Genomic DNA, 221,297 nt, shown 5'->3' with positions numbered 1-221,297 from the left:
GAACTGCGACTGGCCGCCGCTGCGGCGATGGTACAGAACGAGCTGCCGCGCGGTTGCCTGCGCGATCTCCTCGCCGTGGTCCTCGGTGACCATAGCCAGCGCGAGGTCGATCCCTGCGGTGATACCTGCGGAGGTCCACACATTGCCGTCGCGGGTGAAAATCTGGTCCGGCTCGAACTTCACCTTGGGAAAGCGCGCGATGAAATCGCGCGTCCGTCCCCAATGCGTGGTGGCGCGGCGGCCGTCGAGAAGCCCCGCCTCGGCGAGCACGAAGGCGCCCGAGCAGACGCTCGCGACCCGCACGCCGCGCCTTGCAAGCCGCTGCACGAAGGCCCGCGTGATCTGACAGCGCCCAGCTTCCGCGACGCCCATGCCGCCGGCGACGACGAGCGTCGTGATCGCGTTCGCGGTCTTGAAGTCGCGCGCCATCATCTCGACGCCCGACGAGCTGCGCACCAGCCCCGGCTTGGCGGCCAGCACGCGGATGGCTGGCGCCTTGCCGAGGCAGCGCGCTGCGATCTCGAACGCCGAGATCGGACCTGCCGCATCGAGCAGCTGGAAGTCCGGGAAGATCAGGATGCCGATCATGGGCTAGGCCTGGCATGTTCGAACGTTGGCATGTCCGAAAGCGAGGGAATTATGCCATTTCTGACTTGAGGGCACCATGCCATTCTGCCGGCGTCAAGCGCATTATCGGAGGCTCCCATGTCGTCACCGCTCCAGATCGGAATCCTGGTATTTCCGCGCGTCACCCAGCTCGACTTCACCGGCCCCTTGCAGGTGTTCGCCATGGTCCCGGACGCAAAGCTGCACCTGATCTGGAAGCGGATCGAGCCGGTGCCGAGCGATTCCGTCCTGACGCTGACGCCGACCACGACCTTTGCGGATTGCCCCCAGCTCGATGTCATCTGCGTGCCGGGCGGCCAGGGCACCAACGACCTTCTCAACGACGAGGACGTACTGGAATTCCTGCGCAAGCAGGCGGCAGGCGCCAAGTACGTCACCTCGGTCTGCACAGGATCGCTGGCCCTCGGCGCTGCCGGCCTCCTGAAGGGCTACCGCGCCGCCACCCATTGGAGCGCAATGGAGATGCTCGCGCAGTTCGGCGCGACACCGACGAAGACCCGCGTCTGCGTCGATCGCAACCGCATCACCGGCGGCGGCGTCACCGCTGGCATCGATTTCGCGCTGACGCTGGTCTCGATCTTGGTCGATCGCACCATGGCCGAAGCGATCCAGCTGCAGATGGAATACAATCCAGCCCCGCCGTTCAATGCGGGCTCACCCGACACCGCGCCAGCCGAAGTGCTGGCGCTGCTGAGGGAGCGCGGCGCGCAGAACCATGCACGGCGGCTCGAGGCGGTGCAGCGCGCGGCCGAGCGGGTGGCGTAAAGGATCGGGCTTGCTCTTGTACCCCGGACGCAGCGCAGCGTTTCACGCTGCAGCGCGTCCGGGACACGCGAGGCGAACAACGACAGAAAAAGGCCGCTCGGTTTCCCAAGCGGCCTTTCCTGTCTCACGGTGGCTGCACATTCACATCGGGCGATGTCGGAGCTTCCAGACCGGGGGCCTATCTCCCGATCGAGTCCTTCCTCGGCGGCCGCTGCATCTCGGGACAGTCGCGAACTGTTGCCCGAACCGAACGCGATGGTCTCCCATCTCCGTAAGATGGGATCATTGAGCCGCATCGCCCGCCTCGCGGCAACACCTGCGCAGGCGGCATCCCCGCTGTTCCCGTTGTCCACAGCGGCGCGGCGCGGATGCATGTGCATCCGCTTTGGACGATGGTGATTCGTGGGTCGGCCGAAAGGGGCTTAGCCGGGCGTCCAGGGCTGATAGTCGCCGGTCGCCTTGGGACGCCTGCCGCTGGCGAGCGTCGAGCCGGAGGGCCGATAGGCCTTCGCTGTGCCGGTGAGGTTCGGCTGGTGCGGCTTCTCCCACTCGCGCGGCTGATAATCGATTTCGGTCGGCGGCTTGTCGACGACGTGGTGAATCCAGCCATGCCAGGACGGTGGAATCCGGCTCGCTTCCGCGTAGCCGTTATAGATCACCCAGCGCCGCTCGAAGCCGAGCGCCGGATCGATCGCCCCGCCCCGCGTGCGGTAGTAACGGTTGCCCTGCTCGTCCTCCCCGACCAGCTCGCCATACCGCTTGGTCCAGAGCTGGGTGCCAAAGGTCTGGCCATTCCACCAGGTGAAGAACTTGAGGAAGAATTGTTTCATGCGGCAAGGGCCCTGCTTCGTGGGGTCCTGATGCCATCCGGGGGGCGAAATGTCCAGTTCGGCAGGCGCGTCGGCGCCCCCGCAAATCCGCCTGCCGCGCGCGCCCCTGCCGCAAAGCGGACGCGATTCATTCATGCGCGGTACAGCGGCGGGACCTGAGGCTCCATGCGCGCGCAAACCGGCGTGATCCCAGGAACCCCCGCGCTTTCTCAGGGTTGCTTTCCGGGAAAAGGAGTTTCACCATGAACAGTCTGAAATTGTTGAGTGCCGCTGCGACGGTGGCGTTGGTTCTTCCCTTGGCGAGCCCGAGCTTTGCGCAGCAGAGTCGTGCCGCCGCGGTCGGAGCGGGCGGTGGTGCCGCGATCGGTGGCGGAGGTGCCGCGGTCGCTGGCGGAGGCGGCGGCTTCGGTGGCGGCGCCCGCATGGGCGGCGGCGGCGCCGCGTTCCAGGGCGGTGGCGGCGGTTTCGGGGGCGGAGCGGCGATGCGCCCGGGCGGTGGCAATTTCGCAGCCGGTGGCGCGGTCCGTCCGGGCGGCGGCAGTTTCGTCGGGGGCGCGGCAGACCGTGCCGCTATCTCGCCGAGCTTCAGTGGGACCCGTAGCGCTGCAGTTGCGGGCAACTGGCAGGGCGGCAGCGGCAATTGGCAGGTCGGCAGCGGCAACTGGAGCGGTCGTCACTGGCACGGTCGCCACCACCATCATCATCGCCACGGCGGCTTCTGGCCGGGCTTTGCGGCTGGCGCCGCGATCGGCGGCCTCGGCTCCTACGCCTATTACGGCAGCGGCTACGGCTATTACGATGATCCCTACTACTACGGCTACTATGACGAGCCGTCGGTTGCCGTAGTGCAGGATGGCGGCGGCGACGCCGCTTATTGCGCGCGGCGCTTCAAATCTTACGACCCGGCCTCGGGCACCTATCTCGGCTACGACGGCCGGCGGCATCCTTGCCCGTAAGCAGATCGCGAAGACTAGAGGCGAAAGGCGTCGCAGCAATGCGGCGCCTTTTTTGCAATCGGCGCCTTCCTCGCTCCTTTCGGCTCCATCACCCTCGCAGATAAATACAAATCGATGCAAATGGACCTTTATGCACCAAACCGTGCATATCCTGCGCGATCCAATCGCAAATTGACCGGAGCCACGATTCGCGGATATCACAAATCACAGTGGGGACTTCGATCTTCTGGGAAGTGTCATGCCGCGTATTCTCGTGGTTGATGACGATCCGATGGTCGGCGCGACCATCGAGGTCCTCCTCCAACGTCAGGGCTTCGACGTCACGCTGACCGACGGCGGCGAAACAGGACTGGCTGCGCTGGAATCGCAAGCCTTCGACGTCATGCTGGTCGACATCTTCATGCCGCATATGCGCGGCTTCGAATCCATCCGTATCTTTCACGAGCGCGCCCCTGCCACGCCGCTGATCGCGATGTCAGGCTATGCCTTCGCCTCGTCCGCCTCGCCCTCTCCCGATTTTCTCCGCATGGCGCTTGAGCTCGGCGCAACGCGCTGCCTGCGCAAGCCGTTCACGCCGGAAGCGCTGCTGACCACGATCCGGGAATGCCTTGCCGGCGCGGGCGAGAGCGCGCCGCCGAAGGACCAGAAAGAAGCCCCTTGATTCCAACGCAGCGCGTCATTCTCGGTGTTGGACTTGCCATCCTCCTGATCATCACCGCGGCCTCGATCGCCCTCGACGTCAAGTCGCGGTCCGACGCGGCGTCGGTGAACCACACCGTCCAGGTGCAAAAGAAGATCTCCGATCTGCGCGTGCTGCTGCGCCGGGCCGAGAGCGCCGCGCGCGGCTACGAGCTCTATCGCAGCCAGGGCTTCAGCGACGAGTTCCAGGCGGTGCACGCCAAGCTCGCGCCGGCCCTCGCCGAGCTCAAGCGCGACGTGCGCGACACCCCCGATCAGGTCGCCCTGCTTGAGGGCACCGAGCCGCTGGCGCTGCGCCGGATCGAGATCGCCGCCACCGCGATGCGCCTGCGGGCCGCCAACGACCAGGCCGGCATTGCCGCGCTCAACAGCAAGGCCGAGGGCCGTGGCCTCATGGACACGGTGATGCGCAATCTCGACCGCCTGAGCGCGGAGGAAGAACGCCTGCTCGCCGCCCGCTCCCAGGATTCGCGCCGCACCGGCATCGTGCTGCTCGGCATCGACGTCGCCGGCGCCGTGCTGATCCTGCTCCTGGTCGCATTGGTGATGCGCGAAAGCCGCCGCACGACGGGTGAGCTCCAGAGCTCGCTCGAGCAGACCCAAGCCGCCAAGGCGGCGCTCGAGGCGGCGGTGGCCGAACGCACCGAGCACCTCGTCGCCGCGCATGACGAATTGCGCCTGTCGGTCAACGTGCTCCAGAGCACGTTTCGCAGCATGGCGGAGGCGGTGCTGGTCATCGACGCCGAGGGCACCGTGCTGCTGTCCAATCCGGCCGCCGAGCGCATGCTGCTGCATCGCACCGGCATGAACGTCGGCAATCTGCGCGCGCTGTCCGACGTGTTTCACGGCGACGGCGTCACGCCGCTTCCGGCCGACGAGCTGCCATCGACGCGCGTGCTGCGCGGCGAGCAGTTCGAAGAGCTGGAGATGATCGTCCGCCCGCACAGCGGCAACCCGCCGCGCCATCTCATGGTCAGCGGCCGGCCGATGCGGGACGGGCAAGGCAACATTTCCGGCGCGGTGCTGGTCTATCACGATGCGACGACCTCGCGCGAGACCGAGCGGCAGTTGCACCAGTCGCAGAAGCTGGATGCGATCGGCAAGCTGACCGGCGGCGTCGCGCACGACTTCAACAACATGCTCACGGTCATCTCCGGCAACACCGAGACGCTGGTGGAGCGCCTGAAGGACCAGCCCGAGCTGCAGCGCACGGCCCGGCTGATCGACGATGCCGCCGAACGCTGCGCCGAGCTGATCCAGCACCTCTTGGCATTCGCGCGCCGGCAGCCGCTCGAGCCGCGCAACGTCGACATCAACGCCGCGATCTCGGACATCGCAAAGCTTCTGCGCCCCACCCTCGGCGAGCAGATCCAGATCGAGACTGTGCTGGAGCAGGGGCCGATGACGACGCATATCGATCCGTCCAGGCTCACCAACGCCGTGCTCAACATGGCGATCAACGCCCGCGACGCCATGCCGGGCGGCGGCAAGCTGCTGCTGGAAACCCACCGCGTCGTGCTCGACGAAGCCTATGCGCAGGCCAATGCCGACGTGGCAGCGGGCCCCTACAACATGCTCGCGGTCAGCGATACCGGCACCGGCATGCCCTCTGACGTGCAGCAGAAGGCGTTCGAGCCCTTCTTCACCACCAAGGAGGTCGGCAAGGGATCCGGCCTCGGCCTCTCCATGGTCTACGGCTTCGTCAAGCAATCCGGCGGCCACATCAAGATCTACAGCGAGGAAGGCCACGGCACCACGATCAAGCTCTACCTGCCGCCGGGCGAAGGCGCAGCGGACATCGCAACCGGCGTCACGCCGACGGCCGAAGGCGGCGCCGAGACCATTTTCGTGGTCGAGGACGATCCGCTGGTCCGCAACTTCGTCACCGCGCAGCTCCAGAGCCTTGGCTACAAGACGATCGCCGCGTCTGACGGCAAGGCGGCGCTGGACCTGATTGAGGCCGGGCAGAGCTTCGACCTGCTGTTCACCGACGTCGTCATCCCCGGCGGCATGAGCGGCCGCGAGCTCGCCGACGAGGTGGCGAGGCGCCGGCCGGGCGTGAAGGTGCTCTACACCTCCGGCTACACCGACAACGCCATCGTCCATCACGGCAAGCTCGACGACGGCGTGCTGCTGCTGACCAAGCCCTATCGGCGCAACCAGCTCGCCGAGATGATCCGCAAGGCGCTGAACGGCGGCGGGATGGCGCCGAGCTAGCGCAACGAACTTGATCGCGGCTCAGTCGGTGATGTGCAGTAGAGCATCGACATCAGGCGAACGGACGATAGTGCCGTCGCGTACAAATGCTTCGTGATTGGTCTCAATGGTGTTGTGGTCATAAAGATAGTTGACCATGATCCCGAAGGATTCTTGAATCGCACGCAGAGCGGTATTGCCGAGCCAATTGATGCGTTCGAGCCGTGCGCCGTTGCCGAGGTGAAAACGCGCCACGGGGTCGATGCGTATCGAGGGCTTCCGTGTCAGATAGCTAGCGCAGAGCCGCAGCAAGGGCACGCGCAGCTTCTCGCTCTGCGCCGGGTCATTCCACCAGCTATCGCTCTCCAGTTGCGATAACAGCGCCGCATCGGGATCACTTGCATTTGCAAGCCGATTAGCGAGCCATTGCCGAAATCCCGGTACCGTAGATAGGGTGGAAAAACGCTTCAGCTGCGGAAACTCCGACTGCAGCTCTTCAACGACCTGCTTGATCAGGAAATTGCCGAACGCCACGCCGCGCAGGCCGTCCTGACAATTGGAGATCGAGTAGAAGATCGCGGTGTCGGCGCGCGCGGCGCGCTGCTGCGCGATGGCTTCACCGTCGTCCTGCGACAACAACGGCTGCACGGCCGTGGCCAGTCCTTCCACCAAAGCAACCTCGACGAAAATCAGTGGCTCGCCTGGAAGTGCGGGATGAAAGAAGCCAAAGCAGCGCCGATCGGGTGCAAGGCGCCGGCGCAGGTCGTCCCAGCCCTTGATTTCGTGCACGGCTTCGTAGGCGATCAGCTTTTCCAGCACCGCGGCCGGTGTCTGCCAGTCGATGCGCCGCAACTCGATGAAGCCGCGGTTGAACCATGAGGCGAACAAATGCTTGAGATCCGCGTCGAGCAACTTCAGTTCGGGGTCAGTGCGCATGTATGAAGCAATTTCGCTGCGAATCGCGATCAGCGCGCTGATCCCGCCGGGTGCCATGTTGATTCGCCGCAGCAGTTCCTGGCGCGGCGGCTCGGCAGCACGCGCGAGTGCGGCCGCGGCTTCTGCGGTGCCTTCGGCGAGGTAACGCTGCGCCGCCGCGCGCAAAGCCGGACCGTGAGGATGGAATTCCGTGGCGAGATAGCGCTGAAAGCAGCGGCGATCGTTGTCGTCGAGTGCACCAAGCATCTCGCGCAATTGCCGCGCGACCAGCGCTCCTGAGGCCTGGCTGCGCTCGGAGAGCAGCGATGCTGCGAGCTGCTTCGCGCGATCGAGGAGCGGCATTGTCGTGCTGGATGGATCGTTGAAAGTTTGGCGGATTGCGGACATGACTATTCCTCCTCAAGCTTGGGCGGTGACGGCGCGGCGGAACTTGGCCGGTGGCGCGTAGAGTCCGCTCGAGGCGGCCACGAGGTCATCGATCGTCTTGGCGGCGAGCAGATCGCAGTCGCCGTGCCGACGTCGATGCCAAGGTCTGCCGGAAACATCACGATGCCGCGACGGCGGAGGCTCTCGGTTGTGTCAGGCGATTGGCGCTTGCCAAATTCGGTGTCGCCGGCGATCGCGCGCAATGCCGCCTCGCGATCTTGCGGTGATCGGCAGCGCAACAGGTTCGCCACGGCCTTCTCGGTGATGACATGGCTCACGTCGTCGCCATAGATCATCACCGGCGGCAATGCGAAGCCGGCGGAGGCGGCCAGATCGAACGCGTCCAGACGCTCGACAAAACTGGGCGTACCGTTTGGCTGATGGGTCTGCACCATCTGCACCACAAGCTTGCGCCCGCGTAAGGGATCGCCTGCTTCCTGACCGGCGCGAAGCCAGGTGGGACTGTCGTGGCGACGACCGCGTGCATCCGCGCCCATGTTCGGCGCACCGCCGAAGCCTGCGATCCGGTCTTTGGTGGCCGTCGAACTGTTGCCTCGCGCGTCGATTTGCAGCGTGGCGCCAACAAACATGTCGCAGGCATATTGTCCGGCGACCTGCGCCAGTGCCCGGTTCGACCGCAGGCTGCCGTCGGCGCCGATCGGGAATATATCGGCGTGCTTTGCGACGTAGCGCTCCATACCGAGCTCGGAGCCGAAGCAATAGACGCCGTCGACGAAGCCGGCTTCGATCGCCGGGATTAGGGTCGGGTGCGGGTTGAGCACGAATTGGCTCGCGATCTTGCCCTTCAGGCCACGCCGGGCGGCAAATGTCGGGAGGATCAGCTCGATCGCCGCGGTGGCGTAACCGATGCCGTGGTTGAGCCGCTGGACCTCAAATGGCTCATAGACCGCAGCAATCGCCATCATCGCCATCAGCACGTTCTCGTCCCTTACCTTGGCGGGGTCGCGCGTGAACAGAGGCTCGATCGCGTAAGGCTTTGGGCTCGGTATGACGAAATCCACCCAGTCGCCGGGGACGTCTACTCGCGGCAACCGGTCAACGATCTCGTTGACTTGCGCCACGACAATGCCGCCGCGAAAGGCCGCGGATTCGGCGATGGTCGGCGTGTCTTCGGTGTTGGGACCGGTGTAGAGATTGCCGTTGCGGTCGGCCTTGTCGGCGACGATCAGCGCCACGTGCGGCGTCAGGTCCACCAACATCCGAGCATAGAGCTCGAGATAGGTATGGATTGCGCCGATCTTCACCGTGCCGCTGCCGACCAGTTCGGCGAGCTTGCGGCTCTGCGGACCTGCGAAGGCAAAATCGAGCCGATTGGCGACACCGCGCTCGAACACGGCGAGATGATCGGGCAGCGCCAGCACCGACTGCACCATGTGCAGATCGTGAATCTGCGCCGGATCCACGCTCGTCAGGGCGGCGGCAAGAAAATCGGCCTGCTTCTGATTGTCGCCCTCGATGGCAACGCGGTCGCCCGGCTCGATGATCGCTTCGAGCAACTCGGTCGCGCGCTCGGCAGGGCAGAGCTTTTCAGAGCAGATCGTGGCGGCCCGAGCTAGCCTCGCGGAGCGATCCGCTCCCGGTCGTGATGTGGCGTGCATGATGAACCTCCTTCGCTCGACGCTGTCTTCGATGCAGAAGTTAGGTGACCAGTATTGATTATAGAAACGATATTTTGTAATATGATTGATCATGAATTTGGATCAATCGGCATGCTGGAATTCGAGCTTTTGCGTTCCTTTGTTGCCGTCGCGGATTGCGGCGGCTTCCACCGCGCCGCCGAACGGCTCAATCTGACGCAGTCGACCATCAGCCAGCAGGTCAAGCGATTGGAGCTTGAAACCAAACGTCCGCTGTTCCGGCGCACGACCCGCAGCGTCGCGCTGACCGACGATGGAGAGATGCTGCTGGGTGACGCCCGTCGTCTGTTGCAACTCGAGGAGGCGGCCCGCCATCGCCTGTCAGCGCCGCGCTTGTCAGGAGCCGTGCGTCTTGGAGTGGTCGAGGAAGTCGCCGGCGGCTCGCTGCCATCGGCGCTGGGACGCTTCGCCATGTTGCACGCGAGCGTGAAGCTCGAGGTGCAGATCGGCGTTAGTGCGGAATTGATCGAGCAGTTGAACAAGGGACGACTCGACGTCGTGTTCGCTAAGCGTCCGCTCGGTACGTCGCGTGGGCGCCTGGTCTGGCGCGAACCCATGGTCTGGGCCGCCGCCGACGCGTTTGATCTGGTTCCGGGCGCGGTGCTGCCGCTGGCGCTCTATCGCGAGCGGTCAGTATCGCGTGAGGCAGCGCTCGCCGCGCTAAATGACAGCGAACTGACGTGGGAGATCATCTATACCAGCCCCAGCCTGACAGGTGTGCGCGCGGCGGCGCTCGCTGGTCTCGCCATCACGCCGCTTCCCGCGAGCGCGGTCATTGCAGGTTTGCGCATTCTGGGATCGCAAGAGGGGCTGCCGCGCCTTCCTGACCTTGAGTTCGCAATCTATGAGAAAGCCCGGCCCGAAAAGGCCGCGGCGGCGCTGGCCGCAGCGCTTCTGGCACTTGGGCAATCGCCAGCGCGCCCGACGATTTAGCGCCATATGTTCCGTTGCGGGTCCAAACCCCAGGGTACAGATTGGTTCATCTCGCAATGATGAGGATCCGTCAGGCGGTATTGAGCGCATCGGTGTCATGACGGCTCTGGGTCACAAGCAGTGATGCTCTGGCAGATCAGAATATCTCCGCTCGTCCCTCAGGAGCGAACATTGCCTTTATGAGCCCCTAGCCCGTATGAGTACACGCGCTAGCCCGTGAGTTGCCGAAGGCGCTGAAGTCACCCAATCTATGAGGTCGTGGGCACTGGCTCAGGATGTGAGTTCCAACTGTCCTTTTGAGACGCCATAGCTAGCCCGGATCCGCGCTGGAGGTGTTCGGACACCGCGCGATGCAACGCGTAAGGCCGTTTTGGTCTTAACCGGGCCGGTCTCAAGTAAAAATCAAGCGCATCTCAAGGACAAATCGTCTCGCCAGCCCAGTCTCTGAGCATGCTCACGAGGACAAATGTCGGAGCCGGTGGCGCGACAGTCCGCTTGCGGAGCGCAACAGTCATCAGACGCACAGCTAGGATCTTGGTCTGCGGCCGGAACTGCAAGGCCCAGCTTCGACAGGTGCTCGCATGAAAAGACGAGAGTTCATCTTTTTGATTGGTGGGGGGTTGGCCTGGCCTGCGATCGCACGGGCGCAGGGCGGAGCCAAGCTGCATCGAATCTTCTGGGTCTCGACTGAGTCCGAACCGGATCCCTTCCTGGACGGCTTTCGCGATGGAATGCGCGCCCTGGGATATGTCGAAGGCAAGACCGTAACCTTCGAGACGCATTATGCCCCTGGAAATCCGCAGGCACTGCGGAAGATCGTCTCCGAGCTGCAGCGAGGGGATGTCGACCTTGTGGTCTCGAGCGGTCCGGCGACACGCGGCATGACTGCAATCACCGACATCCCAGTGCTGTTTGCATTGAGCGGCGACCCCGTCGCTTTGGGTGTGGTGAAGAGCCTTGCTCACCCCGGCACCAATTTCACCGGCAGCACATTCCTGTCGCTCGAGCTGGCAGGAAAGCGCGTTGAGCTGCTCAAGGACATTTATCCAAAGCTGCGAAAGCTGGCGGTCTTCTCGAACACGGATCATCCGGGAGAGCCGCTGGAATGGCGTGCGACGTTGGAGTCGTGCCGAAATCTTGGGATAGAGGCAGCCTACGTTCCGTTCTGCGGCGCGCGCGAAATCGAGAATGGGTTGATGGCTGCCGGCAAGGTGGACGCGGATGCTCTCCTCGTGTTTCCCGATGCTGTGACGCTGGTGCATCGTGCGAAGATTGCGGAGCTTGCAATCGCGCACCGGCTGCCTTCGATGTTTGGCTGGTCTGAATATTGTGACGCTGGAGGTCTCTTGAGTTACGGCGCAAACCAGCGCACGACCTATTTTCGGCTTGCCACTTATGCCGATCGCATCCTGCGCGGTGAATATCCGTCAGATCTTCCGGTGATGCGTCCCGAGAAGTTTGAACTGGCAATCAATATGAAGACAGCCAGGCTTCTGGGTATCAAGCTGGATGTGTCGTCGATCCTGTTTCGCGCCAGCAAGGTGATCTCCTGAGAGTAGCTATGAAGGACGGTGCTGCGCAGCCCTCTTCGTGTACGATGCCTCCGCGTCGCTCGCTGTTCTGCAAGTACTTCGCGACGTTGTTTGTCGCTGCGGTCGTGCCTCTGATACTCGGCGCGGCCGTCGAGGCTTCTTTCGGTTACCGAGACCAGCGTCGCCAGATCAGCGCGGTGCTGCAGGCCGATGCTCGCGCGGCGTCCGACAGGATCGAGGCGTTCACCGATGGCATGCGAGATCAGCTGGGTTGGATGGTGCAGCTTCCCTGGTCTGCCGGAGACGATGCGCAACATAAGATCGATGCCTTGCGTCTCCTCCAGCAGGTGCCTGCAATCGCTTCGGTTTCGCTTCTGGACGAGACCGGCACCGAACGGGTCTTTGTTTCCAGGCTGCTTCTGAACAGGACCGGGCGCGGCATCGATATGTCCGCGGATCCCGCTGTTCTGGGCGCACGCGGCAACAAAGTCTGGTACGGACCGGTTCAGTACCAGCAAGATTCAGAGCCCTATATGAGGATCGCGGTTGCCGGGAGCCTGCCGGCCGCAGGGGTTGCGATCGCCGAGGTCAATCTGAAGCTGATCTGGGATGTCATCGCAGCCATTAGAATCGGCGAGACCGGCTACGCCATTGTCGTCGATGATTCCGGTCATCTGATCGCACATCCCGATATCAGCCGGGTTCTGCGCGGCCGCGCCAGCTCCGGCAGTTTTGGCCGGATCAAGCATCTCGTTGGCGCGGCGAGCGGAGCGGCGGTGATAACCGGGGAGCGAGGCAACCCGGTGGTGGCGCTATCCGTTCAGGCCGCCGATGTGGGATGGACGGTGATCGCGATGCAGCCAACCGCGGAAGCCTTTGCATCAATTCGGGCGGCCTTGTGGCGCTCGTCAATTCTCATTGCCTTTGGTGTTCTTGTCGCGCTGGCGCTCGCCTATTGGCGCGCGCACAGAATGTCCGGTCCGATCAAGCAACTGGAAGAGGGCGTGGAGCGGATTAGAACCGGACAATTCGAGCATCGCATCAAAATCTTCAGCGGTGACGAGTTGCAGCAGCTGGCGTTGCGTTTCAATGAAATGGCTTCTGAACTGGCGATCTCGCAGCAGAAATCTGCGCGGATCGAACGGCTGAAGCAGTTCCTGCCATCACAGGTCGCCGAATTGGTCGAACATTCTCACGAACTGCTCGAAGGGCAGCGCCGTGAAGTGGCTGTCATTTTTGGCGACTTGCGCGGCTTCACGGCGTTCTCCACTCGCAATGAACCCGATGTCATCATGGCCGTCATGCGAGAGTACTACGAGGCCGTCGGCGCCGTGACGACTCGTCACGAGGCAACGCTCATCGGCTTTGATGGCGACGGAGTCATGCTGCTGGTCAATGCCCCGATCGCATGCGAACAGCCGGCAACTCAAGCGGTCCGCCTCGCGATCGACCTGCAAATGACGGTTCAGGCCCTTGCCGGCAAATGGTGTGACGCCGGCCACGGGATCGGCTTTGGTGTGGGCGTTGCCATGGGACCGGCAACGGTAGGAACGGTCGGTTACAACGGTCGGCTGGATTACACGGCGATGGGAGCCGTGGTGAATTTGGCGTCGCGGCTCTGTAATCTCGCAAAGGACGCGCAGATCCTGGCTGATCCCACGATCGCTGGAAGGGTAAGGGATAGCGTCCCGATGGCATCGCTCGGACAGCGGACCATCAAAGGCTACGACCAGGCTCTCGAGGTCTTTGCCGTCGCACCTGCTGACCTTCCGTCGAAACTGCCGGGCTTGGCACAACGGAGGCGAGAGAAAGAGGCTCAGGACCACTGATAACCCGGCGTCCGGACGGCTACCCCCGTGTCGCCAGCACCACCGCGGCCAGCGTAAACACCAGCCCCGCGATCTGCCCTGCCCCGAGCGGCTCGCCAAGCGCGACCGCCGAGGCCACGACGCCGATCACCGGCACCGCCATGGTGCCGATCGCGGCGACCGAGGCCGGCAGGCGCGCCAGTGCTGCGAACCAGCTGACATAGGCGATGCAGAACTGCCCGACGACCGAATAGACCAGCAGCCACCAGCCGAGCGGCGTCACATGCGACAAATGCGTGGTCTCGATCAGGAGGCCGACGATCGAGATCGGCAGGCAGCCGATCCCGATCTGCCAGGCTGCCGCCGCGAGCGGCGGCAGGTGAATCGGGTACTTCTTCGAGAGCACGGTGCCGAGGGCAAAGCCGAACGCGCCGACCAGCACCATGATGATGCCCGGCAGCTTCGAAGCGCTGGCGGCGATTCCGTTGCCGCCCAGGATCGAGGCAAGCCCTGCGAAAGCCAGCACCAGCCCAAGCGTGCGCAAGACCGTCGGCCGCTCCCCAAGCACCGGCCAGGCGAGGATCGAGGCCCAGACCGGCATCGTATAGGCGATCAGCGCCGCCTCGCTCGCCGGCAGCCAGAGCAGTGCCAGCCCCATCAGCACCATCCAGCAGGTGACGTTGAGCGCGGCCGAGGTGAGCAGGCGCGGCCAGATCACACCCTCCACGTACAGGCTTTGCCGGCGGATCACCGCAAGCAGCGCCAGCAGCAGCGCGCCGAGCACTCCGGTGACCCCGCGCAGCGTCAGAGGCGGCAGCTCGGCAAGTAGGAATTTCGTCACCGGCCAGTTGAAGCCCCAGCCGATCGAGGTGATCGCAAGGAACATCAGGCCGGCCGGGGCGATGCGCGGCCGCACGCCCGGCGTCGTCGAATCAAGCATGTCGGCTAGTCCGGCAAATCGGGCGGTCACCTTGGCCCGGATTCGCGGGTCCCACCACCGCTTTGGCGGGCATGCCTGCCCTCACCGTCCGTAGGGCTACGTGAGTCCTGCTGACGCAATCCCATTGCTCAAAAATATACCTGCCCTGTGAACAGCGGGATGAAGGCCCCGGTCATCACGGCATGCAAATTTTTTCAGTTGGGAATCCCTGAGGACTCACTGATACTTGGGTCCACGACAGGCGCGGCGAAGACCCCTGTTATCCCCCGCAATCCACCATATTTAGTATTTGATTCAGGAACTCGCACTAGTTCTTGACGGGCGCAACGGAGAGTCCTAGCTTTCGGTCCGTTCGGCGCGAGTGAGTTTGCGTCCCGCCGGCACTCCCCCAAAGGGTCTCGCAAATTTCAGCTCCGCCAGCCGGCCAAAGGCTGCGGATGAGGGCTTGTCTGCCCTCGGAATGAGAGGCTCTTCGGGGCGCCAGAACGGGCCGGCAACAGGCTCGGATGGCATCGATGACGAAGTGACGTTGTGGGGCGTTGAACGCATGTCGCGCACATCCCCTTGGGGGCGGATGGGTGTGGACATGCCGGCAGGATGATCGATGCGACGCATCGAGCTCGCGCCGGGAAAAAACAGGGCCGGATCCACCGGCTGAACTGCGGTGCCCCGAGGCCGAACGGCTGAAGGCGCCCGCGAGATGCAATGACGACCCGGCACGCCCACAACGAGGGGCGGGACCGGTCAAAGAAAAGGACGGGGCAAGACCATGCGGATTGAGCGGCGCCACACCACTTCGGGACAGTCACCTTATGCGGGTATCGAATTCCGCCTGACCACGTCGGAGATTCGCAATCCAGACGGCTCGGTCGTGTTCAAGCTCGAGAACGTCGAGGTCCCGGCCGAGTGGTCGCAGGTCGCCTCCGACGTGCTGGCGCAGAAGTACTTCCGCAAGGCCGGCGTTGCCGCGCGCCTGAAGAAGGTCGAAGAGGAATCCGTCCCCTCCTTCCTGTGGCGCTCCGTGCCCGACACCGAGGCCCTCGCCGCTCTCCCTGAGAAGGAGCGCTATGTCAGCGAGCTCAGCGCCAAGCAGGTGTTCGACCGCCTCGCCGGCTGCTGGACCTATTGGGGCTGGAAGGGCGGCTATTTCACGAGCGACGACGACGCCCAGGCGTTCTATGACGAGCTCCGCTACATGCTCGCCATGCAGATGGTCGCGCCGAACTCGCCGCAATGGTTCAACACCGGCCTGCACTGGGCCTATGGCATCGACGGCCCCGGCCAGGGCCATTATTACGTCGACCCCTTCACGGGCAAGCTGACCAAGTCCAAGTCGGCCTACGAGCATCCGCAGCCGCATGCCTGCTTCATCCAGGGCGTCGGCGACGACCTCGTCAACGAGGGCGGCATCATGGACCTCTGGGTCCGCGAAGCCCGCCTGTTCAAATACGGCTCCGGCACCGGCTCCAACTTCTCGCGCCTGCGCGGCGAAGGCGAAAAGCTCTCCGGCGGCGGCCGCTCCTCCGGGCTGATGAGCTTCCTCAAGATCGGCGACCGCGCTGCGGGCGCAATCAAGAGCGGCGGCACCACGCGCCGCGCCGCCAAGATGGTCGTCGTCGACGTCGATCACCCCGACATCGAGACCTATATCGACTGGAAGGTGAAGGAGGAGCAGAAGGTCGCCGCCCTCGTCACGGGCTCCAAGATCAACCAGAAGCACCTCAAGGCCGTGCTGAAGGCCTGCGTCAACTGCGAAGGCTCGGGCGACGATTGCTTCGACCCCGAGAAGAACCCTGCCCTGCGCCGCGAGATCAAGCTCGCGCGCCGCAGCCTGGTGCCCGACAATTACATCAAGCGCGTCATTCAGTTTGCCAAGCAAGGCTACAAGGACATCCAGTTCGACACCTACGACACCGACTGGGATAGCGAAGCCTATCTCACCGTTTCAGGCCAGAACTCCAACAACTCGGTCTCGCTGAAGGACGACTTCCTGCGCGCGGTCGAGACCGACGGCGATTGGAATCTCAACGCCCGCACCTCGAAGAAGGTGACGAAGACGCTGAAGGCGCGCGATCTCTGGGAGAAAATCGGCTACGCCGCCTGGGCCTCGGCCGATCCCGGCCTGCACTTCAATACCACGATGAACGACTGGCACACCTGCAAGGCGTCCGGCGACATCCGCGCGTCCAATCCGTGCTCGGAATACATGTTCCTGGACGACACGGCGTGCAACCTGGCTTCCGCGAACCTGCTGACGTTCTACAACACCGAGACCAAGCGCTTCGACGTCGAGGGCTATGAGCACCTCTGCCGGCTCTGGACCATCGTGCTGGAAATCTCCGTCATGATGGCGCAGTTCCCGTCGAAGGCGATCGCCGAGCTCTCCTACGAGTTCCGCACGCTCGGCCTCGGCTACGCCAATATCGGCGGCCTGCTGATGACCATGGGCCTGCCCTATGACAGCAAGGAAGGCCGCGCGCTCTGCGGCGCGCTGACCGCCGTCATGACCGGCATCACCTACAAGACCTCCGCGGAAATCGCTGCTGAACTGGGCACCTTCCCCGGCTACAAGAAGAACGCCGCGCACATGCTGCGCGTGATCCGCAACCACCGCCGCGCCGCGCATGGCCAGTCGAACGGCTATGAGGCGCTCAGCGTCAACCCGGTGCCGCTCGACCTCGTCTCCTGCCCGCAAGCCGACCTCGTCAGCCATGCCCAGGCAGCCTGGGATGCGGCGCTCGAGCTCGGCGAGAAGCACGGCTATCGCAACGCCCAGACCACGGTGATCGCGCCGACCGGCACGATCGGCCTTGTCATGGATTGCGACACCACCGGCATCGAGCCCGACTTCGCGCTGGTCAAGTTCAAGAAGCTCGCCGGCGGCGGCTACTTCAAGATCATCAACCGGGCGGTCCCCGCCGCGCTGCGCGCGCTCGGCTATCGCGAGAGCGAGATCGCGGAGATCGAAGCCTACGCCGTCGGCCACGGCTCGCTCGCGAATGCCCCCGGCATCAACGTCACCACGCTGAAGGCCAAGGGCTTCACCGATGAGGCGATCGCCAAGGTCGAGAAGGCCCTGCCGACCGCCTTCGACATCAAGTTTGCCTTCAACAAGTGGACCTTTGGCGAGGATTTCATCCGCGACCAGCTCGGCATCGGCGCCGAGGCGATCGCAGCCCCCGGCTTCGATCTGCTCCAGGCCGTCGGCTTCACCAAGCGCGAGATCGAGGCGGCCAACGTCCACATCTGCGGCGCGATGACGGTGGAAGGTGCCCCGCACCTCAAGGCCGAACACTATCCGGTGTTCGACTGCGCCAACCCCTGCGGCAAGATCGGCAAGCGTTATCTGTCGGTCGAGAGCCACATCCGCATGATGGCGGCGGCGCAGCCCTTCATCTCGGGCGCGATCTCCAAGACCATCAACATGCCGAACGACGCCACGGTGGAGGACTGCAAGTCCGCCTACATGCTGTCGTGGAAGCTCGCCTTGAAAGCCAACGCGCTCTATCGCGACGGCTCCAAGCTCAGCCAGCCGCTCAACTCGCAGCTCATCAGCGACGATGAGGACGAGGACGATGCGGTCGAGCTGCTGCATGAAAAGCCGATGGCGGCGCGCGCCACGCATGTGGCCGAAAAGGTCGTCGAGAAGCTGGTCGAGCGCATCGTCGTGATGCGCGAGCGCGAGAAGATGCCGGATCGCCGCAAGGGCTACACCCAGAAGGCGGTCGTCGGCGGACATAAGGTGTATCTGCGCACCGGCGAATACGATGACGGCCGTCTCGGCGAGATCTTCATCGACATGCACAAGGAAGGCGCAGCGCTGCGCTCCTTCATCAACAACTTCGCCATCGCGGTGTCGCTCGGCCTGCAATACGGCGTGCCGCTCGACGAATATGTCGACGCCTTCACCTTCACCCGCTTCGAGCCGGCGGGCCCCGTGCAGGGCAACGACAGCATCAAGTACGCGACCTCGATCCTCGACTACGTCTTCCGCGAGCTCGCGGTGAGCTATCTCAGCCGCTTCGACCTCGCCCACGTCGATCCCAACGAGACGGGCTTTGACGCGCTCGGCAAGGGCGTCGAGGAAGGCAAGGAGCCGGACGAGGACGGCGGCCACCACGCGACCAAGCTCGTCTCGCGCGGCCTCACCCGCTCGCGCACGGACAACCTGGTTGTGATGCGCGGCGGCTCGGCCGCGGTCAGCCAGGGGAACGACAGCGCGCCGTCAGGCGGCAGCCGGGTCACAGCGCTGGCCGCCCACGGCACCAGCGCGCGGGTCGGCGATGCCATCGAAGGCGCCGTCGCCCTGAAGCAGGAAGCTCAGCACGATCTGTCGCCGACGGAGAAGCTCGAGCAGCTGCAATGGAGCAAGGCCGGCACCGCCGCGACTGCAGCTCCGACAAAGGCCGAGCGTCGCGCAGAAGCGAAGGCCAAGGGCTACGAGGGCGAGATGTGCTCGGAGTGCGGCAACTTCACCCTGGTGCGGAATGGGACTTGTATGAAGTGCGATACTTGCGGCAGCACGACGGGGTGTTCGTAAGTAGCTAGAGAGCAGCAATCCATACCCGGGCTCGTCCTGGACAACCAGAAGGGCGGCCGAAAGGCCGCCCTTTGATACATTTCCCACTGAAGCGCCACCGAATTGTTGATTGAGGCGTAAGCAACTTCAAATTTGGCTTATGAGCGTCAAGACTCCTACTTAGGGTTTGCCGGGATTGTGTCCCGGCTTCTTGTTATGAGGCTTCCAGTGGCGGCAGATAACATGGAAAAGCTCAGAGAAATTTATGTCTTCGTTGCCTTTCTAGTGGGAGTCGGCTGTCTCCTGCTGGCAGCGTTCCAAGCTTGGTCAGGCAACATGAAGTCCGCGGCTGGTTTGGGAACGGCTTTTGTGGTGTGCGGGATCTTCCTATTCTGGTCGCAGATAAAGACGTTCAAAGTCTGGGAGGTTCAAGTCGAGCTTCGTGAGACGTTGGATAGAGCCGAAGAAATTATCGGAAGGGTGCGAAAGCTCGCAGCGATAAGCGCCCGTGCCAGCTATTTGACGATCGCATGGGGCAACCGCTTGGGCACACCCGCCGCCGCGGAAAAGCAGGCCGTACTTGACGACATCGATGACCAGCTTGCTGAGCTGAAGGTTACGCCGGACGAGCGGGCGGCCATCATTCGCCCTTGGCTGAAGATGATTAAAGCAGATTTCTTTTTCCTCTATGCGAGGGTCGTTCGCGGAATCGCCGCCATCAAAAACAAGGAGCTCGTCGCCGCGGCTCACGCGACAAATAGCCAAGAAGCCAACGAGGCGGCAATGGCTCATTCCAACTTGATAACGCCGTGGTCAAAGAAGACCAACGCCGACTTCAAGGCCATGGACCGGTTGGAGAACAAGAGTTTGGCGGAAGTCATCGACGAATGGATGCCCGAGAAGGGAGGGTGGTTGTCGGATAAAGAACTTGCGGCGGTGGCCGCATTTAAGGCTGAGCTTCTTAAACAGGCCGCAGATAGCGAGAAGAAGGGCGGCTACACTCGCGACGCCGCGAACTACTTCGACGCTTTGTCGAAACTAGAGACCGAAAAGTCTCAAGAGATTTGGAATGCATCCAAGAAGTAAGGGCATCGCGAGTTTCTAGAGCTGCTGAACGATGTTGGAAGCATTGAAATACCAACAGTTTCGAGCGGTTCTTGCATCGGGAGCCGCCGTCGTCGGTCACAGATCAAACGCTGTCGTTCTTTGCATGCTCGTATGAAATGGCCTTTCGCGAACTGGCAATTACAGTGACAGTGCACTAACTGGTTCGCTGTCGCCGGAGCGGCCTCTTCGGCTAACTTTCGCATGCGCCCCTAATTAAATGCACGAATTGCCTTTGCCATCGAGCCCTTCCCTCCTAAACTCCCACGCCCACCGTCATCGGTTCCGACGGGCCCGGTAGAAGCGGAGTGAAGTTATGCCCAAACCGGAAAGCTTCCCGATCGAGAAGATCTTCGTTCCCACCAAGCAGAAGAAAGCCATCAAGCCCGAAACCGTCGGGGAGATCGCGGAAAGCATGCTGGAGATCGGACAACAGACCCCCATCTCCGTTCGGCTCGACGGAGACCGCCTGGTTCTGGTCGAGGGATTGCATCGGTTAGAGGCCAGCAAGGCGCTCGGCGAGACGACCATTCTCGGTGTCCTTGTTACGGCCGAGCTTGCTCAACACAAGCCGCTGCTCTCCGAGCGACCCGAAGTCGAGGCGGAACGCATCAAGATGGCGCGATTGAAACAGTTGCGCCTGGAGAAGGAAGCGGCGGAGGCATCGATGGCGACGTTGAGAAGCGTCAGCGCCACGCAAGCACCGCGCGGCAATTCGGCGAAAGGCGTCCGCGACGTTCCGAAGGCATCGCCGGGCCGGATGGCGAAATCCAAACCGAAATCATTGTCGGACTGGATCACGCAGCAGAAGGGCAGCGGCGGTCGCTATTGATGACCGACGCCGTCGTTCCGGGGCGCGCCCTTGGGCGCGAGCCCGGAATCCATCGGGCGGCATGACAGGTGGCGCGATGGATTCCGGGTTCGCGCTTCGCGCGCCCCGGAATGACAGTGCTTTACTTAGGGCTGTTGCCACCGCATGACGGCCGCAATCCCAGGGATCGCGGCCATCTCTACCTCATCGATCACGCCGCCTTCGCCTGCTCCGGCGAGGCCGTCTCCATCGCGCGCATGTAGAGGTCGAGCAGGCTTTCGCGCTCGTCGCGCTCGTTCTTGTCTTCCTTGCGCAGCTTGATGATCTCCTTGAGGATCTTCACGTCGAAACCCTCGCCCTTGGCTTCCGCGAAGACTTCCTTCTTCTGTTCGCTCAACTCCTGCATCTCGCTGTCGAGGTTCTCGATCCGCTCGACGAAGGAACGGATCTTGCCGCCGGGAATGGTGATGTCGGACATGGTGCCTCCTCGCTGACTGAGGTCGTGAAAATGCCCGCAAAGAAATGACCAATGTGTTAACCGAGTTGCCGCACCCCATGCCATCGCGCCGCAGCGATACCCGGGACAGGCGGCCACCCCGCAGCTATCTGGATCGACGACTTCTTGCCGGATGCATCGAAGATGCAGCGGCAAAATCTCACCACATGGCCGCCACGCAAGCGACAGCCCACAATCGCGATTTCAGCGCAAACGCGACGGAGGCTCGCGGCTTCATCGATATTCAGGAGCCATTTGCAATGTTGAGTGCGGTGGACAACAAGCCAAGGGGCAAATCCGGCCGGCGTGGCGGCAAGAAGAAGGCGGGACAACGCGCCGGGGGCGGCGAGCAACGCGTAAGTGCAGGGCATCAATTGCCGGATGCCTCGGCGGAGAACAGGCAAGAGACCGAGCAAAAGACCGATCAAGAGCCGAGCCGACACATCAGTGCGCAGATACCTTCGGCTGCGGCCTTGCCGGACGAGGCTTCCGGGATGGAGCTAGCTGCAAGCCCGCCCGTCGCACCGGTCGAACCCTTCCAGGCCAGCACGCAGGCGATTGCCGACGCCTATAGCGACTACATCAGGACGTCGCTTGAGCAAGCCTGGAGCTTCCTGGGAAAGCTCGCGATGGCGCGTTCACCCGTCGAGGCCTTTGAGCTTCAGATGGCGTACGCGAAACAGGCGTGCGACTCGTTTGTCGCCGAAACCCAGAAGATCGCCGAGTTGCATGAACAATTGACCAGAGAAAGGGTCATGCATCTTGAGGGGTTCGTGGCCAGGCTCACCCAGACCACGCTCGAAATCCGCACGATACGTCACTGACGACGGGTGCACATTGCGGCGCCGCGGGACGTAAGGTGGGTTAGCTGGCGGTTGCGCGAAGCGCGGTCCGCCGGCGTAACCCACCACCTCTCCGCGCGCCGAGATGAATGAGGTGGGTTATGCTACGCGACCTGCGCTTTGCGCCGTCGCGGAGCTAACCCACCCTAGGCGCCTGAGGACCGCCTGAAGTTCAGTATCCTGACTTCGTGCCGGTGGTCGACCCGGTGCCCGCGCCTGTGGTTTGACCTGTGGTTTGCCCTGTAGTCCGTCCTGGAGCGTAGCTCGACGCGCCGGGGCTGGTTCTCTTCGAGGACTTCGCGTGCTGCTTCTTCTTGTGTCCCGGAGCGTAGCTGGAAGCGCCCGGCTCGCCCTTCTTGGAACCCATTTGCTGCATCTCATGACCCGGCGTCTTGCTCGATACGCCCTGAGCAAACACGGCTGGGGCTGTAGCCATGACAACGGCAGCCGAAAGCACGATGATCATTGCTTTCATGTTGTCCTCCTCTGACAAACCCCTCAAAGGAAACGGAATGGACTAGCGCCCGTTCCCGTCAGCGAACGCTCATGGCGCCGCGGGGCTGGACGCCCCTGGGATCGCTTCGATCCGCTCGACTACCCTACGAAATGCGCTTTGCGCAGTCGCGGCGACAACCCATCCTACGCGCTCACGCCGCCCGCTCCCTCGCCCGTCATAATTTCTCCTTTGCACACGCGTTGTGTCTGATAGCAGCGAGACCTATCCTTGATCGGACTGCCTCCCATTGACGCCCGACCGGATGGAGAGCGCATCGATGCCTGACACGAACGACCCCAAGCCTGATACCGGCAAGACCGATAACGCCAAGCCTGATACCGCCAAGCCTGATGCGTCCAAGCCGGACGAGGCGCGCGCCGAGGGTGGGCTGGCGCGGGCCTACGACCGGATCAAGAGCGCAGAGGAAGACCTCGCGCGGCTGGACCGGCTGGTTTCCGGAATGGAACGGAGCAGCGAAGCCCCGCGGACCTTCCACGCAAGCGCCGCCGCGACGGCAGCCGCCACATCCACAAGCAAGGCGGCGGCGCCTGATGCCAAGTCTCTAAACACCAAGCCACGCAATCAGGGCCTGAGGGGAGACAGGGCCATGATGCGCGCTTTGGCCATTCTCGTGATGGCGATCGGCCTTCTCGGCGCCGCCGTCGCATCGCAATACAGCGACGAGGCGACATCGATCGGCAAGTCCATCATGGCGCGATGGGCTCCACCCGCGAGCGCGCCCCCGCAAGCGTCCGCGGCGGAAAGTCCGGCGCAGCCGGCAACGGTGCTGCTGGCGGCCGCGGATGAGCCGAGCCCGGTGCCTGCGCCGCCGGGGCCCAAGGACACCGAAAGCGCCCCGAAGCCTGCCGCCACGGCGGCCGAGCCGTCATCGTCCGAGCTCGCGCAATCGCTCAATGCCATCACGAGCGAGCTTGCGAACATCAACGGCAAGCTCGAGCAGTTGAAGAGCCGCAGCGAGCAGACCCTGCGCGACCAGGCCGCCACCATCGAGCAGCTCAAGGCCGCGCAGGAGAAGGACGCGGCGGACAATGCGCGCCTCGCCGCGCAGGTCCAGGCGTTGCAAACGCAACTGAGCGCGTCATCGGCGTCATCCGCCTCTGCACCTGCGAAGCCCGTCGCGCGCAGCGTGGTCAACAATGACACGGCTGCGCGTGCCCGGGCGCACCTACCAGACGCCGCGCCACGGCGGACGAGGCCGCCGCCGCGAGGCGGCTGGATGCCGCCGCGCTATATGGCCGACCCTTATTATTACGGCGATCCCGATTGGTGAGCCCGTTTCGAAGGCGCGATTGGATTTGAAGTGCGTAGGGTGGGTTAGCCTGCCGCGGCGCGAAGCGCAGTCCGCTGGCGTAACCCGCCTCTTTGATTTCCGCGGAGGCAGAGGTGGTGGGTTACGCTGCGCGAACTGCGCCTTGCGCAGTCGCGCAGCTAACCCACCCTACGCTCCCCTCAGCGTATCTCGCTCATCGTCACCTTGGCCGCGATCCCCGTCAGCTCGGGCTCTTGCGGCGCAAGCTCCTCATCGGAAGGGCCGACCGAGACTTCAGCCATTCTGCGTTTGACCTGTTCGCAGGTCTTGCGAACGTCTTCGGTGAACAGCGCGCATTCTTCGATACGCTTGAAGATCTTGCGTCCCTCTTCGCGATAGCCTGCCGCCGTTTCTCGCATGAAGGCGATCGCATCATGAACCTGGGCCGTCAGCGCCTCGCATTTTTGCGCGGCGTCGATCAACTCGGTGCCCATGGCCTCGATCTCTTTTGCAGCGGACTCATAGTCGCGAATGACCGCTTCTGCACTGAGCGCACCGACGCGCGACACGCCCGCGGTGTGCTCCACGTAATCAGGCAGATTAACTGAAGTAATGGAGTTTCCCGACCGGATCGAAGTGATGTCCGCTTCGAGTTGGACCAAGTTCACTCCGTCCCGTCTGTGCAATTGTTCGACACTTGCCATGACTGTCCTCCCAATACGCGCTGAAAACCCCAAGCAGCATTGGGTTTATTACGGGGATAAATGCCGTTCTACCTCTATGTATTCTTGACAGTCTCCACTTTGCCACTTTTACCCAATCGCCAACTCTGCACGCAGAGACGGCGAGCCATCAAACTTCAATTTTTCCGTGCACCTGTTCGAACGCGCGAACCTGACGACGAGTTCGACCGGCACTGTCGCCAACCTCAACGTCCGGCGAACCGCCTGCGCAGCGGAAATCCGCATCGCGCCCGCCATTGGCGGGCACGATTATGTTCCGGGGGCGCGAAGGTCGTCGCCCTCGAAGGCATTCCCGACGGCGGCTGGCGCAGGCTCGCCCAGCCCTGCATCCGCCGCACGTTGGCGGCCGGCACCGCCCGCCGCGAAAATATCATGCACCAGCCCGAGCTTCCCCAATCCCAGAATGATCAATCCGTTGATGTCCACCTCGTACCAAGCGTGCGAGATGTAGGCATCGCGCGGAAAGCGGTGATGGTTGTTGTGCAGCCCTTCGCCAAAGGTGAGCAGCGTGGTCACCAGCTCGTTCGTCGTGCCGTCATGGGTCTCGAAGCGGCGGTAGCCCCAGCGGCCATCGCTGTGGCAGACCGAGTTCACCAGCGAGGTCGCCATCGTCATCAGGTAGCTGCGGAACAGGCCGGCGAACAGGATGCAGCCGATCATCGTGCGCACGCCGCCGAAGGAGTAGCCGATGGCGCCCGGAATGATCAGCGCCGAGAGCGCGTACCAGTACCAGCGCGTCCTGGTGAAGAACATCGCGATCGGGTCGGCCAGGATGTCCTTGGCGTAGTAGCTGGCATCGGTGGTCTCGCGGTCCCACACCCAGCCGCCTTGCGCATGCGTCATGCCCTTGGCGAAGCTGGTATAGGGATTGCCGCCGCCGTCGTAATAGGGGCTGTGCACGTCGCCGGGCCGGTCGGAGTGCAGATGGTGCCGCCGATGGTTGCTCACCCATTTCAGGATCGAGCCCTGCACCGCCATGGTCGCGAGCGCGGCGAAGATCGTCCGCATCACCGGACCGCAGCGGAAGCTGCGGTGCACGAAGTAGCGATGCATGAAGCCGATGCCGATCGTGGACATGATGAACGTGCCGGCGAAGACCGAAACCTCGACCCAGCCGATGCCTTGCCAGAAGGCCCAGACCAGCGCCGCGACCGAGCCGCCGACCATGATGGCGAACGAGATGTAGGAATCGCGAAACTTGGCCTCGACCACCGGACCTTCGGTCAGCACGCCCGGCGGCATCTTCGGCTCCGAAAGCTGCTCGGACGCCACGCTCTCAACCACGCTCATTTCAGCCGATCCATTTACGCCTATGCATTTTTCTGCAGTGCAGCGTACAACCCCTGGTTATCAGAGGCAAGGACCGGAGCGGCCGTAGGAGCACGGGCGGCGCAGCCCCGCCCCCTTTCGCTTCTCTGCCGAATGGAAAGTGGAGACCATGACGAGCAGATGCACGTCCTGCATCTGTCAGCGTACGCTCATGCGCCGATCAGTTTGGCGTCCGTCGGCCTTCACCACCAATACGGCCAGCGCCATCCCTCATAGCGCACGTAGGACGGCACCAAGGGCGGGCCGTAGGGATCGACCCGGTCGTGCTCGGGGCGATAGCGATAGCGTGGCACGATGTTGTAGTCCCACGGCGTCGGCCTCAGCACCGGCGCCGTGACGATGAGCCGCTCCTGCGGCGCGCGAACGACGACGGCTCTCCGCGTCCGGGCTTCGGCGTCCGAGATTGCAAGGCTGCTCAGAACCAGGGCGGTTCCGAGCGCGCAGGCGGCAGTCATCTTGGTCATGCGTTAGTCTCCTTCGCTTAAAGAGTGCAAAAGGATGCCAGCCGAGGCAAGCAAATTTCGCGCGAGGTGCGGACATAAGCGCTGTGAGCTTTGGCGCTCCGACCTCTCCCCGTCATTGCGAGGAGCACTTGCGACGAAGCAATCCAGAGTCCTTCCGCGGAGGGAGCCTGGATTGCTTCGCACCGCTCGCAATGACGGCGAGTATGACGCAAGAGTGGTCTGGATGAGCAGCAGAAGTCCCGGACGTCGGCACCTGCTCCTCACTCGCGCGCGCGGCGCAGCGCCTGATCCAGCTTGTGCCTCTGCTTGTCCCAGCGCTCCTGCTCCGCTTCGGCGCGCGCCTCGAGCGCGGCCCGCTCGGCTTCGATCGCCCCGGCCTTCGCTTCGTGCTCGCGTGTTGCCTTGTCGAGCGCTGCTTCCGCCGCGGCAACCGCCTTGTCGCGCCGCGCACGCTCCTTGGCGCGAGCGGCCTCCTCCTTGGCACGCGCTGCCTCGCGGCGTCGCTCCTCCTTCTCGAATGCCGCGGCGGCCTTGCGCGCGGCCGCATCGTCGATCTCGCGGGATGCATTCCGGGCCGTCTTGGCGGGACGCGTCTTTGACGTCGCCTTGCTCCTGGACCTGGTCTTGCTCTTAGTCTTGCTCTTGCTCTCGCCCTCGCCGAGATCGGTCGGCAGCTCCGCGCTCTCGGTGAACGGGCCGTCCGAGCCGACCGGGCGCCTCAGCACCACGCCCGGCTTCGCCATGGTTGCAGCGACGACATCAGGGTCGTCGGTCTCCCTGGCGACACCCTGATGGAACAGATTGGAGCTGGCGCCCCAGGCAGCAAGCGCCGCCTTCATCGAGGGCGCGGCGATCGCCTGATCGTAGAAGCCGAGCGAGGTCTGGTACGTCTTCAGCTTCTTTGGCATGTCGCTCCGATGTCGGCGCAGCTTTCCGCAGGCGATCGTAGCCCGGATGGAGCAAAGCGCAATCCGGGTGGCGCTCAGCACGCTCGGCCCGGATTAGGCTACGCACCTTCAAGCAACGCGTCATACCCTTGCGCGCTGAACGCCAACAGACAAAAACCGTGCCCGAACGGATCGGCCAGCATCGCGATCCGCCCATACGGCGCATCGCTCGCCGGCACCTCCAGAATCGCACCCGCAGCGAGCGCACGCGCGACAGCTACGTCGACATCGTCGACGACGACGTCGATATGCACCGGCGTCCAGTGCCGTTCATAGCGGCGGCGGTCGCCGCCGGCGCCGATGGTGCCGACCTGCTTGGTCAAGAGATACACCGGTGCGGGCCAGCCGTTGAGCTCGACGAAGTCGGCGCCGAAACGGCGGCCGACCGAGAGGCCAAAGGCTTCGGTGTAGAACGTCGTGGCTTTCGCCACGTCGGGAACATCGATGTTGAGGAGGAAGCTCATGAGCGGCTCGTCGCAAGTTGAGGCGCGAGCGTAGCCCGGACGGAGCGCAAGCGTAATCCGGGATGGTGCCGCACCCGACGCCCCCGACCGCGTTCCACGATGGCATCATGCCATTGTTTTGCCCGACGGGTCAAATCCTGTTCGATTTTGCCGAAATCGGGAAAAACCCCGAGCAATTCCATGGGGATGGCTACTGTGCATGGGGTTGTTTTCGCAACACTTGCTTGAGCCGGCCCTCAATTGCGCTTCAGGCTCAGGATATAGGCCGATAGCACCTCGGCCTGCTCCGGCGAGATCACGAGATTCGGCATGGTCTGGTGACTGGTCCGCCAGAACACCTTGAGCGAGAGCGCGGTGGTGCCCTTGCGGTCGGCGATGGATTGGAAGCTCGGTGCCTCGTCGAAGAAGCCGGCCATGTGCGGCTCGATCGCGTGACACGACTGGCACCACGCCTGCGCCAGGCGATGACCTGCGGCGACCGCGCGCGAGCCGGGCCTCGGCGCCCCGGCGGCGGTGTGAACGACGCTGAAGAGAAACAGCACCGACAGCGCGATCAGGACGGCGATGCCGATGGAGATTCGAACATTGTGCGACATCGCCCGACCTCACGGCATTGAATCGTGGAGCAGCTTAGATGTGCACCACGACGCCAGCTTGATCTGCGTCAAGCCAGCTCGCAGCTCGCGTCCTCAGCACGTGACGAGATCGGTGTGGCCGAATCCCTTGGAATAATCGAGCAGCGAGATCACCGTCGGCGTGAGACGGATCAGCCGCACCTCGGATGGCTTCGGCATGGGGAGGCCGATGGCCTTCTGCTCGGGATAGCGCGCCATCAGAAGCGCGATCGCCTTCTCGGCCTCGGCTGGATCGGTCACGGCCACCGCCCGCGCCGCCATGGACAGGCCGGTGATCTCCATCACTTGCGCGGGATCGTCATCGATCGTCAGCGACACACGCTCGTCCCGCGAGATGTTCTGCGCCTTCTGGCTGTCGGGGCCGCAGAGAAAGTAGATGGTGAAACCTTCGTTGGCATAGCCGACGGTCGTCACTTGCGGCCAGCCATCGGCGCGAAGCGTCGCGATCCGCATCGTGCGGTGCTGGTCCAGCAAGGTCTGGATTTTTCGTCTGAGTGTGTCGTCCATCGCTGCCTCCGGCGGTCATTCCTGAAGACACGATACGATCCCCGCGCGCAGTGCCGTTGATGCAGCTCAACGCGCGCCGGCGATGTTGCCTCATTGAAAGCGTCGGCAAGCATCGCCCGGTGATATCGCACCGGCAGGCGCGGCCAGCCCGCGCTGCTCGCAGCTTTTGCTTGCTTTCCCGGTTCCCGCCTCTACGGTCGCGCCGCGAACGAACGCGCGAGACAAGACCGTCATGACCGACACGATGAAATGCCCGACCTGCAATTCCGAGCACGCCTATCAGGACCGCGATCTCTGGGTCTGCCCGGAGTGCGGCCATGAATGGAGCGGCGCGGCGGACGCGGCCACGGACACGGCGCAGGATGCGGGCGTGCGCGATGCCAACGGCAATGTGCTCGCCGACGGCGACAGCGTCATCGTGATCAAGGATCTCAAGATCAAGGGCTCGTCCTCGGTCGTCAAGGGCGGCACCAAGGTGCGCAATATCCGCCTGCAGGACGCCAGCGACGGCCACAACATCGCCTGCAAGATCGACGGCATCGGCGCGATGAATCTGAAGTCGGAGTTCGTGAAGAAGGCGTGAGGTCCGCTAGCTTTGCCGCTGCGCCAGGTAGAACCCGCACAGCACCGTCACGAGGCCTGCCGTCTGCAGCATCGTGGGCGGCTCGCCGAGCAGCAGCCAGCCGGTGAGCAGCGTCAGCGCGGGCACGCAGGCCGGAAACACCGCGGCGCGGGCGACGCCGAGACGCTGGACCGAGACGGCGTAGAGATAGAGCGCGGCGGGGCCGGCAAGCACGCCCTGCGCCAGCGCCTGGATCGCGTTCTCGGTCATGCCGATCGACGCAATGTGGGCGAGGCCCACCGTGGCGACGTAGACCGGCACCAGCAGCAGCGACAGCACGTTGATGACCAGCGCCGCCGGCACGGCCGAGACGCGCCAGCGGCGCAGCATCGCGCCGAACCCGGCGAACATGAATCCGGCAAGCACGAAGATGAGATCGCCCTGAATGCCGTCGGCACCGATGTGGCCGATCGATTCCGCACCGATCACGCCGAGGCCTCCGACGATGACGAGCGCGCCGGTCAGGCGCGAGGCGGAGATCCGCTCCTTCAGCACGACCGCCGCGAGCAGGAGGCCGCCGAGCGTGGCGCAAGAGGGCTGGATCACGCTGCCATGGCCGAGCGGGACGAACAGGAAGCCGATGTACGAGATCAGCGACATCACGGGACCACCGAGCACCATCAGCACGAGCCCCCTGCCCCAGCCGATGCCGCAGAGATCGGAGAGTCCGGCGCGCAACACCAGGGGCAGGAATGCGATCCCCGACCAGACATAGCGATGCACCAGCAGATCGACCGGCGTGAAGCCGGCCTTGAGGCCGTGCCGCGTGGCGGCAAAGCCGAGCGCCCAGAACAGCGCTGCGGCAAGCCCGCAGACCACGCCGAGCAGTGCCGGCGCGGTATCCTTCTTCTGAGCGTCGGCGCCGCTCGTCCGCTGATCCATGGATCACTCGATAAGTCGGCGCGCTGAGCCGCTCAACCCACGCGGCTGCAGGGCTGTCACGCGAGGGCGATGCCGACTACGCGTGTTACAGCCCCTCATCGAAGACCATCCGCCATCCCTTGCGCGTATCCATGTATTCCCGCACTTGCCTGATCCGGTCGCCCACCACCTCGAACACGAAGCAATACTCGTTCTCGTACGGCTTGCCGCCGGGCAGCGTGGCGCGCATCCGCTCCTCCACGATCACGACATCGCCGTCGACATACACGCCGCGGAACGTGATATCGATGCTCGAAAACAGCCTGTGCATTTCCTTGGCGATGAAGCGGGCGATCTGGTGCGCTCCCACCATGTGATCGGTATGATCGAGCGCGACGGCGGTGGCATTTCCCTTCGGCGCGATCCATTCGGCGTCGTCGGTGAAGAGTGCTGCGATGCGCTCGGGATCGCGTGACGAAAAGGTCTTCCAGGCGTTCAGTACGACGTCTCTCGGGCTGGTCACGATGGGGTCTCCGGCCGTGTTGCGATCAGAACCGCCTTCTAGGCCGCGGTGCGAGCCGCGGCTCGCCACAATCAGACTCGGTCATCCGGCAGCCCTTCCGCCGCCGACCTCATGCGCTACCATGCGATCATGCTGAGCTTTGATGTCTGCAACGCCGCGCGCCTGCGCCGCGATCCCCGCTATGACGGCCGCTTCTTCACGGCGGTGAAGACCACGGGCATCTATTGCCGGCCGGTCTGTCCGGCCAAGCAGCCGCTGGCGCGCAATGTGGTCTATTATCCGACGGCTGCGGCTGCCGAGGCCGCCGGCTTCCGGCCCTGCCTGCGCTGCCGTCCCGAGACCGCTCCTTTCTGCCCGGCCTGGAACGGCACGCGCTCCACGGTGGCCCGGGCCATGAGGCTCATCGATGACGGCGCGCTGGATGAAGGCTCGGTGGTCGATCTCGCGACGCGGCTCGGCATCTCGTCGCGTCACCTGGCGCGCCTGTTCGAGCGCCATGTCGGCGCTACGCCGCAGCAGCTCGCCAAGACACTGCGTGTCCAGCGCGCCAAGCGCCTGCTCGATGCCGGCGATGACAGCATGACCGCTATCGCATTCCAGGCCGGGTTCGGCAGCCTGCGCAGGTTCAACGCCGCCTTCGCCGAACTCTACGGCCGCTCGCCGTCAAGCCTGCGCGCGCGGCGAGCTTAGCGGCCCGCGCCAGTGATCACGTTCGCGGTCTTCACCTTGCGCGGGCTGAGCACCTTCGCCTGGTGGACCGAGGCGATTGCGCTTGGCGCTGCGACCTGCTGCTCGACATGTGCGGCACCGAGCACGTGCACCTGCAGCGGGGAAACCGGAAATCCGTTGGCCTCATAGGTCGGCAGCTCGGCGGCGAAAGCCGCGGTACCGCCCGCGATCGTCAGGAAGGCGGCGATCGACAAGGTCTTCTTGTTCATTGGTGATGCTCCGAGGTTTGAGAGTCGGAGCCTATTTAGGCGCATTTTGCTGCAGTGCGACATACACCGCCGCATTGCAACATCGCATGCAATGCATGACGTTATGCCTAATGCGTCCAGGGATTTGGGCGAATCACGCCGGCTGCGACGCGGCGCCTCCAGAGGAGCCGCTCAGCCACCAAGCACGTTGCCCCAGCCGTCGAAGAGATAGGTCTTCCAGGCCACGGTTCCATCCGCGCCGGGCCGGCTGGCGCGGCGGTAGTCCTCGGCCTGGTCGGCGGTCCAGGTGATGATCGTGTCGGAGAGACGATCGTGCAGGATGGCGGGCTCGGAGGGGTCGAAGGCGTCCATGGGACGAAGCGAGGGATGCGTCATGGCGCCTCCAACGCACCAGCCGCAACAAAGTTGCGGCAACGTCAAATGGAACCGGGCGTTGCACCTCGGCCACAGTTGCCCCGAAAAGCCCGCACTCCCCGATTTGCGCCATTGCGCCGCCACACCGTGGCCCGAACAATCGACGTGCTGCGTGCCTTTCCGTGCGACTGTTTCGTCAGACTGTTTGCATCATCACTGTTCGGGCAAGATTGTTCGAGCAGACCGTTTGGAGGCAGGGATCATGAACGATCGGCGGTCTCTTCTGGTGGCGGTGTCGTGTCCCTCGGCCGTTCTCGCCGGCTGGCTGGCATTGTCTCTCTCCGCTTATGCGCCTGCGCTGATCGAAAACAGCGCCGCCAATGCGGCCGCCATCTCGCGCGCCAAGGATCGTGCCAAGGATCATGCCAAGGATCTCGGCCGCATCGACCTCGCCGACGTGCCGCGCGCTGCGACCCTTGAGGACCGCTTCGCCTTGACCGCCGACATCGCAGCCACCGTCACTGCGCTGCCCGACCCTCCCGCGCCGGCAGAGGCAACGCCGGAAGAGCCCGCCTCCACCATCAAGCTTGCCTCGGCCGACCCGGCGCTGATCCTGCCGGTGGAAGCCGTGCCCGCGCCGTCGATCTTGCCTGAACCGGAGCCCGTCGTCAGCGAGGTTGCCCCCGCCCCTGTGGCGGAGCCCGTCAAGCTCGCATCCACCGATCCCACCGAGATCGTGACGACGGACACATTGTCGGCCGCGGCGATCGCGAGCGACCCCGTTGCGCCTGCGCGCAAGGCGTCACCGCCTGCCGACAACATCGCCGTGCTCGACGAATGCTTCGTCATGGAGGCCTGCATCGACCGCTACCTCTGGGCGCTCTATCAGCGCACCGCCAAGGAAGACACGATGAAGGTGCAGGAGCGGCGCGCAGTCACCATCAAGCGCAAGGGCAAGACCGTCACGGTGATGCGCAGCTTCACCAAGCTGGTCGATCAGGACTTCACCTGGAAGGATCCGCATGCGGCCGAGCGCGCCGGCATGTCGATGATGGACTACGTCATCGGCGGCATGGACAAGAGCTTCAAGCAGAAGCTGTTCCGCATGATGCTCGCGGCCGAAGCCGCCGGCCTGTCGCCGGGCATCACCAGCGCGTTCCGCGACGACTATCGCCAGTCGATCGCGAGCGGCCTGAAGGCCGCCTCCAACCGCTCCTATCACGGCGGCAGCACGCGCGGCGGCTACGGTCACGGCATGGCGGCAGACATCGTCAGCACGCAAGGCAGCAACAGGGCGCAGCGCTGGGTCTCGACCGAAATCCTGTGGAAGTGGGTCGATGCCAACGGCAAGGCGTACGGCATCGGCCGACCCTATCTCGGCCGCGATCCGCCCCATGTCGGCCCGATCGACGGCCAGGAATATATCTCGAAGCGCGGCACCTCCGACCGCAAGGACGTTGCCGGAGCCAAGCCGAAGAAGACACAAGGCCTTGCGAGCGCCAAGCCGCCGAAGGCCGACGTCGCGCGCGAGCAGAAGGGCCCGGCGGCCAAGCCGCAGAAGTCGGCGCAATCGGCCGGCAAGCGCGCGACCTGACGGTTTACGGCTTGCGCTCTGCCGTCGGCAGCGGCACCAGCCGCATCTCGGCCGAGCCGGCGTCCTGCGTGCGCACCAGCACGGCAAAGACCGTGTCGACCGCGCGCCGTACCGCCAACTCCATCGCTTCGCCCTTGGCCAGATGCGCCGCGATCAGCCCGGCAAGGAGATCGCCGGTGCCGTAGGGACGGATAGGCAGGCGCGGCGTCGCAAAGCGCGACAATCGCCCATCAGTGCACAGGATCGTCTCCACCTGCCCTGCCGCCGTGTCAGCGAGGGTGCAGCCGGTGGCGACGACGTCGGTGCCTGCCCCAGCCAGCACCGCGCAGGCCGCGCTGAGGCTCTCGGCGTCGGCAATTGCGGCCCCAGAGAGCAGCTCGAGCTCGAACTGGTTCGGCGTCGTCAGGTTCGCCGTCCGCAGCAGCCGGTGGCGGAGCACGTCCAGGATGCCGTCCGCGACATAGACGCGGCCGTCGTCACCGATCACGGGATCGCAGAGATAGACGAGCTTCCCATTGCGCGTGCGCGCCCGCTCGACGAAATCGGCGATCACGGCGGCATTGCCGGGCGAGCCGAGATAGCCGGTGACGAGCACGGCGGCCTCCTCGACCAGGCCGCGCTCCTCGACTCCCCTCAGGAGATCGGCGACGAGCTCGGTCTCCAGCACCCGTCCGCGCAGGCTCGGATAGCGCGGATGGTTGGACAGCAGCGTCGTCGCCACCGCAGCGACGTTCACGCCCTCCGCCTGCATGGCATAGGCGGCCGCGCTGTTGCCGACATGGCCGTGGACCACCTGGCTCTGGATGGAGATGACGAGCATAAAAGAGGTCCGTAGAGTCAAACGTCGGGCGACGCAAGCGCTGCGTCCTGTCGCGGACTCGTCATTCCCGCGTGATATTTGCGGTCGCACGTCAGCCATCCGTCGGCCCGGACACAGCCTCCGCATGACCTCCGTCTTCAACGCCTATACCGCTCTCGCCCTCGCCATCGTGTTCGAGGTCACCGCGTCGGCGTTCCTGCAGCAGTCCGCGCAGTTCACCCGTCCCTGGCCGACGCTGGCGATGGTGCTGTTCTACGTCGCCTCGTTCTACGCGCTCTCGGTGGCGATTCGGGTGATCCCGTTGAGCATCGCCTATGCGATCTGGGGCGGGGTCGGCATCATCCTGACCGCCACCGTCTCATTCGTGCTGTTCCGTCAGATCCTGGACGCCGCAGCCTTCGTCGGCATCGCGCTGATCGTATCAGGGGTGGTGATCATCAACCTGTTCTCGGAGACCACCGTGCGGTGATGCGCGCGGTGCCGACTCTGAGCAAGAGGTCGCGCCCCACCATCACGCTGCGGACAGCTGATCGAGCTCGGACGGCGCGTAGGCCTTGCCATCCTGGTCGGTGACGACCACCCGCCACCCCTCGCTTGCCCACACTTTCGCCTTCGCTACGATGAGCAACCGGCTCTCGCGGGCGAAACTGTACTTCTCGTTGTCGCGTTCTGCGACCATCTTGTAGGCCAATTCGCATCCCCTTGCGTCGCCCTGCACCCGGCCTTGTCGTGGCAGCGGGCTTTGGCGGCAATTCGCCGGGAGCGTGGCAATTTGGTGCCATCCACGAGGCCTGTGGCCGGCCCCGTGCCGTCGCAACAGAGCCGATCTCGTTGCCTCGGATCGGCGCTAGTGCACGCGGATAATATGCGGGCGGCCGAGATTGATCAGGCCCTGCACCGCCGAAAGGCGGTCATTGAGGGCTGCGATGGTGAGCAGCAGATTGTTGCGACGCTCATCGAGTAGTCCCATTTCTGCGCCCGACAGCTTGGTGCCCGCCCGCTCCTTGTGGATCTCCTCGAGGGATTCGCGCAGTCCGGCAATCAGGCCGGCCAGCTGCTTGGCCTCCTTGGTCATCGACCGCTTCGCGACATTTTGCTGACGGCGCGTCTCCGCTTGGTTCTGTCTCATCGTCATCCTCCGGTGCCCCGCTGCCCCGAGTGGATGCTTACAGCTTTGGATAGACATATTACGATCGATGAAATCTGCCCGCGAAGAACTTTCTTAAATTGTACGCGCACGGAACCGGAGGGCGCGCGCAAGCGGTAAGCCCGGCACGAGGGCCGGGCTTCGTTGCAGCCAGTGCTAGCTCGGCTGCGCCGCATGCGGCATCGCCGGCAGCACGGCGCGCGCGGCGCTTTCGGCGTCACCTCGCCGGCAGCATGAATGCGTCGAAGAACGAGGCGAGCCCGGCAAAATCGTCGATCGGCAGCACGGTCGCGACATACTGGTCGGGCCGCACCACGACGATGCAGCCGGCCGCCCGATCGATGCCGCGCATCGTGAAGACGTCGTGGCCGCTCTTGAGATCCGGGCAGAACATCTTCTCGTAGTCGTACAAGCCGTAACGGCCTTTGCTCGGGAGCAACATCGGCGGCATTGCCTCGATGGCGAGCTCGCGATGGTCCTGCTGAAACACCGCGCGCAGATCGATCACGCTGTCGATGTCAGCTCCAACAGGCGTATATCGACGGATAGGTGACTTCCGGGATTCCGCGAGGAAATTGCACAAGGCACGAATGGCCGAGCCCGACGCTGCGGGGTTCTCGTCGGGCGAGAACGCGTAGATGCGGAAGCGGCCATCGGCCCGTGCGGCATGGCCGAGATGCACCGGCTTGGCGTCCGCCAGCCGGATCACCGGCGCGGAATGGAAGCGCGTGCCGATAATGAGGCCCTGCGCGAGGTGCTGATGCGTGGCCGCGCCGGTGAGCATCGACGGCCTGTAATGCGTTGCCGTGCCCGCGGTAAAACGTCCGTGCCGGACGAAATAGTCCTGCGTTTTGGCGGCATCGGCGCCGCCGGCCTTGGCGGCGGAGGCGAGGATATCAGCCCATTCGCGATCGAAATCGATCAGCTCCTTCGCGACTGCCCGGCGCTCGGCCGAGTAGGAATGCAACAGGCTTTGCGCACATTGCCTCCGCAGCACGGCGGCGAGCTTCCAGCCGAGATTGAAGGCATCCTGCATCGACACGTTCATGCCCTGCCCGGCCTTCGGACTGTGGGTGTGGCAGGCATCGCCGGCGATGAAGATGCGCGGCTGGCGCGTCTCGATCTCGCCCTCCGGCACGTCGTCGAACTTGTCGGTGAGGCGCTGGCCGATCTCGTAGACCGACCACCAGGCGATCTCCTTCACCTCGAGCCGATGCGGCTTCAGGACCCGCTGCGCTTTCGCAATCACATCATCGGCGGTGATGTTGCGATTGGCAACGCGTTCGCCGACATCGAGCTTGGCGAGCTCGACATAGATGCGGACCATGTAGCCGCCTTCGCGCGGAATGATCAGCAGGCTGCCGTCCTTGGCCGACTGGATCAGCGACTTGAAGCGGATGTCCGGAAAATCGGTCACGGCCAGCACGTCCATCACGCCCCAGGCGTGGTTGGCGGAATCACCGTGCAGCTCGCGCCCGATCGACTTGCGCACCGTGCTGCGGGCGCCGTCGCAACCGACGACGTAGCGGGCCTTGATCGTCTCGACCTTGCCCTCGTTCGCGGCATCGACGCATTCGAGGCGCACGGTCACGGCATGATGGTCGGCGCCGGCGGCCGGATCAACATTCACATCAAGCACGCGCCGGCTGTAATACGGCGCGAGCTTCGCCGGCGATTTGCGCATGACGTCGAGAAAGCAATCATGGACGCGCGCCTGGTTCAGGATGAGGTGCGGGAATTCCGACAGCCCGTCCTCGACGTCCTGCACCCGGCCGCTGCGGACGATCTTTTCCGGCGCCGCTTCATCCGGCTTCCAGAACGTGGTCTCGTTGACCCAACAGGCTTCCTTCAGCACACGCTCGCTGAAGCCATAGGCGTGGAACATCTCCATGGTGCGGCAGGCGATGCCGTCGGCCTGGCCGACGAGGAGGCGGTCCGGCTTCTGCTCGACGATGCACGTCCTGATGTCGGCGAATTGCGCGAGCTGGGCGGCGAGCGTCAGGCCGGCCGGCCCGCAGCCGACGATGAGGACATCGACCTCGCCAGGCACGGCGCCCGCCGCTCCCGATGCCTGAACGCGCGCGGCAGGATCGGCGATTTCAGGGTCGCCCGGCTGAAATCCATTGAGATGGAACTGCATGAGCACCTCTCCCGCCAAATTCTGTTTCTTATTGATCAGTATGCTGACTATCAGTATACTTGTCAATGATCCGCACCGCTCTGCCCCGGAGGAGATCTCGGTGAAAGACAACAACGACATGCCCGGACATCTGGCACGCCGCTTCCAGCAGATCTCGGTCGCGGTGTTCCTGGCCGAGGTCGAGGACGCCGGCTTCGATCTCACTCCGGTGCAATACGCCGCGCTTGCAACCATCAAGGCCAATCCGGGGCTCGATCAGGTGACGCTCGCCGGATTGATCGCCTACGATCGCACCACCATCACCGGCGTGATCGATCGCCTCGTCCAGAAGGGCCTCGCGGAGCGGCGCCCCTCCAGCCGCGACCGCCGCGCGCGTGAGCTCGAGATCACCGACGAGGGCCGCCGCACGCTGCGCAAGATCACCCCGGCCGTCGAATCCGCGCAGCGCATCATGCTGCGCGGCCTCAGCGCGAAAGAGGGTGAGGAGCTGATGCGGCTGCTGCGCAAGGCCATCGCCGCCGGCAACGAGCTCAGCCGCGCGCCGCTGCGCGATGCGCAGCTCTGATCGCGGACCATGTCCGTAATTGTCGCAGCGCACGAAACCAGGAACTAACCTTCGGCTGCTAACGTCGGCCGCATTGGGGCGCTTAACGCGCGATTAACTTTGCGGGGCGGAGTTTCGGATGTTCAGGTTCCTCGTTGTGGCCGCGGCCGTCGCGCTCTCGACCGTTCAGGCGGTCGCAGGGGGCCATGGCGGCGGCGATCCTCCTCCGCCGAAGGTCGAGGCGCCAACGGCTCCCGCGAAGGTCATCCTGACCAAGCAGGGGCCCAAGCTCGTCGATCTCAACGGCATGACGCTCTACTATTATGAGCGCGACACCACGGGAAAGACGTCGAACTGCAACGGCAAGTGCATCGAGAGCTGGGTGCCGCTCGCCGCAACGGCCGACGCCAGGGCCGTCGGCGACTTCACCGTGATCAACCGCAACGACGGCAGCAAGATGTGGGCCTACCGTTATCGCCCGCTCTACACCTCGCCCGCCGACAAGGCGCCGGGCGACGCCAACGGCAACGCCACGACGCTGCAATGGCGGGTCGCCCGGCCTGAGAACTAGAGCGTGACAACGCACCTAAACTCGAACTGACCGGCGCAGACCTCAGCCGCGCCAGCGCCCGCCCGCCGCGGCCTGCGCGCTCTGTCCCGGCGGCAGCACCACGACCATCGAATTGAGCTTCACCCGGTCGTAGAGATCGATGACGTCCTCGTTGCGCATCCGGATGCAGCCGGACGAGATCGCCTGCCCGATATATTCGGGCTGGTTGGTGCCGTGGATGCGATAGAGCGTGTCCTTGTTGCCGACATAGAGATAGATGCCCCGCGCGCCCAGCGGATTGGCGGGACCGCCGGGAACGCGCGCGGGATAGGGACCGAGTCGCGCCTGGATATCCGCGGTCGGGACCCAGTCCGGCCATTCCGCCAAGCGACCGACCCGCGCGACGCCGGAGAACGCCATGGCTTCCTCGCCGACGGCAACGCCGTAGCGGATCGCCTTGCCCTCGGGCAGCACGTAATAGAGGTAGCGCGCGTCGGTATCGACCAGGATCGTGCCCGGCTGCTCCTTGCGGTGGTAATCGACGATGTGACGCAGATATTGCTGGGGCACGTTCGCCTTGGCGTAAGGCGCGTGCGCGAGCAACTGACGGTCGCGCGGCGTCATGCTCGCATCCGTCGATGGCGAAAGTGTCGTCTGCATGCAGCCGCCCAGCGGCAGCAGGGCTGCGACGAACAAAACGAGTAGAGATCTTGGCACCGCCGGCCCCCCGATAGCGGAATAACGACGCCCCCGCCGTCACCAGATATTGCCAAAATCGTGCTGAAAACAAGGCGGTGCAGGAACACATGCGCGTGTTCGGCAAATTGGGTTCCATCACCACAAAGGGCGGAAGAGTGTCGCATCATCTCCATCCCCTCGCCTTGCTTTGGTCAAACCCGGCTGGACTCGTGCGACATGGGGACCGGGTATGGCCTCACCTCGGATCAGCCCCGCGCCAATGCGGATGCCTTAACCTCGAACACTGGGCTTCAAAGGAGCTGCGATGCTCGCGACGCTGAACGCCAAGCAAATCGTCGATGAGATCGTGAAAGACACGGTCAAGGACAACGATCCTCACGACGCGGTCCAGATCTCGCCCGAGATCGTGCGGGCCTCGCGCCCCGCCAGCGTGTCGCCTGCGCTGGCGCCAGAGATCGCGCCGCGTCCGGAGCCCAGGTTTGCCCCGGAACCCAAGTTTGCCCCGCAGCCCAAGGTCACGCCGAAGTTCACTCTGGAGCCGGCGCGCGCGCCCGAGCCAAGCATCAACGTCGTCTACGGAAAATCCACTGCGGCACCGTCGATCGACACCGCTGTCCGCGTCACGTCCAGCGATGGTCCCGTGATGAAGAAGCGGTCCTCGGTCGGCAAGTGGCTGCGCGGGGCGTTCGTCACGTTCCTGCTTGCCGGCGCCAGCGTGGCCGCCAGCATCGCCTGGGAGAAGCACGGCGACACAGCAAAGCAGCTGCTGGCCGAATGGACGCCGGCGCTGACCTCGCTGCTCCCGACGACCTCGTTGCTGTCTGCGACACCGCAGCAAAGCGCGCCGGTCGCCGCCGCCCAGGCTGCGCCCACCGCAGCGGAAGCCGCGCCCAACCAAACGGCAGATCAAGCTGCTGCGCCGCCCGCAGCTCAGCTTGCTGCGGCTGCGCCCGCGGCACCACAGTCGGTCGACGCGGCGCAGTCGGTGCAATCGATGACACGCGATCTCGCCGCCATGGCGCAGCAGATCGAGCAGCTCAAGGCCAACATCGCCGAGTTGAAGGCCGGACAGGAGCAGATGGCGCGCGAGATGGCGAGGCCTCCCGCACCGAAGCCGGTCACCGAGGCGAGGCCGCCGGTCGATCCGCGCCCACGCGCAGCCGCGCTCCCGCCGCAGCCTGCGGCGGCGCCGGTTCGCAAGCCCAAGCCGCCTGTAACGCGGACCTACATGCCGGCCTCTTCGCCCGCACCGCTCGCGCCTCCGCCGCCGCTATCGCAGGCCGCCGCCGCCACGCCGCCGGCTGCGCCGACCACGACAACGCAAGCCGTTGCCGATGACGACGGACCTATCGTGCGTCCGCCGATGCCGCTGCGCTAGAGCATGATCCGAACCCGAAGGGCCGCGTAAGCGCAAAGTGCGCAGCGGTTTTCCGAAAAGATCATGCTCAAACAACAACAACCTAAAGCGCGATGACGATTTATCCTGATCGCATCGCGCTTTAGAGCAACGACGCAGCCTTGCTGTCACGCGCTCACGCACGCTGTCCGAGTCGATGTGAAGCGTTAACTCCGGGCGATTACGGTGAGCGACGTCTCGCTCAAGAGAAAAGGCCGTCGGGATCTATGCCGGCGGCCTTCTCTTGCAGCTGCCGGTTCCCGGAGCCCGGTTCTGCTGCAATTCCATGCCTAATGATCGCGCGGGTATATTTAATAAACTCTTAACGAGCCCGCACGTTGCACATCATTTCTGCGCCATAAGCCCAGAGATTGCGCGCTCTGTTCATTCGATAGATGTCGACTCAGTGGTACCATCCGACATGTGTTGAGACTTGCACTGAAGCTCAGATCGTCACACCGGGGAATTCGGATGCCCTACTATTATTTCGATCTCGTGGTTGGTGAAGAGTTCAAGAACCAGGGTGGAATCATCCTCGAGGACATCGAGGTTGCCTCCGATCGCGCCGATCAATTGGCCTGCGAGCTGTCGCAGGTGAAGCCGGAGCTGCAGCAGAAGGGTTGCGCGGTGCGCGTCACCGATCGCGATCACAACGAGGTCTATCGCACGCCGCTCGATCCGGTGCCGGCCTGGCAGCGCTAGGCTAATCCAGCACCGGCGCCTCGAACCAGTTCGTCAGCGACAATCCGCCGTCCACGACGAAGGCTGCGCCGGTGACGTAAGCGGACAGCTTGTTCGACAGCACCGTGAGCGCCATCGGTGCGAGATCCCCGGCCTCACCGAGGCGTCCGAGCGGAATGTGCCGCGCCAGCGCGGGATCGGCGACGAACCCGCCGGCTGCGATCGCGCCGGGGACCAGCGCGTTGACGCGGATGTCGTAGCGTCCGAGCGTCTTGGCCAGCTCCTTCACCAGCATCGCCATGGCGGCCTTTGCCGTCGAGTAATGCGCCAGGTTGCGCGGCGTGCCCGCATGTAGCGAGGTCAGAAACAGGAACGAGCCCGGCCGCTTCGCCGCGATCAGCCGCTTGGCGAGCCCGCGCGCCAGGTGAAAGCCGGCATCGAGATTGACGGCATGCATCTCCTGCCAGGTGTTGCGATCGACTGCGAGCAAGTGATCCGCCTCGCGCCGCGGCGGCGAGGCGCTGTGGACCAAATGCGTGACCTCGCCCAGCGCGGAATGCGCTGATGTCAGCAGCTCATCGCAGGCCTCGAGGCTGGCAAGATTGCCGACCCAGGGCACGGCGAGACCTGGCCTCTCGCTCGCGCCGATCGCGGCACGCACCCGCTCCGCGCTGACATCCGCGAACACGGTGCGGACGCCCTCGCCGACCAGGCCGAGCGCGATCGCGCGGCCGATGCCGTTGCCTGCGCCGGTGACGAGCGCGGTGTCGCGTGTGGGATCGAACGGCGTGCTGAACAGGCTCATATCGCGCTCCGATGCTGGGGAGCGCAGGTTAGCCTACTGGGCCGATCGGCGACAATTGTGTCCCGATCCCATTGCCGAGCGGCGCGCCGGACGCTAGCCTCTCGATAAAATGGAGGAGATCCCAGGGATGCGCACCGGTTTTCTGATGACGGGCCTGTTGCTGTTGGCCGCGCCGGCCCTCGCGGGCGATGCGCCGCCGCGATCGACCTATGTGACGATGGTCTTGCAGGCCTTCGCCGCCAAGGTCGAGTGCCCCAATACCGATCTCGCCTATCAGGACCTCGTGCAGAGGGCGCAGCAGATGCACCTGCCCGACGGCACCACCGAGAAGGTGCGCAAGGCGATCGCCTGGCTGCATACCGGCGGCAAGATGGGCGAGAAGCAGGACGATGACCTGATGGCGGAGGTCGCGATCGCGACCCAGGCGACCGACATGGACCAGCGCCGCCTCGGCATGTCCGGCTGGTGCGAAGCCCAGAAGACCAATCTCGCCGGCCTGATCCGCAGCAAGGGTGGCTAGCGCGCCGCCCCGTTAAGCACGCCGCGACGGAACCTCTGCCGCGGCCCAAAATCGTCATAATTTTTCACAGCATGCGGCCTCTTTCCGAATTCGAACAGGAGGTCCTCATGCGGAGTATCCATTTCGTTTTCGCCGGCGCGATTGCAGCCGCCGCGGTGCTGACTGCGCCCGCACTGGCGAGAAATTCCGACGCCCAGAAGGGCGGGGAAAAGTCCACCTCGCCGTCCTGCAGTGCCTATCAGCAGGCGCCGGACGGCTCGTGGGAACCCCTGCCCTGCAAGGAATCGGGCGAGCGCGCGCAGCCGCAGACACAGAACCGCAATTCGTCCCAAGGCGCCGATCGCGGCGAGCGTTGAAACTCGCGCGTTCGAGTGTCAGCTCTGATGCGGGCCGCGCATGATCTTCATGGCGTCCACGATGTGACGCCATTCCCTGGCCTCATCGGCCTCGCCGCGGCCCTCGCAGGCCTGGGCCTGCTCAGCGGCCTTCGCGATCGCAGCAAAGCCGTGCTGTTCGAGCATCTGCCGGGCAAGTGTATGGACCTGGACCTCGGACATCATGGGCGCTCTCCCGTCTGACCTGCCGCGGTGCAACGCTGCCGCGGGTGGTTCACAACGATCGAGGCGCGGGGCGCGTTCCGTCCAATCGATGTGAACGGCAAGACAAAGGCGGCCCGCCATGCCCGGCGGACCGCCTTCTCACCCACCCCAAAACGGCAGTCTGCGGCCGCGTCCCCTACGCGACCGCCACCTTCTTGCCCTCGAAATCGTTGGGCACCTCGATGTCGACCTCGAGGGTCGAGACCTCGTCGCCGCGTTCAAGCCGGACGATGACCTTGGTCGGGTCCAGCATCACATGTTTGGACACGACAGCGAGAATTTCCTCACGCAGCACACCGAGCAGATCGGGCTGGCCGCGCATTCCACGTTCATGGGCAAGCAGGATCTGCAGCCGTTCGCGCGCGACGGGTGCTGTGGCCTTCTTGCCGCGGAGGAGTCGAAGCAGACCCATGCTCATGCAGCCCTCCGTCGCAGCAGCCGGTCCATAAATCCTCTGCGCTCGGCAGGAACGTGCATTGTCACGTTCTCGCCGCAGAGGCGCTTAGCGGCGTCCATATAGGCTCGTGCCGGCGCTCCATCGGCATTCGACAGAGTCACAGGCGTGCCGACGTTGGAGGCCTTCAACACGTCCTGGCTCTCGGGGATGATGCCGAGCAAGGGCGTGGCAAGGATCTCCAGGATGTCGTCGATGGTCAACATCTCGCCGCGCGCGGCGCGCGAGGGATCGTAGCGAGTGATGAGAATATGCTTCTCGACGCGCTCGCCCTTCTCGGCCCGCACCGTCTTGGAATCGAGCATGCCGATGATGCGGTCGGAATCGCGCACCGAGGAGACTTCCGGATTGGTGACGATCACGGCCTCGTCGGCAAAGCGCATCGCCATGGAAGCGCCGCGCTCGATGCCGGCCGGGCTGTCGCAGATCACCCAGTCGAACCGGCTGCGCAACTCGGCAATGACCTTGCCGACGCCCTCCTCCGTCAGCGCGTCCTTGTCGCGGGTTTGGGACGCCGGCAGCAGCCACAAATTCTCCAGCCGCTTGTCCTTGATCAGCGCCTGCGGGAGTTTGGCGACGCCCTGCACCACGTTGATGAGATCGAACACGACGCGGCGTTCGGCGCCCATCACGAGGTCGAGGTTGCGCAGGCCGACGTCGAAATCGACGACGACCACCTTGTCGCCGCGCTGCGCCAAGGCAGCTCCCAGCGCGGCGGTCGTCGTGGTCTTACCGACCCCGCCCTTGCCTGATGTCACGACCAGTACCTTACTCATCTGAAATGTCTCCTTTGCTGGTCAGTTCAGTGCTGTAATTCGCATGGTATTCCCCTGCAGCCAGGCCTGCGCCGGCTTGCCGCGCAGGGCCTCGTCGATGTCCTCGGCGGTCTGATAAAATCCGTCGATTGCAAGCAGTTCGGCCTCGATCTTCTGGCAATAGATGCGCGCGCTGGTGTGTCCATTGACGCCCGCCATGGCGCGGCCGCGCAGCGCGCCGTAGACGTGGATGGAGCCGCCGGCGACGACCTCGGCGCCCGAGCCGACCGAGCCGAGAATGGTGACGTCGCCTTCCGGGAAGATCACGGTCTGGCCCGAGCGCACGGGGTTTTCAAGCAGCAGCGACGTCGGCTTGGTCTCGACCTTCGCTTCGGCCTTCTTCGGCGCGCTCGGCTCGACCACGCAGCTGCGTCCGCCCGACAGCAGCGGCGGCATCATCGGCGTCAGCCTTCCCTCCTCCACGCCCTCGATGCCGAGCACGCGGATGTTGCGGTCCTGCAGGCTGGTGAGCAGATGGCCGATGCCGGCCTGGCTGAGATCGACCGAAGACAGGTCGATCACCACCGGCCGTCCGGCGAAAAAGCCGGGCGAGCGCGCAATCGTGGCGTCGATCTCGTGCAGCCAGTCCTGGACCGGAACCGTCGGCGTGAACACGAAAGCCACATAGGAGCGCCCGCGCAGGCGCACCATCTGACGTTGGACCTTTGCTGCAGCCTCCATGGCGGCCGACTCGTTCCCTGTTATTGAATGGTTAACGATGCGGCCGATATGGTTAATGGTTGGTTAATGTCTCCGCGCAGTTACGTGAGTGGAGGCGCGGTCCCGTAGCCTGGATGGAGCCAACGGTCGGCGCGAAAGCGCCGCCCGTTTGTGCAATCCGGGTCTCGCGCATCACCCGGCACTCTCCCGGATTGCGCTGCGCTCCATCCGGGCTACGAAGCTGGGCGCGGCGTAAACACCGCGCCCTCGCCTCTTCCGCTCAGGTCTTGCTGCGCGTCTTGCTGAGCAGATAGTTGTCGTAGAAATTCTCCGCGATCTGCGTATAGAACAGCACCTCCTTCATATACGCGTCGTGGCTCTCCTTGGTCCGCTTGAACAGGTCGCTCTTGGCGGCGAGCTCGTTCAGATGGTCCTGAGTCGCATTGTAGCAGGCCTCCAGCACCGGTTGCGGGAACGCCTTCAGCTCGGTGCCGTTCGCAATCAGCCGCTTTAGCGCACCGGGGTTCACGCTGTCGTATTTCTCGAGCATCCACGCACCGGCCGCCGCGCCCGCCTGGTTGACGATCGCCTGATATTGCTTAGGCAGCGAATTCCATTTCTCGTCGTTGACGATCATGTGCAACATGGCACCGCCTTCCCACCAGCCGGGGAAGTAGTAGTATTTGGCGACCTTGTAGAAGCCGAGCTTCTCGTCGTCATAAGGACCGACGAATTCGACCGCGTCGATCGTGCCCTTCTCCAGCGCCGGATAGATATCGCCTCCCGCGATCTGCTGCGGGACGACCCCGAGCTTTGCCAGCACATGGCCACCCATGCCGGCGATGCGGAATTTCAGGCCCTTGAGGTCGTCGACGGACTTGATCTCCTTGCGGAACCAGCCGCCCATCTGGGTGCCGGAATTGCCGCAGAGGATGGCGTGCGCCTTGAAGGGTTTGAGCGCTTCGTTGGTGAGGTCGGCGCCGCCCCCGAAGTGCCACCATGATTCCTGATGCCGATGGTTCATGCCGAAGGGCGCGCCGGTGGCATAGGCCAGCGCCGGCTCCTTGCCGATGTAAAAATAGAGCGGCGTCTGCGCCATCTCCACCGATGCGGTGCTGACCGCATCGAGCGCCTGCAGGCCGGGCACGAGCTCGCCCGCCGAGAAGGTCTGGATCTGGAATTTGTTGTCGGTGGCCTCGGCGACATATTTCGCGAAGGTCTGCGCCGTGCCGTAGATGGTGTCGAGCGATCTCGGGAAGCTCGACGTCAGGCGCCATTTGATCTCGGGCATGCTCTGCGCGATCGCAGGGGCCGCAACCAGCGTGGTCGCGCCGGCGACCGCACCACCTTGGAGGAATGTACGGCGTTTCATGATGGAGTCTCTCCCTTGAACTCAGCGTCGAATGGATGGCCTGGGCCACGGTTTCTTGGCGAACCGTTTGCCCGTTCCGGGAGCGGAGTTCAAGCGACGGAAAAGAAAGGTCGGGCTTGCACCGGATACCGTGGACCAGCTGGACCCAGCATGTCGCGGCGGACCCGCCCGCTCGGCCCGGCCTCGCCTCAGGCGGCCGCTGCTTCCTCGTACAGGCCGGCGATGAAATCGCTGAACGTCGGTGCTAGCGGCAGGACATAGCCCCATTGATCGGACATCGCCTGCGCCAGTGTCCAGGGCTTTTCGTATTCGGCCATCTCGTGGTCCATAAACCAGATCTCGCCGAAATGGGCCTTGTCGATCGTCATGCAGATCGGATTGCCGCCGTGGTCGCTCATGATCCACAACAGCTCATCGACGGTCGGCCATTGCGGCGTCTGGCGCGTCTGCACCAGCGAGCACTCGTCGGACCGCAATCCCAGGACCTCCTGCACCGAACCCGCCCAGTCCCCATGCGGCCAGTTGAAGTCGGCGCCCCCCTGATGATAGCCGCCGGCGCAGGCCAGCAGGAAGCGGCGATAGTCGTCCGGCAAGCGACAGCCGATGGACGTCTCGAAGGCGGTGAGCGCGGCTTCGGTTGGTTGCTCCGCGCCAACGTCGATGCCTGCAATGAATTCTGCCAATTTCATATTCCCTCTCCCTGGCGCGGACGCGCAAGCCTTCGTCGCACCCGCCTTGCAGTGGGTTCGAGGGCGACGGATCAGGCGAGAGGGAGAGATTCTCTCAGAGCAGCTTGGCGCTGACGAACAGCGCGCGCACGGCGTTGGTTGCCTGCACCGCCAGCATGGCGTTACCGGCGGCGCCTTCCAGGGCCGCGACGGCGTCCTCGTGCAGCGAGCGAAATTCCATCCACTCGACCGATTTGAAGTTGGTCAGGAATTGATAGGCCTGACCGACGGTCGCGATCGCCAGCGTGTCGCCGTTCAGCTTGATCTTGAACGTCGTGCGCAGCGGGGTCTCGGAATTGGATGGATCGCTCATGGGCTGCTTCTGGACGAGGACGGCTTAACGAAGGGGAAACGGCAGCCCCGCCGTCGCAGGCGAATATCAGGAATCGGTGCTCGCGCGCTGCGAGGCGGTCGCCGCGCCGCGCAGACTCGGCACCACGACCAGGCGGTTGAACTCGCCATTGTCGTAGGCCTTGATGAACCGATCATAGTCCTTGATCGAGACGCAGCCGTTGGAATCGCCGCGCGGCCCGAGCAGGTAATTGTGCGTGAGCAGCCCGACGCGGCCCAGCGCGCTGGTGCCTTCGACCGGGGTCATGCGCAGCGCACGGACGCCGTGGAACGGCTTTTCGCGCGGCTTCAGATCGTAGATCGCCGGCGGCGTCGCGCCGACCATCCGCCGGTCGACATGGTCAGGATTGTCCATCAGGGCGCCCAGGCCGGAATGAGCTTCCAGCGCCACGCCGCTCGGCAGATAGACCGCCTTGGCCGAGATGTCATAGACCGCGGTGCGCGAATCGTAGCCGAGCGCGGCGAGGTCCGGCCCCCTGCCGAGCAGGCCGTCGCCGGGCGTCAGCGAGGCGAGCTTGATCTTGTCGGTGAATTTTTCGAAGAAATTGCGGTTGTCGACCCTGAGATTGGTGTCCGCGTAGGCCTGGCTGGAGGCGATCTGAGCGGAGAAGTCCGCCTGGACCGGACGCGCGCGCGGCATGGGGATGGCATCGGCGCGCTGCGAGCGCCTCGCCTCCTCGGTCATGTACCGGTCGTCCTCGGTCAGGATCGAGCGCCAGTCGTCGCCCTGGAGCTTCTGAGCCAGCATCGCCTTGGCGTCGCGCAGCCTGAGCTGGGCCGCATTCACCGCGGAGCGCTCCAGCACCCGCAGACCAAGCTCGCGCGGCGACGGGCCAGCCGAGGCCGAAGCGAAACGGTCCTCGAAAGAGGGGGCATTGGCCGGCGGCAACGCCGCGGAGACCAGCGGGGTCGAATCGCTGATATCGGCGACCCACGCGGCGGCGCCGAGCGCCAGCGCCATCGCGGCCACAGACAGCAGAATCGTTTCAGCCCGCCCGACACGGCGGCGCGACAACAGCCTCTCGGCGTGTGCTGCGTCGGAAACCATCAGATCCCCAAATCGACCCCCGGGGGCTTACCCACCCCCACCCGGAGAGACTCTATACCAGCTACCACATTGGGAGCCAAAAGTTAGGCATAATCGGGGCCGCCAAGGCCCTCCAAAGGTATCCCCTAAGGTATCCAATGACCGATCCGTTCGATCTCGATCGCTTTGTCCGGGCCCAAGACCCGGTCTACGGCGACATCTTGGGCGAGCTGGCTAGGGGCCGGAAGCAGACTCACTGGATGTGGTTCATCTTCCCCCAGGTCGCAGGTCTCGGCGCCAGCGCCATGTCGCAGCGATATGCCATCGGCTCCCGCGCGGAGGCCGAGGCCTATCTCGCCCACCCCATCCTGGGCGGCCGGCTGATCGAATGCACCAGGCTGGTGCTCGCGGTCGAGGGCCGGACCATCAACGCGATCCTCGGCGCGCCGGATGACGCCAAATTCCGCTCGTCGATGACGCTGTTCGGCGCGGTCTCCGACGAGCCCGTCTTCGATCAGGCGCTCGCCCGATATTTCGCAGGCGAACGCGATGGCGCTACGCTGGATATCCTCGAAAGGCTGGATCAGGCTCGGCATTAGCAGGCGCCGATCAACGTCCTTCGAAGACGGCCGCGCGACGCTCGATGAAGGATCGGATGCCCTCCTTGGCGTCGGCACTGCCGAGCACACGATCGCGAATTTTCGGGATGTAGGCAATCGCAGCCGCTTCGCCAGCTTCGACATAGTTCGCCGCCGCTTCCTTGGTCACCTGGATGCCGAGTGGCGCATTGCGCGCGATCATGGCGGCGAGCGTCATCGCCCGCTCGATCTGCTCGCCTGCAGGCACGACCTCCTGGACGAGACCGATCGCATGCGCGCGCTGCGCCGAAAACTCGTCGCAGAGGAACAGATGATACATCGCATCGCCCCAGCCGGCCCGCGATAGGAAGCGGAAATGCGCGCCGCCCAGTGGTGCGATGCCGCGCCTCGCCTCCATTTGGCAGAAACGTGCATCGTCGGCCGCAACCACGATGTCACCGGCGAGCATCAGCTCGATGCCGATGGTGTAGACGATACCCTGCACTGCCGTCACGATCGGCTTGCGGCAGCGCTTGTTGAGCCCGAACGGGTCGACATTGCCGTCCTTGGTGTTGCGCTTCTCCGCGGTGGGACCGAAGAATTTGGGCATATCGAGACCTGCAGTGAAATCCCCGCCCTCGGCGCAGACCACGCCGACGCGATAGGCCTCGTTGTGGTGCAATTCGGTGAGTGCATCGGACAATTGCTCCATCATCGCAGGCGTGAACGCGTTCTTCTTCGCAGCGTTGGCGATGATGATTTTGAGGACGTGGCCGTGCACCTCGGTGCCGATCTGACCTTCGCTCATGTGCTCGTCTCCCGATTGTTGGTGTTGGCAGCAAGTCAGGCCGGCTGCTGAAGCGCCGCGCGGATCGCCTCGATCCGGGCCGGCGTGAACACGCCGGAATCCAGCAGCTGAAGGATCGAGAGCACCCCGCCGCGCGATCCCCAGCTTCCCTCATCGATGATCTCGAAATTGACCCACCAGGTCGGCGACGGCGCCGGCATGCCGCAGGCCTCCGCAAGCCGCGCCAGCACGTTGCGGATCACCTCGGCGCGCACCTCCGCCGGCCAGGCCGCGTTCATGACGGCGATGTTGACGGTGATGATGTCGCGCGGCTTGTCCTGGTCGCACAGCAACCGGCCGCCGATCGCCATGCTGTCGGACGGAAGGTCGTGGAAATGCACCTGAAACCCCATTCGGGCCGCCGGCGCCCTCTGGCCGACCTCGGGCTCGAGCACGGCGTCGGTCAGGCTTTCCGCAAGCTGCCGGCGCTGCGGCAGGCCGAGCCGTCCGGCCGGTGCGGTGACGGTAATGATGGTCAAATCGGCACCTCTCCACGAATATGACACTCGTCATATCTCAGCACGGCTTGCCTATGTCAAGTGTCATAGTCTAGATGGAGATGGCCAATTGCAGGATTCCCGATGACTGCCACCACACGCGACAGGATGATCGCCGGCGCCGCCGACCTGATGAGCCGCCGCGGCGTCAACGCCACCAGCATGCGCGACGTGGTCCGCCACACGGCGACGCCGCGCGGCTCGATCAGCCACCACTTCCCCGACGGCAAGCCGCAATTGATCGCCGAAGCCGTGACCTTCGCCGGCCGGCAGGTATCCATTCCTCTGGAGAAAGCCATGAACGAACGCGGCGTGATCGGCGGCCTCAAGGCTTTTGTCGCATCATGGCGCCGCCAGTTGGAGGCAACCGGCTTCGAGGCCGGCTGCCCCGTGCTCGCCGTGGCGGTCGATCGCTATGTCGGTGAGCCCAGTGACAAAGACGACGCGGCCGCGCAGCAGCACCTGCTCGATCTCGCCGAAGGCGTGTTCGCCGATTGGCGGCGGATCATGCTGGCAGCCTTGTTGCGCGAAGGACTGGCTGCCGAGCGCGCCGAGCGGCTTGCAACGCTCGTCGTCGCCTCGATCGAAGGCACGGTCGCGATGTGTCGCGCCAGCCGCAGCGCCGACGCGCTCGATCAGGTCCAGGAGGAATTGGAGATCGTCCTCGCAGCCGCCCTCGCCCGCACAAGCAAATAGATTGGAGACGCGCAATGGAGTTGTCCCGACAACGCGAACTCGCCCGTCAGCTCGCCGATTTGCGTCGCGAGGGCCGGCAACAGAGCGGCCTCGACGAACGGCTGGTCCCACCGGATGCGGACACGGCGTACCAAGTCGCGCAGATCGTGGAAGAAGAACTCGGCTGGGATGTTGTCGGCTGGAAGATCGCGGGCATGAAGTCCGGGCTTCAGCGTCAGCTTCGCATCTCCGCGCCGATCTATGGGCGGGTGTTCGCGCCCCTGATCAAGAGTTCGCCCGCCAGCGTCGAGCATGCCAGACAATGCAGCCCGATCCCTGAAGTCGAGTTCCAGGCGCGTCTCGGCGCCGATCTGCCGCCGCGCGCGAAGCCCTATACGGTGGACGAGGTCGGCGACGCCGTGGTCTCGTTGCATCCCGGCATCGAGCTCGCCGAGTGCCGCTTCATTCACGATGCGGCGTTTCCGCCGATGCCGGCGATCATGGCCGACGGCTCCGGATCAGGAACGATCGTGCTCGGAGAGCCCATCGCCGACTGGCGTAGCCGCGACGTCGCCACTCAAGATGTCGTCCTGAATTGCAACGGCATCGAGAGACGCCGCGGCTCCGCTGCAGAGGCGATTGACCATCCGCTGGTGCCGCTGGCCTGGCTTGCCAACGAGCTGTCGCGGACCGGCATCGGTCTCAAGGCCGGCCAGACGATCAGCACGGGCACGCTGACCGGTATGCTCCGGCCCAAGGCTGGCGAGACCTACGTTGCCGATTTTGGTCCGCTGGGATCGGTCAGCGCGACCTACAGCTGAGCCGGCCAGGGAGCGTAAACCGCAGATTAACATGGCCGCCCTATCGTCCGGGCAAAATACTTCTCCGTTATTTGCCGGACAGATCATGAAAATCGGTACGCTCCTGACCAGCGCCATCGTCTCGCTCTCGACCGTCGGCGGCGGCCTCGCCGTCTACGTCGCCGCGACGAAGTACCAGACCATGGAACGGATCACTGAAGCGCAGGGGCGGCTCGCAATCGTCCGTGCGGTCAGCGACATCCCGCGCTATCTCAATCCGGAGCGCGGCTTTTCCACCAACATCCTTTACGGACCCGCGGCCATCGACCCTGCGCTGCTGGCCGAGCAGGACAAGCTGCGCAAGCAGACCGACCGCGCCCGCGACAAGATGAATGCACTGCGCAAGGAGCTGCCCGGCCCGTTCGACGACGGCACCACGATCGGCAGCAACATCGACGGCATCAACGCGAAGTTCACCGCGTTGCGCGAGGCCATCGACAAGGCGCTGGCGGGTCCCGCCGAGGCGCGCAAAGACGCGGCCAAGAAGATCGTCGCCGACAATGCCGTGCTCAACGGCGGCGTGACTGCGCTGCTCAACGAGCAGGTCCGCCGCATGGCGATCCTGAACGGTGACGCCTACCGGCAGGCCAGCTACGCCAATGTCGCGATGACGCTGCGCGACGTCGGCGGCTTCAATTCCAGCCTGCACAAGAACCTCCTCGGCGGAAAGAAGCCGGCGACCGACGCCGAGAAGGCCGACATTGCCCGCTCGCAGGGCCGCAACGATCAGATCGTGATGTCGCTGCAGGAATTGCGCGGCAATCCAACAACGCCGGCGAACGTCGCGGAGGCCCTGGAGAAGTTCAACGCGATCTATGTCGAGGAGTTCGGCCGCGAGCTCAAGCTGGTGAAGGACGGCGCGATCACCGGCAAGTACGAACACGACATGGACACCTATTACGCCGCCACGCAGCGCGGCCTCGGCACCATCATCGGCGTCCGCGACGCCTTCTACGACAACGCCGAGCAGATTCTCGCCGGCGCTTCGTCGGCCGCGCACACCAGCTTCACGATCGCGCTCGTCGGCCTTGTCGCCGTGCTGATCGCCAGCGCCGGCCTCATCGTGACGGTTCGCCGCCGCGTCTGCGCGCCGATCGTCGGCCTGACGACGCGCATGTCGCGGCTCGCCGACGGCGAGGTTGCGGAGAGCATTCCGGGCGCCGAGCGCTCCGACGAGATCGGCGCGATGGCCGCGGCCGTTCAGGTGTTCAAGGACAACATGATCCGCGCCGATCGGCTCGCGGCCGAGAAGCAGGCCGAGAACGACGGCAAGATGCGCCGCGCCCAGGCGCTCGACGATCTCACCCGCGCCTTCGAGGCCAAGGTGACCGAGCTGGTCGGCGGCCTGTCGCGGGCCTCTGCTGCAATGGAAAGCACCGCACAGTCGATGACCTCGACGGCGGCGCAGACCAACAGCCAGGCCGCCGTGGTCGCCGCCGCCTCCGAACAGACCTCGACCAACGTGCAGACAGTCGCGAGCGCCACCGAAGAGCTGACCTCCTCGATCGCGGAGATCGGGCGTCAGGTCGCCCAAAGCACCGAGATCGCGGCCCGTGCCGTCGACAATGCCCGCCGCACCGGCGACACCGCGCGGACGCTCGCCGAGGGCGCCCAGAAGATCGGCGACGTCGTGACGCTGATCCAGAGCATCGCCGAACAGACCAACCTGCTTGCGCTAAATGCGACCATCGAAGCCGCCCGCGCCGGCGAGGCCGGCCGCGGCTTTGCCGTGGTCGCCTCCGAAGTGAAGTCGCTGGCCGGGCAGACCGCCAAGGCCACGACCGAGATCTCCGAGCAGATCACCGCGATCCAGACCGCGAGCGACGAGACGGTGGCGGCAATCCGCAACGTCGCCGACGTCATCGCCGAGATCGACCAGATCGGCACCGCCATCGCCGCGGCGATCGAGGAACAGGGCTCGGCGACCAAGGAGATCGCCCGCAGCGTTCAGGAGGCTGCCCGCGGCACCCAGGAGGTCAACAGCAACATCTCCGGCGTGCAGCGCGCCGCCGACGACACCGGCGCCGCGGCAAGAGAGGTGCTGGGCGCGGCCGAGCAGCTCTCGACCCAGTCGCGCGATCTCGCCGGCCAGTTCGAGCGCTTCCTCGGTGAGGTCCGGGCGGCGTAGGACGCGAAGTCGTAGCCCGGATGGAGCGCAGCGCAATCCGGGACAGTGCCGTTGACGCGCGAGACCCTGGATTACGCTGTCGCTCCATCCAGGCTACGCGACCTCAATACGGCGGCGCCTTGCGCGCGCGCTGCGCTTTCGCCGCCTCGATCCACCAGGTCAGATCGTCGGCGAAGCGCGGGAACGAGCGCTCCAGAGCCTTGCCGCCGTCGCCGATCGGCTCGCCGGCGTCCGACAGCGTCTGCGCGATCGGGCCGACACCGATGGTGCTCGATATCACCACCATGCCCATCTCCGAGAGCGTGCCGTGCCAGGCGGTCGCTGCGCGCGCGCCGGACAGCCGGCCGGCCGAATAGCTCACGATCGCGGCCGGGCGCCAGAACCATTCCTCCAGGAAATGGTCGGTGAGGTTCTTCAGCCCGGGCTGCATGCCCCAATTGTACTCGCCGGTGACGAAGACGAATCCGTCGGCGCCGCGGATCTGCCCGGCCAGCTTCTCCAGCGCCTCCGGCGCCGAGCCCTTGGGATGTTCCTTGTACATCCGGTCCAGCATCGGCAGCCCGATCGCCTTGGCGTCGATGAATTCGACGTCCTCGCCGCGATCGCGCAGCCGGTTGATGACGAAATTCGCAAGGCGGATGCCCATGCGGTCGGAACGGTAAGAACCGTAGAGAACGAGAATGCGATTGCTCATGGCCGAACGGTAGCACGAAACCGGCGCCCAGCCCTACCCGATTTATCGTTCTACCTTCCGCGACCGCGGTCCAGTGTTTGCGACGGCGTCTCGCCGAACTGGTCGCGGTAGCTTCTGGAGAAATCGCTGAGGTGCCAGAAGCCATACGCCAGCGCGACCGCCTTGACGCTATCGGCCCCGGCGAGAAGGCGCCGACGCACCAGCCACAGCCGATGCAGACGCAAATAGCGGTGCAGGCTCATGCCGCGATAGCGGCGCACGACGTCGTGCATGGTCCGAACGGACAGCCCCAGCTTGCGCGCGATCTCATCGCTGTAAATCGGCTCCGACAGGTGGTCAGACAGCAGCGCGCGGATGTCCTGGAATAGCCTGAAATTCCGTCCGTCGTTGGGTGCAAAGGTCCAGCGGGCCGGAACGATCGTCGCAAAGGCCTCGTCAACGGCTCCGAGCAGGGACTCCTTCATCGCCGCGCCCTTCAACAAGAGCTCCGGTGCCGAAATCGGCCCGGCCGCCTCGGCCAGCACCTCCCTAACCACGCCGCGCAACCGCTGCAAGCCGGCCGTGGAGATTTCAAAAATCTTGAAGCTCGAGAGCGTGGGCGGCCAGCCACGATCCCTCACCTCGGGCCGGAAAACCACCGAGGCGATTTGCCGCTGCACCTCCTCGACGGTGGTGTAGGCCGCCCCGCCGCTGCCAATGACCACGGCGGGTCGCGCCCGTTGCGAGCCGTTAAAGCGAATTGGCACGTTGAGATCATCCATCGTGAAGCCGATCGCCGTGCAATTCTCCACGAGTTGTGCGTCAACCACCCGCGGAAACGCGCGCGTCAAATTCACGTCGCAGCCCGGTAAGGCCAAGATCGTCTGCTCAGCCGAAATCTTCCGCACAAAAGGGGTGAATTCGAAATTCAGCCCGCGTATAGCGCTTCGAAATTCGTCGACGTCTGAAAAACGAAATGTTTTGAGTGCCGACCTCGGCACATCGTCAATGCTGTTCATGGAAATACGAAAAATGCCGCGCCGCTCTGAATGTGCGTCCGGCCGCGGGGTGCCGTTCGCTGCCTCCTTCGGTTTATTTCGTTAGAATCGATCCTAACGTGCCCTGATCAATTGGAGACGGGCCGGTTGAAAGAACAATCCGGGACAACCCTGTCTCGCCGAATTTCGATAGCGTTTCCTGCGATTGAGGCGGTGCGCCAATACCGAAGGCGTTGCCATTTAAGATTCAAATTAACGCCTTTGCGGCGGAATAACCGTCGTTTGATTGTGCAATTTATTTCATTTCAGGCTCCTGCCATGACGGCAAATTCGCCTGCCGACAATCTGGCCGAATTGGAGAACGCGGTCGCAACGTGTCCGCTGGACCGGTGCGCCCGCATTCTCTTCGGCCTTTTGCAACTGCTCACAAGCAGCCGCGGTCGGTCCCAGGAATTGCTCGCCGGTGTGGTCGACGGCGTCCTGCTGCGACTGATCGAGCGGGTCGAGGCCAGCACGCTGATCGATGTCAGCGCGGCGCTCGCAGAGCTCAAAGTAGCTCCGCCGGACACCGTGCGACGTCTCGCCTCGCACCGCGACCCGGAAGTCGCCTGCCCCGTTTTGCTCCGCTCGCAGTCATTGTCCACGTCCGATCTCAAACTGATCGCAGCCGCGAGCGGCGTACGGCAGCAATGTGCCATCGCCGGCCGCGCGTCGATCGATCCACCGGTGATGGAGACGCTGATCAAGGGGGGCACTTCCAGCGTTTGTCTTGCGCTGATCGGCAACAGCGAGGCAAGATTCTCCGAAGCCGCTTACGTTGCGCTGGTTGAGAAGTGCCTGGTGGATGACGAACTCACCAAGGCACTGGCGCTCAGGCCCGACACGCCCGACACAGTCATGCGGAAGTTGCTGTCGGCCTCGCCGGCGCCGAAATCCGGCATCGGGCCGAACGCCACCGTCTCGCTTCAAGCCGCAACGGCCGCACCCATCGTCACCAAGCTACCCTCCGCGGCCGCCTATGCAAGCGCACGGCCGGAGATCGTTGCACTCAGCCGCATCGGCAAGCTGAACGATTCCACGGTGAACCGCTTCGCCATCCGCGGCGAGCCCGCCAACCTCATCACCGCGCTGTCGGTGCTTTCAGGCGCTCCCATCGAAATCGTCGAACATGTCATGACCGACGAGGATTGCGAGGGTCTCGTCATGGCCTGCCGCGCCTCGCGGCTGAACTGGCAGACCACGCTCGCCATCCTGAGCAACCGCAGCGGCACACGGCTTTCTTTCGCCGAGCGCGAACGCGCGCAGCACATTTTCGAGACGCTGCTGCTGTCGACCAGCCAGTGGACGGTGCGGTGGGGCGAAATTGCCGCAAACGCCAAGGAGTGCGGTCGGGGACATCGCGACGCAAAAAAGATGGGGGTTAGCCGATGAAGTTCGACGGTCGCAAAGCCTTTCGCGTGAAAATGGACCACAGGCAACCGGTCAATCTCATGGGATCCGACGGCACCTGGCGGCGCAGCTGCGTCCTGCTCGACGTCTCGCAGACGGGCGCGAAGGTCGAGGTCGAGGGCACGCTGGACGTGCTCCAGGCCAAGGAATTCTTCATGCTGCTGTCGTCGACGGGCCTGGCCTACCGGCGCTGCGAGCTGGTCTGGATCGACGGCACCACCGCTGGCATCCACTTCGTCACCGCACAAAGCAAGAAGAAGCAGGCGATTGCGCCGGCTGCCGCAGCGCAGAGCTCCGATCAGGCCAAATAGACCGAGAATTCGACCCATCGATTGGAGCCCGCGCTATTCCGGGGCATATCCGTGCAGAACGCGCAAACCACACTCAAACCCACCAGCCTTGGCGGCGTCGCGGTCGCTGCAGCGCCGCGCCCATTCGTTCATGTGCTGGCCGACACGTCCGACAAGCTGGCCGGTGTGTGCTCGCTCCTCGAGCAACGCTTCGCCGTCGCGGGCGAGCGGCTGGACGCCGAGGCCAAGCTGTCAGAGGTGCCGTCCGCCATCGTCATTCGCGCCGAGCTTCGCGATGTCGACAATATCGCGGCGATCAAGAAACGGGCGGGCAAGCTCGCAAAGGCGAAGAAGCGGATTTTCCTGCTGGAGCACACCTCGCATGTCGCCGTTTCGCAGGCCTATGCGCTTGGAGCGACACTGGTCCTTCCGGGCACCATCAACCGGGCGAGGCTGCTGGCGGCGCTGTCCGATCCGCCTGATCCGCTCTCGGCCGCGTCGCGCGAGAGCGCGCAGGCCGACACTGCCGTCGAGACCGCCGCGACCGCGATCGCATCCATGTTTACCTCCGTCACCCTGGGCCAGCCGCTTGACGTCAACGCCACCAAGGAAGCGGGGCGCCAGATCGCCGATCGCATCACCCGGCATGGCCTGACGGAGTGGCTCATGACGGTGCGGCGGCACCACGAAGGAACCTATCAGCATTGCCTGCTTGTCACCGGTGTCGCCATCGACTTCGGACTGAGCCTCGGCGTCGGCAGGGCCGACCTGGAACGTCTCTACTCGGCGGCCATGTTCCATGACATCGGCAAGGCGCAGATTCCGCTCGCCATCCTCGACAAGCCGGGCCGCCTCGATGCCGCCGAGCGCACGCTGATCGAAACGCATCCCGCCGCCGGCCATACGTTTCTCAAGGACCATGACGGGATCTCGCCGGAGATTCTCGATGCCGTCCGCCATCATCACGAGTACCTCGACGGGAGCGGCTATCCCGATGCGCTCTGCGCCGAGAACATTGGCGATATCGTCAGGATTCTAACGATCTCGGACATCTTCGCAGCCCTGATCGAGCACCGGCACTACAAGCCGACCATGCCGCGCGCGGAGGCCTACGACGTTCTGTGCGAGATGACAGGCAAGCTGGAGAAGGCGCTAGTCCGCGCGTTCAAGCAGGTCGCGCTCACGCGGTGAGCGCTGTGACCCGTCTCGAGCGCAGCCTAATGCGTCGCACGATGGCTGGCGCGGCGCGGGATGGAGCGGCAGGCCAGCCCGTCGGCCAGCAGCTTCATGTCCTCGTGCCGGCCGCTGCGAATCAGCCGGCCGAACTCTTCGGGTGTGAAAGGAAGACTTGGATCATCATCGATCTTGGGCCGCAGTCGCGGACCGAAGAACCGCCGAACCAGGCTAGCCAGCCGCCGCATATCAATTCCCTCGCGCCAGCAACAAACCTCTCAGTCCGCATATTGTTCCTCCCGCGACTTCGAGATTGCAAGAGGCCACTCGCGACACCGCACCAAAAATTTTCCGCCAGAGAATAATCTCCTCTTGCTCGTGCTAATCGGCAAAACCCACGTAACGCACGAACTGGTGGTTGTGCTCGCGGTCCGAGCGCACGGCGTTCGCGGCAAAGCCGTCATCGGGATAGCCCATCGCGACACAGGTCATGATGACCTCGTCTTCCGGAATCTCGGCGACCTCGCGCACGATGTCGGAGCGCATGATGCCCTGCCCGTTGATGACCGAGCCGAGCCCGCGGTCCCACGCCGCGAGCACGATGCCGTAGCAGAGCGCGCCGAGATCGAAGTGGCAGACCGCGCCGGGATCGAGCACGCGGTCATAGGTCAGCACCAGCGAGACCGGCGCGTCGAACTGGCGGAAGCCGCGCAGCACCCAGTCCTGCCGCATCGGCTTGTCGTCGCGCGCGATTCCCATCGCGCCGAACAGCTTCTTGGCGATGTCGACCTGCCGGGTACGATGCACGCCCTGGTATTCGCCATGGCTGATGATGTCGCGCTTGACCTTGGCGCCGCCGGCCATCTCCGCCATGTTGCGGCGACGCACCTCCTCCAGCGGATGACCCGTGAGCACATGGACATGCCAGGGCTGGGTGTTCATCGACGAGGGCGCGCGCTTGGCGCTCTCGATGATCGCCTCGATCACCGCGCGCGGCACCGGCTCGTTCTTGAAGCCACGCACGCTGCGGCGCGACTGGACCAGCGTCTCGAATTCCACCTCGTGAACCTCCCTGCCCGTTCGTCCGGCCTTGCGACGCACGCCGGTTGCCGATGCGGCCCGCAAAACCTATGCTAATGACCAAGCAAGACCAAGAACCCTGTGAGGAAAGCCCATGGCCGCACCGCTCGATCCCGTCATCGCCCAGATCATTCCGCTCATGCCGATGCGCGATCCCACGGTCATGACGCCACAGAGCGCCCGCGATTCCTTGCGCGCACTCGCTGCCTCGCGTGCCGCCATTCCGCCGCCGCCGGTCGATAGCGTCGAGGATATCAGGGTGAAAGGCGGCGCCGGTCTGCTTCCCGCACGGGTCTATCGGGTCGGCGCCGCGCCGGCACCGACGGTGGTGTTCTTCCATGGCGGCGGCTGGGTTGCGGGCGATCTCGAAACCCACGACCGGCAGGCGCGCAACCTTGCGATCGAGACCGGCGCGGTCGTCGTCTCCGTCGACTATCGCCGCCCGCCCGAGACGCGCTTTCCCGGCGCCTTCGAGGATGCTTTCGCCGCGGTCAGCGACGTGTTTGGCCGCGTCGCGGAATTTGGCGGTGACGCAAGGCGCTTCGGCGTTGCCGGCGACAGCGCCGGCGGCAATCTCGCAGCGACGAGCGCGATCGCCTGCCGGGAAGCCGGCATCAAGCTCGCCGCGCAACTGCTGGTCTATCCGGTCACCGACGTCGTCGGCGCTTATGCCGATGCGCGCGAGAACGCGCGCTATCCCTCGCGCAGCGAGAACGCCGAGGGCTACTTCCTCACGCGGGCGACGATGGAATGGTTCTGCGGCCATTATCTCGCCGATCCCGCGCACGCCGGCGACTGGCGCGTCTCGCCGCTGCGGGCTGCCTCCTTGGCCGGCGTCGCGCCCGCGGTCGTGACCACCGCTTGGTTCGATCCCCTACGCGACGAAGGCGCCGCCTATGCGCGGGCGCTGGAGGCCGCCGGCGTGAAGGTCAAGCACCATGAGGGTCCCGGCCTGATCCATGGCTATTTCGGCATGGGCGACGCCTCCGACGTCGCGCGCACTGAGGCGCAGCGCGCGCGGGCCGACTTCAAGGCGCTGCTGATGCGCGGCGCGTGAAGGCGATCAGGCGCTCTGCGCCCGCTGCGCCGCGGTGTGCCCCCAGGTCTCATCCCAGCCCTGGCCAGCGGCATCGACCACGCGGCCGTCGGCCTCGAAAAACTTGTTCGGCACCTGGAAGATCGCCAGGATCAACGCGCCGTCGGGGCACCAGGCGGCATGCCGGCTCCCCGCCTCGCGCCAGATGAATTCGCCGGCCTTGCAGGCAATGCCCTTGGCCGGACCCTCCTTGTCGACGAGCGCGCCTTCGATCACCCAGCTCTGCTCGATGCCGACATGTTCGTGATCGGGCAGCACCGATCCTGGCGCAAAACGCATCAAGGCGGTCATCAGCCCCGTACGGCGATCGAACAGTAGCGTCTTGGCCTCGCAGCCCGGAAAGCGCGTCTTCTGCCAATCCATGTCTTGGGGTCGAACCAGGTGGGAATGCCGATCGGCTGCCTGGTCGTGCGGGATCGCGGCGTCCATCACGATGCTTCCTCTCCATCTCAAGGGACCGACGCTAGCAGGATCGCCCGATGCGGTCAGCGAGCACTGCAACAGAGGCGACATGTTCCGAGCTGGCGCGCAAAAATCAACGGGCGACCGGGCGGCCCAGTGCTCATCCTGCTTGATTGCGCCACGATTCCCGGCTCCACTCTCCCGGCCATTTCTGGTTCAGGAGACCCCCATGATGAAACGGATTTTCCTCGCTGCGATCGTTGCCACCTTCGCAGCGGGCTCGGCCCTTGCGCAAGAAACCTGCGAGAGCAAGGCCGTCGGCAAGGACGGCAAGCCGCTGGCCGGCGCCGCCAAGACCTCGTTTCTGAAGAAGTGCAAGGAAGACGCCTGCGCGCCCAAGGCCGTCAGCGCCGACGGCAAGCCGCTCGCCGGCGCCGCCAAGAACAGCTTCATGAAGAAGTGCGAGACCAGCGCGTAAACGCGCAGTCCGTTCCCGGCTTTTTCAGCGAAGCCACAAGCGAAATGCCGTCATGGCCGGGCAGAAGCGCGTCTTCGCGCGAGAATGTCCCGGCCATTTGCTTTTTGGTGCCTCCGCACCGCCAGTTTCCGACACGCGCCGAGCGCGTAAAGCAAACGCGCCGCGACCCTAGACAGAACGCAGCGGCTGACAGATGATGCGACGCTGAGCGAACCGGGGCGCATCAACGAGGCTTCCAGCAAAGGATGGACGAGATGTTGCAGTTCCGCGTGCGTGATCACATGATGGCGATAATGAGCGTGCTCTTTGCGCTGCTCATGATCGTTGACGTTGCCAACGCGAGAGGCCCCGGCCTGCCCAACGTCATGGTTCTCGCAACCGGCGGCACGATCGCCGGCAGCGGGGCGAGCAGCACCACCGTCATCGGGTATACCGCAGCCACGGTGGGCATCGAGACCCTCTTGAACGCCGTCCCCGAGTTGAAAACGGTGGCCAACGTCAAGGGCGAGCAGGTCTTCCAGATCGCCAGCGAGAATATGAACAATGATTATTGGCTGAAGCTCGCCAAGCGCGTCAATACGCTCCTCGCGCAGGACGACGTGGACGGGATCGTGATCACGCACGGGACCGACACGATCGAGGAAACCAGCTATTTCCTGAATCTGGTCGTCAAGAGCAAGAAGCCCGTGGTCGTCGTCGGTGCGATGCGGCCGTCGACCGCGATCAGCGCGGACGGCCCGATCAACCTCTTCAATGCGGTGATCCTCGCAGGCAGTGAAGAGGCCGTGGGCAAGGGCGTGCTCGTCGCCCTCAACGATCAGATCAACGCGGCACGCGACGTCACCAAGAACAACACGTCCACGGCAGACACCTTTCGCACGCCTGAACTCGGCTTTCTCGGCTACATGCAGGGCAACAAGCCGTATTTCTATCGGCAATCGACCCGCCGGCACACGGCAGATTCTGAATTCGACGTGTCCAAGCTCGATGTCCTGCCGCAGGTCGACATCGTCTACGGCTACGCCAACATGAACCGGGTCGCGATCGATGCCTTTGTCGGCGCCGGCGCCAAGGGGATCGTCCATGCCGGCGTGGGTGACGGCAGCCTGGCCCGCCCGGCGGTCGAGCCGGCGCTCGACGAAGCCCGCAAGAAAGGCGTCGTGATCCTTCGCAGCAGCCGCGTCGGCAACGGCATCGTCGCGCGCAATGGCGAGGCCAAGGACGATGAGCACGACTTCGTCGTCTCCGATACGCTCAATCCCCAGAAGGCGCGCATTCTGCTGATGCTGGCGTTGACCAAGACGAGCGACACCAAGGACATTCAGCGGATGTTCTATGCTTATTAGAGCATGATCCGGACCCGGAGGGCCGCCCTAGTTGTAGCCCGGATGAAGCGCAGCGTAATCCGGGGCAGACCAAGCACCGGCACGACTGTCCCTGTAGCACTCCCCGGATTGCCCTGCGCGGCTTCGGCCCATCCTTCGCCCGACTGAAGCGCAATCCGGGAAAGTCCCTCGCATGGTTCGCTATCGGCGAAATTTCGTACCCGGCGTGATGTTCTTCTTCACCGTCACGCTGGACGATCGAATGTCATCCGTGCTGGTTGATCATGTCGACGAGCTCCGCAGCGCATTTCGCGTAACGCGTGCCGAACGGCGGGTCGTTGGAAGCGCATCAAGAGTGCCTTCACACACCGGCTGGCAGCTTCCGGCGCACCGATCTGCCGCAATCATCGCGGCGAGTACGCGCTCTGGCAGCGGCGATTTTGGGAACACACAATTCGTAACGATGCGGATTTCGAGCGCTGCGCCGATTACATTCACTACAATCCGGTCAAGCACGGGCTCGTTGCAGCGGCGATTGAGTGGCCCTACAGCTCGCTCCATCACTACGTTCGCGCTGGTATTCTACCTCCCGATTGGGGAGGAGCCGGCGAGATAAGCGGCAGCTTTGGTGAACGCGGAGACTGATCCCGGATTACGCTTACGCTCCATCCGGGCTACCGGTCCATCACGGCCGCCCGTAGCCTGGATGGAGCGCAGCGCAATCCAGGGATGGTCCCGCGGCACGACACGAGCGCCGACGTCGCACACGGATCCCGGATTGCGCTTCGCTCCATCCGGGCTACCGCCCACCACTAGCTCCGCAAACCCGGCGCCTCCTGGCCGGTGCGCGCGACATATTCGGTGTAGCCGCCGCCATATTGGTGGATGCCCTCCGGCGTCAGCTCCAGCACGCGGTTCGACAGCGTCGCCAAGAAATGCCGGTCGTGCGAGACGAACAGCATGGTGCCCTCGAAATCCGACAGCGCGTTGATCAGCATTTCCTTGGTGGCGAGGTCGAGATGGTTGGTGGGCTCGTCCAGCACCAGGAAGTTCGGCGGGTCGAACAGCATCTTGGCCATGACGAGGCGCGCCTTCTCGCCGCCCGAGAGCACGCGGCAGCGCTTCTCGACGTCGTCGCCGGAGAAGCCGAAGCAGCCGGCGAGCGCGCGCAAGGAGCCCTGCCCCGCGGTCGGAAACGCGTCCTCCAGCGACTGGAACACGGTGCGCTCGCCGTCGAGCAGATCCATCGCGTGCTGGGCGAAATAGCCCATCTTGACGCTGCCGCCCAGCGCCACCGTACCCTCGTCCGGCTCGCTCGCACCGGCCACCAGCTTGAGCAGCGTCGATTTGCCGGCGCCGTTGACGCCCATCACGCACCAGCGCTCCTTACGGCGGATCATGAAGTCCAGCCCGTCATAGATGCGCTTTGAGCCATAGCCCTTGTGCACGTTCTTGAGTGCGACGACGTCCTCGCCCGAGCGCGGCGCCGGCAGGAAGTCGAACGCCACGCTCTGGCGGCGCCGCGGCGGCTCGACTCGCTCGATCTTGTCGAGCTTCTTGACTCGGCTCTGCACCTGGGCCGCATGCGAGGCGCGCGCCTTGAAGCGCTCGATGAACTTGATCTCCTTGGCGAGCATGGCCTGCTGGCGCTCGAACTGCGCCTGCTGCTGCTTCTCGTTCTGCGCCCGCTGCTGCTCGTAGAATTCGTAATCGCCGGTGTAGGTGGTGAGCGAGCCGGAATCGATCTCGATCACCTTGGAGATCACGCGGTTGATGAACTCGCGGTCGTGCGAGGTCATCAGAAGCGTGCCTTCGTAATCGTGCAGGAATTTTTCCAGCCAGATCAGGCTTTCCAAATCGAGATGGTTGCTCGGCTCGTCGAGCAGCATGACGTCGGGGCGCATCAGGAGAATGCGCGCCAGCGCCACACGCATCTTCCAGCCGCCGGACAGCTTGCCGACATCCCCGTCCATCATCTCCTGGCTGAAGCCGAGGCCGGAGAGCGCCTCGCGCGCGCGGCCGTCGAGCGCATAGCCGTCGAGCTCCTCGAACCGGTGCTGCACCTCGCCATAGCGGGCGATGATCTCGTCCATCTGGTCGGCCTTGTCGGGGTCGGCCATGGCGGCCTCGAGCTCGCGCAATTCGGCCGCGACCTCGCTGACGGGCCCCGCGCCGTTCATCACCTCGGCCACCGCGCTGCGGCCAGACATCTCGCCGACGTCCTGGTTGAAATAGCCGATGGTGATGCCGCGATCGGTCGAGACCTGGCCCTCGTCGGGCAGTTCCTCGCCGGCGATCATCCGGAACAGCGTGCTCTTGCCGGCGCCGTTCGGCCCGACAAGGCCGATCTTCTCGCCCTTGTTGAGGGCCGCGGAGGCTTCGATGAACAGGATCTGGTGGCCGGCTTGCTTGCTGACGTTGTCGAGGCGGATCATGAGTGACTTTTGGGGGATTTTTGCGTTGCAGCGTCATAGGCCATACGGGGCGTGAGGGGAAGCCCGGGACAGGCCGGGATTCAGCCCATTCGCTCGTGACCGCTCGGTTCGGGGCCTACGGGCAAATGGGTCGGGCTAACTGCGTCCGGCACGGGCATCTATGCTTCGCTTGCCGGATATGTCGGCTTTTCCATCGGCTGGGTCGAAGGCCCGGAGATCAACGCTCGGCCTGTAAGAACTTTTCGCCGAATCTCGAAGAGACCTGAGACCGGCGCCGCCTCTCTATCTTACTGAGAACGGCGCCTGATACGGCCGCCCGAACGGCACGCCGTTGATGACGGTCTGGATCGGCTTGAGGTGGGCTTTCCCTTCCCTCCTGTTGTTGCGCGTGTCGACGAAGCTGACCGGTCCCTCCACCAGCTCCATGATCGCGACGTCGGCGGGCGCACCTACCTGCAGCGTGCCGATCTTCGGCGCGCGGCTGATGATCTTCGCCGGCGCGGTCGTTGCCATTGCGACCACCTGCTCCAGCGTGAAACCGAGCGTCATGAACTTGCTCATGACGTTGGGCAGGAAGGGAATCCCCGGCGAATTGCCGGAGAAGACGTGGATGTCCGAAGAGATGGTATCAGGAGCGCATCCGCCGGGGATCGCCACTTCCGCCACGGTGAAATCGAAGCTGCCGCCGCCATGCCCGACGTCGAACATGACGCCGCGCTGCTTGGCCGCGAGAGCCGCAGGCAGCAGCTTGCCGTCCTGAACGATATTCGTGAACACGCTCGACATGTTCGGGGCGCCCGAATAGGCATGCGTCAGCACGTCGCCCGGGCGCATCAGGTCGAGGATTTGCGACATCAGCTCCTTGGATTCGACGCCGCCGATATGTACCATCATCTTCGCCGGCCAGCCGCACATCTCGCACGCCTGGATGCCGCGCTTGAGCGGCTCGAGCCCATGCTTGAAGATGACGTTTTCCGACATGCGCACCTTGACCCCGAGCAGGAAGTCCGAATTCTCGGCCAGTGCCATGGCGCAGGCTTCGGTCTGCGCTGTATCGATGTTGTGGAGCTCGGCGACCGGGAACGCCGACAGGCCGTTATTGGCGATGTGGACGAAGGCGTACATCCGCGCCCGCGTCTGGGCCACGATGAAGCGGCGCAACGCCGCCAGATTGTTGACGCCGGCATCGCCCGCCGAGACGACGGTCGTCGTGCCCTGGAACTGGACCAGCTCGTCGGCGGGAATGCCGATGGCCGAGCCGTAGGGATAGACGTGACAATGCAGATCGATCAGGCCGGGCATCACCAGCTTGCCTGAGGCGTCGATGCTCTTCAGCGCGCGCTCCGCCGGGATCGCCTCCTGGACCGCCTCGATCGTGCCCCAGCGGATGCCGACATCGCGCCTGGCGCGCAGCGACTGGCTGGGGTCGAGCACCTCGCCGCCGCGGATCACCAGATCGTACTTGTCGTTCGGCCCCATCGCCCCGCGCGCGGGCGCGGCGAGGCCGACGGCGGCGGCCGCCGTCGAGAGTGCCAGGAAATCGCGGCGTGACAACGCAGGCATGATGATCCCCCCTCTGTGCTTTTGTTCGCGGCAACGGCCGGGCTGGATGTCCAGATCTGCTTTCGCCGCCAAGGTCGAGTTCACAACGAACGGGCTTGGAAATGAAGCCCGGATGATCCGATCCTATGACGGCACGCGAGCCCTGAGGAGCCGCGAAATTTTCCAGAATCGCATCGGGCGGGCACCACTGGCAGAAGTCCGGCTACACTTTTGCTGCGCCGCGACATGCGCGTGAATATCGAACTGCCTGGAGTCGAACGTCTAAGACCAATAATGCGACACCGGGGCTTGTCGGATGCCGGCAATGCGTCCAAACTGTGATCAAAGTCGCTGGAATGCGGCATACCTCCAGCGGTTGACAACGACAAGCGCGTCGAAACGCGTTCGAACAATCAGGCCGCCAGGGAGGACGTCCATGACTGCAAAGTCCGAAAAGACCAGAACAACTCGTCGCAAATTCCTGCTGACCGCCGGCGCGGCCGGCGCTGCCACCATCGCCATGCCGCAAGTCAGCCGGGCGCAGACAGCGACCCTGAAGATGCAGGGCTCGTGGGGCAAGGCCGATGTCTTCAACGAGATGGCCGAAGATTATGTGAAGCGCGTCAACGATATGGCCGGAGGCCGGCTGCGCATTGACTATCTGGTCGGCGGCTCGGTCGTGCATCCGTTCCAGGTCTTCGACGGCGTTCATGGCGGCCAGATCGACGCGGCACACACGGTGACGGTGTACTGGTACGGCAAGCACAAGGCCGCCTCGCTGTTCGGCACCGGCCCGGTGTTCGGCTTCAACGCCAACGAAGGCCTTGGCTGGATCCACAACGGCGGCGGCAAGGAGCTGTTCGAGGAGCTCCAGACCAAGATCATGAACGTCAACATCAAGAGCTTCTTCGCCATGCCGATGCCGACCCAGCCGCTCGGCTGGTTCAAGAAGCCGATCACCAGCGACGCCGATCTCAAGGGCTTGAAATATCGCACGGTGGGTCTGGCCGCCGATCTCTTCCAGGCGATGGGCGCATCGGTCGCGCAGCTGCCCGGCGGCGAGATCGTACCCGCGATGGAGCGCGGCGTGATCGACGGGTTCGAGTTCAACAATCCGACCTCGGACCGGCGCTTCGGCGCGCAGGATGTCGCCAAGAACTACATGATGGGCAGCCATCATCAGGCGACGGAATATTTCGAGATCATGTTCAACCGGACGAAATTCAACGCGCTGCCGAAGGAACAGCAGGCGATCCTGCAATACGCCGCCGAAGCCGTGTCCTCCGCCAACGAATGGAAGGCCATGGATTATTATTCGAAGGACCTGCAGGAGCTGATCAACAAGGACAAGGTCAACGTCCAGCGCACACCGAAGTCTGTGTTCGACGCGCAGATCAAGGCGTGGGACGGTCTGATCGCCCAGCTCGGCTCGGATCCGTTCATGAAGAAGGTGATGGATTCGCAGAAGGAATGGGTGCGCCGCGTGGTTTACTACAACATGAACAACGCGACGGACTACCGCGGCGCCTTCGAGCATCACTTCCCGGGCGTGCTCAAGGTCTGACGGCTGTCGCGGGGGATCGCGTCAGGTCTTATCGCGAGGGCGGCGCAATTGAAGCGCCGCCCACGAGTTGGAGGGGGACATCCGGATGGACTGCTCGCAGCGAGTTCAGCTCGCATGACGAAATTCCTGTTCTTCATCGATGAGCTCAGCACGTGGGTGGGCAAGGCGTTCGCCTGGCTGATCCTCGTTCTCACCCTGGGAGTCAGCTACGAGGTGTTCGTGCGCTACGTGCTGCGTGCGCCGACCACCTGGGCTTTCGACATCAGCTACATCACCTATGGCGCGATGTTCCTGATGGCCGGCGCGTACACGCTCTCGCGAAACGGCCATGTCCGCGCCGACGTGGTCTACCGCCTCTGGTCGCCGCGCACCCAGGCGACGATGGACCTCGTCCTGTATATCCTGTTCTTCCTGCCGGCGATCGCGGCGCTGATGTATTCGGGCTGGAACTACGCCCAGATGTCGGTGCGCTTCCGCGAAGTCAGCATCTTCAGTCCGGCCGGCGTTCCCGTGTTTCCACTGAAGGCGCTGATCCCGCTCACCGGCTTCCTTCTGTTCCTGCAAGGGGTCGCCGAGATCATCCGCTGCGTGCTGTGCATCCGCACCGGTCGATGGCCGCAGCGCCTGCACGACGTGGAGGAGACCGAGAGCCTCGTCATCCGCGAACATCAGCAGCACGCGGCTGAGCCGCAGAGTGAGAAGGGACCAGGCGCATGACCGATCCTCAACTCGGCATGCTGATGCTGGGCCTCTTCATCTTCATCATCATGCTCGGCTTCCCGATCGCCTTCACGCTGATGGCGATGGGCGTCTCGTTCGGCTACTATGCCTACTACACCCCCGGTCAGGACTTCTTTCAGAACCGTATCTTCACGCTTCTGGTGCAGAAGACGTTCGAGGTCACATCCAGCGACGTGCTGGTGGCGGTTCCGCTATTCCTGTTCATGGGTTATTTGATCGAGCGCGCAAACATCCTCGACCGCCTGTTCTACTCGCTGCAGCTGTCGATGAAGAACGTGCCGGGCGCACTTGCCGTGGCCACGCTGATCACCTGCGCCATGTTCGCGACCGCCACCGGCATCGTCGGTGCCGTCGTCACGCTGATGGGGCTGCTGGCATTGCCGGCGATGCTGCGAGCGGGCTACGACGCCAAGCTGTCGGCGGGCGTCGTCTGCGCCGGTGGCTGCCTCGGCATCCTGATTCCGCCGAGCATTCTCCTGATCGTCTATGCGGCGACTGCCGGCGTCTCGGCGGTCAAGCTTTACGCGGCGGCGTTCTTTCCGGGGTTCATGCTGGCCGGCTTGTATGTCCTCTATGCGATGACGCGCGCGATCATCAATCCCGCGCTCGCGCCGAAGCTGCCGCGCGAGCAGACCGACGTGCCGACCTCGAAGGTCATCTGGGCGCTTGCCACGTCGTTCCTGCCGCTCGCGTTGCTGATCGTTTCGGTGCTCGGCGCGATCCTGTTTGGGCTGGCGACGCCCTCGGAAGCGGCCGCGGTGGGAGCCCTCATGAGCATCGTGCTGGCGGCTGCCTATCGTTCGCTCAACTACGAGATGATACGCGAATCCGTGTACCTGACCGTGCGCGCCACGGCGATGGTCTGCTACCTCTTCATTGGATCCTGGACGTTTTCGGCGGTGTTTGCCGTCCTTGGCGGACAATCGGTGGTCGAGCAGTTCTTCACTTCGATGAACCTTTCGCCGATCCAGTTCCTGCTGCTGACCCAGATCATCATCTTTCTGCTCGGCTGGCCGCTGGAATGGACCGAGATCATCATCATCTTTGTGCCGATCTTCCTGCCGCTGCTTCCGCAATACGGCATCGATCCGATCTTCTTCGGCATCCTGGTGGCACTGAACACGCAGACCGCGTTCAACACGCCGCCGGTCGCGATGGCGGCCTTCTATCTGAAGGGCGTGGCGCCGCCCGAGGTCAAGCTGACCGACATCTTCTCCGGCGCGCTTCCGTTCGTCGGCCTGGTCTTCCTCACCATGGCACTGGTCTACATCTTCCCGGGGATCGCATTGTGGCTGCCGAGCTATCTCTATGGGGCGCGATGAGCGGACCCGGCAAACCGACGAGAGGCTGCGCATGAGCCTCAACGTGCTCGGCCTCGCGGACGCCGCGGCAGGCATCCGCGACGGCCGGCTCAGCTCGGTGGAGCTCGTCGGCGACTGCCTCAGGCGCATCGATGAGGTCGATCGCGATATCCAGGCGTGGGCGTTTCTCGATCGCGACCACGCGATGCGGCAAGCCGAGGCGGCTGACGATCATCGCAAGCACGGCAAGGCCACAGGCCCGCTGCATGGCGTGCCCGTGGGCATCAAGGATATCTTCGACACCGGCGACATGCCGACCGAATTCGGATCGGAGCTGTGGGCCGGACGCACGCCGCGGCGCGATGCGGCGGCCGTGGCGCGTCTGCGGGCGGCTGGAGCGGTGATCCTCGGCAAGACGGTGACCACCGAGTACGCGTACTACAATCCGGGCAAGACCCGAAATCCGCACAACCCAAATCACACCCCCGGCGGATCGTCCTCGGGCTCCGCCGCGGCCGTCGCGGCGCTGATGGTGCCGGGTGCCATCGGCTCGCAGACCAACGGCTCGGTGATCCGCCCTGCCGCCTTCTGCGGCGTGGTCGGCTTCAAGCCCACGCACGGCCTCATTCCACGCAGCGGCGCGCTCCAATTGTCGCGCACGCTCGATCATGTCGGCGTGTTCGGGCGCAGCGTCGAGGACGCGGCCCTGCTGGCGGAGGTCATGGTCGACTTCGACCCGGAGGATCCGGACACCCGGCCTGTTGCGCGCCCGCCATTCTCTGCGGTCGCGGCGAGCGAGCCGCCGTTGCCGCCGCGATTTGCCTTCGTGCGCTCTCCGGTCTGGGATCAGGCCGAGCCGGAGACGCGTGAAGCCTTTGCCGAGCTCGTCCCCGCTTTGGGCGAAGCGTGCAGCGAGGTCGAGCTTGGGCCGAGCTTCGACGGGGCCGTCGATATGCACCGCATCATCATGGAAGTTGATATGGCGCACAATCTGCGGCGCGATGACCAGCGCGGCGGCGACAGGCTGAGCACGCGGCTACGCCAGGCGATCGAGCGCGGCCGCGCGCATCTTGCGGCGGCTTATTGCAACGCTCTGGCTGGGATTGCGCCGCTCAACCAGGCCCTGGACCACGTTTTCGATGAATACGACGCCATCCTGACGCCCGCCGCGCCGGGCGCGGCGCCCGGAATCGAAACGACCGGCAACCCGGCTTTCTGCTCGCTCTGGACCTATCTCGGCGTGCCCGCGATCAGCTTGCCCTTGATGCGTTCCGAAACGGGCCTTCCGCTGGGGGTCCAGCTCGTCGGCCGCCGCGGCAACGACGCCCGCCTCTTGCGCACGGCGCACTGGCTGATCAAGTCCATCGGGCGCACGCGTGGTAGCGGTCGGCGCAACGCCCCGAGCGCCGGATCGAACTCGGCTCCGGGCGCGGAGAAAAGGAAAGTGCGATGACCAATCTGATCACCGGACTCATCGGCCTCGCGCTCATGATCGCATTTCTTGGAATCCTGCTGGTCTGGATCAAGGCCATTCCGCTCATCATCATCGTTGTCTGCGTCGTGGTGCTGGCCGTGATCGATTTCGTGCGATCCCTGCGGACGAACGGCGCGCCTCGCTGAATGCCCCATGGCAAGAAGACGCTTCACTTCTCGGCATTGGCCGGAGCAGCCGGAATTACGACAAGAAGAGAGCTTTAGCGGCCAACCCGTTCGAGCTGCCACCTGGGATCGCCTGCGCAGCGCGCGTCGACACCTTTGCTCAAGTCTGCGAGGCTCACCGCGCCCAACCGTTCGACCAGCAATGCTTCGGCATCGCGAAGGACATCGTCCACCGCTGCGTTGACGAGTTGCTCGATCGCACAGTCTGGATTGGAATGCTCGTTCCCGATCGCAAATAGCCGGGGACCACCAACCGCACGATAGACATCGAGAAGTGACACGCGCTCGAGGTCGCACGCGATGACCCACCCACCGCCATGCCCTTTGTCCGACCGGACATAGCCCGCATCGCGCAGCCCCGCCAATGTGCGGCGAACGACGACCGGATTGGTCCCCAGCATCGTGCCGATCGCCTCCGAGGTCATGGGGCCGTCATGTCGCGCCATGTGGAGCAGCACATGCAGCATTCGGGAAAGGCGGCTGTCGTTTCGCATCGGCTGATCTTTCGCATGCATCCCATCATTGGCAAGGGCACGCAGTCATGCTACATATAAAGTTACATGACACGGGAGCGATCGGAAGTGCGACAGTTCGAGGATCCGGACCACTGGGACAGCGCAGCCAGGCATTATCGAGAGACCGCGCACCCCTTCACCGCCCTGTTTGCGGAGGAGGCGCTGGCGCGCGTAACCCTGACGCCTCAGAGTCATGTTCTCGACGTGGCAGCCGGCACCGGCGCGCTCGCCCTCGCAGCCGCTCGCACCGGCGCACGAGTCCTGGCGACCGACTTCTCGCCCGGCATGGTCGGATGCATCGCAGCTGCTGGTCTGCCCAATGTGAAGGCGCGGGTCATGGACGGACAGGCGCTGGACCTGCCCGACGCACATTTCGATGCCGTCTTTTCGATCTTCGGTGTCATCATGTTCCCCGATTGGCGCAAGGGTTTGGCCGAGATGCGACGGGTGACGCGCCCCGGCGGGCATGGCGTGGTTGCGACCTGGCAGGATCGGGGCGCGGCGACCTTCCTCCTGTTGGGCGAAGTGCGGCAAAAGCTGTTCCCTGATCGGCCGGGCATGGCAATGCCTCAAGCCGTTCAGGCCCTGAGCGATCCGGACGATTTCGCCCGCGCCCTCGTCGCTGCCGGCTATCGCAATCCCCGGATCGACACGGTGACTCATGATTTTCTGCTCGACGTCGCGGCGCTCGACGCGCCTGACACGCTCTTTGGCATGTCGCCCGACTGGACCAGCCTGGACGACATCGAAAAGGCGGCGGTGATTGCCGAGGTGCGGGCCAGAGCCGATGGTCGTCCGGTGCTGCCGATAAGCTCGACCGCGCTCATTGGCGTCGCTGAACGATGAGGCTCAAACATAAAGCCTGGCGGGCCGTCACACTATCGGCCGATCTCTCGATCTCCCGAAACCGGAGCGTCTGACCAGTGAGCAGAAACTCGCGCCCGATTGCGACACATGGGTGGGGTGTGGTCAGTGAACTGGGGAGGGACAAACAACTATCGAGCCGCCAGCAAGTTTGATCCTTCCGGGAGATCAAAGCTTCATCAGAAGCGGCTTGTCTGAGCAGCGGTTGTCGTCCCAATCCATTTCTCAATGGTCAGAAGCATGCGAGTCGCAATCCATACACTAGGCACCCGCGGCGACGTGCAACCCTATCTCGCCTTGGCGCTCGGTCTGAAGCAGGCCGGGCACGAAGTGCTGATCGCCGCGCCCTCGCAGTTCGAATCGTTCGTCGTGAGCCGCGGCATCGCTTTCGCGCATCTTCCGAGTGAATATCTCGCCCTCCTGGAAACCCCGGAAGCCAAGGCGGCAATGGCGGGCGGTGCGGGGTTTATGGCTGGCTTCAGGATGCTGAAGCAGTTCAGGCCGATCGGCCGCCAACAGCTCAGCGCCGAATGGCAAGCCGCCCGACGATTTCGTCCAGAACTGATCATCTATCACCCGAAGGCCATCGCCGCGGCGCATATCGCAGAAAAGTTATCCTGCCCTGCCGTTCTGGCTTCTCCCCTGCCTGGCTTCACACCGACAGCAGCGTTCGCGAGCCCGCTCGTGCCGTTCCGCTCGCTTGGCCCCCTCAACAGACTCACGCACAGCGCGATGGCTCACAGCGCCTACGCCCTCTTTCGCGGGATGATCGGGGAATGGCGGGCCACCGAGCTCCACCTCGCAAACACGCCGGAGAAGAAGCTGCGGCCTCGCGCGACGCTCTACGCCTATAGTCCGCATGTCGTGCCCGTTCCGCCGGACTGGCCGAATACTGTCGCGGTGACTGGGTACTGGTTCCTGGGAGGCGACGACGTTTGGCAGCCTGACCCGCAACTCCAGCGCTTCGTAGAGGGCGATGAGCGGCCTGTTTATGTGGGCTTTGGCAGCATGCCAGGTGTCGACCCGACGTCCCTGACGAAACTCGTACTGGAGGCATTGGCCAAGGCTGGGAAACGCGGCGTTCTAGCGGTCGGCGGCGGTGCTCTTCGAGGCGATCTCGGAGCCAGTCACGTCCATTTCATCCAAGGCGCACCGCATGCGCAGTTGTTCCCGCTGATGTCGGCCTGCGTCCATCACGGCGGGGCCGGCACTACGGGGGCTGCGCTTCGAGCTGGCAAGCCGAATATCATTTGTCCCTTCTTTGGCGACCAGCCGTTCTGGGGAAGGCGCATCGATGATCTGGGCGTCGGACCAAGATCAAGAGGAGTGAGGAACCTTTCAGCCGATTGGCTGGCCGCCGCGATCGCAGAGGCCACCGGAAATCCGTTGATTCAGCAGCGAGCGAACCGCCTTGGCGAAGCGATCCGCGTCGAAGACGGCGTCGCAAGCGCGATTGGCTTCCTGCGAAGCCAACACCTTCTCAATTAGGCCCGAAATTGCACAGGCCGATTCAAAAGGCTCGAGTTGCAATGCAGGTGAGCAGCCCTTGCGGCCGATCAACACAGATGCCTGCTCCTGGTCCACTGCGAGGGGACGTCGACCAAAGCGCGGCCATAGCGAGTGGGCACGCCGCCTTGATCACCGCTACTTCTTAAGGATGCCCGTGTTGGTGTTTCCAAGCTGCTGGACGGCGGCGTTTGCGGCTGGCGTGTTGTAAGACGGTCGAGATCCGCCGCCCTCCTGACCGGACGGGGTCACGCCGAGTCTCTGGCCCGTCGTTCCCTGCCCTTTTGCATTGAGCGTGTTGGGCCCCGGCGAACCGCCGGTTCCGCTCAGCGTCGTCCCGTTCGAGAGCGTCGAGCCACCAGCGCCGCCCGAACCGGTTGCGCCCGCCCCTCCAGCGGAGGAAGCACCTCCCGAACCGCCTCCTGAGCTTTGCGCCATGGAAAACGAGATGGTGCCCAGAAGGACAGTCGCGGCCAAAACCAGAAGTCTCATCGTCCACCCTTTCCTATGCCAGCGTCTGAAACCGCTTGCTTCTTGTCACAGTTCCTAGCGGCGGCGAGCGATCCATGCTCCGGCCAGGAAAGCGACGAGCAAGGACCGTAACGGCGCCCTCACCGTCACCTCGCGCAACTGGTCGGCCCATCGCTTCGCCGGCTCTGGCGACGGCGTGCGGGCCTGCGGAGCAAAAGCTCCTCCTTGCTCTCCGGAACCCGGCCGCGGGCCTGAAGTCCGCTCCATGCCGCCCTGATCGTCCGTCAGCCCGGAGGCTTCGGTCATTGCCGCGGCTTCCTTCATGTCCATGCGTGTGCTCCATCCGTTGCGGAACAACTCGATCGATCTCGTGCCCGTCCGACCGAGGTGACAGGCTCGTTCGGCGACCGGGGGCGGCGGCTATGGCGTCGACATCGATGCGAACTATATGTTTGCCGAAGATCCCCGCCGTACCACTCCCTTGAAAAAGCCGTTGCTCATCTTTCTGTTCCTCGTCTTCGCACCGCTTGCCGCATCGGCGGCGAGATATTTTTGGCTGGATGATGGCCGCCAGAACTGGCAAACGGCCGACCGCTCCAGCGCGGGTCTATTGACCTCCGCGACCGACCACCGTGAGGCCGTCATCCGGGTGTTCGGAGCAAGAACGGTGAGATGGCGCGGCATCTTCGCGATTCACACCTGGATCGTCGTCAAAGAGAAAGATGCGCCGACCTACACAAGGTACGACTACACGGCCTGGGGCGAGCCGATCCGCACCAACGGCTTCGCTCCGGACGGGCGATGGTTCGGCGCTGTGCCTGAAATCGTCGTGGCCGTCGATGGCGAGCGTGCGGAGGCGCTGATCCCGAAGATCAGGCATGTGGTCGAAAACTACAGGTTTCGATCCTATGGAGATTACAGCGTCTGGCCTGGGCCCAATTCGAACACCTTCGTGCAGGCCGCACTCGATTCCGTCCCTGAGCTCCGGACCGTCCTGCCGCCGACCGCGATCGGCAAGGACTTCCCGTACACCGGCAAATGGTTCGGCGTAACGGCGTCCGGCACGGGCATCTACGCCTCGCTTGCCGGATACATCGGCTTCTCGCTCGGCTGGGTCGAAGGTCTGGAGATCAATTTCTTCGGCGCCGTTCTCGGCATCGACATCCGACGCCCGGCGCTCAAGCTACCTGGCCTCGGTCGGCTTGGGGTAACCCCCGGCCTGTCGTGATGGAGAGCGAACTGCTTGGTTGGCCGCACCGTTTGTGGACTGCTCAGTGCTTTCGTAAGAGCTTGGATCGATAGAAGAGCTGGCTGCTTACTGACGTGATGTTTGTTCCTGCCGAGCATCTGTTGCGCTCAAGCGGGACCAATCAGGACGACGGAGCCTGTCGCGCTCATCGCCCTTCCTCACGGTTGCGGAATGTTCTTCTGACTGAGCCATGTCCGCATCTCGCCGATCTCCCGCCTTTGGGTGTCGATGATCTCGCGAGCAAAGTGCTGGTTTCGAGAATCCTTGCCGAACTTGAGGACGATCTCGGCCATGTCGACTGCGCCTTGATGGTGAGGGATCATGCCGAGCACAAAGGCTGTATCGGGATCAGCATTGGTGATGCCTCGCATCATCGGACCGTGCATGCGGTCCATGGCGGCGCGGTAGGCATCCGGAGCCGTCAACCCTATCGCCGCAGCGCCGTGCATGCCATGCGGATGTTCGGGGTTCGGCGTATGGGTCAGCCGCTCTCCAGCCAGCGTTCCGATGTCTCCTTCGAGGCCATAAATCGCAATGTGCAGTCCCCAGTAACCCGTTGTGAAAATGACTAGCGCCGCCGCAAGTCCGGCCGGGACGCCGGCAAGCCTTCGCTTGAGTGCGGGCAGGAAATGCACCTCACGACTATGATCGGCAGCAATGGCAACGACGACCGCCATGATGAGCGCGTGTCCGATCAGGTCGGTTCGCCCGAACGGATAGACGGCTGCGTTGAAGATGATGAAAAGAGCGATGGCCGACAGCCGGCGGACAAGCGGCGTCCAGATCAAGCCGAATCCCATCGTGAATTCGGCGACGCCTGCCATCGGAATAAATACGTCGCGCGGCATGCCGAAGGTCAAGAAGGGCTTTTCCTGCACGAGCGGGTAGAACCAGTCCGGATAGGCAAACTTTTCGAGGCTCGACCACATCAGTGCGATGGCGACGCCCCAGCGCAGCGCCTCGAAGCGATGGTTGCGCCATTCCGGATTGGATGAAGCCTCCAACACCAGATAGGCGGCGACACCGACTCCAAGCGCCAGGTAGTCCAGCAAATGGAAGACATCATAGTCGCGCAGCGCGAGTAGCCACAAGGCGATGATCCCGAGAGCCGCAAGTGGCTGCGTCTTGCGAGAGAAGATCAACCCGGCGATCAGGAGCTGGGTCCAGGACACCCATTCGGCCGGCGTTTTGAGATCTGGCGTCAGGTAGACGCCGCCGACGGCGAAGATCGCCACGAAGAAGGCGGCGATGACGACGCGCACGAAGTCGTCGAGGCGCATCCAGAGAGGGTCGGTGATGCGATCCATAGCCAGCAGGATCGTCTCGCCGGCGCTCGACTTCTCGATGGCTCGTGACGCGAGGAAGAATGCCAGCACGAGCGCAATGCCGGTCCAGAACCATACATTGGTCAACGTGGCCCCGATCGACTGTGGTGGCGCTCCGACAATATAGGGCGCAAACCATTTGACATGTGCGTGCGCCGGCACCGGGGCCGCCACCGATGCGAGGATGATCAGGGCCAGCAGGCAACCAGAGGAGCGAGGCGGCGCGGGATGGTTCAATTTCTGCTCCTCAGGTGGTGAGGTGACTAAAGCGTGATTGAGGCGGGCGGTAGGAGACGAGAACGCCAGAGCATGATGTCAGGGCGATGGCTCTTGTGATAGTTTAGACGTTGCCAAGCGTGCTCCCTACTCTTTCTTCAATCGAGCTGCATCACGGCGGACGCGCGCTGTATGCCGTACAATGCTGAGCGCGCGTACCGCCGTGGCAGCGGGCTATTGCGGCAGGTAGCCGCCGTTGATCACAAGTTCGGCGCCGGTGATGTAAGCGCGTAAGCACGCGTCGAAGGAGGCTGTGAGCTGGTTCACATGCTGTCTTAGTTAAACGGAGTACGGTTGGAAGAAGCCGGATAAGAGAAGGGCATCGCGTCGGCGCAGCGTCCGCTGCCGGAATTGGGCTTTTTCGGTCCAAACGTTTTCAGAAAAGTCATTTGCCATGTGTATTTTCACAAGCCGAGCCCGGCGCGCGGCAGGTCATAACCAAGCAAGCCGACCTTTCCTCTACCTTTTGGCTTCCATACTCTCGGCGGCCTGCGTCATTTCCTTTGCGAGCGCCGCGTCCGCTCAATGCGCGGCGCGCGACGTGTTGCAAAACAAGCTGAAGCTCAAGACGCGCTCGGCTCCGGCGTCGCAACAGCCTATTAAGTCCGCGCGCGACGTTGCGACATGGAAAACGATCACAATAGGTACCTTCGCCGACTCTCTTGCCTTGCGCAACGAACTCGACAGCAAGGGCTGCAATGTCGGTGGTCAAGCCGCTGAAATCCTTGCTAGGTCGACGTTCACCGTTAGCTCTCGGAAGACATATGTGGAGCTTCTCGATCTATCGCCTGCGCAGCTTGGATTCACGTCCGATACCGTGACTTTGGCTAACGTTTACGCACGCGCCCAGCAGTTCGGCCTCGAACTCGCTGCGGCCGAAGTCGGCCCGCAATTGCGTCTTCAATATTTCGACCAGCCTATCGGCGAATTTCTCATCATCGGAATGGACCCGATCAAGACATGGAGCGGCGAGCCGATCATTCTGAATGTGGCAAATGGCGGCGCCGGATTGATACTCATCGGCCAGGATGGTCGCTCCGAAGCGGATATACCCGTAGCATCTCGTTTCATTTTCGTTCGATCCCATCGACCGGCAGCTGGCCGCGACGTCGTCGGGCCAATAGCAGGAGCCTTTCCGCCGCCGTGAGCGGACCGACGCGCTTTTGCATCGAATGTCAGGTCAATTGGCCCTCAGCCGAACTGCCCATGACCGCCGCGAAGCCTGCTCTCGGAGAGAAACCGGACCGGACGAGCAGAGCGGTCGGACCGCAGCTTGTGACCCGTTGCGGTCATGCGACAACCCGCTCATTCAATCCGTTCCCTGCTGACGAACAGTCGTCGCGGATCGATGACTGCAGTATGATGGAACTGCTTATCGATGTGATAGGCGAATTCACCCGAAGCGGAGTTGCTGTGGTCGCAGAGACGACCATTGCTCCTCTCGCTTCCGATTGCGGCCCCCGCACTGCCGCGCGGATCATCTCGCGAGTCGTGATACTCGAGGCCGAGCGGACCGAGCGCCGAGACCTGCGTGACGTACTCACCTGATTTCGCCCAGTGGAAATGCCAGGTCTCGCCCGGGAGGACAATGACGCTCCCAGGTGGATAGGCCTTGAGCTTGTCGTCATCGAAGGCTTCTCCAAGGCCGATATAGAAGACCCCGGATATGACCGTGTAGATCCGGTCCTCCGGATGCTTGTGCGGCATAAGCTTCGTTCCGCGCGGTACTTTAACCCAAATTAGGTACGGCCCCGGTTCGGCGGGGTGACCAACCATAACAGCTAGACGTGCGCCCGCTGGAAACGCCGGGAACGGCTCCCACGTAATTTCTTCCGGCAGAATCGCTCGGAATGTATCCTCATCCAATTGATGCTCGAGGATCATAACCTCTCCTCTGCTAGCGAAGACCTGAGAGGGGGCCGCCTCGGGGCAGCCCCTTGTCGCGGATTCTCCGGATGGTTAGTTGTTCAGCCGGCCGACGTGATATCCGAGCCGGTTCTCAACATCGCCCGGCCGATGGAAGCCACGATCGAGCAGGATCTTGATTCGGCTCTGGCTGGCCGGACGCTGGACCGACGCGAGGAAAGCGTCCCATTCGGGCGCGATGTCCGCATCCGACGGCAGGCTCGCGACGTTGACCAGCCGCTTTGTCTCGGCGATCGCTTGCTTGTCGAAGGAGGCGATTCGTCTGGCCAGGGCGTCAACGAAGCCGTCGAGTTCTGCGTCCGTCAGCGATCGATTGACGTAACCGTAGCGTTCCGCAAGATCCCCGCTGATGTCATCGGCGCCTAGCAGCACCTCAAGGGCACGACCCCGGCCGATCAAGCGCGGGAGCCGCGCCATTGGGCCGCCGCCCGGCACGAGGCCAGCGCCGACTTCCCATTGCGACAGGATCGCATTTTCGCGGCTCGCAAAGCGCATGTCGCTTGCCAGCGCCAGTTCGCTGCCAACGCCGGTGGCGCGGCCACGGACCATGGCGATTGACGCGACCGGCGCGCGACTCAGACGGACCAGCAGGTCAGGTAGCGCCTGCAGTCCGGTGGCCCCCGGCGGAATCTTCGTCGACTCCTCCAGCGGGGCGAAGAAATTGTAGTGCGTCAGGAAGAAGCCCTCGACTGCGCTGTCGAACACGACCACCTTGACCTGCGGGTCGGTCTCGATCGCCGTGATGATTTCGTTGAGCTGCGGAATGTTCTCGGGCCCAAAGATATTCAGCGGCGGAAGGTCGAAGGTGACGCGCCAATAAGATGGCGTGCGGCGTTGCAGCCTGATGCCGCGGGTGGCTGCAGGCTTCAGGAGCTTGAGCAGCGCCTCGGCGCCGGCCTTTGACGAGGCTGGATTCTGGCCGGTGACGAGCCTTCCGTCGGTGACGACAAAGCTCTGCCAGTCCGGCGCCTTTTCAAATAGCCCGCCCAGCCGCCTCAATTCGTCTTCGACAAGGAACGGCACGACCTTCGTCAACCCAACCGCTTCTTCCTCACTGTTGGTGAATCCGGCCACGCGCTTGCCCTTCACGATCGGCTCGCCGTTGTATGTGACGTGCCGGAGCACGCCCGGCGCATGGCAGACGGCCGCCACCGGCTTGCCGGCGTTGTAGAAGGCTTCGATCAGCGCGACGGAATCCGGATCCTCGGCGAGGTCCCACATAGGGCCGTGACCACCCGGATAGAATACCGCATCAAAGCCTGCGGGCTTCATCTGCGACAGCTTGCGCGTATTGGCAAGAACCGCCTGCGCTCCGGGATCCTGCTTGAATCGCCTGGTCAGGTCGGTCTGACCTTCCGGCGTATCGCTGACGGGATCGAGCGGCGGCTGACCGCCCCGGGGCGAAGCTACGGTGATGTCCGCGCCGGCATCAAGGAAGGTGAAGTAGGGCGCCGCAAATTCCTCGAGCCAGAAACCGGTCTTGCGGCCGGTGTTACCGAGTTGATCGTGCGAAGTCATGACCATCAGGATTCTCATTGGAAACTCCCATTGTCGGCGCCATCAGGTGAACACGCCGTGTTTGGTTTGAGTGGCAAGGGGCGTCAGGTGCTGATGGGGGCGCGCAATATCCTCGCGCGCCTCCATTTTTCAGGACGATTGACGCAAAGAGCGGAACGAGGCGCGCATCTCCGCGCTGAACAGCTCGGGCTGCTCCCAGGCGGCGAAGTGTCCGCCGCGATCAAGCCGGTTGAAATGGATCAGCTTGGGATAGGCACGTTCCGTCCAACTCCGTGGGGCGGCGTAGATCTCGTCCGGGAACACGCTCACTGCGACCGGAATAGTGACATTCTTCGGCTGGAAGAACTGAAGCTTGTTCTCCCAATAAAGTCGCGCCGATGACATTGCCGTGTTCGTCACCCAGTACAGCGTTATGTTGTCGAGGATGTCGTCCCGCGTGAGCCCGGCGGTCTCGCCGCCGAAGACTCGGGCAATAAGCTGATGGCTGCGTGTATCGTGGTCGAGGATCCATGCTGCGAGGCCGACCGGCGAATCCGTGATGCCGTACAGCGTCTGCGGCCGGTTGGCCATTTCGATAGCGTAGCCGAGGCCGTGTTTGTAGAAGAAGTCGAGCTGGTTCCACGCGTTCTGCTCTTCGCCGGAGAGACCTGACGGCTGCTTCCCACCGGCCTGGAGCGAAGCCGCAACGTCGTCAGGAACAGTTGCAGGCATGTTGGTGTGGATGCCAACAAGTTCGGGTGCGCCGAGAAGCGCCATCTGTTCGGTGATGGCGTTGCCCCAGTCGCCGCCTTGCGCGACGAACCGCATGTAGCCGAGCCGCTTCATCAACACGATCCAGGCGCGCGCGATGCGCTGCGGATCCCAGCCGGTGGTCTCGGGCTTGCCGGAAAACCCGTAGCCGGGGATCGACGGGATCACCACGTCAAAAGCATCCGACGCTGCCGCCCCGTGGGCAAGGGGATTAACCAGGCGATCAACGATCTTCAGCTGTTCGATGATCGAGCCGGGCCAGCCATGCGTTACGATCAGCGGCAGCGCATTGTCGTGCCGGGACCGAACGTGAATGAAGTGGATGTCAATCCCGTCAATCTCGGTGATGAATTGCGGCAGTGCATTGAGCCGTGCTTCCACCTTGCGCCAGTCGTAGTCCGTCTGCCAGTACTGGACCAGCTTCTTGACGGTCGCGAGCTGCACGCCCTGACTGTCGTCAGTCACGGTCTCCTTCTCCGGCCACCGCGTCGCGCCGAGGCGGTGACGAAGGTCGATCAAAGTGGCCTCGGGAACATGGACGTGGAAGGGGCGGATTTCGCCAGCGGTCTTGCCCGAGGCGGGCTGCAACGGCAGAAGGCTGACGGCTCCCGCGGCGACGATGCCCATGGCGGCGGTACCCAGCAGTTGGCGGCGATCCTGGTCGATCGTTTCGGAAGTGGACTGCGCGATCATTTTAATCTCCTTGGTTTGCGGGCCGTCGATATGGCCGGCCAGGCGGTTCGTGACGCCGCCACACTTGCGCAGAACCTGGGAGATTGCTCGTTAGGTGATGTAAAAGCGCGTTATGCTCCGCTGGGCCGCTTGCTTGCCTCGCGATAACGCGAAGCGTCGCCCACCGAGAATGATCAGGACTGGAGCAGGCCGCGAGCCGACTGCAAATCGGCTGTCTCAAGCCCCTCACTGAAGCGAGCCAACGTCTGGGCTAAAGCCGTCAGCGCGGATTTCTTGCCCTGTTTGCCGGAAAGCACGACCAGCGTAATCTCGGAGCGCAGCCGCCAGGACAACGCGCCTTGCGTCTCGGCGAGTTCAATGGATGATTTGAGGCTCTGCCTCGCGCCGTCTTCGTCGCCGCCCTGGGCCTTCAGCTTGCCGCGAAGCCGGAGCAACTCCGGCATATCAAAAATCTCACCGCCGGCGGATGTACGGGACATCGAGTTGTCGAGCGCTTCAAGCGCTTCCTCAACCCGCCCTAGCCGGCCTAGCCCTTGCGCTAGGTCGGCGCTGAACCCGGATGCGTAGAGTTCGTAGCGGTCGGCGTGCAGGCGGGGCAGCACGTCGTGGAGAAGATCGACGCCGTCCTTCACGTCGCCGCGGGCTACCATCACCTGACCACGGAATCCGTCGGCCACGGCCTGATACGGAACGAAGCCGTGCATCAAGGCGTGTTCGCTCAGGCGCGCGGTCAATTTTTCCACGCTCGCCCAATCGCCGACCCAGCCAAATACTGATGCAGCCCAGCACAGCGCGATGCTGTACATCACAACGTCTTTTGGCGCGGCATCATTGGTGACCGCACGGGCGAGTTCCACCGCTTGATCAGGAAATCCCCGCAACCACAATGTTCGCGCCAGCGGAATGCGTGGCGTGCGCGCAAAGGCGAAGTGGCTGGGACCGGCAACGCGCAGCGCGATGTCGTTTTGCATGGCCTTTTCGAGGTGATGCTGCGCAAGGATCTGATTGCCGGCCAAATGATGGGAAACGCCGAGCAGGACGCTTGCTCCGGCAAGTCCTGCGGGATCGCCGATCTCGCGTGCCACTTCCTCGGCTGCCTCCGCGGACGGTACCAGGCGGTCGCATTCGCCGGTTCGCCGGTAGAACATGTTGAGGCGCGACAGCAGCCGGAATTGGTTGGGTCGATCCGACAATTTCCTTGCGACGGAGAGCCCTCGTAGCAGCGCGGCCTCGGCCTGCTCGCTGTTGCGCTCTGTGAACATGGCTGCGTGACCGAGCGCCGATTGCAGTTCGATTTCCCAGATTCCGCCGCGGTTGGTGTCGTCGAGCGCTCCGAGGGCGCGTTGCGCCACCCGGCTGCACTCGTTGAGCAGGTTCAGTTCGACGAGCAGCGGAGCACTAGCGCCGCTCAAGGGAACGCGCAATTCTGCCGCACCTTCATCCGAATAGGCCCATGACAGCGCGGCACGCACGTCGCCGAGCAGTTCGGAGCGCGCCGGCAGGCCTAGGGCATTTCCGTTCGACCCGCTACGGACCAGCGCGCTCATCACGTATTCCGCGTGCCGTCGCGCGATGGTATTGGCCTCGCCGCTTTCGCTGAGCCTTTTCAGCGCGTAGGTCCGGGTGGTGTCAAGCAACCGATACCGCATCGACGATTTGATTGGCCTGGCTGACAGCAGGGACTTGGCGACGAGTTGCCCGATCATGTCGATGACCTGCTCGTCGTCGGGCTCAGCTCCGGCAACCGCTATTGCAGCTTCCAGGGTGAACGCCCCGGCGAACACGGCAAGCCGCCGAAGCGCCAGCCGTTCGGCGTCGGTGATGAGATTGTAGCTCCAGTCCAGCATTGCGCTCAGCGTCTGGTGGCGCGGCGGTGCCGTACGACGCCCCCGCCATTCCAGTTTCAGCCGACCGTCCAGCAGCGCATCGATCTCGCGCAGGCCGTGCGCGCCGAGGCGAACGGCCGCGAGCTCGATGGCGAGCGCGATGCCGTCGAGTTTCTCGCAGATGCCGGCGAGGAGCCGCATATTGTCGGGACTCATCTCCACGCTGTATCCAGCCGCCGTCGCTCGTTCCGTAAAGAGCCGGACCGCCGGATAGGCCAGCATCTCCTCCGATGTGAGCGCCTGGTCCGCGGGGGGGGTTGCGAGCGGCGGCAACTCGACGATCTGCTCTCCCTGAACCAGCAAGGATTCTCGGCTGGTGGCAAGAATGCTGGTGCCAGGCGCCTGCAGATAGATGGCTTCGGCGAGCCGTGCGGCATGTTCGATGACGTGCTCGCAGCTGTCGAGAATGAGCACGACGCGCCGGCCGCCCAGGAATTGCACGATACTTGAGGTCGGGTCCGCGGTTTGCACGACCAGATTGAGCGCCGAAGCGACGGTGCTTGGAACAAGCTCGCCTTCCTTCAGGGGCCCAAGATCGACGAAGCGCACTTCCTGCGCGCGGCCCGACAATGCGTGGGCAACCGCAAGCGCAACCGTCGTCTTCCCGATGCCGCCAGGTCCCCGCAGCGTAATGAACTGCTCGGCGAGTAATCGCTCCGAGAGGCGCTGAACCACATCTTCCCGTCCGATCGTGCGGGTCAGCAGCAGCGGAAACGACGGTTCGCCCGAGACCATTGCCGCCGGCTTCGGGGCATCCTGCGCCGGCTGGCGCTGTTCGATGGTCGCAACGAAGCAGTATCCCCGATTGGGTACGTTGGTGATGAAGCGCGCACCGTCCTTGCCGTCGCCGAGCACCCTTCGGATCTCTGCGATGTGGACGCGGAGACTGGCCTCGTCCACCGTCAGGTTCGGCCAGGCGTGCGCCAGCAACTCGTCCTTGTGAATAATGTCTCCCGCACGACCAACCAGCAGGCACAGAATGTCGAGCGCGCGGCTACCGATCTTGACGGGACCCTGATCTTTTTCGAGCAATCGGGATTTTTCGTAAAGACAAAACCGGCCGAATCTTACGCCCAGGGAATCAGGCTCGCTCGCGCGAGATGGCTGTGCGCCTCTGTGCTTTGCTGGGAGGCTGGAAGGCATCGCCCGCTACTTCGACAATCGTCGCGATGCAATCCGCGGCGCGCGCGTTGCTTCGTTGCCGTTTATTTCGCGCATTTCACAACTATTCCGGGAAAATTAGCAGTACTGCGGTCGAGGCCAATGAGGAAGCATGTCGCGGGCGGAGCTTCAAATCAATACACAGTTAGGTCATGGGAGATGCGCCCAATATAGGGTCACGATCCGGCATTCGACTCGGCCGGGCTGAAGCGAACCACAGATAGATCTATGCCGACCATCAGATCTTCCGGGATCGGCTTCAAATCACGATCGCGCAGATAGGCGCGCTGCCTGGTCGGAATCGTGATGCCGTCGATCACGACCGGCTCGGAGAAGTATTGGGCGGCAGGAAAATTGCCGGCGATCTGCACGTGATAGTCGTGGCGCCTGATCAGCATGTCGGGTCCGAAATAGAAGTCCTGCTCGAGGCTGTGGCTGGCTAGCCTCTCCGGAAACACGGCCCGCAATCCGCGCCAGATTTCCGCGCCTTCGCGCCATGGTTCGATCTCGCGCAGCGTGAAGCCGCGCATCGTGAGCAGGAATGGCACGGTCAGGCAAGTCCAGAGCGCGTAGCCGCCGAAATAGGCCCGGTGCAGTAGATCCCAGGCGGTACGCATGTCGTGGCCATCGAACGATGCGCGCGGGTTCCTGCGCTCGGCGATTGTCCTGCTGCCGCCGGACAGGATCGCGACGCGGTCGGGGGTGAAGTCACTCCGTTGTCCAGGTTTGCCGATATCGTCGACAGACGCCCATTGCCGGTGCAGATCGACATGCACCGTCCTTGGAAGGCCACTCTGGTGCACGCATTTCAGGTCCCAGAGTTCGCCCGTGATGACGAACGATGCGCTGAGACGGCCGTGCGCCCGCCAGCGGCTTTCGCCACCATGAGCTTCGATCGCTTCGGCCAGGAGCGGAATCATGTCTAATTCTCCCCGTTTCAACCTGGCCATGGTGCCGCCGCCTACGCGCGCGGCGCGAGTTCATAGATGTAAAGCGATGTTAATGGCCGCCCGCGGAAGGCTGGACCGGCATGCGAACCGCCGGAATGGCGCCGTTTCGCGCCAAATAACATCAGTTAACGAGCGGAAATCGCCGTGTCGTTGCACAGTGAGCTCGCAACCAAGCTCGACCGAAAGCTGGACGGGCCAACGACAGGAAAATTACCATGTCAGACAAGATCGACGTTCAGCGCCGCAACTTCTTCGGCACCGCCGCGATGACGCTCGCCACGGCTCAATTTGCTCTGGCCGGCACCTCGCAGGCTGGCCTTACCAAGCTGACCGCCGCAGCCGATGCGGATCTCAACCGGACGAAATCGGGCAGCCTACCAGCGATCAAGCCGGGCACGAATACGGCTTTCTCTGCCCTCAAGCAGATCGATGCTGGCCTGCTCAATGTCGGCTATGTGGAGACCGGCCCGACAAATGGACCCGCGGTCCTGCTGCTGCACGGCTGGCCCTATGACATCTACAGCTTCGTCGATGTCGCGCCGCTGCTCGCCGGCTCCGGCTATCGCGTGATCATCCCGTATCTTCGCGGCTACGGATCGACGCGGTTTCTCTCCCCGACATCCTTTCGCAACGGTCAGCCTTCGGCGATTGCGCTAGACATGATCGCTTTACTCGATGCGCTTAGGATTGAGAAGGCTGTTGTCGCCGGCTTCGACTGGGGCGCGCGGACCGCCAACATCATGGCGGCGCTGTGGCCGGAACGCTGCAAGGCGATGGTATCTGTGAGCGGGTATCTGATCGGCAGCCAGCAGGCCGGCAAGATGCCGCTGCCGCCGAAAGCGGAACTGCAATGGTGGTACCAGTTCTATTTCGCCACCGAGCGCGGCCAGCTCGGCTATGACAAGTATCGCCGGGAATTCTCCAGGCTGATCTGGCAGCTGGCGTCGCCGAAGTGGAATTTCGACGATGCCACTTTCGAGCGCAGCGCGAGCGCCTTCGACAATCCGGATCATGTCGCGATTGTCATTCACAATTACCGCTGGCGGCAGGCGCTTGCCGATGGCGAGGCTAGATACGAGGACATCGAAGCGAAACTCGCGCAGGGTCCTGCCATCGCCGTGCCTACAATCACCATGGAAGGCGACGCCAACGGCGCGCCGCACCCGGAGCCGGCCGCCTACGCCAAAAAATTCTCTGGCAAGTACGAGCATCGGACCATCTCGGGCGGCATTGGGCACAATCTGCCCCAGGAGGCGCCGCGCGCATTCGCAGGGGCGATCATCGATGTCGATGGCGAAGCCTGATCCCGTCGAGCGAACGAGGAGAATGTGACCATGCGCAAGACAAGTGTTCTGGCGGCACTCGCCCTCATCGCGTTGCTCATGCTGATCCAATTCAGCCCGCCGTTTCTCTATGGTTAGGAGATCGGTATGAGCGTGCGGGCAACAAATCGCGATCTGCGTTCGACACGACAGTCGATCGCCTATCGCAGCATCGAGATCGAAGGCCTCGAGATCTTCTACAGGGAGGCAGGGTCGGTCGATGCGCCGACCGTGCTGCTGCTGCACGGCTTTCCATCCTCATCGCGGATGTGGGAGCCGTTGCTGCCGCTCCTTGCCGATCGATATCACCTGATTGCGCCTGATTATCCCGGCTTCGGTCACAGCAGCGCGCCGCCGACATCCGATTTCACCTATACGTTCGACCGGCTCGCGCAGATCATGGACACGTTTGTGACGAAGCTCGGCCTCGCCAAGTATGTCCTGTTCGTTCAGGACTATGGCGGGCCCGTCGGCTTCCGCCTAGCGCTCGCTCATCCCGAACGGGTGCGCAGCATCGTTGTCCAGAACGCGGTGTCGCATGAGCAGGGTTTGAGTTCGCTGTGGGACGCCCGCCGCAGGTACTGGGCCGATCCGGCCGGCGAACTCGATAACCTCAAGGCCAATTTCACCTCGCTGGAGGCAACCCGGCTGCGGCATGTCGGGACCAGCCCGCATCCCGAGCGGTATGATCCGGATAGCTGGACCGACGAGCACGCGTTTCTCTCCCGTCCGGGTCAGGCGGATATTCAGGCGAAATTGTTCCTGGACTATCGCAGCAACGTCGCATCCTATCCGCGCTGGCAGAAATGGCTTCGCGAAGTTCAGCCACCGATGCTAGTGGTCTGGGGAAAGTACGATCCTTCGTTCACCGTGGCGGGGGCAACTGCGTACGTCGACGATGTGCCTGACGCGGAGGTCCACCTGCTTGAAGCAGGTCATTTCGCGTTGGACGAGGCGACCGATAAGGTCGCCGAACTGGTTCGGCGCTTTCTTGCTAATTGCTAGGTGTGGTTGGTTAATGGCGCCTATGGCCCAATGCGGACATCCAGATGCGCGACTTGATTGTCGCCTCCGGAGCAGACGCGACAGAACGATCGGCGCCCTACGCTCTTCGCATCAGCTTGAGCGACGCCGTCAGCCGCACGCTCCGCTTTCCCGCGAGCGCGATGCCTTCGAGCTCGCCGCTGTCTTCCGTGCAGGTCCCGGAGAAGCCGATGCCGACCTCGAGGCCGCCGAACACCGGGTTCTCGCCTTTCGCCGGCGTGTGCTCCTGGTTCAGCATCTCGCCCTTCCAGCGGCCGTCCGCCGAGGAATAGGCGCCGAGATAGTAGAAGAACGCATCGCCGCCGAGGATGCGCCCGTCGATCAGCAGCATCACGCCGGACAGTCCAGCATCGACGCCGTCGAGAGCGCGCAAGCCCATCCCATAGAGCCCGTTGGCGATGCCGCCCGGTCCGACCGTTCCGCTCGGCGGCAAGCCTTCGTCGTCGAGGCGCGTGAGATTGGCCCAGAACCTGGCGCCGGGCATGGTGTCCGCGCCGCCCTCGAGACGGATCTGGTTGCCGTAGAGCCGGCCACGCGCTCCGATCGAGGCGACGTCGGCGCCCATCAGCGGCTTGTAGCTGGGGTCGAGGTTGTGCCGCTCGGTGATGACCTGGGCGATGATCTCGCCGTCGCGCTCGACATAGGTACCGAGATGCGCGAAGCCAGAATTGCCGCCCAGCATCCTTCCGTCGTGCAGGCACATGATGCTGCAGCCGAACCCATCGTTGACGCCGTATTCAACCTTGTAGAGCCCGTCCAGCAACGTCTTGAACCTGCAAATCGAAAATGAATTGCGGGCTACCTAGCACCGACGCCACAGCGAAGCCATCGGCTTTTGCGCGCATCGCCACCCCGGGGACCTCCGCCCGCCGTGATGCCATTATGCCCCTGTTTTGCCCGACGGGTCAAAACTTCACTTCGTAAAACCCGCAGTCAATGATTTCAGGGACTTGGCTACTGTGCATGGGGTCGTTTTGGAGGTTTGTTTGCCGGCCTCCGAAAAAAGCTCCTCGGCCGACCGGTGCCAGGCTCGAACCTGCCCCCACGGACGCACGACCAATCGCGCATGGACACGCAATCAGCCGAGGACGAGCTCAGCGCGATCATCGCCGGCGCCGCGAAGCAGCCGCTGCTCGATGCCGCCTACGCGCTCTGGCGCCAACGCTACCGCCTGGAGGCCATCGCGGGCCGCCCCACCGCCGAAGAGGTGCGGGTCAATCGCACCTTCTCGCCGGAGGAATTCATCATCCAGTACCGCCATGAACGCGCCCACGCCCATGAAGGGCCGATGTTCGGCTATGTGAAGCGCGCTCATCCGCGCGCCGACGATCAGGCGATCCGGCAAGCCATCATCACGGCGGTCAAATTCGAAGACGCCTACAACAAGCACTTCGACTGGAACGGCGATTTCGAGGATTGCGTGGCGCGCGCGGTGAAACAGGCCGCGCGGAAATATCCGCATTATCTCGAGACCACCTACCGCGATGCCCGCAACGATCTCGCCTACTACATGAAGTGAACTAGAGCATGATCCGGAAAAGTGTGAAGCGGTTTTCCGAAAAGATCATGCTCAAACAATAGGCTAAAGCGCGATGACGATTCATCCTGATCGCATCGCGCTTTAGAAGCACAGCGTGGTGACCAGCCTGCCCTGCTTGTCCTTGATCGCATAGGGACAGCGAATGCGCTCCAGCGCCTTCTTGGCATCCTCGTCGCCGAGCGCGGCGGCGCGCTCGTAGTAGGCCTTTGCGGCGTCCTTGTCCTTCGCACCGCCGCGCCCCTCCTGCGCGAAGGCGCCCATCCGCTCCAGCGCGCCTGGATGGTTTTGCGCCGCCGCCTTCTCGAACAGCGCGCGCGCCGCGACATCGTCCTTTGCGCCGCCATCGCCTTCAGACAACATCAGGCCGAGCTGGTACTGCGCTTCCGCATTGGTCTCGGCGGCCTTGCCGAGCAGCGCACGGGCTTGGGCGGGATCGGCCGGCGCGGCGCCACCTGCGCTACCGAGCGCTGCGAGATTGCTGACGCCGCGCGGGTTGCCGGCCTGCGCCGCCTTCTCGAAAAGCTTACGCGCCTGCGCCTCGTCCTTGGCGACGCCCGAGCCGGTGGCGTAGGTAACACCGAGCTCGACCATCGCCGCACTCGATCCCTTGTCGGCCGCCTTGCGCCAGGCAGCGATCGCCTCAGCGGTCTGCCGGTTCGCCGCGTAAGCGCGCCCGAGCTCGAACATCGCGCGGCGCGAGGCGTTTGCCGCCTGCTTGCAGAACTTGACCGCGGTCGCGATGTCGGCGGAAGCGATCTCCGCGACGCCCTTCACGTCGCCCGGCTTGTCGGGATCGCTGGGATCGGCGGCAAGACGGTCGCACAACACGAGATCGGCTGATTGCGCCTGCGCCGTCAGGGGCGCGGCGAGCGCAAAGAGCATGGCAAGGAGGAAAGTCCGCATGATCGTCACGTTGCGTCTGTGGCCCGGCAAATTCAAGGCTCAAGTCGGTTCGCGTCTGCGATGGGTGGCTCAGGCGCGATGCATCAGCTTGAGCGCTGCGGTCAGGCGCAAGCTCCGCTTGCCGGCCAGCGCGGTTGCCTCCAGCACCGCCTGCTCCGCGTCATAGCTGCCGGAGAAGCCGATGCCGACCTCGTGGCCGCCGAAGATCGGATCGTCCTTGGCCGGCGTGTGCTCCTGGTTGAGGATCTGGCCCTTCCAGCGTCCCTTCGCGGCGGTGTAGCTGCCAAGGTAGTAGAAAGCCGCATCGCCGCCGAGGATGCGGCCCTGGTTGAGCAGCATCACTCCGGTCAGTCCGCCGTCGAGGCCGTCGAGCATGCGCAAATGGATGGAGTAGAGACCGTCGCTGATGCCGGCTTCGCCGACGCCGCCGGCGATCGGCACCTCCTCGTCCGTGATCGGCGTCATCAGCGACTGAAACGGAACGCCCGGCAGCTCCTTGAGCTCGCCTTTGAAGCGATAGAGATCGCCGTCGGCCCAGCCCTTCGCGATCAGGGTTGCATCGTCGGTGCCGGCCATGGCGCGGTAGCTCGGATCGGGATTATGGCGGACGGTCTTGATCACGATGTCGACGCCGCTGCCCGTCTTCTCGTAGCTGCCGATATGGGCGAAGGCCGAATTGCCGCCGAGCATCTTGCCTTCGCCGGCATGCATCACGCTTCGGCCGACGGTATCGCCGAGCTGAAATCTCACTTTGTAGAAGCCTTCAATCACCAGCCGTGTCCCCGGCCCTGCGCGCATCCAGATGCACTCTATCCCGCTTTCGGCGGCGATGGACAAGTTTCGCGGCGCAGCGCCGGGTGTCTTGGGATCATCAAAATGCAAAAAATCCGCCGGAGCCTTCGCTCCGGCGGATTGCAAGCCAACCCGGGCCAGCCCCCAGCCCGGGCCGGGAGGATCTTAGGCCGCGGCCTTCTTGTCGGTCGGCACGGACGAGATCGTCTTCAGGATCTGCGAAGCGATCTGGTAGGGGTCGCCTTGCGAGTTCGGACGGCGGTCTTCCAGATAGCCCTTGTAGCCGTTGTTGACGAAGGAGTGCGGAACGCGGATCGAGGCGCCGCGATCGGCAACGCCGTAGCTGAACTTGTTCCACGGCGCGGTCTCGTGCTTGCCGGTCAGACGCTTGTCGTTGTCCGGGCCGTAGACGGCGATGTGGTCCATCAGGTTCTTCTCGAAGGCGGCCATCAGCGCCTCGAAATACTCCTTGCCGCCGACTTCGCGCATATAGGCGGTCGAGAAGTTGGCGTGCATGCCTGAGCCGTTCCAGTCGGTGTCGCCGAGCGGCTTGCAGTGGAATTCGATGTCGATGCCGTACTTCTCGGTGAGGCGCAGCATCAGGTAGCGGGCCATCCACATCTGGTCGGCAGCGGTCTTGGAGCCCTTGCCGAAGATCTGGAATTCCCACTGGCCCTTGGCGACTTCCGCGTTGATGCCTTCATGGTTGATGCCGGCAGCCAAGCACAGGTCGAGATGCTCTTCGACGATCTTGCGGGCGACGTCGCCGACGTTCGAGTAGCCGACGCCGGTGTAGTACGGGCCTTGCGGCGCGGGATAGCCGGCGGTCGGGAAGCCGAGCGGACGGCCGTCCTTGTAGAAGAAGTATTCCTGCTCGAAGCCGAACCAGGCGCCGGAATCGTCCAGGATGGTGGCGCGCTTGTTGGACGGATGCGGGGTCTTGCCATCGGGCATCATGACTTCGCACATCACCAGCACGCCGTTGGTGCGCGCACCGTCCGGAAACACCGCGACCGGCTTCAGCACGCAATCGGAGCTGTGGCCTTCGGCCTGCTGGGTGGAGGAGCCGTCGAAGCCCCAGAGCGGAAGCTGCTCGAGCGTCGGGAACGACGCGAATTCCTTGATCTGAGTTTTGCCGCGCAAGTTCGGAGTCGGCGTATATCCGTCGAGCCAGATGTACTCGAGCTTGTACTTGGTCATTGAGCCTCTCTGTAGATGATGCGAAAGGTTGGGGGCCCGGGAGGGCCCCCGCACGTTTGTACCCGGCCATCATCGGCCAGCCTTTCCCAAGCATTTCGCGTGCCAAAAGGCCGCAGTACGGGCGGTTTTCCACCGCTTCCGCCTCCTCTTCGCCACAGACGGGCCCTCCACGGCACCGTGCGTCATAGCCGCGCACCTTGGCCCGAAGCTGCGCTGCAAAAATCCGGCGGAAAACGCCTGATTTAGAAGCAGCGGACGCCGACCGCGCATTGCCGATGAAACGCGCATCAACGTCCGGTAACTTTCGCAAACTCCCCCACCCCTCCTCAGCAACCTTCGGAATGGCCCACGCGTTGGTCAGCGGTAGCGTGCCTTGGAGGATGCAGAAGGCTTCCTGCCTACAAATTGAGCGGAAACTGATTTCCTTTTCAGCACTTTCCAATCGGGGATGAGCGGCCGATATGGGGATTCCAGTAACCACAATCGAACGAGTCGGGCGCACCATGGAGGCCAAGGCGCTTCGACCAAGGAGAATCGCAATGATGAACAATGGTCTGAGTCACGGATCTGCAAAGATCTACCAATTCCCCGTCGGCGGCCGTGCGGCCCTCGCCGGACGCCGCTATGGCGAGACCCGCCTTCCCGCCGATCAGGCTTCGCTGCCCGCGAACGTCTCGATCTGCAGCGACAGCTGGTATCACCAGGATGCGGTCGACGAAGCCAAGCCCAAATGGGAACGCTGATGCCAGCTGCTGGTCTGACAGTGCCGGGCTTTCGCAAGCGGCCGGCGGCAGTTTGAAAAAGGGTCGAAACAACGGCGTTTCGGCCCTTTTTAATTCCAGGCGCGCCCGCGCCTAGATCCCGGGCTTTTCGACCACCGCGCAGGCCGTAACCGGCCGCTTCAGGTGCTTGACCGTAGCGGGCCCGGTCTTGGGAATCCTCAGCGTGACTCCCGCCCCCGAATAGCGCGTCCCCGAAACCGCCAGCCGCTTGGCGAGCGTCACCGGCTGGCCATCGATCTGGACGAAGGCCCGTTTGTCGTAGTCATAAAAGCCCAGGATGAACTGCGTACCATCGGCGCAGCGGTAGGTCTGGAAGGTCTGCGCATCGGCCTGCCGCGCACCGAGCATTGCGCCCGCCAGCATGCTGACCGTCAAAACAATGGCCTTGTGCCGGCCCATGATCGCCCCCCTGTAATAGACCGCAAGGACGCCAAACGTGCATCCGGTGGAACCATAACCCAAGCTGATCCCATGCAAGACTCCTCCCTGAAGGACTCCCCTGCCCGCCATCTCGCCCTGCAAGGTGCGAGCAATTTCCGCGACCTCGGCGGCTACCCGACCATTGATGGCCGCACCACACGCTGGCGACACATCTTCCGCTCCAACCATCTCGGCCAGCTTACCGCTGCCGACATCGAGGTCGTCCGCGCGTTGGGCGTGCGCAGCGCGTTCGATTTCCGTGGCTTGGAGGAGCGCGCGGCCGGCATCTGCGTCGTGGACGAGATCACGGTGCATTCGCTGCCGATCGAACCGACCGTCGTGGCCGGGCTGCGCGCCGAGCTCGCGAAGGGCACGCTGACCGCGGCCGTGGCGCTCGAGCTCATGCGCGAGTCCTATCGCAATTATGTGCGCCACAACACGCACAGCTTCCGCGCGCTGTTCGGTCATTTGCTGGAAGATCGCGCGCCGCTCGTGATTCACTGCACCGCCGGCAAGGACCGCACCGGCTTCGCCAGCGCGCTGATCCTGCATGCGCTCGGCGTGGCGGACGAGGTCATTGCCGAGGATTATCTCTTGACCAACCGGCACTACAAGCGCGACCCGTCGAACGTCTTCGATCTGCCCGCCGACGTCCTCGACGCGATCGGCAGCGTCGAGGCCTCGTACCTTGCGGCCGCTTTCGAAGCGGTCGGCAGCGAATATGGCGATCTCGAAACCTATTTGCGTGACGGGCTCAAGTTGGGCACAGCAGAACGAGACGCGCTGAAGGCGCGCTATCTGCAAGCATAGGGCGGCTGTGCCGGGAGAACGATCATGCAAGGCAAGATCTTGATCGTGACGGGCGCACGCGGCGCGCTCGGCAAGGTGGTCGCAGAAACGGCGCTGGTACGCGGCGCGCGCGTGGCCGGCATCGATCACGCACCTTCGCAAACCGCCGCAAGCGCTGACCACATCGACATCGGGGGCGTCGACCTGTCCGACCCAGCGCAGGCGAAAACGGCCGTCGATGCGGCGGCAAAGCATTTCGGCCGGCTCGACGCATTGATCAACATCGCCGGCGGCTTTGCCTTCGAGACCGTCGGCGACGGCGATATCGCGACGTGGCAGCGCATGCATGCGCTGAACGTGCTGACCGCGCTCAACGCCTCGCGTGCGGCGTTGCCGCACCTTGCCAAGTCCAAGGCCGGCCGCATCGTCAATATCGGCGCCATGGGCGCACTGCAGGCCGGCAACGGGATGGGCCCCTATGCCGCGTCGAAAGCCGGCGTGCATCGCCTGACCGAGGCCCTCGCAAACGAGTGGAAGGGCAAGGTTACCGTCAACGCGGTGCTGCCCTCGATCATCGACACCGCGGCCAACCGCGCCGACATGCCGAAAGCCGACTTTTCCAAATGGGTGACGCCGCAGGAGCTCGCCGAAGTCATCCTGTTCCTCGCCAGCGATGCCGCGAGCGGCGTCACGGGCGCCCTGATCCCGGTCGGTGGCCGGGTGTAGTCGCGTTCCGATCAAAACGTTAGAGGCACCGGCTCCGATTCAATCGGGGCCGAGAACGCTCTAGACTGGCTGCAACTGATTCTCCGATCGGACGTCCCTTGGAAACCGCGCTTTACCTGCCCGTCAAACGCTTCCTCGAAGAGCTCGGCTTCACGGTCAAGGGCGAGATCGGTGGTTGCGATCTCGTCGGCCTCAGCGCGGGCGATCCGCCAGTGGTGGTGATCGGCGAGCTCAAGCTTGCCTTTAATCTCGAGCTGATCCTGCAGGCGGTCGATCGCGCGCCGGCCGGTGACGAGGTCTGGATCGCAGCGAAGATGTCCGCGCGCGGCAAGGGACGCGAGAGCGACGCACGCTATCGCAATCTCTGCCGCCGCCTCGGCTTCGGCATGCTCGGCGTGACCGATCGCGGCCAGGTCGAAGTGCTGGTGAAGCCGCCGACCGCGGCGCCGCGCCGCGAGCCGAAGGTGCGCTCGCGTCTCGTCGCCGAGCATCAGCGCCGCCAGGGCGACCCCGTGCTCGGCGGCAGCACCCGCGCACCGATCATGACGGCCTATCGCCAGCAGGCGCTGGCCTGCGCGTCGGCTCTTGCGGAAGGGCCGAAGTCGGTGCGCGAGCTGCGCGAACGCTGCCCCGATGCCGGCAAGATCTTGCTTAACAATGTGTATGGCTGGTTCGAACGCACGGAGCGGGGAATCTACCGGCTCACCGAAGCTGGACACGCCGCCCTGAACCGTTGGCCTCAGCAACGGTTGGAGGTCGGCGCAGGTGCTGCGTCACCGCTGTGACACCAGACCGGTGCATAGCTGAGATGCCGCACCGATTTCATATTGCAATGCAACATTGGCGGCACTAGGTATCCCGGCATCAAGATGAGGCCGTTATGAGCGCAGACTGGAATACCAAATATGGCACGCGGCGCGTCCGCCACGATCCCCCGACCCTGGACGAGGCGATCTTCGCCGCTGTCGGCATCACAGACGACCAGGCGCAGCAGGCCGAGATCGCCGCAGCCTTGATGGGGATGCCGCTCGACGTCGTCCAGGCCGAGGTGAAGAAGCAGGCCCGCTCCAACAGCCGCATCACCGCCACCCGCGTGATCGCCGGCGAACAGGGCGCGCAGCGCTCCGTCGTGGTCGAACGCCGCGTCGTCCGCCGCTTCGGCGCCGGCACGCGCAGCTGAGCATTCCTTTCATCGCACCGAACACGAAAGCGGACCGGCCTGGCCGGTCCGCTTTTTGATTCCTGTCCGCAATTTCCCGGTTATGCGGCGCGATTGCCGTACATGCTCGAGATCAGCTTCCAGCACGTGCTGTTGAAGCTGAGAAGCGCGCGCCCGGCCGTGAACGGCGAGGCCGCGAGATCGGCAAGCTCGGCCTCGGGCGTCTTGGCGAGGTCGATCGTGCCGGTCGATTCACCATGGCGGAAAGCCAGATGGGCCCCGAACTTCCTGGCGAGCGCCCGCATCGCATGATTGTCCGCGCCCGTCGTGATGCGCAGCTGCTTGTAGCCCTTCCAGCGGGCCTCTGCGATCAGGCGGCGGAACAGCACGGTGCCGACGCCCTGGCGGCGCGCGGAGGCTTCCACGCTGAAGGCGACCTCCGGCAAGGAACCGTCCTCCGGCGGGTGCAGCTCGGCCGCGCCGCGCACCACGCCTTCGACGATATAGGCAACGATGACGGTGCCGTCCTCGGCACAGCGGGCGGCGTAGCGCTCGATGAAGCTGTCGTCGAGAAAGCCGTTGAAACGGTCGTGCCGGCTGCCGGCATCAAGCCTCAGCAGGTGATCGCGCAGGAGCGGCAATTCTTCCTGCTGGATCAGGGTCCGCACATAGCCGGGAACGGTACGGACGGTATCTTCAAGTACCACGTCAGAACTCCTCTTGGTGTCCCTCGAGGAGGCGTTCGAATCCCTAGGCCTCCTATATTGTGCATCGCACCATGATTTTCAAGACGGAGACCTGCCCAAGTTTCGGGCACCGAAGCGACCAATTCGTTAATAAAATCAAAGTCCCGTAGTTTCACAGGACCAGCTGGGTCTGGGTCACCACCGCAACCAATTTGCCGTCCTCGGTTTCCAATCTGGTGGTCCAGACCTGGGTCCGCCGCCCTCTGTGCACCGGGGTCGCGGTGGCGATGACCGTGGCCCCCTCCTTGGCCCCACCGATGAAATTGGTCTTGCTCTCCAGCGTGGTCGTCCCCTTGGCGTCCTCGGGCAGATTGATCACGGTCGCCGCCGCGCCGACGGAATCGGCCAGCGCCATCACGGCCCCGCCGTGGATGGTGTGGTAAAGCGTGCAGAGTTCGGGCCGGACCGTCATCCGCGCCACCACGCGGTCCTTCTCCGCCTCGACAAACTCGACGCCCTTGAGTTCGGCGAACGGCATCTTCATCGCTTTAAGCTTCTCGAGCGGCGTCATCGGATCTCCTCCCAACTTCTTGTTGGCTCAACGTGAATTGCTTCAAGCCGCAAAGCAATGACGTCCGAGGTAATGGCGATGCTGACATCGGCGCGCAGAGCCGGGAAGCGCTGCACTGCGCCCGGGGGCGCGAGACCGCCCTCACGTCACTGCATGCACGACCTGATATTCCGGCCGTCGCCACATCTCCCCCGAAATCACCTCCTCGATGATCTCCGCGGCCCGCACGATCTCGCTCTCGCCGATGTACAGCGGCGTGAGGCCGAAGCGCATGATGTCGGGCGCGCGAAAGTCGCCGACGACACCGCGGGCGATCAGGGCCTGCATCGCGGCGTAGCCGCCGGCGAAGGCGAAGGAGACTTGCGAGCCGCGCAGCTCATGGTCGCGCGGCGTCACGAGCTTGAGTTGCGGACAACGGCGCTCGACTTCACCGATCAGGAGATCGCCCAGCGCCAGCGAACGCGCACGAACCTCGGTAATATCGACCTTGTCCCAGATATCGAGCGAGGCCTCCAACGCCGCCATGGCGAGCACCGGCGGGGTGCCGACGCGCATGCGCTCGACGCCGCCCGCGGACGCATAGGCAAGCTCGAAAGCAAACGGTTTTGCGTGGCCCATCCACCCCGACAGCGCGGCGCGCGCGCCGTCGGCATGGCGCGGTGCGACATAGAGGAAGGCCGGCGCGCCGGGGCCGGCGTTGAGATATTTGTAGGTGCACCCCGCGGCGAAATCGGCGCCGCTCCCGGCGAGATCGACCGGCAGCGCGCCGGCGGAATGGGCGAGATCCCAGACCGTGACGATGCCGAGCGCATGCGCTTTCGCTGTCAACTTCGCCATGTCGTGGCGGCGGCCGGTGCGATAGTCGACCTCGGTGATGTACAGAACGGCGATCTCCTCAGACAATGCGTCCTCGATCTCCTCCGGTGCTACCAGGCGCAATTGATGGCCCCGTCCGAGCGTCGCGATCAGGCCTTCGGCCATGTAGAGGTCAGTCGGGAAGTTACCGGTATCCGACAGGATCACCTTGCGCGAGACGCTCATGTCCAGCGCGGCAGCTAGCGCCTGATAGACCTTGAGCGACAGCGTGTCGCCGACCATGACCGAGCCGGCCTCCGCGCCGATCAACCGCGCGATGCGGTCGCCGACATGGCGCGGCTGCACATACCAGCCTGCACTATTCCAGGCGCGGATCAGCTCGTTGCCCCATTCCTCGGTGATCACGCGGTTGACACGCTCGGCAACGCCCAGCGGCAGCGCACCCAGCGAGTTGCCGTCGAGATAGATCACGCCGTCAGGCAAATGGAACAAGGCTCTAGTATCGTCGTAGACGCGAAGCCGGGTCATGGACATCCCTACAGAATCGTACGCACGCGCCAGAGTTCGGGAAACAGTTCGACCTCGAGCATGCGCTTGAGATAACTGACGCCGCCAGTGCCGCCGGTACCACGCTTGAAGCCGATGACGCGCTCGACCGTGGTGACGTGGTTGAAGCGCCAGCGCCGGAAATAATCCTCGAAATCGACCAGCTTCTCGGCCAGTTCGTAGAGCATCCAGTGGGTTTCCGGCGCCTCGTAGACGATACGCCAGGCCTGCAGCACGCCTTCGTTGAAGCTGTGGGTTTCGCGAACGTCGCGCGCCAGCACCGCAGCAGGCATCTTGAGCCCGTTGCGGTCGGCAAGCCGCAGCACCTCGTCATAGAGGCTCGGCGTCCCGAGCTCGGCTTCGAGCAGCTTGATCGTCTCCGCATCGTGCGCGTGCGGCTTCAGCATGGCGTGGTTGCGGTTGCCGAGCAGAAATTCGATCAGCCGGTATTGCCGCGACTGAAAGCCCGAGGATTGTCCGAGTTGCGAGCGGAAGCGGGTATACTCGCTGGGCGTCATCGTGCGCAGCACGTCCCAGGCGCCGTTGAGCTGCTCGAAGATACGCGACATCCGGGCCAGCATCTTCATCGCGGGTTGCACCTCATCCCGTGAGATCGCACGGCGCGCAGCGGCGAGCTCGTGGATGGCGAGCCGCATCCACAGTTCCGTGGTCTGATGCTGGATGATGAACAGCATCTCGTCATGCGCCTCCGACAGCGGATGCTGCGCACCGAGGATCGCGTCCAGCGCGAGATAATCACCGTAGGACATGCGCCGGGTGAAATCGGTCTCGGCGCCTTCGCTTGTGGGATCGTAATCGCTGGACGTCATGGCTGGCCCTCTCGATCGATCGTCCCTGGTCTCATTCATCGAGGCCGATCAGGCGCGCGGTGATCTGTGACGACGGATCCTTGAGCCCGTCGATCACCGTGAAATGGTTGAGGCCGGGCTCGACGACGAGGTGCGTCGGCACGTCGAAGCCGGTCCAGATGTTCGCCATCAGATCGGACTGGCGGATGAATTCGGGCCGCTCGCTGCCGCCGACCCAGGCCGTCACGGGCGAATGCCCTCGTGGCAGATGCAGCGCCGCGCTTTCCAGCGTCGCCTCCTCCATCGTCATGCGCAGCGTCTCGTTCATCCCCGTCTTCAGGAGCGGACGCAAGTCGTGCAGGCCGCTGATCGAGAGCGTACCGGCGATGCGGTTGTAGACGGCGGACTCGAGCCGGCTGTCGCCGCACAGCATGCGTGTGACGAGATGGCCGCCGGCGGAATGGCCGGCGAGCCGGATCGGCCCCGAGACGAGCGCTGCCGCTTTGGCGATCGCGGCGGTGATCTCCGCAGTGATATCGGAGATGCGGGCAGCTGGTGCCAGTGTGTAGCTCGGCAGCGCCACCGTCCAGCCATGGTGCCGCGCACCTTCGGCGAGATCGGTCCAGGTCGATTTGTCGAAGCGCATCCAGTAGCCGCCATGGACGAAGACGACGAGACCCTTGCTGTCGCCGTCAGGCAGGATCAGATCGAGCCTCTGGCGCTCGCCGGCGCCGTAGGCGATGTCGGGGCGAAATTCCTTCAGCCCGGCGCGGTAGGCCGCCGCCCGCTCCGCCCACAGCGCCGGCATCTTGTCCGAGCCCGGGATGTGGGCCGAATTGGCGTAAGCGTCATCCCAATCGCGCATCGTTGCTCCCGAGGACTCGTCCGACGAACCGAAGCCAGTCTGCCACCGGTCAGGGCGGCATCCTAGTCTTTCTTTTAAGCTTAAAGGATTGAGGGAGCCGGTGGATTGGGCAGCGACTGCTACGAGGGTACAGGGTGGGCAAAGCGGAGCGTGCCCACCATCTTGGTTCATCGGAGAGAAAGGTGGTGGGCATGGCGCAAGTGCGCCTTTGCCCACCCTACCGCAGTGGCGATGGGGAGACCGCTACGCCTTCTCCACGCCGCACCATTCCGCGATGAACAGCGCCATCGCCTTGGTCGCCTTCTTCAATGACTCCAGGTCGACGAACTCGTTGAAGCCGTGCATCTCGCCTCCGCTGGCACCAAAACACAGACTCGGGATGCCGTGGTTGAGGCCGTAGAAGCGCGTGTCGGTCAGCGCCGTGAAGACGAGGTCCTCTGGCGTACCGCCATAGACCCTGTTGAAGGCCTTACCGAACGCAGCCTCGGGCTCCGCGGCGTTGGTCAGCTCATAGCCTTCCGACAGGAAGCCGGACCATTCGACCTGCGGCGGATTGTTGGCGAGGAAGCGGTGGTTGCGCGAAGCGGCGGCGACGCAAGCCATGATCTCCTTCTGGTGATCGGCGATCGACCAGCCCGGCAACACCGCAATCCGGCAGTCGACATCGCACCAGGCCGGCACGCTCGACGCCCAGTCGCCGCCCTTGATGATGCCGGCGTTGAAGTTGACGGGATGGTCGAGCGTCTTGAAGTGACGGTCGGCCTTGGCCCGCTCGTTCCATTCGATCTCGAGCTTTTGCAGCGCCTGGATCAGGTGATATGCCGCCATGATCGCGTTCGCGCCGGAGCCTGCGAAGGCAACGTGGGTCGGATGCCCCTTCACGCGGAGGCGGAACCAGATCACGCCGACCTGGGAGCGCACCATCTTGCCGCCGGTCGGCTCCGGAATGAAGCAGGCGTCCGCGCGATAGCCGCGTTGCAGCGTCGAGAGTGCGCCGACACCGGTGCTCTCCTCCTCGATCACCGATTGGAAATGGATCCGCGCCGTCGGCCTGAAGCCCGCGGCCTTGATCGCGTCCAGCGCATAGAGCGCACCGATCGTCCCGGACTTCATGTCGCAGGCACCGCGGCCGAACATCTTGCCGTCCTTGATGACCGGCGCGAATGGCGGCGTTTCCCACAATTCCAGCGGACCGGCCGGCACCACATCGCAGTGCCCTTGCAGGATCAGCGACTTGCCGCCATTGGTTCTCGGACGGTAAGTTCCCACCACGGATCGCGCCTTCGAGAAGTCGTGCTCGATCGGACCGAAGCCGCGCAGATCCTTCAAATCCTCGACGTCGATATGCCAGTCGTCGACCTCGTAGCCACGTTCGCGCAGGAGATCGCCGATCATGTCCTGGCATGGTCCCTCCGCCCCGCGGGTCGAAGGGATCGCGACGAAATCGCGGGTGGTTGCGAGCTGAGCCTCGAAGCCGCTGTCGACGGCGTCAAGAATCCTCTGCTGCGTTTCGGCATTCATTCGGGCGACTCCAGACATTCCAATGGTCCCAGGGAGCGCGCAAACTAGCCGATTTCAGCCGTTCGGGTACTCCAGAAAATATGCATCCCGCAATGCATCTTCGAGCAGCCGGCCTTCGGAATAGCCGTTCAGAGTCGCAGGCCGGCTGACACCATCGAGCAGGCGCGGGCACGGTTCGGGGGCGCCGAGCACGGTGCGGACCGGAATGCGCTCCGCATAGATCGGCAGCGCATAGTCCTCGTCATGGTCGGCGACGCCCTTGGCGCGGATCTTGGCCGAGGCTTCCTCGATTTCCATTGCGATGAAGGACGTCGCCTTGATTTCCTGCATGGTGCTCTGTCGCAGGCCGGCGGTGCGATCCGGGAAGAAGCGATCGACCATGGCGATCACCGCGCGCTCCTTCTCATCAGGATCGGTGACGAGATAGGCTGTGCCGAACGCCATCACGGCGCGGTAGTCGGCGGAATGGTTGAAGCCGCAGCGTGCCAGCACGAGGCTGTCGAGATGGGCGACCGTCAGGCAGACGCGCTCGCCCTTGCTCTGGTTGCGTAGCATGCGGCTGGCGCTCGATCCGTGCCAGTACAGCCTGGTGCCCTCGCGCCAGAAGAAGGTCGGCGTGCAATAGGGCTGGCCGTCGATTGCGTAGGAGACGTGGCACAGCATCGAAGAATCCAGGATGCGATGAACCGTGTCGTGATCATAGAAGCCGCGGTCGTGCCGGCGCTTCACCTGGTTGCGTGCCGATGTCGGATAGGAATTCGAGGTCTCGGTCTGGCTCACAGCCGCTCCTGCTCGGATGGAAGAAATCCGGAGCAGTTGTAGCGGCGCATTTGGTCTGCGATAGTTCCAATTCCATGCAAAAAATTCCGACCAATTCGTCGTCCCGAACCAAGCCCGAGCTTCCGCTCGACCTCACCGGCCCTCACGTCACGGCCGGCGCTTCTGCCGCGCACCGGCTGTATCAGGCACTGTGCGAGATGATCGTCTCCGGCCTGGTCCGGCCGGGCGAGCCGCTGCCGCCATCGCGGACGCTGGCCAGGCAGACCGGCTTCCGCCGCAACGCCGTCGTCACCGCCTATGAGCGCCTGATCGCCGACGGCTTTGCCGACGCGACGGTCGGCTCCGGAACGTTCGTCGCGGCGCGTATACCCCAGCGCGCCGCCGAGCCGAACAAGCCGAAGGTCGTTCTCGAAGCGCCAAAGCAAGGCGCGTTTGCGCTTGGCTGCACCCATATCGACGAACGCGCCGTGCAGCGTTTTCGCGCTTTCGTCGGCCGCCGCATGCGCGCATTCGGAACCGAGCACCTGCATTATGGCGACCCTCGCGGCAGCCGCGAGCTGCGCGTGGCGATCGCCGACCATCTGTTGTCGGCGCGGGGGCTGCGTTGCGATCCCGACCAGATCATGCTGACCTCGGGCACGCTGCACGCGCTGCGCATCGTGCTGAGCGCGATCCTGAAATCCAGCGACCAGGTCTGGTGCGAGGATCCGGGCTATCCCGCCGCGCGAAAAACCATCGCCCATTGCGGTTATCGCGCCGTGCCCGTCCCGGTGGACGAACACGGGATGCGCGTCGCCAAAGGCCGCATCGCGGCGCCGTCCGCGCGCGCGGCCTACGTCACGCCGTCGCACCAGTTTCCACTTGGCGTGCAGATGTCGATGCCGCGACGGCTCGAGCTTCTGGACTGGGCCAAACAGGCCGGCGCATTCGTGCTCGAGGACGATTACGACAGCGAGTTCCGTTATGACGGCGCGCCGCTGATGTCGCTCGCCGGCATCGATCGGCTCCAGCGCGTGATCTACCTCGGCACCTTTGCCAAGACGCTGTTTCCGGGCCTGCGCATCGGCTATTGCGCGCTGCCCGAACGCCTGATCGCGGACGTGACGACGGCGCGGGCGGCGCTCGACCGCTTTCCCGGCACGCTGATGGAGGGCGCGGTGGCGGACATGCTCAATTCCGGCGCCTTCGCCGCGAATCTGAAGCGCGTGCGGAAACTCTATCGCGAGGCGCGCGACGTGCTCGCCGAGAGGCTGGAAGTCGCATCCGGTGGCGCGCTTTCGGTGCCGGTGCCCTCACAAGGCCTGCATCTTGTCGCCCGGTTCGATCCTGCCGTCGATCCGGCGGTGGCGGCGCTGGCCAAGCAGGCGGCTGGCGCCGAAGGCTGGCTATTGGCCGACACCTATTCGCGCGGGCGTCCCCTGCCCGGCTTCGTGCTGGGATTTTCCGGACATCCCGTGCCGCAGCTCGTGGCGTCCGCGGAACGTCTCGCGAGGGAATCGCGCGCAGCCTTGGCCGCAAAAGGAAAACCGGCCCGCCGGGCCTGACGAAGCTTCACTATCAGAATCGCCCGCCGCTCCCTAGATTGCGGCATCGATTCCGGGACCTCACATCATGCTGCTGCGCCACGCGACCTGCCTCTCGCTGCTGATCTCCATCGCGCTTGTCTCGACGGCACGCGCTGCCACAGTCGGACGTGAGCAGGACATCGGCGATCTGAAGCTCGGCCAGCGCGTGCTCGTGGATGACGGAACCTGCCCCGCCGGTCAGCTCAGGGAAGTGCGCGGCGCGAAGATGACCGACAAGGGAGTCTCGCGCACGAGTTCCTGCGTGCCCCGGCACGGACCGAAAACGAAGTAAGGATCCAGGACTATTTCGCCGGATCGAACATGCACTGCAGGGTCGGTTTGGCGATCTTGGTGAAGGTCGGGCCGATCTCGCTGTGCTTGGAGGCCGGTACCCAATCTGTCTCGATGGTGGGCACGCCGGTCTCGCTGATGCCGCGCAGCAGCGCTTCGCGCAGATCGCGATCCTCGACGGCCGCGGCGGCGTGATCGTGCAGGCAGCCGCAGACCGCTTCCGGATGCTGCCAGCGCCCGAGCATGTGCGGCGCACACTGGCGCACGAATTCGCCACGCGGATCGGGTAGCCTGGAAGGTGAGCGGACCTGCGCCTGAACGGAGTTGATCGTCAGAAGGGACACGAACGCTGCGGCGCAGAGACGAAGCAACATGATAGTTTTGCCGGCTGTTTCGTTGTGTGCAGTCAGAAGCGCGCGGCGACCATGATCGGCTGAGCGGCCGGAACCGCAACGGGCGAGCCGCTGTACTGGAAGGTACCGACACCGGGGAGATTGCCGTCGGGCGCACCCGCCAACGAGGAGCCGGCGAGCACGAAACCGAAAGCAAGGATGAAGCTGAGCGCGCGCATGATCTGTGTCCCAATTCTGTGGCCGGCGGTGCGCCGTCGTCCTTATCAGCCTGATAACCATGGGCGGTTTCGCGCGTGATGCGCGAAAAACTGAAAATGGTTTCGTCTTCGTGAGAATTGTTTCGTCCCGGCCACGGCGACGAAACAATTCTCGGAAAATGCCAGTTATTTCAGATAGGTCTGGCGGCAGGCCAAAGTCGCCTGCCAAGTTCCGGCGCCGGCACGGACGTGCACCCCGCCCAAGCGTTGTCACGCGGCCGCCGCGCGCGCTTCACATGCATTTTACGTTTTTCTGCTGAAAGGGCGGCAAAAGAAGGCTGGATCCTGTCGAACCGGAATTGGTTCAGCAACGACCCAAGCCATCGAAACCGAGACGCCCGGATCATCGGGCGCATTCACGTGAGGGATGGCCATGATGGCGGGAAATCGCGCAACGCCGCGCGATGAAAATCCACCGACGGAGCGCGCAGATCAACCGATCATTCGCGGCAGCACCGGCGCAATGGCGCTGCAATCGAGCCGCGGCCTCGAGGCGGCGCCGCAGACGTTCGTGCGACTGACCGGATCGCGCCTTGCGACGCCGCGCGATCGCCGCCGGGTGAACGCGAGCGCGTTGCAGGAGTGAACGCGGAGCGCCTCATTGCGTGAAGAACTCGCCGCACTTCTGGACGTTTGCGTCCGCAGGTCCCCACGGCATGATCGGCACGGTCGAGGTCGAGTTCTTGGGCGAGCCTTCGATCAGCTTGTCTGAATAGACCATGTAGACCAGCACGTTGCGCTTGGCGTCGCAGCCGCGCACGATCTGCATCTTCTTGAAGAACAGCGACCGGCGCTGGCGGAACATGTCGTCGCCCTGCTCCATTTTGTGCTTGAACTTGACCGGACCGACCTGGCGGCAGGCCAGCGAGATATCCGAGACCTCCTCGGCAAGGCCGAGCCAGCCTTTGAAGCCGCCCTTCTCCGGCACCGTGAAATGACAGGCGACGCCTTCGACTTCGGGATCGTCGAGACCATAGGTCGCGAGCTTGTCGTTCGGGCTCATCCATTTGAACACGGTAGAGCGGCGGAAGATCAGATCAGGTTCGTCGGCCGCAGATGCCGACGCCATTGGCGCGGTCAGAGCCAGGAGGAATAAAGCGAGGCCTTTCAGACGGATGCTCGAAAGACCGGGGAAACGAGATGACATGAAGTTCTCCGCTAACAAGTCCCCGCAATGTAGGAACGCAAGCGGCGGTCAGGAAGGCGGCAGAGGAGCGGACCCGGCCGCCGTTTACCGCTCCGTGAGGCTTTTTTGCTACGCCTTGGACAAAAGTAGCTGATGGCAGAACCGCGCTGCTGGTGAACGCGTATTCCCTTTGCGAGACTAACGTCTGATTTGGATAATGGATTCGAGGATGAACAGCGTGAACGGGTGGGGTTCGCCTGCCAAGCCGGCACGGCTGTGGCAGGTCGCCATGTTGACGGCGGCGGGTGCGATCGGCGCAACCAGCGAAGCAAACGCAGCATTTTATTACTGGACGGACTATTCCGACCGGCCCTACTACGCCCGGCCGAACCGGCTTCCCGAAATACCGCGCCAGAAGCCGCAAAAGCGCGGCGCCGCAAGCAAGAAGGACGTCGTTGTCGAGAAGGAAGCCGGCACCAAGCCGCAAGGGCCACTCGTCATTGTCGTCTCGATCGACCGGCAGAAGATGACGGTCTACGACAAAGCCGGCGTGTTCGCGGAATCACCGGTGTCGACGGGCATGAAGGGCCACTCGACGCCGATGGGCGTGTTCAGCATCATCCAGAAGCACAAATTCCACCGTTCCAACCTCTATAGCGGCGCGCCGATGCCGTACATGCAGCGGATCACCTGGTCCGGCGTCGCGATGCATGCTGGCGCGCTGCCGGGCTATCCGGCCTCGCATGGCTGCATCCGCATGCCCATGGCGTTCGCGATGAAGATGTGGAACTGGACCAGGATGGGCGCGCGCGTGATCGTGGCGCCCGGCCAGGTATCGCCGCAAAGCTTCTCCCATCCCGTGCTCGCCTCCATGCGCGTGCCGCCGCAGCCCGCCGCGAGCCTCGCGCCGCAGACCAATGTCGCTGACAAGGCCGATAAGGGCACGACCGAAGCCAAGCCGGTCGAGACCAAGACGGCCAGCGCCGACAGCGTGGTCGAGCTGCGCACCTCGGTCGGCCACACCGTGTTGTCGGACGTGACCACCGGCCATGCGGCTGCGCGCGAGGAAGCCGCGGCGACGGCCAACGAGGTCAAGACGGCCGAAGCGGCCAAGCCTGCGTCCGAAGACGCCGCCAAGCCGGCGACCGAGAACAAGCCTGCCGACAAGGTCGACCCGGTCAAAACGGAAGCCGCGAAGGCACCCGATGCGCCGGCGCTCGCCACCGCACCCGATGCAAAGAAGGACGAGGGCCGCCTCACCGATCCTGCGCCGGCGGCAAAGCCGGACACACCCAAGCGGGCCGGCCAGATTGCCGTCTTCATCAGCCGCAAGGATTCCAAGCTCTATGTGCGGCAGAATTTTGCGCCGCTGTTCGAGGTGCCTGTCACGATCGCCGCGAGCGACCGGCCGCTCGGCACGCATGTCTTCACCGCCGAGCTCGACAAGGCCGATGCCAACACGCTGCACTGGTCGGTGGTGTCGCTGCCCGTGTCCGCCCGTTCCGTGGCGCGCGAGGACGACAACCGCGTGGCGCGCCGCCAGCGCGGTGCCGCCGTGATCCCCGTCGCCGCAAAACCGGTGGTGACGCCGGACAGCCCAGCCGAAGCCCTCAACCGCATCTCGGTCCCCACTGAGACCATGGCGAAAATCAACGAGATGCTGACGTCAGGCGGCTCGATCATCGTCTCCGACCAGGGCATCAACCAGGGCGAGACCGGCGAAGGTACCGACTTCATCGTCCGCCTGTACTAGCTCTCTCGCAGGACCGATAACGCGGTGTTGACGCGCGAGGCCGCAGTGGCGGAGTAATCTGCCCTCGGATCATCTCGGGGGACGCCGTCATGATGAATCGCAGAACCGTGCTGAGCGTCACGCTTGCGGGCGCGTTCGCGCCTGTCACGCGCGCCCTCGCCGATGGCGCCATGAGCCGGATCTCGGCCTACGCCTTCTCCTTCCCCGCATTGTCAGGCGACGACATCCGCCTCGCCACGTTCACCGGCAAACCGCTGCTGGTGGTGAACACGGCCTCGCTCTGTGGCTACACGCCGCAATATGCCGGCCTGCAGGAAATCTGGAACGAGTTTCGCGGGCGCGGGCTCACCGTGATCGGCGTGCCGTCCAACGATTTCGGCGGCCAGGAGCCCGGTGGCAGCAGCGAGATCACGCAGACCGCACACCACCAATATGGCGTTACCTTCCCGATTACGGCCAAGGCTGCGGTGGTCGGTGCGCGGGCGCATCCCTTCTACAAATGGGCCGCGGAAGCCCGACCGAAGGAAGTTCCGCGCTGGAACTTCCACAAATACCTGATCGGCCGCGACGGCTATATCGCCGAGGTATTTCCATCCGCCGTCGAGCCGGCCGACACGCGGATCAAGACCGCCATTGCAAGGGCCCTGGCCGACACTTGACTCACGTGCACGACTCAAGTGCACGCCATCCGGCTGGGCACAATTGCGACGCGGCATCAAACAGCCGTTGCAATGGCGATGGCCCACCATCTAGGCTAGGATTGTTTTGGGCAGGACGGTTTTTGCCGCAGGCGAAAAGCCACGGCGGAACAACGGGATCAATCTCGAGGGACATCACCATGCGCGTGGCGGCAGGACTGATTTTAGCAGGTGCGATGTCGGTGGCGCTCTCCGGCGCCGCATGGTCGCAGACGCCGGCCGCGAAGCCCGCGGCCGCACCGCAAGCCGCGCCGGCGGCAACACCAGCGGCTGCAACATCCCCTGCAGCTCCAGCGCCCGCAGCAGCGGCTGCGGCGCCAGCGGGCTTCGTCAATCCGCCCCCGCCGAAACAGCCGCCGCAGCCGGCCCGCGCGGCCTGCAACACACCGGGCGCACTCGGCGTCGCCCGCACCGTCGAGATCGACACCACGGGCGGTCCCGGCTTCGGCTTCGAGCATTTCAAGGAGCTCGACTTCCTGCGCGACAAGGAGGTCGTGCTGACCTTCGACGACGGCCCCTGGCCGCGCAACACGCCCGCGGTGCTGAAGGCGCTCGCGGACGAATGCACCACCGGAATCTTCTTCATCATCGGCAAGCACGCGACCTACGAGCCGGAGGTCCTCAAGCAGGTCTACGCAGCCGGCCACACCGTCGGCGCCCACACTTGGTCGCACGCCAACCTCAACAACAAGAAGCTCAACGAAGCGCAGCGCAAGGACGAGATCGAGAAGGGCTTTGCGGCGGTGAAGTGGGCGCTCGGCGGCATCTCGCCCGCGCCGTTCTTCCGCTTCCCGGCGCTGCAGCATCCGCCCGAGATGGTCACCTATCTCGGCAACCGCAATGTCGCGAGCTTCTCCTGCGACATCGACTCGTTCGACTTCAAGGCTTCCAAGCCCGAGAAGATCGTCGAGACCGTGATGAAGAAGCTCGATACCAAGGGCAAGGGCATCATCCTGATGCACGACTTCCAGAAGCACACCGCGGAGGCCCTGCCCGAGCTGCTCAAGCGGCTGAAGGCCGGCGGCTACAAGGTGGTCGCGATGCGCGCCAAGTTCCCGGCCTCGACGCTGCCGGAATACGACCAGGAGCTGCTCAAGGACCTCAAGCTGCCGACGGTGAGTCAGCGCCCGGTCAATTCGGTGGTGACCACCGTTTCCGAATAGCCGTCGCACTTGTCTTTCCGTATCGAAGGCTACGTCATCGTCTCCGCGGACGGCATGCTCGCCGATCCGTCGCACATCATGCCTGAGACGTTGAAATTCGAAGGTGACAAGCGGTTCTTCGAGCAGGCACTCGATCGCGCCGCGCTGATCGTGCACGGCCGCAACTCGCACGAGCAGCAGCCGAATTCGGCCAGCCGCAAGCGGCTGATCCTGACCCGCAAGATCAGGGACCTCACCGTCGATCCGGAGATGCCGAACGCGACGCTGTGGAATCCTGAGCATGCGAACTTCGAGCAGGCCTGCGCCTTCGCCGACGTCGCATCCGGCATGGTCGCCGTCATCGGCGGACCGGTCGTGTTCGACCTGTTCATGGACCGCTACGACACGTTCTGGCTGTCGGAGGCTCCGCATGTGCGGCTGCCCGGCGGCGAGGGCTGCTTCGTCGGCGTGCCCCAGCGGACGCCTCACGAGGTGCTGGCTGCGCACGGGATGAGGCCGGGTGCGCCCTACCTCCTCGACGCGGCGCATGAAGTGACCGTGACCCCGTGGCGGCGGGGGTAGCCTGCCGGCAGTGGCGGCGCTTACGCCGGCTCCGACCCAAACTGGAAAAACAACCCCATGCACAGTACCTGCAACATCATACCGTTCCGCATATTGCTGATGTGCCGTGCTAAAATTGGTCCCGCCGCCGGCCAGCGCAAAGCCGGCTAGCATATTTGCCGAGACCCGAAAATCGGCCCCGACGGCGGTCGTGGCGCTATAGCCAACGTCCGAGGCGCGGCGTCAATACGGGCCAACGGCTGCGACACACCGCATCAATAGACTGAGACAAAAGAGCAAAAACTAACCCACGGCCAGAATGAGCGACGACTGCACGCCGACTAGTCCGACGGACGCTTCCGGATTGAATGACGATGTCGCCCCGATATCGTCCCTGCTGCCGGCATTCGGCTTCAGCGCCGATCAGATGGAGACGGAGGCGAACATCGCAGCGTGGCGGGAAGCCGTCGCCACGCTGTTCGAGGTGGACGAGCTCGCCGCCGGCGAACCGGGCCCGTTTCGCGCCGACCTCAGCTCCTACGCCATGGGACCGGTGCTGATCGGGCTGAGCCGTGCCAGCGGCCAGCGTTTCCGCCGGACGGCCGAAACGATCGCGCGCAGCGGCGTCGACCACATCATCCTCCAGCTCTATCTGAAGGGCGGCTATGACGGCGTTGCCGGAACACGGCCGATGCGCGTACGCGCCGGCGACATCTGCCTGTTCGATCTCGCCCAGGCGCTGGAGACCAAGGCGACGGCGTTCGAGAATGTCACGCTGGTCGTGCCGCGCCCGATGTTCGCCGCCCATCTCTTGCGGGTCGATGATTTGCATGGCCTGGTGCTGCCGGGCAGCAGCGTGATCGCGCGATTGCTGGCGGGGCATCTCACCGCCCTGTTCGAATTTGCCCCGCGCATGAGCCTCGACGAATGCCAATCCGTGGTCGAGGGCACGGTGTCGCTGCTGGCCGCGTGCCTTCGCAACGAAATCGAACGGGGCGAGGCCGATGCCGACCATGGCGTCGCGGCAAGCCCGTCCTTGATGCGGATCCGCCAATATATCGAGGCTGGCCTTGCCAGCGAGGATCTGTCGGCCAATTCGATCGCCGCCCATTTCGGCCTGTCCCGGGCCTCGCTGTACCGGCTGTTCGCCCCGGTCGGCGGCATCGCCGACTACATCCGCAGCCGCCGACTGCACCGCGCCTTCTTCGACCTCGCCAATTCGGGCGCGCGGGGCCCCCGGATCAGCGAGGTGGCACGGCGCTGGCAGCTTGGCACCGACGCGCATTTCACGCGCTCGTTCAAGGCCGCCTACGGCATCACGCCCCGCGCCGCACGGGAGGCCGCCCTGCTCGGCCGACAGCGCGGCAGCGATGGAGCGAACAGCGCGACGATTTCCCGCTGGATGCGCGAGATCGCGCCGCCGAGAGCGGAGTGACCGCTAGACGTCGCCGTAGGCCGCCTCGGCCGGACGCGTGGTGCGGCCATAGCCGATGATCATGCAGAGCGCGCCGATGATCGAGAGGTTCTTGAGCGCGTCGACCAGCATCTTGGCGTTGTCGGGCGCCGCCATGTTCCAAAAATCGTAGAACAGGACGGTCGCGACGGCGACGTAGACGATCAGCAGCATCGCGAAGAAACGCGCGCCGAAATTCAACGCGATCATCAGCCCTGCAATGATCTCGAGCCCGCCGATCGCGATCGCCAACAGCTGCGGCGTGGTCATGGCGGTCGCCGTCTCGACCTGCTGGGCATAAGGCGCGACGACATCGGGCACCACGAGCTTGGTTGCGATGACGTCGGCGGTGGCCTGGATGGCAAACAGCTTGGTCGCGCCCGTGTAGATGAACAGCACGGCGAACAGGATTCGCCCGAAAGTCACGAACGCTGGCATGATCGGCCTCTTGGCAAGCTCAGAGCGCAGAACGCAGAACGCTTGAAGGGGATTATGGAGAGTCGTGCGCCGGTTTACAAACGGGGAAATGGCGAACTGATAGGAATTCAAAATTGCCGGTCTCTTTCCTTCTCCCCCTTGTGGGAGAAGGTGGCTCGCCGCGAAGCGGCGAGACGGATGAGGGGTATCTATCGGCACGGGCAACTCGCGAGATCCCGACTCGCGGAAACAACCCCTCATCCGGCGCCACGGCCGAAGCTTCGCTTCGGCGTCGCTAAGAACGGCGGCCGAAGGCCGCCTATGCCACCTTCTCCCACAAGGGGAGAAGGATTGCACCTCCAGCGGCGCGACAGCGGTGCCTTACGTAAACAACGTCGGCTGCTGCCGCGAGGCGCGTTCCTGCGCTTCCACCACGGCCACGGCCGTCATGTTGAGGATGCCGCGTGCCGTCACCGAGGGGGTGAGGATATGCGCGGGGCGCGCCGGGCCGACCAGGATCGGGCCGACGGGCAGCGCGTCCGCGAGCGACTTGATCATCTGATAGGCGACGTTGGCGGTATCCAGGGTCGGCATGATCAGGATGTTGGCCTCGCCCTCCAGCTTGGAATGCGGCAGCACCATCCTTCGCGCAGCTGCGGAGAGCGCGGTGTCGCCCTGCATTTCGCCGTCGGCCTCGATCTCCGGATGCTTGTCCTTCAGAAGCTGGGTCGCCAGCCGCATCTTGCGCGAGGAATCGGTGTCGTAGCTGCCGAAATCCGAATGCGAGACGAAGGCGATCTTCGGCTTGATGTTGAAGCGCTGGACGTGGACCGCGGCGAGCGATGCGATCTCGGCAAGCTCCTCCGCGCTCGGATTGGGGCGAACTTGCGTGTCGGCGATAAAGAAGGCGCCTTTGCTGGTGATCAATAGCGCCAGCGCCGCATAGTCGCTGATTCCAGGCGAGAAGCCGACGATCTCGCGGACATGGCGCAGATGGCTCATGTAGCGGCCCTCGACGCCGCAGAGCATGGCGTCTGCTTCCCCGCGCGTGACCGCGAGCGCGGCGATCACCGTATTGTTGGTGCGCACCACGGTGCGGGCTGCATCCGGCGTCACGCCGCGGCGACCGGCGACCTCGACATAGGACTGCACGTAGGAGCGGTAGCGCGGATCGTCCTCGGGATTGACGAGGTCGAAATCCTTGCCGGCCCGGATCGAGAGGCCGAAGCGCTTGATGCGCGCCTCCACGACCGACGGACGGCCGACCAGGATCGGCCGAGCCAGCTTTTCCTCCAGCACGACTTGCGTGGCGCGCAGCACGCGCTCGTCCTCGCCTTCGGCATAGATCACGCGCACCGGCTGGGTCTTGGCCTTGGCGAACATCGGCTTCATGACGAGGCCGGAGCGGAAGGCGAAGCGCTCGAGCAGCGCGGTGTATTCGTCGAAATTGGTGATGGGGCGCGTTGCGACGCCCGATTCCATCGCCGCCTTCGCCACGGCCGGCGCGATGCGCAAGATCAACCTGGGATCAAAGGGGCTCGGGATCAGCGAGCCCGGACCGAAGCCCTGCGTCTCGCCGGTGTCGAAACCTTGCGCGACGGCATCCGACGGCGCCTCGCGCGCGAGCTGCGCGATCGCCTCGACGGCGGCCTGCTTCATCTCCTCGTTGATCGCGGTGGCGCCGACGTCGAGCGCCCCACGGAAGATGAAGGGAAAGCAGAGGACGTTGTTGACCTGGTTCGGGTAGTCGGAACGGCCGGTGCAGATCATGGCGTCGGGGCGCGCCTTGCGCGCCTCTTCCGGCATGATTTCCGGCACCGGATTGGCGAGCGCCATGATCAAAGGCTTGTCGCCCATCGCCTTGGCCATCTCCGGCTTGAGCACGCCCGGCGCCGAGAGCCCGATGAAGATGTCGGCGCCGCCGATCACGTCGGCGAGCGTGCGCTTGTCGGTCTTCTGCGCATAGACCGCCTTCCAGCGGTCCATCGAGGTGTTGCGGCCCTCGTGCACGAGGCCGTCGATGTCGCAGACCCAGATGTTCTTGCGCTGCGCGCCCATCGAGACCAGGAGATTGAGTGTCGCGATCGCCGCGGCCCCTGCCCCCGACGCGACGATCTTGACCTCGGACAGCTTCTTGCCGTTCAGCCTGAGGCCATTGGTGATGGCGGCGGCGACGATGATCGCAGTGCCGTGCTGGTCGTCGTGGAAGACCGGAATCTTCATGCGCTCCTTCAAGCGCGCTTCGATCTCGAAGCATTCCGGCCCGCGGATGTCCTCCAGATTGATGCCTCCGAAGGTCGGCTCCAGCGCGGCCACGGTCTCGACCACGCGGTCGATGGTGTCGGCGGCGATCTCGATGTCGAACACGTCGATGCCGGCGAATTTCTTGAACAGGACCGCCTTGCCTTCCATCACCGGCTTGGAGGCCAGCGGACCGATATTGCCGAGGCCGAGCACCGCGGTGCCGTTGGAGACCACGGCAACCAGGTTGGCGCGCGTGGTGAGCGTGGCCGCCTCGGCCGGATTCTTGGCGATCTCGGTGCAGGCCGCGGCGACGCCCGGCGAATAGGCGAGCGCGAGGTCGCGCTGGTTGGCAAGCGGCTTGCTTGCCTGGATCTCGAGCTTTCCAGGGCGCGGCAGACGGTGGTAGGCGAGCGCCGCCTGGTGGAGATCATCAGAATAGGACGACATGCGGTGTCTCGCCTCGCGTTACCGGCCTCAAAAATGCACGATTCGACGGCCCAAGCGGACCGTATTTCCGGGTCATGGAAACGGGATGAAGCACGGCCGAAGGCCCGGTGGCAACATCCGATTGCATCCCCGTCAACAGGGCGCGCCGTCAAATATTTGAAACCATAGCTTTCTCTGGACCGAACGGCGTTTCGCGAATATGGCAGGTTGCGCGGTGCGAAACGAGCAACTGGAGCTGGGAATGAAGCGAATCCTGATCGGCCTGATCGTGGCTGCCGTGCTCGCTGCGGGAGGATGGTTCGGCTTCAACCTCTATGTCCAGCATCGGGCGACCAGCGAGGTCGAAGCGGCGTTCGAGCGTCTCCGCGCAGGCGGCGGCAAGGCGAGCCATGGCAAGATCACGTTCGAGCTCGCGACCCGGACGCTGACGATCGAGGACATTGCAGTCGAGCCTGCCCAAGCGCAGATCGCCACCTTGAAGGTCGCCAAGATCACGGCCGTCGGTGTGCGCCAGCCGGACGAGGCCCGTTTTTCGGCCGACAACATCGATGCATCCGGGATCGAGGTCGGATTCACGTCCACCGACCGGATCACCGTGAAGGCGAACTACAAGATCCCACAGATCAGCGCGCGAGATTTTTCCGGCCCGACCCGCGCACACGGCCCGCCGTTGGCCGGCTCGATCATCGACATGTATCGCTTCGTCCTCGCGCAATACGCGACCATCTCGGCGTCGGAGATCGCGGTGCCGACCCTCACGGTCAACATCAATGCGGGCGGCAATGCCGGCGGCGGGGATTATGTCTATTCAGGTCTATCGGTCCAGAACCTCAACCGGGGCAAGATCGAAACGGCGAAGATGGACCGCGTCACCTATACGGTCGACCTGAGCCAGCCGGGCAAGCCTGCGAAGATGACCGGCGAATTGTCCGGCCTGGCCATCTACGAATTCGACCCAACCGCTGCGAGGGCCGCGCTCGATCCGCAAGGATCGAGCGACGACAATTTTCATAGGATCTATCGGCGCATCTCGGTCAACTCCTATGTCGTCACCGCGGCGCCCGGCATGGGCATGCAGGTGGACGGTTTCACCTTCGACGACATTGCCATCCGGCCCTCGAAATTCCGGCCGTCCGAGATCATCGCGCTGGTGCCGGCCGACGGCTCGATCCCAACGCCGGCGCAGTCGCGCGACATGATCGCGAGAGTGGCTGATTTCTTCGAAAGCTTTCAGATCGGCAAGGCCGAAATCGGCCGACAAACGGCCGAGACGCCGCAAGGGACGGGACGGCTCGACGCGGTCAAATACGATCAGGACAGAATAACGCTGGAGGGCCTCGACATCCCGATGCCGCAGGGCCAGTTCAAGATGGACCGCTTCGCGTTGAAGTCCTTCAGCGTGGCAAATCTGATGCGCTGGGCGGCGAGTCTCCAAACGCCGGGACGGCCGCCCTCGCCCGATCAGATGGTCGGCCTATTCCGCGTGCTCCAAGGTGCCGAGATCAAGGGCGTGGTCTCGCCGTACAAGACGACGCGGCAGCTCTTCACCATCGATACGATCAGCCTGAACTGGGGGGAGTTCGTCGGGCCGATCCCGAGCAAGGTCAATCTGGTCGTGAAGATGGTCGCGCCGACCGATCCCGCCAATCCGGCGCTGCAGCCGCTGATCGTGGCAGGCGTGGACAAGCTGGCGATCGATCTGGATCTCGGCGCGGCCTGGTCGGAATCGTCGGGCGCGTTCGCGCTCGCCCCCGCTACGCTCGATCTCGGCAACCTCGCCAGGCTGCAGACCCGCGTCGCGCTCGTCAATGTGCCGCGCGGCCTGTTCACGACCGACCCGGCGCAGGCGATGGGTCAGGCAGCGCTGGTCGAAACCGGCGCGCTTGAGGCCTCGCTGCGTGACGGCGGCGTGGTCGATCTCGTCGTGGCGCAGTTCGCACGCATGCAGAATGTCAGCCGCGATGCTGCCCGCAGCGCCATCGTCGCGATGATCAGGGCGCAAGGCGAGAAGATCGCAGGGACCAATAGCGATGCCAGGGGCGCGGTCGACGCGCTCGCCGGATTCGTGGAAGCGCCGGGGCAGACGCTGACCATCAAACTGACGCCCCGCGCCAAGGTGCCGTTGATGCAATTGATGCAGCTCTCGCAAACCGACCCGCAGAGCGCGCTGGCGCAGTTCAGGATCGAGGCCTCGACGGGGCTGTAGGGAAGAGACAGGCGGCTCTCTCCTCCTCGTCATTGCGAGGAGCTCTTGCGACGAAGCAATCCAGACTCGTTCCGCGGAAAGATTCTGGATTGCTTCGCTGCGCTCGCAATGACGAGGAGGAGAGAGCGCGCTTTTCCGCGCACGAGGAGAGGCGTAGCCTCACCTTCACTTCTGCGGCAGGTTCACCCGGATGTGCAGCTCGCGGAGCTGTTTCGTGGTGGCTTCCGACGGGGCGCCCATCAGGAGGTCCATGGCCTGCTGGTTCATCGGGAACAGCGAGATCTCCCGTAGATTCGTGGTGCCACAGAGCAGCATCACGATGCGGTCGACGCCGGCGGCCATACCGCCATGCGGCGGCGCGCCGTACTGGAAGGCGCGGTACATGCCGCCGAAGCGGTCGACCACTTCCTGCTCGCCGTAACCTGCGATCTCGAACGCCTTCACCATGGCTTCCGGCACGTGGTTGCGGATGCCGCCCGAGGCGATCTCGTAGCCGTTACAGGTGATGTCGTACTGGAACGCCTTGATGGTCAGCGGATCCTGCGACTTCAGCGCATCGAGGCCGCCCTGCGGCATCGAGAACGGGTTGTGCGAGAAGTCGACCTTCTTGTCGTCCTCGTTGTACTCGTACATCGGGAAGTCGACGATCCAGGCGAGCTCGAACCGCTCCTTGTCGGTGAGGTTCAATTCCTCGCCGACCTTGTTGCGGGCGAGACCTGAGAACTTCCAGAACTTGTCGGGATCGCCGGCGACGAAGAAGGCGGCATCGCCTTCCTTGACGCCGAGCTGCGCGCGGATCGCGGCGGTGCGCTCGGGCCCGATGTTGTTCGCGAGAGGACCTGCGCCCTCGCCGCCCTCGCGCCACATGATGTAGCCAAGGCCGGGCTGGCCCTCGCCTTGCGCCCACGAGTTCATGCGGTCACAGAAGGCACGGCTGCCGCCGCCCGGTGCCGGGATCGCCCAGACCTGGTTCTTGGGATCTTCGAGCATGCGCGCGAACACCTTGAAGCCGGAGCCGCGGAAATGCTCGGAGACGTCCTGCATCTCGATGGGATTGCGCAGGTCCGGCTTGTCGCTGCCGTACTTGCGCAACGCCTCGGCGAACGGAATCCGGCGCCAGCCCTTGGTCACCGGCTTCCCCTTGGCAAACTCTTCAAAGACGCCCGTGATCACAGGCTCCATCGCCGCGAAGACGTCTTCCTGCGTCACAAAGCTCATCTCGACGTCGAGCTGGTAGAACTCACCGGGCAGACGGTCGGCGCGCGGGTCCTCGTCGCGGAAGCAGGGCGCGATCTGGAAGTAGCGGTCGAAGCCCGACATCATCAGCAGCTGCTTGTACTGCTGCGGCGCTTGCGGCAGCGCGTAGAACTTGCCGGGATGGATGCGCGACGGGACGAGGAAGTCGCGCGCACCTTCCGGCGAGGACGCGGTCAGGATCGGCGTGTTGAACTCGAAGAAGCCCTGCCCCTCCATGCGCCGGCGCATCGACTTGATGATCTCGACGCGCGTCATGATGTTCTGGTGCAGCTTCTCGCGACGCAGATCAAGGAAGCGATACTTGAGGCGGATGTCTTCGGGATATTCCTGGTCGCCGAACACCGGCAGCGGCAGGTCGCCGGCCGGTCCCAGCACCTCGATCTCGCTGATGTAGACCTCGACCTTGCCGGTCGGCAGGTCGTCATTGTCGGTGCCATCGGGGCGGCGGCGGACCTTGCCGTCCATCTTGACCACGAATTCCGAGCGCAGCTTTTCGGCCAGCGAGAACGCCGGCGAGTCCGGGTCGACCACGCACTGGGTCAGGCCGTAATGGTCGCGCAGGTCGATGAACAGCACGCCGCCATGGTCGCGGACGCGATGGACCCAGCCGGAGAGGCGGATGGTCTCGCCGATATTGCTCTCGCGGAGCGCGCCGCATGTATGTGACCGGTAGCGATGCATGGTCGTCCCAAAATCAATGTCTGAAGGAAGCGAATCGAACGGCCCGTGATGGCCGGACCGAAGTTGCGGCAGGGTTTACCCCGGCAGGACGGGGGCGGCAACCAAGGGAACGGCCGGATTTGGACCTCAGGTGCCCATTTTTGGCTTATCCGGGGGCGAACCTTTGCCGATTGACGTTCCAGCCCTATCTTGAGGTCATGACGGTGCATTTCCCCTTCCAGAACTCCTATTCGGCGCTGCCGGACAACTTCTTCGCCCGCGTCGCGCCGACCCCCGTCGCCGCGCCCCGGCTGATCAAGCTGAACCGGCCGCTGGCGGTCCAGCTCGGGCTTGATCCTGATGTGCTGGAGACCCCTGAAGGCGCGGAAATCCTGGCCGGCAAGACGGTTCCCGCCGGAGCGGATCCCATCGCCATGGCCTATGCCGGGCACCAGTTCGGGCATTTCGTGCCGCAGCTCGGCGACGGCCGTGCCATCCTGCTCGGCGAGGTCATCGACAAAGACGGCGTCCGCCGCGACATCCAGCTCAAGGGAAGCGGCCCCACCCCATTCTCCCGCCGCGGCGACGGCCGCGCGGCGCTCGGCCCGGTCTTGCGCGAATACATCGTCAGCGAGGCCATGTTTGCGCTGGGCATCCCGACCACGCGCTCGCTCGCCGCGGTCGTCACCGGCGAGCACGTCATCCGCGAGACCGCGTTGCCCGGCGCGGTGCTGACCCGCGTCGCCTCCAGCCACATCCGCGTCGGCACTTTCCAGTTCTTCGCCGTCCGCCGCGACACCGAGGCGATCCGCCGGCTCGCCGATCACGTCATCACGCGCCATTATCCGGACCTGCTCCACGCCGAGCGGCCGTATCACGCCCTGCTCGCCGCCGTGGTCGCGCGCCAGGCCGAGCTGATCGCGCGCTGGCTGCTGGTCGGCTTCATTCACGGCGTGATGAACACGGACAACAGCTCGATCTCGGGCGAGACCATCGATTATGGCCCGTGCGCCTTCATGGATTCCTACAATCCTGCCCAGGTGTTCTCCTCGATCGACGAGATGGGCCGCTACGCCTATGCCAACCAGCCGCGCATCGGCTTGTGGAATTTGACGCGGCTTGCCGAATGCCTGCTGCCGCTATTTTCGGACGAGCAGGAGAAGGCCGTCGCCGAAGCCCAGGACATTCTCGGCGCGTTCTCCGACCAGTTCAGCGCGGCCTATCAGGCCGGCTTGCGCAGGAAGGTGGGCCTGTTCACGGAGCGCGACGGCGACGATGCGCTGATCCAGGACCTGCTCGACGCCATGGCCAAGAACCAGGCCGACTTCACCCTCACCTTCCGCAAGCTCGGCGAGGCCGCCGGCGATGAGGCTGCGGACGTGCGCGGCCAGTTCATGGAGCCCGCAGCCTTCGACGAATGGGCCGGCCGCTGGCGCGCACGCATCGCGCTGGAGCCGCAAACCGCCGCCGAGCGCCAGGCCGCCATGCACGCGGTCAACCCGCTCTTCATCCCGCGCAACCACCGCGTCGAGGCCGTGATCCAGGCCGCGGTGAACGACGACGATTACGCGCCGTTCGAGGAGCTGGTGAAGGTGCTGGCGAGGCCGTTCGACGACCAGCCGGAGTACGCCGCCTACGCCGATCCGCCGCTGCCGGATCAGCGCGTGTTGCAGACGTTCTGCGGGACGTGAGGCAAGCGGAATATGCATCCCGAATGGCGCCTCGAAGTGGCGGAACTACTTGTTGCCCGACGCTATTCGGAAGCGCTCACGCTGGTTCGCCAAGCGATCGAGGAAGGCAACATGTCCGCACGCGTGATTCTCGCGAAGATGGGCGAGAATGCAGGCCTCGTGCGTGATGAGGTCGATCGTCTGATCGATGAGGTCGAAACTACCATGGCCCCCGCAGACGTCGAAACGCATCTCGAATTGAGTAGCGCGTATGACCGAAGGCTCGGCAACCTCCCCTATCTCGAGAAGGACAGGCGGTGCTTCGATCACCTGCTGAAAGCGGTCGAACTCGGAGCCGGACCGGTTTACACGACCGCGCTGGCCATCAAATACGGGATGGGCACGCTGTCCGTTGAGGCCAATCAGGACGAGGCCGTCCGCTGGCTCAAACATGCAATCCAGCAAGGTAGCGTTGAAGCCGCCGATCAATTGCAGAGGCTCTATCGACACATCGAGCAAACGCGGCGCAAACGCGAGACCTCCGGCAGCAATGCGTCCGCCCACTCGGTCACTCTGGTCCAGCGAACTGAGAGCGATCGGTCGTGATCACGCAACTCCCGGACGACTTTCGGTTCTCCGGACCCGAAATGCCGCTCTGCTCCCTCGCAATTCGGATCGCAGACCTCGCAAAACGCTTCGGCTTCACGTTGATCCATTATCAGGACGACGGCCTCGGCTGGGCCGCCTCGATGTTCGTGAGGCTGGAATCCGGGCGGCCCCTCTTTCTGACCGAGCACGCGCATGCAGTCGAGCACCTCGGCGCAAAGGGCCCTGTGGTCGAGGTTGATGCGCAAGATATCGCGGAGATCGATGCCAAACCATTTGTCGGCGAAGTGTTGGAGGCTTTCCAGCTGTCACTCCAGGATGCCGACTGGATCACGCCGGTCGACAGGGCCTATGCGCGCGATTGGATCCGCTGGTGGGCCGACCATGTTGCGAAGCGAGATCGAGCGGGCAACGGAGAGTCGCCGACATGAATGATCCACTCACTGCCGACGAGATCGAGGCGATCAAAGCGCGATGCGAACAGGCTACCGCCGGTCCGTGGAAATCGTTCATCGAGACGCGCGAGAATATCAGCGGATCTGACTTCATCCAGACCGAAGGCGAGGATATTTACCTCACCGGCGCAACGGAAGCCGATCAGGACTTCATCGCTCACGCGCGGCAGGACATTCCAAGACTGATCGCCGAAATCGAGCGTTTGCGCACCCCTACTTCGTCGCCTTCCTGACGCCGCCGAACGATGCCACGTCGAATTTCTGAGGATCGACGGTCTCGTAGCGTGACCACTCCATGTCCGGCATCTTGCCGTAGCGTTCGCTCCAGGCCTTGTCCGTCGTCGTGTTGCCGGGAGCGACGGGGCGAAGCTCGAAATGCAGCACCTTGCTCGGGCCGATCTCGCCGATCGTGTCCTTCGCTTTGACGGTCGCTCCCACCCTAAGTGTCTCGCCTTTCGGACCGACCACGCGGCCGAGCTGGACGTAGCGCGTGTAGACGATGCCGCCATTGGGATAGGTGTGCTTGAGCACGACGTATCGGCCGCAGCCGCCGATCCCGGGAAAATCGGCCGGCGCCTGCTCGCCGGTCTCGATCTTGACGATAACGCCGTCCGCCATCGCTGCCACCGGAGCGCCCGCCTTGTCGGCAGTGAAATCGACACCGGGATGCTCGTCGTGGGTCCAGCATCCGCAGGATGTCATCGTCGTGTCCGCCGGCTTGTCGGCACGTGGAAAGCTGCGCGGGGTCAGGAATTCGTTGACCAGCAGTCCCGGCCCGTCGGGCGAGGTGAAGGCATGGATCGCATAAAGCGAGAGCTTGCCGCCGACCGGCACCTCGTTCGGGAGAAACCCGTAAACCACGTCCTGCATAAAGACCTTGAGCTCGCGCCCCTTGGCGGAGCGCACCGTGATGCAGTTGGTCGCCTGCAGGCTGTCGGCATCCTGCTTGGGCATGCCGCTCATGATCAGAGACCGCTTGAGCCCTCCGTTGGCACACGGCTCGCCGTGAGAGGCCAGCGTGACATCGAGCTTCAGCGGCGACATTGGGTAGACGTCCATGCCGGTGGCGGGCCGCCGGCGCGCCAGGAATTCGTCGAGATCGGTCTCCTTGTAGCGGGCGAAGTTGAACTCGGCCGCGGTCGCACGCGGACCGGTGCTCAACACGGCAAGCAGGACGGAGAGAGAAGCAAGCAATCCCAGCTTGCGGAAGACTCGCGGCGGCATTGGGGAAACTCGTGATGCAATGAGGCTTGGACCAGCAAACCATGACCGCATCTTCACGGCAAGGTAGCTTCTCCACTGCAGCGCAATCGTGAGGCGCCGTCCCCGTCGCATCTGCCCGCCGAAGCGTGTCCACATGTTCAGCAGGCCAGGGGAACCGCTGTCATCAAACTGAAACACACGCGCTCTAACGGGCTGACAGCGCCGTCTTGCCGGAGGCGCCGATCCTCCAACCGTCCCGATTTAGGCGCGCCATGCCCTTCAAATTCATCCACCTCACCGACACGCATCTCGCGAATCCCGGCTCGATGCTCTACGGCCTCGATCCGCGCGCCCGGCTGGATGCGGCGATCGCCGACATCAACAAGCACCAGTCCGACGCTGCGTTTGCGGTCGTGACCGGCGATCTCACCCATTGGGGCGAGCCTGAGTCCTACGCCAACTTCGCCGAGGCGATGACGGCGTTGAAGATTCCCTACATCGCGATGGTCGGCAATCACGACAAGCGCGTCACCTGCCTGGACGCGCTGAAGGCGGCGCCGCGCGATGCCAACGGCTTCGTGCAGGGCACGCGCACCACCGAGCACGGCCTGTTCGTCTTCCTCGACACGCTGGACGAGACCAGCCATGCCGGCGAGATGTGCGCAAAGCGCCTCGGCTGGCTGGCGAGCACGCTCGCCGCCGCGTCCGCCGACCAGGAATTCGTCGTGTTCATGCACCATCCGCCCTTCCCGGTCGGCGTCCACGCCATGGACGAGATCGCGCTGAAGCAGAGCGCCGAATTCGCGGAAGTCATCGCGCCCTATCGCGCGCGGATCCGCCACCTTTTCTTCGGCCATGTGCACCGGCCGATCTTCGGCAGCTACGGCAAGATCCCGTTCTCGACGCTGCGCGGCACCAACCACCAGGTCTGGTTCGAGCTCGACGTTGCGGCCAGCGAGCATCTCGCCAGCCACGAGCCGCCGGCCTACGGCGTCGTGCTGATCGACGACGAGAACCTCGTCGTGCACAGCCACGATTTCCTCGACCAGAGTCTGCGCTTCCCCTTCGAGCCACCGGCGGGAGTGGACGGCCGCGACTACGCGCTCAATTTCCGGGCGCGATGAGATGAGCCTCGCTGAACCCGCGGCTCTCCCGGTCGCGACGTCGGCGGCACCGCGTCTGCACCTCCTGAAGCGGTTCACGAGCCGCTTCAAGGCCTCGCTGCCGGCCTATCTGCTGCTCCTGCCCTCGCTGGTCTTCCTCGCGCTGTTCACCTATGGCGCGATGGGGCGCGTGCTGATCGATGCGCTCTATCAGCGCGCGACGCCGAAGGCGCCGGTGCGTTTCGTCGGCTTTGAGAACATCAGCGCGGTGCTTGCCGACCCCGCTTTCGCAGGAGCCGTCGTCAACAATTTGATCTACGCCGTCGGCACGGCAGTGCCGAGCATCGCGCTTGCGCTGTTGTTCGCGCTGGCGCTGGCGCGCACTCATGCCGTGAACAGCGCGCTGCGCGCCGCGCTGTTCCTGCCGGTGCTGATCCCGATGGTCGCGGCCTCGGCGCTGTTCCTGTTCATCTTCCTGCCGAATGTCGGCCTGCTCGACTATTACATCGGCCGGCTGCTGCCGGTGCTGCCGAACTGGCTCGGCGATCCCGACATCGCGCTCTATGCGATCATGGTCATCACGATCTGGAAGAACGCCGGCTATTACATGCTGTTCTTCCTCGCCGGCCTCCAGGCCGTGCCCGAGGACGTGATGGAGGCGGCGCATCTCGACGGCGCCGGACCGTATCGGCGGCTGCGCCATATCATCCTGCCGGAGCTCAAGCCCACCTTCCTGTTCGTCACCGTCATCGCCACGCTGAATGCGGTGACGCAGGTCGACCACGTCTTCGTCATGACTCAGGGCGGACCGTCCAATTCGACCAACCTCGTGCTGTTCTACATCTACCAGCAGGCGGTCGAGCACTACGACATCGGCAAAGCTTCGGCGGCGACGCTGCTGACGCTCGCCGCGCTGATGGCCCTCACCGCGCTGTCCTTCCGCACCATGGCGAGCCGCGAGGGCGGGCCATGAAGCTGTTTGATACGCTGTGGAAGGACGCCCCGCTCGCCACCCGCGGCGAGATCACGCCCAAGCTCGGCTTCGCCCTGACCGTGCTGCTCGCGATGGTCTGGCTGATCCCCTTCCTGTGGATGGTCGTCGCGACGCTGCGCCCGGCCTCCGACGGCATCAACGCCATGGCCGAGCTGATGCCGAGCCTCAAGCCCACGCTCGACAATGTCAGGGACGCCTGGGAGATCGGCGACTTTCCGCGCTACACGCTCAACACCACGATCATCTGCACCGGCATCCTCCTGGTGCAGTTCGTCACGATCACGCTGGCCGGCTTTGCCTTTGCGCGCCTCGATTTCGCCGGCAAGACGCCGATCTTCCACCTGTTCCTGATGCAGCTGATGCTGGTGCCGGTGCTGCTGATCGTGCCGAACCTGTCACTGGTGGCGCAGCTCGGTCTCTACGACACGCTCACCGGGGTGATGATGCCGTTCTTCGCCTCGGCCTTCGGCACCTTCCTGATGCGCCAGGCGTTCGAGGCCATTCCGACCGAGCTGGAAGACGCCGCGCTGATCGATGGCGCCGGTCTGTTCCAGCGCATCCGCCACATCTACGTGCCGCTGTCGATGCCGAGCTTCTCGGCCTTCGCCATCATCTCCGTGACCAGCCACTGGAACGACTTCCTGTGGCCGCTGATGGTGATCAATTCGCCGGACAAGCGCCCGCTCACGATCGGCCTCTCCGTCTTCACCAAGACCGCCGAAGGCACGCAGGCCTGGGGCACCATCGCCGCCGGCACGCTCATGGTGATCGCGCCTCTGCTCGTCGCCTTCCTGATCTTCCAGAAACGCTTCATCAGCTCTTTCGTCACCTCAGGCATCAAATAGGAGATTTTCCGATGCTGTTCTCCCGCAGGCTCATGCTCGGCCTGGCCATGGTAGGCACCATGGCAGGCGCCCTCGCCGTTCCGGCCAAGGCCGAAGGTCCGACCGAGGTCGACCTGTTCTTTCCCGTCCCCGTCGACGGCAAGCTCGCCCGCGACATGGGCACCCTGATCAAGGAGTTCAACGAGACTCATCCCAACGTCAAGGCGACTGCCGTCTACACCGGCTCCTATGACGACACGCTGATCAAGACGCGCGCCGCGATCAAGGCCGGCAAGCCGCCGGCCGCCGTGATCATGTCGGCGAACTTCCTGCTCGACATGCAGATCGAGAACGAGCTCACCAATCTCGATGCGCTGATCAAGGCCGACGGCACCACCAAGGAGCAGTTCCTCGGCCAGTTCTTCCCGGCGCTGCACGGCAATGCCGTGATCAACCGCTCGGTCTACGGCGTGCCGTTCCACAATTCGACGCCGCTGCTCTACATCAACGCCGACAAGGCCAAGGAAGCGGGCCTTGATCCGAGCAAGCCGCCGCAGACCTGGGCCGAGCTCACCGACTGGGCCAAGAAGCTGACCAAGCGCGAGGGCGACAAGGTGACCCAATGGGGCATCGCGATCCCCTGCGCCTACGACTATTGCGGCTGGATGATGGAAACGCTCACCATGAGCAATGGCGGCCGCTACTACAACGAGGAGTTCGGCGGCGAGGTCTATTACGACACGCCCTCGATGCTGGGTGCACTGACCTGGTGGAACGACCTGATCTACAAGCACAAGGTCCACACGCCCGGCGCTACGCCTGGTCCTGCCGTCAGCACCTCCTTCATCTCGGGCAATGCCGCGATGATGATGCTGTCGACGGGCTCGCTCACCTATGTGCGCGACAACGCCAAGTTCCCCTACAAGGTCGCCTTCATCCCGCGCAACGTCCGCAACGCGGTACCGATCGGCGGCGCCTCGCTGATCATGCCGGCCGGGCTTGAGGCCGACAAGCAGAAGGCCGCCTGGACGCTGATCAAGTGGATGACCTCGCCCGAGAAGAGCGGCTGGTGGAGCCGCGCCACCGGCTATTTCGCGCCGAACATGGCCGCCTACACGACGCCGGAGATGGTCGAATTCCTGGGCAAGAACCCGGACGCCAAGACCGCCGTCGAGCAGCTCGACGTCGCAAAGCCGTGGTTTGCGACCTACAAGACCGTGCCGGTGCGCAAGAACCTCGAGGACGAGGTGATGCTGGTCCTCAACGGCAAGAAGCAGCCGAAGGAAGCCCTCGCCGCTGCCCAGAAAGCCGCCGACGAGACGCTCAAGCCGTACAACGCTGAGACGTCGCTGAAGCTGCCGTAAAATCGGTAGTCCATCGCACGAACAAGCTTCGGCGCCCCGTCATGCGGGGCGCCGAATGCGTTGGGAATGTGCTCGATCAGATCGTCACCACGATCTTGCCGAACTGATCGTTCGACTCCAGAAACCGATGCGCTTCGACGATGTCCTCGAAGCGGAACGTTCGGGCGATGACAGGCTGCAACGTGCGATCCGACAGCCCGTCGAGAATGAACGCCTTGGCCTGCGCGAGGCGCGCGGGATTGCGGATGATCTCGTGCACGAGGTAGCCGCGCAACACCAGGCTCTTCGTCAACACGTTGAAGAGCGGAAACGGCGTCGGCTCAGGACTCAATCCACCATATTCGATCAGGATTCCGCCCGGCGACATGGCCGCGGTCAGCGGCTCGAACGCGGGACCACCGACGGCGTCGAAGACGACGCGGACCCCGTTAGATCCGGCGATCGCCTCCAGCCGCGCCCGAATGTCGTCTTCGTCCGAGGCGACGACATGGGCCGCGCCGGCATCGCGCAAGGCCCCAAGCTTGGCCGAGGTCCGCGTCAGCGCGACCGCGGTCGCGCCGACCCGGTTCGCAATCTGAATCGCCGCAATCCCGACGCTGCTGGATGCAGCGGTGATGGCGACGATGTCCCCTCGACCAAGTCGGGCGATGTCGACCAAAGCGCCGTAGGCCGTCAGATACTGCATCCACACGGCCGCCGCCTTCTTGAAGCCGAGCTCCGGCGGATGTTTCACGATGAGTTCGGCCGGAAACGTCGCGAGCTCGGCATAGGCCGGCCGTCGCACCATCGACAGCGGCGGCACGATGCTCACGATATCGCCCGGCACAAAGCTCGTCACATCGTCCCCGACCGCTTCGACGATGCCGGCCGCCTCGAGACCCAGCCCAGATGGAAATGTCGCGCGCTCGATATAGGTCCCCGCTCGCAACAAGGCCTCGGCGCGATTGAGGCCGAGTGCCTTGACCCGGATCTGCACCTCGCCCGTCGCCGGTGGCGGAACATCGATGGTTTCGATGCGCAGCACGTCGGGACCACCATGGCGATAAAAGCGAACGGCGCGGGCCATGGATGCACTCCAAAACAGTTGAACTGAATAGAGCTATGCCGATCCGTGCGAAGAGAATAAATCGCCCAAGCAAGCCAAAAGTCGAAACCAGGAGTTTTCAATCATGGACCGCCTGACCAGCATGGCCGTCTTCGTCAGAGCCGTCGATCTCGGCTCGTTCGCGGCTGCGGCCGATGCCCTGGAGATGTCGGGGCCGATGGTTGGCAAGCACGTCCGTTTCCTCGAAGAGCGCCTCGGGGCACGGCTCCTCAACCGCACCACTCGGCGCCAGAGCCTGACCGACGCCGGCCAGGCCTACTACGAACGCTGCCGCGCGGTGCTGAGCGAGGCCGAAGCCGCAGATAGCGTCGTTGCCGACCAGTTGTCGGAGCCGCGCGGCAGGCTGCGCGTCACCATGCCGGCCCTGCTGGGACGGCACTGCATTGCGCCGTTGCTGATGAAGCTCGCGCGGAAATATCCGCATCTCGAACTCGACCTCTCGTTCGCCGATCCGATTGCCGACATCGTCGAGGCCGGCTACGATCTGGCAATCCGAACCGGCGATCTCGACGACCAGTCCGGCCTGATCGCACGGCGCATCGCAAGCCAGCGCATGGTGGTATGTGGCGCGCGGTCGTATTTGCGCACGAGCGGCAAGCCGAAATCGCTCGACGATCTCGCCGCCCATCAAGCGATCATCTATCGCGGCTCAGGGCGTGTCCGGCCGTGGCTCTTTCCGCAGGAGGGCGGGCCTCCGCGCGAGATCATGCCATCGGGCCGGCTCCGACTCGACGACCTGGAGGCGATTGCCGATGCCGCGGCACAAGGCATGGGTCTCGCCTGGCTACCCTATTGGCTGGTCCGCGAGCGCCTCGATACGGGTGCACTGGTCAATCTCTTCAGCAGTCAGCCCCCATTCCTCTACGAGTGCCACGCTCTCTGGCCGCGCTCACCCCGGCTGCCGCCGAAGGTGCGCGCCGCCGTGGACATCCTCGCGACCGGCTTGCCGAAGCTGATGGCGTGACCATGGCTGCGCCCAATTAACTTCTCGTCCACCATCCGCCCCGGCCCGCCGCCGGTAACCATCACAATTAACAGACCCTCAACGCACCCCGACAAATCTATCAATGTTTCTGGAGATTTCGCCGTGGATCTGTTGGTTATCGAGTTCCTGGGACTGGCGCTGGTCGCCATGTGCGTCCTCGTGGTGGCGCTGCCCTGCGCACGAAAATCCTCCCAGCGGGTCCGCTACGAATAGGATTTTCGTCGGAAAGAGACGATTCCGGCCCGATGCAAGGCTCGAATTCGCTCAGAGCCCCTTGACATCACAGCACTTTCGGCGGAACGGCTGATACCAAGTGTCATGGGCCGTTCATGGATTTAATTACCACCACCGCTGACCTCGCGGCTGCCTGCAGCCGGCTGGCCAAGCACCCCGTCATAACAGTCGATACCGAATTCCTGCGCGAGACCACTTACTACCCGCTGCTGTGCGTGGTGCAGATGGCCAGCGCCGAGGAAGCCGTGGTCATCGACACCCTGGCCGAGGGGATCGATCTCAAGCCGTTCTTCGAGCTGATGGGCAACGAGGGTGTGCTCAAGGTGTTTCACGCCGCCCGCCAGGACATTGAGATCATCTGGCACCAGGCGGGCATCATCCCGCACCCGGTGTTCGACACCCAGGTGGCTGCGATGGTGCTCGGTTACGGCGACAGCATCGCCTATGACGCCCTGGTCGAGAAGGTCACCGGCCACCGCCCGGACAAGACCCACCGCTTCACCGACTGGTCGCGCCGGCCGCTGACCAAGGAGCAGATGCATTACGCGGTCTCCGACGTCACCCATCTGCGCGACGTGTTCGCCGCGCTCGACGCCGACCTGAAGAAACGCCGCCGCAGCGAATGGGTCTCCATCGAGATGGAGGTCCTGACCTCCCCCCGCACCTATGATTTCCATCCCGAGCGCGCCTGGGAGCGCCTGAAGACGCGGGTCCGCAAGCCCAAAGACCTCGCGGTGCTGATGGAGGTCGCGGCCTGGCGCGAACAGGAGGCGCAGAGCCGCGACGTGCCGCGCGGCCGCGTGCTGCGCGACGAAGCCGTCACCGACATCGCGACCCACGCGCCGACCACGCTGGAGAAGCTCGCCCACCTTCGCTCGGTGCCGAAGGGGTTCGAGAAATCCAAATGGGGCGCGGACATCATCGCCGCGGTCGAGCGGGGGCTGGCGCGGGACTTCTCGAAGCTGCCCAAGCTGGAGAAACCGCGCAACAATTCCAACGGCGCCGCCATCGTCGAGCTGTTGAAGGTGCTGTTGCGGATGACCGCCGAGCGCCACGCAGTCGCAAGCAAGGTGATCGCGACCGTCGACGACTTAGAGGAGATCGCGGCGGACGATGAGGCCGACGTGCCCGCCTTGCGCGGTTGGCGCCGCGAGCTGTTCGGCGACGCCGCGCTGAAGCTCAAGCGCGGCGAGCTCGCGCTCGCGATCGAGAAAGGCCGCGTGATCGGGGTGCAGCGGGCGTAGGGGCACGCTGTCGCGCCGATTTCCCGTCATTGCGAGCCAACGGCTCCGCGCGAAGCGCGGGCCCGATGACAGGTTCAGGGAAGCAATCCAGAATTCCTCGTCGGAAACAGTCTGGATTGCTTCGTCGCAAGAGCTCCTCGCAATGACGACGGAGAGAGCGACGAAGCCTTACGCCGGCGTCAGCTTCGCCACTTCGCTCTTCATGTCGTTCAGCACGCCGGAGATCGCGTCCACCAGTTCGTCGATCTGGGCCTTGGTCGTGATCAGCGGCGGGCAGATCGCGATGGCATCGAGCATGTTGCGCGAGATCACGCCGCGCTCCTGGAGCATGCGGCTGGCGATGCCGCCGACGGCGCCCGGCGTAGTGGCGGCGGTCTTGCGCGCCTTGTCGAGCACGAGCTCGAGCGCGGCGATCATGCCGACGCCGCGGACCTCGCCGACCAGCGGGTGGCTGGCGAGTTCACGCAAGCGGCCCTGCATGTAGCCACCGAGCTCGGCCGCGTGTGCGACGAGGCCGCGCTCCTCGATGATCTTGAGGTTCTCCAGCGCAATCGCCGAGCCGACCGGATGGCCGCCCGCGGTGAAGCCGTGGCCGAGCACGCCGATCTTGTTGCTCTCGTCCGCGATCGGCTCGAACATGCGGTCGTTCAGGATGATCGCCGAGAGCGGGAAATAGCTCGATGTGATCTGCTTGGAGACGACGATCGCATCGGGCTTGATGCCGTAGGTCTCGCAGCCGAACATCTTGCCAGTGCGGCCGAAACCGCAGATCACCTCGTCGGCGACCAGGAGAATGTCGTACTTCTTCAGGACCTTCTGGATCTTGTCCCAATAGGTCGCCGGCGGCACCACGACACCGCCCGCCCCCATCACCGGCTCGCCGAAGAACGCCGCGATCGTATCCGGCCCTTCCTTCTGGATCAGGGCGTCGAGCTCCTCGGCCCGGCGCGTGGCGAAGGCTTCCTCGCTCTCGCCGGGGGCGCCGTCCTTGTAGAAGTGCGGCGAGCCCGTATGCAGGATGTTCGGCAGCGGCAGGTCGAACGAGCGATGGTTGTTCGGCAGGCCCGTGAGGCTGGCGGATGCGATGGTGACGCCGTGATAGGCACGCAGGCGGCTGATCACCTTCTTGCGCTGCGGTTGGCCGAGCGCGTTGGAGCGATAGGCGATCAGCTTCAACACGGTGTCGTTCGCTTCCGAGCCGGAATTGGTGAAGAACACCTTGCTCATGGGCACCGGCGCGAGCGCGACCAGCTTCTCGGCGAGGTCGATCGACGGACCGTGCGATTTGGCGGAGAACGTATGGTAGAACGGCAGCGCCTGCATCTGCTTGTGCGCCGCCTCGACCAGTCGCTTCTCGTTGAAGCCGAGCCCGACGCTCCACAGGCCCGCCATGGCTTCGAAATAGCGCTTGCCCGACGCGTCGAAGACGTAAGGCCCCTCGCCGCGCTCGATCACCAGCGGACCGGCCTGCTGATGCGTGCGCGCATTGGTGTAGGGATGGAGCTGATAGGCCACATCCCGGGCCTCTTGCGAATTGGGCAGCATGGACATTTGCGATGATCCCTAAAAGCGTCACGCCGCCGGCGGGCCGGCGTCATCACTCGATGGCGAGTACTTGTCTCAAGTACTTGGCTATTGCCACGACGCAAAACTTGCAATGCCAATTCGTCGGCGGCAAGCGCTCAGCAGCGATGCACAAAGCCGCACATGACAGGACCGCGGATCGCAGAATCGGGCTGGGCAGCTCTCACGCCGCGCCGTCGTCGTCCACTTCGTCGGTGGCGGAAACGGCTTCCCTCACCTCCATCAGCGCCATCGAGAGCAAGTAGACCGTGGTAGGCAGCCCAAGCCTGCGCGCCTTCTCGGCGGCATGCGACAGATCGCTCGCCAGCTCCTTGAGCTCGTCTCCCCGCGACAATTCTCAACCCCATCGACCGGCCGCGGCCGCCTACACCGCAACGGCGCCGCTGGTTCTGATCAGTTCGGCGCTAGACTGGACTGTAGCAAAATTCGCAATGACATCCACTACCGCATGCCGGTAGGCCGCGGCATCGTCCGTGCCCGGCTGCCGGCAAGCCACCGCGTCAGTGATCACATGGTAGCGATGACTGCGGTGAAACCCCTCGACGGCAGTGGCCAGGATGGTCTCGTCCAGGGAAAAGCCGATCAGGATGCAGCGTGTGGTGCGGATAGCGGACATGTGGCCGCCAAACCGCGACGAGCTGTAGGCGGACGGCAGCGGGTGCTCGAACGTCATCTCGCCCGGTTGTGGCCTGGTCTCCGCGATCCAATCGGTCAGCCTGGATGACGGATTGAACCAGGCCGCCTGCGCGATGCGCTTCAGATGCATCACCGGCCATAGATTGCTGCGCCACAGCGTCAGGAGTTCCAGGCAGCGCGCCGCCGTCGCATCGCCGTCGCGGATAACGTGACGGCGGCCGGGAGTCAGGTACTCGACCTGAAGATCCGCACAGACCAGGATCGGCGGATCATCGTGCATTGAAACCAGCATCGAGTTGCGCGCAGCTGCACCTGTTTCAGCGGTCGGCGAGCGCGAGGTCCCGCAGCGGCGAGGTCACCGCCCGCCCGGCCGAGGCATCGAGCACGCCAGGACGGTCCCAATCGCCCTCGGGACGAATAATCACATAGGGATCGCTATCCAGCGTGATGGCGTCCGGGCCCGGCTCGATCTCCAGCAGCATCTCCGTGTAGGAGAAATCCGAGAACGTGATCTTGCGGTTGTGACCGAGCGGCTTGGCGCCGAAATGGGCCCAGAAATCGACCAGCCGGTCCTGCGCCTGGCCGTAGATCTTGCGAAAGCCCTTGCGCTTCACATAATCGACACTGGCCTGCACCAGCTTGAACGAGACGCGCGAGCGCCGATATTGGTGACGCACCGCAAGCCGCTCCACCTTGGCGAAATCGCCGAAGAAGCGCACCCGCAGGCAGCCCGCAGGCTCGTTGCCGACGAAGCCGATGAAATGCGCCGCGACCATGTCGTTGCCGTCGAACTCCTCCTCGAACGGACAATCCTGCTCGGCGAGGTAGACCGCCGAGCGGATGGCGGTCACCAGCATGAGATCGCTTGGGTCGCGCGCGAGGCGGATGGTGATGGCGCGGGAACAGGGCTTGGCGACTGGAATCCTAGTACCGTGCATCTGCAAAGCTCCTTGATTGGATGATCGCTCCCGGCATGCGTATCGGCTGTCGATGCCAGGGCCGCTCGTAGCACCAAAGGTCGGGTTGGAAGCTCGGGACGGGCGCAAAGCCTGTCGCCTTCATGATGTCGCGTCCGGCCACCGTTGACGGCTGCGCATAGCAATCCGCATCGCGAAACCTTATCTGCCGCAGATGAGCCGCGGCCTTACCGAGACCGGCGATGCCGCGGCCCGTCGCCGCGATCGCCCAGATGTAGATGGCAGCGACGTCTTCGTCTGCCGATGCGAGATAACGCGTCTCGGGCGCGGTGAGGCAAATCTCGTCGAGCAGCAGCGCGTCATGTCCGCGGTCATTGAGAAACAGGAAGGCCATGCCGCCGACGAGCTTGCCTTTGCGGCTGAATGTCAGGATGCTCTGGGGATCGAAGACGTAATATTTGGCAAGCTCCGCCGTCCCGATCTGCACGCCCGGCACCAGCCGGTGCGCCATCTCCGAAAGCGCTCCAATTTCGGAAAATTGCGCACAGCGGACGTCGACGTCCGGGCTCAACGGCAAGGCATCGAAATCATGCCTTGCGGCAAACGTGCCCCTTTCCATACTCATGTCGCGCCTCTATCGTTCGAGGCTTTCATGCCCCGCTACGACGAGCTTAGCGGTTGGGGATCAGGAGTATGCAGCAGTTATTGCACCGGGGTGCTGCGATGATGCAGCACCGTGAAGAAGCCCTGGGCGCGTCCTGGGATGATTTGAAGCTGTTTTTAGCGTGCGCAAAATTTAAAAGTTTTCGGAATGCCGCCGAAGAGCTCGGCCTCACCTCCACCACGCTGATGCGCCGCATCGACCGGCTCGAGGAGAGCATTGGGTGCAAGCTGTTCCTGCGCGACCAGAGCGGGCTGACGCTCAGCGATGAAGGCGCCGCGATGATCGCCGACGTCACGCATATGGAGCGTCATGCCTTCAACGTCTTCCGCCGCGCGGCGCGGTCCTCGAACGACACCTCGGGCACCGTTCGCGTCGCGGTGACGGAAGGCCCCGGCAATTTCTGGATCCTGCCGCGGCTGATCGACTTCCAGAAGACGTACCGCAAGATCACGGTCGATCTGCGCTGCGCGATGGAGCAGGCCGACGTCGCGCGGCTCGAATCCGATATCGCGATCCAGCTCGAGCCGCCGACCAATCCCGATCTGATCGTCGCCAAGCTCGGCCGCCTCCACATCTATCCCTTCGTCTCCAAGGAGTATGAAAGCCTCTACGGCGTGCCGGCAACGCTCGCCGAACTGAACAATCACCGCATCATCAAGCAGAGCGCGCCGCAGGTCGACGACGGCGCCTATGCCCGCGTGCTCGGGCTGAAGTCGCTCGAAGGCATCGTCGGGATCAAGACCAATTCGTCGGTGGGCGTGCTCTACGCGGTGGAGCGCGGCGCCGGCATCGGCTTCCTGCCGACGGTATCGATCGCGCTCGGTGCGCCGCTCGTTGCGGTCGATCTCGGCGTCAGCCATCACGCCGATCTCTGGCTCACCTATCACAAGGAGTTCCGCAGCTCCGAGCGGCACAAGATCGTGGTCGACTGGCTGAAGAAGATCTTCGATGCCAGGACCTATCCCTGCTTCCGCGACGAGTTCATCCATCCGAACGCGCTGGTGCCGATGATGACGGCGGCGCGCGAGGGCTTTGGCCTGGCGGGATACGTGGCGACGGCGCCGACTTAACGCAGGCGAGCGTCAGCTCACCATTTGTATTCGAAGCCGAGCGTGCCCTGGTGCGAGGTGAGCTCGTTGCGAAATTTGCCGTCGTAATTGACGTAGAGCCTCGCCACGTTGGTCAGGCTGAGCGAAGCCGAGGCGCCGGCATCCGCGCCGTAACGGCTCTCGCCGATGCCGGGGACGATGATGTTCTGGGCGCCCAGACTGACCTGGATGGATCCGAGGTCCTGGTGGAAATTGTCGACGAACTTGCCGTAGGCCGAGAGGTCCAGGATCTTCTGGTCGATGATGAAATAGCGGCCGACCTCGGCCCCGAGCATGGCGCGCGCGCGCGAGAGCGCCGACGAGCCGACGTTGAGCGGATCGAGCCCGCCGGTCTCCTGGAACGCGGCGCTGGTGGCACGCACATATTCCAGCGCGCCCTTGGGCACGATGCGCATCTCGTCCTTGGTCCAGTAATAGCTGATCTCGGTCAGCGCGCCGGCCACGGCGGCGCGATAGCGCGCGGTCGCAAGGCCAAGGCCGGTATCGCGGCTGGAATGGACCTTGCCGAAGCCGTGCACCACGGCAAAGGCCCAGGTCCATGGGCCCTTGTCGACCGAGCCGCTGAAGCCGAGCTGGGTGAGATCGAGGGTTGCGGATTGCAGCGCCAGCGGCACGTCGATGTCGGTGTGGCTGTGGTCGACGGAGAATCCGATGTTGACGCCGGGTGCGAGCCGCGCGCCAAAGCCGGCAACGCCGCCGAAGGTCTTGCGCTTGTCGCCGACGAAGTCGCCTTGCGCATCGGTGCGGACCGAAAGGCCATAGCCCTCGAACCAGGTGCGGTAGCGCGGATCTTCCGCAGCCACCGAGGCGCCGCCGCCGCCCGGATTGGTGCGGAACGCCCGGTTGACGCCGCCGGAGGCCTGATTGCCGAGCCGCTCCAGAAAGCCTGAGCCGAAATTGAGCATGCTGTTGCCGGCTGACTGATTTTGATTGGTCGAGGTCGGCGACGGAATCGGGGTCGGTGACGGCGTGGGTGTCGGCGTGGGCGTCGGGGTCGGTGTGGGCGTGCTTTGCGCGAAGCCGGGGCTCACGGCCGCCATCGGCACTACCAGGGCAAACGCCATCGCAAGCGCAGCCGCGATCCGGCGGACGCAGTCCAACCCGATCGTCTGCCGTGTCCCGGAGAGCTGCGCGGCGCAGCGCATGCGATGAATCCCGAAAGCGAAGTGGCGGGCGCGCAAAAATGCAACACGGTCTGCGGCGCTTGCGGCGATTTGGGCCGAACTGCCACGAGGGGTCAACCGGTCGGCGCATAACGGCCGAGGCTATTGCACCGATTGTGGTTCTGCTGCCACAGGTCGCAAATCGCGCTTGAAGGCACCCGGCTTGCTCTTGAAATCCGCGCGCGGCTTGCTAGCCGGCGAATTTCATGTTGCAATAACGTTCACAATCGGAATTGGCCGTTTGCTGTGCGTTTCGCGACATTGCGCCTCAAGACTCGAACAGACTTCCGGGAGCCCGTTTGTGGCGTGGCACGCGAAAAAAGCGGCCGCGTCGTTTTTATATCTAGTGGAGGAGACGAGCGATGCCGCAAAAGGGCACCGTCAAATGGTTCAACCCGACAAAGGGCTATGGGTTCATCAAGCCGAATGGCAGCGACAAGGACGTGTTCGTCCACATCTCCGCCGTCGAGCGTGCCGGACTTTCCACCCTCAACGAGAACCAGGTGGTTGAATTCGACCTCGTGGAGAACCGCGGCAAATCATCCGCGGAGAACCTCAAGGTTTCCTGATGTCTCTCGCGGCATGCGAGCGATCATGACGTTGCCCCCGGCTCTGCCGGGGGATTTTGTTTGTGGCGCCGAAACGGCGACGACTCTTCAGCGCGCCACCGGCGATACCAAAAAATTCTCCGACGCTGCGCTTCCCGCCGTCTTGCAGACATCGCCCTCGATGCGGACCTTGCCGGCCGCGAGCAGCCGCAGCGCCTCGGGATAGATGTGGTGCTCGACCTCGAGGATGCGCTCCGACAGCGTCTCCGCGGTGTCGTGGTCGCTGACGGGAACCGCGCCCTGCATCACGATCGGGCCGGCATCGGTCTCGGGAATGACGAAGTGCACCGTCGCGCCGGAGAGCTTGACGCCGGCGCGCAGGGCCTGGCCGTGCGGGTCGAGGCCGGGGAACGATGGCAGCAGCGAGGGATGGATGTTGAGCATCCGCCCGTACCAGGCCTTGGTGAACTCGGCCGTGAACAGGCGCATGAAGCCGCCGAGACAAATCAGCTCGATGCCGTGCTTGTCGAGCGCGGCCTGCAGCACCGTCTCGAAGCCGGCGCGGTCCTTGCCGAACGGCTTGCTTTCGATCACCTCGGTGGTCACGCCGCTCGCCCGGGCGCGTTCGAGGCCGGGCGCATCCGCCTTGTTCGAGATGACGAGCGAGATCTCCGCCGGGAAATCCGCGGCGGCGGCTGCCCTGATCAGCGCAGCCATGTTGGAGCCGCGCCCGGAAATCAGGATGGCGACGCGGCGCTTCATCACGGCGCCAGTCATTATAGCGCCATGTCGAGGTGGCCGTTATAGACGACGCGGTGCTCGCCCTCGGCCGGAATCACGGTGCCGAGCTGCGCCACGGTCTCGCCGGCGTCGGTGAAGACTTCGACGACCTTGTCGACCTTGTCGGGCTCGACGATCGCGATCATGCCGATGCCGCAATTGAAGGTGCGCAGCATTTCCAGCTCGGCGATGCCGGCTTGGGCCGCCAGCCATTTGAACACCGGCAGCACCGGCAGGCGTGCCAGGTCGATGCCGACACCGAGATGCTTCGGCAGCACGCGCGGGATGTTGTCGGTGAAGCCGCCGCCGGTGATGTGGGCGAGCCCCTTCACCGCCCCGGTCTCGCGGATCGCGCGCAGGCAGGATTTCACGTACAGCCTGGTCGGCGTCAGCAGCGCGCCGCCGAGCGTCATCACCGGCGCGAACGGCGCCTGCGCCTCGAAGCCGAGGCCCGACTGCTCGACGATCTTGCGGACCAGCGAGAAGCCGTTGGAATGCACGCCGGACGAAGCGAGACCGATCACGGCATCGCCCGCGGCGATGTCCTTGCGCGGCAACAACGTACCGCGCTCGGCGGCGCCGACGGCAAAGCCGCCGAGATCGTAGTCGCCGTCCTTGTAGAGGCCGGGCATTTCGGCAGTCTCCCCGCCGATCAAAGCGCAGCCGGATTCGCGGCATCCCTCCGCAACGCCCGCGACGATGGCGGCCGTGGCCTCGGGGTCGAGCTTGCCGCAGGCGAAATAGTCCAGGAAAAACAGCGGCTCGGCGCCCTGGACCACGAGGTCGTTGACGCTCATGGCGACGAGGTCGATGCCGATGCCGCCATGCAGGCCGGTCTCGATCGCGATCTTGACTTTGGTACCGACACCGTCGGTCGCGGCCACGAGGACCGGATCCTTGAAGCCGGCCGCCTTGAGGTCGAACAGGCCGCCGAAGCCGCCGATCTCGGCATCGGCGCCCGGCCGCGCGGTGGCGCGCACCATCGGCTTGATCAGGTCGACCAGGCGGTTGCCCGCGTCGATATCGACGCCTGAATCGGCGTAAGTGAGGCCGTTTTTGCGGTCGGTCATGCCCGATTTCCAGTGGGTTTGCGGCTGGTTACGTTGAATTCCGGGGACGCGCAATGGCTCGCATGGCGCTCCCCGCTATACTATGTAGACATATCAACCGGTTCAGCCTGCAACGGGCCGGATTTGAGGTCAGAACCGGTGCCGGGAAGCGCTTTCGTGAGTATTCCGAATATCATTACCTTGGGCCGCATCATGCTGGTCCCGATCATCGTCTGGGCCATCGTGTCGAGCCAAATGGAGGTGGCGTTCGCCGTCTTCCTGATCGCCGGCATCAGCGATGCCGTGGACGGCTTTTTGGCCAAGCGCTTCAACATGACGAGCGAGCTCGGCGCCCTGCTCGATCCGCTCGCCGACAAGGCGCTGCTGGTCTCGATCTACATGGCGCTCGGCATCTGGGGCGCGATCCCGCGCTGGATCGTGATCCTGGTGGTCTCGCGCGACATCATGATTGTCGCCGCCGTGATCGTGTCCTGGTTGTTCGACCGGCCGGTCGAGATGAAGCCGTCGAAAGTCTCCAAGCTCAACACGGTGGCACAAGTGGCATTCGCAGCTTTGGTGCTGGCGGCGCTTGCCTTCGGCTTCAAGCCCGCGCCTTATGATATCATCCTGATGGGTCTCGTCACGGTCTTCACGCTCTCCTCCGTGTCGCTCTATCTCGTCGAGTGGCTGCGGCACATGAGCACGATCGAGGCCAAATGAGCGAGGAAGCAGCCCAGCAAAAGGCCAAGTCCCGCACCATCAAGTCGAATCTCTACAAGCGGGCCGGCGCGCCGGCATGGAGCAGAGCAAGCGTGGCAGGCCGCGTTCATCCCCGACAATTGGCGTTTGCGCTTCCGCATGCGGAGAGCCTCAGCCGGGACAACTTCCTCGAAGGCCCCGCCAATGCGGCCGGTCTCGGCCTCATCGACGGCTGGCCGGAATGGCCGAACCGGATCATGTGGCTGGCGGGCCCGGAGGGAAGCGGCAAGAGCCATCTCGCCGCGATCTGGGCCGAGGAAGCCGGCGCCCGCTCGACCACCGCCAATGCGCTGACCGCAATGGACGTGCCCGGCGCGCTCGCCACCGGCGCGCTGGTGGTCGAGGATCTCAAGGCTGGGGACTTCGACGAGCGTGCCCTGTTTCACCTGATGAACCTCGCCCGCGAGGACGACGCCTACGTCCTGTTCACCGGCCGCGAGGCGCCGGCCGCGCTTCCGATCGAGCTTCGCGACCTGCGCTCGCGCCTGCGGGCCGTTCCGGCGGTTACGCTGATGCCGCCCGACGACCAGCTGTTCCGCGGCCTCATCGTCAAGTTCTGCGCCGACCGCCAGCTCAATGTGGACGAGAGCGTGGTCGGCTACCTCGCGACGCGCCTGGAGCGGTCCTCGGCCGCCGCCCGGCGGGCCGTCGAGCTGCTCGACAGCGAAGCCCTACGGCTCGGCCGTCCCGTCACCCGGGCGCTGGCCGCTGAGCTGCTCCGGGACGCCTGACAAGCTCGCGGGCCCGCTTGACGCGGCGCGGGGGCGGAACATCAATGTCATCGAAACGTCATCGCTCTAACACATGCTCCCGCCGATTTTTGCGCTTGAGTCGCAATTGGGGTGAACTGGATGGACCGACTTCTGATGGACTCTGCGCAAGCTGTTGAAACGAAAGAGAAAGCCCCGGAAACCGAGAGCCTTCCGGCGATCGCGTCCAGTCCCGAGCGGTTCATCAACCGCGAGCTGTCCTGGCTGCATTTCAACCGCCGCGTCCTGGAGGAATCAGTCAATCCCAGCCACCCCGTGCTGGAGCGGGTGCGATTCCTGTCGATTTCGGCCAATAACCTCGACGAGTTCTTCATGGTTCGCGTCGCCGGCATCAAGGCCCAAGTCCGCGAGGGCATCGCCGAGCGCAGCCCCGACGGCCTGACGCCGTCCGAACAGCTCGCGCTGATCAACCGCACCGTCTCCCAGCTCGCCTCCGACCAGCAGGCGATCTGGCGCGACCTGCGCGCCACGTTGGCCGAGGTCGGCATCGTGCTGGTCGACGGCAAGGACGTCACAAAGGCGGAACGAACCTGGATCGAGGACTACTTCCTCCACAACGTGTTCCCTCTCCTGACCCCGCTGGCGATCGATCCGGCCCACCCCTTCCCGTTCATTCCGAGCCTCGGCTTCACCATCGCACTGCAGCTCACGCGCGCCGCTGACGGCAAGCAGATGAACGCGCTGATCCGCATGCCCGGCAAGATCGACCGCTTCATCCGCCTGCCGGCGGATGGCACGGTGCGCCTGATCTCGCTGGAGCAGGCCACCGCCCTGTTCATCAACCGCCTGTTCCCCGGCTACAATCTGCACGGCCAAGGCGCCTTCCGGATCATCCGCGACTCCGAGCTCGAAATCGAGGAGGAGGCCGAAGATCTCGTCCGCCTGTTCGAGACCGCGCTGAAGCGCCGCCGCCGCGGATCGGTGATCCGGCTCGAGATCGACGCCAAGATGCCGGAGCAGCTGCGCAGCTTCGTGCAGCACGCGCTCTCCGCCGCCGACGACGAGATCTTCCTGGTCGACGGCGTGCAGGCGATGAACGAGCTCTCGCAGCTCACCCGCCTCGACCGGCCCGACCTCGAATTCACCCCTTACGTGCCGCGCCACCCCGAACGCGTGCGCGAGCATGGCGGCGACATCTTCGCCGCGATCCGGCAGAAGGACCTGATCGTCCACCATCCCTACGAGTCGTTCGACGTGGTGGTGCAATTCCTGCAGCAGGCCACGCGCGACCCCGACGTCGTTGCGATCAAGCAGACGCTCTACCGCACCTCCAACAATTCACCGATCGTGCGCGCGCTGGCCGAAGCGGCCGAAGCCGGCAAATCAGTCACCGCGCTGATCGAGCTGAAAGCGCGGTTCGACGAAGAAGCCAACATCCGCTGGGCACGCGATCTCGAACGCGCCGGCGTGCAGGTCGTCTACGGCTTCCTCGAATTGAAGACGCACGCGAAGCTCTCGATGGTGGTGCGCCGCGAGGGCGGCAGCCTGACGACCTACGTCCATACCGGCACCGGCAATTATCACCCGGTCACCGCGCGCATCTACACCGATCTCTCCTACTTCACCTCGGACCCGACGATCGGCCGCGATGCCGCGCGCGTGTTCAATTTCATCACCGGCTATGCCGCGCCGAGCGATCTGGAAAAAATGGCGGTGTCGCCGCTGACCTTGCGCAAGCGCATCATCGAGCACATCCAGGGCGAGACCGCACATGCGCGGCATGGCCGTCCCGGCGCGGTCTGGATGAAGATGAACGCGCTGGTCGACCCTGATATCATCGACGCGCTCTACGAGGCCTCGCAGGCCGGTGTCCAGGTCGAGCTCGTGGTGCGCGGCATCTGCTGCCTCAGGCCCGGCATTCCCGGTCTGTCGGAGAACATCCGCGTCAAGTCGATCATCGGCCGCTTCCTGGAACATGGCCGAATCTACTGCTTCGGCATGGGCCAGGGACTGCCGAGCGCGAAAGCGGCTGTGTATATCTCGTCCGCCGACATGATGCCGCGCAACCTCGACCGCCGCGTCGAGGTGCTGTGTCCGCTGCAAAATCCGACGGTGCATCAGCAGGTTCTCGAACAGATCATGGTCGCGAACCTGAAGGACAATGAGCAGAGCTGGCAGTTGTTGCCGGATGGGTCTTCAACGCGTATGAAGACCGCGAAGGGCGAGGAGCCTTTCAACGTCCACAACTACTTCATGACGAATCCGAGTCTGTCTGGCCGTGGAAAGTCGCTCAAGGAATCCTCGCCGCGTCGTCTCACGCGCCGGAACGAACGTCATCAATCCTGATCGGGGATTTGCGACGTGAAGCGGCCGCGCAAGCGCGGCTCGAGCGTCGCGGTTATCGACATAGGCTCCAACTCGGTCCGCCTCGTCGTCTACGAGGCGCTGGCGCGCAGCCTGATCCCGATCTTCAACGAGAAGACGCTGTGCGGCCTCGGGCGCGAGGTGCAGAGCACGGGCCTGCTCGCGCCCGACGCCATCGACAAGGCGCTGACCTCGCTGAAACGGTTTCGCGCGCTGTGCCGGGTGATGAAGGTCGGACGCGTGTTCGCGATCGCGACCGCCGCATGCCGCGACGCCTCCAACGGCCCCGATTTCATCGCCAGGGCCGAGCGGATCTGCGCGGTGAAGATCGAGATCCTGTCGGGCTCGCGCGAAGCACGACTGTCCGCGCTCGGCGTGATCTCCGGCATCCACCATCCAGACGGCATCGTCGGCGACCTCGGCGGCGGCTCGCTCGAGCTGATCGACGTGCGCAGGAACGCCGTACGCAGCGGCGTGACGCTGCCGCTCGGCGGCCTCGCACTGCAGGACCTCGCCCACAAATCGCTCAAGCGCGCCGACCGCATCGTGCGCGAGGAGATCGACGGGGTCCAGTTACTCACTGCCGGCCGCGGTCGCACCTTCTATGCCGTCGGCGGCACCTGGCGCGCGCTCGCGCGCATCCACATCATCCAGAGCGGCTATCCGCTCCAGGTGATGCACGGCTATTCCATTCCGGCTGCCGAGGCGCTCGACTTCTCGCGCCGCCTGCGGCGCCTCGCCGCCGCCGACATGCTTGCCGACATCGAGATCGTCGCCGATGCGCGGCGCCCTCTCCTCACCTATGCGGCGCTGGTGCTCGAGCACATCATCCGCGTCGCGAAGCCAAAGAACATCGTGTTCTCCACCTTCGGCGTGCGCGAGGGCCTGCTGCACGAGAAGCTGCCCGAGACCGAACGCAACAAGGACGGGCTGATCTGCGCGGCGGAGGAGCTGAACCAGCTGCTGTCGCGTTCGGCCAGGCACCCGCGCGAGCTGATTGCCTGGACCGACCGCTTGGTGCGCGTCGTCAAGCTGCGCGAGACGGAAGTGGACCGCCGCCTCCGCCACACCGCGTGCCTGCTCTCCGACATCGGCTGGCGCGTGCATCCCGATCATCGCGGCGAGCAGACGCTCAGCCTCGTCGTCAACGGCAATTTCGGCGCGATCACCCACACCGAACGCGCCTTCGTCGGCCTGTCGGTGTTCTATCGCTATGCCGGCCTCAGCGAGGAAAACCAGCCGCCGGTCACCATGCAGGAGCTGCTGACGCCGGCCCAGCTCGAACGCGCGCGCCTCCTGGGCGCCGCGTTCCGCGTCGCGCATCTGATCTCGGCCGCACGTCCCGGCGTCCTGCCAGCCACGCATTTCCGCAGCCAGGGCCGCAAATTGATGCTGGTGTTCGAGCACCGGCTCGGCGACCTCGTCGCCGACCGCGTCGGCAGCCGCTTCCGTCAGCTCGCCCGCCTGGTTGGCCGCGCCGGTTCAATCGTCAGGCGCTGACCTCTCAGCCGGGCCTCATCTTCCCGGGCCGTCTCTTGAGCCACATCATCGCGCCGCTGACGAAGAGGACTAGCGGTGCGAAGCCGGCCGCGAACACCAGCAGGCGTCCTGCGAATCCGAACGTCGCGCCATTGTGGAGCCAGAGCTGCTCGGCCAGATAGCGGTCCCCCATCGACATGGTGCCCGGCGTGCGGTCGTGCACCACAGCGCCGCTCCACGGATCGAGCCAGATCGCTCCACGCGACCGCACCGCGGGATCAGCTCCATCAGGACGAAATTGCACCCGCCAGGTGTTGCGCGTTGCGGTCGGCGGATTGAGCATGGCGACCGTCGCACCGGGCTTGACCTCTTGCGCGCGTCGCATGATCGCGTCAGGTGAGAGCACCGGCGTCCCTGCCGGAGGCGGCATTTCGACTCGCGGCGAGCGATCAGGCGTCGGCTGCGACACGAGGCCGACGATGGGCCGCACCAGGTCGGGAAAAACGATGCCGACGCCGGTGATCGAGATCAACAAGAGCACGGCCAGCGCCCAAAAGCCTGCCGCACCGTGAAGGTCCAGAACAAATCGAAGCAGCGAGACGTTCTTGCGCACCGAGATCGATCGCCAAAATCGCCCCGGCTTCGGCCACCAAAGGAAGAGACCCGAGACCGCCAAGCCGAGCAGCACGAACCCGGCCACGCCGACCAGTTCCTTGCCCCAGAACTCGTAGAGCAGCAGCGTGAAATGGAGACGGTAAACCTTGAGCGCGAACGCGTTGGCGTAGTCACGCCGCCCGAGCACCTTGCCGTTGGAAGGATCGACCATGGTCGTCCACCGGTTCGGGTAGCTGCCTGGCGTGGTCTCGTGCGAATGGATCACGATCCAGACCGGCCAGGTCCGGTCTGGCGCCAGGATCGTCGCGATCGGCGCGGGATCCGCTGCCGCGGCGGCGTGCATCACCTCCGCTAACGTGACGCTCTGCTCCGGACCGGCGGGCGCATAGAGCGCCGGATTCAGGGCGACATCGATCTCCCGGTAGAAGACGATGAAGCTTCCAGTCAGGCCGATCAGCACCACGACGATGCCGCCGATCAATCCGAACCAACGGTGCACCCACAGCAGCGCGCGCTGCACGCGTCCGGGCATCATCCTGGATCGGGCGGGCGCCGAGCCGCCTCGACGTGGCGCCCTGATTGTGTGGTCCATTCAGAGCACCCGTCGTCTGCGCCTGATCCAGCTCCGCAGCCGGCCCGAGGAGGCCAAAGCTCAGAAGTCGGTCGACATCGACAAGAGCAGGGTTCGGGGCGAGCCTTGCGCTAGCGCAGAGAAGCTCGCGACGCCAGCCCAGTAGTTGGTGTCGAACACATTCTGGACCAGGGCCCGAACCGTCACTGGCCGGTTGTTGATGCGCGTGGTGTAGCGCGCGCCCAGATCGAGCCTCGTCCAGGCCGGAACAACCTGCGTGTTTGCCCCATTCAGATATTGGTGCCCGGTATAGATGGTGTTGGCGACCAATGTCAGCCCCGGTGCGAACGGGGTGTCCCATTCGGCGGACAGATTGGCCTGCACCTCGGGCACTCCGATCGGCGTCTTGCCGAGATTGGCCAGCGTGCTCGTCTTCGTCAGCTCCGCGTCGATCAACGTCACGCCGCCAAGAACGCGAATGCCCGGTTGCACTTCTCCGAACACCGTGAATTCCACGCCGCGATTGCGCTGCTCCTGATCAGCCCGGAAGACGTTGCCGGCACCCGTCTGCCCCGACGGCTTGGTGATCTCGAACAGGCTGATCGTGGTCGCGAGCGTGCCGAAATCGACCTTGATGCCTGCTTCCTTCTGCTTGCTCAGATACGGCGCAAGGACCTCGCCCTGATTTGCGGCCGTCGTCGGCGCGGTGTCGCCCTTGCTGAGCCCTTCGATATAGTTGGCGTAGAGCGAAACGTTGCTCCAGGGCTTGACGACCACGCCGACCATCGGTGTGAACGCCGTCTGGTCATAGGCCGAGCTCACGGCGCCCGTGGTGGTGTTGTAGTTGTTCGACCTAACGCCCTGCTGCCTGACGCCGACCGTCAGCTGAAGCCGCTCCTGGAGAACCGACATGGTGTCCGCCAGCGCAATGCCGGTCAGCTCGGTGTCCGACAGCCGCGGCACGGTCGCGGGAGCCGCAACGAACTGCTGGGGACGGGCGATCGGCGCATAGATGTTGGACAGCACCGGCGTGCCGTTCACCAAGCCGCGCGCAACCTCGTCCATGTAGTAGCTGCCCTGCAAGCTCACGGCATGGCTGATCGCGCCGGTCTCGATCCGGGCCCGCACGCCGGCGTCGGCCACGTTCCTCTCGATGTCGAATTTCGCCCGTCCCGGCGTCGATGTGGTGTTGCCAGCCGCGTTCAGGATCGTCGGCGTCCCGAACAGACGGTCGACCTGGGTCCTGCCGCCGCCGACATTGGCGAACACCGTCACTGCGTCAGTCACGTCGTATTCGGCGCGCGCCAGAAGCGAGTTGTCGTGAACCTTGGCAAATTCCCAGGATTGCGTGACGTTGCGCCGCCCGACCGGCGCGGTCGGAACGGCGACGCCGGTTGCGACCAGGAACGGTCTCGTCGGCGCGTCGAACTTTTCCTCCTGATCGATGAAATCGAGCGAGGCCCTGAACTTCTCGCCGCGATAATCGAACGCTGCGGAGCCGACATGCGCCTCGCGGGACTGATTGTCCAACGGCGTATCGCCGTTGTGATAGCTGCCATTGACGCGAATGCCGAATTCGCGGTTCTCGCCGAACCGCCGGCTGACGTCGAGATGCGTGCCGAGCTGGGTGTTTGACGCGTAGTCAGTCGTGACCCGCGTGAGATCGACATCCCCGGCACGCTTCGGAACGATGTTGATGGTGCCGCCGACACTGCTGTTCGGCGCCATCCCGTAGAGCAGCGCGGTCGGGCCTTTGACGATCTCGATGCGCTCGACGTAATCGGTGAACACGCGGTAGTTCGGTGCAACGCCATAGACGCCGTGGAAGGCGATTTCCCCGACATTGCCTTCCCCGATCGGAAAGCCGCGGATGAAGAAGGAATCGAGAATGCCGCCGGTCTGGCCGGTGAAACGGACCGAGGGATCGTTGCTGACGACGTCGGCGACGGTGACGGCCTGTTGATCTTCGATCTTCTTCGCCGTGTAGCTTGTGATGTTGAAGGGCGTATCCATGAAATCCTTGTTGCCGAGCAAACCGACCTGGCCTCCACGTGCCACCTGCCCGCCTGCGTAAGTCCGCGGCAGTGCACCGGGCCTCGCAGCCGTCGGGGTCGCTTCCGCCTGCAATTTAGCCCGCTCGTTCGCGGGCGCGCCGCGGCCCGCCCTCCTGACTGGATTGGCTCGTGGACGCGCGCGCGGCTTCGGCGCGTCTGCGGTGACGGTCACCGCCGGCAACGTGCTTCCCCCCACGGCCTGGGGCGCAGCGCTCTGCGCGCTGCTGGCGTGCAGGACGCCGTCGCTGCACAAGGCAATGGAGACCACGGAAACCGTGAAGGCCCTCGGGCTGGCGCACGTCAGAAGCGTCTTGATGCGAGCGGCAAGAACGGCAACAGGACGACAAAACACTTTCGACGACATCGCACCTTCCGATTTCATGAACATGAACGTCGGGGCGAGGTGCCGTGGGAACCCTCGTCGAGTCAACGAAAGCACCCTTGAATCTTAGTAGTTTATAATAAGACAAGGTCTAAATCGCGTGAGGGTTGCGAACGACCACTCTCCACGCAACGCCCGCGCGCACGCGCGCGCGACGCGAGCTTTCGCGAAGCGTGATGCGCGCCGGTCATACGAATGCAATGATGGGAGGACTCGGCCGAACCCGTGGCCGGTGATCGCTCGCGTCCTGCCAACGCGGGAAGCGGCCTCAGTGATGTGGACGCCTCTCATCGCTGGAGGGGCGGCCGCACCGATCAGCGCTTCAACGTCACTCCGTGGAGGCCTTGGCGTGCCGTTCGGAGGATTCGAGGGCAGCCGCGGTGAGACTGCGCCGGCGCCAGATGGTGCCGACCACCAGCACGACGACGACTCCGATCACAGCACAGAAATACTCGCCGCCGGCCCCGCCATGGCCGAATTGCGGCGGGATGCGCAAGACCCCGAGCATGGCGTCGAGCGAGGCGCCGAACGGCCCCTCGAGCAGCGCATGCAGCCGCGGCGTGACCCCGGGATCGGTCGCCATCACCTCGCCCGCGATCCAGCCGAGCAGCGCCGCACCGGCCCAGACCAGCACCGGGAGCTTTGTGAGCAGTGCCATGATCAGCGCGGCGCCGGCGACGATCAACGGCACGCTGATGGTAAGGCCGAGGATCAGCAGCGGCATGCTGCCATTGGCTGCGGCAGCGACAGCAATGACGTTATCGAGACTCATGACGATGTCGGCCACCACGACGATCTGGATGGCGTGCCACAGATGCGCGGCAGCGTCGACGTCGTTCTCGTCCTCGTTCTCCGGCACCAGGAGCTTTGCCGCGATCACGATCAGCGCAAGGCCGCCGACCAGCTTGAGGTACGGCAGCTCCATCAGGGTGGCGACGATGCCGGTGAAGATGATCCGGAGCATCACCGCTGCGCCGGCGCCGAAGATCATGCCCCAGAGCCGATGCCGCGGCGACAGACCGCGGCACGCGAGCGCAATCACCAGCGCGTTGTCGCCGGAGAGCAGGATGTTGATCCAGATGATCTTGCCGACCGCGATCCAGAAAGTCGGTGCGGCCATCTCGTTGCGGAACTGGGTAAAGAAGGTCCCGATCGTAGCGGGATCGAAGATCTGCCAGAGCCAGTCCACAATGAGTCCCTTCGCCGGTCGCCTCTAGTCTGCCGACTGGATCAGCCGACGATCTCGTTACCCGAGAAGAACTGCGCGATCTCGATCGCGGCGGTCTCCGGCGCATCCGAACCGTGCACCGAGTTCTCGCCGATCGACTTGGCGTAGAGCTTGCGCACGGTGCCCTCGGCAGCCTTGGACGGATCGGTCGCGCCCATCACCTCGCGGTACTTGGCGATCGCGCCCTCACCTTCCAGGACCTGAACCACGACCGGGCCGGAGGTCATGAATTCGACGAGCTCGCCGAAGAAGGGGCGCGCCTTGTGGACGGCATAGAAGGTCTCTGCCTGCTCCTTGGTCATGCGGATGCGCTTCTGCGCGACAATGCGCAGGCCCGCCTTCTCGATCACGGCGTTGACTGCGCCGGTCAGATTACGCTCGGTCGCGTCGGGCTTGATGATCGAGAAAGTGCGTTCGATGGCCATGATCTTGTCCTTGGGGAGAAAGCGGGGGTTCGGGGTTGCGGGGCTTATATCGGCGCCTTCGCCGGACGGCAAGCGACCGCGGAACAGCCTCATAGGCGGTTTCCGCGAGGGGATGGCTCCGATCCGCTGGATGACGACAATTTCACCCAGATGAACCCAATCTGAAACCGCTGTCAGGATCCGGTTCAGCTTCCCCGGCGTAAGGTTGGGCCCATCGAAACCGAAGCCTGACCTCAGGCGGACCGTTTCGGCGGCCTTTCCATCGGCGCGATAGCCCCGCGCTGGCAGTCTTCAGGAGATAACCATGTTGAGGAAACTTTCGCTTGCCGCTGTCGCCGCAGTCGCGCTGGGAGCTGCGCTGGCGCCGACCTCGGCCTCCGCTCATTGGCAAGGCGGCGGGCATGGCGGTGGCCGGCACCACGGGCACGCGCACCATCACCACGGCCATCACCACGGCCATGGCTGGGGCGGACCGCGCTTCTACGCCGGCGGTCCCGTCTCCTACGGTTATGGCGGCTGCTATGTGCGCCGGCTGGTCCCGACCCCCTGGGGACCCCGCTGGCGGCTGATCAACCGCTGCTACTGAATCCGTCAGCACCTTCCGAAGGCTACCTAAGCCCCCCAGGTACCTTCCAAGAGAAGCCCCGGCGCCCCCCTCGCCGGGGCTTTGCCTTGAGCGTACAAAGCGCCGCTCATACAATTTTTACGAGAATACCCGGCTTTCCCCAAAGCCAGCGAAACCATTTCGCCGGCAATGACTTGGTACCGTGTCTTTACTTCGAGAACACGGAACCTTGCGATGGCTGGGCTTTTTGCCAATGACAGCGAACAGATCGACCGGCGCACCAGCCGCTCGATTTGCGATGCCGTGGGCGAACGGCTGCAGCAGAGCCTCCGGCCCGAGCCGCGCCTTCCGACCCATCTCGAGCAGCTCCTGAACGAGCTGCAGCGGCGCGAACGCGAGACGCACTAACGCAAAAACGAGTTGCGTTCGCCGCGCCTTGCGGTGACAAGGCCGCATGCTCGCCATCACCGACCTCTCCATCCGCCTCGCCGGACGCCTTCTGATCGACCAGAGTTCCGTGCAGATCACGCCCGGATCGCGCGTCGGCCTGGTCGGACGCAACGGCACCGGCAAGTCGACGCTGTTCAAGGTGATCCGCGGCGAGCTCGCGGCCGAGCACGGCTCGGTGACCCTGCCGCCGCGCTGGCGCATCGGCAGCCTCGCGCAGGAAGCGCCGAACGGCCCCGAAAGCCTGATCTCGGTCGTGCTCAAGGCCGACCTCGAGCGCGACGCGCTGCTGAACGAAGCCGAGCACGCCACCGACCCGCACCGCATCGCGGAGATCCAGACCCGCCTCGTCGACATCGACGCCCATTCGGCGCCGAGCCGCGCGGCTGCGATTCTCTCCGGCCTCGGCTTCTCCGCCGCTGATCAGCTCCGCCCCTGCGCCGAGTTCTCCGGTGGCTGGCGCATGCGCGTTGCGCTCGCGGCAACGCTGTTCGCGGCGCCCGACCTGCTGCTGCTCGACGAGCCCACCAATTATCTCGACCTCGAAGGCACGCTGTGGCTGGAGGATCACCTTGCGCATTATCCGCGCACCGTGATCGTGATCAGCCACGACCGCGACCTCCTGGAAAGCTCGGTCGACCAGATCCTGCACCTGGAGCGCGGCAAGCTCACGCTCTACAAGGGCAGCTACTCCTCGTTTGAAGAGCAGCGCGCCGCGCGCGAGCTGCTCGACGCCAAGGCGGTCAAGCGCCAGGAGGCCGAGCGCGCCCGCCTGCAGTCCTTCGTCGATCGCTTCAAGGCCAAGGCCTCGAAAGCCCGGCAGGCACAGTCGCGCGTCAAGATGCTGGAGCGGCTGAAGCCGATCACGGCGCTGGTCACCGAGGACGTGCGCGAGATCAGCTTCCCGGCACCGGAGAAGATCTTGTCCCCACCGATCATCGCCGTCGACAACGCCTCGGTCGGCTACGACCCGGCGAGCCCGGTGCTGGGCCGCGTCACCTTGCGCATCGACAACGACGACCGCATCGCGCTGCTGGGCGCCAACGGCAACGGCAAGTCGACGCTTGTGAAACTGCTCGCGGGACGGCTCGCGCCGTTCTCGGGCAAGGTGACGCGCGCCGACAAGCTGTCGATCGCCTATTTCGCGCAGCACCAGCTCGACGAGCTCAACGAGGACGCCTCCGCCTACGACCACGTCCGCAAGCTGATGGGCGATGCGCCCGAAGCCAAGGTGCGCGCCCGCGCCGGCGCGATCGGCTTCTCCGGCAAGGCGGCCGACACCAAGGCCGGCAAATTGTCAGGCGGCGAGAAGGCGCGCCTGCTGCTGGGGCTTGCGACTTTCTTCGGCCCCAACATGATCATCCTGGATGAGCCGACCAACCATCTCGACATCGACAGCCGCGGCGCGCTCGCGGAAGCGATCAACGAGTTTCCCGGCGCGGTGATCATGGTCTCGCACGACCGCTATCTGATCGAGGCCTGCGCCGATCGGCTCTGGATCGTCGCCGACCGCACCGTCACCAATTACGACGGCGACCTCGACGAGTATCGTCGCCTGGTGCTGTCCACGCGCAACGCGGAGGCCCCGCGCGAGCGCAGCGCGACGCCTGAGAAACCGCAGCGGCCGAAAGCGGACAATCGCGGAGGCTTGAAGAAGCGCATTGCGGAAGCCGAGGCCGAGATCGCCCGCGTCAGCGAGATCATCGCCAAGATCGACACGGCGCTGGCCCTGCCCGACATCTTTACGCGCGATCCCAAGCAGGCGGCGCAGCTGTCGAAGGCGCGCGCCAATGCCGCCGACGCGCTGGCGCGCGCCGAGGAGCAATGGCTCGAGGCGAGCGCGCAGTTCGACGAGGCGGCGGGCTAGCGCTCCTCCGCGCTCCAACCAAACGTGCAAAACAACCCCATGCACAGTACCGGCACTATGGCACCGGCGAACTAGCCTTTGAAGGAGTTGCTTTTTGCCCGCTCGGCCGGCAAGCCCAGCGGTACGCCCCAGCCTCAATCCGCGTATTGCCCGGCCGCCTTGATGATCGGCGCCCAGCGGTCGATCTCGCTCGTCAGCGTCGCGCCTAACGCCTCCGGCGTCGCCCTGTCCTGCGGGACCGGCTCGGTGTTGATGTCGTTGAACCGGGCGATCAGCGCGGGATCCTTGAGCGCGGTCTGCAGCGCCGCGGTCAGCTTCTGAACGACCGCCGGCGGCGTGCCCTTGGGCGCATAGATGCCGTGCCAGACACCGAGCTCGAAACCCTTCAGGCCGGCCTCGTCGGCCGTCGGCAGATCGGGCAGGCTCTTCAGCCGCTCCTTGGTGGTGATCGCGTAGGCCTTGACCTGCTTGGCCGTGATCGGCCCGGTGGTGTTCGTCGCCTGGTCGCAGGTGAGATCGATCTGCTTGCCAAGCAGGTCGTTCATGATCGGGCCGTTGCCCTTGTAGGGCACCGTCGTGAGCTGCTTCTGGATCGCGGTCATGAACAGCATGCCGCATAGATGGGAGGCCGCACCCAGGCCGGCGTTGGCGTAGGTCAGCTTGTCGCCCTGCTGCTGGGCGTAGGCGACGAGCTCCTTGAGCGTGTTGGCCGGGAAATCGGGCCGCGCAATGATGGTCATCGGCGCGTTGGTCACGAGCCCGATCGGCGCAAAGGCCGTCTTGGTGTCGTAGCTGAGGTTGCGGTAGAGCGTCGCCGCTGTGGAGATGCCGACGTGATGGATCAGCAGCGTGTAGCCGTCCGGCTGGGCGCGCGCGGCCCGGGTCGTGCCGATGGTGCCGCCGGCACCGGTCGCGTTCTCGACGATGACCTGCTGTCCCAGCGATTTCGCCATGCCGGCCGCAGTCAGCCGCGCGATGGTGTCGGTCGGCCCGCCCGCCGCGAATGGAACCAGCATGGTGATGGGCCGGGTCGGATAGTCCTGGGCGAATGCCGCACCGAGCGGCAAAAGCAGCGCCGATGCGAGGGCAATGAACCGCATTAGTTTCCTCCGGATTGTTGTTTGCGCCATCAAAGCGCATTCCGGGGCGCGCGGCCATCACGAAAGCGACGTCAGCAGGAGTGTTGCGATCACGATTATGGTCGGGCCACCAACGCAGACGGACATCTGAGCGACTGCGACCGGGCCCGTGGCAAGCAGCCGGCAATTGATCAGGCGGTGCGCTAATGCGCGACGAGATCCTGAGCTGTCACGCTTTTGGCTGTTCGCTGCGCATGAACTCTCCGGAAAACCGCTTCGCCCTTTTTCCGCATCATGCTTTAAGTTGTCAGTTGTGGGATCACGACAATCTGGGCCACCACTCGACATGCGATTTCAGCGGCATTTGCATCTATTGGCTGCGGCTCTACTTGCGGCGTTCGCTGCGACCATTGCGTTCGTCATCCCATCTTTCATGCAGATCGAAGAGACGATCAATATCGTCGTGATCACGCAAGGCCTGAACCTGACCATGACGACGTTCATGGTCGCAACGGCGCACGCAGTGCTGCTCGGTCTTCCCCTCTATCTTCTCATCAGCCGCAAGCGATCGCACGTCGGGATTGCGGCCTGCGCTCTCGGAGGTTTCGCCGTCGGGGCAATGCCATTCGGCGTCCTAGCATTGATTTCCATGATCGGTGGCGGCACGCCGACAACGATCAATTGGTTCAACGGCGCACCACCCCCGTTTGGTTGGATCGAGTACGTCAGCACCTTAGGACTCCTGGGTTCGTTGGGCCTTGTTGGCGGCCTCACCTTTTGGGCCGCCATACGAATATCCGGGTCTGATGAACGATCATGGCGTGTCGTTTCTGCAGCCGTCCTTCTGACATGCGGCGTCTTCGTCCTGCCGGTCGTCGTAAGAGACAAAAGCTGCCACAATCTCTTCCGGGACAGCCGCACGCCCGTCCGACTACAAGTCCATGCAAATCTAAGGGTGCCGCCCGAAGAATGGAAAAAACTCGAGCAAACCTTCGCCGACTTCGGTCAAGCGCAAGCGCTATCAATTCGGCGCGACGTACACAGCCAGGATGGAAACGTCATATGGCGGAGCGTAAGCCTGTGCAACGATGCCGGAATCAGCATCAGCGTGGACGACGAGCCGTGGCTCGCTCGTATCCATCCTACTCGTGCGGATGAAGGCATGACCCTCAGCATCTATTCTCTAAGGTCGGGTTGGGACTGGAAGCCGCTCACCCGCCATCTGCTCGGCGAGCTCGAGAAAATTTGGCCCGAGAAAACTACATTCAGGGGACTGAGCGGTCAGATCCTGTTGTTCGAAGATGCAATGAAGGGACGGCCGTAGCCGTTACCTTACGTCTGCTTCCTCTTCGGACTTGGCTGCCCTCGGCATCGGCTGCTGGTCCGGATTGCCTTCGATGGAGGACATGCGACCTGCACGCGGCCTCGCCATCGCCCACCTCACGTCTGCGCCTCGGCATCGCTCTCGAGCTTGTTACGGAGTGCCGCGACGATGCGATGAACCGTTTGCAGATCCTTGACCGCAAGCCCTTCGGAAAGGCTGTTGACCCACGGCATCTGCAAAGCCATGGCGGCGTCGAAAGCGCGCCGCCCCTTGTCGGTGAGGACGACGAGCTGCGCCCGGCGGTGATGCGGATTGGCCTCGAAGGCAACGAGGCCTTCCGCATGGAGGTCGTTGACGATCCGCTGCACGTTCTGGCGATTGCCGCCGAGATCGCGGGCGAGCCAGGCCACGGGCTGCGGCCGCTCCGCCTGCACGATGGCACCGAGAATCTGCCAGCGGGCGCTGGTGAGCCCGAGCGGGGCCACCAAACGGTCCCCCGCGGTCAGGAGCAGGCTGTTCAGCCGGAACAAGTCAAGCATGAGGTTCGTCAGAGCATCGCCGGCCGGCGTCCGTTGGAATTTCCGCATCCGTCACCATAGATAGTTATTGACATCATGATGTCAAATTACTAGATTGCTCATAGTACCACATTGACACCATAAAACCATCTCGACGGAGTTCGTCATGGCACGTTTACGCCCACTGGACCCTGACTTTCCTATCGAGCGCCAGCTCGGCATCGACGCCGGCCCTTTGGTACTGGTGAATCTGTTCACGCTCGACAAGGCCGACGAACAAAGCTTCCTTAAGATCTGGCAAGACGATGCCGCCTTCATGAAGCGGCAGCCGGGCTTCATCTCCACCCAGCTTCATCGGGCGATCGGCGAAAGCCCCACGTATCTGAACTACGCAGTTTGGCAGACGAATGCCGATTTCCGGGCTGCGTTCACGCACCCCGAGTTCAGGTCGAAGATCTCGGCTTACCCTGCATCCGCGGTCGCCTCCCCGCACCTGTTCCAGAAAGTCGCGGTGCCCGGCATCTGCGTCGCGTAGCTCGCTTCGAAAACGGCAGACCCATGACCAAGATCATCCACCCAGTCGCGGGAGCGGTCGCACTGATCACCATTGCGACTTTCTGGCTTTCCACGGCTCTCACCGAGCTGTTTGCGTCACACGAGACCATAGCCATGGTGAAGACCGCCATACCGTGGGGCTTCCTGCTGCTCATTCCGATGCTTGCGGCGACGGGAGGCTCGGGATTCGTCCTGGCAAAGCAGCGGCGCGCCGGCCTGATCGGTGCGAAGATCAAACGCATGCCGTTCATTGCCGGCAACGGCATCCTGATTCTGATTCCCGCCGCGTTGTTTCTTGCCTCCAAGGCGAAGGCCGCGGAGTTCGACACCACGTTCTACGCCGTGCAGGCTCTCGAGCTGGCCGCCGGAGCAGCGAACATCGTTCTGCTCGGTCTCAACATGCGTGACGGCCTCAAGATGAAGGGCCGTTTCCGCGTTCGCGAGCCTGATCGCTTGAGCACCAAGCCGATCCTCTGAGTGCGAAGATTCTTTCACTGCTGCGGAAGTGATCCCCGCCTATGCCTGCTTCTTCTTCCCCTTGGCGGCCCTCGGCACCGGCTGCGGGTCCGGATTGCCTTCGATCGAGGACAGACGTCCGGCGGTGAACGTGTAGATGCCGGCGCGCGGACCGGTGGTCCAGGTGACGATGGCGACGCGGCGGCCGCCAGCGTCGTTGGACAGGTTGACGGTCGAGGGCGCGCCGATGCCGCGCACCACGTCGCATTCGGTGTGGCCGAGCGCGACCGTGCCGCCGATCGGCGCGGGCGTCGTCGAGGCATTGGCATCGGCCGGTCCGGGCGGCGGCGCCATGCCGGGACAGGCGCCGTCGGCGCTGACGAGATCCTCAGCCCGCACCGGCTTGTCGGGGGTCAGCGGCGGCGATTCGATCGAGATGTTCTTGATGAAGAGGCGGCCGGGTTTCTGGAACCATTCGGCATCCTTCGACAGCAAATCGGCCCCGCCCGCGCAGCCCGCGACCAGCGGTGCTACGGCAGCCAACGCAATCAAGAGCGAGCCGGGAAGCTTTTGATGTCGCACGATAAACGAATTCCCCACGTGAAGGACCAGCCCTAAGCGATTGTCCCAACATCCCTTTGCGGCATGAAGGTGGCCGAAGCCAGCATCGCCCGAAAAGTGCAAATTATCATTAATTGCGGCTAATTACGCTTCTGCCACCGGCCGCGGTCGTCGGCCTGCCAATAGGTGACATCAAATCCCCGCGCCTTGCAATCCGTCCAGGCGGTGCGGGCGAGCGCAAGCGCGTCGGGATCGTCGCCGTTGAACAGCAGCACCATGCGCTCATAGCCCTGGGCGTCCTCCGGCAGCGCGGCGTTGTCGACCAGGAAGCGGACATTGGCCCCATTGGGATTGCCGCCCTCGATCGCCAGCACGATCGGCTGGTCGGCCACATCGTTCACCCGCCATGTCGCGTGCGGCAGGAATGAATCGTCGCGATAGGTCCACAAGTGCGAGTCGAGCGCATCGGCGCGCTCCTCCGAGGTCGACTGCACCACGACGCGCCAGCCGCGCTCGAGCGATTTCTCGAGAAGCGGCGGCAACACATTCTCCACCGTCATGTTTTGCAGATGGTAAAACAGCACTTCAGTCATGTCGGGTCATTTGCGCTCGTAATGGTCGGCGACCAGGCGGTCCAGCAGGCGAACGCCGTAGCCGCTGCCCCAGCTCTGGTTGATGTCGGTCTTCGGCGCGCCCATGGCGGTGCCGGCGATGTCGAGATGGGCCCAGGGCACGCCGTCGACGAAGCGCTGCAAGAACTGCGCGGCGGTGATCGAGCCGCCATGGCGGCCGCCGGTGTTCTTCATGTCGGCGAACTGGGAATCGATCAGCTTGTCGTATTCCGGGCCGAGCGGCATGCGCCAGACCTTCTCCCCGCTCTCGATGCCTGCCGTGAGCAGCCGGTCGGCCAGTTCGTCGTTGTTGGAGAACATGCCGGCATGCTCGGTGCCGAGCGCCACCATGATGGCGCCGGTCAGCGTCGCAAGGTCCACCATGAATTTCGGCTTCACCTTCTTGGCGACGTACCAAAGCACGTCGGCGAGCACGAGGCGGCCCTCGGCGTCGGTGTTGATGATCTCGATGGTCTGGCCGGACATCGAGGTGACGATGTCGCCCGGCCGCTGCGCGTTGCCGTCGGGCATGTTCTCGACGAGGCCGATGGCGCCGACCGCGTTGACCTTCGCCTTGCGCGCGGCGAGCGCATGCATCAGGCCGACGACGCAGGCCGCGCCGCCCATGTCGCCCTTCATGTCCTCCATGCTGCCGGCCGGCTTGATCGAGATGCCGCCGGTGTCGAAGCAGACGCCCTTGCCGACGAAGGCGATGGGGGCCTCGCCCTTCTTGGCCCCGTCCCAACGCATGATCACGGTGCGGCTCGGCCGCGCCGAGCCCTGGCCGACACCGAGCAGCGCGCCCATGCCGAGCTTCTGCATCGCCTTGACGTCGAGCACCTCGACCTTGACGCCGAGCTTGCGGAGCTGACCCGCTCTGCGGGCGAACTCCTCCGGGAAAAGCACGTTCGGCGGCTCGTTGACGAAGTCGCGTGCGATGATCACACCGTCGACGACATGGCCGGCCGCGGCGAACGCTTTCTTCGCCGCACCGGCATCGCCGACCGCAAGCGAGACGTCGGCGCGCGCGCCGCCCTCCTCACCGTCCTTCTTCTTGGTTTTGTAGCGATCGAACTTGTAAGCGCGTAAGCGCAGGCCCGAGGCGATCGCAACCGCCTGCTCGCTGGTCAGGGCGCCACCCGGCAGCTCCGCCAGGATGGTCATGGCGGTGGTGCCGGCGGGCAGCTTGCTGGCCGCCACCCCGCCGAACTTGAGGAAATCGTTGGCCTTGAGGCCGGTCGCCTTGCCGGCGCCGATCACGATCAGCCGGGTCGCCTTCACCCCCTCCGGCGCCAGAATGTCCAGCGCAGCACCACTCTTGCCCTTGAAGGCGGCCGCAGCCGCCGCGCGCTTCACAATCTCGGCAGCGCCGCCGAGGGCCTTGACCGTCGCCGGACCGAGCTTCAGGCCGTCGTCGCAGAACACGACCAGGATGCCACGAGGGGCGGCAGACAGCGGGACAAAGCCGACCTTGATGGCATCGGACATGGATAACTCCTCCAAAAGATGGGGCTTTTCGTCGTTCGGGCGTTCCAGCCACAACCGGAGCTGAACGGCGATTCACTGAGGCGTCCCCCACTATGGGCCACCCGCCCGGCAGATGCCAAGCTCCGCCGTGGCCCCCACGCCACAACAGCGAAATATTAACCATATGATGAGGGTGCCACGGGGCAGCCATTTTGTTGACGGATCAAAGGGATGGTAGTGAGAGGATGAACTGGCGGAAGAGCTGTTGGCCGACCTTGGGGATCCCCTGATCGGGGATTGGTTGGGCAGCCGGAATTCCGATCGGAATTGGGGCTTGGTGGGAATTCGTGCGGTAGCGCATGGGGTCGATCGATAGGTATATCTTCCGCACGACGCTGGCGTCGTTTGCGTTGGTCCTGGTTAGCCTCACCGGCGTGATCTGGATTACGCAGGCGTTGCGCGGCATCGACCTGATGACGAGCCAGGGTCAGACCATCCTCACCTTCCTCGGCATCACCAGCCTCGTGATCCCGGCCCTGGTCCTGATCATCTCGCCGATCGCGCTGATGATCGCGATCTCGCACACACTGAACAAGCTCGCGACCGATTCCGAGATCATCGTGATGAATGCCGCCGGCTTCTCGCCGATCCGGCTGTTCGTTCCGTTCTTCTATGCCACCTGCGTGGTGGCGCTGCTGGTCGCCTTCATCGCGGCCTATCTCGCCCCAGACGGGATGCGGCGCATCAAGCAATGGGATGCCGAGATCACCGCGGACGTGCTCACCAACATCCTGCAGCCCGGCCGCTTCGCCCGGCTCGACGAGAACCTCACGATCCGGATTCGCGAACGCCAACCGGGCGGCATCCTCGCCGGCATCTTCATCGACGACCGCCGCGATCCGAACGAGCGCGTCTCGATCGTCGCCGAGCACGGCGAGGTCGTGAAGAACGAGACCGGCTCGTTCCTGGTGCTGGAAACCGGCAATCTCCAGCGCTTCGAGGCGGGCAAGCGCGATCCGGCGCTCGTGGCCTTCGGCCGCTACGGCTTCGACATGTCGAAATTCGCCAAGGGCCGCGACGTCACCCTCGGCATCCGTGAGCGCTATCTCTGGGAGCTGTTCTCGCCATCCGACAACGATCCCGTCTACAAGCAGATTCCAGGGCAGTTCCGCGCGGCCCTGCATGACAGCCTGCTCGCGCCGATGTATCCGTTCGCCTTTGCGGTGCTGACCTTTGCCTTTCTCGGAGCGCCGCGCACCACTCGCCAGAGCCGCAACTTCTCCATCGCCTCCTCGATCGTGGCGGTGTTCGGCCTGCGCATGGCCGGTTTCGCCTGCTCGGTGATGGCGGTGAAGTCGCCGGGCGCGGTGCTGGCTCAATATGCGATGGTTTTCGGCGCCATCGGCGTCGGGCTGTGGATGATCATCCGCGGTGTCGTGGTCGAGCCGCCTCCCGGCCTGATGGAGGCCATCAACCGGTCGAACGCACGGATCGCACGGCTGTTCGGACGTCCGGCCACCGCATGAGCATGCTCACCAACACACTGGGGCGCTATTTCGCCGGCCGCTTCGTGGTCGCGGCGCTCGGCGTCTTCGGCGGCATTTTCCTGCTGCTGGTGCTGGTCGACTACATCGAGATGGTGCGCAAGACCTCGGGCCTTGCATCCGCCTCCGCGCTCATGGTGGCCGAGACCTCGCTGTTCCGGGTGCCGCAGCTCCTGGAGAAGCTGACGCCGTTCTGCATGCTGATCGGCGCCATGACCTGCTATCTCGCCCTCTCCCGCCGGCTCGAGCTCGTGGTGGCGCGCGCCGCGGGCATCTCCGCCTGGCAGTTCATCGCGCCCGCGCTCGGCAGCGCGCTTCTGATCGGGGTGATCGCCACCGTCGCCTACAATCCGATGTCGGCCAATTTGCGCGAGCTGTCCAAGCGCATGGAGGCCGAGCTGTTCGGCTCCGCACCCGGCGGCGGCATCCAGGACGCCTCCGGCTTCTGGCTCAACCAGATGACCAGCGACGGGCAGACCATCATCAATGCGGCGCGCAGCGAGCAGCAGGGCATCCGGCTGACCGGGCTGACGCTGTTCCGGTTCGACCAGGACCAGCACTTCAAGGAGCGGGTCGAGGCGCGCGAGGCGACGCTGGATGCCGGCCGCTGGCTGTTCAAGGGCGTCCGCCGCTTCTCGCTGGACGGACCGCCGATCGACCAGGCCACCCTGGAAATTCCGACCACGCTGACCGAGGCGCAGGTCCGCAATAGCTTTTCCACCCCCGAGACTGTGTCCTTTTGGCAACTACCGAGCTACATCCGCTCCTCCGAAAGCTCGGGCTTCGCGACAGCGGGATACCGACTCCAGTATCAGAAGCTTCTGGCGCAGCCGTTTTTGCTCGCAGCCATGGTGATGCTCGCGGCCTCCGTGTCGTTGCGCTTCTTCCGGATGGGCGGCGTGCAGAAGATGGTTTTGAGTGGCGTGGGCGCAGGCTTTCTGCTCTACGTTCTGTCGAAAGTAACTGAGGACTTGAGCAAGGCTGAGTTGATGCATCCGATCGCTGCGGCGTGGTTGCCCGTTGTGGTGGGCGGCCTCACCGGCTTTTTGGCCTTGCTCTATCAGGAGGACGGATAGTGACTGCCGTCCGCCGAGGGCACGTGTCTCGTTTGACGCGGCGCACATGGGTGCGCGCGAACGGGCGCGACTTGTCCGTCCGCAGGCTCCTGATTGCCGCCGTCGCGGCTGCCTCGCTCGGCGGCTTGATCGACGCTGCCGCCGTGGCGCCGGCGAAGGCCCAGAGCTTCACCTACAATCCGCTGCCGCCGCGTGCGAAGCCGCCAAAGGCCCCCAACGACAACCAGATGCTGGTTCAGGCCACCGAGGTGAACTACGACTACAACAACTCGCGCGTCTCCGCGGTCGGTAACGTGCAGCTGTTCTACAACGGCACCAGCGTCGAGGCCGACCGGGTCATCTACGACCAGAAGACCAAGCGGCTGCATGCCGAAGGCAACATCCGCATGACGGATGCCGACGGCAAGATCACCTATGCCGAGATCCTGGATCTCTCCGACGATTACCGCGACGGTTTCGTCGATTCGCTGCGCGTCGACACCGCCGACCAGACCCGCATGGCCGCAAGCCGCGCCGACCGCTCCAGCGGCAATTACACGGTGTTCGAGAATGGCGTCTACACGGCTTGCGCGCCGTGTAAGGACGATCCGAAGAAGCCGCCGCTGTGGCAGGTCAAGGGTGCCCGCATCATCCACGACCAGCAGGAGAAGATGCTGTATTTCGAGACGGCACAGATCGAGTTCTTCGGCGTGCCGCTCGCCTACATGCCCTATTTCTCGACGCCCGACCCGACCGTGAAGCGTAAATCCGGCTTCCTGATGCCGGGTTATATTTCCGGCACGGACAGAACGGGCTATGGCGTCGAGGTTCCCTATTACTGGGCGATTGCGCCCGACATGGACGCGACCATCACCCCGCGCTTCTTGTCGCGGCAAGGCGCGCTGCTGCAGGGCGAATTCCGCCAGCGCCTGATCGACGGCGCCTACCAGATCCGTGCCTACGGCATCTACCAGCTCGATCCCGGAGCATTCGCCGGGCTGCCCGGCGACCGCGAGTTCCGCGGCGCCATCGACACCAAGGGTCAGTTCGCCCTCAACGACAAATGGGTCTGGGGCTGGGACGGCGTGCTGATGTCCGACTACTACTTCTTCTCGGACTACCGGCTCTACCAGTACCGCGATCCGCTCGGCTCGTTCCTGTTGCTGCCGACGGAAGCGCTGTCGCAGCTCTATCTGACCGGCGTCGGCAACCGCAGCTTCTTCGATGCGCGCACGATGTACTGGCTGAGCTATTCGGGCAACCAGAGCCAGGTGCCGATCGTCTACCCGGTGATCGACTATTCCAACGTGCTCAACTATCCCGTCTTCGGCGGCGAGGTCAGCTACAAGACCAATTTCGTGAACCTGTCGCGCGACGATGCGGTGTTCGACCCGATCACGACGCTCGCCAACACCAACAGCCTGTGCACCACGGCATCGGCCGATCCGCTGGCGCGGATGCCCTCGCAGTGCCTGCTGCGCGGCTTCCCCGGCACCTACACCCGCCTCACCGCGGAAGCGCAGTGGCGCAAGTCCTTCACCGACCCGTTCGGCCAGATCTGGACGCCGTTCGCGAGCCTGCGTGCCGACGCGATCAGGTCCTCGGTCTCCAACCAGCCCGGCGTGTCGAACTACCTGCCCGTCGGCGACACCGAGGCGTTCCGCCTGATGCCGACCCTGGGCCTGGAGTACCGCTATCCCTTCATCAACGTTCAGCCCTGGGGCTCGACCACCCTCGAGCCGATCGCGCAGATCATCATCCGGCCGAACGAGACCTATGCCGGCAGGCTGCCGAACGAGGACGCCCAGAGCCTGGTGTTCGACGCCTCGAACCTGTTCAGCGTCGACAAGTTCTCCGGCTACGACCGCGTCGAGGGCGGCGGCCGCGCCAATGTCGGCGTGCAGTCCACCACGCAGTTCGACAGGGGCGGCGCCGTTAAGGTGCTGTTCGGCCAGTCCTACCACCTGTTCGGCCTGAACTCCTTCACGGTGCAGGATGCCATCAATACCGGCCTCAACTCCGGCCTCGACAAGCCGCGGTCGGATTACGTTGCGAGCGCCAACTACTCGCCGAACAGCACCTACACGTTCAGCGTCCGCTCCCGCATGGACGAGCAGACCTGGAACGTGCAGCGCTTCGAGGCGGAAGGCCGCGCCAACTTCAATCGCTGGTCGGTCAGCGTGTTGTACGGCAATTACGCAGAGCAGCCGGAGCTGGGCTATCTGACCCGCCGCGAAGGCATCCTGACGACGGGCTCGCTGAAGGTCGCGACCAACTGGGTGGTGTCGGGCTCGGCGCGCTGGGACCTCGAGACCAACAAGATCAACCAATATGTGCTCGGTGCCGGCTATGTCGACGATTGCTTCGTGCTGGCGGCGAATTACGTAACTTCGTATAGCTATTCGGCGGGCACCGCACCGCCCACGCTGAGCCACGCGTTCATGTTCCAAATCGGCCTGCGCACGCTGGCGAACTCAACGACCTCCAGCAGTTCCGCCGGCCTCCAGTAAATGGTTTGAAGTGCCGGCCGCGTTTGCCCTATCTCGACGCGGCCGACATGCGAGCGACATCATGACGACGCCATTGCCTGTCTTCCGCCTCCTTCTCGCCATCGGTGCCGGGCTGATCTTGGCCGCCCTGCCCTCGCCGTCGCGCGCGCAGAACATCGCCGTGATGGTCAACGGCGATCCCATCACCGATTTCGACATCGAGCAGCGCATCAAGCTCGACCAGCTGTCGACACAGAAGACCCCCAGCCGGCAGGAGGTCATCAACGTGCTGATCGACGACAAGGTCAAGATCAAGGAAGGCAAGAAATACGGCGTCGATCCCAGCGTCTCCGACATCAACCAGTCCTATGACGGCATGGCGCAGCGCATGCGCATCACGCCGGATCAGCTCACCAAGTCGCTCGAATCCAAGGGCGTCCGCCCGGAGACGCTGAAGAGCCGCATGAGGGCCGAGATGGTCTGGGGCAGCCTCGTGCGCGGCCGCTTCAAGGAGAAGCTGCTGGTCGGCGAGCGCGACGTCGCGCAGGCCGTGCAGGCGCAGACCGGCGAAAAGCTTCAGATCGAGGGCACCGAGTACAAGATGCAGCCGATCGTGCTGATCGTGCCGCGCGGCTCGTCGGCGGCGTTCCTGGAAACCCGGAAGAAAGAAGCCGAGTCCTATCGGGCCCGCGTCGGGAGCTGCGAGGAGGCCAATTCGCTGTTCCGCTCGACCCCGAACGCGACCATCCGCGACACCGTCACCAAGACCACCGCGGAGCTGCCGGAGCCGCTGCGCAAGGTGCTCGACGACACCCCGATCGGCCGCCTGACCGCGCCCGAGATGACCAAGAACGGCATCGAGATGGTGGTGCTGTGCTCGCGCAAGCCGACCATGATCGACACGCCGAAAAAGCGCGAGGTCCGCGAGAAGATGTATCAGGAGAAGTACGAGAAGACGCAGAAGGCCTATCTCGACGAGCTGCGCAAGGCAGCGATGATCGAATATCGCAACCGCTGATGGCCAAACCCTTCTCAGAGCCCTCCACCGAGTCCGCAGCCAAGCCTCTTGCAACTAAGCCCCTTGCAGCCAAGCCCCTTGCCCTCACCCTGGGAGAGCCCGCCGGCATCGGCCCCGACATCACGATCGCGGCCTGGCTCAGGCGGGGCGAGCTGAACCTGCCCGCCTTCTATCTGCTCGGCGACGAGGCCCTCATCGCGCGCCGCGCCAAGGCGCTCGGCGCCGATATCAGGATCGCCGCGGTGGGCCCCAGTGAAGCGGGTTCCGCGTTCACGGACGCCTTGCCCGTGGTCGCGACCGGCGAGCGCGCCACCGCCGAGCCCGGCAAGCCCGATTCATCCAGCGCGCCGGCCGCGCTCGCCTCGATCCGGCAGGCGGTCCTCGACGTGCGCGCGGGCCGTGCCGGCGCCGTCGTCACCAACCCGATCGCCAAGAGCGTGCTCTACCGCGCCGGCTTCCGTCATCCCGGCCATACCGAATTCCTCGCCGAGCTCGCCGCGGAGAACGGCTGCGTGCCGCAGCCGGTGATGATGCTGTGGTCGCCCCAGCTCGCCGTGGTGCCCGTGACCATCCACGTCTCGCTGCGCGATGCGCTGGGCGAGCTCACCAGCGAGCTGATCGTCTCGACCGTCCGCATCGTCGCCACCGAGCTGAAGTCCCGCTTCGGCATCGCAAGGCCGCGCATCGCGGTCTCCGGTCTCAATCCCCATGCCGGCGAGGACGGCTCGCTCGGCCACGAGGAGCAGACCGTCATCGTCCCGGCGCTGAAAGCGCTGCGCAACGACGGCATCGAGGCCAGAGGGCCGCTGCCCGCCGACACCATGTTCCACGAGGCGGCGCGACGGACCTATGATTGCGCGGTCTGCATGTATCACGACCAGGCGCTGATCCCGATCAAGACCGTCGCCTTTGACGACGCCGTCAACGTCACGCTCGGACTACCCTTCATCCGCACCTCGCCCGATCACGGCACCGCCTTCGACATCGCCGGCACGGGCAAGGCCAATCCGGCGAGCCTGATCGCCGCGCTGCGGCTCGCCAGCCGCATGGCGGCTGCGACAAGCTGATGAGCGCGATCGATGACCTCCCGCCGCTGCGCGAGGTCATTCGCCAGCACGCGCTGTCGGCGCGCAAATCGCTCGGCCAGAACTTCCTGCTGGACCTCAATCTCACCGCGCGCATCGCGCGTGCGGCCGCACCGCTCGAGGATTCCACCATCGTCGAGATCGGCCCCGGCCCGGGCGGGCTGACGCGGGCGCTGCTCGCGCTCGGCGCCCGCCGCGTCATCGCCATCGAGCACGACGAGCGCGCGATCCCCGCCTTGCAGGATATTTCCGCGCGCTACCCGGGCAGACTCGAGATCGTGCATGGCGATGCCATGACCTTCGATCCACGCCCGCTGCTCGCGGGCGAACGCGCCAAGATCGTCGCCAACCTGCCCTACAACATCGCGACCCAGCTTCTCATCAACTGGCTCATTACCGAGCCGTGGCCGCCCTGGTACGAGATCATGGTGCTGATGTTCCAGCGCGAGGTCGGCGAGCGCATCGTCGCGCGCGAAGACGAGGAGGCCTATGGCCGGCTCGGCGTGCTTGCCAATTGGCGCTGCGAGACCAAGATCCTGTTCGACATTGCGCCGTCCGCCTTCGTGCCGCCGCCGAAGGTGACCTCCTCCGTCGTGCGTCTCAAGCCGCGCGCAGAGCCGCTTGCCTGCGATCGCAGGATGCTCGAACAGGTCGCCGCCGCCGCCTTCGGCCAGCGCCGGAAAATGCTGCGGCAAAGCCTGAAATCACTGAATGTCGATCCGGCGCGGCTTGCACGAGCCGCCGGCGTCGACGCGACGCGGCGCGCCGAGACCATTCCCATCTCCGGCTTTGTTGCCATGGCGCGTGAATTGGCGGATATACGCAGCGAAAACTGAGTAACCAAGAATTCCGGAGGAAAGAAAATGGCGTTGATGCGTCGGCAGTCCCTGGTCAAGTTCGATGCGCCGCTGTGCGAGACCATCGTCGAGACGCCCAAGCCGCAGGGCCGTGAGGTCTTGGTCCGCATCGAGCGCTGCGGTCTCTGCCATTCCGATCTCCACATCCAGGACGGCTATGCCGATCTCGGCGGCGGCAAGAAGCTCGACACCACGCGCGGCATGACGCTGCCCTTCACGCTCGGCCACGAGATCGCGGGCGTCGTCGACGAGGTCGGCCCCGATGTTCCGGCCAGCCTCGTCGGCGCCAAGAAGGCGGTGTTTCCGTGGATCGGCTGCGGCCAGTGCCGCGACTGCGCCAATGGCGACGAGAATCTTTGTGTGAAGCAACGCTTCCTCGGCGTTTCCATCGACGGCGGCTTCGCCACCCACGTTCTGGTCCCCGACGCCAAATATCTGCTCGACTACGATCCCCTGCCCGTCAACCAGGCCGCCACCCTGATGTGCTCCGGCGTCACCGCCTATGGCGCGCTCAAGCGCCTGGTCGACCGTCCGCGCCAGCGCAATCTGTTGCTGATCGGCCTCGGCGGCGTCGGCATGATGGGCCTGTCGTTCGCGCAGGCGATGTTCAAGCAGCCAATCACGGTCGCCGACCTCTCGCCGGCCGCGCGCGAGACCGCACTCAAGAACGGCGCCGCGGTGGCCTACGATCCGGCCGAGCCCGACGTGATCAAACGCATCCTGAAGGAGACCGAGGGCGGCTTCGACGAGATCGTCGATTTCGCCGGCAACGAGAAGTCGATGGCCTTTGCCGTCGCCGTTGCCGCGCGCGGCGGCAAGATCGTGGTCTCCGGCCTGATGGGCGGCCAGTTCACGCTGCCGATGGTGCAATGGGTCTACAAGCGCATGACCATCGAAGGTTTCATGGTCGGCACGCTCGCGGAGGCTCACGAGCTGATGGCGCTCGCCCGCGCCGGCAAGATCAAGCCGACGCCGATGCGCGAGGAGCCGATGGGCGACGTGCAGAAATGGATCGACGAATTGCGTGCCGGCAAGGTCGTCGGCCGCATCGTCCTGAAGAACTGACCGCGGCGCGGCGGGTCCGACGCAAGTCTCGCCCGCCGCACGGAACGCCTGCGGCCGCGCCGCGTTGGCTGCGCATGTCGATCCGTTGCACCGTCGAAAGCGCATTCTTCATCGCCTGGAGCTGCCTCGAGAAGAGCGGCGAGCTCGGGCCGCCGGACGCGAGCGCGAACTTCCTGCTCGACGCCATCGAGGCCCAGCTTCGAACCGGTGAGCGCCGGCAACTGATGCTCGCCAACCGGGCGATCGACGCTTACCGCGCCGCTGCGGCACAGGGCCGACTGACGGGAGATCGCGAAGCCCGCTGCGGCTGACGATCCTCGCTGCCGTCCAGCCCGCTGAAGCCCGCGACGTCGTGCTCCAGTTTTCGACGCCCAAAAGTCCGTTGTGTGCACTTTGGAACCGTCGGTTCCGCCGCGGAAACGTAGGTTTGCCGCTGGCGCCGATTCCCGGCCCGCCCAAGAGAACGCAATGTGACCGGTCGGCCCAAGAACGATCTGCTCCGGCAGCTCAACCATCAGGATTTCGAACTGCTCGCGCCTCACCTCCAGCCGATCGACGTCGGGGCGAGTCAGGTCCTGCATCACGCCGGCGACGACATTGCCGCGGTGCATTTTCCATGCGGTCCCGCGCTGGTGTCGTTCGCCGTGCCGGTCGAGGACGATCGCGAGGTCGAAAGCCTGCTGGTCGGGCGCGAGGGCGCGGTCGGCATCGCCGCCGGCCCCAGCCCTTCGCTCGCCTATTCGCGCATGGTCGTGAAGTTTGGCGGCACCCTGGTGCGGCTGCCGTTGCGCGCGCTCGAGCAGGCGCAGCAGAGATCGGCGACGCTCCAGGAGGCCTTCGCGCGCTATGCCGACTGCCAGTTCGCGCAGCTCTTGCAGACTGCGGCTTGCAACGCTGCGCATTCGATCGAGCAGCGGGCCGCCAAGTGGATCATGTCCGCGCAGGAACATATCGGCGGAGCCGAGATTCCTCTCACCCACGAGCAGCTCGCCGGCATGCTGGGCGTCTCCCGCAGCTATGCCAGCCGCGTCATCCAGATGTTCAAGGCGCGGCGCATCCTCGCGACCCGCCGCGGCGCCATCCTGATCCTCGACGCAGCAGCGCTCGAAGCGAGAGCCTGCTGCTGTAACGATTGGGTGAAGAAGCATTTCCACGAGGTGCGCGGTGGAGCGGCACCCGCGGAGGGTTGATGCCTCCGCCTCACGCATGCGGCGGCGACTGCCGCTTCAGATGCAGATAGGTCGGACTGAAATCGCCGAGCCGCTGCAGCTCGCGCCATTTCAGCACGACCAGCTCGCCATCACGAAGATCCATCGCGCCGCTGCGCCTGAGATCGGCGAGCGTCCGGTTCACCGTCGCGATCGCCATGCCGAGCGTCTCGCCGAGTTGCGTGAGACTGATCGGCATGCGGCAACGATTGCCGCGCACCAGCTGCGCCGCGCGGGCGCGGTAGAACAGCTCGCAAAACAAGTGCGCCATGCGCGTCTGCATCGGCCGGGCGCTGTTGTTGGTGATGGCCTCGCGAAAGATCGCGGCATCGCGCAGCGTCTCGCGCCAGACCGCGAGGGCGAAGGTCGGCCGCCGCCGGAACGCGATGAACAATTCGCGGTGCGGGATGAACGCCACCGACGCCGGCCCGAGCGCACTGAGCCCGTGATCCATCTGGTCGATGAACAACCCCTGCGCATCCGGAAGGTCGCCGGTGAGATGGAACGCCAGATATTGCCGCCGCCCGCTGCCGAGCAGGTGATAGCGGGCAACCATGCCGGAGACGACCAAAGCGGAATGCTCGGGCTCGTCGCCTTGACGGATGAAATCCTCATTGGGTGCGAAATCGCGCAGCATGAAGGTCAACGCGCGAATCTCGCCCATATCCTCCTCTGCGAGCCCGGTGTGCTCGCCGAGGTTCCGTATCAGCACGTCGTGAGCTTTTTCCATGGAGCCGCCAAAAATCGCGCCGATTCTATCAAATGATACGTCCGGCTTGCGTTCAGCGGACTAGAACGCAGATCGGAAGCACAGGTTGCTAACCGGCTTGCGACGCATCGATCGCAGCCACCCCATCCCCCATTCGGACCAGCCGGCCTTAACATGAAAAGCACCACTCTCCTGGAGCGCATCCGGCGCCTGTTCGCATCCGATGCCGGCGAGCATCTGGACACCATCAGCGACGCCTTGCTGAAGGGAACGCTGAGGGAGCCGGTCCGGCCGATGTCGGATCAGGAGCTCGCTCGCGCCATCCGCGAGTTCCGCTCCGTGCCGGTTTCCGACTGGACGCTTGCGAAACTGTCGCGTCGCCTGGCCGAGGCGTCCGTGCCGCGGGACGGCTGAAGCTGCACGCGAGGCCCATGCCACATCCGAAATTCATCGTCCGTCTGCAGACGATCGAAGGCCTGTCCGAGGACGAGCGCCGCCAGATCGCGGGCTTGCCGTCCACGCTGCGCCAGGTCGCGGATGGCGAGATCGTGCTGCGCCAAGGCGAGGCCGCGAGCCGCTGTGTCTTCGTCGTCAGCGGCTTCCTCTACCAGTCGCGCATCGTCGGCGATCGCAGCCAGACCCTCGCCTTCCATGTTCCCGGCGACATGCCATGCCTGCACACGCTGCTGGTCTCGCCGATGGACGCGGATCTCGTGGGGCTCGGCCCGACCATCGTCGGCACCGTCGCCCACAGCCAGCTCCGCCAGCTGCTCGACAGCTCGATCCACCTGACCCGCGTCTTCTGGCGCGAGACGCTGATCGACGCGGCCATCTCGCGGCAATGGATCGCCCGCCTCGGTGCGCAGGCGGCGCTGCCCAAGGTCGCGCACCTCATCTGCGAGCTCGCGGCAAGGCTGGAGATCGTCGGCCTCGTCAAGCGCAACTGCTTCCAGATGCCAATGACGCAACGCCACGTCGCGGACGCCTGTGGCCTGTCCATCGTTCACGTCAACCGCACCATCCAGGAGCTGAGGCATCGCGGGTTGATCGCCTGGGACGGCAGCGAGATCGAGCTGCTCCAGCCCGACGAGCTGCGCAGACTTGCGGATTTCTCGCCTGATTATCTAAGCTGAGCGGACCGCCACGCGGCGAGCAGCGGTCCGCCGCTCCCCAGCACGGGATCCGTCTTCGGCTTGCGGACCTTGGCGATGCGCTTGACCGCGTCGGGACGCTGGCGCGTGTCGGTGCACTCGTCATAGGTGCCGTCCTGCGGGTAGGCGCCGACGACCATAAAGTCCCGGCTGGATTCGATCAGCCGGTGGCCGGTGCCCGCGGGCAGGACCAGCACGTCCCCGGCTTTCAGTTTCAGGATGCGGCCCTTGATCCCGCCGCACTCGATCCTCGCCGTGCCGCGCGCCACGCCCATCACTTCATGGATCTGCGAATGATAGTGGACGAAGTCGTACACGGTGTCGCGCCACGACCGGCCCCAGCCATTGGTGTCGAACAGCGTGTCGATGACGACCTCGGGCGGAAAGCGCCGACCGTTCAGCTTCACCGCGCCGCGATAGAGCAGCGCCGGGAAGCGCGGATGGTTCGGCACGATGCCGTCATCGCGAAAGTGCATGGCCGTGGGCTTGCGGGCCCGTACCAGCCCCCGCAGCGTCGCTGCATCGGGCTGCTCCTCTACCAGCTTCTTGGCGAAGTTCTTGATCTGATCCTTGACCGGCATGACGTCTCCTCAGCCGCGAAATAACGGCTGCGGAGGTGAGAAGTTTCCGGGCCCGATCGGAGCAAGGCCCGACAGGGCCTCTCCTCGTCATGACGCGGCGTCGGAAGGAAGCGCGTCAACGCTTGGCGGCAATCAGTTCGGCAAACTGCCGCAGATAGAGCGGCCAACCCTGATCGCTGTCAACGCCGCTGCGGACGCCTTCCCAGCCCTCGCCATGCCGATCGAGGCGACGGTGCTCCAGCTCCAAGCGGGTCCGGCTTGGTGTCTCCGCAATGAACCGGACCTCCCATTCACTCGTCTTGGCGGGATCGGTCTCGATTTGCCAGCGCGGGCTGATGTCCCAACTCAAGAGGACTCGATTGGGTGGTTCGAACGCCAACACGCGCGCCCAGCGGCATTCGCTGCCGTCGATCCCCCGATCATAAATGCTTCCGCCCACCCGAGGTTCGAATACGGTCTCTGCAATGGGAACGGCGAGCAGATTGTGCTCGCGCGGCTTGAAGCTGCCGAAGTCTTCGGTGAAGACCTTGAACGCGCGCTCGATCGGCGCCTCGACTACGATGGAATGTTTGACGGGCGCAATCGATACACGTGTGTTCATCTGGATCCCTCCGATGGTTTTTCGACGGCTAGTTTGTAAGCGGCCAACGTGTCGCTCCAGAACCGGTCGAGCCAGGCTCGCATCTGGCCGAGTCCCGCCGGATCGACGTAATAGACGTTGCTGGCGCCCTTCGGCTCTGCACGAACCAAGCGGGATTCGCGCAGCACCTTGAGATGCTGTGAGACGGCCGACTGGGACACGGGCAGCTGTCGCGTGATCTCGGCGACCGTGCGTGGCCGTGCACCGACAAGCTCGAAGATCCGCCTGCGGGTGGGATCGCCGAGTGCGGCCAGTTGTGCGCTGTCTTTAGCCATAGACACTCCCCGCCCCATGCCACGCTTGTTCGACCTGTCATAAGTTACTACTAATGATTAGTACTGACTTATGATCGTGTCAACCGGCTCAGGTTGTGGCGTGGAACTCTGATCGTGACGTTCGGAGAGTCTCATCCGGGGGCGGAACGAACGTCGCGCAGGCCCGATTCAAGCCACATCCTCTCCGGATTTGCGGCTCATTGCCACCCAAGTCTTTGACGAGAAGGGGCTCGTTGAGAGTTGCGTCATGCGTAACCGGGAGACCAGGATGGGCAACCGCGCCGCAAAGTTCATTTCGACCCTCGTCGCCAGCATCCTCGCGGGCGCGCCATTGGCCGCGGTATCGCAGAACGCGCCGACGCCATCGAGCACGGCCGCCGGGGCGCCCGACTGCCTGGCTTCGCCGAAGGATGCCACGCCGCAGGGCCAGCACTGGTACTACCGCCTCGATCGCACGACGAAGCGCAAGTGCTGGTATCTGCGCGCCGCAGGCGGCAAAGCCGCACAGACCGCGCAGGCGACGACCGATACATCCGAGCCGGATGCAGCACCGCCGCAGGCCGTGCAGAACGCGCGCGCGGAATATATCGCGCCGCAGACGAGTGCCGCAGCGGGCACGCCGAACATGGCCGCGCCCGCGCCGGCTGCAGCGAATGCACCCGCGGTCGCGCCGCAGCCGCCGAGCAGCGTCGCCGAAACCAACGCGCAGCAGCCGGCCGTGACCGCGCGCTGGCCCGAGGCCTCCACAGCGTCCACCGCGCCAGCGCATCAGCCGGCGGAAACCACGGTTGCAGCAGCCGCGCAGCCAAACGCGAAGCTGTCAAAATCCCCTGCTCCGCTCCCGCCCGCGGCCGATGGCACGACTGACAAGTCCGGCGGTTCGCTGCAGATGCTGATGCTTGTGATCGGCGGTGCGCTGGCGCTCGCCGGCATCCTCGCCAGCGTCATCTACCGCTTCGCCGGCGGACGCGTCCGCGCCAGGGCCGCCGACCGCCGCGGGCATTGGGACGATTGGGCGCCGCAGGACCATGACGGAAGCCACGCGCCCTGGCGCGATTCACCGCCGGCCGCCGCCCAGCCGCCCCGCCCGATCGACTTCGATGCGGCACGTCCGCAACCGACAAGACAAGTGACGAAACTCGCCGCGATCGGCCGCGAGATCGAGCTGATCGACGCGCGCAGGCAACGTGCCGTCGCTCCGGCCGCAAAACCGGTCGAGTCCAGAAGCGACAAGGTCGAGATCAAGTTGTTCGATCGGGCTGCTGCACCCAAGCTTGCCGCCAACGAAATTGAGGCGGATCGCGATGACGCGCCGGCAGGTCGGGATACCGATGCCGTCGATGTCGACGCGATCACGACGATGCTGGAGCAGCTGGCGAAGGAAGGGCCGCGCCTGTCGCGGCCTAACCTTGAAGCTGACCTTGCAAACTTCGCACGAAGCCTACGAGGCCAATCCGCCGCTCGCGCTTGAGACGCTCGGCCTTCAGGATCGACTGCACCTCGGCGAAGGCTTCGTCGACCGCGTGGTTGATCACGATGTAGTCGTACTCGGCCCAGTGACTCATCTCGTCGCTGGCGCGGCTCATGCGCTTGCGGATCACCTCGTCGGAATCCTGCGCGCGCGAATGCAGGCGCTTCTCAAGGTCGGCGGCCGAGGGCGGCAGGATGAAGACGCTGACGACATCGGCGCGCGCCTTCTGTTTCAATTGCTGGGTGCCCTGCCAGTCGATGTCGAACAGCACATCCTGGCCGGCCGACAACGCCGCATCCACGGGGCCGCGCGGCGTACCATAGCTGTTGTCGAACACCGTCGCCCATTCCAGCAGTTCGTCGGCCTTCACCATGGCATCGAACGTCGCCTTATCGACAAACGTATAGTCCTTGCCGTTGACCTCGCCCGGCCGCATCGCGCGCGTGGTCGCAGAAACCGACATTTTCAAGCCCGGCATCCGGTCGATCAGCATGCGCGACAGCGTCGTCTTGCCCGCGCCTGATGGCGAGGACAGCACGAACATCAATCCGCGCCGCTCGACACCGTCAGTTCCGTGACCGCCCGTCGTCATCGATCACTCCAGATTCTGCACCTGCTCGCGGAACTGCTCGACCACGTTCTTCATGGCGAGGCCCGTGTTGGTCAACTCGATGTCGTTCGACTTCGAGCAGCAGGTGTTGACCTCGCGGTGAAACTCCTGCGCCAGGAAATCCAGCTTGCGCCCGATCGGGCCGCCCTTGCCGATCAGCTCGCGCGCCTGCGTGATGTGGGAGGCGATGCGGTCGAGCTCCTCGCGGATGTCTGCCTTGGTCGCGATCAGGATCGCCTCCTGCATCAGGCGATCGGAATCGAAACGGTCGGAGGTGTCGAGCAGCGCTGCGATCTGCTCAGCGAGCTTCGCCTTGATCGCCTCCGGCTTGCGGCCGGGCGCGGCCTCCGCTCTCTTCGCCAGCTGCTCGATCTCGTCGACGCGCTGGGTCAGGATCTGCCCAAGCGAAGTGCCCTCGCGCTTGCGCATCGCAACGAGCTCGTCGAGCGCCTTGTCGAAGGCCTCGGCGGCAGCAGTGCGCGCTGCCTTGTCCTCCTCCTCGTCGCCCTCGGGCTCGGCGACCTCGACGACGCCCTTGATGGCGAGCAGGCCGTCGATGCTCGGCGCCACCGCGTCGACCTTCCCCGAGATCAGCGCGGCGGCCTTCAGCACCGCGTTGAGCACGTCCTCGTTGATGCGGACGGTGGCGGCGGCATTGGTGCGCTTGACGGTGAGATTGGCATAGACGGTGCCGCGCGAGAGCAGCTCGCCCGCGCGCTTCTTGGCATGGGCCTCGAGCTCGTCAAACCCCTGCGGCAGCCGCACGCGCAAGTCGAAGCCCTTGGCATTGACCGACTTCAACTCCCATTCGAACGTATACGGCCCGCTTGCGCCGTGGCATCTCGCAAAGCCGGTCATGGACGACAGCGCCATCAGTTCAAATTCTCCAGGAACACGGGATTCGCGAGGCTATCAAGCCACGCGAATCTTAAGACTATTTTGTCGGAAAGTGGAATCGGCAATGTCCGCAAGCCGGTCTGCGCGCAAGGCTCAGCGCTGAACCACCGGCGGCGAGCCCTGCACCGCGCCCTGCCGGGCCGGTGGGGGATTGGCTGGAGCAGCCGGACGTGCTGCCGGCGGCCTCTTCTGCTGATTGGGCCGTGCCGGCGTGGCCGCGGTCGGCGGGTCGGCAGCGCCAGGCGCGGCAACGGCCGGCGGCTGCGCGTCCTCGGGCGGCTCGACCGTGTCGTTCTGGATCTGCTTCTCCATCGCGCGGAGCTTGGCGACGTTCTTCTGGTGCGCGTCGTAGGTTTCGGTGAAAGCGTGCCCGCCGGTGCCGTCGGCGACGAAATAGAGGTCGCGGGTGCGGGCCGGGTTGGCGGCAGCTTCGAGCGAGGCGCGGCCCGGATTGGAGATCGGGCCCGGCGGCAGGCCGTCGATCACATAGGTGTTGTAGGGCGAGGGCTGCGTGATCTCGCTGCGTTTGATCGGCCGGCCCAGCGTTCCCTTGCCGCCGACGAGGCCGTAGATGATGGTCGGATCGGACTGCAGCTTGATCCGCTGCTTCAGCCGGTTGACGAACACCGCGGCGACGCGGCTGCGCTCGTCCGCCTTGCCGGTTTCCTTCTCGATGATGGACGCCAGCGTGACCAGCTGCTCCGGCGTCTTGACTGGAATGTCCTGATTGCGGCGCTCCCAGATCTCCGACAGCACACGCTTGTGCGCCTGCTGCATGCGCTGGACCACCTGCTCGCGCGGGGTGCCGCGCGGGAATTTGTAGGTCTCCGGGAGCAGCGTGCCTTCGCGCGGCAGCTCGCGCACGCTGCCGGTGAAAATGTCGTTGTCGGACAGCCGCGCCACGATCTGCTCGGAGGTCAGGCCTTCGGGAATCGTCACGGCGTGCTGCACCACCTTGCCCTCGACGATGGTGCCGATGACGTCGCGCAGCGAGGCGTTCTTCTGGAAGGAATACTCACCCGGCTTGAGGTCCGAGCTCGCCTTCAACGCGGCGACGCTGGCGATGAACACCCAGGGATTGACGTCGGTCACGCCTTCCCGGTTCAGCGTCTCGGCGATGTCGCGCTTGCCCGCACGCTGCGGGATGTTGACGATCTTGTCCTCCTTCAGCGGTCCGGGCGCCTCGAGCACCTGGCGGCCGTAATAATAGACGCCGCCGGCGCCGAGCATGGCGATCAGCAGAAGCGTGATGATGGCGTTGCCGACGACGACGAACGGATTGCGCGCGCGGTCCGACCGCTTGGGCGGCGGCGGAAGTTGCTCGGGCTCGAGCGCGGCCCGCGGACTCCGGGGTGAAATGGGCGGCCTTTCACTCATCGAAACAACCTGAATCCTGCCGGTTCAATAGCGGCCCGACAATCGCTTGCCCTGCCAAAAACGCACGCGCCCACGTCCATGACTATCGCCGAATACGGCAAAACGGTGGATTCGTCTCAAACACAAACTAACTGACTAGGCGCCGGACGATCACCGACGCATTGGTACCGCCAAAACCAAAAGAGTTCGACAACGCGACGTTGACCTCACGCTGCTTCGACTTGTGCGGCACGAGATCGATCGCGGTCTCGACCGACGGATTGTCGAGATTGATCGTCGGCGGCACGACATTATCGCGAATCGCCAGAATCGCGAAAATCGCTTCGATCGCACCGGCCGCGCCGAGCAGATGGCCGGTCGACGACTTGGTCGAGGACATCGCGACCTTGGAGGCGGCGTTGCCGAGCAGACGCTCGACCGCGCCGAGCTCGATCTCGTCGCCGAGCGGCGTCGAGGTCCCGTGCGCATTGATGTAATCGAGATCGGACGGCGTCAGCCCGGCACGCTTGAGCGCGGCCGACATGCTGCGGAAGCCGCCATCGCCGTCGGGCGACGGCGAGGTGATGTGATAGGCATCACCCGACAGACCATAGCCGATCACCTCGGCATAGATCTTCGCGCCGCGCCGCCTGGCGTGCTCCAGCTCCTCCAGCACGAGGACGCCGGCGCCCTCGCCCATCACGAAGCCGTCGCGGTCTTTATCGTAGGGACGCGAGGCCTTTTCGGGAGTCTCGTTGAAACCGGTCGACAGCGCGCGCGCGGCGTTGAAGCCGGCAATGCCGATGCGGCTTATCGGCGACTCGGCGCCGCCCGCGACCATCACGTCGGCATCGCCCAGCGCGATCAGGCGGGCGGCATCGCCAACCGCATGCGCGCCGGTCGAGCATGCCGTGACCACCGAATGGTTCGGCCCCTTCAGCCCGTGCGCGATCGAGACGTAGCCGGAGGCGAGATTGATCAAGCGGCCGGGAATGAAGAACGGCGACACCCGGCGCGGCCCGCGCTCCTTCAGCAGGATCGCGGTATCGGCGATGCCGTTGAGGCCGCCGATGCCGGAGCCGATCATGGTGCCGGTCGCGCATTTGTCCTCTTCGGTCTCGGGATGCCAGTTGGCGTCGTCGAGCGCCTGACCGGCCGCGGCCATGCCGAAGATGATGAAGTCGTCGACCTTGCGCTGGTCCTTCGGCTCCATCCACTTGTCCGGATTGAAGCTGTCCTTCGAGCCGTCGCCGCGCACGACCGTGCAGGCGATCTTGGTCTGCAGATCGGAGACATCGAAGCTCTCGATCCTGCGCGCACCGCTTTCGCCGTTGAGGATGCGCTTCCAGGTCGGCTCGACGCCACAGCCGAGTGGCGAGACCATGCCGAGACCCGTGACGACAACCCGCCTCATATCCGAAAACTCCGCATCGAAAGATTCACGGCCAATAACAAGAAACCGGCTGACCGCTGCGAAGCGGCCCGTCCGGTTTCAATGTTGTCCCCGCGAAATTGAAGAGCCTTAGCTCTTCGCGTTCTTCTCGAGAAACTTCGTAGCGTCGCCGACGGTGAGAATCGTTTCCGCAGCGTCGTCCGGAATCTCGCAACCGAATTCCTCTTCGAACGCCATCACCAGCTCGACGGTATCCAGACTGTCGGCGCCGAGGTCGTCGATGAAGCTCGCGTTGTCGACAACCTTCTCGGGTTCAACACCAAGGTGTTCGACCACGATCTTCTTAACCCGCTCGCCAATGTCACTCATTGCTTAACCTCGTGTTGTTCCCTGTAGACCCGACCCCCCGGGACGATACGAGCCGTCGTGGTCGTTTGACTGCCTTCGCTTACGAACTTTGATTTGGCCCATCCTAACCGATGGAGGCCCCGGCGAACGACGGCCAAAGGCTCCGCATCGCCAATATACAGGGTTTCAAAAACCTGCAATGGCGTTCTTTGCCCATCCGTTGGAGGTCCGGTTATCATACTTCAATTGCCTTGACTACAAGCCTCATTTCGCTCCGGAAACGGCCGTTTGCCGCATGCCGCACCGCCGTGACAGGCGACGCGGCACGAGACGTCAGATCATGGCCATGCCGCCGTTGACGTGGATGGTCTGCCCGGTGACGTAGGCTGCTTCGTTCGAGCTCAGATAGACGGCGGCCGCTGCGATGTCCTCGGGCGTCCCCAGGCGGGCGGCCGGAACCTTGGTGAGAATCGTTTCGCGCTGCTTGTCGTTGAGCGCATCGGTCATCGGCGTCTTGATGAAGCCCGGCGCGATGCAGTTCGCGGTCACGCCACGCTTGGCGTATTCGGCCCCTAACGTCTTGATCATGCCGATCAGGCCGGCTTTCGACGCAGTATAATTGCCCTGCCCGGGATTGCCGGTGACGCCGACCACCGAGGTGATGGCGACGATGCGGCCGAAGCGCTTGCGCATCATCAGCTTGGTCGCGGCGCGCGCCAGGCGGAAGGTCGCGGTCAGATTGACGTTGATAACCTCGTCCCAGTCCTCGTCGCGAAGCTGCACGAAGAGATTGTCGCGCGTGATGCCGGCATTGGCGATGAGAATGTCGACCTGGCCCATCGCCGCTTCCGCAGCGGGCACCAGCGCCTCGACCTCATCGGCCTTGGAGAGATTGCAGGGCAGCACGTGGGCGCGCTCGCCGAGCTTGCCGGCAAGCTCGTCCAGCACCTCCTTGCGCGTCCCTGAAATGGCGACGGTGGCGCCCTGCGCGTGCAGCGCCTGCGCGATCGCGCCGCCAATGCCGCCGGTCGCGCCGGTGACGAGCGCCTTTCGGCCAGTCAGATCGAACATTGATGGACTCCTTTAAGCCTGCTTCGCAGCGGCCAATGCATCCTTGGCGGCGGCAATATCGTTCGGGCCGCCGACCGCAATGCCGACGGCACCGTCCGCGATACGCTTGACGAGACCGGTCAGCACCTTGCCGGCGCCGATCTCGAAGAAGCGGGTGACGCCCTGCCCGGCCATGTAAGCCACCGACTCGCGCCAGCGCACTGTGCCGGTGACCTGCTCGACCAGGCGGCGGCGGATCTCGTCGGGACCGGTGATGGCGCTCGCCAGCACGTTCGACACCAGCGGGGCGGCCGGCGCCTTGATCGTAACCTTCGACAGCGCCTCCGCCATGGCATCCGCAGCCGGCTGCATCAACTTGCAATGGAACGGGGCGGACACCGGCAGCAGCATCGCGCGCTTGGCGCCCTTGGCCTTGGCGATCTCGACGGCGCGATCGACCGCAGCCTTGTCGCCGGAGACGACGACCTGGCCGCCGCCATTGTCGTTGGCGGCCTGGCAGACCTGCCCCTGCGCCGCCTCGCCCGCGACCTCCATGGCGGCCTCGTAGTCGAGACCGAGCAGCGCGGCCATCGCGCCGGCGCCGACCGGGACCGCCTTTTGCATTGCGAGACCGCGGGTGCGAAGCAGACGCGCGGTATCCGAAACCGTCAGGCTGCCGGCCGCCGCCAGCGCCGAATATTCACCGAGCGAGTGGCCCGCGACGAAGGCAGCGTCTCGTCCTACGGAAAAACCAGCCTCGGCCTCGAGCACGCGCAAGGTCGCGATAGACACGGCCATCAGCGCCGGCTGGGCGTTCTCGGTGAGCTGGAGAGTTTCGGCCGGACCTTCCCAGATGATGCCGGTCAGCTTCTCCCCGAGCGCGGCATCGACCTCGTCGAATACGGCGCGCGCCACCGGAAAGGCGTCGGCCAGGGCCTTGCCCATGCCGACAGCCTGGGAACCCTGCCCAGGAAATGTGAATGCAGCCGTCATCGGCGCTCCCTGCTGTCAGGCATGATCCCTGTTCTGAACCGGCAGCCGATTTACGCCCGGCCTTAGGCCGTGGTTTCTTGGGCCATGGTTCCGGATCATGCTCCAAAGGGGGCCGTAGACACCGTCCGGGGCCGCACTGTCAAGCCGAGACGGGAACTTGGAGCAGCATTCAACGGGGAATAAGCCCCTCAAAACCCGCCGGCGGTCTGGTTGGCATCGACGTCCGCTCCTGCCCGCGCTCGGCGCGCACTGTTCACCAGTTGCCCCGGCCGATCCTCGCGGTTCGGCTTTGCCGTGGCCAGCCGCAGCACCGAAGCGTAGTTCGGCTGCACTTCCATGCGATCGGCGTACCGGCTCGCACTCAGCAGCCGGTGCACCTTCGGCAGATTGTAGCAGGGCACGTAGAACAACAGATGATGCTCGAGGTGATAGTTCACGTAATACGGCGCGATGAACAGGCGCTCGAGAAAATTGGCATGCGTCGTGCGCGTGTTGCGCAAGGGGTCGCTGCTATCGGGGACGACGGCGTGCTCGGCGATATTGCGGATGCGGGTGATGACCATCATCCACGTCAAGAGCGGCACCAGCCAGAGCAGCGGATAGGCCCACCACACGCCGGCCGCGGCGAGCGCGGCAAACATGATCCCGTTGACCACACATTGCGGGCCGAGCGTCTCCCAGAAATGCGCTGCACGTTGCCGCCATGACCAGTCCTTTGGCCCGAGCGCGTTGAGCAACTGCGCCTTGCGCTGCTGGTAGCCGGTCTGCCCGGTGATGTCGCGGATGAACTTGCGGCGATAGCTCAACTTGGTGATCGGAAACGGCGCCGACAGCACGAGGTCGGGGTCGTCCTCCTGCTGGGTGCGCGCATGGTGCTGAAGGTGATAGCGCCGGTAGCTGCGCGTCTCCGCAAACAGCGGATAGGCGCAGAACCACTGGCTCAGCGTCAGATTGGTTTTCTCGTCGGCGGACAGGCAACCATGTGCGCCGTCATGCATCAGGATCGCAAGGCCGAGCTGGCGCGAGCCGATGATGGCGACGGCGAAGATATAGGTGAGCGGATTGGGCCACCACGCGACCAGCGCGATGGCTGCAATGATCAGCGTCCAGGCGTGCGCGATCAGCGCAGCGCCTTTCCACGTCGCGCGCTGGCGCACCTCGGCCAATTGATCGTCGGTCAGGAAATCGCGGGCACGCATGCGAAGCGCGGTCATGGCCTAACCCTTTCCATTGGAATTGTCGGATGCCTCGCGCGCCTCGACGAGACGCAGGCGGGCGGTGTCTTCAGTGGATTTCGCCTGCTCGCCCAGCACGCGCAGCATCTCGGCGCAGAGCGCCTCGGGCGAGCGGCCCATCGCGTAGCCCTCGAGAATGACGCCGATGGCGACGGCCCAGAACCGCCGCGAGCTTTCGTCGGGCGCGCGCAGCGAGCGCCAGCCGTGCCGCGCGACCTGCCCCGCATAAGCGCGCGTACCCTCGCTGTGCAGGCGCTCGATGGTGCGCTCCACCAGCGGCGCGAGATCCTGGCGACGCCGCGTCAGCGTCAGCGCCTCGGCGAAGAAGGCGACCGAATCGCTCGCCGTCACGGTCTCGGCCAGCGCGTGGGTGTATTCCCCGGGCGTGCGCGCCTTGAGCGCCGCCTGCTCGGTGGCCCGTGCCAGATACAACAGATCGCGGCAGGCGCATTCGACAAACAGCGCCTCCTTGGTGCGGAAGTAATAGGTGATCTGGCTCGGGAACGCGTCCGCGGCGGCCGCGATGTCGGTAATCGACGTGCCTGACAGCCCCCGCTCCCGAAACAGCGGGCTCGCAGCATCCAGGAGCAGTGACCGCATCTTGCGGCCGGCCGAGCGCGTCGCGCGCGCGGCGTGCTTGGGGTCGCCTGCCGCTTCGAGCGGCGCATCGGCCGACGCTTCTGCCATGGGATCCTCTCCGCTGAATTATTTGTATGTTATACAAACAAACAGATCAAGCCGAATCTTGGTATGGAGGATGGGGTTCTTGTTCCCGTTGGAGGGCGGACCGGCTCGGCTCGAAGATGCCCCTCCACCTTGCAAAGCCGACCAAAATCCGTATAAGGCGCCCATCCGCAGACCCCGGCCGGGAGCTGAACGGACGGTCTCAGCAAATCATTCGTGATTTTGGTGTGGCAGGGCCAGTCGGCCCGTCGTCCCGTGTTTCCGCCTTCTGAGCTTGATCCCAGAGTCCTTTCCGAAGGCCTCTTAAGGGTTTGACGCCGGGCGATGCGCCAACATGAGGAAAGGACGACCATGCCTCTTTACGAGCATGTTTTTCTCGCGCGTCAGGACGCGAGCCCGCAGCAGGTCGAAGAGCTGACTGCGCAGATGACCGGTATCGTCGAAGGTCTCGGCGGCAAGATCACCAAGACCGAGAATTGGGGCGTGCGCTCCCTCACCTACCGCATGAACAAGAACCGCAAGGCGCACTTCGTGCTGCTCAACATCGACGCGCCGTCCGCGGCGATCGCCGAGATCGAGCGCCAGGAGCGCATCAGCGAAGACGTGATCCGCTATCTCAGCGTCCGCGTCGAGGAGCTCGAGGAAGGCCCGTCCGCGATGATGCGCAAGGCCGATCGCGACCGCGAGCGTGACGATCGCGGCGGTGGCTTCCGCGGCGAGCGTGAAGGCGGCTTCCGTGGCGACCGCGAGGGCGGTTTCCGCGGCGATCGCGGTCCGCGCCGTCCGCGCGATGAAGCTGAAACCACGGATGGGGAGTAAGAATCATGGCTGAAGCTGGTGCACGCCGCCCGTTTTTCCGTCGTCGCAAGAGCTGCCCGTTCACGGGCGCCAATGCTCCGAAGATCGACTACAAGGACTCCAAGCTGCTGATGCGTTACGTCTCCGAGCGCGGCAAGATCGTGCCGAGCCGCATCACCGCGGTGTCCGCGAAGAAGCAGCGTGAGCTCGCCCGCGCCATCAAGCGCGCGCGCTTCCTGGGCCTCCTGCCCTACGTCATTCGCTGATACGACCAATTCGACCGGCGGCGGCTAGCGCCGCCGGTCGCGACTTTTCGAACTCATAAGGCTTCCGGGTCGTCCGGTCGCCGATGGTTGGGGCAAGCGACGCCTCTAACCGCTCGTTTGAGCCTCAAGAATTTTCCTCAGCAAAATCAAGGCATCTATAGCCGCAGGTTCACGCTGCGTACCGGGTTTTTCACCCCATTTCTGCTACGAAATTGCTACGAGCCACGCTGCTTACCGCTCAAGGCGCTGCTAAGCACAATCCATTGCGCCCCCTCGCGGGGTTAGGAAAAGCTGTGCTGACAGTCGACTTGCGGTGGAGAGTCGATTTCCTAACACGTGCCGGTTTGCTACTGCTCAGAAAGGAATCAGCAGTACTGGCTTGGCTATGCAGCTACCTATCCTTGAAGCATTTGCGGAAGCCCTCAAAGCCAAGTTTTCCCTTCCGGGCTCAGCGTCACCCGAAGATCAGCTCAAGCCCCTCGTCGCTGACCTTATGAAATCTGCGGGAGCCGCCTTCGGCTTCTCGATCGAAACCCGCACCGAAACACACTTGTCAGACCATAAGGTCCGCCCAGACATTGCGATCTACGCAGGCGGGCTGATCTGCGGCTATATCGAATTGAAGGCGCCCGGTCTCGGAGCGGACGCGCCGAAACTCAAGGGCGAGCACAACAAGAAGCAGTGGGAAAAGCTCAAGGGCTTACCTAACCTAATTTACACGGACGGGCGCGAATGGACGCTTTACCGCACAGGCGAACGCCCTGAAGGGCAACCCACAGTTCGCCTCAATGATGATCCGACCGAGAAGGGCAAAGCTGCCACTACCGCGGAAAACGCCGAGGGGCTCGAACGGCTGTTCCGCGACTTCCTGGGGTGGGAGCCCAACATCCCGCACACGCCCTCAGGTCTCGCTAAGTACCTCGCACCCCTCACCCGCTTCCTCCGGTCGGAGGTCGAGAATGCTCTTGGCCAACCGGGCTCCGCTGTCGAACTCCTTGCAAGTGAGTGGCGGCAATTCTTCTTTCCCGATGCCGACAGCGCCAAGTTTGCGGATGCCTATGCCCAGACTGTGACATACGCCATGCTGCTCGCTCGCCTGACGGGTGCAGCCAAACTTGATCCAGCAGCAGCTGCAAAGACGCTGGACAAGAACAACGGCCTGCTTGCTCGCGCTCTGGAACTACTCGGCCAGCCGGCTGCGCGGAAAGAACTCTCGGTTGGCTTTGAGATGCTCCAACGGTCGCTGGAAGCGCTCTTACCCCACGATTTCTTGAAATCGCGGCCCGATCTGTGGCTGTACTTCTACGAGGACTTCCTCGCTGCTTACGATCCCCAACTGCGCAAGGATTACGGGGTCTACTACACTCCTCGGGAGGTCGTGGAGTTGCAGGTTCGGCTTGCTGCCGAATTGCTAGAGAAGAGGTTCGGAAAAAAGCTAGGCTTCGCCGATGATGGCGTGGTGTTTCTCGACCCGGCGGTGGGCACTGGCACCTATCCGATTGCCGCGATTAAGCATGGGCTTGAAAAGGTGCGGACTCGTTCCGGTGCCGGCGCAGTCCCTTCGCGCGCACGGCAGATGGCGGAGAACATGCACGGCTTCGAGGTCCTGGTTGGCCCATATGCAGTCGCCCATCTTCGACTTAGCCAGGCCCTAGAAGGCGTGATGAATCAGGCCAAGGTGCAGGGCGACCCTGAGGAGAAGCTGGCCAAGCGGCTGAATATATACTTGGCGGACACGTTGGAGAGCCCGAACAAAGCTCCGCCAGGTGGGCTCGACTTGACACACAAGGCGCTTACCCAGGAGCACGAGGCGGCTCGGAAGCTGAAGAAGGGCGGGAACATCGTCGTGTGTCTCGGCAATCCCCCCTACGATCGCCAGACCATCGAGGAAGGTGACACCACCACGCAACGCAAGGGCGGCTGGGTGCGGTTTGGTGATCAGGTTAAAGGTGCGGCAAAACAGGAAGAGCAAGGGCAACGCGCGATCTTTCAGGACTTCATCGAACCAGCGAGAAAAGCTGGGGCGGGTGTGCACCTCAAAAATCTCTACAACGACTACGTTTATTTCTGGCGCTGGGCACTCTGGCGGCTATTTGAACAGCAGAAGTGCGGCGGAATCGTCACCTTTATCACCGCGTCCAGTTATCTGGCCGGACCGGGTTTTGTTGGAATGCGTGAAATTATGCGACGCACCTTCGATGAAATCTGGATCATTGATCTCGGAGGCGACAACTTGGGGACCCGGAAGACTCCGAACGTCTTCAATATCCAGACGCCGGTCGCCATCGCAATCGGCGTGCGCGCACCCAAGCCGTCGCCAGACACACCTGCAAAAATACACTATGCGAAGATCCAGAGCAAAACCCGGGACGGCAAGCTGAAACAGTTGGAAGATGTTTCCAATTTTGGCGATATCGACTGGCGAGATTGTCCCGACAGCTGGCACACGCCGTTCCTGCCGGTTGGACAAGGGGACTTTGCTGCCTGGCCCGAAATTGAACTCCTTTTCCCGCTGGCCTTGAACGGCGCGCAATTCAAGCGCCATTGGCCGATCGGGGAGACGGTCGAATTGCTCAAGGCCCGATGGGACCGCCTAGTCACTTGTGATGAAGGCGATCGGAAAAAGTTGTTTCGCGAAACCGGCGGCTGGAAGATCACCAAGGTCGTCAAGGACGATCTGCCGGGAAAGGGACAACCTTCTATCATTTCGGCCGACGATACGACAGAGATGCCGACTGCTATTCCATTCGCCTATAGGTCCTTTGACAGGCACTATGCGCTGTATGATTTCCGATTGGGCGACCGGTTGCGCCCAGCCCTCTGGCGAATGCATGGAGCAAATCAGGTCTATTTTACATCATTGCTGAGCAACTCTCTTGGACTCGGACAAGGAATGGTGGCGTGCTGCGCCATTCCTGATCTTCACCATTTCCGGGGTTCGTTCGGGGGCAAAGATGTTATTCCTTTGTACCGAGACGCGGCTGGGACTGTGCCAAACGTCACTGCGGGTCTTCTGGCTGTCATCGGCCAATCTCATGGCGCTCCCCCTCGGGCAGAGGACCTCGCTGCTTATGTCTATGCCGTTCTCGGAAGCCAGTCTTATACTCGCCGGTTCTGGAATGAACTCGAAACGCCTGGCCCGCGCGTTCCCATCACGAAGGACAGCGAGACCTTCGGGGAGGCCGCAGCACTGGGCCGCAAGTTGATCTGGCTGCATACCTACAGTGAGCGATTCCGGGGCGAGGATCGTGGGGACATGGTGCCACAAGGCACGGCTACGACGATCAAGGGCATCTCAGCTGAATCTGCAAAATATCCTGGCGACTACAGTTACGATTCGACTGGATGCGTGATTACCGTGGGCGATGGCCGGATCGGCCCTGTAGCGCCGGACGTTTGGGAATTCGAAGTTTCCGGCCTAAAGGTCGTGCAGTCCTGGCTCGCCTATCGAATGAAGAAGCGGGCCGGAAAAAAATCGTCGCTACTAGACGACATCCGACCTGACCACTGGACACCGCGGATGACCGACGAGCTTCTCGAACTGCTGTGGGTCTTGGAAGCGACCCTCGCGATGGAGCCGGAGCTCGAAGCGATAACAGCAAAGATTGTTGCTGGTCCGTGTTTCACCGTGGCAGAACTGCCGACCCCCAAGCCGGAGGAACGGTCGGCCCCCGGAACGATCAAGGCCGCCGGAGGCCTGTTTGATTTGATGGGAATCGAGGATGACGAACTTGACGACGATGACGAGGATTGAGTCGTCTTAAGGGGGCACGCCGGTCCTCCGATCACCCTGAGGATTTGCCGATTTCCTCTATGGCGAATTCTTCCGGCGCTCTCTCCATTGCGTCCGCTCCTCGATACAAGGTCGAACTTGCCCTGCTGCACCATCGCAGCGTGGGGGCCACGCCGCGGCTACCCAACGGCCCACCATAATCGCTGTCGCGTGGTAGTGGCCTGCAATTGATGTCACAGCGCAGCAGCCGGCTAGGTACTGCCGGTGTGATCCCTCGCAAAACGTCGATCGGGATCGGGCAAAATCGACTCAAATGAGCCGCTTGCTGATGAGCTTACTCAGGAGTTTGTCAAGCTAAATTTGACACATCGATGGAATTAGAGTAAGAACAGATCATGAACCCAGATCTCTAACGGAGATAGAAGTGACGACAGAATACAACGAACTTGCCAAATACCAGGTCAACGCGCCGGTCACGCGCGAGATGCTGGACCTGGTAGACGATGCACGGTGGCCGCTGCGGATCAGCCGCGCCGAGTTCGCCCGCCGTGCCCTTGCGGCTTATGTCGAGCAGATGACGACGCAGAGGAGTGCCTAACCAGGTCGAACCGAAAGCCCTAGCGTTGGCTCACGGTCGCCCCGCCGGCTCGGTCTCGCGGTCGCCGCTCAGCATGCAACGTAAAAACCCCGCAGCGCTCGCAACGCTACGGGGTTAGATCAATCAAAACGCAGAAGAACGATGTCACAGAAATTCCGAAATAGCAAGCACGCCAACGACAATCACCAGGAACAGATCGAGCCGACAGATCGCCTAGATTTCTTGAACGCAATCGCCATGGACCACCGCATTCTCGCCAAGCAGTCGGTGGCGTTCCGGGTTGCGGCGATCATACTCAAGCATCGTCACAACCAAACCGGCACGATAGTCCTGAAGCACAGGACGATGGCGGAACAGATTGGATGTTCGATTTCGGCGGTCCGGCGCGGAGCCGATGTGCTGCAGCAGTACGATTGGTTCAAAGTTGAGCCCGTGTATGTCGGCCAAGAGTGTATCGCCAACAGGTACATCCCATGCTGGGATCAGGCTGCTTGGTTGGGTGGCGTCTGGTTTGTAGACACCAGGAAGCTGAACAAGGAACAATGGGGGCCCTCCTCAGTACTGATCAGCCCCCCGCTCCGTAACGAGCACACCCCTGCTCAGCAGGGAGCACACCTCTGCTCAGTAACGAGCGAGCAAAACTCAGGGTTACTATCTCAGGGTCTCCAACCCAGTGATCTAAACCCGCTTTGCGCCACGCGCTCTGGCGGGCGCGCGGAAAGCATTCAAGATTTGGCAGAGGATGACCGCTCTTCGAGCGCGCCGGCTGATATTCTGGACCTATCCGCATGCGTCGAAGCGCTTGAGAAGAACCTACCGCCCTTGGAACCATTCGGCGACTTCAAGCCGGTCAGTCAGGAACGCTCACGCCGGGGTGCGATCCAACAGTTGAAGAAGCTCCGCCGGCTCGGCTGGAGCCTTGATGAGATCCAGCAGTACCTGGACGCATACGGTCGCGACTTCGAGAGGCAGGCGAAAACCAACTTCATGAGAAAAGGCCAGTGCGGAAAGACGCTTGCCAGCCTCCTCACGCAACTCGTCGATCAGTGCTATCCGGAAACAAGGAACACCGATGACGGTGAAATTTACGGTTGGAACATCCCGGAGCGCTTCCTGCGCAAGGCGGAGGTTGCGGCCGCCGGAGCGAACGACAATGCCGCGGCTGCGGATCGCAACTCGCAGCAAGCAAACCACGATCCGGCTCGAACCGATCAGCTAAACAGCGATGCAGAACGAGATCGCGCCAACCGCGGGACGCAGGATTGTGGCGACTGGCCAAAGCCGGCTCGCGCATGCATTCGGCTCCAGATGGTGTACCCGTTATATCCCGTTAGAAACATGCACGATGAAGCGAAGCTGATACAAGCGGAGCTGAAGAAGTTGCTGGGAAAGGTCCGTTACTCTGAGGTTGAAGCTGGGGTCTTGCGGTACGCTGAGGCGCAGAAGGGGCAGGACTATCGGAAGAACCTAAAGCTCTCGGCTTTCTTGGCCCAAGGCCGATGGCGGGATCAACACGATCAATCTCACAGCCGTGCTGCCTAAGCCGACTTGAGAACCCGCGCTGCTATAAGGTCATGGCCAAAATACTCGCTTGGACACCAAACCCGAGGCCCGGCTGAAGCAAGATGGCGTAGGGGGATCGACCATCTACGGCGCCGAGTGTGCCTTCAACTAAGCGGGGGGCTCAAGCCAACGCCCCTCGCCCAAGCCTGCTGGTCATTTCTGGGTTACGAGAGTTCGCAAGCCTCTTCGCGCTCCCGCCGCAGCGCAGCCCAGCAGAGCTTGCGTTGTAAGGATGGCGCGGTAGTCACCTTCCTGCATGCCTCCGACCTCCGCCTTGCTGGCGTTACGGATGGCGTGGTCCGCTTCTCGGGGGCCGTCGCAAGAACGAAAGTAGTGGCCGTGTCGCCTGTCCTAAGCGCCGCAGACGACGAAGTACCGGGCCAGGCGTCATTGTCGTGATCGTAGACCTTGATGTAGCCTGGCCCGGTGCGAACAAATGATCGCGATGTTGGCGCGGAGCGTTCGCTATGGTTGATCAACGGACCTCGACGTACACGCCGCCTTTGTCGAGCTTCTCGACGGTTGAGTTGATCGGCTGCCCCAGCTTGTTCGCCCACTCCAAGGTCGGTCGAGAACCCACGCATCCATAAAAGGCAAGCCATTTCAGGCAGTTAATTTAACCCGGATGAAATTATCACTTGACAAGACCCCCTCCCCCGTGTTACCTTCTCAGGCACGCTAGCACTTTCACACACGCAGTCCGGGCTGACATTCAAGTCCGCCCACTATCCAGGCCCCCGAGTGGGGCCTTTATCATATCTGCACCGCAAGCCGCCCGGATCACCGAGGCGGCTTTTTTGTTGGAGATTCCCATGAAGAAAAAACCCCTGTTCGGGGCGGACGAATTGGTCTGCTCACCAATGACGCACGGCACGTTCCGGCTGCCGAAAATCCTCCTCGACAAGATCGATGCCGCAGCAGCCATCGACGATCCGTCCAGTCCGAACCGATCCTCCGTCGTACGGCGCGCTTTGATCTCGTATCTCGCCCGCCAGGCAGAGGCCGCCTGATGGCCGATCTAGAATCCTTGATCGTTGCTGAAGCGCGTCGGCAGGGTCACCAGCCCGATCAGCATGCTGTAATGCAAGCCGGTATAGATCTCGCTGGCGCCACCATGACCAGCCAAGGCCTGATCAACATGCCGGGTCGCGGTTCTATCTCTCCTGCCGATTTCGTCCGCTCGCTGCGCAACACCATGCCAGCCGCTTTCACACCTGTGTCCGTGTCCGGCGACAGGGCTACAACTGCTACAGAAGAGCGCCGGTCAGGGGAGACGCTTACCGCTCACATGAGGCGGTTGGTCGAGGCCAGCCGAAAGCCAGCCCGCATGCCCGACGACTGGCAGGAGGTTCGGGCTCGATATGCCGCAGACTCAGAGACCGCAAAACACATAGCAGAAATCGAGGCCAGCCGTCGCGCTGGCGAGTAAGAGTACGAACGCATGAAACATGGATTTCGAGAAATCACCGCGCAGATCAAGCGTGAAAGCCGGCAGGTGGATGGCGGGGTCAGAGCCGCACGCGCCATCGGGCTTCAGCTATTCGACCTCCGCCGACGAAAGTCTGAAGCTGACCAGCGAGTCGAGAAGGCACGGGATCGGCTCGAGTCGGTTGACGTTTTCGCATTGCGGGCCGAGTTGGAAGCCGCACTTGCGGAACAGGCCGGGATCGACGCAAAGCTGTCTGAGCTTCAAGGCGACAGTGTCCTCGCGGCTGGCTAAGATCATCTAGGTCCGGACGGCGGTCAGCTCTCTCCAGAGGCTGCCGTTCGCATAGGGAGGCGTGACGTAGGCTGATGTTGAGACTTGCGAAATTGCACGCCCTCGCGATGGCTCTCGCCGTCGTTGCGCCTCCCGCCCTTGCTGGACCTGGAGCCTACTGCATACCCGATAACGGCCGCGACCAGATCGCCAAAGCCGGCACCGTGTGTCCTACCGGGTATCGGGCGTCGGGACCGTGCTGCATCGCGCTCCATGCGGACTCGCCCCAGGCATTCGTTAAGCTTCCGGGCCGTTCCTGTCCGGCTGGATCGTTCACCAGCGCCACCAGCTATTGCGTCAGCTTCCGGTGACGCGGGGCCGGCCGCGCTCCTATGCGCCCCACGTCGCAAGTGCTGCCTCGGCAGCGGCGGGATCATCCTTGATCCGGTAAATCGTCTGCCGGCTCAGCTTCGTGGCGTTAGCAATCTGCGATATGGCAGCGTTCTGGGTCAGCATATCCCGCGCGGTCGCGAATTGATCCCTGGTATAGCTCGGCTTGCGGCCTCGATATCCTTGGCTGTTTGCCTTCGCGTGATCGATACCCGCCCTCTGAGCGGCCTTCGTGGCCTCAGCCTGCGCCTGAGCCGTAGCGGCCATGAAGCCGATCAGGGCGTCCCTGACGGCCTTCTGTATGGGGTCTTTGGTTGCCCCATCGAAGGTCATGCTGTTGATCACGGTCTTGATTATGACGCCGCGTTGCATGAACTCGCGGATGGTCCCGACCACGTCGTCATAGTTCCGGCCCAACCGGTCAACCCAGCGCACGACCAGCACGTCACCGGCACGTAATTTGTCGAATAGTCGGCGACCTTCGGGACGCTCGACGAGCCGAGTGCTGACGCCGCTGGTGCCGTTGTCAAACACGGCATCATCGATCTTGAAGCCAGCCGCCCTCGCCTGGGTAAGCTGGTGGTCGCTTGTCTGTTCGATGGTCGAGACTCGTCCGTAGAGGATCGTTGCCATGGTCTTAATCCCCCTGCCTGTCCGTTGATGTGATGTCCGTATAAATCCATGTCCGAAAACAAAAGTCAACCCTAGCGGACACATTTTGCAGGCGGATTTGGATGTCCGTTACGGCATACCTCTACGGACACCCGGACCGGTTCATGGACGTGGCGGCGGGACCGGGGACGAACGCAAGCCCGCCGCCCTGGTCCTAGACGGTGATCGTCTCGACCGGGCCCAACACGCCAGCGTCACGGCACCAACGCTGAACTGCATTGAGTCCGCCCGCGTCCACGATGGTGTTGCCTTCGACCAGGGCGAAGGGAGTGCCCATGCCTTGCCTCTCGGCTTGGCTCAGCTTGCTGATGCGGCGGTGCGGCTGGGCACGCTCGAAGCGGCGCCGTGCGGCCGTGAACGTCACATGTTGGTTGGTGCTCATGACAATGATCCTTCGTGCCATGACGGGAATGGCCATGGCATTGTGCAGGTGTTTGCGGTGAAGATCGTTGCGTTGAGCACGGTCCCGCAGATGCGGAGCGCACGGGTCGACTGATCGACTTGCCGGCATTGTACTGGACCTGACCACGATCGGTCAAAGAGTCGGCCGCCGTAGCAACACACCTTGTCGCCATCGCCACGTCATCCCCTGATCGAACAGCTTCTCAGCATTCGATGGCTGGCAAGCATGCGATGGCTGGCAACAGTCATTTCTTTTATTCCGAATAGGCCACTGGTGCGGCTGGCCCATTCTCCGCAGCCACGGCCAAAAGGGACCTGTTTCAGGACCCCCTGCCTTCAGATGTACCCCCACGCCTTTCGGGAGGGTCATCCGCAAGACCCCCACCCCGAAAGCATCGGGCGTCACCGTTCCGAGCGCCGCATGAGCGCACTTTCCAAAAGGCGATTTACGTCGCCAAACCTAGAGATCCATGAATGTCCGAGAATCTGAACGTCCGCGCAATCCTGACCGCGACCAACGAAATGTCTCCGGTCCTGAAGAGCGTGCTTGCCGACCTTCGCAAATTCGAGGTCGCCGCCAAGCGGATCAGCAGTGCCTTCACCGGGGTCGGCGACGCCGGCTTCAAGTCGATGGCCGGTTTCGATCGCACCATCCGCGCCGCCAGTGCACAAATGAAGGGCATGGAGAACCTTAGCAGGTCTGTCGCCCGCACCTACGCTGCCGATTGGAGTCGAGCCAACACCCAGCGCCTCAACGATGCACGGCGGACCCATGCCGCGCTTGAACGACTCGAGGCCAGCTATCAGCGTCAGTTGTCCCGAACCGCTGCCGCAGAACGTCGAGCCGGGTCCGGTCGGTCATACGGTGGAAGTGTCGGCCGTCTCCCTGCGCCGAACCTCCGCACCATCGCTGCTGGTGCCGCCATCACAGGCGCTGGCGTAGCGAGCGCCCTCCGGAAACGTATGGAGGTCCAAGCCGCGGAAGTTCGGGCACAGATGTTCGGTGACCTGGACAAGGGCGAGATCGGGAAGCTGCGGCGTGACTACGCGGACAAAGCCGGGATCAGGTATGGCATTGGCAGCAGCAAGGTCATCGACACGGCTGTGGAAGGGCTGAAGGCCGGTGTCGCGAAGCAGTTTGCAGGCGAGTTTGCAGACTTGGCCCTAAAGGCGCAAGCTGGCCTCGACGTCAACCCGGAGGCAGTCGGCAAGCTGCTAGGTCGTCTGTCGACTCAGATGCCGTGGGACACTGGCCGCTTCAGCAAAATCCTGAACGCGGTCGCGGTCGCAAACAACGCCACCGCCGCCGATGGAAATGAGATCATCGAGGCCATGCGCCGGAGCTTGTCCGCGCTCGCCACGACGAAGATGACCCCGGAGCAGTTGGCCGCGATCGACGCCACCGGCATCTCGCTTGGCGTGCAGCCCCACAAAATGGGAACGTTTGTCAGCTTCCTCAGCTCGCAGATCGCTGGCGCAGATTCTGCCAGGGGCCAACAGGCCTCCGACTTGAACTCTGCCGCTAACGCCCTTGGTTTCGGTGGCCGCAGCGGCATGGCCAAGACCATGCGCGAACGGCCGATGGAGGCTATCCAGCAGATCCTCGACAACCTCGCGAAGATGCCGGAGCGTCTGCGAACGAAGGTCGCAAACCAGATCGGCGGTCGCGAGTGGATGGACGAACTTTTGACCCTGGTCCTTGGTCGCGACAAGCTGAGGGACGTTGTACGGGATATCGAGAGCAAGCCCGGCTTCCTCGACAAGACCGCGTTGCAGAAAATTCGATCGATGCAGGGTCGATGGGCGACTATCAGCGCGGCGCTCGGTCTCGTCTGGGAGAAGGTTGGCGCTGGTCTTGAAACTTGGTTTGACCAAATCTCGGAATCCGTCATCAGCCTAGCGGACAGCTTCAACTTCGACTCGATCCGCGAACATTTTGCGGCGCTGGTTGATGGTGCCCGCGAGGGCTTCGGGCTGAAGGACTGGGGCGAAGTCGTCAAATCCATGGCCGACAACTTCGATGCCGGGACCGTCGCGAAGTGGCGAGAGTTCGGTCGCGGTTTTGCGGAGGGCATTCGCGAGTTCGCCAACGGACTGAAGACCGCCTTCTCCGGATTGGGATTCCTGGCAGGCAAAAATCCGGCTGATGCACGCGCGATGGGCAACCTGGTCGCGCAACTGACCGGACTGACCGTCGCCTTGGCGGCATTGTCGCCACTCATCTCGGTTCTGGCAGCGGTCACTGTCGGACTAACGGGACTTGGAAACGCGCTCGCGTTCATCGCAGGGATGCCTGCCGCGGTCGCATTGCTGAGTATGTTCGCCACTCGTTACCAGAATTACGGTGTGCCCGATGCCAACATCAAGCGCCCCGGCGAGTCCACTAGCGACTGGCGTGCCCGCCAGCGCGAACACAGAAAAGAGCTATACAAAAAGTCCAGCTATGAGGGCCCGACCGACTTCTCTGGTCGTCGTCGCACCAGTGATCTGTCAGACGAGCTGAACAAGTTCACGGGCAAGGTCGAGCGCGCCGCGTTCATCAACAGCAGTCTTGGTGGTGGGTTGCAGTATGCGGCTCTGGGTGGGGCCGGCAGAGGTCTCGGACGCAGCGGCGGCGGACTCGGCTCAGGCCTGATTGGAAACGTCCCGGACATGCTGAGGAGTCAGCCCGGGTCGTTCTTCTCGGCCGACGCGAACCTCGGAAGCATCATCCGACGTGACAAAATCCCGTCGTTCGGTGGAGTCGGTCCGGGTGGCATTCCCAGCTCGCTCAACAGGAGCGCGTTCGAGAGGACTTTTGCCGGGACGCCGATGGCCCGAAAGTACGACCAGATCATTGCCTCTGCCCGGAGAGCAGGGGTAAGCCCCGCACTGCTTGCGTCAGTCATGGCGCAGGAGACAGGTCGCGGGCAGCATATGCGGGGCAACAATCCCGGTGGCCTAACGGGTCGCAATGGCTTGATGCAGTTCGGCGATCTCGACTCCGGCATCGACAGGACGGCGCTCGCGGTCGCGAAGAACTTCAACGCGGCCGGCGGTGACCTCGCCAAGATGCGCGACACTTACGCTCCTCTTGGTGCCAAGAACGACCCCAAGGGTTTGAATGCCTCCTGGCTTCCTGGCGTCCAGAAGTTTATGGGCGAGATGGGCGGCGGCTCCGACTCTGCTGGCACTGGCGACGCTCTCGGATGGGCAAGCAAGTTTAAGGGGATGAACGAGTACACCGACACCAAGATGCTGGCAGCAGCGCTGGGCGGTGATGTTCGTGGCAAGTCGAACGCTTGGTGCGCTCGCTTCGTCAACAAGGCGCTGGAAAGCGCTGGTGGCAAGGGTACGGGCAGCGCGGTCGCCAACAGCTTCCAGCGATGGGGCAGCGCGGTTGACCCCTCGTCCGTGTCGCGCAATGACGTGCTGCTCCAGACCGGCGGCAAGAGCTACATGCAGACGGGTGGCCACGTCGGTCTTGCGACTGGCGAGACTCGGATGAACAACGGACGTCTTCAGGTCAAGATGCTTGCCGGTAACGACAACGACTCGGTGCGCGAGCACTGGATCGATGCCGACAAGAACCTGATGGTCCGCCGCGGCAACTCTGGCGTTGGTGTCAACGTGCCGCAAGGCATCACCTCTCAGGTGCCTCCGGCGAGCGCGATCCAGAACGTTCCCACGCGGTCCTCGGTCACCCCGGGTGTTGGAGCCGGAGACATCCGTTCGAGCGGCGGTCCCGTTGCAATCCACATCAATGGCAACTCGCACGATCCGGAAGCACTGGCAACGCTGGTCCAGCGCCGCATCGACGAGCAGATGAACTGGCGAACCCACGACACCGCGTCGGAATACACCTGAGCCAGCACAACGATCCCGGACCTGTATCAGGTCCGGGATTCTACCGGGAAAATGCAAACCAGGGCGTAACCTGCTGATTGCAGCGCGATTTGAAGCACGGTGCGCATGAATGCACGCAAATGCAAATATGCAAACGAAAACAATGACTTGATGCTGGTTACAAATCAGATCAAGGTAACGGCGGGATCAAGTTATTTGATCTCATCACCAGGGGCTAAAAATGCGGATTACCTACAGGAATTACCTCATCTCCACACTCGATGACGGCCGTTACGTCGCGTTCGATCCGAACGAGCCGAAGGCCTTCATGATGTTCTCTGCGGACCTACGTCGGATTTACAACGCGATCGACGGGGTGTGGTCAGCTCTGGCAGATGCTGCCGCGCCGCCGCCTTGGATGCTCGACCAGGGCGAAGTTGATCTTGATGCAGTCGGTGCTCACTGATGCATCCGACCGAACAAGAAATCTGGAATCTCCTCCGATTGCTCTCGAAGATCGACGATGGAGAGGCCGCAGCCTTCGCCGACGCCGCAGCAGACAATCTACGCAGCCTAGTCGGGACCGGCATCTTCGGTTCTCTGACCGGCCCATCGCAGGCACTAATGGAGGTCATCGCGAACAATCCAGCGATCAAGGAATCAGATCGCGAGGTTGCCAAGGTGCTACTTGCTGCATGCGGTCCCGTGCACCGCTACGCCAACCTCTCGAAGCAGCAGATCAGTATCCGGACAGGCTTCAGCGTGACCAAGGTCCGGACCGCGCTGAGGCGACTCGTCGAGGCTGGGTATTTCATTGCGATGCCTCCGAGCAAAAAGGAACAGGACGATGGGGACGCCGCAATCAAGCACCGGCCCAATTTCGAAGTGATGGAGGCCGCCAACTAGCTCCTGAAACCAATCGCAAAAGCTGAACCTGACGAAGCCTCGGCACCCGCCGGGGCTTTTTTATGGAGAGAACACAGTGGGAATGCCCTACAATCCCGACACCGAACGACCCTATGTCGGATTTCACATGCCGCGTGATCTGCTTGCTGATCTCGACGCCGCGCGGCTGCACATGCGTGTCAGCCGATCCGAATTTCTCCGGCGAGCTGTTCGGGCCCTAGTTCAAAACTTTGCACTTAGGGAGACGTTTGGTGAATGAGATGTCCAAAGACCTTCCGACATACACGCCGATCAACTCCGATGTGGGCATCATCACCGCGAACACGCCCCTACGATTGGATGTGGCCGCACGACTAGCTTTTCCGGATGGCTCGATGTCAGTATCGGCCCTGAGGAGACTCGTCGTTGCAGGCAAGATCACCCATGAGTTCATATCGGGTAAGTACTTCGTCACCCTGGAAGCAATTGAGGAATTTCGAGCATCATGCCGCGTCGTAGCAAAGGCCCCCGACTTGAACTCCAGACCGGAGCCGGCCGCACCCCAAAGTGGATCATTCGGGACGGCGCCAAAAACATCAGCACTCGATGCGATGAATGCGACCGCGAACAGGCTGAGGCAAAGCTTGCAGAGTATATCCTCGCCAAGCACGACCCCGCCAAGGCGATCCGGTCAGGTAGTCCGAATGAGGTGAAGATAGCCGACATCCTCGCGGTCGAGATGACGCGAATTGCTGCGAAGCCGAACCTGGACGGCCACAGGAAGAAAGAACTGATCGCCGTCTGCCAGAACATGGGCAACTGGTTCGGCCATCGTGTCGTCGGTGACCTCAATGGCGAGTTACAGGAGCGCTACGCGGCTGAGCGGACGCGCCACGTCATCAAGATGGTCGAGGGCGTCCGGACGAATGTGGACACCGGAGAGCATGCCCCAGTCGCGGCCTATCGCGATCTGAAGTTTCTTGCAGCTGCCATCAACCGGTACTTCAAGCACAAGGTTGGCGGCGTCGTCACCCAGTTCAGCCCGGTCCTGCCCGACGCTCCCGAGTCCCGTGTCCGATGGCTGACGCGATCCGAGGCTGCCAAGTTGCTTTGGGCAGCGTGGCGCGGACGGAAGGAAACGAAGCTACCGGGGAGCAAGGGACGCCACACCTCGCGCCACATCGCCCGGTACATCCTGGTCGGCCTCTATACCGGCTCCCGCAATGGCGACATCTGCGGGGCCGCGACGATTCCGACGATCGGGCGCGGCTATGTTGACCTGGAGAAGGGCATCTTCAGGCGGAAGCCCGACGACAAGAAAGAGACGTCCAAGAGGCAGCCCACCGTCCCCATCCCGCCCCGCCTGCTGGCCCATATGCGGCGCTGGCAGCGGTTGGGCATCTCGCAGCGCGCCGTTATCGAGTTCAACGGCAAGCCCGTCGTGACGATCCGGGAGGGCTGGGAGAGCGTGGTCGAGCGTGCTGGCTTGGCGACCGAGGACAAGCAACAGAAGGTCCTCCGCCACACCCTGCGCCACACAGCAATCACGTGGTACCTGGACCAGGGCGTCGATATCGAGAAGGTCAGCCTCTACTGCGGCGTGTCCGTGGCAACCATCCGCAAGACCTACCGCCACGTTATGCCCGGAACCTTCGACGATCTGCTTAACGCCGCCCACCAGATTGGGCGGTGAATATCCGGTCCGGATGTGGCTGGAAGCATCAAATTGGCTTTGGGCGTAGGCAAGTCAATATTCTCGCAAACGAGGCTGCCCCCCGCTTCCGCCTTCTCGCCGGCCGCCCCATGCGGGACATCCTGACGGACTTCGATCGTCAGTCCGCGTCTCAAACGAACTCGCTCTCGATCGAACGAGAACGAGGCCACGACATCAATGACGATTGCGCTGGAACGAAATTATTAGCAAGGCACACTGATTCAGTCTCTCGACGGGAGCTTCCCGGTCGAGATCGATCTGTCGCCCACGTTAAGGACCGGAAGATCACGACGCACAAGGGGCGGACCCGCGACCTTCGACTAAACGCATCCACCCTAAGGACGTCTTGACGGGACCGCGTCGATCTCAATCGCAAGATGAACTACACCAACTTCGTAGGCAGCGGTCCCCTCGTCCGTTGTCAGCACAAAGTTGTGTGTGGAGACCTGATGGATGGCCGTTCCGATGGTCGTCACATATGTCCGCTCCGCGCCGAGCGCTTCCTTCAATCTTGAGGCTATTCTCCTGTCCCAACTGTCGGCGTCCTCGTCGACAACGTAGGCAACCATCCCGCCGAACGGCGCAACCGTGTAAGGATTGCTGCCGTCCTCAAAGCGCAGCAATCCTTCTGAACCGATATAGGTCTTTAGGTCGGCGATCGAGGTGATCGTTTTAGCTTCGATCCGAAGGTCCAGCACGCCATCCTTGAACAATGAGAATGCGATGTCGGTCGGTTTCGCCTTGTCGCTGATGCCGGGGTCGTACGGGCGCGGGACCTCGCATTCGATGCTGATGTGGCGAAGATCCATCGGCTGAACGCCGGTGCCGGAGATCCCCTGCCGCGCTTTCAATCGTTTGAATTCGTCCGCAATGGCGCGCGTCACCGAGTTCTCGCGCGGGATGCCGCTCTTCTTGTCGCGGAACCAGTCAATCCTCTTCTCATGCTTCGCACGCCTTGCCCTCATCTGCTCCGAAGCCGCCCTCACACCCGCAATGGCATTCGCGAGGAAAGTCGCCCACTCGTCCACCTGAGGCGGAGGCCCGATCAGCGCGGCCGGGTGCATCTTCATGCGTGGCTTCCTCTTATTTCTCTCGACAGGGCGGCAGCGTCCGCCACGGCCTGATCGATGGTCCAAGCGCTCCTGGACGGGGCCTTCGCAATCACCGACGTTTCAAGTTCAGCGTCGTACGTCACGAGCGAGTTGCCCAGAAACTGCCCTTCGAAGTGGCCCGGAGCCGGCGCTGCGCCTTCACGCTTGCCGATCGCGATGATGACGTAGGTCCGTTCGCTGCCGTCGTGTGATGTCGTGGCGCGCACCTTGCGCTTGGCATCGAACGACGATTGAAGTTCCGCCACCAGGCGCGTCATGTAGGTCTTGACCGCTTCCGATGAGGGACGCTTCAAACTATCTTTCGGGATTTGCGCATTGGCAAAATACCTACGGAAGACCGCAAATTCTTTGAACGCCTTCCGGAAGTCGCTGCCCGCCTCCATCGCATCGAGAATGGCACTGTCGACGTCCTCAACCTTCCCCAGGGCGAGCAGCGACTCGTCGTTTGGCCCCTCAAACGGACAAGGAAGGGAAAGAAGATCGTTCTTTTCGAGCCTCGCCTGGTCCATTAGGAAGCTCGCGCCGAACAGGGACGCGAAGTACTTCACGACAGTTGAATTCAAATACGCCAGCAAGCCCGCCACGAGCTTGGGATCAAACTTTTCCGTATGCCCGAGTTTGCGGGCCGACCTCTTCAAATCCTCGTACTGGCTCGCCGGAATGAGGCCGTTGAAGGTTGACGGGTAGGCCACCGGGTCGGGCCAGAACGTCGCTTCCTTCATGCTACGGGGGATCAGAATCACGTTGCCCGCATAATACCCGCGGTACTCCGCCGTCACCCGGGCGAACTCACTCCGCGAAAGCGGGTGTGCTTGAGCCGTCCCGGTTCGATCAGACCGCGCGACCCCGGTCTCTTTGGGGCTCCCACCCTTGCTGATGACCAGGTTCGAACGCTGAACGAAATCTCCGAACGTGCGCTCCTCGGAGACCGACCAGACCTCCAGCGCCTCCCGCATGCGGCGGTCGAATTCACTCAGCATCGTCTGCGTGAACCAACCGTTGGCGCCTCGTTGGAGGTCCTGCGAACGCTGGACTTGGATGTCGGACTGGGAGGCGAGAAGACTCCAAATCTCGCGCCGGCGCCCAGTAGGAAGAGAGGAAAGAAGAGGTCGGTAGGTCTCCACCCGATCGGTGCCCGTAGGCGGCCTGTTCAGCGCCACGAAAACGAAAGCGGAGGCCTCCACCCCAACGAACAGCTTGCGCCGAAGGTGCGAGAGATTGCCAGTCCAGCGGATCGTTGCCCGGCTCGCAAGGCAATGGGAGAATCTGTTGGCGTGGCGGCCAATCACCGACTTCGCATTGATCACCAGCGCCACCGCCGCACCTCGATCGGCGAGCCGCAGCAAGGCGAGCCAAGTGAAAAGATCGCACAAGCGATCATGCGCGTACGAAATCCTCAAGGTCTTCAATCCAGCCTTGAAGGCTTCGATGTCGGCTCCTGTTTCCTTCCGGTCGCCGGTCCGGTTGGACCGGTCCCGCTGTCCACCGGTCATAGACCACGGCGGATTACCGACGACATGCGAATACCTTTCTTCCGCCTCGGGGAGGGCAAATGCATCTGCGCAAACGATGTTCTTCGACAGATCAGGCAGAAACTTCTCCGCGCCAGCCGCCCGGATCAGCTCTTCGATCGTCGCCCTTCCCACATACTCGAGCAGCGTCAGGTAAAGGCTGAAGCGACAGACGTTCGCCGCCTGGGGATGCTTCTCGATGCCATGAATGGTGGAGAGCAGGAGTTTCTTGGCTCGGTCGATGTGGGTCGGCGTCCACCCTCCTTCAGGAACGTTCGCCTCCATCACCCTGCGAAAGGCGCCCACCAGAAAGATGCCCGAGCCAGCGGCAGGATCCACAATACGTGAGTTCGCGGTGATCGGACTGACCGCTTCCAGCCGGTCGAGGACGTGGTCAGCCAGGTGGGGAGGCGTGTAGAATACGCCGTCGTCCCTCCTCTTCTCTCCGTCTTCAATGCTGACAAAGCGTTCGTAGATCGCCGAAACGGTTTCGGTCCTGAGAACGTTGAAGGACACGTTGAAGAAGCTGGGCTGACTTTCCGCACCAAGCAGCACCTCGCCGCCGCGGATGACTCTGTGAATTAAGTGACAGAGCCCGTCCGGAATGCGGGCGATCTGCTCTTCGGAAAGAAGAAAAACCGAGCCGTTGATTGCGCCGTCGACGGCTGCAAACGCAGCCACGGCCGAAGCAGCCGTCCATGATGTCGACTGCCGGTGGACGTCACTCGAAAACAGGGCTTCAACGACGGATTGGTCACCGCCCTCAAGCTTCTCAGCCAGCCATGAAGGAGTGAGAATTCCCCTGTCGATCAGAACATAGATGTAGATGAATTTACCAATCAACGCATTGATGAGATCACGGTCGTTCTCGAATTCGGGAAAGTGGGCCCGAGCGCGGTCGTTCAGCGCCTCGATTGCATCCACCAATGCGTTGTCGACGCTGCTTTCCCTGTGCAGGTCCAGATTTCCCCAAGTCACGCTCGAAGAGATGCGCCGGCTGGAGAAGTCTTCAAGGTCGCGCGGGAGGGCCTCGGCGTCGGGGTCGAACGCGACTTGCTTGGCCGCCGCGCTGGGCGGCTCAAACCCGCTACATACCTCCACTGTATCCGGCGTAACGATCAGCAGGAAAGGCGCAACGCCCTGGCTCCAAACATCACGACGGATCGCCTCGATTTCCGCGCCACTGCCTGCAGCTGCCAGGTAAATGATAGGCTTCAGAGTTGATGGCCGAAAACCGTCCTCAAGCGAAAGAATCCCGGAGATTCCCATGCTCGTCAGCGCCTGCCGGATCACGTGGTTAGCGCGCCCAGTGACCCGGTCGGGGGTGAAGAAGGTCGGGAGCCCGGCATAGCCGAGACGTGCCGCAAGAGCGCCCAGGCGGCGCTGCAACGATGCGTCCTGCGTCTCCACTACCCGTCGTCCCACGTCAGCCCTCCCCGACTCACCACCATACGATCACGCGACGCAATGAACAAGCTTAAGCTTATGATTCTATTACCTTAATTGCGGCGACGAAAAAGCTCAGCGTGGTCAATCGCTTAGGGGACCACCGTCCCGGCTGAGGGTCGGGCTGAGACGCACGCCCGTGAACGTTCTGGGCTGCCGTCAACGACCTACACCGAGAGCCCTCGTCGGCCACTCTTCGCCGGCATCTGCACCGACTGGACGTTGGTCCCGAAGACACAAGGAAAGCGAAACGACCAATTACCTCGACGCATTCCTAACGATGGCCCTAATGTCGAGGTCGGCGCCATCCACCCGAAGCCGATGTCGGTGATTCTGACGACGTCCGCGGAGGTCAATATTTGCATGACTGCGCCCGCTGAGGAGGCGCTGAAGCTGATAGCCCTCTTCCGGACCAACAAGCTCCGGCACGCCGGAGACAGCTTCCTTCTGGAGACGATTTTCCCGGACGACCCTATGAATTTTCTGACGCGGCGCAGCAAACGCTAGGGGGTCTAGTCGAAATAGTTGGCAGCCCCCCTTGGCAGCGCTTCAGAAGGGCGTATGTCCAGCGCCCCTTCAATCGGAGATTCGCTCCCATGACCTCCCGTCAGATTCGCGCCTTCCTTCAAGAACCCGCCTGCCTCGTGATCATCGAGGCAGCTCGCCGGCAGGGGCGTTCGCCCTTGCACGAACTTGACCTCCTGATCACGGACCGCTTCGGCGTGCTGACGCATGGCATGCGCCGCGCGTTCGGCAAAGAGCTGCGGGTGGTCGTCGAGGCGGTCGGCGGCCGGCACGTGCGAACGGGGGTGCGGGCGACTGTGAAGCCGCAGGTCACTGCCCCCTCCATCTACGCCTGATCTTACTATAGGCTATTCACCAGCTCGCGCACGTCGACCTGGGCCTATTGGTCCTGACCGGACCGGTAGGCTTCAGCTCGCCGGTCATCCCCTGCACGAAAATCTTCCCCGGCTCCGCCCACATCATCCGCCAGCTCGCCATGATCCAAACGGCCCGGCTGCCGACTGTCATTGAGATCAGCGCGTAGCGTTTGCCACTCATACGGTTTCTGTGTGCGAAGAAGGTCCTTTATCGGCCAGATCTACCCGACGGGACACCCATGAGCATCATCGAGTCGAAGTTCGAGATCGGGTCCGAGGTCTGGAAGCGCTTCGGCCCCGGATCGCAACAGCAACGCGGCTACGCCTGGGAGTCAGGGCGGTCTTCACCGACCGTAGGCGCCACGCCGTCCGCTACGTGATCGAGGCGCCAGCGGCTACCTGCAGAGGCCGAGGTCTCATTGCGGCCAGCCAGATCCAAGCCGGCCGCCGGCAAGCACAAGCATCGAATCGGTTAGCGCGGAGCGCATGCTACACTCGGACGGATAAGGTCACGAACGGCTCACGCAATTCATTGACCTGGATCAAGAACGGACGGCAACCCAGGACTGGATCGCGGCCGGGCGCATCAAGGTTTGGCCTTGATGATGACGTCATCCCCGACCGCTCTATAGCGGATGTCCCCTCGCGCATTGCGCTGAGAAGACCAGCAGCGGCGGCTGTAGGACTTCAGGCCGTCCGGCATCCGATCGCGATCCTCAGTGCAGGTGTACGGTGCGATATCGACGAGCGGCGGGAAGGATTCGAACTCCTTGTTGCTCGCGGCCCGGTTTTGACCGAGGAAGATGCCGTAGAAGGCGAGGCCCAAGAAGATGAGAAAGCCCAAGCCAATGAGGTTCTTGAGCGGGAGCCACATGCCGACGCGGTATTTGCCGACCTTGCGGGAGACGTAGACGTCCTTGCGGCGGGCCATGGGTTAAGGCACTCCACTTAGCCTTCGATGGCCGCACCGCGTTCGAGATGTGCCTTCTTGCATCAGTGCCCCGCTGACTTGCGCCGCGCCGGTTGGCTTCGGCCGGCGAGGAGTTCTGATACTGGCGCGAAGCGCTCGCTACAATCGGCCTTTTGGATGCTGCGGCGATCGGCATGGGGCCTCAAAACTGGGGGCTTTGGGACTGACACGTCCGCCCGCCCCGCGCCGCCGGGGTCTGGGGTCCTCAGCGCGGAGCGCTCGCCGGCTTTGCCGTTCGCGATAACCGGCACAGCCCTTCTGCAGCCCCTGGTCCTGGAGAATGATCTTGGCTTCGGCGCAGCCTTACTTCCAGCCGACCCGGAAATAATCGGGGTACTTCTCCCGCATCTCGATCGCGATCTTGCCCCACTGCATGTTGACGTCGCTTAGGATGGCATCGGAATGCCGCTTGCCTTGCATACGAACTCGGCCAGCGATTAGCCGCAAGCAATCTTACCTAAGATCTTGAGGCACCCAGGGGACGCAGTCTGCCGCGCCTCCCGATCGACGCAGGAACCCTCAAGGTCTGCTCGACGCCAGCCATGAGATTGGGCGTTGAATGTCGACACGGGATTGGTTAGAAGGCCGGCACTGGTTTGCGGCTCCCGTGAGGGGCCGCACTCGTTTTGGAGTTGGGCGAGCTGAGGTATCTGCTACGGTTTCCGCTACAGAGCGTGAGCTGATCCGCATAAACCTCTGATAACACTAGCGTTCTTGCTGGTCTCGCTCTAACCGCTCGAAGGGAGCGGGACAGCTGATGATGGCCTTTGCACTGATAGCCTTGATCGCCGGCGCTGCGTCGGCCCTGATGTTCGCCTCGATCATCTCGGGGGCGCTGATCGCGCTCGTCCTGTTCTATCTCGCTCCGCTCCCCCTGATGGTCGCCGCGATCGGCTGGGGCCCGCTTTGCGCGAGCCTCGGCGGCATCGCCGCCGCGATCGGCCTCGGCGCCCTGTTCGGCCTGCCCTACTGCATCGCCTTCGCCGTCACCGTCGCGTTGCCGGCGTGGTGGCTCGGCCATCTCGTCCTGCTCGGACGTCAGGTGGGAAGCGCCGCGCCTGCCACCGGCACAGCGCCCTCCGCGGAGCCGGACGTCGAGTGGTACCCGGTCGGCCGCATCCTGCTCTGGATTGCAGGCTTCGCGACGCTGACCACGATGGCCGCTTTGCTCACTCTCGGGACCGACGCGGAGACCATCACCGGCACGTTGCGCCGTGGCCTGACGCGCCTCCTGCGCGCCACCGACCCGCAAACTTCGGGCGAAGCCAGCCAGTTCGTCGACGCGCTGGTGCGCATCGCACCCGCCGCCGCCACGATTGCCGCGACGATGACGCTCACTCTCAACCTCTGGCTCAGCGCCAAGGTGACCGCGACGTCGGGCCGGCTGCGCCGTCCCTGGCCGGACCTCAAGACCACCGAGCTGCCGCAGATGACGCTGGTGGTGCTGTGCATCTCCCTCGCCTTCTGCTTCACCGGGGGGCTGCTTGGCATCGTGGCGCAGATCGCCACCGCCGCGCTGATGATGAGTTATGCGCTGGCCGGTTTCGCCGTATTGCATACGCTGACGCTCGCGCTGAACGGCCGCACGTTCTGGCTCGGCTCGACCTACGCCGCCGTGGTCGTGTTCGGATGGCCCGTGGTCGCGATGGTAATCCTTGGGCTTGCGGATGCCTTGTTTGGCTTGCGCGAACGCTTCCTGCGCAGCCGGCAGCCGCCGCCACTGCCTACACCTTGAGTTCAACCCCGAAACTGAAACCTTCGAGAGCACTTCAAAAGGAGAACGAATATGGAAGTCATTTTGCTGGAACGCGTCAACAAGCTCGGCCAGATGGGCGAAGTCGTGAAGGTTCGCGACGGCTACGCTCGCAATTTCCTGCTCAAGCGCGGCAAGGCGCTGCGCGCCACCGCCGACAACCGGGCCAAGTATGACGGCATGAAGGCCGAGCTCGAAGCGCGCAACCTCGCCTCGAAGGCCGAGGCGTCCAAGGTCGCCGAGAAGATCGAGGGCAAGAACATCATCGTGATCCGCCAGGCCTCGGAAGCCGGCCAGCTGTTCGGCTCGGTCAACGTGCGTGACATCGTGCTCGCGTTCGAAGCCGACGGCGTTTCGCTCGCCCGTCCGCAGATCCAGCTCGACGCGCCGATCAAGACCATCGGCAAGCACTCGATCACCGTTGCCGTTCATCCCGAAGTCGAGGTCGAGATCACCGTCACGGTTGCCCGCAGCCAGGACGAGGCCGAGCGCATCAACCGCGGCGAGGACATCTCGACCCGCAATGAGGATCGCGATGCGGCCGCCGAGGCGATCGCCGCCGCCGGCGAGTTCTTCGATCCGGAAGCCCAGCACGACGAGGTCGCGCCGGCGCCGGCTGCGGAAGAGAAGTAAGCAGCTCAACTCGTCATTCCGGGACGGTCCGCAAGACCAGACCCGGATGACGATCCCGATCAAAGCCCGGCTGCCTCACGCGGCCGGGCTTTTCGTTTTGGCAGCGACGTCCTCGCTCAGCATCGCGATCGAGGCCAGCGCGGTGGCCGTATGCTTCTCGACGCCGTCGCTGACGCAGAACACGTCGGCGGCGACCACCGCGACCTGGCGGCCCGGCTTGATCACCCGGGCGCGGCAGATCAGCTTCTCGCCGACCGCGGGCGACAACAGATTGAGCTTGTATTCCGCCGTCAGCGCCGGCTGGCCGCGCGACGTGGCGGCTGCGATCGTGGTGGCGTTGTCGACCAGGAAGGCGGTGACGCCGCCATGGAAGAAGCCGTGCTGCTGTAACAGCTCCGGCCGGCGCTCCACGGCGATGGTGCAGGTGCCGCGCGACAATTCGGAGAGCTCGGCGCCGACCAGGTTCATGAAACCCTGCCGGCCGATATTGGCGTGGATGCGCTCGGCAATCGGCGCAAATTCCGGATCAGCTTCGGCCCGCATGCGATCTCCCCTTATTGCTTGTTGATGCGATCGAACGGCCTCAGCGCACGATTGGCGCAGGCGATCAGCGTGTCCGCCTCGATGCGCGGATCGGTTCGCTCGCGACCCGACAGGAAGGCGCGGCAGAAGATCTGCGCCGGACCGATCAGCTGGCTGACGAACATCACCGGTGTCATCGGCAGAAGTTCGCCGCTTGCCACCAGCGGCGCGCGCCAGCGCTCAATGCCTTCGGCAAGCCGCGCATTCTGCGCCCGCTGGGCGTCGCGCACGTCTTCGCCCCACTCGCTGCGCGAGATCTCGAAGAGGTAGCGCGCCTCGCGCCGGCTGGTGACGACCCAGTCGAGATGCGCCCGGATCAGGCGATCGATGCCCCGCTCGGCGTCGGGGCCGGGATCGAGCGCGGCCAGTATCGCGGCGTGATAGTGCCGCAAGACCTCCAGAAACAACGCACCGGCAAGTTCTTTCTTCGAACCGAAAACGTGGAAGAAGCTGCCGTTGGAAGCCCGCGCGCGGGTACGGATCGCAGCCACCGTCGCGGCTTCGAAGCCGACGCGGTCGAACACGGCAAGGCCGGCCGCCAACAGATCGTCTCGTACGCTCGCCGTCATGGGCGCCTCCTAGAGCAATACTCTAGAGTACTACTCTAATGACGGTCAAGACGATGCGAAGGCCGCGGATGGGCGCGGCCTTCGCATCGTCGATCGAAAGATCCGGATGACTTAGCGCGAGATCGGCGGCACCGGCGGACCGGAGGACGCAGGCGGCGCCGGCGGCGGCGGGGCTGCAGCGGTCGCGGGCGGCGCCTGTTCCTGCGGCTTGGCCGCGGGGGCCGGCTCGGCAGGTTTCGGAGCAGCCTCTTCCACCGGCTTGGGCGCGGCCGGCTCAGCGGGCTTGGCGGCGGCTGGAGCGGCCGGCGTCACCTGCGGGATCGGATCGGGCCGCGGCGCCGGCGTCTCGCTGCGCGGCTCGACCTTGGCGCTGTCAGGCTTGACGGGCTCCGGCTTCGGCTCGCTCTTCTTGTCGTCGGTCGCCGGCGCCGCGGCATCGACCTTCGGGGCTTCCTCCGTGCCGGGCTTGGCGCGCCGCTTGCCTTTGCGTGCCTCGGGCGCAGCCTCTCCCTCCGGCTTGGCACCCTCCTCGGCCGGCCGCGCCGCACGCTTCTGGCGCGTACCCTCGGCGGCAGGAGCAGCGCCCTCGCCCTCCGGCCTCGCGGCATCCTGCGCGCGCTGGCGTCGACCCTGTTGTTCAGGCGCGGCGCCGTCCTTCTTGGCGTCCTTGGCCTGATAGCGCGTGTCGGTGGCACCGTTCGAGATCAGATAGGCGGAGAGGACGCCCGCCATATCCGAACTCGTCGTGTAGTGCTGGCGCAGGAATCCCGGCAGCGAGCCGGGCGACACGGACTTCAGCAGCCCGCGCGGGCTCTTGTGGCAGACATTGCAGGTCTGCGAGAACAGCTGCGACGGGGTCTTGCCAGCCTCGAGGTTCGTCGCCTGCGCAAGAACGGAATTAGCCGCACCGAAGCCAATCAGAAGCAACACCGTCGCGAGGCTGAGCGCTCGGCTCGACATTCCCATCATCTCCGTTGAATTTCCGCAAATGCAGCCGGCATCCGGCGCGGCGGCGGTCACCTTTTAACCGATTGAGCCGCGAATGGAAGCAGGTCCGCGCGCAAGGATGTGATTAAGCGGTTTTCGAATATCTACTTTGAACACAGTGCAATAGCGCAGCCGGAACCGGCTCGCTAGATTTGAATGCAAACGCATAGGAACCGCTGCGGCGCCTGGGCGTCAGTTATAAAGGCCGGGTAGTCGCATCTTTCGGGTTCGCTCGAGAGGATTGCCGATGGACCGATTGTTGCGTCGATTTCTGTCCCAATTCATCCGCCGCGGGTCGTTGACGGTGACCAGCGCGAGCGGGTCGAAGTTCACCGTCGGCGACGGCTCCGGCGAGCCGGTCGCAGTCCGCTTCGTCACCGCCGACTCCGAGCGGAGGGTCCTCGTCAATCCCGAGCTGGGGCTGGGCGAGGCCTACATGAACGGCGAGTTCGTGGTCGAGCGCGGCACCATAGCTGATGCCCTCGCGATCCTGCTCGATCAACCCGACCCATTGCCGCAGTGGGCAAAGCCGTGGTGGCACCTGCGCTACCTGACGCGGCACCTCAAGCAGTTCAATCCCCGCCCGCGCTCCCGTCAAAACGTCGCTCATCATTACGATCTCGACGGCCGCCTCTATTCGCTGTTTCTCGATGCCGACAAGCAATATAGCTGCGCCTATTTCGAGACGCCCGAGATGTCGCTGGACGACGCGCAGCTTGCCAAGAAGCGGCACATCGCGGCGAAACTTCTCGTCAGCAATGGCCAGCGCGTGCTCGACATCGGCTCCGGCTGGGGTGGCCTCGGGCTCTATCTCGCCGAGATCGCGAGCGCCGACGTCACCGGCATCACGCTGTCGACCGAGCAGCTGGAGGTCGCCAATGCGCGCGCCGCCGAAAAGGGCCTGACGGGCTCGGCCAGATTCCAGCTCCAGGATTATCGCGACGTCGAAGGTACGTTCGACCGCATCGTCTCCGTCGGCATGTTCGAACATGTCGGGGCGAGATTCTACGACGCCTACTTCCAGCGCTGCGCCGAGCTGCTGAAGGAAGACGGCGTCATGCTGCTGCATTCGATCGGCCGTTCGCAGGGCCCGGATTCGACCAATCCCTGGATCGCCAAATACATCTTCCCCGGCGGCTACATCCCCGCGCTCTCGGAGGTGCTGCCGGCGATCGAGCGCGCGGGCCTGCTGGTCTGCGACATCGAGATTCTGCGCCTGCACTACGCCGAGACGCTGAAGGCCTGGCGCGAGCGGTTCATGGCGCGGCGCGAGGAAGCCGTGCAGCTCTACGACGAGCGCTTCGCCTTGATGTGGGAATTTTACCTCGCGGCCTGCGAGATGACGTTCCGCAAGCAAGCCATGATGAACTTCCAGATCCAGATCACCCGTCGCCAGGGCGTGGTGCCGATGACCCGCGACTATATCCCGCAGGAAGAAGCCCGGCTGCGGGCCCGGGAGGGCGCGGCCATGCCGAAGCTCAAGCTGGCTGGTGAATAGGTCCGGATCCTAGTGACGCAGGGTCGAAATCCCGGACGTCCGGAAAGACGCCGTTAACGCCAATTGCGCCCGCAATTCCAGCAGGATTTCGGGGGCGACCGGCTGGCGACGGACCTCGGGCCGCTCCGCGTGCTTCATAGCCGCGATCAGCCCCGACAGCCAAAGCCGGCTGCCTGCCTCGCTTCGCCAGTTCTGGTGCTGCCGTTCTGGCTGCATCGCTCGCCTCGTATCCCTGTTGGCGGGGAATGAGATAATCCCCTGCCCATCCGCCTGTTCCGACATGACACCCGAAAGAATCCGGGGAGATGTGATCTGGTTCACAGAAGTCTGGTCGGGCCTGGCTTAGACCGTCGCCATGAGCAAAGAGACCCAAACCTCATTCGACGTGCAGGACGACCTCCGCACCGATTACGCCCTGATCGTCACCGGCGTTGGGGCGGCTCTGGTTGCGCTGGTCTACCTCCTGCTGGTCTGAAGCCGAGCCGAATCGGTCAGCGTGCGTCATTTTGGGCGCCTCTCGGTAGGTCTGCGCGTCAGCCCCCAGGGTTCACGGGTTTCAGGATTTTTCCGCGGCGCGATCACAGCCCTCTGCGCCGAGCGAGCTCCGCCAAAATCCAGTCAAGCGCGGCGCGTGCTGCGACTGCTAATCATCCACCATTTTAACTGAGCGGTTGATAGCGGTCAGCTTTTGCTTCCGCTTTGACCTGCGGCGGCGCTTTATCCCGGCCCCGCATCCGCCCAAGAAAATTGCTAAGCACGTCCGACCATGGCACTGACTGATTCGAACGTTCTCAAACTCGCGCCCGATGCCGGAACTCCCGCCTATCGGAGCGCACCGCACAATATCGAGGCGGAACAGAGCCTTCTGGGCGCAATCCTGGTCAACAACGACGCCTTCTACCGCGTCTCCGACTTCCTGGAGGCCAAGCACTTCTTCGAGCCGCTGCACCAGACCATCTTCGAGACCGCCGGCAGCCTGATCCGGATGGGCAAGATCGCCACCCCGGTCACGCTGAAGACGTTCCTGCCGGCCGATACCGATGTCGGCGGCATGACCATCGGACAATACCTGGCGCGGCTTGCGGCCGAAGCCACCACCATCATCAACGCCCAGGACTATGGCCGCACCATCTACGATCTGTCCTTGCGCCGCGACCTGATCGGCATCGGCGAGGACATGGTCAACGTCGCCTATGACGCCCCGGTCGACTTCCAACCGCGGGCGCAGATCGAGGACGCCGAGCGCAAGCTGTACGAGCTCGCCGAGTCCGGCCGCTATGACGGCGGCTTCCAGAAATTCTCGCAGGCGCTCACGGTCGCGGTCGATCTCGCGGCCAAGGCATTCCAGCGCGACGGCAAGCTGTCGGGCATTTCGACGGGCCTGCGCGACCTCGACACCAAGATGGGCGGCCTGCAGCATTCCGACCTCATCATCGTCGCGGGACGCCCCGGCATGGGCAAGACGTCGCTGGCGACCAACATCGCCTACAACGTCGCGCAGGCCTACGTGCCGGAGCTTCAGGCCGACGGCACCATGAAGGCCGCCAATGGCGGCGTGATCGGCTTCTTCTCCTGCGAAATGTCGGCCGACCAGCTCGCCACGCGTATCGTGGCCGAGCGCACCGGCATTCCCTCCTCCCACATCCGCCGCGGCGGCATCACGGAGGCCGATTTCGAGAAGATCCGGCAGGTCTCGATCGAGCTGCAGTCGCTGCCGTTCTACGTCGACGCCACCGGCGGCCTCTCCATCGCGCAGCTGATGGCGCGCGCGCGCCGGCTCAAGCGCCAGAAGGGCCTCGATCTCCTGGTGATCGACTACATCCAGCTGCTCTCGGGCTCGGGCAAGCGCGCCAGCGACAGTCGCGTGCAGGAAATCACGGAGATCACGACCAGCCTGAAGGCGCTGGCCAAGGAGCTCAACGTTCCCGTGATCGCGCTGTCGCAGCTCTCGCGTCAGGTGGAATCGCGCGACGACAAGCGGCCGCAGCTGTCGGACTTGCGTGAATCCGGCTCGATCGAGCAGGACGCCGACGTCGTGCTGTTCGTGTTCCGCGAGGAATATTACCTCGCCATGAAGGAGCCGCGCCCCGGCACCGAAGAGCATGCCAAATGGCAGGCCGACATGGAACGCACCGTGGGCCGCGCCGAAGTCATCATCGGCAAGCAGCGCCACGGTCCGACCGGCACCGTCGAGCTGCACTTCGATGCCTCGGTCACGCGCTTCGGCGACCTCGCGCATGACGGCCAACTGCCGGACCGCAGCGACTACTAGATTGTTCCCCGGGTTGAACGGGGCCCGTCTCTTGCGTAAAACGACGCCATGACAATGGCGTCCGCCCCGAAATCAATCCCGCAATCCGGCCCACTCTCCCCGGAGGCCAACCAGGCTGCCGCGCTCGCCGCCTTCGGCGGCGTGCTGACCGTCGATCTCGATGCGATCATCGCCAATTGGCGCAAGCTCGAGAAGACCGCGGTGCCGGCCGAATGTTCGGCGGTGATCAAGGCCGACGCCTATGGCTGCGGCGCCGAGCAGGTGTCGCGCGCCCTTAGCAAAGCCGGTTGCAAGACCTTCTTCGTCGCCACCATCGAGGAAGCGCGCAAGGTGCGCGCCGCCGTTCCGGAGCCCACGATCTACGTGCTCGGCGGCTATTTCCAGAACACCGGCGAGCACTACGCCAAGATCAATTGCCGTCCGGTGATCGGCGATCTCAACGAACTCGCCGAATGGGACGTGTTCTGCCGCCGCACCGGCTGGAACGGGGGCGCCGCTGTTCACATCGACACCGGCATGAACCGGCTCGGGCTGACGCTGTCGGAAGCGCAGGCCATCATCCCCCGCATCAACGCCGGCGACCACGGCATCACGCTGGTGATGAGCCATCTGGTCTCGGCCGAGCAGCTCAACAGCCCGATCAATGCCAGACAGCTCGCGGCCTTCCGCAGCATCGCCAGCGAGTTCACAGGCGTGCCGGCGGCACTCGCCAACTCCTCCGGCATCTTCCTCGGCGCGCCCTTCCAGTTCGACCTGGTGCGCCCGGGAGCTGCGCTCTACGGCGTCAACCCAACGCCGGAGGCCGACAATCCCATGCAGCAGGTCGTCGACCTCAAGGCGCGCATCGTGCAGATCCGCACCATCGATCGCGGCGAGACCGTCGGCTATGGCGGCACCTGGACCGCGCGGCGGCCGACGAAACTGGCGATCATCGCAGTCGGCTATGCCGACGGCTATTTCCGCGCCGCCAGCTCCAACGACGGCACCCGCGGCGCCGATGTCATCGTGGCCGGCAAGCGCTGCCCTGTCGCGGGCCGCATCTCCATGGACCTGATCGCGATCGACATCACCGATCTGCCGCCGAACGCGGTGCGGCGCGGGCACATGGTGACGCTGCTCGGCGAAGGCATCACCGTCGACGAGCTCGCGCACCATTTCGGCACGATCGGTTATGAGGTGCTGACCAGCCTCGGCCGCCGCTATGCCCGCGTCTACAAGGGTGGCAATGTCGAGGAGCCGCTGACGAAGCCGGAGCCCGCCTCGAACGCGGGGCAGCCGCCTTCCCCACCGTCGATCGAACAGCCGTCGGCGTTGCCGCCGCTGCCAAGTTAAACCATCCGCACCTACTTCTTCTTTCTGCTGTCCAGCGCCGTCTTGCAGGTGGCGCTGAGCTGGTCGCGCTTGGCGTTGAGACAGGCGACGATGCCGCCACCCGGCGCGATGCCGGCGCAGAATTTGTCGTAGTCAGCCTTGCACGCGCCGCGCGTTTCGGCTGACTGTGCCGTGGCCCCGGAGAACGCGACGACGAAGGCGGTAGCGGCAAAGCTCAGTTTGGACATTGTATCTCCGGGGACGAAAGGCAGAGCCGGTAGCTCTAGATGAAGATCGCGACATTCAACATCAACAACATCAACCGCCGCCTGCCCAATCTGTTGGCATGGCTGCGAATGGCGAAGCCCGATGTCGTCGCGCTCCAGGAGTTGAAGGCAAGTGATGGCGAATTTCCGGCAGCCGCCATCGAAAGGGCCGGCTATGGCGCGGTGTGGCGTGGACAAAAGACCTGGAACGGCGTCGCCATCCTCGCCCGCAATGCCGAGCCCGTGCTGACGCGCGACCGTTTGCCGGGAAAGCCTGCCGATCTCGAAGCGCGCTACATCGAGGCCGCCGTACGCGGCGTCATCGTCACCAGCATCTATCTGCCCAACGGCAATCCGCAGCCGGGACCGAAATTCGACTACAAGCTCGACTGGTTCGCGCGGCTGCGGCGCCACGCCAACACCTTCATCAAGCAGGACCTGCCGGTGGTGCTCGCCGGCGACTACAATGTCGCGCCCACCGAGATCGACATCTATCCGACGCGCTCATGGGACAAGGATGCGCTGATCCAGCCGAAGAGCCGCGCAGCCTTTGCCGCGCTGGTCCAGCAAGGCTGGTGCGACGCGATCCGCGAGCTGCATCCGGACGAGCGCATCTACACGTTCTGGGACTACAAGCGGAACCGCTGGCCACGCGATGCGGGCCTGCGGCTCGACCATCTCCTGCTCAGCCCTGCCCTCGCCCCGCGCCTCGCCAAAGCCGGCGTCGACAAGAAGATCCGCGGCGAGGACGGCGCCAGCGATCACGCGCCGGCGTGGGTGGTGTTGCGGTGACCCAAACGCAGTCAGCAGCGGGCCGCCCGATAAAACCTGAAAACAACCCCATGCACAGTAGCTGGCCCCAGTCCGCTCAATTACTTACGGGTAAACCGAAATCAAAGTTGATCCGTCGGGCAAAACACTGGCATGATGTCACCATCGAAGGCGTCCACGTGGCGCCGAGGGCTCTTCAGATCGCCCCTTCATCGGGAATGTTGAGGACGGTGCCGCAAGCCTTGCAATGCACCGCATCGGCATCGTGCCTCTGGAGCCCGCACGTCGGGCATGGAAACCGCACCTTGTGGGGACTGAGGAGCGCGCGGGCGAGATTGAAGAACAGCGTCACGCCGAAAATCATGATCACGACGGTGATCAGACGACCGAACGTACCCGCCAGCGTGATGTCGCCGAAGCCGGTCGTCGTCAGCGCCGTGACGGTGAAATACAGGGCATCGGCATAGTTCCGGATCTCGTCGTTGCGAAACTTCTGGGTCTCGTAAACGATCCCGGTCATCACGAAGATGAAAACGGCGAGGTTCGTGACGGCGAAGATGACCTCTTCGTTGCGACGAAAGAACGGGGAATCGATGCGCAGCCTCACCAGCATCTGGTAGTCGCGAAGCAGGCCCAACGTCCGCAAAATCCGGAGAAAGCCGCCCGCCTCGCCGGCAAGGGGTGCCAGGAAGGACACGATCGCAACCATGTCAGCCCAGGTCGCGAGCTGGGTGAATTTTTGAAACGGATGTTGATCGACCAGGAGCCGGGCGGAGAAGTCCGCAAGCAGAATGACGCCGAACAGGACATCGAGCGTCTCGACGATGTCACTGGGCGGCAGGAACGAGGTCGCAATAATGAACAGCACCGTCACGATATCGAAGATGAGCAGCGCATAACGGAAGCGCACGCCGTCCGGCGTTGCGCCCTCGTAAAGGAGTCGGACGTTGCTTTTGAGAGACGTGAGGGTCACTGCACCATGATCGCGGTTTGCACGGATGATGGCAACTCGGAGCGTGTGCCGCAACCGACGACGTCTGTATAGCTAGAGTGGGCCTCGCGATTAGGAACCCGGACCGCGACGCGGTGTTCAGCTCTCTTTGGGGGCTGAATGCTCAAACCCGACGATTGTCGCAAGCTTGCGGAGCAATATCGAGCGCGCGCGAATGATGCCACATCGGCGAAGCGCCTCGCCAATGTGCTTCTGAGCGTTTCCAACGCCTATCTCGCTCTGGCGAGCCAACTGGAGCTCCTTGCGTCCGTCGAACATCAGGAGCACGCGAGGAGAGCCGGTCGGAACGTTCAAGGCTGAGCCGTCAGACGAAAGATGCAAACCGAGCCGGCGCGGCGCCATGAAGCCTCATCATTGCGGTGCTCCGCGATCGAGCTCGCCCCGCTGATCCCTCGGAGGGAAGCCTCTTGACCTCCGCGGCCTGGTAAGCATACTGGTCTGACCACGATCAGACCAAAGAGACGGGGATGGAGTTCAAGCGAGCCGCCGACGGCGAAAAGGGGTTCGAGAAGGTGTTTGCCTTCCTGCGCGAGCGCCTGCTTACCGGCTCGCTCAGGCCGGGCGACCGCCTGATTTCGGAGCGCGAGCTCGCCACCCTGCTCGGCGTCAGCCGGCCAATCGTCCGCGAGGCGCTGCGCGCCCTCACCGTCCTCGGGATCGTCGAGATCCGCGACCGCATCGGCACCGTCGTGACGCGGCCAGATGTCTCGGTGCTGAACGACTTCTTCACCTTCGCCCTCGCCCAGCAGGCCGACATGCTCGAGGACGTCATGCAGGCGCGCGTCGCGATCGAATGCCAGGCGATCCGGCTCGCCTGCGAGCGCGCCAACATCGCCGATTTCGAACGGCTGCAGCGCGCGCTGACGAAGATCGGCGAGACCATCGACGAAGCCGATGCCGGCGGCATGGCCGATTTCGACTTCCACCGCGCGATCGTCGTCGCCTCACATTCGGAGACGCTGAGCGTGCTGCACGCCTCCATGGCGGGCCTGTTGACACATTCGCATCGCAGCCGCCGCGAGCTGGTGCAGGCCTTCCCGTCGATGAAGACCTACCTTGTCGACGATCACCGCCGCATCTTCGAAGCCCTCATTGCGCGCGATCCCGAGCGCGCGGATGCGACGCTGCGCAAGCATTTCGCCATCGGCGACGAATACCGCAGACGCGCCGTCGTCGGCGACATCGACAAGACAAGTGCCTCGGGCTGATCGCGCACAGCCCTTCAATCAAGACGCCAATTAAACAAGAAACGGACTGACGACATGGGACGGAACGACAAGGGCAAGGTCGGCTTCATCGGCATCGGCACGATGGGGCGGGAGATGGTGCGCAACCTGCAGGCGGCGGGCCACGCGGTCCGCGTCTTCGATCTGAACGAAGCCGCGCTGGCCGACAGCGTCAAGGAAGGCGCGACGCGTGCCAAAAGCCCTGCCGATGCCGCGCAAGGCACCGATATCGTCATCACCATGCTGCCC

The 221,297-nt window shown here is 64.0% G+C and carries 223 protein-coding genes and 3 pseudogenes (2 of these 226 cut by a window edge); 116 read left to right on the top strand and 110 right to left on the bottom strand.

Annotation, left to right across the window (positions count from 1 at the left end):
• On the bottom strand, window positions 1-588 hold the 5' portion of the coding sequence (locus GA0061099_RS16755) for a GlxA family transcriptional regulator (protein WP_074447899.1). Its footprint begins 351 nt before the window's first position; 588 of the gene's 939 nt are visible here — the first part of the coding sequence; the start codon lies at window positions 586-588; the stop codon falls past the left edge of the window.
• A gap of 117 nt (window positions 589-705) precedes the next feature.
• On the opposite strand from GA0061099_RS16755, the gene GA0061099_RS16750 reads away from it, so the two are divergent.
• The gene (locus GA0061099_RS16750; protein ID WP_036022874.1) at window positions 706-1,392 is read left to right on the top strand and encodes a DJ-1/PfpI family protein; all 687 of its coding nucleotides are present in this window, start codon (window positions 706-708) and stop codon (window positions 1,390-1,392) included.
• A 422-nt stretch (window positions 1,393-1,814) separates the two neighbouring features.
• On the opposite strand, the gene GA0061099_RS16745 is transcribed toward GA0061099_RS16750, so the two are convergent.
• Window positions 1,815-2,222, bottom strand: a complete 408-nt coding sequence (locus tag GA0061099_RS16745; RefSeq protein WP_036022873.1) for an NADH:ubiquinone oxidoreductase subunit NDUFA12 — start codon at window positions 2,220-2,222, stop codon at window positions 1,815-1,817.
• Window positions 2,223-2,464: 242 nt separating this feature from the next.
• Here GA0061099_RS16745 and GA0061099_RS16740 point away from each other — a divergent pair, with 242 nt between their 5' ends.
• The 3 genes from GA0061099_RS16740 (at window position 2,465) to GA0061099_RS16730 (ending at window position 6,094) form a co-directional block, all read left to right on the top strand.
• Window positions 2,465-3,178, top strand: coding sequence for a BA14K family protein (locus tag GA0061099_RS16740; RefSeq protein ID WP_036022872.1), 714 nt, complete (start codon window positions 2,465-2,467; stop codon window positions 3,176-3,178).
• A 238-nt stretch (window positions 3,179-3,416) separates the two neighbouring features.
• Entirely contained in the window at window positions 3,417-3,839 is a 423-nt protein-coding gene (locus GA0061099_RS16735) for a response regulator (RefSeq protein ID WP_036022871.1), read from the top strand.
• Window positions 3,836-6,094 (top strand): CHASE3 domain-containing protein, encoded by a 2,259-nt coding sequence (locus tag GA0061099_RS16730; protein WP_036022870.1) that lies wholly within the window; start codon window positions 3,836-3,838, stop codon window positions 6,092-6,094. The genes GA0061099_RS16735 and GA0061099_RS16730 overlap by 4 nt, the downstream gene beginning before the upstream one ends.
• Window positions 6,095-6,115: 21 nt before the next feature.
• Here GA0061099_RS16730 and GA0061099_RS16725 read toward each other — a convergent pair whose 3' ends face one another.
• Entirely contained in the window at window positions 6,116-7,396 is a 1,281-nt protein-coding gene (locus GA0061099_RS16725; protein ID WP_083235118.1) for a malonyl-CoA decarboxylase domain-containing protein, read from the bottom strand.
• Window positions 7,397-7,408: 12 nt separating this feature from the next.
• A pseudogene (mdcA, locus tag GA0061099_RS16720) lies at window positions 7,409-9,054 on the bottom strand (malonate decarboxylase subunit alpha).
• Between the two features lie 111 nt (window positions 9,055-9,165).
• On the opposite strand from mdcA, the gene GA0061099_RS16715 reads away from it, so the two are divergent.
• The 3 genes from GA0061099_RS16715 to GA0061099_RS16705 all read left to right on the top strand — a co-directional run bounded on the left by GA0061099_RS16715 (window position 9,166) and on the right by GA0061099_RS16705 (window position 13,387).
• Window positions 9,166-10,026 carry a LysR substrate-binding domain-containing protein gene (locus GA0061099_RS16715; RefSeq protein ID WP_036000125.1) on the top strand — a complete coding sequence of 287 codons (861 nt, stop codon included), beginning with the start codon at window positions 9,166-9,168 and terminating at the stop codon, window positions 10,024-10,026.
• Between the two features lie 581 nt (window positions 10,027-10,607).
• A complete protein-coding gene (locus tag GA0061099_RS16710; RefSeq protein WP_036022868.1) occupies window positions 10,608-11,579 on the top strand; it encodes an ABC transporter substrate-binding protein in 972 nt (323 codons plus the stop codon).
• Between the two features lie 8 nt (window positions 11,580-11,587).
• Complete coding sequence (locus GA0061099_RS16705) at window positions 11,588-13,387, top strand: cache domain-containing protein (RefSeq protein WP_050995873.1); 1,800 nt, start codon at window positions 11,588-11,590, stop codon at window positions 13,385-13,387.
• Between the two features lie 19 nt (window positions 13,388-13,406).
• Here the strand turns inward: GA0061099_RS16705 and GA0061099_RS16700 are convergent, their stop codons facing one another.
• Complete coding sequence (locus tag GA0061099_RS16700) at window positions 13,407-14,306, bottom strand: DMT family transporter (RefSeq protein WP_074447898.1); 900 nt, start codon at window positions 14,304-14,306, stop codon at window positions 13,407-13,409.
• A 769-nt stretch (window positions 14,307-15,075) separates the two neighbouring features.
• Between GA0061099_RS16700 and GA0061099_RS16695 the strand changes: the two genes are divergently transcribed.
• The 3 genes from GA0061099_RS16695 (at window position 15,076) to GA0061099_RS16685 (ending at window position 20,761) form a co-directional block, all read left to right on the top strand.
• Entirely contained in the window at window positions 15,076-18,846 is a 3,771-nt protein-coding gene (locus GA0061099_RS16695; protein ID WP_036022863.1) for a vitamin B12-dependent ribonucleotide reductase, read from the top strand.
• 222 nt (window positions 18,847-19,068) lie between these two features.
• Window positions 19,069-19,911: a hypothetical protein gene (locus GA0061099_RS16690; protein WP_141697618.1), complete on the top strand. Its 843-nt coding sequence runs from the start codon at window positions 19,069-19,071 to the stop codon at window positions 19,909-19,911.
• A 334-nt stretch (window positions 19,912-20,245) separates the two neighbouring features.
• Window positions 20,246-20,761: a ParB N-terminal domain-containing protein gene (locus GA0061099_RS16685; protein ID WP_036022862.1), complete on the top strand. Its 516-nt coding sequence runs from the start codon at window positions 20,246-20,248 to the stop codon at window positions 20,759-20,761.
• 190 nt (window positions 20,762-20,951) lie between these two features.
• On the opposite strand, the gene GA0061099_RS16680 is transcribed toward GA0061099_RS16685, so the two are convergent.
• Window positions 20,952-21,218, bottom strand: a complete 267-nt coding sequence (locus tag GA0061099_RS16680) for a DUF2312 domain-containing protein (protein ID WP_025575662.1) — start codon at window positions 21,216-21,218, stop codon at window positions 20,952-20,954.
• Window positions 21,219-21,262: 44 nt separating this feature from the next.
• Here GA0061099_RS16680 and GA0061099_RS16675 point away from each other — a divergent pair, with 44 nt between their 5' ends.
• The gene (locus tag GA0061099_RS16675) at window positions 21,263-22,060 is read left to right on the top strand and encodes a phasin family protein (protein ID WP_244620983.1); all 798 of its coding nucleotides are present in this window, start codon (window positions 21,263-21,265) and stop codon (window positions 22,058-22,060) included.
• A gap of 190 nt (window positions 22,061-22,250) precedes the next feature.
• On the opposite strand, the gene GA0061099_RS16670 is transcribed toward GA0061099_RS16675, so the two are convergent.
• Window positions 22,251-22,553, bottom strand: coding sequence for a hypothetical protein (locus GA0061099_RS16670; RefSeq protein WP_074447945.1), 303 nt, complete (start codon window positions 22,551-22,553; stop codon window positions 22,251-22,253).
• Window positions 22,554-22,851: 298 nt separating this feature from the next.
• On the opposite strand from GA0061099_RS16670, the gene GA0061099_RS16665 reads away from it, so the two are divergent.
• A complete protein-coding gene (locus GA0061099_RS16665; RefSeq protein WP_225146713.1) occupies window positions 22,852-23,865 on the top strand; it encodes a hypothetical protein in 1,014 nt (337 codons plus the stop codon).
• Between the two features lie 179 nt (window positions 23,866-24,044).
• On the opposite strand, the gene GA0061099_RS16660 is transcribed toward GA0061099_RS16665, so the two are convergent.
• The 7 genes from GA0061099_RS16660 to GA0061099_RS16630 form a co-directional block, all read right to left on the bottom strand.
• Window positions 24,045-24,548, bottom strand: coding sequence for a hypothetical protein (locus tag GA0061099_RS16660; RefSeq protein WP_036022860.1), 504 nt, complete (start codon window positions 24,546-24,548; stop codon window positions 24,045-24,047).
• A 288-nt stretch (window positions 24,549-24,836) separates the two neighbouring features.
• Window positions 24,837-25,877, bottom strand: coding sequence for an acyl-CoA desaturase (locus GA0061099_RS16655; protein WP_081492888.1), 1,041 nt, complete (start codon window positions 25,875-25,877; stop codon window positions 24,837-24,839).
• 221 nt (window positions 25,878-26,098) lie between these two features.
• The gene (locus GA0061099_RS16650) at window positions 26,099-26,380 is read right to left on the bottom strand and encodes a hypothetical protein (RefSeq protein WP_036022858.1); all 282 of its coding nucleotides are present in this window, start codon (window positions 26,378-26,380) and stop codon (window positions 26,099-26,101) included.
• Between the two features lie 260 nt (window positions 26,381-26,640).
• Window positions 26,641-27,288 (bottom strand): hypothetical protein, encoded by a 648-nt coding sequence (locus GA0061099_RS16645; RefSeq protein WP_036022857.1) that lies wholly within the window; start codon window positions 27,286-27,288, stop codon window positions 26,641-26,643.
• A gap of 98 nt (window positions 27,289-27,386) precedes the next feature.
• The gene (locus GA0061099_RS16640; RefSeq protein ID WP_036022856.1) at window positions 27,387-27,791 is read right to left on the bottom strand and encodes a VOC family protein; all 405 of its coding nucleotides are present in this window, start codon (window positions 27,789-27,791) and stop codon (window positions 27,387-27,389) included.
• A 236-nt stretch (window positions 27,792-28,027) separates the two neighbouring features.
• Window positions 28,028-28,387, bottom strand: a complete 360-nt coding sequence (locus GA0061099_RS16635; protein ID WP_036022855.1) for a c-type cytochrome — start codon at window positions 28,385-28,387, stop codon at window positions 28,028-28,030.
• Window positions 28,388-28,480: 93 nt separating this feature from the next.
• On the bottom strand, window positions 28,481-28,933 hold the full coding sequence (locus GA0061099_RS16630; protein ID WP_036022854.1) for a pyridoxamine 5'-phosphate oxidase family protein: 453 nt from the start codon (window positions 28,931-28,933) through the stop codon (window positions 28,481-28,483).
• Between the two features lie 232 nt (window positions 28,934-29,165).
• Here GA0061099_RS16630 and GA0061099_RS16625 point away from each other — a divergent pair, with 232 nt between their 5' ends.
• Window positions 29,166-29,516: a zinc ribbon domain-containing protein YjdM gene (locus GA0061099_RS16625; RefSeq protein WP_036022853.1), complete on the top strand. Its 351-nt coding sequence runs from the start codon at window positions 29,166-29,168 to the stop codon at window positions 29,514-29,516.
• Between the two features lie 6 nt (window positions 29,517-29,522).
• On the opposite strand, the gene GA0061099_RS16620 is transcribed toward GA0061099_RS16625, so the two are convergent.
• Window positions 29,523-30,437 carry a DMT family transporter gene (locus GA0061099_RS16620; RefSeq protein WP_036022852.1) on the bottom strand — a complete coding sequence of 305 codons (915 nt, stop codon included), beginning with the start codon at window positions 30,435-30,437 and terminating at the stop codon, window positions 29,523-29,525.
• Window positions 30,438-30,522: 85 nt separating this feature from the next.
• Window positions 30,523-31,008 carry a nuclear transport factor 2 family protein gene (locus GA0061099_RS16615; RefSeq protein ID WP_225146710.1) on the bottom strand — a complete coding sequence of 162 codons (486 nt, stop codon included), beginning with the start codon at window positions 31,006-31,008 and terminating at the stop codon, window positions 30,523-30,525.
• A gap of 60 nt (window positions 31,009-31,068) precedes the next feature.
• Here GA0061099_RS16615 and GA0061099_RS16610 point away from each other — a divergent pair, with 60 nt between their 5' ends.
• Window positions 31,069-31,629, top strand: a complete 561-nt coding sequence (locus GA0061099_RS16610) for a bifunctional transcriptional activator/DNA repair enzyme AdaA (protein WP_074447944.1) — start codon at window positions 31,069-31,071, stop codon at window positions 31,627-31,629.
• Here GA0061099_RS16610 and GA0061099_RS16605 read toward each other — a convergent pair.
• Window positions 31,626-31,877 carry a hypothetical protein gene (locus tag GA0061099_RS16605; protein WP_036022848.1) on the bottom strand — a complete coding sequence of 84 codons (252 nt, stop codon included), beginning with the start codon at window positions 31,875-31,877 and terminating at the stop codon, window positions 31,626-31,628. The two genes, GA0061099_RS16610 and GA0061099_RS16605, sit on opposite strands and share 4 nt — an antisense overlap.
• A 171-nt stretch (window positions 31,878-32,048) precedes the next feature.
• Window positions 32,049-32,252 (bottom strand): hypothetical protein, encoded by a 204-nt coding sequence (locus tag GA0061099_RS16600; protein ID WP_036022847.1) that lies wholly within the window; start codon window positions 32,250-32,252, stop codon window positions 32,049-32,051.
• Between the two features lie 241 nt (window positions 32,253-32,493).
• Here GA0061099_RS16600 and GA0061099_RS16595 point away from each other — a divergent pair, with 241 nt between their 5' ends.
• The gene (locus GA0061099_RS16595; protein WP_036022846.1) at window positions 32,494-33,825 is read left to right on the top strand and encodes a M15 family metallopeptidase domain-containing protein; all 1,332 of its coding nucleotides are present in this window, start codon (window positions 32,494-32,496) and stop codon (window positions 33,823-33,825) included.
• Window positions 33,826-33,829: 4 nt separating this feature from the next.
• On the opposite strand, the gene pdxY is transcribed toward GA0061099_RS16595, so the two are convergent.
• The gene (gene pdxY / locus GA0061099_RS16590; protein ID WP_074447897.1) at window positions 33,830-34,645 is read right to left on the bottom strand and encodes a pyridoxal kinase; all 816 of its coding nucleotides are present in this window, start codon (window positions 34,643-34,645) and stop codon (window positions 33,830-33,832) included.
• Window positions 34,646-34,769: 124 nt separating this feature from the next.
• Between pdxY and GA0061099_RS16585 the strand changes: the two genes are divergently transcribed.
• Window positions 34,770-35,114 carry a DMT family transporter gene (locus GA0061099_RS16585; protein WP_036000232.1) on the top strand — a complete coding sequence of 115 codons (345 nt, stop codon included), beginning with the start codon at window positions 34,770-34,772 and terminating at the stop codon, window positions 35,112-35,114.
• A 42-nt stretch (window positions 35,115-35,156) separates the two neighbouring features.
• Here GA0061099_RS16585 and GA0061099_RS16580 read toward each other — a convergent pair whose 3' ends face one another.
• The 3 genes from GA0061099_RS16580 to GA0061099_RS16570 form a co-directional block, all read right to left on the bottom strand.
• Complete coding sequence (locus GA0061099_RS16580) at window positions 35,157-35,363, bottom strand: hypothetical protein (protein WP_036000235.1); 207 nt, start codon at window positions 35,361-35,363, stop codon at window positions 35,157-35,159.
• A gap of 129 nt (window positions 35,364-35,492) precedes the next feature.
• Window positions 35,493-35,774, bottom strand: a complete 282-nt coding sequence (locus GA0061099_RS16575; RefSeq protein WP_036000293.1) for a hypothetical protein — start codon at window positions 35,772-35,774, stop codon at window positions 35,493-35,495.
• A 235-nt stretch (window positions 35,775-36,009) separates the two neighbouring features.
• The gene (locus GA0061099_RS16570) at window positions 36,010-37,932 is read right to left on the bottom strand and encodes an FAD-binding monooxygenase (RefSeq protein ID WP_036022841.1); all 1,923 of its coding nucleotides are present in this window, start codon (window positions 37,930-37,932) and stop codon (window positions 36,010-36,012) included.
• Between the two features lie 100 nt (window positions 37,933-38,032).
• Here GA0061099_RS16570 and GA0061099_RS16565 point away from each other — a divergent pair, with 100 nt between their 5' ends.
• Both GA0061099_RS16565 and GA0061099_RS16560 read left to right on the top strand, forming a co-directional pair.
• Entirely contained in the window at window positions 38,033-38,497 is a 465-nt protein-coding gene (locus GA0061099_RS16565; protein ID WP_036000241.1) for a MarR family winged helix-turn-helix transcriptional regulator, read from the top strand.
• 118 nt (window positions 38,498-38,615) lie between these two features.
• Window positions 38,616-39,047 carry a COG4315 family predicted lipoprotein gene (locus tag GA0061099_RS16560; RefSeq protein WP_036000243.1) on the top strand — a complete coding sequence of 144 codons (432 nt, stop codon included), beginning with the start codon at window positions 38,616-38,618 and terminating at the stop codon, window positions 39,045-39,047.
• Window positions 39,048-39,089: 42 nt separating this feature from the next.
• Here GA0061099_RS16560 and GA0061099_RS16555 read toward each other — a convergent pair whose 3' ends face one another.
• Entirely contained in the window at window positions 39,090-39,686 is a 597-nt protein-coding gene (locus GA0061099_RS16555; RefSeq protein WP_167361659.1) for a L,D-transpeptidase, read from the bottom strand.
• Window positions 39,687-40,029: 343 nt separating this feature from the next.
• On the opposite strand from GA0061099_RS16555, the gene GA0061099_RS16550 reads away from it, so the two are divergent.
• Entirely contained in the window at window positions 40,030-41,103 is a 1,074-nt protein-coding gene (locus GA0061099_RS16550) for a hypothetical protein (protein ID WP_036022838.1), read from the top strand.
• A 489-nt stretch (window positions 41,104-41,592) separates the two neighbouring features.
• Window positions 41,593-41,823, top strand: coding sequence for a DUF6894 family protein (locus GA0061099_RS16545; RefSeq protein ID WP_036000251.1), 231 nt, complete (start codon window positions 41,593-41,595; stop codon window positions 41,821-41,823).
• 1 nt (window position 41,824) lies between these two features.
• On the opposite strand, the gene GA0061099_RS16540 is transcribed toward GA0061099_RS16545, so the two are convergent.
• Window positions 41,825-42,607, bottom strand: coding sequence for an SDR family NAD(P)-dependent oxidoreductase (locus tag GA0061099_RS16540; protein ID WP_036000254.1), 783 nt, complete (start codon window positions 42,605-42,607; stop codon window positions 41,825-41,827).
• 127 nt (window positions 42,608-42,734) lie between these two features.
• Here GA0061099_RS16540 and GA0061099_RS16535 point away from each other — a divergent pair, with 127 nt between their 5' ends.
• Together GA0061099_RS16535 and GA0061099_RS16530 are read left to right on the top strand one after the other, a co-directional pair.
• Entirely contained in the window at window positions 42,735-43,127 is a 393-nt protein-coding gene (locus GA0061099_RS16535; RefSeq protein WP_036000295.1) for a hypothetical protein, read from the top strand.
• 107 nt (window positions 43,128-43,234) lie between these two features.
• On the top strand, window positions 43,235-43,483 hold the full coding sequence (locus GA0061099_RS16530; RefSeq protein ID WP_025035957.1) for a hypothetical protein: 249 nt from the start codon (window positions 43,235-43,237) through the stop codon (window positions 43,481-43,483).
• A gap of 18 nt (window positions 43,484-43,501) precedes the next feature.
• Here the strand turns inward: GA0061099_RS16530 and GA0061099_RS16525 are convergent, their stop codons facing one another.
• The 8 genes from GA0061099_RS16525 to GA0061099_RS16490 form a co-directional block, all read right to left on the bottom strand.
• Window positions 43,502-43,687 (bottom strand): hypothetical protein, encoded by a 186-nt coding sequence (locus tag GA0061099_RS16525; protein ID WP_036000257.1) that lies wholly within the window; start codon window positions 43,685-43,687, stop codon window positions 43,502-43,504.
• 175 nt (window positions 43,688-43,862) lie between these two features.
• On the bottom strand, window positions 43,863-44,144 hold the full coding sequence (gene minE / locus GA0061099_RS16520) for a cell division topological specificity factor MinE (protein ID WP_036000260.1): 282 nt from the start codon (window positions 44,142-44,144) through the stop codon (window positions 43,863-43,865).
• On the bottom strand, window positions 44,141-44,956 hold the full coding sequence (gene minD, locus GA0061099_RS16515) for a septum site-determining protein MinD (RefSeq protein ID WP_036022837.1): 816 nt from the start codon (window positions 44,954-44,956) through the stop codon (window positions 44,141-44,143). Before minD ends, minE begins: the two co-directional genes overlap by 4 nt.
• Before the next feature lie 21 nt (window positions 44,957-44,977).
• Window positions 44,978-45,676 (bottom strand): septum site-determining protein MinC, encoded by a 699-nt coding sequence (minC, locus tag GA0061099_RS16510; RefSeq protein WP_036022835.1) that lies wholly within the window; start codon window positions 45,674-45,676, stop codon window positions 44,978-44,980.
• 259 nt (window positions 45,677-45,935) lie between these two features.
• Complete coding sequence (locus tag GA0061099_RS16505) at window positions 45,936-47,027, bottom strand: TRAP transporter substrate-binding protein (RefSeq protein ID WP_036000267.1); 1,092 nt, start codon at window positions 47,025-47,027, stop codon at window positions 45,936-45,938.
• Window positions 47,028-47,215: 188 nt separating this feature from the next.
• On the bottom strand, window positions 47,216-47,716 hold the full coding sequence (locus tag GA0061099_RS16500) for an SMI1/KNR4 family protein (RefSeq protein ID WP_036022833.1): 501 nt from the start codon (window positions 47,714-47,716) through the stop codon (window positions 47,216-47,218).
• 94 nt (window positions 47,717-47,810) lie between these two features.
• Window positions 47,811-48,068, bottom strand: a complete 258-nt coding sequence (locus GA0061099_RS16495) for a hypothetical protein (RefSeq protein WP_036000273.1) — start codon at window positions 48,066-48,068, stop codon at window positions 47,811-47,813.
• Between the two features lie 66 nt (window positions 48,069-48,134).
• Entirely contained in the window at window positions 48,135-49,085 is a 951-nt protein-coding gene (locus GA0061099_RS16490; protein WP_036022844.1) for a DUF2778 domain-containing protein, read from the bottom strand.
• Between the two features lie 206 nt (window positions 49,086-49,291).
• Here GA0061099_RS16490 and GA0061099_RS16485 point away from each other — a divergent pair, with 206 nt between their 5' ends.
• Window positions 49,292-49,732 carry a DUF1810 domain-containing protein gene (locus GA0061099_RS16485; RefSeq protein WP_036022832.1) on the top strand — a complete coding sequence of 147 codons (441 nt, stop codon included), beginning with the start codon at window positions 49,292-49,294 and terminating at the stop codon, window positions 49,730-49,732.
• Window positions 49,733-49,742: 10 nt separating this feature from the next.
• On the opposite strand, the gene GA0061099_RS16480 is transcribed toward GA0061099_RS16485, so the two are convergent.
• Window positions 49,743-50,519 carry a crotonase/enoyl-CoA hydratase family protein gene (locus tag GA0061099_RS16480; protein ID WP_036022830.1) on the bottom strand — a complete coding sequence of 259 codons (777 nt, stop codon included), beginning with the start codon at window positions 50,517-50,519 and terminating at the stop codon, window positions 49,743-49,745.
• A 35-nt stretch (window positions 50,520-50,554) separates the two neighbouring features.
• Window positions 50,555-51,037, bottom strand: coding sequence for a tautomerase family protein (locus tag GA0061099_RS16475; protein ID WP_036022829.1), 483 nt, complete (start codon window positions 51,035-51,037; stop codon window positions 50,555-50,557).
• Between the two features lie 126 nt (window positions 51,038-51,163).
• Between GA0061099_RS16475 and GA0061099_RS16470 the strand changes: the two genes are divergently transcribed.
• The 3 genes from GA0061099_RS16470 to GA0061099_RS16460 all read left to right on the top strand — a co-directional run bounded on the left by GA0061099_RS16470 (window position 51,164) and on the right by GA0061099_RS16460 (window position 54,718).
• Window positions 51,164-51,751: a TetR/AcrR family transcriptional regulator gene (locus GA0061099_RS16470; RefSeq protein WP_244429306.1), complete on the top strand. Its 588-nt coding sequence runs from the start codon at window positions 51,164-51,166 to the stop codon at window positions 51,749-51,751.
• Window positions 51,752-51,765: 14 nt separating this feature from the next.
• A complete protein-coding gene (locus tag GA0061099_RS16465; protein WP_036022826.1) occupies window positions 51,766-52,551 on the top strand; it encodes a 2-keto-4-pentenoate hydratase in 786 nt (261 codons plus the stop codon).
• An 85-nt stretch (window positions 52,552-52,636) separates the two neighbouring features.
• A complete protein-coding gene (locus GA0061099_RS16460; RefSeq protein WP_036022825.1) occupies window positions 52,637-54,718 on the top strand; it encodes a methyl-accepting chemotaxis protein in 2,082 nt (693 codons plus the stop codon).
• Window positions 54,719-54,821: 103 nt separating this feature from the next.
• Here GA0061099_RS16460 and GA0061099_RS16455 read toward each other — a convergent pair whose 3' ends face one another.
• Both GA0061099_RS16455 and GA0061099_RS16450 read right to left on the bottom strand, forming a co-directional pair.
• Window positions 54,822-55,412, bottom strand: a complete 591-nt coding sequence (locus tag GA0061099_RS16455; RefSeq protein WP_036022824.1) for an NADPH-dependent FMN reductase — start codon at window positions 55,410-55,412, stop codon at window positions 54,822-54,824.
• Between the two features lie 50 nt (window positions 55,413-55,462).
• Complete coding sequence (locus GA0061099_RS16450; RefSeq protein WP_036022823.1) at window positions 55,463-56,410, bottom strand: AraC family transcriptional regulator; 948 nt, start codon at window positions 56,408-56,410, stop codon at window positions 55,463-55,465.
• A 297-nt stretch (window positions 56,411-56,707) separates the two neighbouring features.
• Here GA0061099_RS16450 and GA0061099_RS16445 point away from each other — a divergent pair, with 297 nt between their 5' ends.
• Genes GA0061099_RS16445 through GA0061099_RS16435 form a run of 3 tightly spaced genes read left to right on the top strand, consistent with a single transcriptional unit; the run spans window position 56,708 to window position 59,319 of the window.
• Entirely contained in the window at window positions 56,708-57,820 is a 1,113-nt protein-coding gene (locus GA0061099_RS16445) for a DUF2336 domain-containing protein (RefSeq protein ID WP_036022821.1), read from the top strand.
• Entirely contained in the window at window positions 57,817-58,149 is a 333-nt protein-coding gene (locus GA0061099_RS16440; protein ID WP_036000311.1) for a PilZ domain-containing protein, read from the top strand. The genes GA0061099_RS16445 and GA0061099_RS16440 overlap by 4 nt, the downstream gene beginning before the upstream one ends.
• Window positions 58,150-58,200: 51 nt before the next feature.
• Window positions 58,201-59,319 carry an HD-GYP domain-containing protein gene (locus GA0061099_RS16435; RefSeq protein WP_036022820.1) on the top strand — a complete coding sequence of 373 codons (1,119 nt, stop codon included), beginning with the start codon at window positions 58,201-58,203 and terminating at the stop codon, window positions 59,317-59,319.
• A gap of 26 nt (window positions 59,320-59,345) precedes the next feature.
• Here GA0061099_RS16435 and GA0061099_RS16430 read toward each other — a convergent pair whose 3' ends face one another.
• Together GA0061099_RS16430 and GA0061099_RS16425 are read right to left on the bottom strand one after the other, a co-directional pair.
• On the bottom strand, window positions 59,346-59,549 hold the full coding sequence (locus tag GA0061099_RS16430; RefSeq protein ID WP_036000317.1) for a hypothetical protein: 204 nt from the start codon (window positions 59,547-59,549) through the stop codon (window positions 59,346-59,348).
• Window positions 59,550-59,682: 133 nt separating this feature from the next.
• The gene (locus GA0061099_RS16425; protein WP_074447943.1) at window positions 59,683-60,360 is read right to left on the bottom strand and encodes a nitroreductase; all 678 of its coding nucleotides are present in this window, start codon (window positions 60,358-60,360) and stop codon (window positions 59,683-59,685) included.
• A gap of 115 nt (window positions 60,361-60,475) precedes the next feature.
• On the opposite strand from GA0061099_RS16425, the gene GA0061099_RS16420 reads away from it, so the two are divergent.
• Entirely contained in the window at window positions 60,476-61,438 is a 963-nt protein-coding gene (locus GA0061099_RS16420) for an alpha/beta hydrolase (protein ID WP_036022814.1), read from the top strand.
• A gap of 6 nt (window positions 61,439-61,444) precedes the next feature.
• On the opposite strand, the gene GA0061099_RS16415 is transcribed toward GA0061099_RS16420, so the two are convergent.
• Entirely contained in the window at window positions 61,445-61,906 is a 462-nt protein-coding gene (locus GA0061099_RS16415; RefSeq protein ID WP_036022813.1) for a cupin domain-containing protein, read from the bottom strand.
• 202 nt (window positions 61,907-62,108) lie between these two features.
• Here GA0061099_RS16415 and GA0061099_RS16410 point away from each other — a divergent pair, with 202 nt between their 5' ends.
• The 3 genes and pseudogenes from GA0061099_RS16410 to GA0061099_RS42095 all read left to right on the top strand — a co-directional run bounded on the left by GA0061099_RS16410 (window position 62,109) and on the right by GA0061099_RS42095 (window position 64,327).
• On the top strand, window positions 62,109-62,357 hold the full coding sequence (locus GA0061099_RS16410; protein ID WP_036000331.1) for a hypothetical protein: 249 nt from the start codon (window positions 62,109-62,111) through the stop codon (window positions 62,355-62,357).
• A 293-nt stretch (window positions 62,358-62,650) separates the two neighbouring features.
• Window positions 62,651-63,703, top strand: a complete 1,053-nt coding sequence (locus GA0061099_RS16405) for a type II asparaginase (RefSeq protein WP_050995871.1) — start codon at window positions 62,651-62,653, stop codon at window positions 63,701-63,703.
• A gap of 172 nt (window positions 63,704-63,875) precedes the next feature.
• Window positions 63,876-64,327, top strand: a pseudogene (locus GA0061099_RS42095) (REP-associated tyrosine transposase).
• 167 nt (window positions 64,328-64,494) lie between these two features.
• Here the strand turns inward: GA0061099_RS42095 and GA0061099_RS16395 are convergent.
• Together GA0061099_RS16395 and GA0061099_RS16390 are read right to left on the bottom strand one after the other, a co-directional pair.
• A complete protein-coding gene (locus GA0061099_RS16395; RefSeq protein ID WP_036022812.1) occupies window positions 64,495-66,117 on the bottom strand; it encodes an ABC-F family ATP-binding cassette domain-containing protein in 1,623 nt (540 codons plus the stop codon).
• A gap of 282 nt (window positions 66,118-66,399) precedes the next feature.
• Window positions 66,400-67,680 (bottom strand): amidohydrolase family protein, encoded by a 1,281-nt coding sequence (locus tag GA0061099_RS16390; RefSeq protein ID WP_057029323.1) that lies wholly within the window; start codon window positions 67,678-67,680, stop codon window positions 66,400-66,402.
• A 415-nt stretch (window positions 67,681-68,095) separates the two neighbouring features.
• Between GA0061099_RS16390 and GA0061099_RS16385 the strand changes: the two genes are divergently transcribed.
• The 5 genes from GA0061099_RS16385 (at window position 68,096) to GA0061099_RS41175 (ending at window position 72,885) form a co-directional block, all read left to right on the top strand.
• The gene (locus GA0061099_RS16385; protein WP_036000349.1) at window positions 68,096-69,223 is read left to right on the top strand and encodes a TRAP transporter substrate-binding protein; all 1,128 of its coding nucleotides are present in this window, start codon (window positions 68,096-68,098) and stop codon (window positions 69,221-69,223) included.
• A gap of 114 nt (window positions 69,224-69,337) precedes the next feature.
• Window positions 69,338-69,940, top strand: coding sequence for a TRAP transporter small permease subunit (locus GA0061099_RS16380; protein ID WP_025035930.1), 603 nt, complete (start codon window positions 69,338-69,340; stop codon window positions 69,938-69,940).
• The gene (locus tag GA0061099_RS16375; protein WP_036000352.1) at window positions 69,937-71,286 is read left to right on the top strand and encodes a TRAP transporter large permease; all 1,350 of its coding nucleotides are present in this window, start codon (window positions 69,937-69,939) and stop codon (window positions 71,284-71,286) included. The genes GA0061099_RS16380 and GA0061099_RS16375 overlap by 4 nt, the downstream gene beginning before the upstream one ends.
• Window positions 71,287-71,317: 31 nt before the next feature.
• A complete protein-coding gene (locus GA0061099_RS16370; protein WP_036022810.1) occupies window positions 71,318-72,718 on the top strand; it encodes an amidase in 1,401 nt (466 codons plus the stop codon).
• Window positions 72,715-72,885 carry a hypothetical protein gene (locus GA0061099_RS41175; RefSeq protein ID WP_157284651.1) on the top strand — a complete coding sequence of 57 codons (171 nt, stop codon included), beginning with the start codon at window positions 72,715-72,717 and terminating at the stop codon, window positions 72,883-72,885. Before GA0061099_RS16370 ends, GA0061099_RS41175 begins: the two co-directional genes overlap by 4 nt.
• Window positions 72,886-72,959: 74 nt before the next feature.
• Here the strand turns inward: GA0061099_RS41175 and GA0061099_RS16365 are convergent, their stop codons facing one another.
• Window positions 72,960-73,418 (bottom strand): Rrf2 family transcriptional regulator, encoded by a 459-nt coding sequence (locus tag GA0061099_RS16365; protein WP_036022809.1) that lies wholly within the window; start codon window positions 73,416-73,418, stop codon window positions 72,960-72,962.
• Window positions 73,419-73,505: 87 nt separating this feature from the next.
• Between GA0061099_RS16365 and GA0061099_RS16360 the strand changes: the two genes are divergently transcribed.
• Both GA0061099_RS16360 and GA0061099_RS16355 read left to right on the top strand, forming a co-directional pair.
• On the top strand, window positions 73,506-74,285 hold the full coding sequence (locus tag GA0061099_RS16360; protein WP_036022804.1) for a class I SAM-dependent methyltransferase: 780 nt from the start codon (window positions 73,506-73,508) through the stop codon (window positions 74,283-74,285).
• A gap of 246 nt (window positions 74,286-74,531) precedes the next feature.
• On the top strand, window positions 74,532-75,791 hold the full coding sequence (locus tag GA0061099_RS16355; protein WP_478209834.1) for a glycosyltransferase: 1,260 nt from the start codon (window positions 74,532-74,534) through the stop codon (window positions 75,789-75,791).
• Between the two features lie 564 nt (window positions 75,792-76,355).
• Here GA0061099_RS16355 and GA0061099_RS16350 read toward each other — a convergent pair.
• The gene (locus GA0061099_RS16350; protein ID WP_036022803.1) at window positions 76,356-76,610 is read right to left on the bottom strand and encodes a hypothetical protein; all 255 of its coding nucleotides are present in this window, start codon (window positions 76,608-76,610) and stop codon (window positions 76,356-76,358) included.
• Between the two features lie 163 nt (window positions 76,611-76,773).
• Between GA0061099_RS16350 and GA0061099_RS16345 the strand changes: the two genes are divergently transcribed.
• A complete protein-coding gene (locus tag GA0061099_RS16345; RefSeq protein WP_036022806.1) occupies window positions 76,774-77,508 on the top strand; it encodes a DUF3750 domain-containing protein in 735 nt (244 codons plus the stop codon).
• Between the two features lie 179 nt (window positions 77,509-77,687).
• On the opposite strand, the gene copM is transcribed toward GA0061099_RS16345, so the two are convergent.
• Window positions 77,688-79,091, bottom strand: coding sequence for a CopM family metallochaperone (copM, locus tag GA0061099_RS16340; protein WP_225141693.1), 1,404 nt, complete (start codon window positions 79,089-79,091; stop codon window positions 77,688-77,690).
• Window positions 79,092-79,524: 433 nt separating this feature from the next.
• Here copM and GA0061099_RS16335 point away from each other — a divergent pair, with 433 nt between their 5' ends.
• Window positions 79,525-80,277 (top strand): hypothetical protein, encoded by a 753-nt coding sequence (locus tag GA0061099_RS16335; protein WP_050995868.1) that lies wholly within the window; start codon window positions 79,525-79,527, stop codon window positions 80,275-80,277.
• 158 nt (window positions 80,278-80,435) lie between these two features.
• On the opposite strand, the gene GA0061099_RS16330 is transcribed toward GA0061099_RS16335, so the two are convergent.
• The 5 genes from GA0061099_RS16330 to GA0061099_RS16310 form a co-directional block, all read right to left on the bottom strand.
• Window positions 80,436-81,014 (bottom strand): cupin domain-containing protein, encoded by a 579-nt coding sequence (locus GA0061099_RS16330; RefSeq protein WP_225155967.1) that lies wholly within the window; start codon window positions 81,012-81,014, stop codon window positions 80,436-80,438.
• A 75-nt stretch (window positions 81,015-81,089) separates the two neighbouring features.
• Entirely contained in the window at window positions 81,090-82,574 is a 1,485-nt protein-coding gene (locus GA0061099_RS43115; protein ID WP_074447942.1) for an enoyl-CoA hydratase-related protein, read from the bottom strand.
• 129 nt (window positions 82,575-82,703) lie between these two features.
• Entirely contained in the window at window positions 82,704-84,017 is a 1,314-nt protein-coding gene (locus GA0061099_RS16320) for an epoxide hydrolase family protein (RefSeq protein ID WP_036022790.1), read from the bottom strand.
• Between the two features lie 173 nt (window positions 84,018-84,190).
• Window positions 84,191-86,935 carry an ATP-binding protein gene (locus GA0061099_RS16315; protein WP_225125637.1) on the bottom strand — a complete coding sequence of 915 codons (2,745 nt, stop codon included), beginning with the start codon at window positions 86,933-86,935 and terminating at the stop codon, window positions 84,191-84,193.
• Window positions 86,936-87,240: 305 nt separating this feature from the next.
• Window positions 87,241-87,984, bottom strand: coding sequence for a hypothetical protein (locus GA0061099_RS16310; protein WP_036022789.1), 744 nt, complete (start codon window positions 87,982-87,984; stop codon window positions 87,241-87,243).
• A 245-nt stretch (window positions 87,985-88,229) separates the two neighbouring features.
• Between GA0061099_RS16310 and GA0061099_RS16305 the strand changes: the two genes are divergently transcribed.
• Together GA0061099_RS16305 and GA0061099_RS16300 are read left to right on the top strand one after the other, a co-directional pair.
• Window positions 88,230-89,318, top strand: a complete 1,089-nt coding sequence (locus GA0061099_RS16305) for an alpha/beta fold hydrolase (RefSeq protein ID WP_036022787.1) — start codon at window positions 88,230-88,232, stop codon at window positions 89,316-89,318.
• Window positions 89,319-89,444: 126 nt separating this feature from the next.
• Window positions 89,445-90,341 (top strand): alpha/beta fold hydrolase, encoded by an 897-nt coding sequence (locus GA0061099_RS16300; RefSeq protein ID WP_036022786.1) that lies wholly within the window; start codon window positions 89,445-89,447, stop codon window positions 90,339-90,341.
• 97 nt (window positions 90,342-90,438) lie between these two features.
• On the opposite strand, the gene GA0061099_RS16295 is transcribed toward GA0061099_RS16300, so the two are convergent.
• On the bottom strand, window positions 90,439-91,143 hold the full coding sequence (locus GA0061099_RS16295) for a hypothetical protein (RefSeq protein WP_036022785.1): 705 nt from the start codon (window positions 91,141-91,143) through the stop codon (window positions 90,439-90,441).
• A 303-nt stretch (window positions 91,144-91,446) separates the two neighbouring features.
• Here GA0061099_RS16295 and GA0061099_RS16290 point away from each other — a divergent pair, with 303 nt between their 5' ends.
• Window positions 91,447-91,899 carry a hypothetical protein gene (locus GA0061099_RS16290; protein WP_036022783.1) on the top strand — a complete coding sequence of 151 codons (453 nt, stop codon included), beginning with the start codon at window positions 91,447-91,449 and terminating at the stop codon, window positions 91,897-91,899.
• Between the two features lie 102 nt (window positions 91,900-92,001).
• On the opposite strand, the gene GA0061099_RS16285 is transcribed toward GA0061099_RS16290, so the two are convergent.
• From GA0061099_RS16285 to GA0061099_RS16275, 3 genes are all read right to left on the bottom strand, one after another.
• Window positions 92,002-92,823, bottom strand: a complete 822-nt coding sequence (locus tag GA0061099_RS16285) for a tetratricopeptide repeat protein (RefSeq protein ID WP_036022793.1) — start codon at window positions 92,821-92,823, stop codon at window positions 92,002-92,004.
• Window positions 92,824-92,892: 69 nt separating this feature from the next.
• Complete coding sequence (locus GA0061099_RS16280; protein WP_036022782.1) at window positions 92,893-93,594, bottom strand: GrlR family regulatory protein; 702 nt, start codon at window positions 93,592-93,594, stop codon at window positions 92,893-92,895.
• Window positions 93,595-93,780: 186 nt separating this feature from the next.
• A complete protein-coding gene (locus tag GA0061099_RS16275) occupies window positions 93,781-94,815 on the bottom strand; it encodes a glutamine synthetase beta-grasp domain-containing protein (protein WP_036000382.1) in 1,035 nt (344 codons plus the stop codon).
• Between the two features lie 539 nt (window positions 94,816-95,354).
• Between GA0061099_RS16275 and GA0061099_RS16270 the strand changes: the two genes are divergently transcribed.
• The gene (locus GA0061099_RS16270; protein WP_036022780.1) at window positions 95,355-95,558 is read left to right on the top strand and encodes a DUF2735 domain-containing protein; all 204 of its coding nucleotides are present in this window, start codon (window positions 95,355-95,357) and stop codon (window positions 95,556-95,558) included.
• Between the two features lie 111 nt (window positions 95,559-95,669).
• Here GA0061099_RS16270 and GA0061099_RS16265 read toward each other — a convergent pair whose 3' ends face one another.
• On the bottom strand, window positions 95,670-95,996 hold the full coding sequence (locus tag GA0061099_RS16265) for an MliC family protein (RefSeq protein WP_036022779.1): 327 nt from the start codon (window positions 95,994-95,996) through the stop codon (window positions 95,670-95,672).
• 87 nt (window positions 95,997-96,083) lie between these two features.
• Here GA0061099_RS16265 and GA0061099_RS16260 point away from each other — a divergent pair, with 87 nt between their 5' ends.
• The 4 genes from GA0061099_RS16260 (at window position 96,084) to GA0061099_RS16245 (ending at window position 98,712) form a co-directional block, all read left to right on the top strand.
• Window positions 96,084-96,827: a tyrosine-protein phosphatase gene (locus tag GA0061099_RS16260; RefSeq protein ID WP_036022792.1), complete on the top strand. Its 744-nt coding sequence runs from the start codon at window positions 96,084-96,086 to the stop codon at window positions 96,825-96,827.
• A 24-nt stretch (window positions 96,828-96,851) separates the two neighbouring features.
• Window positions 96,852-97,532, top strand: coding sequence for an SDR family oxidoreductase (locus GA0061099_RS16255; RefSeq protein WP_036022777.1), 681 nt, complete (start codon window positions 96,852-96,854; stop codon window positions 97,530-97,532).
• A 98-nt stretch (window positions 97,533-97,630) separates the two neighbouring features.
• A complete protein-coding gene (locus tag GA0061099_RS16250; protein ID WP_036022776.1) occupies window positions 97,631-98,317 on the top strand; it encodes a DUF2161 domain-containing phosphodiesterase in 687 nt (228 codons plus the stop codon).
• 95 nt (window positions 98,318-98,412) lie between these two features.
• Complete coding sequence (locus GA0061099_RS16245; RefSeq protein ID WP_036000395.1) at window positions 98,413-98,712, top strand: hypothetical protein; 300 nt, start codon at window positions 98,413-98,415, stop codon at window positions 98,710-98,712.
• A gap of 80 nt (window positions 98,713-98,792) precedes the next feature.
• Here GA0061099_RS16245 and GA0061099_RS16240 read toward each other — a convergent pair whose 3' ends face one another.
• The 7 genes from GA0061099_RS16240 to GA0061099_RS16210 form a co-directional block, all read right to left on the bottom strand.
• Window positions 98,793-99,398, bottom strand: coding sequence for a GNAT family N-acetyltransferase (locus GA0061099_RS16240; protein WP_036000398.1), 606 nt, complete (start codon window positions 99,396-99,398; stop codon window positions 98,793-98,795).
• Window positions 99,399-99,549: 151 nt separating this feature from the next.
• On the bottom strand, window positions 99,550-99,948 hold the full coding sequence (locus GA0061099_RS16235) for a PaaI family thioesterase (RefSeq protein WP_036022775.1): 399 nt from the start codon (window positions 99,946-99,948) through the stop codon (window positions 99,550-99,552).
• Between the two features lie 141 nt (window positions 99,949-100,089).
• Window positions 100,090-101,292 (bottom strand): kynureninase, encoded by a 1,203-nt coding sequence (gene kynU, locus GA0061099_RS16230; protein WP_036022791.1) that lies wholly within the window; start codon window positions 101,290-101,292, stop codon window positions 100,090-100,092.
• An 8-nt stretch (window positions 101,293-101,300) separates the two neighbouring features.
• Window positions 101,301-102,140 (bottom strand): tryptophan 2,3-dioxygenase, encoded by an 840-nt coding sequence (gene kynA / locus GA0061099_RS16225; RefSeq protein WP_036022774.1) that lies wholly within the window; start codon window positions 102,138-102,140, stop codon window positions 101,301-101,303.
• A gap of 31 nt (window positions 102,141-102,171) precedes the next feature.
• The gene (locus GA0061099_RS16220) at window positions 102,172-102,984 is read right to left on the bottom strand and encodes an alpha/beta hydrolase (protein ID WP_036022772.1); all 813 of its coding nucleotides are present in this window, start codon (window positions 102,982-102,984) and stop codon (window positions 102,172-102,174) included.
• A gap of 243 nt (window positions 102,985-103,227) precedes the next feature.
• Window positions 103,228-104,505 (bottom strand): ArgE/DapE family deacylase, encoded by a 1,278-nt coding sequence (locus GA0061099_RS16215; protein WP_036000410.1) that lies wholly within the window; start codon window positions 104,503-104,505, stop codon window positions 103,228-103,230.
• 54 nt (window positions 104,506-104,559) lie between these two features.
• The gene (locus GA0061099_RS16210) at window positions 104,560-105,285 is read right to left on the bottom strand and encodes a pyridoxamine 5'-phosphate oxidase family protein (RefSeq protein ID WP_036022771.1); all 726 of its coding nucleotides are present in this window, start codon (window positions 105,283-105,285) and stop codon (window positions 104,560-104,562) included.
• 74 nt (window positions 105,286-105,359) lie between these two features.
• Here GA0061099_RS16210 and pdxR point away from each other — a divergent pair, with 74 nt between their 5' ends.
• Window positions 105,360-106,829, top strand: a complete 1,470-nt coding sequence (gene pdxR, locus GA0061099_RS16205) for a MocR-like pyridoxine biosynthesis transcription factor PdxR (protein WP_036022770.1) — start codon at window positions 105,360-105,362, stop codon at window positions 106,827-106,829.
• Between the two features lie 67 nt (window positions 106,830-106,896).
• Entirely contained in the window at window positions 106,897-107,142 is a 246-nt protein-coding gene (locus tag GA0061099_RS16200; protein WP_036022769.1) for a DUF6719 family protein, read from the top strand.
• Between the two features lie 10 nt (window positions 107,143-107,152).
• Here GA0061099_RS16200 and GA0061099_RS16195 read toward each other — a convergent pair whose 3' ends face one another.
• Both GA0061099_RS16195 and GA0061099_RS41170 read right to left on the bottom strand, forming a co-directional pair.
• Window positions 107,153-107,515 (bottom strand): hypothetical protein, encoded by a 363-nt coding sequence (locus GA0061099_RS16195; RefSeq protein ID WP_036022768.1) that lies wholly within the window; start codon window positions 107,513-107,515, stop codon window positions 107,153-107,155.
• Between the two features lie 32 nt (window positions 107,516-107,547).
• A complete protein-coding gene (locus GA0061099_RS41170) occupies window positions 107,548-107,712 on the bottom strand; it encodes a hypothetical protein (RefSeq protein ID WP_167361658.1) in 165 nt (54 codons plus the stop codon).
• Window positions 107,713-108,127: 415 nt separating this feature from the next.
• Here GA0061099_RS41170 and GA0061099_RS16190 point away from each other — a divergent pair, with 415 nt between their 5' ends.
• On the top strand, window positions 108,128-108,337 hold the full coding sequence (locus GA0061099_RS16190; RefSeq protein ID WP_311735374.1) for a hypothetical protein: 210 nt from the start codon (window positions 108,128-108,130) through the stop codon (window positions 108,335-108,337).
• Between the two features lie 12 nt (window positions 108,338-108,349).
• On the opposite strand, the gene GA0061099_RS16185 is transcribed toward GA0061099_RS16190, so the two are convergent.
• On the bottom strand, window positions 108,350-108,898 hold the full coding sequence (locus GA0061099_RS16185; RefSeq protein WP_036000425.1) for a CreA family protein: 549 nt from the start codon (window positions 108,896-108,898) through the stop codon (window positions 108,350-108,352).
• A gap of 208 nt (window positions 108,899-109,106) precedes the next feature.
• On the opposite strand from GA0061099_RS16185, the gene GA0061099_RS16180 reads away from it, so the two are divergent.
• The 5 genes from GA0061099_RS16180 (at window position 109,107) to GA0061099_RS16160 (ending at window position 114,466) form a co-directional block, all read left to right on the top strand.
• Window positions 109,107-110,630: a L,D-transpeptidase gene (locus GA0061099_RS16180; protein ID WP_074447896.1), complete on the top strand. Its 1,524-nt coding sequence runs from the start codon at window positions 109,107-109,109 to the stop codon at window positions 110,628-110,630.
• 89 nt (window positions 110,631-110,719) lie between these two features.
• Window positions 110,720-111,289, top strand: a complete 570-nt coding sequence (locus tag GA0061099_RS16175) for a glutathione peroxidase (RefSeq protein WP_036022762.1) — start codon at window positions 110,720-110,722, stop codon at window positions 111,287-111,289.
• 179 nt (window positions 111,290-111,468) lie between these two features.
• Window positions 111,469-112,491, top strand: coding sequence for a polysaccharide deacetylase family protein (locus tag GA0061099_RS16170; protein ID WP_036000479.1), 1,023 nt, complete (start codon window positions 111,469-111,471; stop codon window positions 112,489-112,491).
• A gap of 9 nt (window positions 112,492-112,500) precedes the next feature.
• Complete coding sequence (locus tag GA0061099_RS16165) at window positions 112,501-113,052, top strand: dihydrofolate reductase family protein (RefSeq protein ID WP_036000481.1); 552 nt, start codon at window positions 112,501-112,503, stop codon at window positions 113,050-113,052.
• A 298-nt stretch (window positions 113,053-113,350) separates the two neighbouring features.
• Complete coding sequence (locus GA0061099_RS16160; RefSeq protein WP_050995865.1) at window positions 113,351-114,466, top strand: helix-turn-helix domain-containing protein; 1,116 nt, start codon at window positions 113,351-113,353, stop codon at window positions 114,464-114,466.
• A gap of 3 nt (window positions 114,467-114,469) precedes the next feature.
• Here the strand turns inward: GA0061099_RS16160 and GA0061099_RS16155 are convergent, their stop codons facing one another.
• Together GA0061099_RS16155 and GA0061099_RS16150 are read right to left on the bottom strand one after the other, a co-directional pair.
• Window positions 114,470-114,922, bottom strand: coding sequence for a DoxX family membrane protein (locus GA0061099_RS16155; RefSeq protein ID WP_036000486.1), 453 nt, complete (start codon window positions 114,920-114,922; stop codon window positions 114,470-114,472).
• A gap of 360 nt (window positions 114,923-115,282) precedes the next feature.
• On the bottom strand, window positions 115,283-117,592 hold the full coding sequence (locus GA0061099_RS16150; protein WP_036022760.1) for an NADP-dependent malic enzyme: 2,310 nt from the start codon (window positions 117,590-117,592) through the stop codon (window positions 115,283-115,285).
• 241 nt (window positions 117,593-117,833) lie between these two features.
• Between GA0061099_RS16150 and GA0061099_RS16145 the strand changes: the two genes are divergently transcribed.
• The gene (locus tag GA0061099_RS16145) at window positions 117,834-119,798 is read left to right on the top strand and encodes a hypothetical protein (RefSeq protein WP_036022758.1); all 1,965 of its coding nucleotides are present in this window, start codon (window positions 117,834-117,836) and stop codon (window positions 119,796-119,798) included.
• 165 nt (window positions 119,799-119,963) lie between these two features.
• Here the strand turns inward: GA0061099_RS16145 and aspS are convergent, their stop codons facing one another.
• Window positions 119,964-121,736 (bottom strand): aspartate--tRNA ligase, encoded by a 1,773-nt coding sequence (aspS, locus tag GA0061099_RS16140; RefSeq protein ID WP_036022757.1) that lies wholly within the window; start codon window positions 121,734-121,736, stop codon window positions 119,964-119,966.
• Window positions 121,737-121,933: 197 nt separating this feature from the next.
• Between aspS and GA0061099_RS16135 the strand changes: the two genes are divergently transcribed.
• From GA0061099_RS16135 to GA0061099_RS16120, 4 genes are read left to right on the top strand one after another with little or no spacing between them, the layout of a single operon-like run.
• The gene (locus tag GA0061099_RS16135) at window positions 121,934-123,406 is read left to right on the top strand and encodes a protein adenylyltransferase SelO (RefSeq protein ID WP_036022765.1); all 1,473 of its coding nucleotides are present in this window, start codon (window positions 121,934-121,936) and stop codon (window positions 123,404-123,406) included.
• A 12-nt stretch (window positions 123,407-123,418) separates the two neighbouring features.
• Window positions 123,419-123,991 carry an SEL1-like repeat protein gene (locus GA0061099_RS16130; RefSeq protein WP_036022756.1) on the top strand — a complete coding sequence of 191 codons (573 nt, stop codon included), beginning with the start codon at window positions 123,419-123,421 and terminating at the stop codon, window positions 123,989-123,991.
• Window positions 123,988-124,422, top strand: coding sequence for a hypothetical protein (locus tag GA0061099_RS16125; protein WP_036022754.1), 435 nt, complete (start codon window positions 123,988-123,990; stop codon window positions 124,420-124,422). Before GA0061099_RS16130 ends, GA0061099_RS16125 begins: the two co-directional genes overlap by 4 nt.
• Entirely contained in the window at window positions 124,419-124,679 is a 261-nt protein-coding gene (locus GA0061099_RS16120) for a hypothetical protein (protein WP_036022752.1), read from the top strand. Before GA0061099_RS16125 ends, GA0061099_RS16120 begins: the two co-directional genes overlap by 4 nt.
• On the opposite strand, the gene GA0061099_RS16115 is transcribed toward GA0061099_RS16120, so the two are convergent.
• Window positions 124,660-125,670, bottom strand: coding sequence for a M23 family metallopeptidase (locus GA0061099_RS16115; RefSeq protein WP_050995864.1), 1,011 nt, complete (start codon window positions 125,668-125,670; stop codon window positions 124,660-124,662). The genes GA0061099_RS16120 and GA0061099_RS16115 overlap by 20 nt on opposite strands.
• Before the next feature lie 251 nt (window positions 125,671-125,921).
• Here GA0061099_RS16115 and GA0061099_RS16110 point away from each other — a divergent pair, with 251 nt between their 5' ends.
• Genes GA0061099_RS16110 through GA0061099_RS16095 form a run of 4 tightly spaced genes read left to right on the top strand, consistent with a single transcriptional unit; the run spans window position 125,922 to window position 129,934 of the window.
• The gene (locus GA0061099_RS16110; RefSeq protein ID WP_036022751.1) at window positions 125,922-126,773 is read left to right on the top strand and encodes a phosphodiesterase; all 852 of its coding nucleotides are present in this window, start codon (window positions 125,922-125,924) and stop codon (window positions 126,771-126,773) included.
• Window position 126,774: 1 nt separating this feature from the next.
• Window positions 126,775-127,725: a carbohydrate ABC transporter permease gene (locus tag GA0061099_RS16105; protein WP_074447895.1), complete on the top strand. Its 951-nt coding sequence runs from the start codon at window positions 126,775-126,777 to the stop codon at window positions 127,723-127,725.
• A complete protein-coding gene (locus GA0061099_RS16100) occupies window positions 127,722-128,591 on the top strand; it encodes a carbohydrate ABC transporter permease (RefSeq protein ID WP_036022745.1) in 870 nt (289 codons plus the stop codon). The genes GA0061099_RS16105 and GA0061099_RS16100 overlap by 4 nt, the downstream gene beginning before the upstream one ends.
• Before the next feature lie 11 nt (window positions 128,592-128,602).
• Window positions 128,603-129,934 carry an ABC transporter substrate-binding protein gene (locus tag GA0061099_RS16095; protein WP_036022744.1) on the top strand — a complete coding sequence of 444 codons (1,332 nt, stop codon included), beginning with the start codon at window positions 128,603-128,605 and terminating at the stop codon, window positions 129,932-129,934.
• A gap of 76 nt (window positions 129,935-130,010) precedes the next feature.
• Here the strand turns inward: GA0061099_RS16095 and GA0061099_RS16090 are convergent, their stop codons facing one another.
• On the bottom strand, window positions 130,011-131,000 hold the full coding sequence (locus GA0061099_RS16090; protein WP_036022743.1) for a zinc-dependent alcohol dehydrogenase family protein: 990 nt from the start codon (window positions 130,998-131,000) through the stop codon (window positions 130,011-130,013).
• A gap of 103 nt (window positions 131,001-131,103) precedes the next feature.
• Here GA0061099_RS16090 and GA0061099_RS16085 point away from each other — a divergent pair, with 103 nt between their 5' ends.
• Together GA0061099_RS16085 and rnd are read left to right on the top strand one after the other, a co-directional pair.
• Window positions 131,104-132,003, top strand: a complete 900-nt coding sequence (locus GA0061099_RS16085; protein WP_036022741.1) for a LysR family transcriptional regulator — start codon at window positions 131,104-131,106, stop codon at window positions 132,001-132,003.
• 350 nt (window positions 132,004-132,353) lie between these two features.
• Window positions 132,354-133,502 (top strand): ribonuclease D, encoded by a 1,149-nt coding sequence (gene rnd / locus GA0061099_RS16080; protein ID WP_036000537.1) that lies wholly within the window; start codon window positions 132,354-132,356, stop codon window positions 133,500-133,502.
• Window positions 133,503-133,670: 168 nt separating this feature from the next.
• Here the strand turns inward: rnd and GA0061099_RS16075 are convergent, their stop codons facing one another.
• The 5 genes from GA0061099_RS16075 to GA0061099_RS16060 all read right to left on the bottom strand — a co-directional run bounded on the left by GA0061099_RS16075 (window position 133,671) and on the right by GA0061099_RS16060 (window position 137,264).
• Complete coding sequence (locus GA0061099_RS16075) at window positions 133,671-135,053, bottom strand: aspartate aminotransferase family protein (protein ID WP_036022740.1); 1,383 nt, start codon at window positions 135,051-135,053, stop codon at window positions 133,671-133,673.
• Between the two features lie 196 nt (window positions 135,054-135,249).
• Window positions 135,250-135,420, bottom strand: a complete 171-nt coding sequence (locus GA0061099_RS41165; RefSeq protein ID WP_167361657.1) for a hypothetical protein — start codon at window positions 135,418-135,420, stop codon at window positions 135,250-135,252.
• Between the two features lie 30 nt (window positions 135,421-135,450).
• Window positions 135,451-136,014 (bottom strand): isochorismatase family protein, encoded by a 564-nt coding sequence (locus tag GA0061099_RS16070; RefSeq protein ID WP_036000543.1) that lies wholly within the window; start codon window positions 136,012-136,014, stop codon window positions 135,451-135,453.
• 25 nt (window positions 136,015-136,039) lie between these two features.
• Window positions 136,040-136,660, bottom strand: a complete 621-nt coding sequence (locus GA0061099_RS16065) for a GNAT family N-acetyltransferase (protein WP_036000546.1) — start codon at window positions 136,658-136,660, stop codon at window positions 136,040-136,042.
• Window positions 136,647-137,264, bottom strand: coding sequence for a hypothetical protein (locus GA0061099_RS16060; protein WP_036022739.1), 618 nt, complete (start codon window positions 137,262-137,264; stop codon window positions 136,647-136,649). Before GA0061099_RS16060 ends, GA0061099_RS16065 begins: the two co-directional genes overlap by 14 nt.
• Before the next feature lie 68 nt (window positions 137,265-137,332).
• On the opposite strand from GA0061099_RS16060, the gene GA0061099_RS16055 reads away from it, so the two are divergent.
• The gene (locus tag GA0061099_RS16055; RefSeq protein ID WP_036000552.1) at window positions 137,333-138,373 is read left to right on the top strand and encodes a LysR family transcriptional regulator; all 1,041 of its coding nucleotides are present in this window, start codon (window positions 137,333-137,335) and stop codon (window positions 138,371-138,373) included.
• Between the two features lie 17 nt (window positions 138,374-138,390).
• Here the strand turns inward: GA0061099_RS16055 and GA0061099_RS16050 are convergent, their stop codons facing one another.
• Window positions 138,391-139,557: an autotransporter outer membrane beta-barrel domain-containing protein gene (locus GA0061099_RS16050; RefSeq protein ID WP_074447894.1), complete on the bottom strand. Its 1,167-nt coding sequence runs from the start codon at window positions 139,555-139,557 to the stop codon at window positions 138,391-138,393.
• Between the two features lie 380 nt (window positions 139,558-139,937).
• Here GA0061099_RS16050 and GA0061099_RS16045 point away from each other — a divergent pair, with 380 nt between their 5' ends.
• The gene (locus tag GA0061099_RS16045; RefSeq protein WP_027576280.1) at window positions 139,938-140,144 is read left to right on the top strand and encodes a cold-shock protein; all 207 of its coding nucleotides are present in this window, start codon (window positions 139,938-139,940) and stop codon (window positions 140,142-140,144) included.
• A gap of 87 nt (window positions 140,145-140,231) precedes the next feature.
• On the opposite strand, the gene purN is transcribed toward GA0061099_RS16045, so the two are convergent.
• Together purN and purM are read right to left on the bottom strand one after the other, a co-directional pair.
• A complete protein-coding gene (gene purN, locus GA0061099_RS16040; protein WP_036022748.1) occupies window positions 140,232-140,885 on the bottom strand; it encodes a phosphoribosylglycinamide formyltransferase in 654 nt (217 codons plus the stop codon).
• A gap of 14 nt (window positions 140,886-140,899) precedes the next feature.
• Window positions 140,900-141,973 (bottom strand): phosphoribosylformylglycinamidine cyclo-ligase, encoded by a 1,074-nt coding sequence (gene purM / locus GA0061099_RS16035; protein WP_036000563.1) that lies wholly within the window; start codon window positions 141,971-141,973, stop codon window positions 140,900-140,902.
• A gap of 156 nt (window positions 141,974-142,129) precedes the next feature.
• Between purM and GA0061099_RS16030 the strand changes: the two genes are divergently transcribed.
• The 4 genes from GA0061099_RS16030 (at window position 142,130) to ppx (ending at window position 147,285) form a co-directional block, all read left to right on the top strand.
• Complete coding sequence (locus tag GA0061099_RS16030; RefSeq protein ID WP_025035876.1) at window positions 142,130-142,672, top strand: CDP-alcohol phosphatidyltransferase family protein; 543 nt, start codon at window positions 142,130-142,132, stop codon at window positions 142,670-142,672.
• A gap of 92 nt (window positions 142,673-142,764) precedes the next feature.
• A complete protein-coding gene (locus GA0061099_RS16025; RefSeq protein ID WP_036022747.1) occupies window positions 142,765-143,442 on the top strand; it encodes a P-loop NTPase family protein in 678 nt (225 codons plus the stop codon).
• A 135-nt stretch (window positions 143,443-143,577) separates the two neighbouring features.
• Window positions 143,578-145,767, top strand: a complete 2,190-nt coding sequence (locus GA0061099_RS16020; protein WP_036000566.1) for an RNA degradosome polyphosphate kinase — start codon at window positions 143,578-143,580, stop codon at window positions 145,765-145,767.
• A 15-nt stretch (window positions 145,768-145,782) separates the two neighbouring features.
• Window positions 145,783-147,285, top strand: a complete 1,503-nt coding sequence (ppx, locus tag GA0061099_RS16015) for an exopolyphosphatase (protein WP_074447893.1) — start codon at window positions 145,783-145,785, stop codon at window positions 147,283-147,285.
• A 4-nt stretch (window positions 147,286-147,289) separates the two neighbouring features.
• Here ppx and GA0061099_RS16010 read toward each other — a convergent pair whose 3' ends face one another.
• The 4 genes from GA0061099_RS16010 to ndk all read right to left on the bottom strand — a co-directional run bounded on the left by GA0061099_RS16010 (window position 147,290) and on the right by ndk (window position 152,539).
• Window positions 147,290-148,414: a PepSY-associated TM helix domain-containing protein gene (locus GA0061099_RS16010; protein WP_036022731.1), complete on the bottom strand. Its 1,125-nt coding sequence runs from the start codon at window positions 148,412-148,414 to the stop codon at window positions 147,290-147,292.
• Between the two features lie 117 nt (window positions 148,415-148,531).
• On the bottom strand, window positions 148,532-150,868 hold the full coding sequence (locus GA0061099_RS16005) for a TonB-dependent receptor (protein WP_420886531.1): 2,337 nt from the start codon (window positions 150,866-150,868) through the stop codon (window positions 148,532-148,534).
• A gap of 346 nt (window positions 150,869-151,214) precedes the next feature.
• Window positions 151,215-152,075: a TerC family protein gene (locus GA0061099_RS16000; protein ID WP_036022729.1), complete on the bottom strand. Its 861-nt coding sequence runs from the start codon at window positions 152,073-152,075 to the stop codon at window positions 151,215-151,217.
• 41 nt (window positions 152,076-152,116) lie between these two features.
• On the bottom strand, window positions 152,117-152,539 hold the full coding sequence (gene ndk / locus GA0061099_RS15995; RefSeq protein WP_036000620.1) for a nucleoside-diphosphate kinase: 423 nt from the start codon (window positions 152,537-152,539) through the stop codon (window positions 152,117-152,119).
• A gap of 304 nt (window positions 152,540-152,843) precedes the next feature.
• Between ndk and GA0061099_RS15990 the strand changes: the two genes are divergently transcribed.
• The 3 genes from GA0061099_RS15990 to GA0061099_RS15985 all read left to right on the top strand — a co-directional run bounded on the left by GA0061099_RS15990 (window position 152,844) and on the right by GA0061099_RS15985 (window position 155,418).
• A complete protein-coding gene (locus tag GA0061099_RS15990) occupies window positions 152,844-153,125 on the top strand; it encodes a sulfur globule protein precursor (protein ID WP_074447892.1) in 282 nt (93 codons plus the stop codon).
• A gap of 213 nt (window positions 153,126-153,338) precedes the next feature.
• Window positions 153,339-153,512, top strand: coding sequence for a hypothetical protein (locus tag GA0061099_RS41160; RefSeq protein ID WP_167361656.1), 174 nt, complete (start codon window positions 153,339-153,341; stop codon window positions 153,510-153,512).
• Window positions 153,513-153,558: 46 nt separating this feature from the next.
• Complete coding sequence (locus GA0061099_RS15985) at window positions 153,559-155,418, top strand: ABC-F family ATP-binding cassette domain-containing protein (RefSeq protein WP_036022728.1); 1,860 nt, start codon at window positions 153,559-153,561, stop codon at window positions 155,416-155,418.
• A 134-nt stretch (window positions 155,419-155,552) separates the two neighbouring features.
• On the opposite strand, the gene GA0061099_RS15980 is transcribed toward GA0061099_RS15985, so the two are convergent.
• Entirely contained in the window at window positions 155,553-156,518 is a 966-nt protein-coding gene (locus tag GA0061099_RS15980; protein WP_036022727.1) for a tripartite tricarboxylate transporter substrate-binding protein, read from the bottom strand.
• 325 nt (window positions 156,519-156,843) lie between these two features.
• Between GA0061099_RS15980 and GA0061099_RS15975 the strand changes: the two genes are divergently transcribed.
• Window positions 156,844-157,821, top strand: a complete 978-nt coding sequence (locus GA0061099_RS15975) for a hypothetical protein (RefSeq protein WP_141697615.1) — start codon at window positions 156,844-156,846, stop codon at window positions 157,819-157,821.
• 116 nt (window positions 157,822-157,937) lie between these two features.
• On the opposite strand, the gene GA0061099_RS15970 is transcribed toward GA0061099_RS15975, so the two are convergent.
• The gene (locus GA0061099_RS15970) at window positions 157,938-158,408 is read right to left on the bottom strand and encodes a MarR family winged helix-turn-helix transcriptional regulator (RefSeq protein WP_036022725.1); all 471 of its coding nucleotides are present in this window, start codon (window positions 158,406-158,408) and stop codon (window positions 157,938-157,940) included.
• A gap of 97 nt (window positions 158,409-158,505) precedes the next feature.
• Here GA0061099_RS15970 and GA0061099_RS15965 point away from each other — a divergent pair, with 97 nt between their 5' ends.
• Together GA0061099_RS15965 and GA0061099_RS15960 are read left to right on the top strand one after the other, a co-directional pair.
• On the top strand, window positions 158,506-158,874 hold the full coding sequence (locus GA0061099_RS15965; RefSeq protein WP_036022724.1) for an antibiotic biosynthesis monooxygenase family protein: 369 nt from the start codon (window positions 158,506-158,508) through the stop codon (window positions 158,872-158,874).
• Window positions 158,875-158,897: 23 nt separating this feature from the next.
• Window positions 158,898-159,371 (top strand): hypothetical protein, encoded by a 474-nt coding sequence (locus GA0061099_RS15960; RefSeq protein ID WP_036022723.1) that lies wholly within the window; start codon window positions 158,898-158,900, stop codon window positions 159,369-159,371.
• Between the two features lie 39 nt (window positions 159,372-159,410).
• Here GA0061099_RS15960 and GA0061099_RS15955 read toward each other — a convergent pair whose 3' ends face one another.
• The 3 genes from GA0061099_RS15955 to GA0061099_RS15945 all read right to left on the bottom strand — a co-directional run bounded on the left by GA0061099_RS15955 (window position 159,411) and on the right by GA0061099_RS15945 (window position 162,010).
• Window positions 159,411-159,893: a hypothetical protein gene (locus GA0061099_RS15955; RefSeq protein ID WP_081492884.1), complete on the bottom strand. Its 483-nt coding sequence runs from the start codon at window positions 159,891-159,893 to the stop codon at window positions 159,411-159,413.
• A gap of 158 nt (window positions 159,894-160,051) precedes the next feature.
• Window positions 160,052-160,504, bottom strand: coding sequence for a DNA polymerase III subunit chi (locus tag GA0061099_RS15950; RefSeq protein ID WP_036000609.1), 453 nt, complete (start codon window positions 160,502-160,504; stop codon window positions 160,052-160,054).
• A 6-nt stretch (window positions 160,505-160,510) separates the two neighbouring features.
• Window positions 160,511-162,010 (bottom strand): leucyl aminopeptidase, encoded by a 1,500-nt coding sequence (locus GA0061099_RS15945; RefSeq protein WP_074447891.1) that lies wholly within the window; start codon window positions 162,008-162,010, stop codon window positions 160,511-160,513.
• 338 nt (window positions 162,011-162,348) lie between these two features.
• On the opposite strand from GA0061099_RS15945, the gene lptF reads away from it, so the two are divergent.
• The 9 genes from lptF to GA0061099_RS15900 all read left to right on the top strand — a co-directional run bounded on the left by lptF (window position 162,349) and on the right by GA0061099_RS15900 (window position 172,292).
• On the top strand, window positions 162,349-163,515 hold the full coding sequence (lptF, locus tag GA0061099_RS15940) for an LPS export ABC transporter permease LptF (RefSeq protein WP_036000642.1): 1,167 nt from the start codon (window positions 162,349-162,351) through the stop codon (window positions 163,513-163,515).
• Window positions 163,512-164,609, top strand: a complete 1,098-nt coding sequence (lptG, locus tag GA0061099_RS15935) for an LPS export ABC transporter permease LptG (RefSeq protein ID WP_036000645.1) — start codon at window positions 163,512-163,514, stop codon at window positions 164,607-164,609. Before lptF ends, lptG begins: the two co-directional genes overlap by 4 nt.
• Window positions 164,610-164,659: 50 nt before the next feature.
• A complete protein-coding gene (locus tag GA0061099_RS15930; RefSeq protein ID WP_370111964.1) occupies window positions 164,660-167,098 on the top strand; it encodes an LPS-assembly protein LptD in 2,439 nt (812 codons plus the stop codon).
• A 61-nt stretch (window positions 167,099-167,159) separates the two neighbouring features.
• A complete protein-coding gene (locus GA0061099_RS15925) occupies window positions 167,160-168,095 on the top strand; it encodes a peptidylprolyl isomerase family protein (RefSeq protein WP_036000650.1) in 936 nt (311 codons plus the stop codon).
• Window positions 168,095-169,162, top strand: coding sequence for a 4-hydroxythreonine-4-phosphate dehydrogenase PdxA (gene pdxA / locus GA0061099_RS15920; RefSeq protein ID WP_074447890.1), 1,068 nt, complete (start codon window positions 168,095-168,097; stop codon window positions 169,160-169,162). Before GA0061099_RS15925 ends, pdxA begins: the two co-directional genes overlap by 1 nt.
• Window positions 169,162-170,016: a 16S rRNA (adenine(1518)-N(6)/adenine(1519)-N(6))-dimethyltransferase RsmA gene (rsmA, locus tag GA0061099_RS15915; RefSeq protein ID WP_036022717.1), complete on the top strand. Its 855-nt coding sequence runs from the start codon at window positions 169,162-169,164 to the stop codon at window positions 170,014-170,016. Before pdxA ends, rsmA begins: the two co-directional genes overlap by 1 nt.
• A 27-nt stretch (window positions 170,017-170,043) precedes the next feature.
• Window positions 170,044-171,102, top strand: a complete 1,059-nt coding sequence (locus GA0061099_RS15910) for an alcohol dehydrogenase (RefSeq protein ID WP_036000662.1) — start codon at window positions 170,044-170,046, stop codon at window positions 171,100-171,102.
• Window positions 171,103-171,176: 74 nt separating this feature from the next.
• Window positions 171,177-171,413: a hypothetical protein gene (locus tag GA0061099_RS15905; protein ID WP_036022716.1), complete on the top strand. Its 237-nt coding sequence runs from the start codon at window positions 171,177-171,179 to the stop codon at window positions 171,411-171,413.
• Window positions 171,414-171,572: 159 nt separating this feature from the next.
• The gene (locus GA0061099_RS15900; RefSeq protein ID WP_036022715.1) at window positions 171,573-172,292 is read left to right on the top strand and encodes a Crp/Fnr family transcriptional regulator; all 720 of its coding nucleotides are present in this window, start codon (window positions 171,573-171,575) and stop codon (window positions 172,290-172,292) included.
• A 10-nt stretch (window positions 172,293-172,302) separates the two neighbouring features.
• Here GA0061099_RS15900 and GA0061099_RS15895 read toward each other — a convergent pair whose 3' ends face one another.
• Complete coding sequence (locus GA0061099_RS15895; RefSeq protein ID WP_036022714.1) at window positions 172,303-173,040, bottom strand: Crp/Fnr family transcriptional regulator; 738 nt, start codon at window positions 173,038-173,040, stop codon at window positions 172,303-172,305.
• A 153-nt stretch (window positions 173,041-173,193) separates the two neighbouring features.
• On the opposite strand from GA0061099_RS15895, the gene GA0061099_RS15890 reads away from it, so the two are divergent.
• Window positions 173,194-173,433, top strand: a complete 240-nt coding sequence (locus GA0061099_RS15890; RefSeq protein WP_036022713.1) for a hypothetical protein — start codon at window positions 173,194-173,196, stop codon at window positions 173,431-173,433.
• A 17-nt stretch (window positions 173,434-173,450) separates the two neighbouring features.
• Window positions 173,451-174,152, top strand: coding sequence for a Crp/Fnr family transcriptional regulator (locus tag GA0061099_RS15885; protein ID WP_036022712.1), 702 nt, complete (start codon window positions 173,451-173,453; stop codon window positions 174,150-174,152).
• Here the strand turns inward: GA0061099_RS15885 and GA0061099_RS15880 are convergent.
• The 3 genes from GA0061099_RS15880 to GA0061099_RS15870 form a co-directional block, all read right to left on the bottom strand.
• The gene (locus tag GA0061099_RS15880) at window positions 174,140-174,751 is read right to left on the bottom strand and encodes a cupin (RefSeq protein ID WP_036000681.1); all 612 of its coding nucleotides are present in this window, start codon (window positions 174,749-174,751) and stop codon (window positions 174,140-174,142) included. The two genes, GA0061099_RS15885 and GA0061099_RS15880, sit on opposite strands and share 13 nt — an antisense overlap.
• Before the next feature lie 115 nt (window positions 174,752-174,866).
• Window positions 174,867-175,352, bottom strand: coding sequence for an SRPBCC family protein (locus tag GA0061099_RS15875; protein ID WP_036022711.1), 486 nt, complete (start codon window positions 175,350-175,352; stop codon window positions 174,867-174,869).
• Complete coding sequence (locus GA0061099_RS15870; protein WP_036000689.1) at window positions 175,349-175,666, bottom strand: ArsR/SmtB family transcription factor; 318 nt, start codon at window positions 175,664-175,666, stop codon at window positions 175,349-175,351. The genes GA0061099_RS15875 and GA0061099_RS15870 overlap by 4 nt, the downstream gene beginning before the upstream one ends.
• 268 nt (window positions 175,667-175,934) lie before the next feature.
• Between GA0061099_RS15870 and GA0061099_RS15865 the strand changes: the two genes are divergently transcribed.
• The gene (locus GA0061099_RS15865) at window positions 175,935-177,137 is read left to right on the top strand and encodes a hypothetical protein (RefSeq protein WP_036022709.1); all 1,203 of its coding nucleotides are present in this window, start codon (window positions 175,935-175,937) and stop codon (window positions 177,135-177,137) included.
• Here the strand turns inward: GA0061099_RS15865 and gmk are convergent.
• From gmk to GA0061099_RS15820, 9 genes are all read right to left on the bottom strand, one after another.
• A complete protein-coding gene (gmk, locus tag GA0061099_RS15860; protein WP_036000695.1) occupies window positions 177,070-177,729 on the bottom strand; it encodes a guanylate kinase in 660 nt (219 codons plus the stop codon). The two genes, GA0061099_RS15865 and gmk, sit on opposite strands and share 68 nt — an antisense overlap.
• A gap of 3 nt (window positions 177,730-177,732) precedes the next feature.
• Window positions 177,733-178,620, bottom strand: a complete 888-nt coding sequence (locus GA0061099_RS15855) for a YicC/YloC family endoribonuclease (protein WP_036022708.1) — start codon at window positions 178,618-178,620, stop codon at window positions 177,733-177,735.
• 117 nt (window positions 178,621-178,737) lie between these two features.
• Complete coding sequence (gene mltG, locus GA0061099_RS15850) at window positions 178,738-180,021, bottom strand: endolytic transglycosylase MltG (protein WP_036022707.1); 1,284 nt, start codon at window positions 180,019-180,021, stop codon at window positions 178,738-178,740.
• Window positions 180,022-180,148: 127 nt separating this feature from the next.
• A complete protein-coding gene (fabF, locus tag GA0061099_RS15845; protein WP_036022706.1) occupies window positions 180,149-181,414 on the bottom strand; it encodes a beta-ketoacyl-ACP synthase II in 1,266 nt (421 codons plus the stop codon).
• 108 nt (window positions 181,415-181,522) lie between these two features.
• Window positions 181,523-181,762: an acyl carrier protein gene (locus tag GA0061099_RS15840; protein ID WP_008551805.1), complete on the bottom strand. Its 240-nt coding sequence runs from the start codon at window positions 181,760-181,762 to the stop codon at window positions 181,523-181,525.
• A 312-nt stretch (window positions 181,763-182,074) separates the two neighbouring features.
• Entirely contained in the window at window positions 182,075-182,812 is a 738-nt protein-coding gene (gene fabG / locus GA0061099_RS15835; RefSeq protein ID WP_025035827.1) for a 3-oxoacyl-[acyl-carrier-protein] reductase, read from the bottom strand.
• Between the two features lie 12 nt (window positions 182,813-182,824).
• Window positions 182,825-183,784, bottom strand: a complete 960-nt coding sequence (fabD, locus tag GA0061099_RS15830) for an ACP S-malonyltransferase (RefSeq protein ID WP_036022704.1) — start codon at window positions 183,782-183,784, stop codon at window positions 182,825-182,827.
• Between the two features lie 188 nt (window positions 183,785-183,972).
• Window positions 183,973-184,998: a fatty acid desaturase family protein gene (locus GA0061099_RS15825; RefSeq protein WP_036000715.1), complete on the bottom strand. Its 1,026-nt coding sequence runs from the start codon at window positions 184,996-184,998 to the stop codon at window positions 183,973-183,975.
• A gap of 3 nt (window positions 184,999-185,001) precedes the next feature.
• On the bottom strand, window positions 185,002-185,706 hold the full coding sequence (locus tag GA0061099_RS15820) for a TetR/AcrR family transcriptional regulator C-terminal domain-containing protein (RefSeq protein WP_036000718.1): 705 nt from the start codon (window positions 185,704-185,706) through the stop codon (window positions 185,002-185,004).
• A 348-nt stretch (window positions 185,707-186,054) separates the two neighbouring features.
• On the opposite strand from GA0061099_RS15820, the gene rpsF reads away from it, so the two are divergent.
• From rpsF to GA0061099_RS15790, 7 genes are all read left to right on the top strand, one after another.
• Entirely contained in the window at window positions 186,055-186,522 is a 468-nt protein-coding gene (gene rpsF / locus GA0061099_RS15815; protein WP_025035823.1) for a 30S ribosomal protein S6, read from the top strand.
• A 5-nt stretch (window positions 186,523-186,527) separates the two neighbouring features.
• Window positions 186,528-186,767 carry a 30S ribosomal protein S18 gene (rpsR, locus tag GA0061099_RS15810; RefSeq protein WP_007592020.1) on the top strand — a complete coding sequence of 80 codons (240 nt, stop codon included), beginning with the start codon at window positions 186,528-186,530 and terminating at the stop codon, window positions 186,765-186,767.
• Window positions 186,768-187,152: 385 nt separating this feature from the next.
• A complete protein-coding gene (locus GA0061099_RS15805; protein WP_074447941.1) occupies window positions 187,153-190,521 on the top strand; it encodes a type ISP restriction/modification enzyme in 3,369 nt (1,122 codons plus the stop codon).
• Window positions 190,522-190,924: 403 nt separating this feature from the next.
• On the top strand, window positions 190,925-191,098 hold the full coding sequence (locus tag GA0061099_RS41155) for a hypothetical protein (protein WP_158644879.1): 174 nt from the start codon (window positions 190,925-190,927) through the stop codon (window positions 191,096-191,098).
• 141 nt (window positions 191,099-191,239) lie between these two features.
• Window positions 191,240-192,640, top strand: coding sequence for a hypothetical protein (locus tag GA0061099_RS15800; RefSeq protein WP_074447889.1), 1,401 nt, complete (start codon window positions 191,240-191,242; stop codon window positions 192,638-192,640).
• 833 nt (window positions 192,641-193,473) lie between these two features.
• Entirely contained in the window at window positions 193,474-193,671 is a 198-nt protein-coding gene (locus GA0061099_RS40025; protein ID WP_141697614.1) for a ribbon-helix-helix domain-containing protein, read from the top strand.
• Between the two features lie 431 nt (window positions 193,672-194,102).
• Entirely contained in the window at window positions 194,103-194,381 is a 279-nt protein-coding gene (locus GA0061099_RS15790) for a hypothetical protein (protein WP_074447887.1), read from the top strand.
• 369 nt (window positions 194,382-194,750) lie between these two features.
• Here the strand turns inward: GA0061099_RS15790 and GA0061099_RS15785 are convergent, their stop codons facing one another.
• Both GA0061099_RS15785 and GA0061099_RS15780 read right to left on the bottom strand, forming a co-directional pair.
• Window positions 194,751-195,383 (bottom strand): recombinase family protein, encoded by a 633-nt coding sequence (locus GA0061099_RS15785; RefSeq protein WP_074447886.1) that lies wholly within the window; start codon window positions 195,381-195,383, stop codon window positions 194,751-194,753.
• A 193-nt stretch (window positions 195,384-195,576) separates the two neighbouring features.
• A complete protein-coding gene (locus GA0061099_RS15780) occupies window positions 195,577-195,840 on the bottom strand; it encodes a hypothetical protein (RefSeq protein WP_074447885.1) in 264 nt (87 codons plus the stop codon).
• Between the two features lie 458 nt (window positions 195,841-196,298).
• On the opposite strand from GA0061099_RS15780, the gene GA0061099_RS15775 reads away from it, so the two are divergent.
• From GA0061099_RS15775 to GA0061099_RS15750, 5 genes are all read left to right on the top strand, one after another.
• Entirely contained in the window at window positions 196,299-199,670 is a 3,372-nt protein-coding gene (locus GA0061099_RS15775; protein ID WP_074447884.1) for a phage tail tape measure protein, read from the top strand.
• 220 nt (window positions 199,671-199,890) lie between these two features.
• Entirely contained in the window at window positions 199,891-200,115 is a 225-nt protein-coding gene (locus GA0061099_RS15770; protein WP_074447883.1) for a hypothetical protein, read from the top strand.
• A complete protein-coding gene (locus GA0061099_RS15765; protein ID WP_074447882.1) occupies window positions 200,115-200,555 on the top strand; it encodes a helix-turn-helix domain-containing protein in 441 nt (146 codons plus the stop codon). The genes GA0061099_RS15770 and GA0061099_RS15765 overlap by 1 nt, the downstream gene beginning before the upstream one ends.
• A gap of 82 nt (window positions 200,556-200,637) precedes the next feature.
• Window positions 200,638-200,814: a CopG family ribbon-helix-helix protein gene (locus GA0061099_RS43110; protein WP_083235115.1), complete on the top strand. Its 177-nt coding sequence runs from the start codon at window positions 200,638-200,640 to the stop codon at window positions 200,812-200,814.
• Between the two features lie 225 nt (window positions 200,815-201,039).
• Window positions 201,040-202,227, top strand: a complete 1,188-nt coding sequence (locus GA0061099_RS15750; RefSeq protein ID WP_083235114.1) for a site-specific integrase — start codon at window positions 201,040-201,042, stop codon at window positions 202,225-202,227.
• A 356-nt stretch (window positions 202,228-202,583) separates the two neighbouring features.
• On the opposite strand, the gene GA0061099_RS15745 is transcribed toward GA0061099_RS15750, so the two are convergent.
• Both GA0061099_RS15745 and GA0061099_RS15740 read right to left on the bottom strand, forming a co-directional pair.
• Entirely contained in the window at window positions 202,584-203,318 is a 735-nt protein-coding gene (locus tag GA0061099_RS15745; protein WP_074447879.1) for a hypothetical protein, read from the bottom strand.
• Window positions 203,315-206,260 carry an N-6 DNA methylase gene (locus GA0061099_RS15740; RefSeq protein ID WP_074447940.1) on the bottom strand — a complete coding sequence of 982 codons (2,946 nt, stop codon included), beginning with the start codon at window positions 206,258-206,260 and terminating at the stop codon, window positions 203,315-203,317. The genes GA0061099_RS15745 and GA0061099_RS15740 overlap by 4 nt, the downstream gene beginning before the upstream one ends.
• A gap of 279 nt (window positions 206,261-206,539) precedes the next feature.
• Between GA0061099_RS15740 and GA0061099_RS43105 the strand changes: the two genes are divergently transcribed.
• Together GA0061099_RS43105 and GA0061099_RS15730 are read left to right on the top strand one after the other, a co-directional pair.
• Window positions 206,540-206,824, top strand: a complete 285-nt coding sequence (locus GA0061099_RS43105; protein WP_420886530.1) for a hypothetical protein — start codon at window positions 206,540-206,542, stop codon at window positions 206,822-206,824.
• Between the two features lie 89 nt (window positions 206,825-206,913).
• Window positions 206,914-207,177 (top strand): hypothetical protein, encoded by a 264-nt coding sequence (locus GA0061099_RS15730; protein WP_074447877.1) that lies wholly within the window; start codon window positions 206,914-206,916, stop codon window positions 207,175-207,177.
• Between the two features lie 607 nt (window positions 207,178-207,784).
• Here GA0061099_RS15730 and GA0061099_RS15720 read toward each other — a convergent pair.
• Window positions 207,785-208,129: a hypothetical protein gene (locus tag GA0061099_RS15720; protein WP_074447875.1), complete on the bottom strand. Its 345-nt coding sequence runs from the start codon at window positions 208,127-208,129 to the stop codon at window positions 207,785-207,787.
• Between the two features lie 796 nt (window positions 208,130-208,925).
• Between GA0061099_RS15720 and GA0061099_RS15715 the strand changes: the two genes are divergently transcribed.
• Together GA0061099_RS15715 and rplI are read left to right on the top strand one after the other, a co-directional pair.
• The gene (locus tag GA0061099_RS15715; protein WP_074447874.1) at window positions 208,926-209,903 is read left to right on the top strand and encodes a DUF2232 domain-containing protein; all 978 of its coding nucleotides are present in this window, start codon (window positions 208,926-208,928) and stop codon (window positions 209,901-209,903) included.
• 51 nt (window positions 209,904-209,954) lie between these two features.
• A complete protein-coding gene (gene rplI / locus GA0061099_RS15710) occupies window positions 209,955-210,554 on the top strand; it encodes a 50S ribosomal protein L9 (protein WP_036000730.1) in 600 nt (199 codons plus the stop codon).
• 75 nt (window positions 210,555-210,629) lie between these two features.
• Here rplI and GA0061099_RS15705 read toward each other — a convergent pair whose 3' ends face one another.
• The 3 genes from GA0061099_RS15705 to GA0061099_RS15695 all read right to left on the bottom strand — a co-directional run bounded on the left by GA0061099_RS15705 (window position 210,630) and on the right by GA0061099_RS15695 (window position 212,665).
• Window positions 210,630-211,097, bottom strand: coding sequence for a PaaI family thioesterase (locus GA0061099_RS15705; protein WP_036000734.1), 468 nt, complete (start codon window positions 211,095-211,097; stop codon window positions 210,630-210,632).
• A gap of 11 nt (window positions 211,098-211,108) precedes the next feature.
• Complete coding sequence (locus tag GA0061099_RS15700) at window positions 211,109-211,705, bottom strand: TetR/AcrR family transcriptional regulator (protein WP_036000737.1); 597 nt, start codon at window positions 211,703-211,705, stop codon at window positions 211,109-211,111.
• Between the two features lie 111 nt (window positions 211,706-211,816).
• Window positions 211,817-212,665 carry a hypothetical protein gene (locus GA0061099_RS15695; protein WP_036022699.1) on the bottom strand — a complete coding sequence of 283 codons (849 nt, stop codon included), beginning with the start codon at window positions 212,663-212,665 and terminating at the stop codon, window positions 211,817-211,819.
• Between the two features lie 274 nt (window positions 212,666-212,939).
• Here GA0061099_RS15695 and GA0061099_RS15690 point away from each other — a divergent pair, with 274 nt between their 5' ends.
• Window positions 212,940-214,190: an SAM-dependent methyltransferase gene (locus tag GA0061099_RS15690; RefSeq protein ID WP_036022698.1), complete on the top strand. Its 1,251-nt coding sequence runs from the start codon at window positions 212,940-212,942 to the stop codon at window positions 214,188-214,190.
• A 9-nt stretch (window positions 214,191-214,199) separates the two neighbouring features.
• On the opposite strand, the gene GA0061099_RS15685 is transcribed toward GA0061099_RS15690, so the two are convergent.
• The gene (locus GA0061099_RS15685; RefSeq protein ID WP_225112255.1) at window positions 214,200-214,511 is read right to left on the bottom strand and encodes a hypothetical protein; all 312 of its coding nucleotides are present in this window, start codon (window positions 214,509-214,511) and stop codon (window positions 214,200-214,202) included.
• A 445-nt stretch (window positions 214,512-214,956) separates the two neighbouring features.
• Here GA0061099_RS15685 and GA0061099_RS15680 point away from each other — a divergent pair, with 445 nt between their 5' ends.
• Together GA0061099_RS15680 and alr are read left to right on the top strand one after the other, a co-directional pair.
• Window positions 214,957-216,462: a replicative DNA helicase gene (locus tag GA0061099_RS15680; RefSeq protein ID WP_036000744.1), complete on the top strand. Its 1,506-nt coding sequence runs from the start codon at window positions 214,957-214,959 to the stop codon at window positions 216,460-216,462.
• 54 nt (window positions 216,463-216,516) lie between these two features.
• Window positions 216,517-217,794 carry an alanine racemase gene (gene alr, locus GA0061099_RS15675; protein ID WP_036022697.1) on the top strand — a complete coding sequence of 426 codons (1,278 nt, stop codon included), beginning with the start codon at window positions 216,517-216,519 and terminating at the stop codon, window positions 217,792-217,794.
• An 11-nt stretch (window positions 217,795-217,805) separates the two neighbouring features.
• On the opposite strand, the gene GA0061099_RS15670 is transcribed toward alr, so the two are convergent.
• Window positions 217,806-218,021: a hypothetical protein gene (locus tag GA0061099_RS15670; protein ID WP_036022695.1), complete on the bottom strand. Its 216-nt coding sequence runs from the start codon at window positions 218,019-218,021 to the stop codon at window positions 217,806-217,808.
• A gap of 39 nt (window positions 218,022-218,060) precedes the next feature.
• On the opposite strand from GA0061099_RS15670, the gene GA0061099_RS15665 reads away from it, so the two are divergent.
• Window positions 218,061-218,831, top strand: coding sequence for an exodeoxyribonuclease III (locus GA0061099_RS15665; protein WP_036022694.1), 771 nt, complete (start codon window positions 218,061-218,063; stop codon window positions 218,829-218,831).
• Between the two features lie 175 nt (window positions 218,832-219,006).
• On the opposite strand, the gene GA0061099_RS15660 is transcribed toward GA0061099_RS15665, so the two are convergent.
• Window positions 219,007-219,783 carry a potassium channel family protein gene (locus GA0061099_RS15660; RefSeq protein WP_036022702.1) on the bottom strand — a complete coding sequence of 259 codons (777 nt, stop codon included), beginning with the start codon at window positions 219,781-219,783 and terminating at the stop codon, window positions 219,007-219,009.
• A gap of 138 nt (window positions 219,784-219,921) precedes the next feature.
• Here GA0061099_RS15660 and GA0061099_RS40020 point away from each other — a divergent pair, with 138 nt between their 5' ends.
• The 3 genes and pseudogenes from GA0061099_RS40020 to GA0061099_RS15645 all read left to right on the top strand — a co-directional run.
• Entirely contained in the window at window positions 219,922-220,122 is a 201-nt protein-coding gene (locus tag GA0061099_RS40020; RefSeq protein ID WP_141697612.1) for a hypothetical protein, read from the top strand.
• 167 nt (window positions 220,123-220,289) lie between these two features.
• Window positions 220,290-221,030 carry a FadR/GntR family transcriptional regulator gene (locus tag GA0061099_RS15650; protein ID WP_036000760.1) on the top strand — a complete coding sequence of 247 codons (741 nt, stop codon included), beginning with the start codon at window positions 220,290-220,292 and terminating at the stop codon, window positions 221,028-221,030.
• A gap of 48 nt (window positions 221,031-221,078) precedes the next feature.
• Window positions 221,079-221,297, top strand: a pseudogene (locus GA0061099_RS15645) (NAD(P)-dependent oxidoreductase) (its annotated part continues 687 nt past the right edge of the window); the annotation flags it as partial.

This window comes from Bradyrhizobium yuanmingense, from assembly GCF_900094575.1.
Lineage (GTDB): Bacteria > Pseudomonadota > Alphaproteobacteria > Rhizobiales > Xanthobacteraceae > Bradyrhizobium > Bradyrhizobium yuanmingense.
This window is presented reverse-complemented; position numbering and strand designations above follow the sequence as displayed.

What these genes read in the sequence shown, in the direction of transcription:
- GA0061099_RS16750 (WP_036022874.1), top strand. Translation starts at nt 706, where the DNA reads ATGTCGTCACCGCTCCAGATCGGAATCCTGGTATTTCCGCGCGTCACC.
- GA0061099_RS16745 (WP_036022873.1), bottom strand. Translation starts at nt 2,222, where the DNA reads ATGAAACAATTCTTCCTCAAGTTCTTCACCTGGTGGAATGGCCAGACC.
- GA0061099_RS16740 (WP_036022872.1), top strand. Translation starts at nt 2,465, where the DNA reads ATGAACAGTCTGAAATTGTTGAGTGCCGCTGCGACGGTGGCGTTGGTT.
- GA0061099_RS16735 (WP_036022871.1), top strand. Translation starts at nt 3,417, where the DNA reads ATGCCGCGTATTCTCGTGGTTGATGACGATCCGATGGTCGGCGCGACC.
- GA0061099_RS16725 (WP_083235118.1), bottom strand. Translation starts at nt 7,396, where the DNA reads ATGTCCGCAATCCGCCAAACTTTCAACGATCCATCCAGCACGACAATG.
- GA0061099_RS16715 (WP_036000125.1), top strand. Translation starts at nt 9,166, where the DNA reads ATGCTGGAATTCGAGCTTTTGCGTTCCTTTGTTGCCGTCGCGGATTGC.
- GA0061099_RS16710 (WP_036022868.1), top strand. Translation starts at nt 10,608, where the DNA reads ATGAAAAGACGAGAGTTCATCTTTTTGATTGGTGGGGGGTTGGCCTGG.
- GA0061099_RS16705 (WP_050995873.1), top strand. Translation starts at nt 11,588, where the DNA reads ATGAAGGACGGTGCTGCGCAGCCCTCTTCGTGTACGATGCCTCCGCGT.
- GA0061099_RS16700 (WP_074447898.1), bottom strand. Translation starts at nt 14,306, where the DNA reads ATGCTTGATTCGACGACGCCGGGCGTGCGGCCGCGCATCGCCCCGGCC.
- GA0061099_RS16695 (WP_036022863.1), top strand. Translation starts at nt 15,076, where the DNA reads ATGCGGATTGAGCGGCGCCACACCACTTCGGGACAGTCACCTTATGCG.
- GA0061099_RS16690 (WP_141697618.1), top strand. Translation starts at nt 19,069, where the DNA reads ATGGAAAAGCTCAGAGAAATTTATGTCTTCGTTGCCTTTCTAGTGGGA.
- GA0061099_RS16685 (WP_036022862.1), top strand. Translation starts at nt 20,246, where the DNA reads ATGCCCAAACCGGAAAGCTTCCCGATCGAGAAGATCTTCGTTCCCACC.
- GA0061099_RS16680 (WP_025575662.1), bottom strand. Translation starts at nt 21,218, where the DNA reads ATGTCCGACATCACCATTCCCGGCGGCAAGATCCGTTCCTTCGTCGAG.
- GA0061099_RS16675 (WP_244620983.1), top strand. Translation starts at nt 21,263, where the DNA reads ATGACCAATGTGTTAACCGAGTTGCCGCACCCCATGCCATCGCGCCGC.
- GA0061099_RS16670 (WP_074447945.1), bottom strand. Translation starts at nt 22,553, where the DNA reads ATGAAAGCAATGATCATCGTGCTTTCGGCTGCCGTTGTCATGGCTACA.
- GA0061099_RS16665 (WP_225146713.1), top strand. Translation starts at nt 22,852, where the DNA reads ATGCCTGACACGAACGACCCCAAGCCTGATACCGGCAAGACCGATAAC.
- GA0061099_RS16660 (WP_036022860.1), bottom strand. Translation starts at nt 24,548, where the DNA reads ATGGCAAGTGTCGAACAATTGCACAGACGGGACGGAGTGAACTTGGTC.
- GA0061099_RS16655 (WP_081492888.1), bottom strand. Translation starts at nt 25,877, where the DNA reads ATGAGCGTGGTTGAGAGCGTGGCGTCCGAGCAGCTTTCGGAGCCGAAG.
- GA0061099_RS16650 (WP_036022858.1), bottom strand. Translation starts at nt 26,380, where the DNA reads ATGACCAAGATGACTGCCGCCTGCGCGCTCGGAACCGCCCTGGTTCTG.
- GA0061099_RS16645 (WP_036022857.1), bottom strand. Translation starts at nt 27,288, where the DNA reads ATGCCAAAGAAGCTGAAGACGTACCAGACCTCGCTCGGCTTCTACGAT.
- GA0061099_RS16640 (WP_036022856.1), bottom strand. Translation starts at nt 27,791, where the DNA reads ATGAGCTTCCTCCTCAACATCGATGTTCCCGACGTGGCGAAAGCCACG.
- GA0061099_RS16635 (WP_036022855.1), bottom strand. Translation starts at nt 28,387, where the DNA reads ATGTCGCACAATGTTCGAATCTCCATCGGCATCGCCGTCCTGATCGCG.
- GA0061099_RS16630 (WP_036022854.1), bottom strand. Translation starts at nt 28,933, where the DNA reads ATGGACGACACACTCAGACGAAAAATCCAGACCTTGCTGGACCAGCAC.
- GA0061099_RS16625 (WP_036022853.1), top strand. Translation starts at nt 29,166, where the DNA reads ATGACCGACACGATGAAATGCCCGACCTGCAATTCCGAGCACGCCTAT.
- GA0061099_RS16620 (WP_036022852.1), bottom strand. Translation starts at nt 30,437, where the DNA reads ATGGATCAGCGGACGAGCGGCGCCGACGCTCAGAAGAAGGATACCGCG.
- GA0061099_RS16610 (WP_074447944.1), top strand. Translation starts at nt 31,069, where the DNA reads ATGCTGAGCTTTGATGTCTGCAACGCCGCGCGCCTGCGCCGCGATCCC.
- GA0061099_RS16605 (WP_036022848.1), bottom strand. Translation starts at nt 31,877, where the DNA reads ATGAACAAGAAGACCTTGTCGATCGCCGCCTTCCTGACGATCGCGGGC.
- GA0061099_RS16600 (WP_036022847.1), bottom strand. Translation starts at nt 32,252, where the DNA reads ATGACGCATCCCTCGCTTCGTCCCATGGACGCCTTCGACCCCTCCGAG.
- GA0061099_RS16595 (WP_036022846.1), top strand. Translation starts at nt 32,494, where the DNA reads ATGAACGATCGGCGGTCTCTTCTGGTGGCGGTGTCGTGTCCCTCGGCC.
- pdxY (WP_074447897.1), bottom strand. Translation starts at nt 34,645, where the DNA reads ATGCTCGTCATCTCCATCCAGAGCCAGGTGGTCCACGGCCATGTCGGC.
- GA0061099_RS16585 (WP_036000232.1), top strand. Translation starts at nt 34,770, where the DNA reads ATGACCTCCGTCTTCAACGCCTATACCGCTCTCGCCCTCGCCATCGTG.
- GA0061099_RS16575 (WP_036000293.1), bottom strand. Translation starts at nt 35,774, where the DNA reads ATGAGACAGAACCAAGCGGAGACGCGCCGTCAGCAAAATGTCGCGAAG.
- GA0061099_RS16570 (WP_036022841.1), bottom strand. Translation starts at nt 37,932, where the DNA reads ATGCAGTTCCATCTCAATGGATTTCAGCCGGGCGACCCTGAAATCGCC.
- GA0061099_RS16560 (WP_036000243.1), top strand. Translation starts at nt 38,616, where the DNA reads ATGTTCAGGTTCCTCGTTGTGGCCGCGGCCGTCGCGCTCTCGACCGTT.
- GA0061099_RS16555 (WP_167361659.1), bottom strand. Translation starts at nt 39,686, where the DNA reads ATGCAGACGACACTTTCGCCATCGACGGATGCGAGCATGACGCCGCGC.
- GA0061099_RS16550 (WP_036022838.1), top strand. Translation starts at nt 40,030, where the DNA reads ATGCTCGCGACGCTGAACGCCAAGCAAATCGTCGATGAGATCGTGAAA.
- GA0061099_RS16545 (WP_036000251.1), top strand. Translation starts at nt 41,593, where the DNA reads ATGCCCTACTATTATTTCGATCTCGTGGTTGGTGAAGAGTTCAAGAAC.
- GA0061099_RS16540 (WP_036000254.1), bottom strand. Translation starts at nt 42,607, where the DNA reads ATGAGCCTGTTCAGCACGCCGTTCGATCCCACACGCGACACCGCGCTC.
- GA0061099_RS16535 (WP_036000295.1), top strand. Translation starts at nt 42,735, where the DNA reads ATGCGCACCGGTTTTCTGATGACGGGCCTGTTGCTGTTGGCCGCGCCG.
- GA0061099_RS16530 (WP_025035957.1), top strand. Translation starts at nt 43,235, where the DNA reads ATGCGGAGTATCCATTTCGTTTTCGCCGGCGCGATTGCAGCCGCCGCG.
- GA0061099_RS16525 (WP_036000257.1), bottom strand. Translation starts at nt 43,687, where the DNA reads ATGATGTCCGAGGTCCAGGTCCATACACTTGCCCGGCAGATGCTCGAA.
- minE (WP_036000260.1), bottom strand. Translation starts at nt 44,144, where the DNA reads ATGAGCATGGGTCTGCTTCGACTCCTCCGCGGCAAGAAGGCCACAGCA.
- minD (WP_036022837.1), bottom strand. Translation starts at nt 44,956, where the DNA reads ATGAGTAAGGTACTGGTCGTGACATCAGGCAAGGGCGGGGTCGGTAAG.
- minC (WP_036022835.1), bottom strand. Translation starts at nt 45,676, where the DNA reads ATGGAGGCTGCAGCAAAGGTCCAACGTCAGATGGTGCGCCTGCGCGGG.
- GA0061099_RS16505 (WP_036000267.1), bottom strand. Translation starts at nt 47,027, where the DNA reads ATGAAACGCCGTACATTCCTCCAAGGTGGTGCGGTCGCCGGCGCGACC.
- GA0061099_RS16500 (WP_036022833.1), bottom strand. Translation starts at nt 47,716, where the DNA reads ATGAAATTGGCAGAATTCATTGCAGGCATCGACGTTGGCGCGGAGCAA.
- GA0061099_RS16495 (WP_036000273.1), bottom strand. Translation starts at nt 48,068, where the DNA reads ATGAGCGATCCATCCAATTCCGAGACCCCGCTGCGCACGACGTTCAAG.
- GA0061099_RS16485 (WP_036022832.1), top strand. Translation starts at nt 49,292, where the DNA reads ATGACCGATCCGTTCGATCTCGATCGCTTTGTCCGGGCCCAAGACCCG.
- GA0061099_RS16480 (WP_036022830.1), bottom strand. Translation starts at nt 50,519, where the DNA reads ATGAGCGAAGGTCAGATCGGCACCGAGGTGCACGGCCACGTCCTCAAA.
- GA0061099_RS16470 (WP_244429306.1), top strand. Translation starts at nt 51,164, where the DNA reads ATGATCGCCGGCGCCGCCGACCTGATGAGCCGCCGCGGCGTCAACGCC.
- GA0061099_RS16465 (WP_036022826.1), top strand. Translation starts at nt 51,766, where the DNA reads ATGGAGTTGTCCCGACAACGCGAACTCGCCCGTCAGCTCGCCGATTTG.
- GA0061099_RS16460 (WP_036022825.1), top strand. Translation starts at nt 52,637, where the DNA reads ATGAAAATCGGTACGCTCCTGACCAGCGCCATCGTCTCGCTCTCGACC.
- GA0061099_RS16455 (WP_036022824.1), bottom strand. Translation starts at nt 55,412, where the DNA reads ATGAGCAATCGCATTCTCGTTCTCTACGGTTCTTACCGTTCCGACCGC.
- GA0061099_RS16450 (WP_036022823.1), bottom strand. Translation starts at nt 56,410, where the DNA reads ATGAACAGCATTGACGATGTGCCGAGGTCGGCACTCAAAACATTTCGT.
- GA0061099_RS16445 (WP_036022821.1), top strand. Translation starts at nt 56,708, where the DNA reads ATGACGGCAAATTCGCCTGCCGACAATCTGGCCGAATTGGAGAACGCG.
- GA0061099_RS16440 (WP_036000311.1), top strand. Translation starts at nt 57,817, where the DNA reads ATGAAGTTCGACGGTCGCAAAGCCTTTCGCGTGAAAATGGACCACAGG.
- GA0061099_RS16430 (WP_036000317.1), bottom strand. Translation starts at nt 59,549, where the DNA reads ATGCGGCGGCTGGCTAGCCTGGTTCGGCGGTTCTTCGGTCCGCGACTG.
- GA0061099_RS16420 (WP_036022814.1), top strand. Translation starts at nt 60,476, where the DNA reads ATGGCCGCACCGCTCGATCCCGTCATCGCCCAGATCATTCCGCTCATG.
- GA0061099_RS16415 (WP_036022813.1), bottom strand. Translation starts at nt 61,906, where the DNA reads ATGGACGCCGCGATCCCGCACGACCAGGCAGCCGATCGGCATTCCCAC.
- GA0061099_RS16410 (WP_036000331.1), top strand. Translation starts at nt 62,109, where the DNA reads ATGATGAAACGGATTTTCCTCGCTGCGATCGTTGCCACCTTCGCAGCG.
- GA0061099_RS16405 (WP_050995871.1), top strand. Translation starts at nt 62,651, where the DNA reads ATGAGCGTGCTCTTTGCGCTGCTCATGATCGTTGACGTTGCCAACGCG.
- GA0061099_RS16395 (WP_036022812.1), bottom strand. Translation starts at nt 66,117, where the DNA reads ATGATCCGCCTCGACAACGTCAGCAAGCAAGCCGGCCACCAGATCCTG.
- GA0061099_RS16390 (WP_057029323.1), bottom strand. Translation starts at nt 67,680, where the DNA reads ATGCCTGCGTTGTCACGCCGCGATTTCCTGGCACTCTCGACGGCGGCC.
- GA0061099_RS16385 (WP_036000349.1), top strand. Translation starts at nt 68,096, where the DNA reads ATGACTGCAAAGTCCGAAAAGACCAGAACAACTCGTCGCAAATTCCTG.
- GA0061099_RS16380 (WP_025035930.1), top strand. Translation starts at nt 69,338, where the DNA reads ATGACGAAATTCCTGTTCTTCATCGATGAGCTCAGCACGTGGGTGGGC.
- GA0061099_RS16375 (WP_036000352.1), top strand. Translation starts at nt 69,937, where the DNA reads ATGACCGATCCTCAACTCGGCATGCTGATGCTGGGCCTCTTCATCTTC.
- GA0061099_RS16370 (WP_036022810.1), top strand. Translation starts at nt 71,318, where the DNA reads ATGAGCCTCAACGTGCTCGGCCTCGCGGACGCCGCGGCAGGCATCCGC.
- GA0061099_RS41175 (WP_157284651.1), top strand. Translation starts at nt 72,715, where the DNA reads ATGACCAATCTGATCACCGGACTCATCGGCCTCGCGCTCATGATCGCA.
- GA0061099_RS16365 (WP_036022809.1), bottom strand. Translation starts at nt 73,418, where the DNA reads ATGCGAAACGACAGCCGCCTTTCCCGAATGCTGCATGTGCTGCTCCAC.
- GA0061099_RS16355 (WP_478209834.1), top strand. Translation starts at nt 74,532, where the DNA reads ATGGTCAGAAGCATGCGAGTCGCAATCCATACACTAGGCACCCGCGGC.
- GA0061099_RS16350 (WP_036022803.1), bottom strand. Translation starts at nt 76,610, where the DNA reads ATGGACATGAAGGAAGCCGCGGCAATGACCGAAGCCTCCGGGCTGACG.
- GA0061099_RS16335 (WP_050995868.1), top strand. Translation starts at nt 79,525, where the DNA reads ATGTGTATTTTCACAAGCCGAGCCCGGCGCGCGGCAGGTCATAACCAA.
- GA0061099_RS16330 (WP_225155967.1), bottom strand. Translation starts at nt 81,014, where the DNA reads ATGATCCTCGAGCATCAATTGGATGAGGATACATTCCGAGCGATTCTG.
- GA0061099_RS43115 (WP_074447942.1), bottom strand. Translation starts at nt 82,574, where the DNA reads ATGACTTCGCACGATCAACTCGGTAACACCGGCCGCAAGACCGGTTTC.
- GA0061099_RS16320 (WP_036022790.1), bottom strand. Translation starts at nt 84,017, where the DNA reads ATGATCGCGCAGTCCACTTCCGAAACGATCGACCAGGATCGCCGCCAA.
- GA0061099_RS16310 (WP_036022789.1), bottom strand. Translation starts at nt 87,984, where the DNA reads ATGATTCCGCTCCTGGCCGAAGCGATCGAAGCTCATGGTGGCGAAAGC.
- GA0061099_RS16305 (WP_036022787.1), top strand. Translation starts at nt 88,230, where the DNA reads ATGTCAGACAAGATCGACGTTCAGCGCCGCAACTTCTTCGGCACCGCC.
- GA0061099_RS16300 (WP_036022786.1), top strand. Translation starts at nt 89,445, where the DNA reads ATGAGCGTGCGGGCAACAAATCGCGATCTGCGTTCGACACGACAGTCG.
- GA0061099_RS16290 (WP_036022783.1), top strand. Translation starts at nt 91,447, where the DNA reads ATGGACACGCAATCAGCCGAGGACGAGCTCAGCGCGATCATCGCCGGC.
- GA0061099_RS16285 (WP_036022793.1), bottom strand. Translation starts at nt 92,823, where the DNA reads ATGCGGACTTTCCTCCTTGCCATGCTCTTTGCGCTCGCCGCGCCCCTG.
- GA0061099_RS16275 (WP_036000382.1), bottom strand. Translation starts at nt 94,815, where the DNA reads ATGACCAAGTACAAGCTCGAGTACATCTGGCTCGACGGATATACGCCG.
- GA0061099_RS16270 (WP_036022780.1), top strand. Translation starts at nt 95,355, where the DNA reads ATGATGAACAATGGTCTGAGTCACGGATCTGCAAAGATCTACCAATTC.
- GA0061099_RS16265 (WP_036022779.1), bottom strand. Translation starts at nt 95,996, where the DNA reads ATGGGCCGGCACAAGGCCATTGTTTTGACGGTCAGCATGCTGGCGGGC.
- GA0061099_RS16255 (WP_036022777.1), top strand. Translation starts at nt 96,852, where the DNA reads ATGCAAGGCAAGATCTTGATCGTGACGGGCGCACGCGGCGCGCTCGGC.
- GA0061099_RS16245 (WP_036000395.1), top strand. Translation starts at nt 98,413, where the DNA reads ATGAGCGCAGACTGGAATACCAAATATGGCACGCGGCGCGTCCGCCAC.
- GA0061099_RS16235 (WP_036022775.1), bottom strand. Translation starts at nt 99,948, where the DNA reads ATGACGCCGCTCGAGAAGCTTAAAGCGATGAAGATGCCGTTCGCCGAA.
- kynU (WP_036022791.1), bottom strand. Translation starts at nt 101,292, where the DNA reads ATGACCCGGCTTCGCGTCTACGACGATACTAGAGCCTTGTTCCATTTG.
- kynA (WP_036022774.1), bottom strand. Translation starts at nt 102,140, where the DNA reads ATGACGTCCAGCGATTACGATCCCACAAGCGAAGGCGCCGAGACCGAT.
- GA0061099_RS16220 (WP_036022772.1), bottom strand. Translation starts at nt 102,984, where the DNA reads ATGCGCGATTGGGATGACGCTTACGCCAATTCGGCCCACATCCCGGGC.
- GA0061099_RS16215 (WP_036000410.1), bottom strand. Translation starts at nt 104,505, where the DNA reads ATGAATGCCGAAACGCAGCAGAGGATTCTTGACGCCGTCGACAGCGGC.
- pdxR (WP_036022770.1), top strand. Translation starts at nt 105,360, where the DNA reads ATGCAAAAAATTCCGACCAATTCGTCGTCCCGAACCAAGCCCGAGCTT.
- GA0061099_RS16200 (WP_036022769.1), top strand. Translation starts at nt 106,897, where the DNA reads ATGCTGCTGCGCCACGCGACCTGCCTCTCGCTGCTGATCTCCATCGCG.
- GA0061099_RS16195 (WP_036022768.1), bottom strand. Translation starts at nt 107,515, where the DNA reads ATGTTGCTTCGTCTCTGCGCCGCAGCGTTCGTGTCCCTTCTGACGATC.
- GA0061099_RS41170 (WP_167361658.1), bottom strand. Translation starts at nt 107,712, where the DNA reads ATGCGCGCGCTCAGCTTCATCCTTGCTTTCGGTTTCGTGCTCGCCGGC.
- GA0061099_RS16190 (WP_311735374.1), top strand. Translation starts at nt 108,128, where the DNA reads ATGGCGGGAAATCGCGCAACGCCGCGCGATGAAAATCCACCGACGGAG.
- GA0061099_RS16185 (WP_036000425.1), bottom strand. Translation starts at nt 108,898, where the DNA reads ATGTCATCTCGTTTCCCCGGTCTTTCGAGCATCCGTCTGAAAGGCCTC.
- GA0061099_RS16180 (WP_074447896.1), top strand. Translation starts at nt 109,107, where the DNA reads ATGAACAGCGTGAACGGGTGGGGTTCGCCTGCCAAGCCGGCACGGCTG.
- GA0061099_RS16175 (WP_036022762.1), top strand. Translation starts at nt 110,720, where the DNA reads ATGATGAATCGCAGAACCGTGCTGAGCGTCACGCTTGCGGGCGCGTTC.
- GA0061099_RS16170 (WP_036000479.1), top strand. Translation starts at nt 111,469, where the DNA reads ATGCGCGTGGCGGCAGGACTGATTTTAGCAGGTGCGATGTCGGTGGCG.
- GA0061099_RS16160 (WP_050995865.1), top strand. Translation starts at nt 113,351, where the DNA reads ATGAGCGACGACTGCACGCCGACTAGTCCGACGGACGCTTCCGGATTG.
- GA0061099_RS16155 (WP_036000486.1), bottom strand. Translation starts at nt 114,922, where the DNA reads ATGCCAGCGTTCGTGACTTTCGGGCGAATCCTGTTCGCCGTGCTGTTC.
- GA0061099_RS16150 (WP_036022760.1), bottom strand. Translation starts at nt 117,592, where the DNA reads ATGTCGTCCTATTCTGATGATCTCCACCAGGCGGCGCTCGCCTACCAC.
- GA0061099_RS16145 (WP_036022758.1), top strand. Translation starts at nt 117,834, where the DNA reads ATGAAGCGAATCCTGATCGGCCTGATCGTGGCTGCCGTGCTCGCTGCG.
- aspS (WP_036022757.1), bottom strand. Translation starts at nt 121,736, where the DNA reads ATGCATCGCTACCGGTCACATACATGCGGCGCGCTCCGCGAGAGCAAT.
- GA0061099_RS16135 (WP_036022765.1), top strand. Translation starts at nt 121,934, where the DNA reads ATGACGGTGCATTTCCCCTTCCAGAACTCCTATTCGGCGCTGCCGGAC.
- GA0061099_RS16130 (WP_036022756.1), top strand. Translation starts at nt 123,419, where the DNA reads ATGCATCCCGAATGGCGCCTCGAAGTGGCGGAACTACTTGTTGCCCGA.
- GA0061099_RS16120 (WP_036022752.1), top strand. Translation starts at nt 124,419, where the DNA reads ATGAATGATCCACTCACTGCCGACGAGATCGAGGCGATCAAAGCGCGA.
- GA0061099_RS16115 (WP_050995864.1), bottom strand. Translation starts at nt 125,670, where the DNA reads ATGCCGCCGCGAGTCTTCCGCAAGCTGGGATTGCTTGCTTCTCTCTCC.
- GA0061099_RS16110 (WP_036022751.1), top strand. Translation starts at nt 125,922, where the DNA reads ATGCCCTTCAAATTCATCCACCTCACCGACACGCATCTCGCGAATCCC.
- GA0061099_RS16105 (WP_074447895.1), top strand. Translation starts at nt 126,775, where the DNA reads ATGAGCCTCGCTGAACCCGCGGCTCTCCCGGTCGCGACGTCGGCGGCA.
- GA0061099_RS16100 (WP_036022745.1), top strand. Translation starts at nt 127,722, where the DNA reads ATGAAGCTGTTTGATACGCTGTGGAAGGACGCCCCGCTCGCCACCCGC.
- GA0061099_RS16095 (WP_036022744.1), top strand. Translation starts at nt 128,603, where the DNA reads ATGCTGTTCTCCCGCAGGCTCATGCTCGGCCTGGCCATGGTAGGCACC.
- GA0061099_RS16090 (WP_036022743.1), bottom strand. Translation starts at nt 131,000, where the DNA reads ATGGCCCGCGCCGTTCGCTTTTATCGCCATGGTGGTCCCGACGTGCTG.
- GA0061099_RS16085 (WP_036022741.1), top strand. Translation starts at nt 131,104, where the DNA reads ATGGACCGCCTGACCAGCATGGCCGTCTTCGTCAGAGCCGTCGATCTC.
- rnd (WP_036000537.1), top strand. Translation starts at nt 132,354, where the DNA reads ATGGATTTAATTACCACCACCGCTGACCTCGCGGCTGCCTGCAGCCGG.
- GA0061099_RS16075 (WP_036022740.1), bottom strand. Translation starts at nt 135,053, where the DNA reads ATGTCCATGCTGCCCAATTCGCAAGAGGCCCGGGATGTGGCCTATCAG.
- GA0061099_RS16070 (WP_036000543.1), bottom strand. Translation starts at nt 136,014, where the DNA reads ATGCTGGTTTCAATGCACGATGATCCGCCGATCCTGGTCTGTGCGGAT.
- GA0061099_RS16065 (WP_036000546.1), bottom strand. Translation starts at nt 136,660, where the DNA reads ATGCACGGTACTAGGATTCCAGTCGCCAAGCCCTGTTCCCGCGCCATC.
- GA0061099_RS16060 (WP_036022739.1), bottom strand. Translation starts at nt 137,264, where the DNA reads ATGAGTATGGAAAGGGGCACGTTTGCCGCAAGGCATGATTTCGATGCC.
- GA0061099_RS16055 (WP_036000552.1), top strand. Translation starts at nt 137,333, where the DNA reads ATGCAGCAGTTATTGCACCGGGGTGCTGCGATGATGCAGCACCGTGAA.
- GA0061099_RS16050 (WP_074447894.1), bottom strand. Translation starts at nt 139,557, where the DNA reads ATGCGCTGCGCCGCGCAGCTCTCCGGGACACGGCAGACGATCGGGTTG.
- GA0061099_RS16045 (WP_027576280.1), top strand. Translation starts at nt 139,938, where the DNA reads ATGCCGCAAAAGGGCACCGTCAAATGGTTCAACCCGACAAAGGGCTAT.
- purN (WP_036022748.1), bottom strand. Translation starts at nt 140,885, where the DNA reads ATGAAGCGCCGCGTCGCCATCCTGATTTCCGGGCGCGGCTCCAACATG.
- purM (WP_036000563.1), bottom strand. Translation starts at nt 141,973, where the DNA reads ATGACCGACCGCAAAAACGGCCTCACTTACGCCGATTCAGGCGTCGAT.
- GA0061099_RS16020 (WP_036000566.1), top strand. Translation starts at nt 143,578, where the DNA reads ATGGACTCTGCGCAAGCTGTTGAAACGAAAGAGAAAGCCCCGGAAACC.
- GA0061099_RS16010 (WP_036022731.1), bottom strand. Translation starts at nt 148,414, where the DNA reads ATGATGCCCGGACGCGTGCAGCGCGCGCTGCTGTGGGTGCACCGTTGG.
- GA0061099_RS16005 (WP_420886531.1), bottom strand. Translation starts at nt 150,868, where the DNA reads ATGTCGTCGAAAGTGTTTTGTCGTCCTGTTGCCGTTCTTGCCGCTCGC.
- ndk (WP_036000620.1), bottom strand. Translation starts at nt 152,539, where the DNA reads ATGGCCATCGAACGCACTTTCTCGATCATCAAGCCCGACGCGACCGAG.
- GA0061099_RS15990 (WP_074447892.1), top strand. Translation starts at nt 152,844, where the DNA reads ATGTTGAGGAAACTTTCGCTTGCCGCTGTCGCCGCAGTCGCGCTGGGA.
- GA0061099_RS41160 (WP_167361656.1), top strand. Translation starts at nt 153,339, where the DNA reads ATGGCTGGGCTTTTTGCCAATGACAGCGAACAGATCGACCGGCGCACC.
- GA0061099_RS15985 (WP_036022728.1), top strand. Translation starts at nt 153,559, where the DNA reads ATGCTCGCCATCACCGACCTCTCCATCCGCCTCGCCGGACGCCTTCTG.
- GA0061099_RS15980 (WP_036022727.1), bottom strand. Translation starts at nt 156,518, where the DNA reads ATGCGGTTCATTGCCCTCGCATCGGCGCTGCTTTTGCCGCTCGGTGCG.
- GA0061099_RS15975 (WP_141697615.1), top strand. Translation starts at nt 156,844, where the DNA reads ATGCGATTTCAGCGGCATTTGCATCTATTGGCTGCGGCTCTACTTGCG.
- GA0061099_RS15970 (WP_036022725.1), bottom strand. Translation starts at nt 158,408, where the DNA reads ATGCGGAAATTCCAACGGACGCCGGCCGGCGATGCTCTGACGAACCTC.
- GA0061099_RS15965 (WP_036022724.1), top strand. Translation starts at nt 158,506, where the DNA reads ATGGCACGTTTACGCCCACTGGACCCTGACTTTCCTATCGAGCGCCAG.
- GA0061099_RS15960 (WP_036022723.1), top strand. Translation starts at nt 158,898, where the DNA reads ATGACCAAGATCATCCACCCAGTCGCGGGAGCGGTCGCACTGATCACC.
- GA0061099_RS15950 (WP_036000609.1), bottom strand. Translation starts at nt 160,504, where the DNA reads ATGACTGAAGTGCTGTTTTACCATCTGCAAAACATGACGGTGGAGAAT.
- GA0061099_RS15945 (WP_074447891.1), bottom strand. Translation starts at nt 162,010, where the DNA reads ATGTCCGATGCCATCAAGGTCGGCTTTGTCCCGCTGTCTGCCGCCCCT.
- lptF (WP_036000642.1), top strand. Translation starts at nt 162,349, where the DNA reads ATGGGGTCGATCGATAGGTATATCTTCCGCACGACGCTGGCGTCGTTT.
- lptG (WP_036000645.1), top strand. Translation starts at nt 163,512, where the DNA reads ATGAGCATGCTCACCAACACACTGGGGCGCTATTTCGCCGGCCGCTTC.
- GA0061099_RS15925 (WP_036000650.1), top strand. Translation starts at nt 167,160, where the DNA reads ATGACGACGCCATTGCCTGTCTTCCGCCTCCTTCTCGCCATCGGTGCC.
- pdxA (WP_074447890.1), top strand. Translation starts at nt 168,095, where the DNA reads ATGGCCAAACCCTTCTCAGAGCCCTCCACCGAGTCCGCAGCCAAGCCT.
- rsmA (WP_036022717.1), top strand. Translation starts at nt 169,162, where the DNA reads ATGAGCGCGATCGATGACCTCCCGCCGCTGCGCGAGGTCATTCGCCAG.
- GA0061099_RS15910 (WP_036000662.1), top strand. Translation starts at nt 170,044, where the DNA reads ATGGCGTTGATGCGTCGGCAGTCCCTGGTCAAGTTCGATGCGCCGCTG.
- GA0061099_RS15905 (WP_036022716.1), top strand. Translation starts at nt 171,177, where the DNA reads ATGTCGATCCGTTGCACCGTCGAAAGCGCATTCTTCATCGCCTGGAGC.
- GA0061099_RS15895 (WP_036022714.1), bottom strand. Translation starts at nt 173,040, where the DNA reads ATGGAAAAAGCTCACGACGTGCTGATACGGAACCTCGGCGAGCACACC.
- GA0061099_RS15890 (WP_036022713.1), top strand. Translation starts at nt 173,194, where the DNA reads ATGAAAAGCACCACTCTCCTGGAGCGCATCCGGCGCCTGTTCGCATCC.
- GA0061099_RS15885 (WP_036022712.1), top strand. Translation starts at nt 173,451, where the DNA reads ATGCCACATCCGAAATTCATCGTCCGTCTGCAGACGATCGAAGGCCTG.
- GA0061099_RS15880 (WP_036000681.1), bottom strand. Translation starts at nt 174,751, where the DNA reads ATGCCGGTCAAGGATCAGATCAAGAACTTCGCCAAGAAGCTGGTAGAG.
- GA0061099_RS15875 (WP_036022711.1), bottom strand. Translation starts at nt 175,352, where the DNA reads ATGAACACACGTGTATCGATTGCGCCCGTCAAACATTCCATCGTAGTC.
- GA0061099_RS15870 (WP_036000689.1), bottom strand. Translation starts at nt 175,666, where the DNA reads ATGGCTAAAGACAGCGCACAACTGGCCGCACTCGGCGATCCCACCCGC.
- GA0061099_RS15865 (WP_036022709.1), top strand. Translation starts at nt 175,935, where the DNA reads ATGGGCAACCGCGCCGCAAAGTTCATTTCGACCCTCGTCGCCAGCATC.
- gmk (WP_036000695.1), bottom strand. Translation starts at nt 177,729, where the DNA reads ATGACGACGGGCGGTCACGGAACTGACGGTGTCGAGCGGCGCGGATTG.
- GA0061099_RS15855 (WP_036022708.1), bottom strand. Translation starts at nt 178,620, where the DNA reads ATGGCGCTGTCGTCCATGACCGGCTTTGCGAGATGCCACGGCGCAAGC.
- mltG (WP_036022707.1), bottom strand. Translation starts at nt 180,021, where the DNA reads ATGAGTGAAAGGCCGCCCATTTCACCCCGGAGTCCGCGGGCCGCGCTC.
- fabF (WP_036022706.1), bottom strand. Translation starts at nt 181,414, where the DNA reads ATGAGGCGGGTTGTCGTCACGGGTCTCGGCATGGTCTCGCCACTCGGC.
- GA0061099_RS15840 (WP_008551805.1), bottom strand. Translation starts at nt 181,762, where the DNA reads ATGAGTGACATTGGCGAGCGGGTTAAGAAGATCGTGGTCGAACACCTT.
- fabG (WP_025035827.1), bottom strand. Translation starts at nt 182,812, where the DNA reads ATGTTCGATCTGACTGGCCGAAAGGCGCTCGTCACCGGCGCGACCGGC.
- fabD (WP_036022704.1), bottom strand. Translation starts at nt 183,784, where the DNA reads ATGACGGCTGCATTCACATTTCCTGGGCAGGGTTCCCAGGCTGTCGGC.
- GA0061099_RS15825 (WP_036000715.1), bottom strand. Translation starts at nt 184,998, where the DNA reads ATGACCGCGCTTCGCATGCGTGCCCGCGATTTCCTGACCGACGATCAA.
- GA0061099_RS15820 (WP_036000718.1), bottom strand. Translation starts at nt 185,706, where the DNA reads ATGGCAGAAGCGTCGGCCGATGCGCCGCTCGAAGCGGCAGGCGACCCC.
- rpsF (WP_025035823.1), top strand. Translation starts at nt 186,055, where the DNA reads ATGCCTCTTTACGAGCATGTTTTTCTCGCGCGTCAGGACGCGAGCCCG.
- rpsR (WP_007592020.1), top strand. Translation starts at nt 186,528, where the DNA reads ATGGCTGAAGCTGGTGCACGCCGCCCGTTTTTCCGTCGTCGCAAGAGC.
- GA0061099_RS15805 (WP_074447941.1), top strand. Translation starts at nt 187,153, where the DNA reads ATGCAGCTACCTATCCTTGAAGCATTTGCGGAAGCCCTCAAAGCCAAG.
- GA0061099_RS15800 (WP_074447889.1), top strand. Translation starts at nt 191,240, where the DNA reads ATGTCACAGAAATTCCGAAATAGCAAGCACGCCAACGACAATCACCAG.
- GA0061099_RS40025 (WP_141697614.1), top strand. Translation starts at nt 193,474, where the DNA reads ATGAAGAAAAAACCCCTGTTCGGGGCGGACGAATTGGTCTGCTCACCA.
- GA0061099_RS15790 (WP_074447887.1), top strand. Translation starts at nt 194,103, where the DNA reads ATGAAACATGGATTTCGAGAAATCACCGCGCAGATCAAGCGTGAAAGC.
- GA0061099_RS15785 (WP_074447886.1), bottom strand. Translation starts at nt 195,383, where the DNA reads ATGGCAACGATCCTCTACGGACGAGTCTCGACCATCGAACAGACAAGC.
- GA0061099_RS15780 (WP_074447885.1), bottom strand. Translation starts at nt 195,840, where the DNA reads ATGGCCATTCCCGTCATGGCACGAAGGATCATTGTCATGAGCACCAAC.
- GA0061099_RS15775 (WP_074447884.1), top strand. Translation starts at nt 196,299, where the DNA reads ATGTCCGAGAATCTGAACGTCCGCGCAATCCTGACCGCGACCAACGAA.
- GA0061099_RS15770 (WP_074447883.1), top strand. Translation starts at nt 199,891, where the DNA reads ATGCGGATTACCTACAGGAATTACCTCATCTCCACACTCGATGACGGC.
- GA0061099_RS15765 (WP_074447882.1), top strand. Translation starts at nt 200,115, where the DNA reads ATGCATCCGACCGAACAAGAAATCTGGAATCTCCTCCGATTGCTCTCG.
- GA0061099_RS43110 (WP_083235115.1), top strand. Translation starts at nt 200,638, where the DNA reads ATGCCCTACAATCCCGACACCGAACGACCCTATGTCGGATTTCACATG.
- GA0061099_RS15750 (WP_083235114.1), top strand. Translation starts at nt 201,040, where the DNA reads ATGCCGCGTCGTAGCAAAGGCCCCCGACTTGAACTCCAGACCGGAGCC.
- GA0061099_RS15745 (WP_074447879.1), bottom strand. Translation starts at nt 203,318, where the DNA reads ATGAAGATGCACCCGGCCGCGCTGATCGGGCCTCCGCCTCAGGTGGAC.
- GA0061099_RS15730 (WP_074447877.1), top strand. Translation starts at nt 206,914, where the DNA reads ATGACCTCCCGTCAGATTCGCGCCTTCCTTCAAGAACCCGCCTGCCTC.
- GA0061099_RS15720 (WP_074447875.1), bottom strand. Translation starts at nt 208,129, where the DNA reads ATGGCCCGCCGCAAGGACGTCTACGTCTCCCGCAAGGTCGGCAAATAC.
- GA0061099_RS15715 (WP_074447874.1), top strand. Translation starts at nt 208,926, where the DNA reads ATGATGGCCTTTGCACTGATAGCCTTGATCGCCGGCGCTGCGTCGGCC.
- rplI (WP_036000730.1), top strand. Translation starts at nt 209,955, where the DNA reads ATGGAAGTCATTTTGCTGGAACGCGTCAACAAGCTCGGCCAGATGGGC.
- GA0061099_RS15705 (WP_036000734.1), bottom strand. Translation starts at nt 211,097, where the DNA reads ATGCGGGCCGAAGCTGATCCGGAATTTGCGCCGATTGCCGAGCGCATC.
- GA0061099_RS15700 (WP_036000737.1), bottom strand. Translation starts at nt 211,705, where the DNA reads ATGACGGCGAGCGTACGAGACGATCTGTTGGCGGCCGGCCTTGCCGTG.
- GA0061099_RS15695 (WP_036022699.1), bottom strand. Translation starts at nt 212,665, where the DNA reads ATGTCGAGCCGAGCGCTCAGCCTCGCGACGGTGTTGCTTCTGATTGGC.
- GA0061099_RS15690 (WP_036022698.1), top strand. Translation starts at nt 212,940, where the DNA reads ATGGACCGATTGTTGCGTCGATTTCTGTCCCAATTCATCCGCCGCGGG.
- GA0061099_RS15680 (WP_036000744.1), top strand. Translation starts at nt 214,957, where the DNA reads ATGGCACTGACTGATTCGAACGTTCTCAAACTCGCGCCCGATGCCGGA.
- alr (WP_036022697.1), top strand. Translation starts at nt 216,517, where the DNA reads ATGGCGTCCGCCCCGAAATCAATCCCGCAATCCGGCCCACTCTCCCCG.
- GA0061099_RS15670 (WP_036022695.1), bottom strand. Translation starts at nt 218,021, where the DNA reads ATGTCCAAACTGAGCTTTGCCGCTACCGCCTTCGTCGTCGCGTTCTCC.
- GA0061099_RS15665 (WP_036022694.1), top strand. Translation starts at nt 218,061, where the DNA reads ATGAAGATCGCGACATTCAACATCAACAACATCAACCGCCGCCTGCCC.
- GA0061099_RS40020 (WP_141697612.1), top strand. Translation starts at nt 219,922, where the DNA reads ATGCTCAAACCCGACGATTGTCGCAAGCTTGCGGAGCAATATCGAGCG.
- GA0061099_RS15650 (WP_036000760.1), top strand. Translation starts at nt 220,290, where the DNA reads ATGGAGTTCAAGCGAGCCGCCGACGGCGAAAAGGGGTTCGAGAAGGTG.